The organism is Ruegeria sp. H8, assembly GCF_056532905.1.
In genome coordinates, this window is sequence record NZ_JBQFNY010000008.1 from 1 (window position 1) to 187,969 (window position 187,969).

Here is a 187,969-nt window from a genome sequence, read left to right on the forward strand (position 1 = left end):
AAGTTAAGCACTGCCGCGCCAATGGTACTTGGGCTTAAGCCCCGGGAGAGTAGGTCACCGCCAAACCTAGTAAAAGCCCACATCTCTCTAAACGATCAAAAAACAATACCCGGCCTTAAATAGCGCAAGCGATAGGCCAACCAAAGACCTCAAGTAGCGTAAGCGCTAGGTCACAAAAACTGTCGCGGGATGGAGCAGCCCGGTAGCTCGTCAGGCTCATAACCTGAAGGTCGCAGGTTCAAATCCTGCTCCCGCAACCAATAATTCCATCCATATATCAAACACTTAGCCCCGCATCCGCGGGGCTTTCTGCGTTTGGGTAATGTCCTTAGCGAACATGTGGGCATTTTCTAGGTTGGGCGTGGCAATGGGATCCAACTGTAACAAGAGAACTTCATCGCTTTCAGAAAATGATCTCATAATCGGCGCAACTATGCGGAACGGGGAATCGATATGCTGTGTCGCTTCGAACCTGAAGGTTTGGTGGCACCGCGTTGAATAAAGGCTTCAGAAAAAATTCTCCAAAACTGGCCCATGATCCATCTAAGTTGGCGTCTTTTACCGTGATTTCAACGGGTTCAACAATTTTGCCAGAGAGGGGCACAAATCAGATATTTCGCCTTGTATTCCCGTCGCTTGCAAGGATATACCCGTCGATGGAGACGTGGCCGAGTGGTCGAAGGCGCTCCCCTGCTAAGGGAGTAGGCGGGAAACCGTCTCGAGGGTTCGAATCCCTTCGTCTCCGCCATCCAACTTTCTTTATCTTTCTGTCCGGGGAGATTCAGCCCGAAGATGGCTGGGCCCCAGATATCCTGTTTTGCATTGGATTCTGCGATTTCTCGAAAGATCGGAAAGCGGCGGCGGGGCTTGGTGTCCAGCGCGATCGAAGCCCTTTCTATCCCGAATATTCCCAATCTCTTTCAGAACAGGGCAAAAACATGTCGGAATGACCGGTCACGATCCGGTAACGGCGTCGTGCGAATCGTTGTCTTCGTCGATCGGGAGAGCAACATGCCGCAACATATCATTCCGTCTGAACCTTGGCAGGACCTGGAAAAGCCCAATCGTGGATTGAACCGGGATCAGTGTCATTCGAACACGCCGATTGGTGTCCGAGACAGGGCGGCCGATGAACATAACGGCGAAGCAGACCTGTTTGCCGGGACTTGGCCCACGAGCTTTTCCAAGGGCTTGCGGCATGACGAAAATGGCATTGTCGACGCGCAGGTTTATACCGAATTTCTGGAAGAAGTGGCTGACCCTACCTGCACCGACAATCAAGGAAACAGGCTGACGCTGTTTGACACGCCAGCCTATTCCGGGCCCTTCCGCACCGCGCCATCAGAGGGTGGTGAATTTAGATGGCGTGCGTGGGAAGGGCCAATCCTGGGTCACCGGTTGGGGTTCAATGGATTGGACGCCGGCGGTTTGGGTATCGCGCCGGCGCCCAGGCTTGGGTCAGATGAATTGGCGGCAGAAATGGCCGAACTCTATGCGATGGCCTGTCTGCGAGATGTGCCCTTGGAAACCATTCGGGATGGTGCCGAGGGGACCGACAAGGTGCTTGGCGCCCTTGGCCGGTTGGAGTGGTTCCGCAAAGACGGTTTCCCAAAGGATGCCAGCGGCGCCGAGATCGGGAAAGTACCGGCGGCGCGCCGGGTCCGAGATGGCGAAGGTCTGTCTTCGCGAACTTTGTTCCGCGGCTCGAGCCAAGGCTGTTCGGACGGGCCTTACGTGTCGCAGTTCCTTTTGCAGGGGTACGACTCCCTGACCTCAGACGCGGCGCATGTGCAAGGGCGGTGGTTGGCAAATACAACTGCGCCTAGGGCAGTGCCGTTTGGTTCGTTTCGGGTTGACCAAAGAGTTGCACCACAGGCCGTTGGCGTGGACTATTTGCGGGACTGGGCCGAGTGGCTGGACGTTCAGAACGGGGCGGACGCGACCGGCGAACAAGCCTTTGAGGCCTGTGGCCCGAAGTTTATTGAAACACCTCGCGACCTTGCTACCTACGTGCATTTCGACTCGATCTATCAGGCTTTTTCCAATGCCTGCCTGTTGATGTTGGGCCGAGGTATTCAAGCAGATGACGGTCTGCCCGAAGTCTGGAATTCCCGTGCGGAGGATGGCGGGGGCCATTGGGGCGGATCACACGCGCTGTCGATGCTGGCAGAAACCGCGACCAGGGCAATGCGGGCCGTGCGACGCCAGACCTTTCAGGTGCACAACCGCGCCCGCCCTGAAAAGCTGGGCAGCGTTGCAACCTTGGTGGCGAATGGTCATGGCGCGGTGCTTGGGGCAGCGGAACCGTTTGCCGCAGCCCATCTTGAGAAATTGGAAAGCGCCGCCTGCGAAGATTTCAGTCTTGTGGAAGCCATTGCCGCCGCGCCGGCCACCAAGCGGTTCGCCCACAACGCGGGTTCTCATAAGGGGCTGCCTCAAATCGATCGCAACCTGCTGTTGCCTGTTGCTTATCCCGAGGGCTCGCCAATGCAGCCGTCCTACGGGGCGGCGCATGGCGCAGTTGCCGGGGCGTGCGCGACGCTGCTCAAGGCGTTCTTCAGAACACATGCGCTGGACGGGTCACGGGTATCCTTGGCAGAGGCGGGTATGGAGCGCGTCTTTGTTCCGGCTCCGGGTGGAATGAAACTGGTTGAGTCCGTGCGGCCAGAGGACAGCGCAGCGAAGCTTACGCTGAATGGCGAGCTGAACAAGTTGGCTGCAAATATCGCGATCGGGCGCAATTTTGCAGGGGTACATTTCTACAGCGACTATTTCGACAGTATCCGAATGGGTGAACGCGTTGCAGTGGGCATTCTGGCCGAACAGATGGCGAATTTCCGGGGGGCCGCGAAAATGTCGCTTGAAACATTTGATGGAGATCGCCTCAACATCGTTGGCGGTCGTTCTTGCGGTAGCGAAATCCACATTGTGAACAGTACGCCCGAATTGTGGTGGACCCGTCATTTGCCTGAACAGGCGGGGTGGGCAGGATGAATGTATCAGACCCCATGACAGGTCGGTCTACATGATGCTTCCTTGTGCGTCACCGGTGGCGATCGCCCCGTCGGAATTGAAAACCTACGGGCATCGATCTCTGACTTTCCATTCTAGTGTCTCTGAAGCCCAACGGTGTTCTTTGATGTCTGTATTCCGATCGCCGGGACTTGCTGATCAAGGCGTGAACGAAGCCACCCGGTCAGCGTGGAATTCAAGCATTCAGAACATATTCGACGTGCAGGGCGTCAGCCCGTTTCTGGTTATGGATCCGCGTGACATCGAGGCGGGCCAACCTTCGAATGGGTTCAGATGGCGCGCCGAACCCCGGGAACCGCGGGACTGTCTGGGCGATGAGCTGGCGGCGCGCGTGTGTGACCAAGGCTGGTCCGGCAGGGTTGAGCTGCACAATGAATATCTTGAATACACGTTGGTAATGCGACCCGATGCCGGTGGCAGGCTGCGCCCGAAGCGATTTGTGGCCACTACCGAGTTTGTGGAGTGGTGGCAGTTCATGGCGGTGTTCGATCTCGATCACTTCCTGTCGGTGGTCGCATCGGTGACCGGGCGCTTCTACTCCTGCAAGGATCTGTTTGAAGTCTCACGGTCGGTATGGATGTCGATGGATGTGTCCGAGCGCGCGGCCCGCTTTCACAAAAGGCTGGTGGGTAGGGATCACGCGCATCCGCCGGAACATCCGTTGAATATCCAGCATGCCCTGTTTCTGGCCAAGGGCACGAACCGATTGACCGGTCTGATCCAGACCATACATTTTTCTTCCTTCCCGTATCTCGTGAAGGACGGCGAGAGCAACCGGCGCGCCCGGCTTGAAGAAGTTCTTGATTTCGCGAACCGGCAGGATCTGTACTGCGGGCATGCAGGGATGCGCCTGGTGAGCGATACGCTTGAACTGGCCGCGGGGAACTGTGGCAAGTCACCTTCGGGTCGGGCGATGGCATTCTCTGATCCGCTTGGGCTGTATATTCAGGCATTCCATACATCAGAACTGATTGTGGGTGCGGGCAGGGTGCCTCGGGGCTGGGTCCGGTTCAGGCGCGGTGCGCCGGGAATGCACATGCGCCTTGAATTCGGGCCTGCCGACGACGATCCCCGGTTTCTGGATGATATCACGCTGGGAACAGGCCCTTCGGCGCTCCCTGTCTCGGGCTATGCTCTGGCCAGCTTGATCGAGGTCGGACCGATGATCACAGTTGCCGCCAGGCCGCGCGTGATCACCCGTGTCGAATTTGTTGAAATTCCGCATGCTGATCCAGGGCGGGTTGTCCGCAGCCTGCCCGAGACCGAACGTTGCAGGCAGCTTTTGGAATTCGCGGACCGTTGCAAGGCAGAGATCAACGGCGACACGACAGGCTTTCGCAGACACGGATCCTGACCGGTGCTCAAACTGCTACGGCTTTGACCACCGGCAGGGGAATTTCAGGTGCGGTCATGTCAAAAACCGCAACCGGACGACCGAGGGCGCGACTTGCCGCTGTCAATACCGTCGTCAGCGATGGGTTCGGGCTGTCCCACGCCTGCACGTCGAACAACCGCGTCGGAGCAACAGGCCGGTCATTCTGCGCGCCGCGATAAAGCCGGAACAGACGGGCCTGTTCGGCATCCATGCCGTGATCCGTTACACCGTTGTGTTCAAGCATCACCATGTTGCGCCAGGACACCACCGCCTCGGATGCTGCGTGCCAGACGCCCTGCGCCAGATTTGCGGAAAGCGCCGATCCATAGGTCGGCCTGCCGCCATCCGCATCTGCGCAGACCGCGCGCAGCAGAAGGCCGATGCCCGGAACTTCGAGGATGTGAAGGCTCAGTTGCCGCAGTTGGACGTGCAGCCACTGCGTCAAATCATGGGGCAGGACCGTGTCCGGCGCCAGGTGGTCAAACCCCTGCGATCCAAGAGCGTGTTCCAAACACTCCAGCGCCGCCCACAGCGCGGCGGCTTCATGTGTCGGGCCAGCCGCGGCACCTTTCGAAGTGACCTTTCCGTCACTGCCCGGAACACCCAGTGCAAGCGCGTCGTTTGGCATCACATGGGATGCGTCATCCGACGCAATCAGGCTTTCGCGGGTTTGTGGTGCTTCGGCACTGTATTGCAAGGCATAGCGCTCAATCGCTTCGAACCCGGCCAGCCGCGCCGCCTCTTTTGGTGTGCGGCCGGTGCCGAAAGACACGCGATGGCCCATCCCGCCCTTGGGGGGCAGAGCTCCGTCGCGCAGCTCGATCAAGCGAAAAGCCGCGTGGATCGGCGCATCTTTGGGGAATTCGGCAAACGAGGGTTTGGAAATTAGCCGAGCAGTTTCAGCGCGTTCTATCAACGTGTCGGTCATTTTCATTTCCGGATAAGCATATAACGGGGTATACAAGTGGGCATTGTTGTTTGAGAAGGAGATTTTACATGGCTCGTTTGACAATCAACCCGAATTATTCGTTGAAAGACTTGGGGTGCGAAGTTCTGAATGCCGCGCGCGGCCATGCGTTGGGGTCGCAAGATGATCAGGACGCGGCGGAGCGCAAAATTCAAGAAATCCTTGCGGACAGTGGTAATCCAGAGGTCAGGTTTGTCTATGACACCAAGGATCTGGTTCATATCGTTGTTCCGGACCTGAGTGACAAGAAGCCGGATCCGAACCCCGATCACGAGTCATGGTGCTGCAAACTGGCCTATGAAGCGATGGGCGGTATCGTCATATTTGGATGCAGCGGTTAACGACAACCCCCGAACGTTTTTGAGGGCCGTTAGTGACTGAGGCAAAAACCAAGGTTTTTTTGACCGGACCGTTTCAGATTATCCGTGACGACGGTCAGGATGTGACGCCTCGGGGCACCAAAGCGAAAGCTCTTCTTGCTTTGGTGCTTCTGTCGAAAAACGCGATACGCAGCAGGGCTTGGTTGCAGGACAAGCTCTGGAGCGAGAGTTCGCCCGCACAAGGCGCGGCGTCGCTGCGCAAAGAGCTGAGTGTTCTCAGCAAGCACTATTCCAAGCACAAACTTGATATTCTTGAAATCACCCGTGAAACGGTGTCGATCAATCTGGCAGCAGTCGAGGTTGATCTGTTTGACGAGCAGCTCAGTCCCGATCGGGCTGAATTGCTGGAAGGGTTGGACGTTGCCGACCCCGAGTTCGAGGCGTGGCTGACGGTTGAACGGCAGGCCTATTGGGACATCGATACAGACTCAGACGGACCGGTTCTGGCGGGCCGCGGTTTGCCGGTGCATTGGGGGCGTTTGCGTCCAGCGGTTGTGGTTGAGCCTTTTGAAGTTGTCGGGGAAACGCCGGATATCAGCATTGCTGCCTCCTCCATACGAGACGAACTCATGTTTCTTCTGGGCACAATGTCCGACGTGATCGAACTGCGTGACGCGCGCAGGCAGGAAGGCCCGGTTGAAGGTTATGTTCTCAGCGGCAGCGTGGTTGGCGCGGAAGGTCTGCGGGTGGCCGCTCAATTGACGTCAACCGCGGATCAGGTGTGCCTTTGGACACAGCGGTTCCGCTTTCGTGCGAAGGAAACATTCGACGCGGTCGAAGAAATCGCCATGAAGGTCGTCGAGGCGCTCCAATTGCGATTGCGTGATGGGTATTGGTCAGAAATCTGGTCTGGTCGTGCCACTTCGACCGAGGCCTGGTCTGCGTTCCAGAAAGCGCGCATATTGGAAAGTCAGGCAACGGAAGACGGGTTGCAGGATGCCATCCGTCAATACCGCGCCTGTCTCGAGTTTGACCCCGGATACCTGCCGGCCCGTGTGGCGATCGGTTTCTGTCATTTGGACATGATCCGCCTGGGCATGGATGCAAACCCGGCCGAGACACTGGCAATGGTAGAGGCCGAATGCAAACAGTTGCGCAATCTGAACCCGACTGACCCGTATTGCTCGGCCCTCCATGCCTTTACCCATAGTGTTGCAGGCAACACGTCAGAGGCTTGCAGCTTGATGCTTGCCGTCGTGGAACGTTTCAGTGGAAGCCCGGAACTGTTGGGATATTTCGGCATCCTGTTGGTGTATGATGACCGGGCCGAAGAAGGCGTTTCGGTCTGCAAGAAAGCGTTGGCGTTGACGCCGCATCCGCCCATTTGGATCGAAGCAAATCTGGCAATCGCAATGATGATGACCGGGGACAAGGCCGCGTGGCAGCATGCCCATAACGTGTTGCGGGTCGACCCCGGACGCGTTCGTCCCAGGGTCGTGCTGTGCATGCTGTCCGCCGCCGCCGGGAACCATTCCCTGGCGCGTCGACATGCCCGGCAGATTCTGGAATTGCAGCCGGGCTTTTCGGCCGAACGCTGGGCTTGGCCCGGCTGTTTCAAGAACAGGCAACACTACGAGAAAGGCGTGCGGCTGTTGTCGGCGGCTGGTCTGTGACGGGTCGTCAGGTTTCTTCCAGCACCTTGCGGGCCACGCGAAAACACTCCAGCGCCTGAGGAACACCGCAATAAATCCCGACCACGTGGATGATGGCGCGGATTTCTTCCTTTGAAACCCCGTTGTTTATGGCGCCCCGGCAATGGATTTCCCATTCATGCATCTTGCCCAGCGCACCGATCATCGACAGGTTCATCATCGACCGGGTCTTGGCGTCGATCACGTCGTCGCCCCACCCAAACCCCCAGCACCAGGCCGTCATGGCTTCTTGAAACGGGCGGGTAAAGTCGTCGGCGGCAGCCAGGTTTTTTTCCACATACTCTGCGCCCAGCGTGTTCTTCCTTTGCTCGAGCCCTTTCAGAAACAGGTCTTCGTCGAAAATGTCGGCCATTGCGGGTCTCCGGTGTGTCAGTGTGTCAGGCGGTGTCTGTAAAGGTGATCGTAATGCGGTTTCATCCTGCGGTGCACCAGTTTCACACGGTCTGGCGCGTCCGCGATGTCGATATGCGTGCGGGGCTGCGGGGCAAGCCCGGTCGATTTCGCCAGGTTGCCATGGAACGACCCGCCGTCCCACCAACTGAGGGCGGACGGATCACCGCCCGGTTCCCATGTCAGCGCCTCTTGGATGAATGGGATTCCCACCGCGTCACAAAACGCCCGGGTCATGCCGTGTGGGTCTTCCAGCAGGTCATCGCTGTCAATGACCGGCGGCGGAGTTCCGTTCAACGCCGTCAACAGATCGAACAGCGCGCGCTGTTCGGGAAAGCCAACCTCGCCTTCGGCAAAGTCCGGCCATTGCTTGTACATCGAAGTGATGGTCTTGGCCGGGTCCCGGATCAGGAAGGCGTGGGTGAAATACGACAGAAACTCGGCATCCCACATGTGGTTGATGTAATGCGGAAAATCCTTGAGAAAGACCGGCCCCCGTTTCGCCCGCTGCTGAATGTCCAGCCACACGCTGTCCAGTGTCAGGCCCGGCGTTGTCACATCACCCGGTTGGAACCGATGCCAAAGCGGGTCTTCACCCTGATACCACGCCTCGCCAAAGGGCTCGTGCAGGCAGTCGAGATCACCGCGTTGCCGCATCATCCACTCGAATGCGGTTGACGTGGATCTGGGCACGGCCCAGAGCGCGAGGATTTTGTGCATGGTCATGGCCTCTCGAATAACTCAAGACGTTTCAGCAATTGCCCGTGCGGTTTGTCGGGTGCGATACCGAGGGATTTGAAGATGCGCCAGTAAAGCGCGATGTCGTGGCCGATCACCGGTTTGCCCAGCGCGTCTTCTAGCGTATCGGCCAGATGCAGCGGGCGCTGGGGCAAGCCACCGGGTCCGGTGCGGAAATTGCACATGCCATTGATCAGGATCGCTTCGGCCTGAGGTGCCTTGTCGGCCACATATTCAAAGCTTTTCAGTGCCAGATCGCCGTCAAAGACCCAGCGACAGGAATTGACTTCTTCCTGACTGTCGAACCAGCCCTGATCGTGGAAATTCCCGGCCCAGACCACATTAAACCCGGCTTCTTTCAAGAAACCGACCGTGCCCTGCCACCATTCCGGCCAATGATAGGCGGCGTTCAGGGCAACCTTTTCGACATTCAGGTCACGCAATGCCTCGACCATGGCATATCCTGCCATGTGAAAGCGGGTTTCATATTTGTCTGACAGGTCTTCGCAGTGTTGCCGAACGCCTTCCACGCCCAGCCCGCAGGCATGGACCCAATTCGAACCGACCTGACCGCAGACATCCACACCGTTGCGGGACATGCAGTGCACGAAGTCTTCGAGCATGCCAAAGTTCTGTTTCCGCTGATCCAACCCGTGCACATAATCCGGCACATGCAGCATCCACCCGTGAACGCCCACCGTTTCGGGGCACATGCGCAGGAAATCCGAGGGCGCGGCGTCAAAATCGAACGGCGGGCAGGTGAACCCGACCTGATGGGGGAACAGTTTGTGTTCCGGGCGCCAGACTTCAGGCATCAGCATCAGCGTGCAACCTCGGCCACTAATCCACAGCCTCGCGCATCCATTGCTGAAGCCGCGCGATGGAATGTTCCGACATCACCCCGCAGCCCGGATCCAGAACAAGCGGTCCGGGGCGATAGCCCCGCGACTTGAGCCCGCGATGAACGGATTCCACAAGGCGGATGTCTTCCTCCACCGTCGTTTCGCGGTCCTGGACCGCCAGTTGCCGGATAACCGCACTGTCCGAGCCGCTCTCGGTGTACCAGCCGCGCCAGACGGTGCAGTGATCGGCATCAACCGCGCGCCAGTGATAGGTGTTCAGCACATTGCCGGGGTAACACTGGAACGAGAACATCGGCCACAGGAACCACGATTGGTAATCGCCTGCGTGCGGTACCGACAGGTCGATGGGGTAGGTCATCTTGTCGAGGCTCTGGCATTCCGTCGTGTGACGCAGGACGTAGCCGCCGCCCGCGTCGGGCTGAATGTCATAGGTCTCGGGCTTGACCACACCTTCGGCAAAGGTCGGGTGGTTGGTCGGGCAGTGATAGCATTCCGAGTAGTTCTCGACGCTGACCTTCCAGTTGCAGTTTTCGGGGATCTCCACCCATTCCAGCGGTTCCAGATCGTCGATATGCGGAACGAATGCGCGGATTTCCTCGCGCACGCCGGGGTACCATTCATCCATCGGCGCGGCGTCGTCATCGAGGTTGACGAAAATGAAACCGTTGAACACTTCGGTTCGGACCGAGGTCAGGCAAATGGCGCTGCGGTCGAACCCGGGGACGGATTTGATGTTCGGTCCGGCGCGCAACTGACCGGACAGCTCATAAGTCCAGGCGTGGTAGGGGCAGACGACGACACGCGTGTTGCCCGCGCCGGTGACCATTTCATGCGCGCGGTGCTGGCAGACGTTATAGAAGGTGCGGATTTCGCCGTCGCGGCCGCGAATGCAGAACAAGTTCTGGCCGGCGATCTCAAACGCAAAGTAATCCCCCGTTTCCCGGACCTGCGCGACATGGCCCGCAAACTGCCACGTTCGGGCCAGAAGCCCCTGCATTTCCTGCTCGAAAATAGCAGGATCGATATAGTATCGCGCGTCCAGTGAGTGGGTCAGGGGTGCGTTCATTCGGGCTCCTCCGCGTAGAGGCCAAGTTGGTGTCTGCGTTGGTGAAACCGTTCCACCCGCTCGACGATCTCATCGCTGGACACGGCGATCACGAAGGATAGCAGAGTTTCCAGCAAGGCAATCGTCGAAACGGATGACGGAAAGAATTGCGGCGTGTCGGCGGCGACCACAAAACCGTGATGGGCGTTCAGGATCACCGGGCTGGCCGGGCTGTCGGAAACACCGATGACGGTCAGGCCCTGTTGACGAGCCAGCTTGATCGCCTCGATGACTTCGGTGCGATAGGGGTGGCAGGTGATCGCGATCAGCACGTCCTGTTCATCGGCCCAGGCCAGATCATCCACCGGGGTCGAGCCGGGGCGTGGAATCGCGTGGAACTGCTTCATCCCGGTTGACGCAAGATAAGTGAAATTACGCGCGTTCGAGTTGTTGACGCCGACGCCCAGCGTGAAGATCTGGCGGCAGTTCCAGATATCCTCGGCAGCGGCCTTCAGAGTTGCGGCATCGATCCCGGCAAAGGTTTCTTCGATATTGCGGATCGCCGCACCCACCATATCGGCATAAAGCCCCCCCAGTTCCCCTGACTTGCCAATGTCCTGCAACCAGCGCGCGCGGTCTGGAAACGACACGTTGCCCCGTCGAATCGCTTCGCGGAAGGGGGCCCGGAAATCTTCATACCCTTCGAAGCCCACCTGCCGGGCCATACGCACGAAAGTATTGGGTTTGACTTTGGCCGCCTCGGCAATCTCGCGCACGGTTGAAACCCCAACATCCGTTGGGTTTTCCAGCACGTACCGCGCGGCTTTCTGCGCTTCGGGGGTAAGGGCATCCCATTCCTCGGTGAGGCGGTCGAGAACGATTGATGATACATTTGTGTCATTCATGATTGACGATGGTACATTTGTGGAATTAGCCTGTCGAGCAGAAACGCGACTCGGGAAGAGGAAAAATCATGTCCGAGAAGAATCTGCCGTCACACGCCCGCGTGGTCATCGTGGGCGGAGGTGTCATGGGGGTCGGTCTGGCCTATCATCTGGCGCATGAAGGGTGGGGCGCTGACACCGTCCTGCTGGAAAAGGCCGAGCTGACCAGCGGCAGCACTTGGCATGCAGCAGGGCAGATCACGCATTCGACGTCCAGCTTTGGGTTGGGAAAATGCGTGGATTACAACATTGGCCTGTACTCTGGTCAGTTGGAGGCCGAAACCGGCCAGCCCGTCACATGGCATGGCTGCGGTTCGTTCCGTCTGGCCTATACCGAGGATGAGATGGACTGGTTGCGTCACACCTTGTCGGTTGGTCGGTCTCTGGGCTTCAATATCGAGCTTGTCGGCCCCGAAAAGGTGGCTGAACTGCATCCGTTCTACAATCTCGAAGGCGTTCTGGGCGCGCTGCATACGCCGGATGACGGGCATGTGGACCCGACCAATGTGACCATGGCCATGGCCGCTGGAGCACGGCAAAAAGGTGTTCGCATCTTTCGCAGCTGCCGCGCCACCAACATCACGCAAGCCGAGAATGGCGAATGGGTGGTTGAGACCGAGCAAGGCACCATCACCTGCGAGCATGTGGTGAATGCAGGCGGCACCTATGCAAGGCAAATGGGCGAGTGGTCGGGGCTGCAACTGCCGATGACCTCGATGACGCACCATTACTTCGTGACCGAACCGGTGCCTGAATTCCAGAACCTGGACACCGAACTGCCGGTGATCCGTGATGACCGCAAGGTCTCGGGCTATATCCGGATGGAGCAGCAGCGCGGTCTGATCGGGATTTACGAAAAAGAGAACCCGAACTCGGTCTGGCATGATCACTGCCCATGGGAATACGAAAACTGGTTATTCGACGCGGATTACGACCGGGTGATGCCGTGGCTTGAGGAAAGCCTGAACCGGATGCCGATCTTTGCCGAACTGGGCATTCAGCGCGACGTGCACGGGGCGATCTCGCACCCGCCGGATGGCAACCCTTTGATCGGACCAGCGCCGGGGGTTCGGAACTATTGGTGCTGCTGCGGGACGCAGATCGGCATCGGCTGGGGGCCGGGTCTGACCCGCGAACTGGCGCGGTGGATGGTGCATGGTGCCGCCGATATCTCGATGCGCGAATTCGATCCGCGCCGGTTCGGCAGCTATGCGACCAAGGATTGGCAGGTGATCAAGGCCGAGGAAGATTACTGCTTGCGCCACGAAATCCCCTTTCCGCATTTCAACCGTTTGGAGGGGCGACCGATCAAGCCGTCGCCACTGCATGAGCTGCTGAAATCCAAGGGCGCTGTGCACGAAGAGGTCTACGGATTCGAACGCCCCCGCTGGTTTGCGCGGGACGGTGTGGAACAGCGCGATCACTACTCCTTCCGCCGCACCCCCGCCGACGACATGGTCGCGGCCGAGGTCAAAGCGGTGCGCGAAAGCGTCGGCATCATGGATGTCACCGCCTTCACCAAGGTCGAGGTTTCGGGGCCGGATGCCTATGCCCTGCTTGACCGGCTGACCGCAAACCGGATGCCGCAGAAGGTCGGTTCGATCACGCTGACCCATATGCTGAACCGTCGTGGCCGTATCGAATTGGAGACGACTATCGTGCGTATGGCCGAGGACCGCTTTTATCTGGTTTGTGCGGCCTTCTTCGAACAGCGCTTGCTGGATCATCTGGCGCAGCAGCGCGCGGATGAGGATGTGCAGATCACCGCTCTGTCCTCTGACTGGTCTGCCCTGTCGCTGAACGGTCCCCGGTCGCGCGACGTGCTGGCGCGCTGTACCGATGCCGATCTGACCAATGCCGGGTTCCGCTGGCTTTCCGCGCAGGAAATCACCATCGCCGGTCACAAGGTCTGGGCCTTCCGCATGTCCTATGCCGGAGAACTGGGCTGGGAACTGCACATGCCCAACGCCGCCTGCCACGACGTCTACAACGCGCTTTGGGCGGCAGGTGAGGCGTATGGCATCACCGACTACGGCAGCTTTGCCATGAACGTGATGCGAATGGAGAAGGGCTTCAAAGGCGCGGGCGAGTTGACCAACGAGGTCACTCTGGCCGAGGCCGACGTGCTGCGTTTTGCGCGCACCGACAAGGATTACCTGGGCAAGGACAAGACGCTCAACACCGATCTGCCCTGGATCTGTGCCTATCTTTCAATTGAACCGGATGGAGAGATTGATGGGCATGGCGGAGAGGCGGTGCTGCTGGACGGGCGCGTCGTCGGGTCCACGGCGTCGGTCGCTTATGGCCACACCGTCGGCAAGATTCTGGCCTTTGCATACCTCAAGCCCGAAGCGGCCAAGGCCGGGACACAGCTGGAGGTCGTGATCCATGGCCAACCCCGTGCCGCCCGTGTCCTGGACAAACCTGCTTACGATCCCGACAGTTTGCTGCCCCGCAGTGACGCCATTCTGGAGACCGCTTGATGAGCCTGCCCGATACGATGAGAGCCATCGTCACAATGGGCCATGGTGGTCTGGAACAGATGGTGATGCAGGAAGACTGGCCGCGCCCAGAACCCGCGGCCGGTGAAGTTCTGATCAGGGTCGCAGCCTGCGGCCTGAACAATACCGACGTCAATACGCGGTCCGGCTGGTATTCCAAGACCGTCACGGATGCGACCACCGGTGGCGCATTCGAGGAAGTCGGTGAAGAAGACCCGACATGGGGCGGCAACCCGATCACCTTCCCGCGCATTCAGGGCGCAGATGTCTGCGGCCGTATCGTTGCCGTTGGCGAGGGCGTGGACAGCGCTCGTATAGGCGAGCGTGTCATCACGGATGGCTGGTTGCGAGATCCGGCTGATCCCGGCAACATGAACAAGACAGGGTACTTCGGTTCGGAACGCGATGGCGGGTTCGCCGAATATACTACGACTCTGGCGGTCAATGCGGTGCCGATCACTTCGGACCTGTCCGATGCCGAACTGGCCACGTTTTCCTGTTCTTACTCCACCGCCGAAGGGATGCTGTCCCGTGCCAACGTGACGGAAAAAGACACCGTTCTTGTGCCCGGTGCCTCTGGCGGGGTGGGTGGTGCTTTGGTTCAATTGGCCAAACGCCGTGGCGCGCGTGTGATTGCGATGGCATCCGAATCCAAACACGCCGACGTGGCCGATCTTGGCCCTGATGTGATATTGCCCCGCACACCTGAAGATCTGCGGTCGGCGCTGGGCGACGAGAAGATCACCGTGGTCGCCGATGTGGTAGGTGGCCCTTACTGGCCGAACCTGATCGACGCACTGGAGCGCGGCGGGCGCTACACCTGTTCGGGGGCCATTGCAGGTCCGATGGTCGAACTTGACCTTCGGACGTTCTATCTGCGCGATCTGACCTTCACCGGTTCGACCGTGATCGGACCCGAGGTCATGAAGAACCTCGTGGCATATATTGAAGCCGGTGAAATCAAGCCGGCTCTGGCTGCAACCTATCCTTTGGAGGAGTTGCGGGACGCGCAAGCGGCGTTCATCGCCAAACAGCATACCGGCAATATCGTGGTGGTGCCATGACGCTGGATGATGTTCTCGAGGCGGCCCGTCAATTGCATCAGGCGCATCCTGACCTTGCCGCGTTTGCATCATGGCCGGACGATCTGACACCGACGGGTTTGCAGCCTGCTCACATACTGGCGACCGATTTGGTGGGCGATTTTGGCCTTGATGGCGTGGCGCCAACCCGTGATCTGGTCGCGGCGATCAAGGCCAGCGCGCATCTGGCGCAATGGAAACATACATATACCGAAGAGGAAGTCGGCGCGGATTTCCTGAATCGGTACGGGTATTACGAACTGTTCGGACCGACCGGGCATTTCCACTCGACCCAATTGCGCGGCTACGTGGGATATTGGGGCGCGGGTCTGGATTATGACTGGCATAGCCATCAGGCGGAAGAGCTGTATCTGACCCTTGCGGGCGGAGCGGTTTTTCGCAGCGACGAGGGTGAAACCTTCGTCGGCCCGAACCAGACACGACAGCACAAAAGCTGGCAAAGCCACGCCATGATAACGACGGACCAACCGATCCTGACCTTTGTCCTGTGGCGAGGCGAAGGGATGGGCGACCTGCCCAGAATGGACGCCGCATGAAAATCACCCGCATCCGAATTTACCAGACCGGGCTTCCCTATGTCGGCGGTACCTATGCCTGGGGTGCGGGAAACGCGATTGAAACGGCCATCGCATCGGTGGTGGTAATCGACACTGACGCGGGTTTGCGGGGCTGCGGTGAGTTCACGCCCTGTGGCGAAAACTACATGGTGGCCCATTCCGAAGGTGTGGCTGCGCTGGCGCGTCTTGTCGCCGGCAAACTGCTGGGCGAGGATCCGCGTCAGGTGGGGCGGATCGAGCACTTGATGGACCATCTGGTACAGGGGCATGGCTATGCCAAGGCGCCGTTCGATGCGGCATGCTGGGATATCCTGGGTCAGGCGTGTGATCAGCCGGTTTGGATGCTGTTGGGCGGCAAGCTGACGGATGGCGCGCCAATGTACCGGGTCGCTCCGCAGAAAGCGGTTGAGGAAACCGTGGCCGAGATGGACCGGTACCGGGAACAGGGTTATCGGCAGTTTCAGATCAAAGTGGGCAGCGACTGGGCCAGTGACATTGACCGGATACGCACCACTGTGCCGTTGCTGAAACCCGGCGAGAAAGCCATGGCCGATGCCAATCAGGGCTGGCGCGTGGACGATGCGATCCGCGTTGCACGCGAGACCCGGGATCTGGATTTCATTCTCGAACAACCTTGCCGCACGTATGAGGAATGCCAGCAAGTGCGCCGGATTGCCGAGCAGCCATTGAAGCTGGATGAATGCGTGACCGGGATCCATATGGCCCAGCGTATCGTCGCAGACCGGGGGGCAGAGATTTGTTGTCTCAAGATCTCGAACCTTGGCGGCATCAGCAAAGCCCGGCGGGTACGGGATTACCTGATCGACAACCGCATCCCTGTGGTCAGCGAAGACACCTGGGGAGGAGAGATCACGTCTTCGGTTGTCGCCCATTTTGCGGCGTCGACCCCGCCTGAATACCTGCAGAACACCACGGATCTGATGAACTACAACACGCGATCTACGGGCGTCGGCGGTCCTGTCGTTAAAGACGGAAAGCTTTATGCAAACAATACGCCGGGATTGGGTGTAACCCCCGATTTTGAAAGCCTCGGCGCACCCGTGGCGGAGTATGCTTTATGAAGATTGAAACCATTACCGTTTTTCAGGTCGATTTGCCGCTCGAGCATCCCTATTGGCTTTCAGGGGGGCGCCTGAAGTTCGAAACGCTTGATGCGACGCTGGTCAAGCTCGAAACCGATACCGGTCTGGTCGGCTGGGGCGAGGGCACGCCCTGGGGGCACACCTATGTACCCGCGCACGGGCCGGGCATCCGGGCCGGGATCGAAACGATGGCCCCTTTCATCCTGGGTCTTGATCCGCGTCGCGTGCTGGACGTGGAACGGGCCATGGATCTTGCCTTGCCCGGACATCTCTATGCTAAAAGCCCCATAGACATGGCCTGCTGGGATATTGCCGGTCAGGCGGTGGGCTTGCCTATTGCCGATCTGATGGGCGGCGGATCGCGGACACCGCGCCCGATTGCGTCCTCGGTCGGGGCAAAAACCTTCGAGGAAACACGCGAGGTCATGGAGCGGTATCGCAAGCGCGGCTATGTCGCGCATTCGGTGAAGATCGGCGGTGATGTCGAGCGGGACATTGCCCGAGTGCGGGATGTGGAAAGCACCCGGCAGCCCGGAGAGATTGTTCTGTATGATGTCAACCGTGGCTGGACGCGCCAGCAGGCCTTGCGGGTGATGAGCACCTGCGAAGACCTGAACGTGATGTTCGAGCAACCCTGCGAAACACTGGATGATATCGCGGCGATCTCGGGGCTTCATGCGTCCCCTGTGTCTGTGGACGAGTCCCTTGTGACCTTGCAGGATGCCGTCCGGATTGCCCACGATGGTCTGGCCCAGATATTCGGGATCAAGCTGAATCGCGTGGGTGGTCTGACCAAGGCCGCGCGGATGCGCGATATCGCGCTGGCCCATGGGATAGACATGTTCGTGATGGCCACCGGTGGAACGGTTCTGGCCGATACCGAGGCGCTGCATCTGGCCGCCACGATCCCGGATGATCATTGCCACGCGGTTTGGGCCTGTCAGGACATGATCACGGTTGATGTTGCAAGTGGTCGAGGGCCCCGCAATGTCGATGGCCATCTGCATCTGCCCGAAGCGCCGGGGCTGGGCGTGCATCCGGACGAAGCCGCATTGGGTGATCCAGTAGGAGAATATGCTTGAGAATTGACAAGATAACACTCTGGTCCGTCGATCTAACCAGCCATGAAACCTATCACATGGCTGGCGGCAAGACCTGCGCGACCGTGACGTCTCATATCCTGCGCCTTGAGACGGATACAGGTCTGACAGGTTGGGGCGAGGTCTGCCCGATCCCGCATTATCTGCCCGCCTATGCAAATGGAGTACCGGGGGCCATCGCTGAAATGGGTCCCGAGATTCTCGGGATTTCACCAATTGGGGTCGACGCACCGATGCGAAAGCTGGACGGGTTTCTGCAAGGCCACAGCTATGCGAAATCGATCGTCGACATTGCACTGTGGGATCTGTTCGGCCGCGCGGCGGGGGTGCCGGTTTACGCGTTGCTGGGCGGGCGGACACGGGCGGATATGCCGCTTTATCATTCGATCACATGCATCGCGCCGGATGAAATGGCGCGCATCGCCAAGGCAGCCTTCCAGACGGGCATTCGGCAATTCCAGGTGAAGCTGGGTGTCGAGGGTGATTGGCAAGCCGATGCCGAGCGGCTGATCAAAGTGCGCGAAGCCGTGGGAACCGGACCGCTCGTGTATGGCGACTGGAACTGCGGCGCATCGCGCCTTCAGGCAAAGCGAACCGGGCGCGCGGTGGCGCATCTGGATGTGATGCTGGAACAGCCCTGCAAGACGCTGGAAGACTGCGCCGCTGTTCGTCAGTCGACGGGTCTGCCCATGAAGATCGACGAAAACGCCTTTGATCTTGCATCGCTGATGCGGGCGCATGAGTTGGGTTGCATGGACGCGGTGGCGCTGAAACTGTCGAAATTCGGCGGTCTTTCGGCTATGCGCCGTGCACGCGATCTGACCGTGCAGCTGGGTGCCGAGATTTGCGCGGAATGCACCTGGGGATCGGATATCGTAACGGCGGCCTCGCTGCATTTTGCGGCTTCGACCCCGCATGGATCGCTGATGAACACTTGCGATTTGTCCTCTTACGTGGCCCCGCGCCTGTGCCCTGACGCACCAAACCGTGAAAACGGCCGGATTGCACCGCCCGAAGGCCCGGGTTTAGGTGTGACACCTGACCTCGAAATTCTTGGCGCCCCGATTTTGGAGATTGATTGAGATGCTGAAGATCCAGACACAGTCCGAGTGGATAGCCCGCGCAAAAGAGGTTCTGCCAGCTGGCGGTTTCGGCAACTTCGATCCGGGCATCATCATCGCCCGTGGCGAGGGCAGCCATGTCTGGGACGAGGACGGGAAGGAATATATCGACTATCTGATCGGGTCCGGCCCGATGCTGCTGGGCCATGGCCACCCCGAAGTGATGGAAGCGGTGCTGGAGCAACTGCCCAAAGGCATGACCTTCTTCGCCAACAACAGCAAGGGCATCGAACTGGCCGAGGCCATCATCGAAGCCGTCCCCTGTTGCGAGCAGGTGCGTTTTGTTGCCTCTGGGGGCGAAGCAGATATGTACGCCATGCGGCTGGCGCGTGCCTATACCGGGCGCGACAAGATCCTCAAGTGCGAAGGGGGGTATCACGGAATGAGCGCCGAGGCGCAGATGAGCCTGGCCCCCAGCCGCTGGGTCAATTTCCCGCAGGCTGTTCCCGACAGCGCCGGTATCCCCCAAAGCGTGGCCGAGCAGATGCTGATCGCGCCTTTCAATGATCTTGACGCGGTGGCGGCGCTGCTGGACGAACATGATGATGTCGCTGCGATCATGGTCGAACCCTTGCAGCGGATCATCCCGCCCGAGCCAGGGTTTTTGCAGGGCTTGCGGACCTTGTGCGACAAATTTGGTGTTCTGCTGATTTTTGATGAGATCGTCACCGGGTTCCGTCTGGCTTACGGCGGCGCACAAAAGCGATATGGCGTGACCCCGGATATCTGTACGCTTGGCAAGATCACCGGTGGTGGTTTCCCTCTGGCGGCATTGGGTGCCAGCACCGAGATCATGAAGCATTTCGACAAATCGAAGGTCGGAGAACAGGGCTGGCTTATGCAGTTGGGCACTTTGTCCGGCAACCCCATAGCCTCAGCGGCGGGGCTGAAGACGATGGAGGTTTTGCGGCGCGACGGCACCTATGAACACCTGCGCTCGATTGGGAGGCAGTTGCAGCAGATGCAATCGGACGCTTTGAATGAGGCGGGCATCGCCCATCGCATCTGCGGTGACGAGACCTTGTTCGACATTTATTTCACCAAGGCCGAATGTCGGGATTATCGCAGCGCAAACCATGATGATCCGCGGCGCAATGCCACTTACAATGCAATCTTGCGGGCGCATGGGGTCTTCAAGGCTCCGGGCAAACTGTACCCGTCGCTGGCGGTCACCGAAGCGGATCTGGAACAGACCAGAGAGGCCGTTCGTCACGCCGTTGACGCGATTTCCTGAACGCGGGTCTGGCACAACGCAATCTGGCACAACGTAAACGGGTCGCTGTTGAACTCAACAGCGACCCGCTACCTTTGGAAGCCGGGGGTCAGCCTCGCCCCCTCGAATACTGATTAAAACACCGGCAATCTGAAAACTTTTCGATACTTTCGAGACTGACCCGACTTCCTCTTCGGTATGTCACAGTAATGCCTGATCGCGCCGCCTGCTACAGTGATCAAGTTCACACTAAACAAATTTATTTTGATTTTTTCCAATCGAATAGATCTGGTCCCGCCTGTTCAAGCAGTTCAGCCGCCATCGCGCGGGCCATCTCAGGCCCATCCTCGACGGGGCCGGTCATATCCCTGCTGGCGGTTTCCGTTCCGTCCGGGCGTAGCACTTCGCCCCGCAACCTTAGGGTGTTGCCGTCAAGTTCGGCAAGGCCGGCGATCGGGGTTTCGCAGGACCCGTCCAGCGCGGCCAGCAATGTGCGTTCAGCCGCCAGACGCCATCCCGTTTCGGTGTGATGAATCGCGTCCAGCATTTCGGCCGCGCGCATGTCGTCGCTGCGCCGTTCGATGCCGATGGTGCCCTGCGCGATCGCCGGCAGCATGTCGTCAGGGGAAATGGCGCTGGCCGGAACCTCATCCATTCCCAAACGGCGAATGCCTGCCATTGCGAGAAACGTGCAATCGGCAACCCCGTCTTCAAGCTTTTTCAGCCGTGTCTGCACGTTTCCGCGAAACTCGACCACTTTCAGATCCGGCCTCCGGTTCAGCAGCTGCGCCCGCCGCCGCAAGGACGAGGTGCCCACAACGGCGCCTTCGGGCAGATCGTGAATCGAGCCCAATCGCGGAGATATGAAGGCGTCGCGCACATCCTCGCGCGGCAGGAACGTATCAAGGATCAGCCCTTCGGGTTGTTCAACGGGCATGTCCTTTGTTGAATGCACGGCGATGTCGATTTCGGCGCGTAGCATCGCCTCTTCGATTTCCTTGGTGAACAGGCCCTTGTTGCCGATTTCCTTCAGCGGTCGATCCGCGTCGATCATGGCGCGATTGTCACCGGTCGTCTTGATCACCACGATTTCGAACGCATCCTGTGGCAGATCAAAGGCATCGCTCAGGCGTTCGCGCGTTTCATAGGCCTGAGCCAGAGCCAGCGGCGAGCCACGAGTGCCGATTCTGAGGGGCGATGCGGGGGTGGGCAGGGTCAAAGTCATGTGCACAGCTTTAGTCGCGTCACATTGCCCTGACAATGGGGGCTGAGCTTGACAAATTGCCGCCGAAGGACGACCCGTTGCCAAAACCTGAATGCTGGGGACAAACATGGCCGAGACAAAAAAGCTGCTGAGGGCGCTGGCGGGCGAAGTACAGGATGTGCCGCCGATCTGGATGATGCGTCAGGCGGGTCGGTATTTGCCGGAATACCGGGCCACACGTGCTCAGGCCGGGGATTTCCTGTCACTGTGCTACAATCCTGAACTGGCAGCAGAAGTTACCTTGCAGCCAATTCGGCGATATGGGTTCGATGCGGCGATCCTGTTTGCCGACATCCTTCTGGTGCCACAGGCGCTGGGGGCTAACCTTTGGTTCGTGACCGGTGAAGGCCCGCGTTTGTCCACAATCACGCAGCAGGCCGAGTTTGATGCGTTGAAACCTGTTGACGCAATTCACGAGACATTGTCCCCGGTTTACGAGACGGTGCGCATTCTTTCGCGGGAATTGCCGTCGGAAACCACCTTGATCGGATTCGCAGGTGCGCCGTGGACTGTGGCCACTTACATGATTGCAGGGCGCGGCACGCCGGATCAGGGTCCCGCGCATGCGTTGCGCGAAGGTGATAACGCTTTGTTCGAGGCGCTGTTGGACCGCATCACCGCGGCAACGATTGAATATCTGTCCGCTCAGATCGACGCCGGTGCCGAGGTGGTCAAGATATTTGACAGTTGGGCGGGGTCTTTGAAGGGCGAAGCTTTCCGCAAATACGCGGTCGAGCCGTGCCGGGTGATCACGCAGGCCATCAAGGAACGTCACCCCGGTATCCCCGTGATTGGATTTCCGCGGGAAGCAGGCGACGGGTATATCGGGTTTGCAAGGTCGACCGGCGTGGATTGCGTGGCGCTGGACAATTCCGTGTCGCCCGAATGGGCGGCTGAGAACGTGCAGATTGATGGCTGTGTACAAGGCAATCTGGCGTCGTCGCACATGGTTACCGGCGGGCAGGCGCTGGTGGATGAGACCCGGCGCATCGTTGAGGCGTTTTCCACGGGGCCGCATATTTTCAACCTCGGCCATGGGATCACTCCGGATGCCGACCCGGACAACGTTCAGCTGATGATCGACACGGTGCGCGGCGGGTAGAACGCGTGGGAGGGGGCCAGCCCCCTCTTGGCCGCTGGCCAATTCACCCCCGGGATATTTCTGGCCAGATGAAGAGTGTGTCAGGCGCTTTCCGGGGCTTGGAGTTCGTTCAGGATCTCGGCGGTGTGTTGTCCGCGCGCCGGGCTGGGCTTTGGTTGCCACTGGTGTGTGGAAAAGCGTGGGGCGGCGGTGGCCTGTAGGGTGCCGTCAGTCTGGCGCCAGGATTGACGGGCTGCATTCATCGGGTGGGCTGCGGCCTCGTCGGGGCTGAGTACCGGTGCGACGCAGGCGTCTGAACCGTCGAACAGTTTGGCCCAATGGTCGCGCGGCCTGGACGAGAAGATTTTGGCCAGGCGCCGGGTCAGGTCGGGCCAGAGCTTGCGGGTGTATTGTTGTTGGAACGCCGGGTCCCGGGACAGGCCCAGGATTTCAAGAAATCGGGCGTAGAATTTTGGTTCAAGGCATTGGACCGAAACAAATCCGCCGTCCGCGCAGGTGTAGGTTCGGCTCCAATGCGGACCGTCCAACAGGCTTTGGCCGCGGGTTTCAGACAGGTTTCCGGTTTGGCGCATGGTCATCAGAAGGTTCATCATATGGGCCGAGCCGTCGTAGATAGCGGCGTCGACCACGGTGCCTTTCCCGGTTCTTTGTGCGTTGATCAAACCTGCCAGGATGCCCGTGACAAGGTACATGGCGCCTCCGCCGATATCGCCGACCAGGGTTGCAGGGGTTTGAGGCGGCTGATCCGGGAGAGAGGCGTACCAGAGCGCACCGGACAAGGCGATGTAGTTCAGGTCATGCCCAGCCGTTTCGGCCAGCGGGCCATCCTGCCCCCATCCTGTCATGCGGCCATATATCAGCTTTGGGTTGCGGGTCAGGCAAAGATCCGGGCCAAGTCCCAGCTTCTCCATCACGCCGGGGCGAAAGCCTTCGATCAGTGCGTCCGCCGTGTCAATCAGGCGGCGGGCGGTCGCCAGATCTTCGGGATCCTTCAGATCAAGCGCGATCGATCGTTTGCCGCGGTCCAGAAGCGAGCTGTCCGGCATGCCCGGTGTTACTGCCTGGCCTTTGCGGTGGATCGTGATGACGTCGGCGCCCAGATCGGCTAGCTGCATGGCGGCAAACGGGCCGGGGCCCAGCCCTTCGATTTCGACTATGCGTATTCCATGCAGCATCGGCGCCCTCCGTTTTGGCAGAGTTTGCGGGTGGGTTGACGGATTGCAAGTTGGAATTGAGCATGGTTCTGACAACCATTACAGAATGCGCAGCACGTTGTGCGAAATTGACCTGTTACAGGCTGGTTCCGCGCGATAGGGTCTCGGTCGGAACGGGGAACGGATATGACGACCATTTTGTCCATCAAAAACCTTCGCAAGTCTTACGCGGAAGGGTTCGAGGCGCTGAAAGGTGTGTCTCTGGATATTGAAGAGGGTGAGATACTTGCGCTTCTGGGACCAAATGGCGCCGGAAAGACAACCCTGATTTCGACGATTTGCGGAATAACGACTCCGACCTCGGGGGTGGTCACGGTTGGCGGGCATGACACCCAGTCCGATTATCGCGCCGCGCGCAGGATGATAGGGCTTGTACCGCAAGAGATCGCGTTGGAACCGTTTGAAAAGGTCTGGAATACGGTCCGGTTGTCGCGCGGGCTGTTCGGTCTTGGCAAGGACAACGCGCGGATCGAAGAGATTCTGCGCAAGCTGTCCCTGTGGGACAAGCGCAACAACGCGATCAAGGAATTGTCCGGCGGCATGAAGCGGAGGGTGCTGATCGCCAAGGCCCTGGCCCACGAACCGCGGGTGCTTTTTCTGGACGAGCCGACTGCCGGAGTGGATGTCGAGTTGCGCAAGGACATGTGGGAGCTTGTGGCGGAACTGAAACGGGACGGTGTCACCATCATTCTGACCACCCATTACATTGAAGAAGCAGAAGCGATTGCGGATCGTGTCGGCGTCATCGACAAGGGTGAGCTTTTGCTGGTGCAGGACAAAGACACACTCATGTCGCAGATGGGAAAAAAGCAGATCGAAGTCATGCTGACCGAACCCATCGACCGAATTCCCGATAGTCTGGTCAGCCACAATCTGGCCCTCAACGGCGCAGGTGATTGTCTGATCTATACCTACGATACCAATGCGGATCGTACCGGCATAACGACCTTGCTGAATGACGTGTCCGAGGCCGGGTTGGTGTTGCGCGACGTGCAGACCAGGCAATCAAGCCTGGAAGAGATTTTTGTCAATCTGGTATCTGGAGAGGCCGCATGAACTGGACCGCGATCGCTGCCATCTACCGGTTCGAAATGGCCCGTTTCTTTCGCACGCTGGCTCAGAGTTTTCTGTCGCCGGTTCTGTCGACGTCGCTTTATTTCGTGGTGTTTGGCACCGCCATCGGCAGCCGCATCCAAGAGGTCGAAGGCGTTTCATACGGTGCATTCATCGTGCCGGGGCTGATCATGTTGTCGGTGGTGATGCTGTCGATTTCGAACGCGTCGTTCGGAATTTACTTCCCCAAGTTTCTGGGCACCATCTACGAGCTGTTGTCCGCTCCGGTCAATTTCATCGAGATCGTGATCGGATATGTCGGAGCCGCCGCAACCAAGGCGTTGTTCGTGGGGTTGGTGATATTGGTCACTGCGACGTTTTTCGTCGATATTCGGATCGAGCATCCATTCGCCATGGCCGCGTTTCTGATCCTGTCCTGTCTCAGCTTTTCGTTGCTGGGATTCATCATCGGCATCTGGGCCAGCAACTTCGAGCAGATGTCGCTGGTGCCGCAGTTGGTGGTGACGCCACTGATCTTTCTGGGGGGCACGTTTTATTCGATCTCGATGCTGCCACCATTGTGGCAGACCATCACGCTGTTCAATCCCGTGGTCTATCTGATTTCGGGTTTCCGCTGGTCCTTTTACGGGCTGGCAGATGTGCCGATCGTTTTCAGCCTTCTTGCCATTGTCGCGTTTACAGCTCTGTGCCTGGCGGTTATCGGCTGGATATTCAAAACCGGCTGGCGCATTCGCAGCTGACCCTCGCCAAGGCGTTGCATTTTTGCCCATCGGGTGTGTGAATTTGGTTCACGTCGCGTTTAACGCCGGCAGAGTCCCTTGTTTACGGGTTGGGGGCACTCTACATCGGCACCCATGAAGCTCAGCCTGCCGTTCGTAAAAAAGCACCCTTGCGTGGCCGTTGTCCGTTTGTCCGGTTCCATTGGAATGGCCGGTCGCGGGTCCTTGAACGATACCACCCTGGCCCCGGTTCTCGACAAGGCGTTTCGAAAGGGGAAACCTGCGGCTGTCGCGCTCGAGATCAACTCTCCGGGCGGGTCGCCGGTACAAAGCTCTTTGATTGGCGCCCGAATTCGGCGCTTGTCGGAAGAGCTGGACGTGCCCGTGATCGGGTTTGTCGAAGATGTTGCGGCATCCGGAGGGTATTGGCTGGCGGCCGCCGCGGATGAGATCTGGGCCGACGACAGTTCGGTTCTTGGCTCGATCGGAGTCATTTCGGCAGGTTTTGGCGCGCATGTCTTCCTGGCGCGGCAGGGGTTCGAGCGGCGCGTCCATACAGCGGGCAAATCGAAATCGATGCTGGATCCCTTTTCGCCGGAAAAGAAAGAGGATGTGGCGCGCTTGCAAGGGCTGCTGGGTGACATCCACGAAAACTTCATCGCGCATGTCAAAGCCCGCCGAGGTGACAAGCTGGATCACAGTGCCGATCTGTTCACGGGTGAAGTCTGGCTGGCGCGTCGCGCGCATGAACTGGGTTTGATCGATGGTATCGCCCATCTGAAACCCAAAATGCAGGAACGCTTTGGCGACAAGGTCAAGTTCCGCCGTTATGGCTTGCGCAAACCAATCTGGTCGCGGTTCGGGGCCAACCTGGCACAGGATGCCATCGCCGGATTAGAGGAGCGTGCGGCCTACGCGCGTTTTGGTTTGTGACGTGATCATCAAGGCTGTCACACTTTTTCTGATTGGCATGGGTGTCCTGGCGATGTTCGGCAAACTGCGCTTTCCGGGGCAGAAGAAACTGAGTTCCGCCAAGTGTCCGCGCTGCGGACGGTTTCGCATAGGCAAAGGCCCCTGCGCCTGCGAAAAAGGAGGTCGGACTTGATCACCACTTGGCTGCTGTCTGGTCTTGGGCTGTTGATCCTGCTGCTTGCAGGCGATGCGCTTGTGCGCGGTGCTGTAAACCTGAGCCTGCGTCTGGGTGTTCCGGCGTTGATCGTCAGCCTTACGATTGTGGCCTTCGGCACGTCTGCGCCCGAGTTGCTGATCGCCATCAGCGCATTGAAAGAGAACGCGCCCGGTATTGCGCTGGGCAACGTTGTCGGATCGAACACGGCCAACATCCTGTTGGTTCTTGGACTGCCCGCATTGCTGGCAACGCTTCACACAAGTGAATGTGACAGCCGCAGGAATTACGTCTTCATGCTGATGGCGACGGTTCTGTTCATCGGGCTGGCTTTTTGCGGAACATTCACCTTCTTCAGCGGTCTGATCCTGCTGGCGGCGTTGAGTCTTGTCCTGATGACTGCCTTTCGTGAGGCAAAAGCACATCGCAAGGCCTGTGGTGAGGCTTGCGCGGATGACGACGAGCTTGAAGGCTTGGAGGAAGCCGACCCTGACATGCCCTACTGGAAGGTATCGATTTACCTGATCCTGGGGTTGGTGGGGCTTCCGATGGGTGCGCACTTACTTGTCGACAACGCGACCGTCATCGCAAGAACCTATGGGGTCAGCGAAACGGTCATCGGCCTGACCCTGATCGCGGTTGGAACCTCTTTGCCCGAACTGGCGACGACGCTTATGGCGGCATTGCGCAGACAGGCCGATGTCGCGCTGGGCAACGTGATCGGTTCGAACATGTTCAACCTTCTGGCCATCATCGGGATCGCAACCTGGTTCGGCCGTATTCCGGTCGATCCGGAATTCCTTCGGTTCGATCTGTGGGTCATGCTGGGCGCATCGCTGCTGCTGGTTCCGTTTGTATTCCTCAAACGCGACATCTCGCGCGTCTGGGGGTTGGTGTTGACTTTCCTTTATGTGCTTTATGTCACCGTATTGCTGGTGTGATCTGACCAAACGAGGTGAAGCATGACCCGAGCCCTAGTCACCGGCGCCGGTATTCGTCTGGGCCGGGCCATGGCACTGTATCTGGCAGATCGAGGTTTCGATGTGGCCGTGCATTACGCCTCATCCGAAGGTCCGGCGCAGGAGACGGCGGCAGAGGTACAGACCCTGGGCCGAAAATCCGTGACCCTGAAGGCCGATCTGCTGGACGAAGCTCAGGTTCAGGCGCTGCTGCCCAAAGCGGCCGAGGCGCTGGGCGGGCCAATTACGTGTCTGGTGAACAACGCATCGATCTTCGAATACGACAACATCCGCACGGCAACCCGGCAAAGCTGGGATCGACATCTCGACAGCAACCTGCGCGCGCCCTTTGTGCTGACGCAGGCCATGGCAGGTCAGGGGCTGAGTGCTGGAACAGATGAAAATGGCGAACCGCTTGCAACCGGCCTTATCGTCAACATGGTGGACATGCGCGTGCGTAAACTGACGCCCGAGTTCATGTCATACACCATCGCAAAAATGGGTTTGTGGGCACTGACCCGAACGGCGGCGCAGGCGTTGTCTCCGACGATCCGTGTCAATGCGATCGGGCCGGGCCCCACGATGCAGGGCCACCGCCAAAGCGAAGAGCATTTCCAGACACAGCGTTCAAATACCGTTTTGGAGCGGGGATCCAACCCGTCTGACATAACCGCTGCGCTTGGGTACTTTCTGGATGCACACGCGGTCACCGGACAGCTTTTATGTGTGGACGGCGGTCAGCATCTGGGTTGGAAAACTCCGGATGTTCTGGGTGTAGAATAAGTAATTCTGCTGCAAGTTTTGCACCGCTCGCAATTGTGTTACACGCGCGTTACAAAAATGTCTTTTTTTTCATACACTTGCTAAGTATGCAAAAAAATAACGTTTAAAAACAAACACTTGATAAGTTGCCTATTTTTTGTGCAAGTAAAGGAAAAGGCAAGGAAACAAGGGGATTTCCGATCTTCCGGAATTTTATCTTCACACTTATCCACAGAAACCGTGGATTTGTTTTCTCTTGATCTGAAAGGCGTGAGATTGCAGCCATTGCCAGAGAATCATATCTCAGGATCATGACCACCGACAGCGAATCATCCCCTACCGGCTATGCCTGCATTCAGCGCTATGTAAAAACGCTGGACAGTTCTCCGGGCGTTTACCGCATGCTCGATGCAGACAGCCGGGTTCTGTATGTCGGCAAAGCCCGAAATCTCAGGGCACGGGTGTCGAATTACACACGGCCGGGTCATTCGGGGCGGATCGAAAAGATGATCGCCGCGACGGCCTCGATGATGTTCCTGACGACGCGAACCGAGACCGAGGCCCTGCTGCTGGAGCAGAACCTGATCAAGCAGCTCAAACCCAAGTACAATGTATTGTTGCGGGATGACAAAAGCTTTCCGAACATACTGGTCGCCAAGGATCATGACTTTCCGCAGATCAAGAAACACCGAGGGGCGAAGAAGGAAAAAGGCGCCTATTTCGGCCCCTTCGCCAGTGCCGGTGCGGTGAACCGGACGCTGAACCAGTTGCAAAAAGCGTTCCTGCTGCGCAACTGCTCGGATTCGATGTTCGACAGCCGAACGCGGCCATGCCTTCTGTATCAGATCAAACGGTGTTCCGGGCCGTGTGTCGGCCTGATCTCAGAGCAGGATTACCGTGAAAGCGTGAAGGACGCCGAACGCTTCCTGTCGGGCCGCTCGACCAAGGTGCAGGAGGAACTGGCCGAGCAGATGATGGCCGCATCCGAGGCGATGGAGTTCGAACGTGCCGCCGGTCTGCGTGACCGCATCCGGGCTCTGACGCAGGTGCAGACCTCTCAGGGCATCAACCCGCGCGGTGTGGCCGAGGCGGACGTGATCGGCCTGTATATGGACAGCGGTCAGGCCTGCGTGCAGGTGTTTTTCATCCGTGCGAACCAGAACTGGGGCAACAAGGATTTCTATCCCCGCGTCGGCCCGGATGTTTCACCTGCCGAGGTGATGGAGGCCTTTCTGGGCCAGTTCTACGACAACAAGGAACCGCCGCGTCAGCTGATCCTGTCGGACGGAATCGAAAACGTGGATCTGATGCAGGACGCGCTGTCTGAGAAAGTCGGGCGCAAGGTCGAAATCCTTGTGCCGCAGCGTGGCGAAAAACAGGAACTTGTTGCCGGTGCCTTGCGCAACGCGCGCGAGGCTTTAGCCCGCCGCATGTCGGAAAGTGCCACGCAGGCCAAGTTGCTGCGCGGGCTGGCCGAGGCGTTCGATCTGGATGGTCCGCCGGGACGGATCGAAGTCTATGACAACTCTCATATTCAGGGCACCAATGCTGTTGGCGGCATGATCGTGGCCGGCCCCGAGGGGTTCATGAAGAACGCTTACCGCAAGTTCAACATTCGCGGTGATGACCTGACACCGGGTGACGATTTCGGCATGATGAAAGAGGTGCTGAACCGCCGCTTCACCAGACTTCAAAAGGAAGACCCGGACCGCGACAAAGGGTTGTGGCCCGATCTGTTGCTGATCGATGGCGGCGCAGGGCAGGTAAGCGCGGTGCATCAGATCATGGTCGAACATGGGGTCGAAGACATTCCCATGGTCGGCGTCGCCAAGGGGGTCGACCGCGACCACGGCAAGGAAGAGTTTCACCGGATCGGCCAACGCCCCTTTGCGCTGAAACGCAACGACCCTGTGTTGTATTTCATTCAACGCCTCAGAGACGAAGCGCACCGGTTCGCCATCGGCACCCATCGTGCGAAACGCGCCAAGGCCGTGGGTGCAACGCCGTTGGATGAAATCCCGGGGGTAGGGGCTGCGCGCAAACGTGCTCTGTTAACCCATTTCGGCAGCGCCAAAGCCGTCAGCCGGGCCAATCTGGCCGATTTGAAAGCGGTCGAAGGGATTTCGGCCGGGTTGGCGCAGAAGGTTTACGATTTCTTCCACGACAAGGGCTAGGCCTGCCGGCCCCGCCACAGGATATATAGGCCCGACGCGACGATCAGCGCGCTGCCGATCCACATGTTGGGATCCAGCCTCTCACCAAACATGGCTACGCCAAGCCCAATGCCGAACAACAGCCGGGTGTATCTGAACGGGGTCACGGCGGACACTTCGCCGGTGCGCATCGCCTTCATCAGCGACGCATACGCTATTACGCCCATCAGCACCGCACCGATCAGATGCAGGCGGGTGTGAAGGCCAACCGGTGCAATCGGCGCGCCCTCCCAGAACCGATAGGCCACCCCGGCCACGATGATGCTGAGGAAGCCGTAAAACCCCAGGACTTCGGTTCCAAGCGTGGCAGGTGCTGCGCGGCTGGCCAGATCACGTCCGGCAAATCCCAGCATTCCCAGCACCGCCAGTGTCGAAAGCAGCGAAAAGCTGTCTCCGGTGGGTTGCAGGATGACGACAACGCCGATCATGCCGACAAAGATAGCGCTCCAACGCCGCCAACCGACTGTCTCGCCAAAGAACAACGCGGCGCCTGCAACAACGACCAGAGGCGTGGCTTGCAGGATCACCGTGGCCGAGGACAACGGCGTCAGTGCGATGGCCAGAACATAGAACAACCGACCAAAGACCTCGAACAGCACCCGAATTTTCATTGGGCGGGACAGAACGTCAGGTTGCAGCAGCCGCTGCCCACGGGCCCGGGCCACCGCAGCGAAAATCACCGACCCGCCCGCGCCGAAAAGAACCAGGACCTGCCAGATCGGCAGCGCGGCTGAAGCTGCCTTCAGCAACGCATCCTCCAGCGCAAAACCGGCCATCGCGGCGACCATCCAGAGGCTGCCGATCATGTTTGACCGTGTGTCGGTTTGAATATGCGCTGTCATCTGGTTCTTTCCGGCTGGGCTTGCGCGGCAATCTGACCGCAAAGCCGGGAAAGGCCAAGAGGTACTGTTCTGAGACGTCGGGCCTGCGGCGCTTTGACCAAGCGCTTTTGAATGATACAGTTTTTTGTCTGATTGGCTTTTCTGTCCCGGACCGGCGATATAGGGTCCAAGCCATGAAGTGGAATTTGCCTAATCTCCTGACCGTCCTGCGCCTGCTGGCCGCGCCTGGGCTGGCAGTCATGTTTCTGTATTTCACCCGTCCCTATGCGGACTGGTTTGCACTGATCCTGTTCCTGTCGGCGGCGATTACCGATTGGTTCGATGGGTATCTGGCCCGCGCGTGGAAGCAGGAGACCAAGATCGGAGCGATGCTGGATCCGATCGCCGACAAGGCCATGGTGGTGATCGCGCTTATGATCCTTGTGGGCTATTCGACCGAGCACTGGACGCCGTGGCTAGTCCTTCCCGCAACCGTGATCCTGTTTCGCGAAGTTTTTGTCTCGGGCCTGCGGGAATATCTGGGCGATGTGGCCGGAACGCTCAAAGTCACCAAACTGGCCAAATGGAAGACCACGGCCCAGATGGTCGCCATCGCGGTTCTGTTTTCGCAGGGTATCTTCGAGCACTATGCCGTGATGGCGAGTTTTGGCATGGATGCCGAGCTGGTCGAGCAGATCATTGCGGGTCAGGTCGACGACGTGAACCACCTGCGCCTGAATGTCGATGGCATGTATTGGGCGGGTCAGGTCGGGCTGTGGCTGTTGTGGATTGCGGCAACGCTTACATTGATCACCGGCTATGACTACCTACGTAAAGCCATGCCTCATCTGAAGGAGAGCTAACCGATGGATGTTCTGTATTTCGCCTGGGTGCGCGAACGCATCGGCTTGCCAAAGGAAAAGGTCGAAACGCAAGCGGCCACGGTCAGCGAATTGGTGACTGAACTGAGCGCTCGGGAAGAGCGCTATGCCGCGGCATTTTCCGATCTGTCCGCGCTGCGCGTTGCGTTGGATCAGGAGCTGTCGGATTTCGATGCGTCGCTGGCAGGTGTTCGGGAAGTTGCGTTTTTCCCACCGATGACGGGCGGTTGACCGATGCGGATCGCGGTTCAGGAAGAGGCATTTGATCTGGGGGCCGAGGCCAGTGCCTTTGCCGCCGGGGATGATTCCAACGGCGCCATTGTCACCTTCACCGGCGTTGTGCGTGACCTGGCGAGCGGTGATCTGGATGTGATGGAGATCGAGCACTATCCCGGTATGACCGAACGCGCCCTGACCAAGATCGCCAAAGAGGCGCAGGCGCGTTGGGCATTGGGTGACGTGCTGGTCATACACCGTTTTGGACGCTTGGTTCCGGGGGATCGCATCATGATGGTGGCCACGGCGGCCCCGCATCGCAAGGACGCGTTCGAGGCGGCCGAATATCTGATGGATTACCTGAAATCCCGCGCACCGTTCTGGAAAAAGGAAATTACCCGTTCCGGCGCCGAATGGGTTGCGGCCAAAGATCAGGACGAAGACGCTCTGAGCCGCTGGTAGCGTCGCGCGCCCACCGCGGTGGTTCTGGAAACCGAGCGGTTTCAATTCTTCTCTGGACGCCGGATCACGAGCCTGCGCTAAATCTGCGCAAGTGGATCAGGAGGATGGCGGCATGCAAGACGGGCTGAGAAACAAGGGCCTAGCGACACGGGCAATCCATGCGGGCGAAGCCCCGGACCCGACCAGCGGTGCGTCTGCGCCGGCCCTGCATATGTCTTCGACATTCGTCACGGATCAGGTGGCGGGGTTTTCGGCCCACGATCTGGAGGAAGAAGCCCCTTATCTTTACGGGCGCTGGGCCAATCCCAACGTCAGGACGCTGGAAGCCAAGATCAGCATGTTGGAAGGCACCGAAGATTGCCTGTGTCTGGCGTCCGGTATGGCGGCGGCCACCGCCATCTTCCTGACGTTCTTGTCTGCCGGGGATCATTTGATCGTTTCCGACGTCTCTTACGCGGGCGTGGCAGAGCTGGCGCGGGACACGTTGCCGCGTTTGGGGATCCATGTCAGCACGGTCAACATGTCCGATCTTTCGGCGGTATCAGCAGCCATCAGGTCGAACACGCGTCTCATCCACACGGAAACACCCGTGAACCCGATCGGTCGTCTGACCGATCTGGCATCGGTTTCAGCAATTGCCAAAAGCGCGGGGGCGTTGCTGTCCTGCGATGCGACTTTTGCGTCTCCGCTTGGTCAGCCAAGCAAAGACCTGGGCGTTGATCTGATTATGCATTCGGTGACCAAGTATATCGGCGGGCACGGTGATGCCATCGGTGGTGCGGTGGCCGGGCGAAAGGACCTGATCGCGAAAATCCGCACCGAATCCGCGATCCACCACGGCAGCATCATGTCCCCCTTCAACGCGTGGATGATCGCGCGGGGCATGGCCACTCTACCACTGCGGATGACAGCGCATCAGGCGGGTGCCACCGTCGTTGCCGATTGGCTTGAGACGCGCGCGCGCGTGACCAGAGTGATCTATCCGGGGCTGAAGTCGCATCCCCAATACGAGCTGGCCCAACAACAGATGCGCAACACATCCGGAATGATCGCTTTTCAGGTGGGTGATCACGCAACAGGCGAGGCACTGGCCCAGCAGATGATCGATAAACTCCGGATCGTTCACTATGCCGTGTCGCTTGGCCACCATCGCAGTCTGATATTCTGGATGGGAACCGAAGCTTTGATGCAATCGTCCTTCCGATTGGAACGGGCGCAATTGGCAAGTTACCGGGATTACGCAGGCGACGGCGTGTTCAGGCTGTCGGTTGGTCTGGAAGACCCCGAAGACCTGATCGCAGATTTGGCGCAGGTCCTGTGAGCCGTCCGGGAAGGCGGTTTCTCAGTCGGCGTTGTTGATCCGACCGCGCATTTCCTCGGCCTCTTGCCGCGCGGCGCGCAGACCGTCCATGGCTGCGGCCAGCTCTGCCTCTGTCTGGGTCAGCTGATTGGTCAACTCGGCTTCACGTTGCTGAAGATAGGTTATGGCCTGATCGCGGGTTTCTTCCGCTTCGTGCAGTTCCTGGCTCATGCGATCCAGATCGGCAACGTCGCTTTGGCGGACGCGGGACAGGCGGTGTGCCAGCCAGTTGGCAAACCAGCCCATGCAGAAGGCCGCAAACAGAATGACGGCTGTGGCGATGATGAATTCGGTTCTGTTCAACTTACTGGTCCTCTGCGTCCGTGTCTGGTGCGGTCGATTCGGTCTGATCCGTTTCAGGCGCGTCAGCCTCAGCCCCAACCTCGGCCCCAACCTCGAGCGCTTCGAGGCCTGTTTCGGAGGCTTCGACAGGCTCGGGACGAATCAGCCGGAATTCGATCCGCCGGTTGGCTTCGCGGCCTTCTTCGGTGTCGTTGTCCGCGATGGGCTGTGTTTCACCGTATCCAACGGCAGTGTAGCTGCTGGTGGGAATGCGCCGCCCGCGCAGCTCGTTCAGAATCGATTGCGCCCGTGCCTGGCTGAGCTGCTGGTTCATCTCTTCGCGGCCCTGGCTGTCCGTATGGCCCTGGATCTCCAGCCGGATCGGCCCGCAGTCACGCAGGATGTCGGCGATCTGGTTCACCGTATCGCGCGAGTCGGATGCGATCGTCGCTGATCCGGGTTCGAACGCAATTTTGCTGACGGTCTGGATTTCGGCGATCTGCGCTTCGCAGACTTCAGGATCGGGCAGCGCGTCTTCGGGCTCCGGTGGAGGCTGATAGGTGATCGTCAGGGTGAATTCCTGCCCTTCGCCCAGCTTGTCCGACAACTGACCTGCGATACGGGCTTTGGCATCCTCTTCATGGCTGAGGCCGGTCAGTTCGACCGAGCCTGGTGTTACGGTCAAGGCCCCGTTGTGAAGCTGGGCCAACGCCTCGAGGCCGGCCAGAACACGCACCGGCCAATCTGCCGGAAGCCCCGGCGCGATACGGGTCGCGGTATAGACCTGATCCGAGCCGAAGGCCGCGCGGGCATAGCTGTCGACCATGTCCCGCAACGTTTCATCCCCCAGACGCCCTCGCAGTTGCACAAGCCCTTCGGGGCTGCGGGTCGCCGAGAACTCGACGGGTCCGGTTTGTTCGCTGGTTTCAGGTTCCGGCAGCACGGCATGCAGGGCAAAGACCTGAGGCAGCGCTGTTTCAAGTTCACCTACAACCCGGTCGAACAAGGCTGGATCCGTGCCTTGCGCCGCAACGAGGGTAATGTCCGCATCCGACATCGTGACCGAGCCTTTGCCGATTCTGGCCAGTGCCTGAATGCTCTTCTCGGCGGCTTCGGGCCAGCGTGGCGAGGGCTCGCCCAGGCCGATGGTGCAGGAATATGTTCCCGACAAGCCGGCATCGCGTGCAGCGGTCACGATCCGGTCGCGTGTCTTTGCATCCTGTGCCGAACAGGCGTCAAATTGCCCACCGTCTTCGTTGATCAGAAAACGCAGCGTAAAGGGCGTTATTACGGGACGAGGCGCCGAGATCGCCAGCCCGATCCGCAGGCTGGGCGGCGCGGCGCGGGTCAGATCGCGTTCGAGACGTTGTTTTTCCTGTTGGCTGTCCGCAATGGCGGTGATTTTGACCAAATCGGCGTTTGCGGAAATTTTGGCACGCGGCAGGCTGGCCAGCGCCTCGATGGCATATGATATCGCGGCATCCCAACCGTCGGGCTTGGGGTAATCCGCGGTTTCCATCAGGTCCGAAACTGCGATGTTGGGGTCGAGGTTGCTCAGCCTTCTGATCAGGTCATCTCTGTCTTCGCTGGCGGGGATCAAGCCGATGATCGAGATGCCGTGATCGTTGCGCAGAATTTCCGCTGAAAAGCGCGGCGGCGCCAGGGCAGAGGTTGCTTCGACCTCCATTTCATCGATTACGCGGGAAGCATCGACCTCGGTTCCGGCTGCGGTCAGTGCGTTGAATCGTGTCGCCTCATCGGGTGCAATCCCGGTCAGGACCACGCGCAAGCCATCGGATTCAACCTCGGCCCAGTCGTGTCCTTTGAGGTCAAGCGCCCGGCGCACGGCGAACTCCGATGTCTCTTCGATCTTTGTGACGGCATAGCTGGCTGCCAAAAGCGACAGCCCGGCTGATACAAGAAAGATCAGGGAAACAACGATAAAATACGGCAGACGCATATTTGGGTTTGACACTCCTCAGGCGGTTGGGCCGATCTTTACAGGCCGCGTTCAGCAGGTGCAATCAGAGCAACAGGGCGACGCAGAGGAAGATCAGCGGAATCAAGCCAGTGTCGCGGTTGAGCCTGAACAATTGCAACAGTCTGGCATTGTCTTCGATGTCCAACGCGCGGAGTTGCCACATCATGTGCCAGCCCATTGCCCAAGGCCCACAGAGCGCAACGCCCAATGCCAGCATCGAGGCATCCGGCACCCCTGCATCGACGATGGCCAGCCCCATCAGCGACACGGTTGCCACCAAAAAGTACTTCAGCCACTGCGCTGTATCGGCTCCGAACAGCCGGGCGGTTGATTTGATGCCGATCAGTTCGTCATCCTCGGCATCCTGATGCGCATAGATGGTATCGTAGAACAGGGTCCACGCAATTCCAGACAGGTAAAGCGTCACCGCTGGCCATCCCACGGAACCGCTATGCGCCGCCCAGGCCAGTAGGGCGCCCCAGTTGAAGGCCAGCCCCAGAAACACCTGAGGCCACCAGGTAAACCGTTTGGCAAACGGATAGATCGTCACGGGCAGCAGGGACAGAACACCCATTGCAATTGCCGCCTGATTGAAGCTGAGAAGGATGCCAAGCGCCAGAATGCATTGCAGGATCATCCAGACCGCGGCCTGCCGGACACTGACCTGACCCGAAGGAATCGGGCGCGAGCGTGTGCGCTCGACCTGCCCGTCGAATTCCCGGTCCGTAATGTCATTCCACGTGCAACCGGCGCCCCGCATCAGGAAGGCCCCAAATGCGCATCCCATGGCGATCCACAGATCTTCCCAACGCGGCTGACCATCATGCAGGATCGCCAGCGCCAGCCCCCACCAACAGGGAATCAGCAGCAGCCATGTCCCGATGGGTCGGTCCGCGCGGCTGAGGCGCAGATAGGGGCGGGCAAAGGCCGGGGCACGGGTGTCGACCCAGTTGCCGCTGACGGCATCGGCGACTTGACCATCTGGTGTTGGGGCATTGCCTTGCATATGTAGGGTCTCATGAGTGCGAAGATCAGACTGTATGTAGAGCAGCCCTTGGGTCAGGGGCAATCGGTTCCTTTGACGCGCGACCAGGCGCACTACCTCTTTGGTGTCATGCGCCTTGCGGTCAAAGGGCAGGTCGCCCTGTTCAACGGGCGGGACGGAGAGTGGTTGGCCGAAGTCTCCGAGGCGGGAAAACGCGGCGGGACGCTGACTTGCCTAAAACAGACGAAACCGTTGCAGCTGCCGCCCGATCTGTGGTTTCTGTTCGCGCCCATAAAAAAGGCCCGCACCGATTTCATCGTGGAAAAAGCCGCCGAAATGGGTGCGGCGCGTATCCTTCCTGTTCAGACCGAGTTCACCAATTCCGAACGCATTCGTCAGGACCGCCTGCAGGCCCATGCGGTCGAGGCGGCCGAGCAGTGCGGCGGAACCTTCGTGCCCGAGGTGGCCGATTTACAGCGGTTGGATCGGCTGCTGGATGCATGGCCCGAAGATCGGCAACTGATGTTCTGCAACGAAGCCGAGGTTGGATCGGCCCTGCGACTGGCCGCCAACGAAAAAGGACGGCCCTGGGCGATTCTCATCGGCCCGGAAGGCGGGTTTTCGGACCAGGAACGCGCGCGTTTGACAGGGTTGCCATTCGCGCATGTGGTCAGCCTTGGCCCTCGTATCCTGCGGGCCGACACGGCAGCGGTGGCTGCATTGACCATGTGGCAGCAGGCGTTGGGGGATTGGGCGTGATCCAAGAAGCCTCGCCGTCTGATGCCCCGGCCATTGAGGCGTTTTTGGCCAAACATCCCGATACTTCCATGTTTCTGCGCAGCAACCTGTTGGCGCACGGGATTGGATTTGGAGACGATGACCACTCTACCCGGTTCTTCATTTGGGGGCAGGATCGCATCCAAGGCGTATTCGGCCTGACCAAAAAGGGCTACCTGATGGCGCAACTGCCCGATTGTTCGCCAGAGGCCGCTCAGGCATTAGCGGGTCGGATCGCAGGTCAGATCGTTCTGGGCATGACAGGGGCTGCACAACAGGTTGAGATGATATTGGACGCGCTAGGGCTTGGACAGGCCGGTTATCGCCTGCATCATGATGAACCCCTGTACCGCCTGGATCTGGGCGAAATCCCAGAGGCACCGATTCCATTTCGTGCCCTGTCCGAAGCAGACCGGCCGTTACTGACGCGTTGGTTTGCGGATTACTTCGAGGATACCGACCAGGCCAAAGGGCAAGAGGCGCGTGAAATGGCCTCCGACCGGATCACCACCGATATTCAATCAGGCAGGGCGATTGTCATGCTGGAAGACGACGCCCCCGTAGCCATGGCCGCCATCAATGCATCAGTCCGGGATCAGGTTCAGGTCGGCGGTGTATTTGTGCCGCGCGAGAACAGAAATTGTGGACTCGGGCGCAAGGTCACAACAGCTGTGCTACAAAAGGCGAGGACCGAGGGCGCGAACAAGGCCATCCTGTTCGCCAACAATCCACCTGCCGCGCGAGCCTATGAGGCGATGGGGTTTCAGCAGGTCGGCTGGTATCGGGTCGCCCTGTTACAAACACCACAAAAGGTGATGTCATGAGTTTCATCCGACCCGAGGCCAAACTGGCCCTGTGGCGCTGGCGCGAAGTGCTGGTTGCCGGGTTTGTCCTGATCCTCGGTCTCAGCTGGATCAACGGGCCCGGTGGTCTGCTGGGGTGGATCGGCTGGCTGCTTGTCGCTGTCGCAATCGCCCTGGCGGTGATCGGGGTGCAGCGCGCGCGGTTCAGAACCGGCACTGGCGGACAGGGTGTCGTGACCGTCGATGAAGGTCAGATCACGTATTTCGGTCCACTGGATGGCGGCATAATCGCCACGCGCGAGATTGAGCGGCTGGCGCTCGATCCGACCTCGACGCCGGCGCATTGGGTGTTGGAACAACCGGGTCAGGCGGTGCTTCACATTCCTGTGAATGCGGAAGGGGCCGAGGCGCTGTTCGATGTCTTCTCGGCGCTTCCGGGCCTGAAAACCGAGCATATGCTGGCCGAACTGAACGGTGGATCGGCCCACCCGGTCGTGATTTGGGAGCGTACGCCCTCGCGCCCTCCACACCTTCGGCTGCATTGACACCGGCGCGGTTTGCCCCCACGACTGGCCAAAAGACAGACACATCAGGATCGGAGCACGGGTCTCATGTCCATCCCCCAGTCCGGCGGCGGACCAATCGAACGCCACGAGCAATTGGCCGAATATCTGGAGTCGGGCTGCAAGCCCAAGGCAGACTGGCGCATCGGCACCGAGCATGAGAAATTCGGCTACTGCAAGGACACGCTGAAACCGTTGCCGTTCGAAGGTGCGCGATCCATCGTGGCGGTGTTGGAGGGCCTGCGTGACCGGCACGGTTGGGCCGAAGTCCGTGAAGCGGGTCATCTGATCGGTCTGGAAAAGGACGGCGCCAATGTCAGCCTGGAGCCGGGCGGCGCGCTGGAGCTGTCGGGAGCTCCGCTCGAGACCATCCACGAAACCTGCGATGAGGTGAACACCCACCTGCGCGAGGTAAAGGACATCGCGGATGAGATCGGCGTGGGTTTCATCGGTCTGGGCGCGGCACCGACCTGGACACATGAGGAAATGCCGTTGATGCCCAAGGGGCGGTATCGGCTGATGAACGACTATATGGAAAAGGTCGGTACCATGGGCCGCGCCATGATGCGACGGACCTGCACCGTTCAGGTCAATATCGATTTCGGGTCCGAGGCCGACATGGTGCAGAAACTGCGTGTGGCGCTGGCCTTACAGCCGGTGGCAACGGCGTTGTTTGCGAACTCGCCCTTTTTCGAAGGCAAGGTAAATGGCCAGAAAAGCTGGCGCAGCTATATATGGCGGCATCTGGACGATGCGCGTACGGGCATGCTGCCTTTCGTGTTCGAAGACGGCTTTGGGTTCGAGCGTTACGTGCAATATGCGCTCGATGTTCCGATGTATTTCGTCTATCGCGACGGCCAGTATATCAATGCGCTGGGCATGTCGTTCCGCGACTTCCTGAAAGGCGAACTGCCCGCGCTGCCGGGGGAAACGCCCACGCTCAGCGATTGGGCCGACCACCTGACCACCGCCTTCCCCGAGGCGCGGATCAAGAAATTCATGGAAATGCGCGGGGCCGATGGCGGTCCTTGGCGGCGCCTGTGTGCCTTGCCCGCCTTCTGGGTCGGCCTGACTTACGATCAAACGGCCCTGGACGCGGCCTGGGATCTGGTCAAAGGCTGGGACACCGAGACCCGCGAGGCGCTGCGTGTCGCGGCTGCCAAAGACGGTCTGCAAGCGAAAGTCGGCACCATCAACATGCACGATCTGGCGCGTGAGGTTGTTGCGATCTCCGAGTCCGGCCTGAAAGCCCGCGCCTATCCCGGTGCCGGTGGCCTGGTGCCGGACGAGACCCATTTCCTCAACGCGCTCAAGGACAGCATCCAAAGCGGGAAAGTGCCTGCGGATGAGTTGCTGGAACACTACAACGGCGACTGGAACGGTGATCTGACCCGGATTTTCCCCGAATACAGCTATTGATCCGCCCGGTCCCGCTTGCATTCGCGGGGCTGGCCCGATAGCAGGTTGGCGACCAAATTCAGAGGGCGTCATGGACGATCTTAAGGCAAAATATCTGGGCCAAATCGCCGAGGCAGGCGACGAGAACGCGCTTGAGGCGATCCGCGTCGCCGCCGTGGGCAAAAAAGGCGAGGTCGCGCTGAAGATGCGCGAGTTGGGTAAAATGACGCCCGAGGAACGCCAGGTGGCAGGCCCAGCGCTGAATGCCCTGAAGGATGAGATCAACGCGGCCCTGTCCGCCAAAAAGGCCGCTTTGGCCGATGCTGCGCTGGATGAGCGTCTGCGCACCGAATGGCTGGACGTCACCCTGCCGACCCGCGCGCGCCGTCAGGGCTCGATCCACCCGATCAGCCAGGCGACCGAGGAACTGACCGCGATCTTTGCCGAACTGGGCTTCTCGGTGGCCGAAGGGCCGCGGATCGAGGATGACTGGTATAACTTTGACGCCCTGAACATCCCCGGCCACCACCCCGCGCGGGCCGAGATGGACACGTTCTATATGCACCGCGCCGAGGGCGACAATCGCCCGCCGCATGTGCTGCGGACCCACACGTCCCCAGTGCAGATCCGCTCGATGGAGAAACAGGGCGCACCGATCCGCGTGATCTGTCCGGGCGGTGTCTACCGCGCCGACTATGACCAGACCCACACGCCGATGTTCCATCAGGTCGAGGGGCTGGCCATCGACACCGACATCTCGATGGCGAACCTGAAATGGGTTCTGGAAGAATTCGTGAAGGCGTTCTTTGAGGTCGACGACGTCGAACTGCGCTTCCGCGCCTCGCACTTCCCCTTTACCGAGCCATCGGCCGAGGTCGATATCCGCTGTTCGTGGGATAACGGTCAGCTGAAGATCGGCGAGGGCGACGACTGGATGGAGATTTTGGGCTCGGGCATGGTCCACCCCAAGGTGATCGCCGCCGGTGGGATTGACCCCGAGGTCTATCAGGGCTTTGCCTTCGGCATCGGCATCGACCGTCTGGCGATGCTGAAATACGGGATCCCGGATTTGCGGGCGTTCTTTGACAGCGATCTGCGGTGGTTGAGGCACTATGGGTTCGCGGCGCTGGATATGCCTAACCTGCATGCTGGTTTGAGCCGGTGATTACTGAGGAAATCGCTACTAGTCGCATCGCAATTTGGTGGGAGCGAGCAAAAGCCGAGTCCGGCGATGTCAATGCCGTCGTTTTTTTTCTACTTATTCTTTTTGGAGCATGTCTGGTCTTGCTGCTTCCGAAAGCTGCCTCAACTATTATTGGAACGACCGGAGTACTGATCGTTGCGTTCGTGGCTTACCCTTGGCAGAAGCGTAAGGATCGAGATTTAGCTGTACACACAGAAAAAAGACAACTGGCTAGAGAATTCTGCGCGCAGATTATGGAAGTTTACGTGATGGAAAAGGATGTGGACGTTAATCTCGATCCACGATTCATCAAGTTAAATTCTCTTCAAGCAGAGATGACATTGTTAATGGATTCCGAACAAGTCGTCGATGCGGCTGCGGAAGTATGTGCGGCCGCTCGCTGGCTTTACTCTAGAGAAGACCAATTTCTGATATCTTCAGATGGTACCCGAAGAACTCGAGGTGAAAACCTTATTTTTGCCGAAAAGAGATTCCTTGCTGCCGTAAAAGCAGAGCTGCGATAGGCCACCGCGCCATCGGTCGTTCATTGAGGCGCCATTGGTTCGAGCCCAATGGACGACACGGCCCGCACGGGCTGGCGATTTGTCTCCGTTAGCTCTCCGTTTGAACGGCACACGGATTTGGCCAGCATAAATTGCCCACCACGCCCCGAAGATCGCCATCCCGCGGTCTGGCGATGGCGCGGCTTGTGATCTAGCCTGACAGACGGGCGACAGCGCGGCTTGTTACAGGTTCCCACAGGGTTGTGACGTGACTTGGCGCTCAGGCTGGGTAGGGTCGAGCGCATGATCCATCGACTGCTTTTTCTTCTGCTGACCGCAACTCCCGCTTTCGCCATGGGGCCATGGAAGTCGGATTGCCACGGCGATATTGCCTGTCAGGTCGGCGACCGCTCGTACCATGTGCTCGAGCCGGACGGGTGGGATGGCGAAAGCCCACTGCCCGTGCTCTTGCATTTCCACGGCTGGGCGCGGCAGGGGACCGTGGTGGTGAACCATGAACGCATCGCCGGAGCCACGAAGCTGCGGGGTGTGTTGCTGGTGGCCCCGAACGGGCTGGGCAAAAGCTGGGACTTCTGGACCCCGGAGACCGGCGATGTACCCTTTGCCGATGCGGTGCTGGAGGATGTCGCCAAGCGCTATCCGATTGATCCGGAACGCATCTATGTCTCGGGCTATTCCTTTGGCGGCGCGATGGCGTGGCGCTATGTCTGTCAGTCGGGCAATGACATCGCCGCCTTGCTGGCCGTTGCGGGCAGCATCCGCCAGACCGAAGCCTGCCCCGAAGCCCCGCGCGAGGTGCGCCATGTGCATGGGCTGGACGACACGGTGATGGATTTTCCCTTTGGACCGGGCGGCGATACGACCTATCCGGTGGCCCTATGGCGGGAAAAGTACAACTGCAACGGCGCCACCCCGCGCGGCGATTGGAGCGTGAGACCGTTCCTGACGCTCAGCCGGGTGGAATGGACCGATTGTGCGCAGGGGCAGGTGGTGCTGGACACGCATCCGGGCGGGCATTTCATCCCGCATGGCTGGATCGGGCGGCAATTGGACGAGCTTTTGGGCCGCACCCCCACTTATCCGTGACCTGCAGCGCTTGCACCTTGGCGCATTCTTTGTCATTGCCTGTGCCGACTGGATGTTTGCCAAAAAAGGCCCCGAGCAATGAAATTCACTCTGTCCTGGCTGAAAGACCACCTCGACACCGATGCGTCGGTTGATGAGATCACTGAGGCGCTGACCGACCTTGGCCTTGAGGTCGAAGAGGTCATCAACCCGGCTGACAAGCTCAAGGACTTTACGCTGGGCTATGTGAAACACGCGGAAAAACACCCTGACGCCGACAAGCTGCGTGTCTGCAAGGTGGACACGGATGAAGGCGAGTTGCAGATCATCTGCGGCGCGCCCAACGCCCGCGAAGGGATCACTGTCGTCGTCTGCAAGCCGGGCATGTATATCCCCGGTCTGGACCTGACGATCAGCGTCGGCAAGATCCGCGGCGTCGAAAGCTTTGGCATGATGGCGTCGGAGCGCGAGCTGGAATTGTCGGACGAACATGACGGCATCATCGAATTGCCCTCGGGCGAGGTCGGTGACAGGTTCGTTGATTGGCTTGCCGAGAATGACCCATCGAAAGTCGATCCCGTGATCGAGATCGCGATCACTCCGAACCGGCCCGATGCGCTGGGCGTGGAAGGCATCGCGCGTGATCTGGCGGCGCGTGGGATCGGCACTCTGAAACAGCGCGACTACGTGCCGGTGCCCGGTGATTTCGAAAGCCCGATCAAAGTATCGATTGACGAGGAAACGCTGGATGGCTGCCCGCATTTCACGGGCCGCCTTATCAAGGGCGTCAAGAACGGCCCCAGCCCGCAGTGGTTGCAGGATCAGTTGAAGGCGATCGGGCTGCGTCCGATTTCGGCGCTGGTGGATATCACCAACTATATGACCTTTGACCATAACCGCCCGCTGCATGTGTTTGACGCGGACAAGGTGCAGGGCAATCTTCGCGTTCATCGCGCCAAAGGCGGTGAAACCCTGGTGGCGCTGGACGAGAAGGAATACACCATTCAGCCCGGCATGATGGTTATTTCAGATGACAAAGGCCCGGAATCCATCGCAGGCATCATGGGCGGTCAGGAAACCGGCTGCACCGAGGATACGGTGAATGTGTTCCTGGAAAGCGCGTTCTGGGATCATGTGCAGATCGCGTTGACGGGTCGTGCGCTGAAAATCAATTCGGACGCGCGGTACCGGTTCGAACGCGGCGTGGACCCTGAATACACGCTGGAAGGGCTCGAGCACGCAACCCAGTTGATTCTGGACATCTGCGGTGGCGAAGCATCCAAAGTGGTCGAGGCGGGGAAAGCGCCGAACCACGCGCGTGCGTACAAGCTGGATGCCGAACGGGTGCAGTCTCTGGTCGGGATGGACATTCCCGAAAGCGAGCAGCGTCAGACGCTGACCCGTCTGGGTTTCCGTCTGGAGGGCGAAATGGCCCACGTGCCAAGCTGGCGCCCCGACATCATGGGTGAGGCCGATCTGGTGGAAGAGGTCGCACGGATCGCCTCGTTGACCAAGTTGCAGGGCAAGCCCTTGCCGCGTGTCACAGATGGTATTCCCAAGCCGGTGATGACACCGACTCAGCGCCGCCAGTCCATGGCGCGCCGCACCTGCGCCGCTCTGGGTTACAACGAATGCGTCACCTATACGTTCATCGATAAGACTTCGGCTGCTTTGTTCGGTGGCGGGGATGACGCGACCATGCTTGAAAATCCGATCTCGTCCGAGATGAGCCACATGCGCCCGGATCTGCTGCCCGGTTTGTTGCAGGCCGCGGCGCGCAATCAGGCACGCGGATATGCCGACGTCGCCCTGTTCGAGGTCGGCCCTGTTTTCCATGATGGCGAACCCGGCGACCAGAAAACCCAGATCGCCGGCCTGCTGGTTGGCCGCAACGGCCCCAAGGATGTGCACGGGGCGTCGCGCCTGGTGGATGTCTTTGATGCCAAGGCGGATGCCGAGGCCGTTCTTGCGGCGATCGGAGCACCGGCCAAGGTACAGGTTCTGCGCGACGGCGATGCCTGGTGGCATCCGGGTCGTCACGGCAAGATCTGTCTGGGTCCCAAAAAGGTGCTGGGTGTTTTTGGTGAGCTGCACCCGCGCGTGTTGCAGGTGATGGATATCAAGGGTCCGGCAATGGCCTTTACGATCTGGCCCGACGAAGTTCCCTTGCCCCGCAAGTCCGGTGCCACACGTGCCGCATTGGAATTGCGTGACTTGCAAGCGGTTGAACGTGACTTTGCCTTTGTCGTTGATGAAAACGTCGAGGCGCTGACATTGGTGAACGCAGCGGCAGGTGCCGACAAAGCGCTGATCGAAGATGTGCGCGTCTTTGACGAATTTATCGGTGGCAGCCTGGGTGAAGGTAAAAAATCGCTGGCCATAACGGTACGTTTGCAGCCGACAGAGCAGACGCTGAAGGAAAAGGACATTGAAGCGGTGGCCGAAAAGATCATCGCCAAAGTCTCCAAGGCGACCGGCGGTGTTCTGCGGGGCTGATGCAGGGCCGCCTCCGGCGGGAGTATTTCAGAAAAGATGAAGGGGCGGTGGCGCCCTTTCCGTGTTTACGGAGGACGAAAGATGCTGAACGTGTACCTCTCTGGCGAAATCCACACCGATTGGCGCGAACAGATCATCGACGGCGCGCAGGGGTTGGACATCACATTCAACAGCCCGGTGACGGACCACGCGGCCAGCGACGATTGCGGCGTTGCCATTCTGGGGGAAGAGCCGAACAAATACTGGCATGACCACAAGGGTGCGATGGTCAATGCGATCCGGACCCGCAAGGGCATTTCGGATGCTGACGTGGTGGTTGTCCGGTTTGGCGACAAGTACAAACAGTGGAACGCGGCTTTTGATGCGGGCTATGCCGCAGCGCTGGGTAAATCCATCATCGTGCTGCACGGCCCCGAGCATCAGCACGCGTTGAAAGAAGTGGATGCAGCCGCGCTGGCCGTGGCGGAAAAGCCCGCGCAGGTTGTCGAAATCCTGCGGTATGTGCTGACGGGTGCACTGCCGGGCTGAGTTTTTCAATGCGGGTGCCGGTTTCGGCACCCTGTCGATCGCGAAACCGTTCAAGCGCGTGCGGGTATGGTCTTGCCGCGCTGCACCGCCGGGCGCTGCATGAAACGGTCGACATAGGCGACGACATTGGCGTAGTCGTCCCAGCCAACAACTTCTTTCGCGCCATAGAAGTCCAAAGCATTCAGCCAGGGGGCAAGCGCGATATCCGCGATGGAGTAATCGCCGGCGATCCAGTCTTTCCCTTCCAGTTGCGTGTTGACCACGTTCAAAAGGCGTTTGGCCTCGTTGACATAGCGTTCGCGCGGTCGGGGGTCTTCGATTTCGCTGCCCGCGAATTTGTAGAAGAAGCCAAGCTGGCCGAACATCGGCCCTACGCCCCCCATTTGGAACATCAGCCATTGTGTAATGCGATGCTTGTCTGCTGCGCTTTGTCCCAGCAACTTGCCTGATTTCTCGGCCAGATACAGCAGGATTGCCCCGCTTTCGAACAGGGCCAGCGGCTTGCCGTCCGGCCCGTTGGGATCGATGATCGCTGGGATTTTGTTGTTTGGGTTCAGCGACAGAAACTCGGGGCTTTTGACATCCGCATCCGATAGCGTCACCAGATGGGGCTCATAGGGCAGGCTGGTTTCCTCCAGCATAATCGATGCCTTTACGCCGTTTGGAGTCGGATAGGAATACAGTTGAATCTTGTCCGGGGACTGCGCGGGCCAGCGCGCCATGATCGGATGAGGTTTGTTGTCCAGCATTGGGGGCTCCTGTTTGGCTGTCCCTGTAAAAGCTAGGGGCCACGCCTGATTTATATAAGCCCTTGGCGATGTGCATTTCCGGTCAGGCCGTGTTTTCTGGTGAACAAAGGGGAAATCCAACGCAACTCGCACCTAGACCGGAAGCCAAACTTGGCTCACAATCTGGTGACCCCCGCGAAAACCTCGCGGGTTTCTTGCTGTTGAAAGGAGATGGGCGTGGATGAGGTCGTAACACAGGTGGGCGCATTTGCCCCGCTGATCATGAGTGCCGTCAAGGCGCTTGTCGTTCTGATCCTGGGCTGGATCGTGGCTGGTGCAATCGGGGGCATGGTTCGCCGCCGGATCAATTCGACGCCGCATATTGATCCGACGCTAGGGAACTTTTCGGCTAGCCTGGTCAAATGGGCCATTCTCGCCATGGTTCTGGTTGCCGTTCTGGGCATCTTCGGAATTGAAGCCACCAGCATCGTCGCCATTCTGGGTGCCGCGTCCTTGGCTATCGGCCTGGCGCTTCAAGGCACGCTCAGCGATCTGGCGGCCGGTGTGATGCTGGTTGTCTTCCGGCCCTACAAGCTGGGTCAATTCGTTGATATCGGCGGCACGTCAGGCACCGTAAAGGACCTGAACCTGTTCACCACCGAGCTGGTGACGCCGGACAACGTGCAGATCATTGTTCCGAACGGTCAGGCATGGGGCTCGATCATCACGAACTACTCTGCCCATGACACGCGTCGTGTCGATCTGGTATTCGGAATCGACTATGGCGACAGCGCGGACAAAGCCATGCAGATCATTCTGGATGTGGCCAAAGCGGACAGTCGCATTCACAGCGACCCGGAACCCTGGGTTCGGGTTACGAACCTGGGTGACAGCTCGGTGGATCTGACGGCACGGCTGTGGTGCTCGGCGCCAGACTATTGGGATGTCAAATTCGAGCTGACGAAAACGATCAAGGAAGCCTTTGACGATAAGGGTATTTCGATCCCTTACCCTCATTCGGTGGAAATCCAGAAACAGGGGTGACGGCTCCCGCCCGTCGATCGGGCATTCGAAAATGCCCTCCTCCCGTTAGGCCGGGTACCGCGCAAGGGCGCGGTGCCCTTTTCTTTGTTGAAACCATCGCTTTGGGTCCGACCGCGCCACGCCTGTGGCGTGGCGCTATGCCCAACGCTGGAAACCGTTTTTCAAAAGCGATTTCAGGGGCGGGAGTGGTTACGACTTGACGATTACGTTGGGCGAGACGACGTCAATACCAAGGGCCTTGCCGACCGCATAGTAGGTCAGCTTGCCAGCGTGGACGTTCAGACCTTCCAGCAGATGCGGATCGTCCTGACACGCCTGTTTCCAGCCTTTGTCCGCCAGAGACAGCATGAACGGCATTGTTGCGTTGCCCAGGGCGATGGTCGAGGTGCGCGCCACCGCGCCCGGCATGTTGGCAACGCAGTAGTGCATGATGCCGTCGACGTCGTAGATCGGGTCGGCATGGGTGGTGGCTTTCGACGTCTCGAAGCACCCGCCCTGGTCGATGGCAACATCGACAAGTACGGCACCGGGTTTCATCGTCGACAACTGGGCGCGCGAGACAAGTTTTGGGGCCGCAGCGCCGGGGATCAGAACGGCACCGATGACCATATCGGCATCCTGGATCAGCTCGGCCGTGGCACCCGCCGTCGAATACTGATTCTTGAAGGTTCCGCCAAAGACGTCGTCCAGATAGCGCAACCGCGGCAAAGAGCGATCCAGAACGGTGACATCCGCGCCCATTCCGGCAGCGATCTTCGCCGCATGGGTCCCAACGACGCCGCCGCCAATTACGACCACTTTGGCAGGGCCGACACCGGGTACGCCACCCATCAGAACGCCGCGCCCGCCATTGGCCTTTTGCAGTGTCCACGACCCGACCTGAGGGGCCAGACGACCGGCGACTTCGGACATCGGTGCCAGCAGGGGCAGGCCGCCGTTCGCATCGGTCACAGTTTCATAGGCGATTGCGGTGCAACCCGATTCCAGCAGGTCATGCGTCTGGTCCGGGTCCGGGGCCAGGTGCAGATAGGTGAACAGCAACTGCCCTTCACGCAGCATCTTGCGTTCCACGGCCTGGGGTTCCTTGACCTTGACGATCATGTCGGCGGTAGCAAACACCTCTTCCGCAGTGTCGATGATACGTGCGCCAGCCGCGACATAGGCGTCGTTGTCAAATCCCGCGCCGATGCCGGCGCCGGATTCGATCAGGACTTCGTGACCACGTGCGACTGCTTCCTGAGCAGCATTGGGCGTCATCCCGACGCGGAATTCCTGAGGTTTGATTTCTTTGGGGCAACCGATTTTCATGGGGTTCTCCGTACATAAACTGCTTAAATTATGTGCATTTCGCAGTGCAATTTCTGTGAAAGAAAACGTGTCAGTACATTTTTCTTTGGAAGAATATCGCGTAATATACAAAAACCTTGCAAAGGAATTGCATAAATGAGCTTGGATACGACTGATCGAAAGATTCTGGCGGCATTACAAAAAAACGGTAGGATGTCGAATTCGGAATTGTCTGAACAGGTCAACTTGTCTCCGTCGGCTTGCCACCGGCGTGTTCAGCGGCTGGAGGTTGAAGGCTACATTCGCAACTACGTGGCCCTGCTGGATGCGCGGAAGATGAACGTGCCGACAACGGTCTTTGTCGAGATCACGCTACAGGGTCAGGCCGAAGAGGTTCTGGATGCGTTTGAAAAGGCGGTGGCCCGGATACCGGATGTGCTGGAATGCCATCTGATGGCCGGTACGGCGGATTACATTCTGAAAGTTGTGGCGGAAAACACCGAAGATTTCGCCCGCATCCATCGGCAATACCTGTCGCGCCTGCCCGGGGTTGCGCAAATGCAAAGCTCGTTTGCCTTGCGTACCGTGTTCAAGACCACTGCCTTGCCCGTCTGATTGTCATAAAGGCCCGGGATAGGTGAACAGAAAAAGATGGGTCAGGTTGAACCCGAAATGCATCATCACAGGCACCCACAGGCGCCTGGTTGCATAGTATCCCAATCCGCAGGCCAGCCCGAGAATGGAAGCAAAAACCACCAGCGCCGGACCCCCGGCGACATGGGCCAGCCCGAACAGCAGGCTGGCTGCTATTACACTGCCAACGGCCCCCAGGCGCGGGGCGATGGCCGATTGCAGATAGCCACGAAAGAAGGCTTCTTCTGTCAGGCAAGTCAGAAACAGGTTGGACAGGGCAAATACCAACCACCAGGGCGGGACCGTAAATTCCGGCTGCACCGCGCCGAAGGAAAGCCCCAACAGAAACAGCCCCGGCAGGAGCAGCAACCCTGCCAGCAAGGCCGTGCGATTGATCTGCGTTTTGCCGCGCAGCATCCCGGGCCAGGCCAGAAGTACGGCAAAGAAGACCATCGGTTTGTCCAGGTTCAGATGCAGGGTGAAACTGGCACTTCCCGCGCCTGCCTGTACCTGATCCAGAATTTTCAAATTTTCGAATCCCGGCAGCAGATGTGCACCCATCACCAGACACCACAGGATCAACAACAAGTGTCCGGCGACAGCAGGCCATCCTTTCAGATGGGGCAGCAATGAAGCTCCGACCAGACCAAAGGCCGCCGCAGCGATCGCCATGGGTGACATCAATCCTGTCGCCGAGGCAATGCTGATGAACAAAACCAGCAGCGACAAGCCGATGCCTGTCCGCCGGGCCAGCACCATCAATTGCGCTGATATAAGAACAAGCCAGGGCCAGATAATGGGCATCACGGAAAGAAGGAATGTCACAATCGCCTCGTCTTTGTCATGCGCACCGTGATGCCGCACCAAAACGAGGCAATGCAAGCATCCGTGGCCAAGCGCCGTGCATTGCGTCAATTCAGACGCTTGTATCCCCTCGGCCAGATGTACAAATTCAGGGGAAAGACCGTATACCCGCGCTGGACCTGATTTGCAGGCACGACAACAGCCGCAGGACTCGTGACCCTAGCGTCAATTTATCTGGTGGCATCAGGTTGTTACACGGGCCCGATATGGTCCGAACCCGAAGACCGAGAAGGAGCTGACCTTGGACAACGAAAACACTGGCGCCCCCAAAGACTGGCTGGAAGCCGAGCTGGAGGACACGCTGGACGAAGATTTCGAGATAGAATTCAGTGAGCCGATGCTGTCGATGGAAGTCCGGAAAATCTATCGGGAACAGCATCCGGACATGTTGGATCGCAAGGTTTACTTCCGCAACCTGCTGCGCCTGCAAGCCGAACTGATCAAGGTTCAGGACTGGGTACAGCATACCGGAGCCAAGGTCTGTATCCTGTTTGAAGGCCGTGACAGTGCCGGTAAAGGGGGCGTGATCAAGCGGATCACCCAGCGTCTGAACCCGCGTGTCGCGCGCGTGGTGGCATTGCCGGCACCCAGCCGCCGAGAGCAAAGCCAGTGGTATTTCCAGCGTTACGTACCGCATCTGCCGGCGGCGGGCGAAATCGTTCTGTTCGACCGCTCCTGGTACAACCGGGCCGGCGTCGAGCGGGTGATGGGTTTTGCGTCCGAGGACCAGGTTGAACAATTCTTTCAGGACGTTCCTGAGTTCGAGCGGATGCTGGTGCGGTCAGGGATCATTCTGCTGAAATACTGGTTCTCGATCACGGACGAGGAACAGCAGTTGCGATTCCTCATGCGTATTCACGACCCGATGAAGCAATGGAAGCTGTCGCCGATGGATCTGGAATCCCGCATCCGCTGGGAATCCTACACAAAGGCCAAAGAGGACATGCTTTTCCGAACCAATATCCCCGAGGCCCCGTGGTACATCGTCGAAGGCAATGACAAAAAGCGCGAAAGGCTGAACTGTATCGAGCATCTTTTGACAAAAATCCCTTACGAGGACGTGCCTCAGGAAAAGGTCAATCTGCCCGATCGCAAGTACAACCCGGAATACGAACGCCGCGTTTTGCCGGATGAGCTTTACGTACCAAAGATCTATTGAAGCAAGATCAGGCTCTGAGCCGGAATATGCGAGGCCGACACGGCCGGCCTCGCACGGGGTCAACTGATCAGGCTGCATCCATCATGCAGTCAAAGTGAAAGAAGTTGACCATTGTGATGTCACAGTCATCGACGTCGGCTGTTTCGGTGCCCGCAGGCTCGGATTCCGTTTCCGGCGTGACGTCGACGGTCGGCATCATGTCGATATCATCGGTGTCCGCCACGTCCGTGTCGCCGTTCATATCGTCACCCCAGTTGAACTCGTCAAACTGCGCTTGCAGGTTTTCGAGGAAACTGGCGATTTCATCCAGGAAGGCCTGAACGTCAAAGCAGAACGTCTCGGCCTCACCTCCGTCAACCACGTCCACGTCCGGCGTTTCGGGTTCCGGCTCTTCGGTTTCGGTGACGTCGGTATCGGGTGCTTCGGGTTCTGGTTCCTCGGTTTCGGTGACGACGGTATCGGGTGTTTCGGGTTCCGGCTCTTCGGTTTCGGTGACGTCGGTATTGGGTGTTTCGGGCTCCGGTTCCTCGGTCTCGGTGACGTCGGTGTCGGGTGTTTCAGGTTCGGGCTCTTCCGGAACAGCAACTTCGTCCGGCGTGGTTGGCGGAACGGGCGGTGTGTTCGTATTGCCGTTGTCCAGCATGACTGCCGCGTCGGTTGCGGCAAAGTTCTGGGTGACCATCACCGCATCAAAACCCTGCATATCGCCGGTTTCGATCCCGATCCCGATATATTTGAAATCCGGGTTCAGAATATTGGCGCGGTGGCCCGGGCTGTTCATCAGGTTCTGGTGCAACTGCGCCACGTCATCGCTGATGCCGGGCTGTCCGCGTTCGGACTGCCATGCGATGTTTTCGCCGGTCCGCCAGTTGCCCTCAAGATCGAACCCGGCGTTTTGCATCCGCTGGGTCGCACTGGAACCGCCCGAGCCGGTGTGGCTGAACGTGTCTGTATCCAGCATCCAGGTGCTGTGATCTTCGGATGAATCGTTCAGCTGCGTCTCAAGCTGAAGCGGGTTGAGCCCGCGGGATGTGCGTTCCTGGTTTATCAGCTCCAGCATCTCGCGTTCGAATGTACTTGCAGTCGACATTTTTGCCTCCGTTTGTGTTTGTGCCCTTCCGGACGGGCTCACTTAGAGGTCGGGATATCGACGGTGGTAGAGGGTGTTTCACCTCAGGCGAGTTTTGGCAACGCGATGCTACCGATGCGGGATTCGCTGCGCTGCAAAATGCCGGGCAAAATGTTGCTGGTGAGGAAATGGCGGCTTGTCGCACAGCCGGTACCACGAGTCGGCGGATTGAAACCGATCGCCGAAACGACAAACCCCCGGGCGATGCCTCGGGGGTCGTCAAATAGTGTCATCCAAAGCTGGACGAGGAAAGTCTTAGAGCAGACCTTCGCGCTGGGCTTTCTTGCGTGCCAGTTTACGGGCACGACGGATCGCTTCAGCCTTCTCGCGCGCTTTTTTCTCGGACGGTTTCTCAAAATGTTGCTTCAGCTTCATTTCACGGAACACGCCTTCGCGCTGCAGCTTTTTCTTCAGGGCACGAAGCGCCTGATCGACGTTGTTGTCGCGAACACTAACCTGCATGTGGTTGTCACCACCTTTCTAGATAGAGTTGCAAGGAAATTGCAGGAGTTGGCCGTATAGCAAAGCCGCTCTAACTTGTCTAGTACTGGGTCCGACAACCGGAGAACCGCCATGACGACCACATATGAAGATGCAAAACAGCAGCTTTTGGATGCGATGCTGATCCATGTTCCCTTCGATGGGTGGTCGGAATCCAGTTTCCGCGCCTCCATTTCCGACTGTGGTCTGGATGACGGTCTGGCGCGCGCGATTTGTCCGCGCGGCGCGGTGGATCTGGCGCTGGCCTACCACGCGCGCGGGGATCAGGCGATGCTGGACCGCATCAAGTCCGAGGACCTGAGCGAACTGAAATTCCGCGACAGGATTGCAGCTGCGGTTCGGTTCCGGTTGCAGGCCGTCGAGGACAAAGAACTGGTGCGCCGGGGCATGACGCTGTTTTCCCTGCCAACCCATGCGGCCGACGGTGCCAAGGCGGTTTGGCAGACCTGCGATCTGATCTGGGATGCGCTGGGCGACAGCTCGGATGATGTGAACTGGTACACGAAGCGGGCCACTTTGTCGGGTGTCTATTCCTCGACCCTGCTGTTCTGGCTGGGTGATGACAGCCCGGATCATCAGAACACGTGGGAGTTTCTGGATCGCCGGATCGCAAATGTCATGGAGTTTGAAAAGCTCAAGGCGCAGGTGCGCGACAACCCGGTGTTGAAACCGTTTCTGGCGGTTCCGAACTGGCTGGCGGGTCAGGTGAAGGCTCCGGTCAAAATGCGGGCCGATCTTCCGGGAATGCTGAACCCCCGAAAGTAGCGCGTCTTGATGCTGGGCCTTGGCCCTGATGCCTGCTAGGCATTGGGCAAAGGAGGTGCCTATGACCCAGATGATGCGCGCTGTTGAGATCACCGAACCGGGTGGTCCCGATGTTTTGCAACTGACCGAGCGACCGATTCCTGAACCGGGTGCGGGGCAGGTCGTTCTGAAAGTGGCCTATGCCGGGGTGAACCGGCCGGACGCGTTGCAGCGCGCGGGCGCTTACGATCCGCCGCCCGGTGCCAGCGACCTGCCGGGGCTTGAGGCTTCGGGCGAAGTGGTCTCGGTCGGGGCCGGGGTCGAAGGACTGTCCGTTGGGGATCAGGTCTGCGCGTTGCTGCCGGGCGGCGGCTATGCCGAATATGTCGCCACCCCTGCGGCCCATTGCCTGCCGGTTCCTGCCGGCATGGGAATGAAAGAGGCGGCCTGCCTGCCCGAGACCTTTTTCACCGTCTGGTCCAACGTGTTTACGCGGGGCGGGCTGAAGGCCGGTGAACGATTTCTGGTCCATGGCGGCTCGAGCGGGATTGGCACGACGGCCATCCAGTTGGCCAATGCCTTTGGCGCCCGCGTTTTTGCCACCGCAGGGTCGGATGAAAAATGTCAGGCTTGCGTCAAGCTGGGTGCGGAAAGGGCGATCAACTACCGCGATGAGGATTTTGTGGCCGTCATACGGGCCGAAGGCGGGGCAAACCTGATCCTCGACATGGTCGGAGGCGACTATATCCCGCGCAACGTCAAAGCTTTGGCCGAGGATGGGCGGCTGGTCCAGATCGCCTTCCTGCAAGGCCCGGTGGTCGAGCTGAACTTTGCCCTCATGATGGTCAAACGCCTGACCCTGACCGGCAGCACCCTGCGCCCGCAAAGCGATCTGGCCAAGGCCCGGATTGCGCAGGACCTGCGCGAAGCTGTCTGGCCTCTGCTTGAGGCAGGCAAGGTTGCGCCTGTCATGGACAGCGAATTTGATCTGGCCGAGGCTGCGGCCGCCCATGCACGCATGGAAAGCTCGGGCCATATTGGCAAGATCGTCCTGCACGTCGCGGGCTGAACTCTGCGCGCGCGGGGCAGACCCGCGCGTTCACGCAACCGCGCGGCGGTACAGGTGCCATGTGGCATGGCCCAGAACCGGCATCACTATGATCAGGCCCAACAGCATCGGCAGGGCACCCAGAAACAGAAGGGCCGCCACGATGAACCCCCAGGTCAAGATGACGCCGGGGTTGTGACGCAACACGCGAAACGATGTCACGACCGCCACCGGCAATCCGACTTGCCGGTCCAGAAGCAACGGAAAGCTGACAACGCTGATCGCCAGAGCGCAAAGAGCGAACACGAACCCAACGGCGAGTCCGACAACCATCATGGTCCAGCCGGCAACCGTAGTGACGGCCTGCTTGGCAAAAGTGCCAAGTGACGCGGGGGCTTCTGGCCCCATTGTATGCGTGTAAATGCTCTGCGCCACCATCAGCCAGATCAGCAGAAGCATCACCAGATAGAAGCCCAAAACCAGAATTGCGCCGAAAGCCGGAGAGCGGAATACACCGAACGCATCCAACCAATGCACCGTGCTGCCTTGTTCTCGTTTGCGGCTGATCTCATACAGCCCCACAGCTGCGACTGGACCGATCAAGGCAAAACCGGCGATCAGAGGCGCCAGAAGTGGCACCATGTTGACGTTCAGGGCAAAGCCGAACATCAAAAGCCCCGCAACCGGGTAGATCAGCACAATGAATATGGCATCCGCCCGTGTTTCGACAAAGTCGTGATACCCCGCCTTCAGACAGGCGCGCAGATCTTGCATCGTCAATGTCTGCACCATCGGCAAATGCGTGGTATCTGCGCTTCCGAGTTTTGAAACGCTGTCCGAGACATGATCACTGGCCGCCCCCAGATTCTGGGCTGCCCAACTGATCGGATTTCCGATTGTTTTAGCCATTTTCATCCCCTTTCCTGGCGAGATTTGCGCCGCGGAATGGATCCGGCATTAAGTTGTCCGTGGCCGGACCAGCCGACAACGCCTGATCGCAGTATAGCACAGTTTGGCGGAATCCTGATCAACACTCTGATATCTGACGATTGCTCCGCATCGCAGTCATGTTAGCTTGATGTCAGGCAAGAGGAGGTCAGGATGCAGACAACAGCGAAAACGGTGGTATTGCACGAATTCGGCGGGCCCGAGGTTCTGCGGATCGAAGACAGGCCATTGGGCGACCCCGGACCGGGTGAAATACGTATCCGTCATCATGCCTGCGGTCTAAACTTTATCGATGTTTATCAACGCACTGGATTGTACCCCCTGGAGCTCCCCCATGCTTTGGGGATGGAAGCGGCGGGTGTCGTCGAGGCCGTCGGGGAAGGGGTAACGCACCTGAAACCCGGTCAACGGGCCGCGTATGCCGCAGCCCCACCCGGCGCGTATTGCGAGGCCCGCGTGATGCCTGCGGCACAGGTGTGCCCTTTGCCGGATGGCATCTCTTTCGAAGCGGCTGCGGCAATGATGTTGAAGGGTTTGACGGTTGAATACCTGTTTCACCGAACCACTCCGCTGAAACGCGGGGATACGGTGCTGTTCCACGCAGCGGCGGGTGGGGTCGGACTGATCGCCTGTCAATGGGCGAAGTCAGAAGGGATCACTCTGATTGGCACGGCGGGAACCGACGAGAAGTGCAGCCTTGCCCGGTTCAACGGGGCCGCGCATTGCATCAACTACCGATCCGAGAATTTCGCCGAACGGGTGGCCGAGATCACCAAAGGCAAGGGTGTGGATGTGGTCATGGATTCCGTGGGGGCGGACACGTTCGACGGATCGTTGAACTGCCTGAAACCCTTGGGAATGATGATTTCCTTCGGCAACGCCTCAGGGCCGGTGCCGCCATTCGATATCGGTGTTCTGGGCAAGAAAGGATCGCTCAAGATTACCCGCCCCACTTTGTTCACCCATATTGCGGACCACTCCGTCTGTCAGGCAATGGCGCGCCGCTTGTTCGGCAAGGTCGAGGGCAGAGAGGTCAAGATCCACATCGATCAGCGCTTTGCGCTGGATCAGGTGGCCGATGCACATCGCGCGTTGGAAGCGCGGCAGACGACCGGCAGTACGATTCTGGACCTTTGACGCGAAACCCGGCCTGTCAGGCCGGGTTCAACTTTATCCGGAGTGCCGTTCAGAACCGGTAAGAGACACGAACCTGCAATGTGGTTGCGTCGACATCCACATTGTTTCCGTTGAAGTTATCGAATTCGTGGTACAGAAGTTCTCCGCCAATACTCACATTTGGGGCCACGATCTGTTCATAGCCTGCGCCGATGAACCACCCGTCATCACTGCCCAGGGTGTCGGTGCCCGCTTCGGCGTAGCCTGCCGTGCCGTACAGCAAACCTTGCGGGTTTACCTTGTAGCCGGCGCGCGCCTTCAACCGCCAGACATCTTCGACAGTTGCGGCGCCGGACAGGCCCACGTCAGTCCAGTCATAGTCAAATCCGCCGCCAACGACCCAGTCGCCCAGATCATAGTCGTAGCCCAGGATGATACCACCGATCGCGCCATCGCCATCGACACCGGACAGGCTGGTGTCTACATCGGCATAACCCAGTTGCAGACCGCCATAAAACCCGGTCCAGTTGCCCGAGGATTGTGCCATTGCCGATCCCGCGACCACGGTTGCGACAGTAGTGATGAGAGCCAATTTCAAAGTCATCTCATTTCCTTTCGATTGTCACTCTGCTCCAGTGAAATTCGGTTCACTTATGCAGACAGTTACGATCCGCGGACGTCATCGGATCAGTGATACCTACGAACCCCTGCCCGAATTTTGCCTCTGAAACGTGACAAGACACGCCGGGGGCCTTTGAAATCGGGCACTTCTGATACTGATGAGATAGGTAGAGATGAGAGGTCTTCAAACGATATGCGGCAGCGGAACATTCCGCCGCCGACACATCTGAAGATTTAGGCGGATTATTGCTTTTGCAATTCAGCAGGGGTCTTGTCCGCGATGTTTTCCCAGTTTGCACTTGCGCTTTCGATAAAGCCCGGGATGTCGCCTTCCCAGCGTTCCTGGATGTCTTCCGACAAATTCAGGTACAGTTTGTTGTCGACGATTTTCCAGTGGTTCGGGTCACCGTCGAACTTGAAGCCCATGGCTGTACCAAAGGCACAATAGCCGCCATAGGCAGGCAGGTAAGCTTCCGGGTTGGCTTCGAAGGCGGCTTTGTTTTCCTCGGACGAGAAACGGTACAGCGCATCGTCGTGTAGCGCGGTGATGCGATAGTCGCCCTTGGTCGCTTCACCGACGGTGAAATAGGCAACCGGGTCATAACCCTGCATGGCCAGACCGGTCGAGCTTGCGTTGATGTCCACTCCAGCGGCCAGTGCGGATGTTGCCAGTGCAACGGACAGAGCGACGCCACCGATCAGAGATTTAAACTTGTTCATTGTTCCACCTTTCGTGAAAGGAGCCTCGTCTGTGTGCCGATCGAAGGCCCCGGATTGTTGTCCTGTGTGGCCCGTAATTGACCGTCACGACAGCGATCTGGGAAGCAGGCGGATCACGTTCAAAACAATGAATCGTGATTGTGCGTCAGAGAGGAACGTCTGTTCAAAAATGCAGGCCTGACATTACGCGTCCGGTTCAAAATCCAGAACACACGCGATGACTTTGCTGGCCGCCATTTCACAAGGCCTCAGCAGCGCGCCGCTGATGCGTGTCTGATACAGATTCATGCTGATATAGTCGGTGCCGCCCAGTTCGCGTGCAACCAGCTTGTGGGATTTCCCCTTTGCCATCTGTTGGCGCACGACGACATAGCGCCGATTCCCCGATGTACCGGCAAACCTGCCCTCGGGCAGTGCGAAAAACGCGGAAACGAAAGCGTCCGGCGGTGTCACGATTTTCCGATTTTCGGTTCAGTCCCGGCCTTGATCCGTGCGACGTTGGTGCTGTGACGCCAATAGATCAGAAGGGTCAGGATAATCCCAAGGATAAAGGATTGTCCGTTTGTCAGAACCAGCACCCAGGTCGTTGAAAGCGCGGCCGCGGCCAGTGCGCCGACCGAGGATATCCGCCAGATCGCCGCCGCCACCAGCCAGCTGAGACAGCACGCAACTCCGACGCGCCAGTCCAGCGCCAGCCAGAGGCCCAGAAAGGTCGCCACGCCTTTTCCGCCCTTGAAACCCAGCCAGATGGGAAAGCAATGACCCAGAAAGGCAAAAAGGGCTGCGATCTGCGCGGCGTCTTCTCCGGCATAAGCACGGGCAATCAGAACCGCCGCCGCGCCCTTGGCCGTGTCGAACAGCAAGGTCAGCGCCGCGGCGGCTTTGTTGCCGGTGCGCAGGACATTGGTTGCGCCGATATTTCCGGATCCGATTTCGCGCAGATTTCCTAGCCCCATGACCTTTGCAAGCAGCAGGCCGAAGGGAATGGAGCCCAAGAGATATCCAACCACCGCCCACTGGAGCAGTTCGCTGGTCGAGTTGTCGATCGGGGGCATCAGGAACTCCGGAACACTTCTTTACCTGCAACATAGGTCGAAATGACCTTACCTTGCATCCGCTGGCCGTCAAATGGCGTGTTCTGAGATTTGGATTTTAGGGCAAAGCGATCAAGCACAATAGGCACATCCGGGTCGAACAGAACCAGATCCGCCGGGGCGCCTTCCGACAATCGGCCGCTTTCCAGACCAAGCCGTTTCGCCGGGTTGAAAGCCATCGCCCGGAAGAGGGTCGGCAGGTCCAACTGGTCGGCATGATACAGGCGCAATGCCGCCGGCAAGAGCGTTTCCAGCGCCACCGCGCCCGAGGCGGCCTCTTCAAACGGCAGGCGTTTGCTTTCTTCGTCCTGCGGTGTGTGCATCGAACTGATCGTGTCGATCAGGCCGGTGCGCACTGCCTCGATCACCGCCTGCCGGTCATCCTCGGACCGCAGCGGAGGCTTGACCTTGAAGAAGGTGCGATAGTCGGCCACGTCCAGCTCGTTCAGCGTCAGGTGATGGATCGAGGTGCCGGCAGTGATGTCCAGCCCGTTGCGCTTGGCCCGTTCCAGCGCGGGCAGGGCGCGGGCGGTGGTGATCTGGTCGGCGTGATAGGCCGCGCCCGTCATTTCCAACAGCGCGATGTCACGGTCCAACCCCATGCGCTCGGCCATGGGCGAGACCGCAGGCAATCCGCGCAGGGCGGCGAATTTGCCGCTGGTGGCGGCGGCGCCATGGCTCAGGCCCGGATCTTGCGGGTGGGCAATCACCAGCGCGCCGCAGGATTTCGCATAGGTCAGTGCGCGGGAAAACACCTTGGTATTGGTGATGACGTGATCGCAATCGGTAAAGGCCACGGCGCCTGCGTCCTGCAAGAACCCAATCTCCGTCATCTCACGCCCTTCGCGCCCTTTGGTCAGCGCGGCCATCGGCAGCACGTTGACCGGCGCATCCGCCTGCGCGCGCCGGGTCGCGAATTCCAACGTTTCCGGCGTGTCGACTGCGGGCAGTGTATCCGGGCGGGTGACAATAGTGGTGACACCACCGGCTGCGGCAGCGAGGCCTGCGGATTTGTAGCTTTCCTTGTGCCGTTCGCCCGGCTCACACACCTTGACGCCGATATCGACGATGCCGGGGGCGAGGCACTTGCCCCCGCAGTCGATGACCCGGGCGTCAGCAACGGGCGCGTCGCCGTTGCCCTTGCCGTGAATGAGGCCGTCGGCAATGTGCAGCCAGCCGGGACTGTCCGTGCCGGTTTCAGGGTCGATCAGGCGGGCGTTGGTAAAGATCAGGGCGGTCATGTATGGGCCTTTCGGGCTTGGGTCAGCGCGGCCAACGCGGCATCCGGGTCGGGCAGATGGTCGAATCTGAAAAAGGGGTGGCGGTTAAAAACCACCGCAGACGGCGCAGTGCGGAAATTCAGGAACCGGTTAATTTCCAGTTTCTTGGTTTTCAGTTCTTTGTTGACTTGCCACGCGTTCTGCGGCGTCACAACATAAACGCGTTGCGAGCGAACAAAGCGGTCCGCCCACATCACGAATGCCAGCACGCCCGTGCAACTGAGCAGCTTCCAGAAATCCCGCACCGAGTCGACAATCCACGGGCTGGCGAACCACGCCAGACCGACAGAGCCGATCAGAATCCTGTAGGACCAACCCAGATGAGGTGGGAAGAAACCGTTATGCGGCCGCCCGAACCATAGAACCTGTTCGCCCTCTGGTATCTTCTCACGCCACCATTCTTCGCTCATCCCATCGCCCTTTCAATCGCGGCTTTGGTGGCGGCCGGGTCTGACTGGTACTTGATCAGATGCTTGTCGCCGGTTTTGGTGACAACCTGGACGAAGCTGCCCATGATATTCACGGCGGTGATCTGGTTCAGCGGCACGATGCGTCCGCCGGGACCGGTCAGCGCGGTGTCTGACAATTGCCAATTCGAGACCAGTTCTTCCGAGGCCAGATACCACGCGCGTATGCCGATGGCGGCCAGGCCGGCTGGGGCTCCGGTCCAGACGTAAGGATTGCCGATCAGCCACAGCACGGCCATTGCACCGGCCATGGCCACTGCAGCCAGCCATGCATTTGTGCGGATATAGGCCCCTTTGTCCGGGGCGAAGATCACAGGATCAGCCATAAGATGCCTCCGATGACCACAAGCGCGACCAGTGCCAGAATGGCAGATCCGACGCGGCGGGGGGTGTCACCCGCTGTGACGGTTTGCGGGGCGGAAAAGGGCTTGGCGCTTTCGGTTTCAATGGTCCCCCCGGTCCAGTTCGTGGCCTCTTCCGTGAACAGGCCGATCAGGCGCAGGCGCGGATCAGGGTTCAGCGTCGCCGGGTGTCCGTTGAAAGCCGCGCTGCGAAGGACCATGACCCAACCGTCGATAGTGGCCAGAGCATCCCGGTCCAACTGGTCAGCGGGCACGCCGCAGCCCTCGGTCAGATAGCCGTAAAGGCCGAGGTCCTCGAGGTCGGAGACCGGGAATACATCGATGTGGCTGGGGTCCAGCCCGTCGACCCCAAGCGCCTGATCGGCGGCACCCGGTTCGCGCAGGAACTTTGCCTCTTCCGGGCGCATGTCCAGCGTGAACAGGCGCAAAACGCCGCGTTCGTGGGGGGCAACGGTCAGATCGCTCATGCGGCCTCGCGCAGGTTGCGCGCCAGCAAATCCATCGCGGCCATGCGGACGGCGACGCCCATTTCCACCTGTTCCTGAATGACGGATCGGTTGATGTCGTCCGCCAAGGTGCCGTCGATCTCGACCCCGCGGTTCATCGGGCCGGGATGCATCACGATCGCGTCCGGCTTGGCCTGCGCCAGCTTTGCGGCGTCCAGACCGTAGCGGTGGTAATATTCGCGTTCCGAGGGGATGAACCCGCCATCCATCCGCTCTTTCTGAAGGCGCAGCATCATGACGACGTCAACGTCCTTGAGGCCCTCGTTCATGTCGTCATAGATTTCGACCCCGAACTCGGCGAGCTGGCTGGGCACCAGCGTCGGCGGGCCAATCAGGCGGATGCGGTTTTCCATCTTGCCCAGCAGGATCAGGTTCGATCGGGCGACGCGGGAATGGGCGACATCGCCGCAAATGGCAATGCTCAGCCGGTGCAGGCGACCTTTGGCGCGACGGATGGTCAGGGCGTCCAGCAGGGCTTGCGTGGGGTGTTCATGTTTGCCGTCACCGGCGTTCAGAACGGCGCAATTGACCTTCTGCGCCAGCAGATCGACCGCGCCGGAATGCGGGTGCCGCACCACCAGAAGATCCGGGTGCATCGCGTTCAGCGTCATCGCGGTGTCGATCAGGGTCTCGCCTTTTTTGATCGAGCTGGCCTGCATCGCCATGTTCATCACATCCGCACCCAGACGCTTGCCCGCCAGTTCGAAACTGGCCTGCGTGCGGGTCGAGTTTTCAAAGAACATGTTGATCTGGGTCAGCCCCGACAGAACGTCGGAATGCTTGGTCGACTGGCGGTTCATGTCGACATAGGTCTCGGCCAGATCCAGAATGTCGGTGATATCGGATTGCGACAGATGCTCGATGCCAAGAAGGTGACGATGGGCGAAACGCATGGGCGGGCTCCTGTCTGACAATCGCGCCGCTTATAGGAAGCCGGGCGGCGCAAGGCAACCTAAGGTTCCGTACCCTCAGGCAGTTTTTCGCAGCCGCCTTCGGGCAGGCATTGCTCGCCCGGCTTGCACCATTTGCCATAACCGCAGTCGATGGCCTTGATCGGTACGCAGCCTTGATGCGCCGAGCATTTGAAACCGGGGCGGCATTGTGATCCGGTTTCCTCGCACAGGAACCACCCCGGACGCGAGCAGCCCCCGCCGGGCAGGCAGGCCGAACCGCGCGCGCAGGTTCTGCCATCAGCGCATGTGGTCGGTGGCGTCGTATCCAGTTCGGGTGCGCTTCGTTCACACTCGCCACGGCCATTGCAAAAACTGTCGCCCGGACAATCCAGCCGCGATGCGCATTTGTTCAGGCCTGCGGGCGCACATCTGAGTCCACCAGCGACGCAGCGTTCGAACGGACCGCAACTGCGCCCGCCGCCGCAATAGGTGCCGCCCAGTGGAATGCAATGGCCATCAAAACTGCATCTTTGCCCGCCTGAACAACATGTGCTGCCGCATTTGAACTGACCCGCACGGCATTGCCCGTGTTTGTCATGAAATGTGGCCCATGCCGGATCATCGGTGACAACCAGCACTAATCCAATGATGAGGAATCGCAGAAATCTGAGCATCGCATGCCGATGGTCGGCGCGACAGAGCGACCGATCAAGCCCTATTCGCTTTCCCTCAGCCCTCAGGCGGGTAAGTTATCCCTATGGAATCGGGCTTGGACTATTACTCTGCGCGGGCGCTGCTGGAATGGCAGATCGAACTGGGCGCGACCGAGGCAATCGGTGATGTGCCGGTTGACCGGTACGCTTTGCCCGACACCTCGGCCAAACCCAGGAAACCGGAAACGCCCCCCGCCGCCCCGGCAAAGCCAAGGGATGTGGACCCGGTAGCAATCGCAGGATCCGCAGCACGGGGCGCGGGATCGCTGGATCAGCTGCGCGCAGCGATGGACGCGTTCGAGCATTGCGAGCTCAAGCGCGGTGCGCGGCAGTTGGTTTTTGCCGACGGCACCCCCGGTGCAAAAGTGATGATCATTGGCGAGGCGCCGGGTCGCGACGAAGACCGTGAAGGCAAGCCCTTTGTCGGTCGCGCCGGTCAATTGCTGGACCGGATGCTGGCGGCAATTGATCTGGATCGTCGCGAGAACGTCTATATCACCAATGTGCTGCCATGGCGGCCCCCGCAGAACCGCGATCCCAAACCCGAAGAGATCGGGATGATGAAGCCGTTTCTGGAACGCCACGTGGCCCTGGCCAGACCCGAGGTTTTGGTTGTGATGGGGAATATCAGTTGTCAGGCGGTGCTGGGCAAACGCGGCATCACCCGCCTGCGCGGCAAATGGGATCAGGCAATGGATCTGCCGGTGATCCCGATGTTCCACCCGGCTTACCTGCTGCGGCAACCGCAGATGAAACGGCAGGCCTGGGCGGATCTGCTGGAACTGAAAGCGCGGCTGCGAGGTGCAACATGAAGGTTCTGGCATTCTCTGATCTGCACATGGCGCGCAACCGGGCAGCCGATCTTGTTGCCGCCAGCACCGAGGCTGATCTTGTCATCGGTGCCGGTGATTATTGCAATTCGCGTCAGGGGCTGGACGAGGCGATGCAGATGCTGTCCGGCATTTCGGCCCCGCTGGTCCTGATCCCGGGAAACGCGGAAAGCGCAGAAGAGCTGGGCAATGCGGCCCCGGACGGTGTCCATGTCCTGCACGGGTCTGGCATGACCATAGACGGCTTGCGCTTGTTTGGTCTTGGCTATGGCGTACCACCGACCCCGTTCGGAGACTGGTCCTGTGACCTGACGGAAGGTGAGGCGACCGAGATGCTCGACCGGTGTGAAACGGCTGATGTCCTGATCGTTCATTCTCCGCCCAAAGGGTATGGGGATCAGACATCGCAAGGCCTTTCGGTCGGATCGACTGCCATACGGGATGCGGTGGAACGCCTTCAGCCGGGATTTGCGTTCTTCGGTCATGTGCATGAAAGCTGGGGCTATCGCGGGTCCTTGGGGCGAACGCATTTGGCCAATCTGGGCCCGATGCCAAGTTGGTTTGAGGTGGATGCGTGATCGAATTCCAGACTTTGCTGGTCTTTGTTCCAGCGGCACTGGCACTGAACCTGACGCCCGGTGCTGATATGATGTTCTGCTTTGGCCAAGGGCTGCGATCCGGGGCGTGGCCTTCGGTATCGGCAAGCGCCGGCGTGTCCGTGGGTTCGATGATTCACGTGCTGCTGGCAGGGCTTGGGCTGGGCGCTGCGGTGTCGGCGCTGCCCTGGCTTTTCGAAGTGATCCGCTGGATGGGTGCCGCTTACCTGATGTTTCTGGCTTGGGGAGCGGTCCGGAACGGCGCTTCGACAGGGGATGCGCCTATGCGGTCGACGCGCATGGCATTTCGGGATGGGATGTTGGTCAACCTGACCAATCCCAAGGTCATTCTGTTCGTGCTGGCGTTCATACCGCAATTCGTCGACCCGACTGCGGGATCGGTTCTGGTGCAGTTCCTGATCTTTGGGCTGATCATCGCGTTTGGCGGGTTCTTGGTAAACGGGCTGGCCGGAATTTTTGCCGGCGGGGCAGGCAAGGTGCTGATCGGCAACCCGCGCGCCTCGCGTATTATTGGTTGGGTCACAGGGGGTATTTATTCCGCCCTCGCGATCCGGCTTGTCATGATGGAAAGGGCCTGACGCAAGATGTCACGCATTGACGAAACCAAGGAGTTCATCCCCGTCAGAATTGCCGTTCTGACCGTTTCGGACACCCGATCGATGGACGAAGATCGCTCGGGGCAGACATTGGTGGACCGGATCGAAAAAGCGGGCCATGTTGTTGCGGATCGCCAGATCATCCGGGATGAGCGCGACCAGATCGCCGATCAGTTGCGGGCATGGGTGGCTAATGAACAGATCGATGTCGTGATCTCGACCGGTGGAACGGGTCTGACGGGGCGGGACGTGACCGTCGAGGCGCATCGGGACGTGTACGAAAAAGAGATCGACGCATTCGCTACTGTCTTCACCATCATTTCGATGGAGAAAATCGGCACTTCGGCGGTGCAGTCCCGTGCAACCGGGGGGGTTGCGGGGGGAACATACCTTTTTGCATTGCCCGGCAGCCCGGGGGCCTGCAAGGATGCGTGGGATGGGATTTTGGAAAAACAGTTCGATTACCGGCATCGCCCCTGCAATTTTGTGGAAATAATGCCCAGATTGGACGAACATCTGCGACGGAAGTAGACTGGTCGTACGTTCAATTCCGTATAACCGCTTTGTGGCTTGGCATAATTCGTGATCCGGCTACATGTTGTGGACGGCAGCTTGGTGCAACCGGGGTAACTGTTTGATGCGATTTCTACGGCAGAGTCTTGTCGGTATCTTTCTGGCGTTCCTGACGCTTGCTCTGCTGTTTATTGCCGCGCAGATCATCATGGGTGCCGTTCAGGACGTCCTGACGCGTGAGGACCAGGCGCCCGCCGCCCGCGAACGGGTCTTTGCGGTTGCCGTACGTCAGGCCGAAGCGGAAACCGTAATCCCATATCTCGAAGCATTCGGAGAGGTCCAGAGCCGGCGCAGACTTGAATTGCGCGCGGCACTGGGTGGCCGCGTTGTCGCCCTGGCAGAGGATTTCGTGGATGGCGGAACGGTGACTGCCGGGGAAGTTCTGGTTGAACTGGATCCGGCGGATGCCCAATCCGCGCTGGATCGGGCCAAGTCCGATCTATTGGACGCACAATTCGAAGAACGTGATGCCGAACGGTCTTTGCTGCTGGCGCAGGACGAATTGAAATCGGCCGAGGCGCAAGCCGAACTGCGGGAACGGGCGCTGCAACGGCAGCGCGATCTGGAGGCCCGAGGGGTAGGCGCCGCCGCCAGCGTGGAAGAGGCGGAACTGGCGGCTGCTTCGGCACAACAGGCCGTGCTCGCGCGTCGTATCGCGCTTGCACAGGCTGAATCCCGCGTCGATCAGGCAACGACGTTGTTGGCGCGCGCGGTGATCGCCTTGGAGGCAGCGGAACGCGATCTTGACGATATGACCATTCGGGCCGGATTCAGCGGTACGCTGACCGATGTGACGCTTGTGGAAGGGCGGTTGGTGTCGGCGAATGAAAAACTGGCTGAACTGGTTGATCCAAACGCGCTTGAAGTGGCGTTCCGGGTGTCAACAGCACAATATGTACGTCTGCTGGACGAGAATGACAGGCTGATCAACGCACCGGTCACGGTTTCGCTTGAGGTGACGGGCACCGATCTGACCGCGACTGGTCATATCAGCCGCGACAGCGGCTCTGCGGGCGAGGGTCAGACCGGACGACTGATCTATGCGCGTCTGCAAGAGGCATCCGGTTTCAAGCCCGAAGATTTCGTCACCGTCTCGGTTCAGGAACAACCGCTTGCCAATGTGTTCCGCTTGCCGTCTTCGGCATTGGACGCATCGGGAACGGTTCTGGTGCTGGGTACGGATGACCGTCTGGAAAGTTTGCCGGTGCAGCTTGTCCGCAGACAAGGTGACGAGGTTTTGCTGCGGGGCGAAGGGTTGGAAGGGCGCGAGGTTGTCATCGGACGCACGCCGTTGCTTGGATCTGGCGTGCGGGTGCGGCCCTTGCGGCTTGAGGCCGGGGCAGACCCGGGTATGGTCGAACTGTCAGATGCGAAACGCGCTGAACTCGTGGCCCGGGTCGAGGCCAACGAATCCATGCCTCAGGATGAAAAAACTCAGGTTCTCGGTCAGTTGCGGGAAGCGCGCGTCCCTTCATCTCTGGTGCGGCGCATTGAAACCAAGGCCGGGGGCTGAGCGTCATGATGCGCGAGATACCTGGCGCAGCGGGTGGCCTTCTCAGCTATTTCACACGGCACCGGACGGTCGCCAATTTGCTGCTGCTGGTGATGCTGGTTCTGGGTGCAGCGGCTATCCCGAACATGCGGGCGCAGTTCTTTCCGGATGTCATTCTGGAACGCGTTGATGTCACCGTCTCGTGGGAAGGTGCAGGCCCCGAGGACATGGATGCCGGTATCGTGCAGTTGCTGGAACCTGCGCTGCTGGCCGTTGAAGGGGTAACCAGTACCGAGGCCAGCTCACACCCAAGTTGGACCCGCGTCAGACTGGAGTTCGAGCCGAACTGGGACATGTCCCGCGCGGTCGAAGACGTCCGGACCGCGATAGACGGTGTGACGGATCTGCCCGAAGGTTCGGAAGAACCTGAAATTCGACGTGGCGCTTGGCGGGATCGGGTGACGGATGTCGTTATCAGTGGCCCCACAGACACCAATCAACTGGCGAAGCTGACGGATGAGTTCATCAACCGCTTGTTCTCGGCAGGGGTTACGCGAACCGAAATCAGGGGCATTGCCGCGCCCCAGATCATTGTCGAGATCACCACGGCGCAATTGATCGCCAATGACATCACCATGGAAGAGATCGCGTCGGCGATTGCGGCCGAGGTCAGCACCGATCCCGCAGGTGAGGTTGAGGGCGCAGGTGCGCGTATCCGGGCCGGAACCGAAAAGCGGACCCCGGAGCAGATCGAAGACATCGCGCTGCGGACCTTTGCCAACGGGTCGAAGCTGAAGGTCGGTGATATCGCCAGGATTCGGGTCGAAGGTGTCACACGGCATCGCAGTTATTTCGTCGGTGACGATCCGGCCATGTCCATCCGGGTCGACCGGTCAAATCTGGGCGATGCGATAGACATCCAGCAAACGGTCGAAGATGTTGCCCGTGAAATGCAGGCCAGCTTGCCCGAAGGTGTGAAGATTGAGCTGATCCGCACCCGCGCCCAGGCCATAACCGACCGATTGAACATCCTGGTCAACAACGGGTTGATGGGTCTCGGCCTTGTCGTCTGCCTGCTGTTCTTGTTCCTCAACGCGCGCATCGCCTTCTGGGTTGCGGCGGGTATCCCCGTGGCGATGTCGGCCGCAATCGCATTGATGTATCTGGGGGGCTTGTCGCTGAACATGGTCTCGCTGTTCGGCCTGATCATCACGCTGGGCATCGTGGTTGATGACGCCATCGTGGTGGGGGAACACGCGGATTTCCGCGCCCGGCGTTTGGGTGAGCCGCCTGTTGTGGCTGCGGAACGTGCGGCGCGGCGGATGGCCATGCCGGTGCTGGCTGCGACTGTCACGACGGTAATCGCGTTTTTCGGTCTGACCCTGGTGGGCGGACGATTCGGAGAATTGATCCGCGACATTCCCTTTACGGTGATCGCCGTTTTGTTCGCTTCGCTGGTCGAATGCTTTTTGATCCTTCCCAATCACATGGCGCACGCCATCGCGCATTCGGCCAAGGAACACTGGTATGATCTGCCCAACCGGGTCGTCAACCGTGGTTTCCGTTGGGTTCGGGATCACCTGTTCCGTCCCTTGATCGCCTGGGTGATATGGGCACGCTACGTGGTCGTGGCGCTGATGATCGCGGTACTGGCCAGCCAGGTGGCACTGTTCATTCGCGGCGACGTGAATTGGCGTTTTTTCAATGCACCAGAGCGAAGTTCCGTGACCGGCGGCTTTATCATGCGCGAAGGTTCGACGCGATCAGATACGCTGGAAATGATGCGCCTTCTGCAACAGGCGGTCAATGACCTGGGCCAGATCTATGAAGAGCGTCATGGGCGCAATCCGATCGACTATGTCCTGGCCGAGGTTGGCGGCAATGCAGGCCGACAGCTGGCTGCTGCGGATGGCAAGGATGGCAGTTTGTTGGGTGGTATCTCGATCGAACTCATCGATGCCGATCTGCGCCCTTATTCGAGTTTCGAATTCGTCGGAGAGTTGCAGGAATTCGCGCCGCGCCATCCCAAGCTTGAAGTGATCAGCTTCCGGGGGTGGCGCTCTGGCCCGGGTGGCGACGCCATCGACGTGCAGTTTTTCGGCTCTGACGTGAGCGTTCTCAAGGCCGCGTCCGAAGACTTGCAGGCCGAGCTGTCGAAATTTCCCGAAGTCTCGGCGCTGGAAGACAACCTGGCTTATGACAAGGAAGAGTTCATCCTGGACCTGACTGCACAGGGAGAGGCGCTGGGTTTCCGGATTGAAACGCTTGGTCGCGCCCTGCGCAATCGCCTGAACGGTATCGAAGCGGCGACTTTCCCGGACGGGCCACGCAGTGCCGAGATCCGTGTGGAACTGCCTGAAGGCGAACTGACGGCTGATTTCCTCGAGCGTACGCTCATGCGGTCTCCTGACGGGGTTTACGTACCGCTGGCCGACATCGTTTCGGTCGAGCGTGAATCCGGTTTCTCGACGGTTCGGCGCGAAAACGGTCTGAGGGTTGTTTCGGTCTATGGCGACATTTCCGAGGATGACCCGGCACGCGCGGCTGAAATCGAACGGGCGATGCAGGAAGAAATCCTGCCGAATATCGCTGCCGAACGGCAAGTCGAGTGGCGCATGTCGGGCCTCAGCGAACAGGAAAATGAATTCCTTGCCGAAGCCCGCACCGGTTTGATCCTGTGCCTGACAGGTATCTACCTTGTTCTGGCCTGGGTGTTCGCAAGCTGGACACGGCCTGTGGTGGTCATGGCAATCATACCTTTTGGCCTCGTTGGTGCGATCTGGGGCCACTACATCTGGGATGTGCCGCTTAGCATGTTCACGGTGGTCGGGTTGCTGGGCATGACGGGGATCATCATCAACGACTCGATCGTTCTGGTGACGACGATAGATGCGTATCAAAGAGACCGTGGTCTGGTTCCGTCCATTGTCGAAGGTGCAGCAGACAGGTTGCGTCCCGTGATGTTGACCACTTTGACCACGGTTCTTGGACTTGCACCGTTGCTTTACGAAGGCTCGCAACAGGCGCAATTCCTCAAGCCGACCGTGATCACGCTGGTTTACGGGCTTGGGTTCGGGATGTTGCTGGTTCTGATCCTGGTGCCTGCCCTGTTGGCGATCCTCAATGACGTGGCGCGTCCTATGACAGCCATGCGCCGTGCCGCGCGGGCACCCGACCGGGTGGTTCGCGGGGCGCTGGCGGCAACCGGGGCCGCATTGGCTGTTTGGTTCGGCCTGACGATGATTTGGCCCGCGGTTACAGGCGCACCGCTTGGCGTGCTGCAAGGCCTCTATGCGGGTGGAGATGGCATTGCGGTGCTGCGAATGGGGTTGGGTGCATTCCTGGCCGGGGCAATTCTGATCGTGGTCCTGAGCGTGATCCTGTCAGGTTTGCTTTATGGGCGGCTGACAAGATCGGCCGATGCCTGATCCGCGCGGATCGCGTGTTCCAAAAGGTCGATGACCCGCGCGCTCATCGGCAGGTCGCCCCGGCGTATCTGCTCGATAGCGAACCAGCGGGCATCCAGCGCGTCGTCACCAGCCTGTGGTTTGCCGGAGAGATAGCGGCAAGCAACGCCGACCAACAGGTAATGGGACAAAACCTGACCCGCCTTGTCGTGACGCAGCAGATCCAGATTTCTCAGGTAATGAGACGGTTCCGCAATCACCGAGGTTTCTTCCTGCAACTCGCGCTGCGCCGCCTGCAAAACGGTTTCACCCCACTCTACATGGCCGCCGGGGAACCCCCACAGCCCTTTGTCCGGCTGTTTGCTGCGCTGAACCAGAAGAACCTTGTCCCGATGCAGAACAACCGCCAACGCACCGATCTTGGGGGATTGGCTCATGCATTCAGCCCGCGCTACAGCCCAGAATATCCACCGCGTGGTCGGATCCCAGAACGGTGATCCGGATCTCGGATCGGTCCAGCGCAAAAGGTGCACCTGATGTGTGAATGATTTCCGCTTCGGCCACCAATGTATCCCCCTGCCTCTGAGATACGGGTTGCGAGGCCCATAGCAAAGGATTGCCGGGTTCGATCACGGCGACTTCTCGACCACCCGCGGACGGCATCGTCATCCGCGCCTCGATCCGCATCCCATCTTTCGTGGGCGTCAGGTTGCAGGTGGTCTTGGTGACACGGGCTTCGCGCGCGGAATAGGGCCTTTGCGCCATCGCTGCGGCAATCGCCGGGTTGCGATCAGCTTCGGCGTCCAGCGTGTGGTCGAAATCCAGGCGTTCCGGGATGCAAACGTCTTTGCAGACCCCCAGATCCATCCTGCCTTTCAGACGGACCGGTTTTGCCGGGTTGCGCGGAGTGACCTTGATGGGCAGGACCAGCTGATTTTCATAGCCAATCGATTGTAGGCCATTCTGGTCAAAGACTTCGGGCGAGGGCCAGATGATTTCCACCTGGCCGACATTGCTGGATCGCTTCCAGTCGAACTCGGGCGGGATGCCGGAATCTCCTGGCGCGCGCCAGTAGGTCTTCCAGCCATCCTTGAGCGTCAGTTTCAGCGCGGACATATAGGTGCCGTTGGTCGTCCGTCCACCATCCAGAACATCCAGCCGAACCACGTTGTCCAAGTCTTGCGCGGCAACTGGAACGGACAGGCTCAGACACGCGAGCGCGGCGACGGCGGTGGGTTTGATCGGCATCTTCATACCCCATAAATGCGCGTCGATGGCGCGGATTCCAAGTCACGATCCGGTCACTGCGCTGAAATCTGTCGAAATACGGGTTGGTCTCTTGCAAACTGGGGTGCGGCAGGGCCATTGTTGACGTGAACTGACAAAGAGATGAAGGCTCATGGACCTGACCGGAAAACTGTTGATTGCGATGCCCGGAATGGGCGATCCGCGATTCGACCATTCGGTGGTGTATATGTGCAGCCATGGCGACGATGGCGCCATGGGATTGATCGTGAACAAGCCTTCGGATCTGCGAATCAAGACTTTGCTGGGGCAATTGAACATCGCCTGCCGTATCCCGGTAATCGGAGAGCGCCTTGTGCATTTCGGTGGCCCGGTCGAGATGTCGCGCGGATTTGTCCTGCACAGCGCCGATTATGAGGCCAATCTGCATTCGATGCATATTTCCGCGGATTTCAGCATGACCGCGACGCTGGATGTGCTTGAAGATCTGGCCTCTGGCAGCGGACCACTGAATTCGATGCTGACGCTGGGCTATTCCGGCTGGGGCCCGGGTCAGCTTGAGGACGAAATCGCGATGAACGGCTGGCTGACCACCGAAGCGACGACGAAACTTGTCTTCGACGTGCCTGATGACGAAAAATGGGAAGCTGCCTTGGCGACGCTCGGGGTGGACCCTCTGACGTTGTCCGCCAGCGCAGGCCGGGCCTGATCAGCTGTCGCGTGGCGCAGCGGCGCGGCGCAGCCTGTCGTTGATTGCGGCCCCCAATCCGGTGTTCGGGATCGGAGATACGGCAATGGGTCGGCCCGTCTCGTTCAACCTGTGAAGGGCTGCAAAGAGGTTCGCGGCCGCCTCGGTCAGACGTCCTTGGACAGACAGGTTCAGATCGCAATCCACCGCTCCAAAACCCAGCAGAACTTCATCCCCGCGACGTGCAGTGGCGTTCAGGCGGACCGGGGCGTCGGGCGCATAATGCGACTGCAACTGCCCCGGAGCGGTCAGCAGATCGCCGGATTGGTGCAGGTGCAGGTGCAGGTTCAGCACGCTTTCGATCCGGTCCAACGCAACGCCGCCCGGACGCAGCAATGTGGGCTCTCCGGCCAGACCGACAATGGTGGATTCCAGCCCCACCGCACAGGGACCGTCGTCCAGAACAGCCGCGATCCTTCCGCCAAGACCGGACCACACATGAGCCGCCGTCGTGGGGCTGATCTGACCCGAGGGATTAGCCGAAGGGGCCGCGACCGGTCCGTCAAAGTCGGCCAGCAGCGCACGCGCCGTCGGATGCGCAGGTACCCGCACGGCCAGAGTGTCCAGCCCGGCGGTCACCAGCGAGGAAACCCCGTGCCCTTCGCGCAACGGCAAAACCAGGGTCAGAGGACCGGGCCAGAAGGCCTGTGCCAGCTGCTCGGCCAGATCCGACCATTGCACAAAGCGCTGGGCCGCTTCGACCGAGGCGACATGGGCGATCAGCGGGTTGAAGCTGGGCCGTCCCTTGGCCTCGTAAATCGATGCGACGGCCTGTCCGTTGCGGGCGTCGCCGCCAAGGCCATAGACCGTTTCGGTCGGAAAAGCGACCAGAAGACCCTGGCGCAAAAAATCGGCAGCCTGCGCGATGCCGCCGGGATCTGCCGTCAATTCCTGTGTGCCGGATGAGATCATATCTGATGACGCCGCGTTTTGGTTGCCTGGAACTTGAGGTAAGGTACGTAATCGGTTCAGGCCCACACGCTTACCGGCGCTTGCATTTGATTCCAAGCCCGCCGATGTATTCTGATCCGTTAGACCCCGAGAGAAATCATGCCATATCGCGCCCCAATCTCAGATTACCAATTTCTGCTGGACCATGTCGTCGGGTTCGACCAGGTCGCCGCCACCGAGACTTTTGCAGATGCCAGCGCTGATGTCGTCACTGCCATCCTGACCGAAGCGGCCAAGATGAGCGAAGAGGTTCTGGCCCCGTTGCAGCGTGCCGGTGATCTGGAACCGGCGCGGCTTGAGAATGGCGTGCTGCGCAGCTCTCCGGGTTATGCCGATGGCTGGAAGGCGATTGCCGAAGGCGGGTGGATCGGGATCAGCGCTGATCCCCAATTTGGCGGAATGGGCCTGCCGATGGCTGTCACCACTGCCGTGAACGAGATGATGAGCGCCGCTTGCCTGTCGCTGCAACTTGCTCCGCTGATGGCGCAGGGCCAGATCGAGGCGTTGGAACACCACGCCAGCGACGAATTGAAGTCACTGTATCTGCCCAAAATGATTTCGGGTGAGTGGTCTGCAACCATGAACCTGACCGAAGCTCAGGCCGGATCGGATGTGGGCGCGCTGACCTCGAAGGCCGAGCCAAATGGTGATGGCACATACTCGGTGACCGGGCAGAAGATATTCATCTCCTGGGGCGACAACGACTTTGCTGAAAATGTCTGCCATCTGGTTCTGGCCCGTCTGCCGGACGGTGTGCCAGGCACCAAGGGCATTTCCTTGTTTTTGGTGCCGAAATACATCCCCGATGCGGATGGCAATCCCGGCGTGGCCAACGACCTGAAGGTTGTTTCCGTCGAACACAAGATGGGCCTGCATGGCTCGCCCACCTGCGTGATGCAATATGACGGTGCCAAAGGATGGCTTGTGGGTAAGGAACATGGTGGTATGGCGGCCATGTTCACCATGATGAACAACGCTCGCCTGGGCGTGGGTGGCCAGGGTGTGGGCGTTGCAGAAGGCGCCTATCAGCACGCTTTGGCCTATGCGCTGGAACGCAAGCAGGGCAGGACGCCTTCAGGTAAGATCATCGATCATGCGGATGTGCGTCGCATGATCATGGATATGCGCGCCGATATCTTTGCAGCTCGGGCTATTCTTCTGGCCAACGCGACCGCGATTGACATGGCGAAAGCCACCGGCGACGCCGATTGGGCCGCGCGGGCCGCGTTGTTGACGCCAATCGGCAAGAACTTTGGGGCCCGGACCGGGATACGCGTGGCCGAAACCGGCGTACAGGTGCATGGCGGAATGGGCTTTGTCGAAGAAACAGGCGCGGCGCAATATTCCCGCGATGTTCGCGTGACCGCGATTTACGAGGGAACCGACGGCATTCAGGCCATGGACCTTGTTGCGCGCAAAATGATGGATGGGGGCGAGGCGGCTTCGAACCTTCTGGACGAGATCGAAGAACAGGCCGAGCACGCGCGTACGACGATGCCCGATCTGGCCGGTCCAGTGTGGGAGGCGACAGAAACCCTGCGCGAGGCAACCGAATGGTTGGTGGCGCAAGACGACATGAACGACCGATTTGCAGGCGCAACGGCCTATCTTCAGGCGTTTGCCCGGGTTCTTGGCGGGCATTATCACTTGTCCGCGGCACTGGCTGATCCGGAAGGACCACGGGCCAAACTGGCGCGCTACTACATCAACGCCTTGTTGCCCGAGCATTCCGGGCTTCTGGCGCGGGTGCAAAGCGGCGCGGATGACCTCTTTTCGCTCAACCCCGATGAGTTGGCGGCGTGATGGACGGGGATCGCGTATCGGGGATCAGATATCCGTGGGCGGAACCGCCCGCGCCGGGTGAAGCCGTCGAAGTTGCCGAGGGTGTACTGTGGATGCGCCTGCCTCTTCCGATGGCGCTGGATCACGTCAATATCTACGCGCTGGACGATGGCGAAAGTTGGACGGTGATTGACACCGGGCTGTCGTCGAACAAGACGCGGCGTATCTGGGAAACCCTGATGGGCGGGCCTTTGAAAGGCAAACCGATCACTCGTGTGGTGGTGACGCATCATCATCCTGACCATGTCGGCAATGCCGGGTGGTTTCAGTCGGAACACGGGGCCGAGCTGGTCACAAGCCGCACCTCATGGCTGTTCGCGCGGATGCTGACGCTGGATGTGCAAGAGACATGGCCACAGGAAACGCTTGATTTCTATCGCAGCGCCGGCATGGCGCCCGAGGTTCTGAATGCGCGGATGAAGGATCGTCCGTTCAACTTTGCCGACACGGTTTACCCCATGCCGCTGGGCTTTGCCTGCATCAAGCAGGGCGACGTGATCCGAATGGGACGGCGCGACTGGGATGTGCATATGGGCAATGGCCACGCGCCGGAACACGCCACTTTCTGGAGCCGTGACGACAATCTGGTGTTGAGCGGCGATCAGATTCTCAGCTCGATCAGTCCCAATCTGGGCGTCTATGCCACGGAACCGATGGCCGATCCGGTTTCAGCGTGGCTGGAAGCCTGCGAGCGGTTGCAGACGCTTGCCCGGCCCGATCATCTGGTTCTGGGCGGGCACAAGCTGCCGTTTTCGGGCCTGCCGCTGAGGATGAAACAGCTGATCGACAACCACCACGGCGCGTTGGACCGCCTGTTGAAGCATCTGGATCAACCCAGAGCGGCCGCGGATTGTTTTCTGCCACTGTTCAAACGCACGATCCGCGAAGGCGAATATGGGCTTGCGCTGGTTGAGGCGGTTGCGCATGTGAATCATCTCTACCACATTGGTGCGGTAACCCGGACGCAACGCGCTGACGGGGCATGGCTGTATCAGCGCAAAGGGTAGAAGAATGCAGGACCAGATCGAAACCTCGGCCGAGGCCGCCGAAGCCGCCGCTTTGCCGCGGTGTCACGAGGTGCACGCGGATCCCAATGCCGAATCCGGAGCCAAGGACCTGCCCGAGGGGTTGAAGAAGCCTGTTGCCAACAAAAGCCCGGCGCAATGGGCATACGAGCGTCTGATCATGTATATCCAGAACTTTGAAAAGACTCTGGACGGCGATCACGAAGTCGCCATGGGCTTTACCGGCGGCGATGCCGGCGTCATGCGGATCGAAGGGATGGGGTATTTCGACCCCGACATGATCACTTTTTACGGATCTGACGGAACCGGGGCCCGCACGCAATTGGTGCAGCATGTCAGCCAGTTGAACGTGATGCTGCGCGCCCTGCCCAAATCGGTCGAGGACAAACCCGCCAACCGCATCGGTTTCCGTCTGGCGGCGGATCTGGAAGACAGCTGACTTGCAATTCACGCTTGCGCGCCTTTGAATGACTGCATCAGTCCGGAGGCGCCCACGTGACAAGATTTTTTCAAGCAGTAACACATGCCTATGTAGGTGCCTGGGAACGGCGCCGGGTCTTCGTGCCAATCTATATCGCTGTGCGATTGCTGCTGGTGGCGCTGATCGCGCCGGGTGTGGCTGTGGCTGTCAATCTGGCGGTCTCTCTGTCAAATCAGACCGCTCTGACCGATCAGGACATTGCGATGTTCCTGCTGTCTCCGGCAGGGTTCATCGCGGGTGTTGCGGTGCTCAGTCTGTTCTTGCTGGCCGAGGTGCTTGTGTTCGCGGTCATGGCCGGGTCCTTGCGTATGGGAGAAAATGACCCCTGGCGCGCAGGCAGCGCGGCACTGGCACTGAACCTGTCCCGCTTTCCGGCGCTGTTCGGATTTGCCGTTCGGTTCATCCTGCGCGTTCTGCTGCTCGCCTTGCCGTTTGTGGCCATCGCGGGGTTGATCGCATGGTGGACGCTGACGGAATATGACATCAATTATTACCTGACATTCCACCCTCCGGCCTTTCAGGTGGCCGTGGTTCTGATCGGACTTGTCGTTCTTGCGTTGGCATGGGTGTTGATCCGCCGACTGTCGGGATGGGCGCTGGCGTTGCATCTGGTCCTGTTCGAGGGGGCCTCACCACGCGGAGCATTCGCGAAAAGCGAACAAAAGATGGAAGGCAAGCGCGGGCGTTTGAAGATCGAGCTTGCCCTTTGGCTGGGACTGCGGCTTGTGATTGCGGCTTTGATTGCGGCGGTGGCCAGTCTGTTGTTTGCGGTTGTGCCCTTGCAGGAAGGCGGCAGCCTCAGACTGGCATTGATCCTCAGCCTGATCATTGCGGGGCTTTGGTCCCTGGCGGGCTTGGTTCTGGCGGCCACGGCGCTGGGCGCATTGGCGGTCTTGCTGGACGGTTTCTTTGAAGCTGAGACCAAGGACGTTCCCCATCCCGAACCCCGAAGGATCCGCGTGCCGGTTCTTGTCACTGTCGCGGCGGCCTTGGCCGCGTTGGGCGTTGGCTTCTGGCTTGGGCAAAGCTTGCTGGAACGCGTGCAGGCGCCGGATCAAGCCGAGGTCATCGGCCATCGGGGCGCTGCGGCTTTGCGACCTGAAAACACAATGGCCTCGGTCCTGAAAGCGATAGAAGATGGTGCGGACTGGGTTGAGATAGACGTTCAGGAAACGGCGGACGATGTGGTTGTCGTGGCCCATGACAGCGATTTCATGAAATTGGCCGGCGTCAACTTGAAGGTCTGGGATGCGACCATGCAGGATGTGGCTGATATCGACATCGGAAGCTGGTTCGGACCGGAATACGCCGCAGAGCGGACCCCGACCCTGCGAGAGGTACTGGAAGCGGCCAAAGGTAAGTCGAAGGTTCTTATCGAGCTGAAATATTATGGTCACGACGTCGATCTGGAAAATCGGGTGATCGGCCTTGTCGAAGAACTTGGGATGCAGAACGACGTTGCCACCATGTCGCTGAAATACCCGGCCGTGCAAAAGATGGAAAAGTTGCGGCCCGATTGGCGCTCTGGTGTGCTGGCGGCCACGGCCATTGGGGATCTGTCGGGGTTGGAAGGTGAATTTGTCGCCGTCAATGCAGGCATGGTTACACCCGGGCTGATCCGCAAAGTGCAGGACGCTGGTAAGGATATCTATGTCTGGACGGTGAATGATCCGTTGCAGATGTCCAGGATGGCCTCGATGGGTGTGGATGGTTTGATTACCGACCGCCCGGCCATGGCCAATGAGGTTTTGCGCGTCCGCGCTGAAATGGGGCCGGGCGAGCGGCTCTTGCTGTGGCTGGCAACCACCTTTGGATTGCAGGTCGATACAGAGGCGATGCGCGATGAAAGCCCTTAACATGGCGCTGTTTCTGTCTCTGCTGCCACTGTCGGCATGGGCACAGGATCTGATGCGCGGATTTGAGATGCCGGGCCACCGCGCCCTGATCGAGCAAAGCAAGGACGCCGAACTGACGCCGTTTGCAACCGATGGCTGTTCAGGCGGGTTGTCAGCCAGTTGGCGCTGGGTAGCAAAACAATTCCCACAGGTTGGCGCGCTATATCAAGAGCACCCGCCGTGGGAGTACTGCTGCGTCATCCACGACCGGGCATATCACAATGCTGGCGGTGCAGAGACAGCCAACGAAAGCTATGAGGCACGTCTGGCAGCGGATGACGCCTTGCATGCCTGTGTGGTGCAGCACGGAGACAACCATGCCGAGGACTATGCCGACCAGTACGACATGTCGCCTGAACAGATTCGCAGCGTGCACGCGATCACTGCGGATGCAATGTACGGGGCGGTGCGATTCGGTGGCGGGCCGTGCAGCGGCCTGCCCTGGCGGTGGGGGTTCGGGTATCCCGGTTGTTCGGTTCTCAAGTAACAGCGTCCTGCGCGCGAATGACGTGGTGACAGGCGTTCTGTTTTCTATTATCCAACAGATCAAACACGCGAATTGGGAATCTGAGACTCATGGCTGAACACAAGCACGGCGAAATGGACATCACGGTCCAAACCAAGACATTCAACGGTTTCATCAAGGCCACCACGTGGTGTGTGGTCGCCATTGCCTTCCTGTGCCTGTTCTTGGCGGTTTTCGCCTCCTAATCATTTCGGGGGCTGACTTGTTCAGGATATTGATTGCCTGCTTGCTGGCAGCGACAGTGGCGGGCTGCGCCAATTCGAACCGTCCACAGGCGGATCGGAACGAGATCGTGTCCCGGTCCTACCGTGATCCGGGGCCAGCGACCCTGACGCTGTACACAATGATTAACACACGCACCGGATCGGGCGCGCATACGTCGTTGATGATCTCGGGCAGCGAGCGTGTGATCTTTGACCCTGCCGGTTCGTTCCGGGCGGATGTGGTTCCGGTGAAGGATGATGTGCTTTACGGCATTACCCCGGCGGTCGAACGAGCTTATCGCAGCTCGCACGCGCGCGAGACGCATTATGCCCGCATACAGACCATTCAGGTGAGCCCGCAACAGGCTGAAATCGCCTTGCAACTGGCAAAGCAATCCGGTCCGGTCGCCGGAGCGTTCTGCACTAACTCGACTTCTCAACTGTTGAAGCAGGTGCCGGGGTTCGAGCAGATTGATGTGACGTTCTATCCGGTAAACCTGTCGGAACAGTTTGCGCAGATTCCGGGCGTCGTGACCGAAGAATATCGGGAAAATGACGATGCGGATCTGCAAAAAGGTTTGGCGGCAAACAATGCGCGTCTCAACCAGCTCGACGCTGTCTCAACTCAGTAGATAAAGCAGACCATAGAGTGTGGCGGCCCCGGAAAAGATGGCCGCTATCACGTTTTTGCTGATCACTCCGACCGCCAGGGCAACGGCTGCCGCCGACATACGTGGCAGATCAGGCTGCCCTTCGGTGGCAGAGGGCCAAACGACCAGCGGTGCGATCAATGCGGGAAGGATGGCCACCGCTGTATATCGCAGGTGACGCAGCAGCCAAGGCGGCATCGGGCGATCACCTACAAAACCGATAAAGACAAAGCGCAGCGCATAGCTGCCGATGGCAAGCCCGATGATAATGGTCCAGATGGTGACGGAATCGGGCTGTGTCATTGTCGCGTCTTTCTGCGTTCGAGGATCAGTTCCGCCTGTGCTCCGGCAACCATTCCAGCGCATCCGGCGATCAACAGACCCAGATTGAACGGGATTACGACGGTAAACAACGATACCGTGATGGCCACAAGGGCCGCGACCACATGTGCAAAGGTCCGCATCATCGGCCCTATCATGGCCAGAAAGGTGATAGGCAGGGCAAAATCCAGCGCCCAGCTTTCCGGTATTTGCGCACCCAGCACCGCGCCTAGATAAGTGCTCAGAATCCAAAGCGGTGTGATCGGCGTGACAGAGCCCACGAAATAGGCCATGCGTAGTGGCACTGACAGGTCGGGCTCTTTCTCGAACCGCACGATCGAGCAGGCATAAGATTGATCCACGGTCAGATATGCCGCAAAGGCACGCTGCCACATGGGCGCGGAACCCAGGTAAGGTGTCAGTGATGCGGAATACATCGCCATGCGCAGATTCACGGCCAGCGCCGAGATTATGATGATCACGGTCGGGGTGTTGTCTTGCAACAATTGCAACGCCGCGAATTGCGCGGCACCTGCAAAAACGGTCGATGTAAAGGCCATCGTCTGGACAAGGGTCAACCCGGCCTCCGTCGCAAAAACACCAAACAGAAGGCCAAAGGGCACGGCGACGAAGATAAACGGCGTCCCGTCCCGAAAACCTTTCCAGAAGTATGACTTGGATGTGGCAGAGGCCATGGCTAAATCCTATGGTGATTCATGCAGCAGTAACTGTCTTGGGAAGGGGTTGCAATTGGCCACGGAATTCGATCTGTCGGACTATCTTATCGCCCCTGATCCGGGTGCGATGCGCCTGACCCGAGCGGTCGAGGGTGTGGATCAGAACGGTGAAATCAGCCAGATATCCGTGGTCGAGGAACGCCCGCTGACGATCTTCCTCAATTCGCAGGAAATCGTGACGGCGATGACGATTGGCGATTATCCCGAATATCTTGCGCTGGGCTTTCTGCGCAATCAGGGGATGCTGCTGTCGGATGACGAAATCACGCGCGTGGAATATGACGACGATCTTGAAACCGTGATCGTCCGAACCGCGCGCGAAACATCGTATGAGGACAAGCTGAAGAAAAAGACCCGCACCAGCGGGTGTGCCGTGGGTACTGTGTTTGGCGACATGATGGAGGGCCTGGAAGACGTGCAGCTGCCGCAGGTTCAGGTGCGCACCTCCTGGCTGTATGATCTGGCCTCGAAGATCAACCGCACTCCGTCGCTGTACCTCGAAGCCGGAGCGATTCACGGCACGGTCCTGTGCCGTGAAAACCGCCCGCTGGTCTATATGGAGGACGTGGGCCGCCACAACGCCGTCGACAAGATCGCTGGCTGGATGCTGTCAGAAGGAGAGAGTGCGGCGGACAAGATCCTCTATACCACTGGTCGCCTGACATCCGAGATGGTGATCAAAACGGCAATGATGGGGATTCCGGTACTTGCGTCCCGCTCGGGCTTCACCGCCTGGGGCGTCGAGATCGCGCGCGAGGTCGGGCTGACGCTGATCGGGCGGATGCGCGGCCAGCGCTTTGTCTGCCTGTCGGGTGAGGATCGCCTGCTGCGCGACGTGGACCCGTCAACCGTTGCTGTCGAAGACAGGAAACACCGCCGGAAAAGTGCAGGATGATTTTGGAAACCCTTAGACTTTTTTTCCTGTTTGTTGTTGCAGTCAGTATCTTGCCGCTGAGCATTCTTGCTGCGCGAAACTACGCACGCAGCAAACGGACCATCGTAGAGGGCATGGCGCGGTTGGACGAAGAAACTCTGGATCGATTGGGGTGGGAGGCAAGAGAATACATCGGCCCATTCGACCTGTTTGCCCCATTCCGGATGGGATGGGCAGCTTGGGGATTGGCGGTGCAAAAACAAAGTGCCGTATTGCAACGTATCCTTCTTCAAGGTTTGCCAGACTCAGTCGTTTTGCCAAGTGAAATCAGACGATCACTTCGCAGGTATCGGTGCTTTTTCTGGTCGTTTTTCGCGCCTGTGACAGTTTTGGTGCTCTTTTTCGCTTTCATTCGCTTGAGCCACGTCTTGGCCGGTTTTTCCGGACTTCCTTTGAGCCTGTGTTTCATTTTGCTGGGTGCGGGCAACGGGGTTTGGATTTTCACACCGCTGGAGAAATTCCGAAAATGGCCCGACATCGAGGACCCATCATGACCAAACCGCTTGGCATCATTCTTGCAGGCGGGCAGGCCACCCGTATGGGCGGCGGCGACAAGGGCCTGTTGCAGATCGGGGGGCAGAGCCTGCTGTCTCATGTGATCAACCGGCTTGCGCCACAGGTCGATGGGCTGGCGCTGAACGCCAATGGCGACCCTGGGCGGTTCGCTGATCTGGGCCTGCCCGTCCTGCCTGATACGATCGAAGGGTTCGCCGGGCCTCTGGCCGGTGTGCTGGCCGGGCTCGACTGGGCGGCAGAGCAGGGGGCGGACAGCATCGTGACAGCTGCCGCGGACACGCCCTTTTTCCCGCGCGATCTGGTGGCGCGACTGACGCAGGCTGCGGAAGGGCAGGTACACCCATTGGTCTTGGCCACCACGCCGCGTACGGGTGACGAGGCGCTGAAATCCGGTGGCGGCAAGCGGGTCAACCGACACCCGACATTCGGGCTTTGGCCCGTTGCGCTGCGCGATGATCTGCGGGCGGCGCTGATGGACGGGTTGCGCAAGGTGGTGCTGTGGACCGACAAACATGACGGGCGCGAGGCTTTGTTCAGCGCCGACCCGTTCGATCCTTTCTTCAACGTCAACACGCCTGAAGATCTGGATCGCGCCCGAACCTTGTTGGAGCAGGCATGAGGGTTTACGGCGTCACGGGCTGGAAGAATGCCGGCAAAACCGGGCTGATGGAACGGCTGGTGGCCGAGATCACCAGCCGGGGCTTTACGATCTCTACGGTCAAGCACGCGCACCACAGCGTCGATGTGGATCAGCCGGGCACCGACAGTCACCGGCACCGCGTTGCGGGCGCCAGCGAGGTGCTGCTTGCCTCGGGGCAACGTATTGCTTTGATGCAGGAATTGCGGGGCGCGCCTGAACCGCCGCTGGCCGAGCTGCTGGCGCGGCTCTCGCCGGTCGATCTGGTGTTGGTCGAAGGGTTCAAGCGCGAGGACCACCCCAAGATCGAAGCGTATCGCGTTGAGGCTGGCCATGCGCTGATGGCACCTGAAAATGGCACCATCCGCGCGGTGGCCAGCGACACTCCGCTGGATCTGGACCGCCCGGTCTATGATCTGGATGATACTGCCGGGATTGCTGAATTCATCCTGAAAGAGGCCGGTTTGTGAGCCTGTTCCAGACCTTTGCAATGGTGGATTGGTCTGGCGGAAACGACACCGGGCCGACCCCGCGCAAGGATGCGATCTGGGCCTGCATTGTACGAAACGGAAAAGCGCTTGCCCCCGAATATCTGCGCAACAGGCGGATAGCCGAGCAGAGGTTGGATGCTCTGATCCGCGCCGAACTTAAGGCCGGTCGCCGTCTGCTTCTTGGGTTCGATTTTCCTTTTGGATATCCTTGCGGCTTCGCACGGGCGATGACCGGAACGGACGATCCGCTGGCGTTGTGGGATTGGTTCGACCAACAAATCGAGGATTCTCCGAAGGCCAACAACCGCTTTGATCTGGCGGGTCGGATCAACCTTCAGTTTGACGGCCGTGGTCCGTTCTGGATGAATGGATTGCGCCGAGATATTGACGGCCTGCCGCGTACCAAATCGGACTATTCCAACCCGTTCCCGAACCGTCGTGTCGTTGAGACTCTGGCAAAAGGAAGCTTCACCTGCTGGCAGATGGCAGGGGCAGGCGCGGTTGGTGGCCAAGTCATGATGGGGCTGCCGATTCTAAACCGGCTTCGCCATCGGTTTGCCGGGCAAATCTCGGTCTGGCCGTTTGAACCGCTGGATAAACCAGTCGCCTTCGTGGAAATCTGGCCGTCTCTGACCTTGGGCGCGCCTCCGGAAGGGCGGATCAAAGATGCCTGGCAGGTTGAACAGGCCGCCTTGACTCTGTCGGGTTTGACAGAGCAGGAGTTGGATGCGCAATTGAACGTCTCAGCGGCAGAGGAAGGTTGGATATTGGGTGTGCCTCAGGACAAGCCGAACATAGCCCCGCCCCCGTTGCGGAACGATTGTTTTGCCTTGCCCGCCGGGGTCAACTGGACACCGGTGGATGAGGCGCTGGCCTATTTGCGTGACAGGCTGCACCCGATTACCGCATCTGAGACGATGGCGCTGACCAAGGCGTGCGGGCGCGTTCTGGCCGGGGATGTGGTCGCCCGACGTTCGAACCCGCCGCAACCGAATACTGCCGTGGATGGGTACGGGTTTGCCGGTCCCGTCGCTGATGGCCCGCAGATCATGCCATTGATTGACGGGCGCGCGGCGGCAGGGATCCCGTTCGACGGTGACGTGCGTGAAGGTTGGGCCTTGCGCGTGCTGACGGGGGCGGCGCTGCCTGCCGGTGTCGACACGGTCATTTTGGAAGAGGATGTCACGGTCAAGGACGGCCACATAGCCTTCCACGGCCCGCTGAAAAAAGGCGCCAACACACGGCGCGCCGGAGAAGATGTGGCCGCAGGCGATGTCGCCCTTCCTGCCGGGCGCAGACTGACCCCTGCCGATCTTGCGCTGCTGTCTGCCGTGGGGATCGCCGAAGTCAACGTGCGCAAACCGCTTCGCGTGGCCGTGGTCTCTACGGGTGATGAATTGGTCGAAGCCGGAGAGAGCGCTGGTCCGGGTCAGATTTTCGACGCCAATCGCCCGTTGGTGCTGTCCTTGATCGAACGTATGGGGTTCGTGCCCGTGGATATGGGGCGTGTTTCGGATGATCGGGACGCCTTGCGGGATCGATTGGATCAGGCCGCGGAACAGGCGGATGTGATTTTGACCAGTGGTGGCGCGTCAGCGGGTGACGAAGACCATGTTTCGGCCCTGTTGCGTCAGGCCGGAGCGATGCAGCACTGGCGCATTGCGTTGAAACCCGGGCGGCCGCTGGCTTTGGGTTTGTGGTCTGGCGTGCCGGTGTTTGGCTTGCCCGGAAATCCGGTTGCCGCCATGGTCTGTACGTTGATCTTCGCGCGTCCGGCCTTGGGGCTGATGTCCGGCGAAGGCTGGGCTGAACCGCAAGGTTTCGAAGTGCCTGCCGCCTTTGAAAAGCGCAAGAAGCCCGGTCGCCGGGAATATCTGCGCGCCCGAATGCGGGATGGGCGGGTCGAGGTCTTCCACTCGGAAGGATCAGGCCGGATCAGTGGCCTCAGCTGGGCTGAAGGGTTGGTCGAAATCGAGGACGGTGCGCGTCATGTCAAACCGGGCGATATGGTCCGGTTCCTTCCGTATGGAAGTTTCGGGTTGTGACGGTCACGATTTCCAGAGGGTTCGCCGATCAGGAACGCGCGCAAGCGGCGGCACTGTTCTGGCAGGCATTTGCGGCCAAGCTGGGCAAAGTCATGGGGCCGGACGAAAAAGGATTGGCTTTCTTTGAACTCGCATTGAACCCGGATTTCGCGCTGGTTGCACGGGATGAAACGGGCCGGATGCTGGGTCTGGCAGGTTTCAAGACACGTGACGGCTCTTTTGCGGGGGGCAATATGTCTGATCTGGCGCAGGTCTATGGCTGGTTCGGGGCGACTTGGCGCGCCTTGGTTCTGAGCGTGCTGGAGCGCGAACTGAAACCGGGCGTGTTCCAGATGGATGGCATTTTTGTCGCTGCCGAAGCGCGCGGCAAAGGAGTGGGCACGGCATTGCTGAATGCCATCAAGTCCGAGGCCCGCAACCGCGACATGTCAGAGGTTCAGCTTGATGTCATCGACACGAACCCCCGCGCCCGCAGCCTTTACGAGCGCGAGGGGTTCCAGCCTGTGGGTCAAGAAAAAACCGGACCGCTGAAGTATCTGTTCAATTTCAGCAGCGCGAACAAAATGTCGTGGATTGTCGGGTCGGATTAATCAAACGTGCCCGCCACGCGACCCAGCAACATGAATGCGCGGGCCGTTCGGGTTTCACCCAGTTCACTCAGTTCCGCATCGCTTGCCGTGGGTTCGAACTCGGCCATCATCTTGTCAAACCGGCGCAGGAAATGGTGCGCGGCGTCGCGGAAAATCGGATCCTGTTTCATCCGGGCTGCCGTCAGCGCAAGTGAGGATCTGTCGCGTACGCCGCCCAGCGCCGCCACGGCGCGCCCGCGTGTACCTTGGGCGAACTGGCGCCAGATTTCTGGCCGGGCCTTGTCGGGCCGCAGGTCATCCATGTAGATGCCTTCCTGGCTGAGCAGCGTCAGAACATCCTGCGAAGCTTGCACAAGCTGTGCCGTCTTGCGGTCCTTCAATGCAACACGCAGCGCATTGAACCCCTCGGTGTCATCCTGCGTTTCGGGGAAGTTCAGGGCGCGGATGAAAACCTCGGTACTCAGCGGTGGTGTGATCTCTTCCGCAGGTGTGCCCAGTTCCAACGAGGTCTGGTCGCCCTGAGAGGAACTCTGCGTGGCCGTAGCAGAACGCGCCGTGCGTTTGGTCGAGAACGTCGCCAGGGCGTCTTCGGTTTTCCGTGTGGCCGCAGCGATTTCATCCAGCTTTTTGGTAACCGCAGGTTCATAGGTGCTGGAGGCGCGCTGCTGCTGCGCCACATAGGCCTGCCGGATCGCGTCGATTGCCGTTTGCAACCGCGCACTTTCCTCTCGCATCACCCGGCTGGCGCGCATCGCGGTGGCCGCAACCCAGATCATCGCCACGGGCATGAACACGGCCAGAAAGGCGACGACAAAGCCACCGTTCTGCCCCTGACCGGGCAGCACGAGAAAGACGACCGACACCACCAGCCAGATCAGGCTGAGCACCAGTGCGGCAATCTCGATTTCGGTGACAGCCGGAGTCTTCGGGCGATCATAGATGCCCAGCGACGTCGGCTTTTCGGTTTCCGGGTCAGGTTTTGGCCCCGACATTACATGCGCTCCGGTCAGGCGTACTCGATACTCAGGATTTCGTAAGAGCGCACGCCGCCGGGTGTGCGCACTTCGACACTGTCCCCTTCATCTTTGCCGATCAGGGCGCGGGCGATGGGGGATTTGATGTTCAGCAGGCCGTTTTCGATATTGGCCTCGTATTCACCAACGATCTGCCAGGTCTTTTCTTCATCGGTATCTTCATCGACCAATGTGACTTTTGCGCCAAATTTGACCGCACCCGACAATTTTGCCGGGTCGATGACATCAGCCAGCGACAGAATACCTTCCAGTTCCTTGATGCGACCTTCGATGAAGCCCTGTTTTTCACGGGCAGAATGATATTCGGCGTTTTCCTTCAGGTCGCCCAGCTCGCGCGCCGAGGCGATGGCTTCGATGATCGCCGGGCGTTCAACGGATTTGAGGTTCTTCAGCTCAGCCTCGAGCGCGGCATTGCCCGCAGGCGTCATCGGGATCTTTTCCATACTCTCTACGTCCACGCATAAATTGAGTCGCCCCGCCGCACAGGAGCGTCGGGGCGAATGTTAGATTGGCAGTTACCTGACCCAAATGCCACGTGAATTGCAAGAGGTGACAGCGTCAGCAGCGATCAATTCGCGACTTCGCGCCGTTTTGATTTGGGGTGTGGCCTGTGCCGATGATCGGGATGCCGCGACCTGCGCCAACGCTGCGATGGGGTGCAAAGCCAAATCATCTCAATCATATTGCACCACTTCGAACTCGATCCCGTTGTCATCGCGAAAATAGAACCGGCGCCCTGGTTCGTAATCCGCATGGTTGTGGGGCTCGAATCCTGCCTTGCGAACCTTGTCTTCGGTGGCATCGATGTCTTCGACCAGAACACCCACGTGGTTCAGCCCGCCGATCACATCATAGCTGCTTTCATCCGACTGCTTCGGGTCGTCAGGTTTGTACAGCGCCAGATACGTATGGGCCGAACCGACATGCACGGTGTATCCGCCGGCAATTGCGGGGCCTTCCCAACGGGTTTTCCAGCCAAAGACCTTTTGCATCCAATCGGCCGAGGCCTTCGGGTCGCGGACAGTGAAGTTGGTGTGTTCAAGCGTCGCCATCATGGGATCTCCTGTGTTTTTTGGCTTGTCCCGACTCAGCGTAATTTCTAAACCTAACTTTAGGTCAAGGAATTTTTCATGAGGGTTTGATGGCGGCATCAGAGGGGCTGGCGATTGGCGCATTGGCCCGGCGCACAGGTCTGGCCGTGTCGGCCATCCGGTATTACGAAGCACAGGGTCTGATTTCGCCCTGGCGCAACGCGGGCGGACAGCGGCGCTATCAGCGGGCCGATATTCGGCGGCTGAGCTTTGTCATGATTGCGCAGCAGTTCGGCCTGACCCTGCCGGAAATCCGTCAGGTGCTGTCGGGCCTGCCCGGAAACCGCACGCCGACGCCTCAGGACTGGAAGGCGATCAGCGTACAGCTGAGGGCCCATCTGGATCAGCGAATCGACACCCTAAAGCGGTTGCGCGACAATCTGGATGGCTGCATCGGATGCGGGTGTCTGAGCCTGCCGAAATGTGCGCTCTACAACCCCGATGACCGGGCAAAATCGCATGGTAGCGGTCCCAGGTACCTGATGGGGGATGCACCAGAGGGGTGATGTGTCGAATAGCGCCCTTGTTACGCCGTGTTTCGATTGACCAATGTCTTTCCGACCATGTAATCAGCCGTGAAACAAAATTGCGCAGATCATGCGGTGACAGCGCCAAATCGGAAAGTTAGCTAAGGAGCCCGCGATGGCCGAGATTGAACGCGAAGCGATGGAATACGATGTGGTGATCGTGGGTGCAGGTCCTGCGGGCCTGTCGGCGGCCATCCGTCTGAAACAGCTGGATGCCGACCTGAACGTTGTCGTTCTGGAAAAGGGCTCCGAGGTTGGCGCGCACATCCTGTCGGGCGCGGTTCTTGATCCCTGTGGTCTGGATGCACTGATCCCGGATTGGAAAGAAAAAGGCGCGCCGCTGAATGTGCCCGTGAAGGACGACAAGTTCTACATGCTGGGTGAAGCGGGCCAGGTCCGTATCCCGAACTTCCCGATGCCGCCGCTGATGCACAATCACGGCAACTACATCGTTTCGATGGGCAATGTGTGCCGCTGGATGGCGGAACAGGCCGAAGAACTGGGTGTCGAGATCTTTCCGGGCATGGCGTGCTCGGAAATGGTCTATGGCGACAATGGCGAAGTCAAGGGCGTGGTAGCAGGCGTTTTTGGCCTTGAGGCAGACGGTTCCTATGGCCCCAACACCGAACCGGGGATGGAGCTGCACGGCAAATATGTCTTCCTGTCAGAAGGTGTGCGCGGGTCGCTGTCCAAGGAAGTAATCGCCAAATACGACCTGTCTGCCGGCAAAGAGCCGCAGAAATACGGTGTCGGCATGAAAGAGATCTGGGAGATCGACCCTGCCAAGCACAAGGAAGGCAGCGTGACGCACACGATGGGCTGGCCTTTGGGCAGCAACGCGGGCGGCGGATCCTTCATCTATCACCTTGAGAACAATCAGGTTTACGTCGGCTTCGTGGTTCACTTGAATTACAAGAACCCGCATCTGTACCCCTATATGGAGTTCCAGCGCTTCAAGCACCATCCGATGGTGGCCGATCTGTTGAAAGGCGGCAAGCGGGTCGCTTACGGCGCCCGTGCGATTACGGAAGGCGGCTATCAGTCGATGCCGAAACTGGTCGCGCCGGGCGTGGCGCTGTTGGGCTGTTCGGCGGGCATGGTCAACGTGCCGCGCATCAAAGGCAACCACAACGCGATGCTGTCGGGCAAAGCTGCGGCCGAGGCTGCTTTCGAAGCGATCAAGGCCGAGCGTTCGGGCGATGAGCTGACGGCTTACGAGACCGAAGTTCGCAATGGCGCGATTGGTTCCGACCTGAAAAAAGTTCGCAATGTCAAGCCGATGTGGTCGAAATGGGGTCTGACCGCCAGCCTGATGTTGGGTGGTCTGGACATGTGGACCAACACGTTTGGCTTTTCGCTGTTCGGTACGCTGGGCCATGGCAAGAACGATGCGGAATCGACCGAGGATGCCAGCAAGCACCAGCCAATCGATTATCCAAAGCCGGATGGAACGCTGTCTTTCGATCGTCTGACGAATGTCTCGTTCGCAGCGACAAACCACGAGGAAAGCCAGCCCTGCCATCTGCGTCTGGCCGATCCCGAGATCCCCGTGAAGGTCAACCTGCCCAAATACGACGAGCCGGCGCAGCGGTATTGCCCGGCGGGTGTGTATGAAGTGGTCGAGGATGAGGGCGACCCGCGATTCGTCATCAACTTCCAGAACTGCGTTCACTGCAAAACCTGCGACATCAAGGATCCCAGCCAGAACATCACCTGGACCACACCGCAGGGCGGCGACGGTCCAAACTATCCGAACATGTAAGCAAAAAACGGGCAATGGCGGCGCTGTGAAGGCTCTGCCATTGCCTCTTGCCTGCCGAAGCCCTAGCTTACCCATCAGTCAACGATAGCAAGGCAGGATTTCGGTGTTTTCCCTGGTTCGTCGCGCGGCTTTGTCCGTGCTGTTCATGTCGTCGGTCGCGGTTCCGGCCTTTTCGGAAACGGGCGCCGGGTCTTATCTGGCCGGGCGGCAGGCGATTTACGAAAACGACTATTCTGCCGCTGAAAGATATTACGCTCAGGCCCTCAGGTTTGATCCCCAAAATGCGCTGTTGCAGGAAAGCGTTGTCGTTGCACGCATCGCGTTGGGGGAAGTGGCGCGCGCGCTGCCGATCGCCCAGCAGATCGAGGAAGCCAACCTGCCCAGTCAGGCTGCGCGTATGGTGATCTCGGCCAATCTGATCGCCGATGGGAAATTTGACGACCTGCTGGCCCGCGACCCTGAAACACAGGGAGTTGGCCCCCTTGTTGACGGCCTGATGATCGCCTGGGCCCATCTGGGACAGGGTGAGATGACCAAGGCGATGGAACAGTTCGATTCCGTCGCGACACAGGATGGCCTCAGGGAATTCGCGCTTTACCACAAGGCGATGGCATTGGCGTCTATCGGTGATTTCGAAGGCGCCGAGGCAATACTTGCCGACAATGATGGAACGGTTGCCCGGTTCTCTCGTCGTGCCGCCTTGGCCCGCACCGAGATTCTGTCGCAGCTGGATCGCAACGAAGACGCCATTCAGTTTCTGGACGATGTGTTCGTGGCGGGAAGTGACCCGACCATCGAGGCGTATTTGAGCCAGTTGGCGGCGGGTGAAACACTGCCGTTCACCCATGTCCGATCCGCTCAGGACGGCATGGCCGAGATTTTTTTCACCGTCGGTGCCGCATTGAACAGCGAAGCTTCGGCCGATTACGTTCTGCTGTACGCACGCTTGGCCAGTTTCCTGCGCCCCGATCATGCGGATGCCATTTTGCTGAGCGCGGATCTGCTGGACAACTTGCAGCAATATGATCTGGCGGTTGAGGCATACCGCCTGGTCCCGGCGGACAGCAACGATCACCACGCGGCCGAATTGGGCCGGGCCGAAGTTCTGGACCGTTCGGGAAAAACCGACGCGGCCGTCGAGGTGTTGCAGAACCTGGCTGCGCAAGATCCTGATTTTCCGGGTGTGCATGTCGCTTTGGCAGACTTGCAGCGCCGACAGGAAAACTATGCCGCTGCCGTGGCCTCTTATGACACTGCGATCGCGCTGACGGACAGCGCGGCGGGTGGAAATTGGTTCCTGCATTATGCTCGTGGAATCAGTCATGAAAGGCTGAAGCACTGGGACCAGGCCGAAGCTGATTTCCGCCGGGCGCTGGAGCTGAACCCGGATCAGCCTCAGGTTCTGAATTATCTGGGGTATTCGCTGGTTGAGCGCAAAGAAAAGCTGGATGAAGCATTGAATATGATCGAGCGCGCAGTAGCTGCGCGTCCGGACAGTGGCTATATCGTGGACAGTCTGGGCTGGGTTCTGTTCCGTCTGGGGCGTTACGACGAGGCCGTCGAACACATGGAACGTGCGGTTGAGCTGATGCCGGTGGATCCGGTGGTCAACGATCACCTGGGTGACGTCTATTGGGCTGTCGGGCGCGCGCGCGAGGCCGAGTTTCAGTGGAGCCGCGCCTTGTCCTTCATCGACCCGGAAGACACGGACGGCGAAGCCGATCCGGATCGAATCCGGCGCAAGATCGAAGTCGGGCTGGATGCCGTTCTGGCCGAAGAAGGTTCGGAGCCATTGAAAGTCGCCAATGGAAATTAAGGCGTTTGCGCCCGCCAAGATCAACCTGACCCTTCATGTGACTGGCCGTCGAGACGACGGCTATCACCTGTTGGATTCGTTGGTTGTATTCGCCGATCTGGGTGATCGGCTGACATTCACCCCCGGCCCCGAATTGTCCATGGACGTTCGCGGCGAGTTTGCCGACGGAGTCCCCACGGACAGCCGAAACCTGGTCTGGAGGGCGGCAGAAGCTGTCGGTTGGACCGGTCATATCCAACTGACCAAGTCCCTGCCCCATGGGGCGGGCATTGGCGGAGGGTCGTCTGATGCCGCGGCCACGCTTGGGGCCCTGGCAGATCAGGGCCACGACCTCCCGCAGGGCCTGCCGTTGTCATTGGGGGCGGATGTCCCCGTCTGCCTGGAAGGTCGGGCGATCAGAATGCAGGGCATTGGCGATCGTTTGACGGCGGTGAACCTTCCGCACCTGCCCGCCCTTTTGGTCAACCCGAATGTACAGGTGCCCACCGGCGCCGTTTTCAACGCGCTGGCGTCCAGAGGCAACCCGCCAATGCCTGAAAGCACACCTGAGTTTGAAAGTGCCGATGAGTGCGCCCAGTGGCTGCGCAATCAACGAAACGATCTGCAAGTGCCCGCCATGAACGTCGCACCTGAGATTGATCAGGTGTTGGACGAGTTGCAGATGACCAATCGCGCGCTCGTGGTGCGCATGTCAGGGTCAGGATCAACCTGTTTTGCGCTCTATCCGACGATGAAAGACGCGCATTTCGCGGCCTATGAGATCGGCGCAGCCCATCCCGATTGGTGGTGCCGCGCCACACAGCTCAATTGAGACGTGAAACCACGTAGTCGGCCAATTCGCGCAACAGGCTGCGAATCTCATGATCCGGCAGTACCTCCAGCGACGCCTTGGCTTTGTTGGCCCAGCCCAAAGCGTCTTGCCGGGTTTCTTCCAGCGTGGCGTATTTGTTCATCAGGCCCAGCGCCTGATCCAGATCCCCATCCTGTTGGCGGCCCTTTTCGATCGTGCGCTCCCAGAAGGCGCGTTCTTCGGGCGTGGATTGCGCCACGGCTTTGATGACGGGCAGGGTCAGTTTCCGTTCACGGAAGTCATCGCCAACATTCTTCCCGGTCGCTTTGCTGTCGCCCTGATAATCCAACAGGTCATCGGCAATCTGGAACGCGATGCCCAGTGAATCGCCATAGTCGAAAAGCGCTTTGACCTGCTCTTCCGAGGCGCCTGCGATCACGCCGCCCACTTCGGTCGCGGCTGAAAACAATGCAGCCGTCTTGCCGCGTACGACCTGAAGATAAACGTTTTCATCCGTGCGCAGATCGGTTGCGGCCGTCATTTGCAGCACTTCGCCTTCGGCAATGGTTGCAGAGGCATTGGCCAGGATATCCAGAACGCGCAGCGAGCCCGTTTCCACCATCAGCTGGAAACTGCGTGAAAACAGGTAATCGCCAACCAGAACGCTGGATTTGTTGTCCCAAAGCAGATTGGCGGTCGGGCGGCCCCGTCGCTGTGCGCTTTCATCCACGACGTCGTCATGCAGCAGGGTGGCGGTGTGAATGAACTCGACCGTCGCAGCAAGGCGCACATGGTGGTCGCCGGAATAGCCAAACAGGCGTGCTGCGGCCAGTGTCAGCATCGGGCGCAGGCGTTTTCCACCTGCTTCGACCAGATGCCGCGTCACTTCCGGGATGCGTGGCGCATGGTCCGACGCCATCCGCGTGCGGATCAGCCCGTTCACGGCTTCCATCTCGCCCGCCAGAATTTCAGCCAGACGCTCATGCGGTTTTGAGATCATGTCGACGGTCATCACACTCCTGATACAAGGCTCGACTTTCGCCTCGCCTTGCCCTTACATCCATCCCCATGAAAGAACTGTTGCGCAGTACCGATCCGACAATCCTGGCCTTTGCATCCGCTCTCCTTGAGGGCGAGGATATAGACTGCTTTCAGATGGACGTAAATATGAGCATCCTCGAAGGTGGTATCGGGATCTTTCCCCGTCGACTGATGGTTCGGTCCGAAGACCTGACCCGGGCCGAGCGTGTGATGCGCGACAACGAAATCCCGCTGGGCCGATGATGCGCTTTGACGACAATGAATTGACGTGCAACGATTTCCTTGGTGGCCGGGTGCGATTGCTGCAACCTGCGTCAGGTTACCGCGCCGGAGTAGACCCTGTTCTGCTTGCCGCATCCGTCCCTGCAAAGGCCGGGCAATCCGTGCTGGAACTAGGATGTGGCGCGGGGGCTGCCATTCTGTGCCTGTCCGCGCGGGTGCCGGGGCTGCAATTGGTTGGGATCGAATTGCAACCGGCCTATGCGGATCTGGCCCGCCGCAATTCGGAAATCAACAGCTGTGATCTGGATGTGATCGAGGCTGACCTGAACGCTTTGCCTGATGACCTCCGACAGCGGCACTTTGATCACGTAATCGCGAACCCGCCCTATTACCGTTCTGGGGCGCATAGCCCTGCCAGCGACACAGGGCGGAGCATTGCCCTGGGTGAAAATACGCCTCTGATTGACTGGATCACCGTGGCGGCCAAACGCCTTGCCCCTCGGGGGTTCCTGCACATGATCCAGAAAGCCGACCGTCTTCCCGATATGCTGACGGCTTGTGAAGGGAAACTGGGTTCGATCGAGGTGCTGCCGCTCAGCGCGCGGGTGGGCCGCGAGGCCGAACTGGTCATCCTGAGCGCCCGCAAAGGGGGACGCGCGGCATTTCGCCTCCATGCGCCTTTGATTCTGCACGCCGGTGAGCGCCACGAAAAAGACGGTGAAAGCTATACCGAGGCGGTCTCAGCCGTGCTTCGACACGCCGCTCCGTTGCCTCGGAACTTGTGCCATCGGCAATGACCAGCCGAATTTGTCGGATTTGTTACAGATTCTGTGCGTCTGCAGCGTGACAGGGTGGAAACGATGTGGTCAAATTCTTACGTGACATACAGACACAAAAACAAGGAGGATCGCAATGAGCGTGAGCGCACATCTGACGGAACTGAAGAAAAAGCACGAATCTCTCGGTCTAGAAGTGGAACAAGCCCAACGCTCGCCAGGTATCGATGATCTCCATATTGCTCAGTTGAAAAAACAGAAGCTCAAGCTGAAAGAAGAGATCGAACGCCTGTCCGCTTAAGTTTTCAGGCTGGCGCGGGCCGCTATCAAGGCCCCGCCGGTGATCAGAAAGGCCGCGATCGCAAGCCCCCAGGACGGGGTCGCGATCCCGGCCACCACCAAAGCAAGGGTCGACAGTAACGGGGCCGCATAGGATGAGGTTCCGAGAATTTGAATGTCGCCTTGCTTGACGCCAATGTCCCAGACGTAGAACGCCAGCCCGACGGGCCCAAGGCCGAGCGCCAGCACCGACGCCCAGCCCAGTGCCGTATCGGGCAGTACAGTGTCTTCCACCGCCAGATGCAGCAGACCCGAAGCCAGTGCAGCCGCAAGGCAGAAAATTGCGACGGAACTGGTCGGCGTGCCCTCTAATCTGCGTGATAGAACGGAATAGCCCGACCATGTCAGTGCGCACAGCAAGGCCAATGCGTATCCGGGCAGGTATTGGGCCTGAAAACCCGCGCCGCCACCCCCGGCAATGATGACAGCGGCCCCTGCGAATCCAAGGCAGGCCCCGATCAGGTGACCGATACGCAGATGTTCACCCGGAAGCAGGCCCGACAGAAGCACAATGAGCAGAGGCCAGAGATAGGCGATCAGCCCGGCCTCGGCAGCCGGCGCCATGCGCAGGGCCGAAAAATACAGCGCGTGATAGCCAAACAGGCCCAATGCGCCAAACAGGTAGGTCGTCCAGGGGACTTGCTTTAGATCGCTCAGACCACCTGTCGCCGTCGCCCAGACAAGCCCAAGCGCTCCACCAATCGAAAAGCAGATCGTGTTCAGCAGCAGGGGCGGCGTGGGTGCCGACCCGACAGTGAACAACGCCAGCAAGGCCCATAGCAAGACAGCCACGAAGCCGATGGCCGTTGCGCGCATTTTGGTCATGGGCGGGAAACCTCTTCAATCGGTATGATTTCGAACTCATCCGATATATGCGCGGTTTTTTCAATCTCGGTCAGGAACCAATCGCGAAACGCCGCGATCTGAGGTTTCTTTTCAGCCCCCGGCAGGCACAGAAACCGGAACCGGCCTTGTGTTTCCAGGGCCACCTTGAACGGTGCAACCAGGCGGCCTTCGGTCAGGTCCTTTAGAATCATGGCGCGTCGCCCCAGTGCCACGCCGACACCGGCAACAGCGGCATCAATCGCGTGATCTGCATTGGAAAAATGCGCGCCATGGGTCGGAGTGAAATCCATTCCGACAGCACGGAACCAAGCGGGCCAATCGCAAGGCGGGGTCAGAAAGCTGATCGAATCGTCATGGATCAGCGGGGCCCCTTCAAGGCTTTCCGGCGTGGTGAATTGTTCCGCAAGTTCGGGGGTCATGACAGGGGTCAGCCATTCCTTTCTGACGGGAACGGAATACAGCCCGTCATCGGCCGAATTCCCGAAGCGGATGGCGACGTCCACGTCGTCCCGCTCCAGATCCATGTTGCGCAGCGTGGCCGAGAATTTCAGATCGATCTCGGGATGCGCCCGAGCAAATTCGTAAAGCCGCGGCGCCAGCCACTTGGCGGTCAAAGCTGGGCCCGCGGTGACGGTCAGGCTTGTGTCATCTTCCTGTCTGCGCACCGCGCGCCATGCGGCTTGCAAGGTGGCAAACCCTTCTGCCGCACCGGGCGCCAGGGCACGGCCCGCCTCGGTCAGTTCTACGGCGCGGTTCAGACGACGAAACAGCGGCCGGCCAAGGTGTTCTTCAAGCGACTTGATCTGAAACGACAGGGCAGCTGGCGTCACATGCAGCTCTTCCGCCGCCTTCGAAAAAGACATGTGCCGGGCTGCGGCGTCAAAAGCACGCAACGCGGTCAGCGGAGGCAGATAGTCACTCATAGTGAAGAAAAACTTAACTGAAGTCTCAAGAAAGCTCGTTTGTCGTGTTTGTTTTTAGCAGCCATATTCACATCAGGTCAAATAAAACTGATTTGAAAAGGAGACTGCCATGATCGAGATGACGACGAATCCCGCCGCCCAGATGGCGATCCTGCGTGCCCACCAAGAGCGCAGCAGGGTGGTCTGGCAGTTTTGGGGATGGATATTCGGTTCCCGCTGATCGCAGCACGCGCGTTCTTACGGGATCAGAAAGGGCCGGCCCAAAGGGACCGGCCCGTTTTTTGTTCACAAGTCCGGATCAGACGAAGAATTGCGCACCGTTGGCCGAGATCGTCGAACCGTTGATGAACTGCGAATCGTCCGATGCCAGGAAGACCACGCAGCGGGCGATTTCCTCTGGCTCACCCAGACGACCGGCCGGGATCTGGCCAATGATGGACTCGCGTACCTTCTCGGGCACAGCCATGACCATTTCGGTTGCGATATAGCCGGGGCAGATCGCATTGGCAGTGATCCCCGCCCGCGCGCCTTCCTGCGCCAGGGATTTCACGATGCCCAGGTCGCCTGCTTTGGTTGCAGCATAGTTCACCTGAGCGAACTGGCCTTTCTGACCGTTGATCGAGCTGATGACGATGACACGGCCGAACTTGCGCTCGCGCATGCCGGGCCAGATGGGGTGCACGGTGTTGAACACGCCAGTCAGGTTGGTGTCGATCACGTCTTTCCACTGATCCGGCGTCATTTTGTGGAACGGTGCATCGCGGGTGATGCCAGCATTGGCGACGACCACATCGATGGGGCCAACCTCAGCTTCAACCTTTTCGATGCCCGCTTTGGATTCGTCATAATCCGCGACGTTCCACTTGTAGGTCTTGATCCCGGTTTCTTCGGTGAATTTTGCGGCTGCTTCGTCGTTTCCTGCATAGGTGGCCGCAACGTTATATCCTTCGGCTTTTAGCGCCTTGGAAATTGCTGCGCCAATGCCGCGGGAACCGCCAGTTACGAGTGCTGTTCGTGCCATTTATGACTCCTTCAATTTTAGTCGTCTTAGTAATGCTGTTACTCTGAGAGATAGTTGTGCGCAATATTGTTTCGTCTTGAATCTCGGTTTCCGGGCGGCAATATCGTCGCATCCAAGGGTTAGAACCTCAATGTAACAAAAAAGGCGCCCATTGGGCGCCTAATTCTATTTGATTGTCAAAGCGCTTAGTCGCGCTCCACACAAAGGGCAACGCCCATGCCACCGCCGATGCACAAGGTCGCCAGACCCTTTTTTGCATCGCGTCGCTTCATTTCGAACAACAGGGTGTTCAAAACACGGCACCCCGAAGCACCGATCGGATGGCCGATGGCAATGGCGCCGCCGTTTACGTTCACGATCGACGGATCCCAGCCCATATCCTTGTTAACCGCGCAAGCCTGCGCGGCAAAGGCTTCGTTGGCTTCGACCAGGTCCAGATCGTCTACCGACCAGCCTGCTTTTTCCAGTGCCTTGCGCGATGCATAGATCGGGCCGACGCCCATGATCGAAGGGTCCAGACCGGCGGTCGCATAGGACGCGATGCGCGCCAGAGGTTCGATTCCCCGCTTTTCAGCGTTTTCGGCTGACATCAGCAGCGTCGCGGCCGCGCCGTCGTTCAATCCCGAGGCGTTGGCAGCTGTGACCGAACCGTCCTTGGTGAAGGCCGGACGCAGTTTGGCCATGGCCTCCATGGTTGCGCCATGACGAATGTATTCGTCCTTGTCCATCACGATGTCGCCCTTGCGGGTCTTGATGGTGAAGGGCACGATTTCGTCTGCGAACTTGCCGGCCTTTTGGGCTGCTTCGGCCTTGTTCTGCGAAGCAACGGCGAATTCATCCTGCATCTCGCGGCTAATCTGCCATTTCTCTGCAACATTCTCGGCAGTCTGACCCATGTGATAGCCGTTGAAAGCATCCCACAAGCCATCGCGGATCATCGTGTCGATATACTTCATGTCGCCCATCTTGTGACCGGCGCGCAGCGCGGCGGCGTGGGGTGACAGCGTCATGTTTTCCTGACCACCGGCAGCGACGATTTCCGCGTCTCCCAGTTGAATATGCTGGGCGCCCAAAGCAACGGCGCGCAGACCCGAGCCACAAACCTGATTGATGCCCCATGCGGCGCTTTCCTGTGGCAGGCCGGCATTGATATGCGCCTGACGCGCGGGATTCTGGCCTTGGGCGGCAGTCAGAACCTGACCCATAATGGTTTCGCTGACTTCGCCTTTTTCCACCCCGGCGCGCTCGACAACTGCTTCCAGAACGGCAGCGCCCAGATCATGGGCAGGTGTGTTCGCAAACGAACCACTGAAGCTGCCAACACCTGTTCGTGCGGCGGATGCGATTACTACGTTGGTCATATGATCAGTCCTTTACCGTCATGGGCCAGCGGAATTTCTGACGGCGCAGGTCGAAAGGTGTCCTTTCGAAACAAGAGCGCCCCGTGATCCCCCGCTCAAGTACTCTTGCAATAGCGTAACGCTGCACATGCAGCAACGGGCAGCTTGTCTCAGTGTCGGAAATGGTTGGAAAATGTCGATGAACAGGCAATCAAATGCCTGTTTTTGATCTGTTTTCCTGCTTCCAGGGTTCCACGACACTGGGTGCGCCATACAAGAATCCTTGCAGGCAATCCACGCCACTTGCCACCAAGAAAGCGGCATCCTCCTGCGTTTCAACCGATTCGGCCGTAACCAGAATTTCAAATTCACGGGCCACTGCAATCAGGGCCCGCACCAAAGTCTGGTTGTCGGGATCGTTGCCGATACCCCGAACGAACTGTCCATCGATTTTGGCTGCGTCGAACAGAAACTCGCGAAAATGCCGAAAGCTGAAATTGCTGGCGCCAAAGTCATCCAGCGCAAAAGCGATGCCGCGATCCTGCAAGCGGTCCATGAAGTCGACAACCAGCTCGGGCACCTGCATGGCCGAGCTTTCGGAAATTTCGAGGATCAAGCGTTCGCCCAATCCGGCATCTCGTTTCAGGAATCTGTCCAGTATTCTGGACCAGTTGGAATAACCGATCGAGCGTGCAGACATGTTGATCGACAGGCGTATTTCCGGGTTCCTCGCCAATGTGCGCAATCCAAGCTCCAACGCGACGCAGTCCAGATCGCGACCGATAGGAGTGTTTTCGACCTGAGGCATGAATTCGCGCGCCGGGATGACGCGGCCGGTTTCGTCCAGAACCCGAATGAACCCTTCGTAAAACGCGACCCGGTACGGGGCGTACGCCTGTATCACCGGCTGAAAAGCCAGTTTGCATTGCTTATGCTTCACGGCATCGGTTGCCATCTGCACAACCGAACGATCCCGCGTCGAAACGGCCGCATTCAACGGGCTGTCCGACCCCTCAGGCAGATTTGCCAGTTTTTTGTTTCCCATAAACGCGGATTCCCATGTGTCCGGGACAGGTGTCCGCTCACAGTCTCGGGGCAAAGAGATGAATCTGCGGTTAAGGGTTCGGAAAAATTTCCGTCTCGCGGGCTCAGCGGGTGGATTGCCACGCGCGCGCCAAAGAAGCTGCCGCGCCAAGTATCGCGCCCATCGCACCTAGGGCCATCATTGCAAAACCCAACGCGATCAGGGCTGCAACGGCGCCCCCAAGGGCTGCGAGCATGGCCATCAACAGGCCGAACAGGCCGAATAAGGTTGAAATGGTTGCCAAACGATTCATACCGACCCTCGCTCACTCACACACGGCGCCCATCGACTGATATGGCGCTGAATGACCGAGATTCAAGGCACAAGCAGGTTTCAGCCGGCTGTTTCAGGCCTGTTCTGCTTGTCCGCTAGGCAGTTTTTTGTCCAGATGCTCAAAACCTGGCGTTCCGCGGTCTTCCGGGTGGCGCGCCAGATGCTTGGCCTTGATCTGTTCCGAACTGTCCCGGCTGCCGTCATGGCTGTACCCAGGTGGAGCAAAGCAGTAGGCCAGCCGCTGTTTCAGGGTCAGACCCGGCTGGGTCGCGTCGCGCCAGATGGCCACCCACTCGTGAAAGGCCACCCGCAGGGGATTGAACGTGCCGATATTGTGCACGAGGCCATAGTCCACCCGGTCGTCCTCCTGCTCGGGGACGAAGGTGCCGAACAACTTGTCCCAGATGATGAACACCCCGGCATAATTGCAATCCAGATAGCGTGCGTTGCGGCCGTGATGGGCGCGGTGGTGACTGGGGGTGTTCATTACCGCTTCGAACCAGCGGGGCATCTTGCCGATGGCCTCGGTGTGAATCCAGAACTGATAGATAAGATTGAGGCCACCGACGAACAAAACCATCGCAGGATGGAACCCAAGCAGGATCAGCGGGGCGCGTACGACCATCATGAAAGTGAACGTATAGGTCCAGGTCTGCCGCAGCGCGGTCGTCAGGTTGTAGTGCTGCGAGCTATGATGGTTTACGTGGCTGGCCCAGACCCAGCGGATGCGATGGCCAAAGCGGTGGACCCAGTAGTAACGCAGATCGTCCAGGACAAAGCACAGGATGATAACCGGAACTGACGTACCCAGGTTCATCGGTGTGATCTGCCACAGCCACATGAAAAACGCATAGGCGATAAAGCCCAGCAAAAAGCCCGATGCGATGTTTCCGGCCCCCATGATCAAAGAGGTCACCGCATCGCGTGTTTCATAACGCCCGCCTTTGCCTTTGACTGCGATCCACAGAAACTCGGCCAGAATCGCTGCGATGAAAAAGGGAACGGCCCATTGTACCGCATCGGGAAAACTAATTTGGTCTGTCATGCGGGCTCCATCAGGTCACGCCAGTGATGGCGTTCGAAATCGTCCAGTCGGATGAGTGTCTTGGGCACCGAGAATTCGTGAAACAGAATCTCAAAGCCTTCCGGATGATCCAGAAGATCATAGTCCATCAGATGCCGGGCCACGGTGTCGGCCCCCAAGGACCAAAGCAACCCATTGCCTGAACTGGTGCGCACCACCGCGGCGTGGCCATCATGGGAAACCGTGACGTCGACCACATCATCGTCCGGAAAGTGACGTGCCCATTGTGAGCGTGCAATGTCGGGCGTCAGCATCACCTGCTGCGACCTGCCGGTGAGATGCAATAACAGGGTGACACCAGCTATGCCGCCGACGACCAGCGCCAGTAGAATTTCAAGTGGCATTCCATCCTCCTGAGCGCAGAGTGCAAAGGAGTTGAAACTCTGTCAAAGGTGGCGTGACGTCAGCTGTTTTCCAGCCGTTCCAGTATCTCGTGTTGCACCACACGTTCGACGAAGGGCACCAGCCCCTCGGGGCCGGATGTACGATCCTTCAGGTGGATGCAGATATCCGGGCGGCGGGCGGCAATAATGCCCACCATTTCACCACGGATCGTGTCGTCAAGCCCCGCGCCCAAGATGGCGCAGGCAATCCGGGGCTCGGCATCCAGCTGTTTCCGAACCTCGTCCGTGTCATGTGCGCCCAGCCACTGAATCGGCAGATGATCCAGTTGCCGTGCAACGTCACCGATCACATTTGGCAACCGTCCGATCAGCAGTACGACGGGTTTCATCATTGCCTCCATTTCCAACAATATGCCTGCCCTGTCCGGCAGGGCAGGAACAGTATATCACGAGATTGAAAAGGGCTGACGCCTTTAGTTGTTGATCGAATAAATGGTTGTTTTGCCCTTGCCTTTTTCGCGGGTCATTCGGGCAGTGGCCCCGTCAATTTCCCAAAGCTGACAATCCGTGCCCAGTGCCTTGCCGTCCAATACTCCGTTTCGGCACCAGAATTTTTTGTTCCAAACCCAGGTTCCGCTGAACTTTTTCCCACTTTTGAGTTTGGCTGAAATCGTGCCATCAGCATTCGCGACAAAAACATTGCCTTGTTCGTCTGTCAGCTTTTTCCCAACAATATCAGAATTGAACTGCTTTGCGGTCTTGATCCGTTTGTAGTCCGCGTGAGCGGCGCCAGCGATTGCCAATGTGCCTGCAACAGCAAGGAATAAAATCGTATGTTTCATAAAAAACCTCCCACTCTTAATGCGTGGGAGGGTACCATAATTCCGCAAATTTTTCTAAATGCGTTAACTTTCGGCGCCAACAAGCGTCGAAATGATCGCCTTCGCACTGTCCGAGTTCCATTCGGCGTCGCCGATCAACCGGGCGATTTCCTGCCCTTCGGGGTTCAGGATGACCGTGATCGGCAAGGCGATGACGCCGAACTCACGGGCAGCGGCCGAGCTGGGGTCCTGGTGACGGGGCAGGTTGGCGATGCCGTTCTCTGCAAAAAACTTTTTGATGCCGGCAGGCGAGTTGCGGCCCGTGGCCAGTGTCAGAACCTGAAACTTGTCGCCGCCGAACTCTTCCTGAAGCTCAGCGATCTGAGGCATCTCTTTGCGGCAAGGCGCACACCAGGTGGCCCAGAAATTCAGCAGCACATATTTGCCCTCATAATCGGCAAGCGTGCCGACGCCGCCGTCATCTTCCAGCTGGAATTCGATTGATTTGGTGGGTTTCGGTTCCTTGTGCAGGATCAGACGTTTCAGGCTGTCTTCCCGCAGAGGGGCCAGCGTCTCGGCATCGGTCGCCAAGGCGGCATTTGCACCCAGCGCAAGGGCCATATAAAGGGGGATCAAACGAAATAGGCGCATATCAACTCCGGGTTTTCTTACATGACCGATCAATCCTCGAACCAGATGTGGGGCGGCCGCTTTGCCGCCGGTCCAGACGCGATCATGGAGGCAATCAACGCCTCGATCGGGTTCGATCAGCGGATGGCAGCCCAAGACATCGCAGGCTCGCGCGCCCATGCGGCCATGCTGGCAGCCACAGGCGTCATAAGTGATAGTGACGCCGAAGCCATTCGGGAAGGGCTGCTCACCGTTTTGTCAGAAATCCAGAACGGAGAGTTCCAGTTCTCGACCGCGCTGGAAGACATCCACATGAATGTCGAGGCCCGTCTGAAAGAGATCATCGGAGAGCCCGCAGGCCGTTTGCACACAGGCCGGTCACGCAATGACCAGGTCGCAACCGATTTCAAACTCTGGGTTCGTGATCAGCTGGACGCCGCTGAGAGCGGCTTGCTGGCCCTGATCCGCGCGCTTTTGGCGCAGGCCGAGGCCGGGGCCGATTGGGTCATGCCGGGCTTTACCCACCTGCAAACGGCGCAGCCGGTGACATGGGGCCATCACATGATGGCCTATGTCGAGATGTTCGGCCGTGATCTGTCCCGCGTTCGTGACGCCCGCGCCCGGATGAACGAATCGCCACTGGGTGCTGCGGCGCTGGCCGGAACGTCCTTTCCCATCGACCGCCATATGACGGCCGAGGCGCTGGGCTTTGACCGGCCTGCCGCCAACTCGCTGGACGCCGTCAGCGACCGTGACTTCGCGCTGGAGTTCCTGTCCGTGGCCTCGATCTGCGCGGTGCACCTGTCGCGCTTTGCCGAGGAACTGGTGATCTGGTCTTCGGCGCAGTTCCGCTTTGTCACCCTATCGGATCGGTTCTCGACCGGATCGTCGATCATGCCGCAGAAGAAAAACCCCGATGCGGCAGAGCTGATCCGCGCCAAGGTGGGCCGGATCTTTGGCGCCAACACGGCGCTGATGATGGTGATGAAGGGCCTGCCGCTGGCCTATTCCAAGGACATGCAGGAAGACAAGGAACAGGTTTTTGATGCCGCCGACAACTGGATGCTGGCGCTGGCGGCGATGGAAGGCATGGTCAAGGACATGACCGCCAACCGCGACAGCCTGGCCGCCGCCGCCGGTTCGGGCTTCTCCACCGCGACCGATCTGGCCGACTGGCTGGTGCGGGTGCTGGGCCTGCCCTTCCGCGACGCGCATCATGTTACCGGATCGCTGGTGGCCATGGCCGAGAAGAAGGGCTGCGACCTGCCCGATCTGACGCTGGACGACATGCAATCGGTCCATGCCGAGATCACAAATGACGTCTACTCTGTCCTTGGTGTCGAAAATTCTGTAAACTCACGTCAGTCCTATGGTGGCACGGCCCCGGATCAGGTGCGTGCTCAGGTTGAACGATGGAAGGCAATGGTGTGATGACCGTTCTGCGCGCGATCCTGATTGCAGGCTCCGGCCTAATACTGGCCGGATGCGGAGCCGACGGTGAACCCGTTCAGCCTGCGCCCGCTCAGCCAACTGTCAGTGCAACCGTCGGCGTTGGCTCTGGTGGAGCGTATGTAGGCGGTGGCGTAGGTCTAAGCCGTGGGCCGCTGGGGATTTACCTGGGATTCTAAGCCACTTTCATATTGCGCATCGGTTTTATATCCACCAACGTGAGGTGGCATGTCGGTGCGCATGTCATCCAAAGAAAAGATACTGAAATGAGAACACTAGGACTGTTTCTGGTATTTGCGGCTTTGACGGCTTGCGAACCTACATCGGCAAGACGCCCGGAACCTGCGGCAGAGCCCAAGCAATCGGGCACCGGAGTTTCGATCTCGGGCTATGGCCGGGTTGGAGTTTCGACCCGAAATTAAACTTGGTCGATGGGTTCGGAATCCATTGATTCGAAGCCATCTTCTGGTCTAAGCGCGCAGACATGGATCATTTTCTCTACCGCGACGGCGCGCTTTTCGCCGAGGATGTCCCTGTCTCCGAAATCGCTGCCGCGGTCGGAACGCCGTTCTATGTCTATTCCACCGCAACCTTGCTGCGGCATTTTCAGCTGTTTGACGATGCGCTTGACGGCACGGACCACCTTGTCTGCTATGCGATGAAAGCGGCCAGCAATCAGGCGATCCTGAAAACTCTGGCACAGGCGGGCGCGGGGATGGACGTGGTCTCGGGCGGGGAATACCTGCGCGCCAAGGCAGCGGGCGTTCCCGGCGACAAGATCGTGTTCTCTGGCGTGGGCAAAACGGCGGATGAGATTCGTACCGCGCTGACCGGCGGCATCCGTCAGTTCAACGTCGAATCCGAGCCCGAGATGGAAGTGATCAACGCCGTTGCACTGGAATTGGGTGTGGTTGCTCCGATCACGGTCCGGGTGAATCCGGATGTTGATGCCAAGACCCACGCCAAGATCGCGACCGGCAAGTCCGAGAACAAATTTGGAATTCCGATATCCCGCGCCTCGGACGTCTATGCGCATGCCGCCAGCCTGCCGGGACTGGAGGTGATCGGCATCGACGTCCATATCGGCTCGCAGCTGACGGAACTCGAGCCATTCGAGCTGGCCTATACGAAAGTGGCCGAACTGACCGAGCAGTTGCGGGCTGAAGGCCACAACATCCGCCGTCTTGATTTGGGCGGTGGATTGGGCATCCCCTATACCCGCTCGAATGACGCGCCGCCGCTGCCGGTGGAATATGGCGCGTTGATCAAGAAAACACTGGGCCATCTGGGCTGTGAGATCGAGATCGAGCCGGGCCGCCTGATCGCAGGCAATGCGGGGCTGATGGTCAGTAAAGTGATCTATGTGAAGTCGGGCGAAGGCCGTGATTTCCTGATTGTCGACGGCGCCATGAATGATCTGATCCGCCCGGCGATGTATGAAGCGCATCATGATATCGTCGCGGTGCAGGAACCGGCGGCAGGCGTGGAACAGCAAGCCTATGACATCGTGGGCCCGGTTTGCGAATCCGGTGACACTTTTGCCAAACAACGCAACATGCCGCCGCTGAAATCGGGTGACCTGATCGCCTTCCGCAGCGCGGGTGCCTACGGCGCGGTGATGGCCAGCGAGTACAATACCCGCCCGCTGATCCCCGAGGTTCTGGTCAATGGTGATCAATTTGCAGTCATTCGTGAACGACCAAGCTTTGACGAAATCATAAACCGCGATACCATACCTTCATGGCTTTGACGCGATGACCGCGCGGGCCTAACCCCGGAGGCCCGTCTTGTCCGACCGTTCAAACCTGCCCATTCCGCGCCTGTCCGTGTGGCTGACCCATGTCGGCATGGTGGCTGAACAGGTGTTGCGCGCGTTCTGGCCGGCATTCTCGATTGCACTTGTTCTGCTTGCGGCATTGATGCTGGGGCTTCAAGATGTTGTTTCTGTGGAAATCGTCTGGGCAGTTGGCGCGCTGTCCCTGGGGTTGTTGTTGACGGCCGCGGTGCTTGGCCTGAGGGGTCTCAAGTTGCCCTCGCGCGCCGACGTTTTGGTGCGGCTGGATGAGACCTTGCCGGGACGCCCAATTCAGGCTTTGATGGATGATCAGGCCATCGGTGCGGCCGATCTGGATTCCGTGGCGCTGTGGCAAGCCCACAAAGCCCAGATGGCGCAACGGGTTGCAACGGCCGAGGCCGTGAAACCAGATCTTCGGCTGGCATCGCGAGATCCTTATGCACTGCGCTACGCGGCGTTGCTGGCTTTTGTCGTGGCGCTGGTTTTCGGCTCTTTGTGGCGCGTGGGGTCTGTGGCGGACATGGCCCCGGGCACTGCCGCCGCCGGGCAAGGGCCGACTTGGGAAGGATGGGTCGAACCCCCGCGCTATACGGGCCTTCCAACGCTGTATCTTGCGGACCAAACGGATGCAGAGCTTGCCGTTCCCAAAGGCAGCCGCGTTACCTTGCGGCTGTATGGTGAGGTTGGCGCACATAGCCTGACGGAAAACAGCTCGGCCCTGGGGGCCGAGGCGGCGACCGACCCCGAGCAGGAGTTCGTGGCAGAACGTTCTGGCCAGTTGCGCATCGACGGGCCAGCGGGGCGGGAATGGGCCGTTGAGATCATTGACGACACGGCACCACAGATAGCCGTGGCTGGATCGGCTGAGGCCGAAGCGGGCGGGCAGATGAAGCTGCCATTCGTCGCAAGAGATGACTATGGTGTGGTTTCAGGCTCTGCCCTGATCGAGCTGGATCTGGCTGCCGTTGATCGCCGCTATGGTCTGGCGGCAGAGCCCGAGCCACGCGAAGCGATCGCGGTTGAGCTGCCTATGCCAATCACCGGCGATCGGGCGGATTTTGCAGAAGATCTGATCGAGGATTTCTCGCAACACCCATGGGCGCATTTGCCGGTCCGGATCACCTTGATGGCCATGGACGCGGCGGATCAGCAATCGTCTTCCGAACCTTATGTGACCGACCTTCCGGCCCGTCGTTTTTTTGATCCGCTGGCCGCGGCGGTGATTGAACAACGGCGCGATCTGCTGTGGTCGCGGTCCAATGCGCCTCGGATCGCGCAACTGCTGCGGGCTGTATCGCATCTGCCAGAGGACCTGTTTCGTTCGGAAACTGCCTATCTGCGTCTGAGGGTCGTTCTGCGGCGGCTTGAGACCTTTGATCAATACGGGCTGAAACCCGAACAGCAGGCAGAGATCGCCCAGGCCCTCTGGGATCTTGCCGTGTTGATCGAGGACGGCACGCTTGCGGATGCGCTGGAACGGATGCGGCGCGCGCAGGAACGCTTGACCGAAGCAATGAAGAACGGCGCCAGCGACGAGGAAATCGCGGAACTGATGCAGGAATTGCGCGAAGCGACGCAGGATTACCTGCAACAGCTGCAACGGTTGGCCCAGCCAAACGGCGAAGATGGCGAGCGTCAGCCGGGCCAGAACGGCGAGTCCCTGCAAATGACGCAGGATGATCTGCAACGCATGATGGACCGCATTCAGGAGCTCATGGAACAGGGCCGAATGGCCGAAGCCCAGCAGGCGCTGGAAGAGTTCCAGCAGATGATGGAAAACATGCGTGTGACTCAGGGCCAGGGCGGTGGGCAGCAGTCCGAAGGTCAGCAGGCCATGGAAGGTCTTGCGGAAACCCTGCGTGAACAACAAGGTCTGAGCGATCAGGCCTTCCGTGATTTGCAGGAACAGTTCAACCCAGGCGCTCAATCCGGTGAAAGCCAGGGCAATGAGGGACGCAATGGCGGGCAAGGCCGGGGGCAAAGCCACGAAGGTCAGGGCGGTCAGGGGGAAGGCTCGGATCAAGCTGGCGAAGGCCAGCAGGGTCAAGGCACACTTGCGGATCGGCAGCAGGCGCTGAGAGATGAGCTGAGCCGCCAGCAGCAGGGGTTGCCCGGTGCCGGAACGCCCGAAGGTGACGCCGCGCGCGAGGCGCTGGATCGGGCCGGGCGCGCCATGGACGAGGCGGAACAGGCCCTGCGTGGGGATGATCTGGCCGAAGCCATCGACCGGCAATCTGAGGCGATGGAAGCCCTGCGCGAAGGGATGCGTTCGTTGGGTGAGGCGATGGCGCAGAACCAGCAGAATCAGCCGGGTCAGGGAACGCAGGATGGCGATATGCAAGCCAACAACCGCGATCCGCTGGGCCGAAACCCGGGTGCCGCCGGTTCGATTTCAACAGATGAAAATTTGCTGCAAGGCGAAGACGTGTATCGCCGGGCGCGGGAACTGCTGGATGAAATCCGGCGCAGAACTGGGGAATCGGACCGCCCCCAGATCGAACTGGAATACCTGAAACGTTTGTTGGAGAGGTTCTAGACCTCAGTTCTGGGCACCGGATCCAGCCTGTGCTTCAAGCCAGATACGCGCCTGATCCACAAGCGACACGTATGAGCTCAGCAACGGGTCGGCCTGAGGGACTGCTTCGCCGATCTGTTGGGCATTTCCATAGATCAGATACAGAACCACGCCGATGATCAGCATCAACGCGAAGCCGCGCAGGAATCCGCCCGATTTGCGGGGTAGCTGCGGGACCTCTTCCGGCTCATCTGATCGCATGGTCGAATTGATGGCTTCGACATCCGGCAGCGCGTCTTTCTGCCCGGCATCGACAGCGGCTTCCGAAGCCGAAGGCCGCTTGGGGCGCACCTTGGGTTCTGGCGGCGTATCCAGCCCCAGATCGGGCTGGCTTTCGAGGCTGCTGCCTTCCTGCGCCCGCAATTCCGCTTCGCGGGCAGCTTCCTCTCTCAGAATGCTGGCGACGGACGGATCGACATTCCCGGTGGGCGCGGCGGGTTCATCAACTTCTGGCTTGTCTTCGGATACCGCTTCTTCAACAGGTTCCGGTTCAACGTCCTGCGGAGCGTCGACCACGTCGGGCGATGCGTCATCCTGTTCAGGGGTTTTCGCTTTTTCGTCCGGTGCGTCTGCGGCTTCGGCAGGGTGCTTCGCTTGGAACCAGGTCTGATCGCAATTGGAACACTGTACGTCGCGGCCTTCCTCGGGGATGACCTCGTCAGGAACCTCGTACTGCGCGCTGCAATTCGGACATGTAAGACGCATGCTGCCTCCTCGGCCGGGCGAAGGGCCGATAATAGTTTTTTCAGGAATGATATTCGGTTAAGACCCAACAGCAAAGAGCGTTTTCGGTTTCGCGGGTCAAGTGTCACCAATTGGACTCGGTAGAGCCATTGAAACCATCACCATGCTCGGGCAAGAAGAGCGGCAAGATAACGGGGGCACGTGTGATCGAGCTGGAAAATGTCAGCTACACCTATGGTGGCGGTGAATTGCTGAGTGATGTCTCGGTACAATTGCAGCCGGGTTCGTTTCACTTTCTGACCGGGCCTTCCGGGGCGGGCAAGACCACGTTGCTCAAGCTGTGCTATGGTGCCCTGCTGCCGAGCTCGGGGCGGTTGAGCGTGTTTGACCAGGATATTTCAACGCTTGATCGCGACCAGCTGGCCGTATTGCGTCGCCGCGTTGGTGTCGTGCATCAGGATTGTCAGTTCCTTGACCACATGACGCTTGCCGAAAACGTCGCGTTGCCGCTGATGGTGTCCGGGCGTTCGGAAACATCCGAGCAGGAAAACCTGACCGAGCTGCTCAGCTGGGTGGGTCTTGGCGCCAGGCTCGAAGCGCTCCCGCCTGAACTGTCCGGCGGCGAGCGGCAAAGGGCCGCTCTGGCGCGTGCCGTCATATTGTCGCCTGACGTGGTTTTGGCGGATGAGCCGACAGGCAATGTTGACTGGGAAATGTCGCAACGGCTGCTGCGTCTTCTGATCGAACTGAACAGGATGGGCAAAACCGTCCTGATCGCCACCCATGATCTGAGCCTTATCCGAGCGGCCAAAAGCCAGGTACAGGCCCGTGTCTTGCGTATTTCGCAGCGCAAGCTGCAACTGGCGGGGGCGGATCTATGATCAGTCCTGACCTCAGAAATCTGTTGCGCGGTGACAAACGGGCAGACCGGGTTGTTCCCCCAACGGGATACACGGCACACCTGACACTGTTCGTCGCGGGTGCGATGGCGTTTCTTGCGGTATTCGCCCTGGCCCTGTCTCTGGCGTCGGGGCGCGTTGCGGATCGCTGGGCCTCGGAACTGGCTGGTGCTGCGACTCTGCGCATCAACGCACCAGCGGAACAGCGTGCAGCCCAGACCGAGGCCGCGCTGACTGTTCTTGGCCAGACGCCTGGCGTGGCCTCGGCCCGTGCTTTGACGCAGGAAGAGCAGGCGGCGTTGCTTGCCCCGTGGTTCGGGCCGGATCTGCCGCTGGATACGCTGCCCGTGCCGCAGCTTATCGAGATCATTGAAACCGAACCGGGCATCGACGTGGCTGGCTTGCGATTGCGACTGGGAGCCGAAGTGCCGGGCGCCGTACTGGATGATCATACGCGGTGGCGAGAGCCTTTGGTTGATGCGGCGATGTCCCTGCGTCGTCTGGGGTGGATTTCGATCCTGCTGATCGGCGGAGCGACCGCTGCCATGATTACCCTTGCCGCCAACGCGTCACTTGCCGCAAATGCCCAGATCATCGAAGTGCTGCGCCTGGTCGGTGCACGCGACGGGTTCATAGCGGGCGCATTCGTAAGGCGGTTTACATATCGCGCATTCTTTGGGGCATCGGTCGGTACATTGCTGGGCATGACCGGTGTTTTGATGCTGCCCGAAGCCTCGGAATCGGGTGGTTTTCTGGCTGGCGTCGGCTTTCAGGGCAAAGACTGGGTGTTGCCGGTTCTTATCCCGATCCTTGGTGCCATGGTCGCGTTTTTTGCCACCTGGGCCGCGGCCCGACGCAAATTGAAGGAGCTTTCCTGATGTTGATGGCTGTTCAATGGGTTCGGTCATTGATCTTCATGATCGTGATCTACGCCTGGATGCTGATCCTTGGCATCGTCTTTCTGCCCTATGCACTGTTTTCCAAGGCTGGCGCCCTGAAGGCGTGCAAGACCTACGCGCGCAGCACGATGTGGCTGGCTCGTTGGATGGTTGGCATTCGGTGTGAAGTGCGGGGTACGGTCCCAACGAACGAAGTGGTCATAGCCGCAAAACACCAGTCTTTTCTTGATATCATCATAATTTTTGATGCCATTCCACACGGCAAGTTCATCATGAAGCGCGAGCTTTTGTTTACGCCCGTCATTGGAATGTATGCGCGGCGACTTGGCTGTATTCCGGTCAATCGCGGCAAGCGCGGTGCCGCCGTGACCAAGATGGTCAAGGATGTGTCGAAAGAGTTTTCGGAACCCGGACAGCTTGTGATCTACCCGCAAGGGACACGTGTGGCGCCCGGTGCGAAGAAACCTTACAAGGTTGGAACAGCCGTTCTATACGAAGGGCTCGGCTTTCCCTGCGTTCCGGTCGCGACGAATGCCGGCGTCTTCTGGCCCCGAACGGGTGTCATGCGCAAACCGGGCCTTGCGATCGTCGATTTCCTCGACCCAATCGAGCCGGGTGTTGGCCGGGACGACTTCCTTGCCCGGCTGGAAGACGTGATAGAAACACGTTCCAACGAGTTGATGCTGGAAGTGGGGTTTGATCCGGATGGAGCACATTCGTGACATTGAAACGCTTGAATCTTTGTATGGTCGGCCCGGTGCTCCGTCCTTGCGAAAGGTCGTTCATCAACTGACGCCTCTCTATCGCAAGTGGATCCTTGCATCGCGCCTCTGTGTGCTCAGCACGGTTGGCCCTGAAGGTGTGGATGGCAGCCCTCGGGGCGATGATGGCCCGGTGGTTAAAGACCTGGATGCGAATACGCTGGCTCTGCCGGACTGGCGCGGCAACAACCGTCTGGACAGTTTGCGCAATATCGTGCGCGATCCGCGTGTTTCGCTGATGTTTCTTGTTTCGGGGTCCAACAACGTCGTTCGGGTGAACGGGTTGGCGCGGGTAACGGCGGATGAGACCCTGCGGCATCAATTCGAGAAGGCCGGCAAACGCCCAGCGACCGTTATCGTCGTTGAAATCGCCGAGATATACAGCCAATGTGCCCGTGCTCTGATCCGGGCGCGTATCTGGTCCAGCGGTGATGAAAGCGGCGATCTTCCCACGATAGGCCAGCTTCTGTCCGAGGCATCAGACGGCGTGGAAGGCGGCGCGCAATATGACGAGGAATGGCTTGCACGCGCCGCAAAAACGATGTGGTAGATGTGGGGGTCGGCTGTGGTTCAAACCGCAGCGGCCCCGATCCTTGATACTTTTTCCACCCAGCGATCTACGCTGCCGGGCTTGGGATAGCTTGCACCGGAAAAATAGGTGAAACGCGTTGGTTTGAAGCCGACGAACCCAAGAATCTGGTCCCGTACCTGACGGATAAGCGCCTGCCGGTATATCAGGCGCATGAACCATCCCGGCGTGTCTGACGTCAGGATGACACGCGCGGTGCGCCCTGTCAGCATCGGGGCCGGAAACCCGATCTTGGTGGTGTTCCGTGTGTCAAAGGTTCGCCCCGGAATGAACATTCGGTCGATCAGTCCTTTGAGTTTGGCTGGAAGGCCGCCCCACCACATGGGGGTGGTCAGGACCAGATGGTCGCTCCACTCAAAGTCTTGCAGCACTTGTTCCAGAACCGGCTCAAGTGGTTTGAAGTCGTGATAATTGCCCTGACCGAAATCAAAATCGAATTGCAGATCGCTCAGATGAACCAACCGTACATCGTGCCCGTTTTTGCGGGCCGCGTCTCTGTATGTTTCGGCAAATGTGCGTGACAGGCTGCTTTCTGCGGGGTGTCCGTCAAGGATGAGAATCTTTTTCGGTTGCATCGGGTATCTCCTAAATAGTGACCGTGGTCAATTTATAGAATCAAAAAATGACCGTGGTCAATAAAAAATTTGACCACGGTCAGAAATTATGCGATTGAGCCATATGCAAAAGACAATTCAGAAACGTACGATCAAGACCCGCGCCAAGCTTCTCGCGGCCGCTGAAGAGGTCATCCGCAAAGGCGGATATGAAGCGTTACGGGTGGAAGAGGTCGTGAAGGCCGCTGGGGTCGCGAAGGGCACCTTTTTCGCGCATTTTCACGACAAGGATGCGCTGATGGAAATTTTGATCGCAGACAAGCTGAACGCCTGTCTGGATCTGGCCGAGGCCAGAACGCCACCCAAAACTGTCGCAGAAATCATCACTGCGCTGGAACCGGTTCACAGTTTCATGACGTCCGAGCGATATGTATTCGATTTGTTGATCAGGTATTCCGGTGCGACGGCTGTCGCCGAAATAGGACCGGTGGCCTATTGTTTTGAGCGATATTTCCGCGTCGTGATGCTGTGGCTCGAACATGCAGAGGTGCGCAAGGACGTGCCACCCGAGTTATTGGCCGAAGGTGTGCAGGCCTTTGCCATTCAGGCCATGTCACTAAGATTCTGCGCGTTGCATTCCGCGACGACTTTCACCGACAGGTTGGAGACCTATCTGGATGCCTGGGTGACCCCGACAGGCTGATCGCTGCCGGGGCAAGGTTGTCAGCTGTGGATCGGGCCGTCGCCGCAGGCCAGTGCGGCCTCGCGGACGGCCTCGGAATAGGTCGGGTGCGCGTGGCAGGGTTTGACGTGGTTCGGCGCAGCCGATGAAAGGTCCGGTGGACCTTTCACGCGTCAAACGGGCGGAGCCCGACCTGCCTAGCTGTGGATCGGGCCGTCGCCGCAAGCCAGTGCGGCCTCACGCACGGCCTCGGAATAGGTCGGGTGCGCGTGGCAGGTCAGCGCCAGATCTTCGGCGGATGCGCCGAATTCCATCGCCACGCAGACCTCATGGATCAGATCGCCTGCTGCGGGGCCGATGATGTGGCAGCCCAGGATACGGTCGGTTTCCTTGTCGGCCAGGATCTTGACGAACCCGTCTGAGGCAAAGTTGGCTTTGGCGCGGCCGTTGCCCATGAACATGAACTTGCCGACCTTGTAGGCACGGCCTTGTTCTTTGAGCGTCGCCTCGGTTTCACCGACATTGGCGACCTCGGGCCACGTATAGATCACACCCGGAATGACACCATAGTTCACATGGCCATGCTTGCCCGCAACCTGTTCCGCGGCGGCCATGCCTTCATCTTCGGCCTTGTGCGCCAGCATCGGGCCTTCGATCACGTCGCCGATGGCGTAGATGCCCGGTACGTTGGTTTGCCAGTCCTTGCCCACCTTGATCTGGCCGCGCGGGGTTATCTCGACGCCCAGAGCGTCCAGCCCCAGACCATCGGAATATGGTTTGCGCCCAGTTGCCACCAGCACGGTATCGGCGTCGATCACATGCTCGCTGTCGTCCTTGAGCAGCTTGTAGGTCACCTTGGCCTTGGTCTTGGTTGCTTCGGTTTTCTGCACCGCTGCACCCATGATGAAATTCAGCCCTTGTTTCTTGAGGATACGCTGGAATGTCTTCTGTACTTCGGGATCCATGCCCGGCGTGACTTCCTTGAGGAATTCGATCACCGTCACCTCGGCGCCCAGGCGGCTGTACACCGAACCCAGTTCCAGCCCGATCACACCCGCGCCGATCACCACCATTTTCTTCGGGATCTTGCCCAGTGACAGCGCACCGGTTGAGGTCACAACGACTTTCTCATCCACTTCGACACCGGGCAGCGAGGACGGTTCGGAGCCTGACGCAATGATGATGTTCTTGGTTTCATGGATTTCATCGCCAACCTGAACCTTGCCGGCCGCAGGGATCGAGCCCCAACCTTTCAGCCAGTCGATCTTGTTCTTCTTGAACAGAAACTCGATGCCCTTGGTGTTGCCCTCGATCACCTCATCTTTATAGGCCTGCATCTGTTTCCAATCGACCGAAGGCGATTTACCCTTCAGGCCCATCTTGGCAAAGTTGTGTTCGGCTTCATGAAGCTGGTGTGAGGCATGAAGCAAAGCTTTTGACGGGATGCAGCCCACGTTCAGGCAAGTGCCACCCAGCGTTTCGCGCCCCTCAACCACAGCGGTTTTCAAGCCCAGTTGAGCGCAGCGGATCGCGCAGACATAGCCGCCGGGTCCGGCGCCGATTACGATGACGTCATAGTTTGCCATTACATTCTCCTAAACCGACCGGACGATCCGGCGCTTTCCCGACCCGATCTGGCGGGTCGGTAATATCTATTGTCAAACGGGTTCCAGCAGCTTGATTGAGATATGCGCAATGCCGCCGCGTTCATGGTGCATTGCCAATTCCTCGGATCCGAAAAACGCCTTGGCCTTGTCCAGGTTGATCACCTCGAACATCGCGATTGCATGGTCCTTCTGATCGGGATCGCGCCAGACATGCAGGTCGCGGATACCCGCGGCCTTGCGCATCGGCTTGTCCTCGCGGAACACTTTCAGCCAGGCGTCGAAATCGGCCACATCGGCCTGCCAGAGTACATGTGTCGCCATGGTTACAGATCCATCAGCAGGCGGCGCGGATCTTCAAGCGCCTCTTTCACGCGAACCAGGAAGGTTACCGCGCCCTTGCCGTCAACAATGCGGTGGTCATAGGACAGGGCCAGATACATCATCGGGCGGATCTTGATCTCGCCATTGATGACCATCGGGCGTTCCTGGATCTTGTGCATGCCCAGAATGCCCGATTGCGGGGGGTTCAGGATCGGCGAGGACATCAGAGAGCCGTAGACGCCACCGTTCGAGATTGTGAAGGTACCGCCCTGCATCTCGGCCATCGAAAGTTTGCCATCGCGGGCGCGCTTGCCCTTTTCGGCGATGGCTTTTTCGATGGCTGCAAAGGACATGCTGTCCGCGTCGCGAATGACCGGAACCACCAGACCCTGCGGCGTGCCGGCCGCAACGCCCATGTGAACGAAGTTCTTGTAGACGATGTCGGTGCCATCGATTTCGGCATTGACCTCGGGCACTTCTTTCAGGGCATGGCAGCAGGCCTTGGTGAAGAAGGACATGAAGCCCAGGCGCACACCGTGCTTCTTCTCGAACTGGTCTTTGTACTGATTGCGCAGGGCCATGACCTCGGTCATGTCCACCTCGTTATAGGTGGTCAGGATCGCGGCGGTGTTCTGCGCATCCTTCAGGCGCTTGGCGATGGTCTGACGCAGACGGGTCATCCGTACACGCTCTTCGCGGGCTTCATCTTCGGCAGCAACCGGTGCGCGCGGAACCTGAGCAACGGGCGCCGGCGCAGCCGCCGCAGGTGCGGGGGCCGAAGCAGCCGCAACCGCCTTGGCTACATCTTCCTTCATGATGCGACCATCGCGACCGGTGCCGGTAACCTGATCGGCTGATAACCCGGCTTCGGCCATCGCCTTTTCGGCAGACGGCGCATTTGCAACATCCTTGCCGGTGCTTGCCGCAGCAGGAGCCGCCGCAGCAGCAGCCGGTGCAGGGGCTGCGCCTGCGGCCGCGCCCGAGATGACGGCTAGCTTTGCGGTTGCATCAACGGTTGCACCTTCCGGCGCGACGATTTCCGCCAGAACACCCGCAGCCGGCGCGGGTACCTCGACCGAGACTTTGTCGGTTTCCAACTCACACAGCATCTCGTCCTGCGCGACGCTGTCGCCAACTTGCTTGAACCAGGTTGAAACAGTCGCCTCTGTCACGGATTCGCCAAGCGTGGGCACCATCACGTCAACCGACCCGCCCGATGCAGAGGGTGCGGCCTCGGGGGTTGCTGCGGCTGTCGCCGGGGCAGGCGCGGCCGCACCTTCACCGGCAGCAATCGTCGCCAGCAGAGCATCGACACCAACCGTGTCGCCTTCGGCGGCCACAATCTCACCCATCACGCCAGCTGAGGGAGAGGGCACTTCGACCGTCACCTTGTCAGTCTCCAGCTCACACAGCATCTCATCCACGGCGACTGCATCACCGGGCTTTTTGAACCATGTTGCAACAGTGGCTTCGGTGACCGACTCGCCAAGCGTGGGAACACGAACTTCAATCGTCATCGCTTATTTTCCTTCGAGGCTCAGCGCTTCGTTAACCAGCGCTTCTTGTTGGGCTTTGTGTTGGCTGGCCAGGCCCGTCGCGGGCGAGGCCGAGGTTGCGCGACCGACATAAGCCGGACGGGTATGTTTCGCGCCGATCCGGGAAAGAACCCATTCGATATTGGGTTCAATAAAGGTCCACGCACCTTGGTTTTTGGGCTCTTCCTGACACCAGACCATTTCGGCATTCTTGAACCGTTCAAGCTCGTTGATCAGAGAATGCGCCGGGAAGGGATAGAACTGTTCGATCCGCATCAGATAAATGTCGTCGATGCCGCGAGCATCGCGTTCCTCCAGCAGGTCGAAATAGACTTTACCGGAACACATCACCACGCGTTTGATCTTGTCATCCGCCACCAGCTTGGTGTCGGAATTGCCCTTCTGGGCATCATCCCACAGTACCCTGTGGAAGCTGGATCCGGTGGTGAAATCCTCGGCGGTGCTGACTGCCAGCTTGTGGCGCAGCAGTGATTTCGGCGTCACCAAGATCAGCGGCTTGCGGAATGTCCGGTGCAGTTGGCGGCGCAGGATGTGGAAATAGTTCGCAGGCGTCGTGCAGTTCGCCACGATCCAGTTGTCCTGACCGCACATTTGCAGGAACCGCTCCAGCCTTGCCGACGAATGCTCGGGGCCTTGCCCCTCGAACCCGTGCGGCAGCAGACAGACCAGGCCGGACATCCGCAGCCATTTCGATTCACCCGAACTAATGAATTGGTCGAACATGATCTGCGCGCCGTTGGCGAAGTCCCCGAACTGGGCTTCCCACAGAACCAGTGCATTAGGTTCGGCCAGTGAGTATCCGTATTCGAACCCGAGCACTGCATATTCGGACAGCATCGAGTCGATCACTTCGTAATGCGACTGACCAGCGCGAATGTTGTTCAGCGGGTAATACCGTTCTTCGGTTTCCTGATGAACGAATCCGGAATGGCGTTGGCTGAAGGTGCCGCGCGTGGCGTCCTGACCTGCAAGGCGTACCGGGTAGCCCTCGGTCAGCAGGGATCCGAAGGCCAGCGCCTCACCAGTGGCCCAGTCAAAGCCTTTACCGGTTTCAAACATCTGTTTCTTGTGCTCAAGCAGACGACCAACCGTCTTGTGCATGGCAAATCCGCTTGGTGCGCGGGTAAGGGCATCACCGATTTCGGCCATGGTTTCCGGCGTGATCGCCGTCTCGCCGCGCATGTATTCGTCTTTGTTCTTGTCAAGATGCGACCAGCGCCCATCTAGCCAATCGGCCTTGTTAGGTTTATAGACCTTACCGGCCTCGAATTCGTCGTTCAGATGGGCCTGGAAGGCCGCTTTCATATCCTCGATCTCACCTTCGGGGATCAGGCCATCCTTGACCAGACGTTCCGTGTACAGAGAAAGCGTGGTCTTATGCGTCTTGATCTTCTTGTACATGATCGGGTTGGTGAACATGGGCTCGTCGCCCTCGTTGTGACCAAACCGGCGATAGCAGAAGATATCCAGAACCACGTCCTTGTGGAATTTCTGGCGGAACTCGGTGGCCACCTTGGCTGCATGAACAACCGCCTCGGGGTCATCCCCGTTCACGTGGAAGATCGGCGCCTCGACCATCAGCGCGATATCCGTTGGATACGGGCTGGAGCGTGAGAAATGCGGCGCGGTGGTAAAGCCGATCTGGTTGTTCACCACGATATGCATTGTCCCGCCGGTGCGATGCCCGCGCAGACCGCTCAGGCCAAAACCTTCGGCCACGACGCCCTGTCCGGCAAAGGCCGCATCCCCGTGCAGCAGAATGGCCATGACCTTGGTGCGGTCCGTGTCGCCCAACTGATCCTGCTTGGCGCGGACCTTGCCCAGAACCACAGGGTTCACCGCCTCAAGATGCGACGGGTTCGCCGTCAGCGACAGGTGCACGCTGTTGCCATCAAACTCGCGGTCGCTGGAAGCACCCAGATGGTATTTCACGTCGCCCGAGCCATCCACGTCTTCGGGTTTGAAACTGCCGCCCTGAAATTCGTTGAAAATGGCGCGGTACGGTTTGCCCATCACATTGGCCAGAATGTTCAAACGGCCCCGGTGCGGCATCCCGATCACGATATCGCTGAGCCCGAGCGCGCCACCACGTTTGATGATCTGCTCCATCGCCGGAATGAGCGCCTCACCGCCATCGAGACCAAAGCGCTTGGTGCCCATGTACTTGACGTGCAGGAATTTCTCAAAACCTTCGGCCTCGACCATCTTGTTCAGGATGGCTTTGCGGCCTTCCTTGGTGAACTGGATTTCCTTGCCATAGCCCTCAATCCGCTCTTTCAACCATGCAGCCTCTTCCGGGTTCGAGATATGCATGTATTGCAGCGCAAAAGTACCGCAATAGGTTCGCTTCACGATCTCGACGATCTGCCGCATCGAGGCGACCTGAAGTCCCAGAACGTTGTCGATAAAGATCGGTCTATCCATATCGGCATCGGTGAAGCCGTAGGTTTTGGGGTCCAGTTCCGGATGATTGCTGGCCGCGCGCATGCCAAGGGGGTCAAGGTTGGCGGCCAGATGGCCCCGGATCCGATAGGCCCGGATCAGCATAAGCGCCCGCAGACTGTCCAGCACCGCGCGTTTGATCTGGTCATCGCTGACTTCGACACCTTTGTCGGCGGCCTTTTCCTTGATCTTCTTGCCTGCGGCCTTGGCGTCAATCTCGGCCCACTCGCCGGTCAACGCACCGGTCAGATCATCCGCTGGCATGGGCGGCCAGTCCGTGCGCGCCCACGAAGGCCCTTCGGCCTCGCGCTGCACATCAGGCGCGGCGTCACCCATGGCCTTGAAGAACTCGACCCAGGCAGCGTCTACCGCACCGGGGTTCTTGGTGTACTGCGCATAAAGCTGTTCCAGGTATTCGGCGTTATGCCCCTGCATGAAGCTCGAGGCATGAAAGGCAGTATTGGGCGAGTGTTCGGTCATTGGGCTACCTCATGTGGGTTGGGACCGTATTGATTGGTGCCTGGTTGACTGGGGCGGGTCAGCCACCACAGCACCAGGAGGGGCGACACCACCAGAACGATAAGTGTCGGGATGACGATCAGCAATGTTGCGCGGGTAAACAAAATGTCGAGCGTTCCGCCATGCTGGAAACTCGAGGCGATCCCGATACCAAAGATCAGGACGGCAAAGGCCCCAAGGACCAGCAGGATCGGCAGCAGAGCGTACAGCCCACTGCGCCCGGTATCGTGCATCCGCCGCCACGCAACGGCCAGATGCGGGAAGAAGACGATCAGGCCGACGATGCTCTGCACCGGAGCCGAGGACGTTGCGGTGACAGATTTCACCTCATCGCTTTCGGTGATCGCGACCTGAGTGAAGAACTGCCAGTCGATGATGCCGGCGATGATGTTCCAAATCACGATGAACAGGAAAAAGAACCAGTATTCGGGCCGCGAGGCACGACCTGACAAGGTGAAAAACTTGGAGAAACAGGTGCGTATGGCGTCGGAGAAGGTCATGCGAAGCCCTCTTCACGCGGCACCCCAAATCGATTTTTGTCTGGGTCGGAAGCAACCAGCATCAACCCGATAACATTGGACGCAACCAGCGCGCTTGTCACTATCGCGTTTAGGAACACTGGAACAAAAAGAAAGATGACCAGAAGAAACAGGAGAATCGGTCCGCCGATCAGCAACCCGAAGCCAAGAAAGACCTGATACCCCAGCCAAACGATAAATACTGTTGCGAACGGATAGAGCGCTTGATGCCCATCTTCGCCAGTATCCTGCAGCCGTCTGCACATTGCCGAAAGCAGGGGCAAAGACGCGGCGGTGATCACCAAAAGCCTCGAGGTGCCCCAGTTTACGAGAACGCTCCAGTCAAACAGTAATGCGGCGGAGATCGGCAAAACAATTGCAATAGGGGCAAACCACCAAAACTCAGAACGCGACGCTCTGCCCGAAAAGACAAATGTCTTTCGGATGCCGGTCGATATGGCTTGCTTTGGTCCCATCGTTACTGTTCCGCCCGGAATTGCCAAAGGCAAACTTCAGGATTGATGGGCGGGCGCGTCTCGCCCACCCCCGAGCCGGGCGTTGCCCCAAAAGCATATGCCCGGTTCTTGGTCACTTACCCAATCGCTTCCAGCACGGCTTCGCCCAGCTGCGCCGGGCTTTCGGCCACGACGATACCGGCCGAGCGCATGGCTTCGATCTTGTCTTCGGCGCCGCCTTTGCCACCGGCGACAATCGCGCCTGCGTGGCCCATACGGCGGCCTGGAGGGGCTGTGCGGCCTGCGATGAAACCGGCGGTCGGCTTTTTGCGGCCCTTCTTGGCCTCATCCGCCAGGAACTGCGCAGCTTCTTCCTCGGCCGAGCCACCGATCTCACCGATCATGATGATCGACTCGGTCTCGTCATCGGCCAGGAACCATTCCAGCACATCGATATGCTCGGTGCCTTTGATCGGGTCGCCGCCGATACCCACGCAGGTGGACTGGCCCAGACCCACATCGGTGGTCTGCTTGACGGCCTCATAGGTCAGGGTGCCCGAGCGGGACACAACGCCGACCGAGCCGCGCTTGTGGATATGGCCGGGCATGATGCCGATCTTGCAGGCGTCGGGTGTAATCACACCGGGGCAGTTCGGGCCGATCAGGCGGGATTTGCTGCCTTCCAGCGCGCGCTTCACCTTCATCATGTCCAGCACCGGGATGCCTTCGGTGATGCAGACGATCACTTCCATCTCGGCATCAATCGATTCGAGGATCGAATCCGCAGCAAACGGCGGCGGCACATAGATCACGCTGGCATTGGCTTCGGTCACGTGCTTGGCCTCGTGGACCGAGTTGAACACGGGCAGGCCCAGATGCTCCATCCCGCCTTTGCCGGGGGTGACGCCGCCGACCATCTTGGTGCCATAGGCAATGGCCTGTTCGCTGTGGAATGTACCCTGCGAGCCGGTAAAGCCCTGACAGATCACTTTGGTGTTTTCGTCGATGAGGACTGCCATTTTGTCCCTTTCTCTAGGCGGTGTTGGATTGATTGGGTTCAGTCGCCGGCAGAACCTGCGGCGCATAGGTAATTTTCTCGAGCGTGGCACGTCCCAGGGCCAGGTTGGCCGTCGTACGCAGGCCGCTGCTGATTTCAGCGATGCCACGCCTTACTTTTTGCCGGATCAGAGGCCAGCCTGTTGGTCGCGCGCGCGGTGCCCCCATATTGTATTCGCCGGGCGCCTCGTTGCCCTGTTCGACCATGGCTGGGATCACCTGGTAGATGTTGATCTGACGCGCCGCCGGCGATGCGGAAGGGTTGAACAACAAACCATCCAGCGTAATGTCAAAGGGTTTCTGGGCCAGGAAGTGCCGGGCCGCTTCGCGTGTCAGCGCATAAGCTGCACCACCGGGATGGCGCGAACGCATCAGGCGCAGTTCCCGCCCCAAATGGGACAACCGCTTGCGTCCAAGTGCCACGTAAAGCTTCGTGCTGCGCCAGCGTTCGAACCGCACGATGTCGGCATCCTCTGGCCACCATGATGCATCATTCAACCAGTCTGCCAATTCCGGTGTCAGAAACACATCATCCTCAAGGATCAAGGCCTGTTCCGCCCCCGAAGCGATCAGCGCCTCCCACGCTTTGGCATGGCTGAGGGTGCAGGCCATGTCCTTGGTATGGAAATAGCCCCACGGCCCCTCGGCCCGGCATTCGCGCAGGAAATCTTCACGGGTGGCGGCGTCGCAATCAACTGCATTGACGCGGGTCGCCGACAGGCCTGCCTTTTGCAGTTCCTGCTCCATCAAACGCGCCCGCCCTGTGGCGCGTTCAAGACCTATGAGGAAGATGGGGATGGTCATCAGATCGATTGCTTCTTTCGGCCTTGCGCGGCAATGTTATTCAGCTTGGTTTTGGCCGCGATGGGGCGGGCCCGAGGCCAGCCCCACTTGAACAAGCTTACCCCTTGACCGCCTTCACGATCTTCTCGGCACCGTCTTTCAGGTTGTCCGCCGCGATCACGTCGAGGCCAGAGGTGTTGATGATCTCTTTGCCCTTCTCGACATTTGTGCCTTCCAGACGCACGACCAGCGGCACTTTCAGGCCGACTTCTTTCACCGCGGCGACAACGCCCTCGGCGATGACGTCGCAGCGCATGATGCCGCCGAAGATGTTGACCAGAATGCCTTTGACCTGCGGATCGCTGGTGATGATCTTAAACGCTTCGGTCACTTTCTCTTTGGTGGCGCCGCCACCCACGTCGAGGAAGTTGGCAGGCTCGGCACCATAAAGCTTGATGATGTCCATCGTTGCCATCGCCAGACCGGCACCGTTGACCATGCAACCGATCTCACCATCCAGCGCGATATAGTTCAGGTCGTATTTCGACGCTTCCAGTTCCTTGGGGTCTTCCTCGGTCGTGTCGCGCAGTTCGGCAATATCCGGGTGGCGGTAGACCGCGTTGCCGTCAAAGCCGACCTTGGCGTCCAGCACCTTGAGATCGCCGCTGTCCGAGACGATCAGCGGGTTGATCTCCAGCATCTCCATGTCCTTCTCGACGAAGGCTTGATAGAGCTGGCTCATCAGTTTGACGCATTGCTTGACCTGCGCGCCTTCCAGACCCAGCGAGAAGGCGATCCGGCGGCCATGATAAGGCATGTAACCGGTGGCCGGATCGACCGAGAAGGACAGGATTTTCTCGGGCGTCGCGGCGGCCACTTCTTCGATGTCCATGCCGCCCTCGGTCGAACAGACGAAGGAAATGCGGCTGGTCTGGCGGTCCACCAGCAAGGCCAGGTACAGTTCACGCTCGATGCCCGAGCCTGCTTCGATATAGATGCGGTTGACCTGCTTGCCTGCCGGACCGGTCTGATGCGTGACCAGTGTACGGCCCAGCATCTTTTTGGCTTCTTCAGCGGCTTCTTCAACCGATTTGGTCAGACGAACACCGCCTTTTTCACCGGCGTCGGCCTCTTTGAACGAACCCTTGCCGCGACCACCTGCGTGGATCTGCGCTTTGACAACCCAAAGCGGGCCGTCCAGCTCACCTGCTGCGGTTTTGGCTTCTTCGGCGCGCAACACGGCGCGACCATCGGACACCGGTGCGCCATAGCTGCGAAGGAGGGCTTTGGCCTGATATTCGTGAATGTTCATCGAAACTGTCCCGTCTGACTGCGTTTAATCGTTATAGGGGTGTCTAGCGGGCAAGTTTAAAGGGTTTTTTGATGCTCGATGGGTTTTTAGCGAAGATTTTTAACATTTGTGATCACGGGTTTTTAGGGTGTGATCACAAAATTTCTGATGCGGCAAAACGATTCGAAAAAACTGCGCCGCGTCAGAAAATCACATTCGAAAAAAGGGATTTGCGGCGTTTGCGCCAACAATTGCGACCGGGACATGCGCGGACCAAAAGAAAACCGGCCCTGAAACGGGCCGGTCTGTTGTTCGGACTTCAGGACTGTTTTACGCCAGCGAGCTGTCGATGCCCTTGCACGCGTCGATCAGACCCTTCACGGCGTTCACCGAGTTGTCGAACCCTGCCTGCTCGTCTTCGTTCAGCTTGATGTCAACGATACGCTCGACGCCGCCAGCGCCGATGACGGTCGGAACACCGACATAGAGCCCGTCTACACCCAGTTCGCCGTTGCAGTAGGCCGCGCATGGCAGAACGCGTTTCTGGTCTTTCAGATAGGCTTCGGCCATTTCGATCGCCGACGTTGCAGGCGCGTAATAGGCCGAACCGGTTTTCAGCAGGCCAACGATTTCGGCGCCGCCGTCACGGGTACGCTGCACGATGGCGTCCAGTCTCTCTTGCGTGGTCCAGCCCATCTCGACCAGATCAGGCAGCGGAATGCCGGCAACGGTCGAGTAACGGACCGACGGTACCATGGTGTCGCCGTGGCCGCCCAGAACGAAGGCGGTGACGTCGCGCATCGAGACGTTGAACTCTTCCGACAGGAAGTGTGCAAAGCGCGCCGAGTCAAGCACCCCTGCCATGCCGCAGACCTTGTTGTGCGGCAGGCCCGAGAATTCGCGCAAGGCCCAGACCATCGCGTCCAGCGGGTTGGTGATGCAGATCACGAACGCGTCGGGTGCGTGGGCTGCGATGCCTTCACCAACCGACTTCATGACTTTCAGGTTGATGCCCAGCAGATCATCGCGGCTCATGCCCGGTTTGCGGGCCACGCCTGCGGTCACGATGCACACATCCGCGCCAGCGATATCGGCATAGTCGCTGGTGCCTTTCATCGAGGCGTCGAACCCTTCCGAAGGGCCGGATTCAGCGATGTCGAGCGCCTTGCCTTGAGGCAGCCCGTCTGCGATGTCAAACAGGACAACGTCACCCAGTTCTTTGACAGCTGCGAGATGTGCGAGCGTGCCGCCGATGTTCCCCGCGCCGATCAGCGCAATCTTGGGTCTGGCCATTTGGAATTTCTCCATATCCGGTCGGTATTGAAATCGCGGTTGTGCTAGTCGTTAAAACGTCAATAGGCAAGAGTTCTGCGACGTGGCATACAACCGCATACTGTTTGCAGGCCCTGCTTTGATTGCGCTAAACGGCCTTTGAGACAAGCCAAAACCGGGACCGTCGCATGTTCGAATTGAACTTGATGTTTTTTGCCGTGGCGATCCCTGCCGTGATCTTTGCCGGTATTTCAAAGGGCGGTTTCGGTTCCGGCGTGGCCTTTGCCTCGTCGTCGATTCTGGCCTTGATCCTGACGCCCGGGCAGGCTTTGGCCCTGATGCTGCCGATCTTGATGGTGATCGACGTGGCCACGTTAGGTCCCTATTGGAGGCGGTGGAGCTGGCCGGATTCCCGTCTGCTGATCCTTGGCGCCGTGCCCGGTGTGGCGATGGGTGCGTGGCTTTATCGTGCAACAGATGATAATCTGTTGCGTCTGCTGATCGGTGGCATCTCGGTCGGGTTCGTAATCTGGCACATCGCGCAGTCGAAAGGGTGGGTGCGCGGGTTTGCCAGGCGACTGCCGCCGTCTTCCGGTTTATTTGCCGGGCTGGTCGCGGGTTTCACAAGCTTCGTCAGCCACGCCGGTGGCCCCCCGGCAGCGGTCTATCTATTGTCGCAACGCCTGACGAAAACCGAATTTCAAGCCAGTACGGTACTGGTTTTCTGGGTGATCAATATCGCGAAATTCATACCTTATGCTTATCTGGGTATGTTCACTTGGCAGACGTTATGGGCGGATTTGCTGCTGGCACCCTTTGCGATCCTGGGGGCATGGCTGGGCGTCCGGGCACATTTCATGTTGTCCGAACGCCTGTTCTTCGGGCTTGCCTATGTGCTGCTGACACTCACCGGCAGCAAGCTGATCTGGGACGCGCTTACCTGATCAGGCATTGGGTCGCAGCGCCTCGGCCACCTCTTCAAAAGCCTGACCAGAAGCCACAAGGCAGGTGATCCCGTTGGGCAACGTCACCGTGATCGTCCAGCTGCCGGTTTCGTTCGAGGCAAAAAACTCCATGACGGCGCCTTTCCGGGCCAGCCCCAAACCCCTGCGCGTTTCACCATAGGCCTCGTGCAACCGTTCCAGCACAGCTTCTCTGGGCGCACAGTTTTGACCCTGAGCATGCACATGTTGCGCGGCCAGGACCATAATCCCAAGCCCCATTGTCATCTTGAACACCGTCTTTTGCATCCCGTACCCTTTTTGATTCCAACTGCCGATCAGGGTGGGTGGCAAGGGACGAAATCCGGTTAAGGGAACGCACGTTGCGTCGGGTTTGCTGCGGTGCGGCGATTTTGTGCTTGAACTTTCCTGCAAAAAATGTCCCATTCCGCGCAACTTTATTTCAATGGGAGTGGTCCATGGATCCTCGTCTGCGCCCCTATCGTTCGGTTCTCTACATTCCTGGCTCGAGGGACCGGGCCCTGGACAAGGCCCGTTCTTTGCCTGTGGATGCGATCATCTTCGATCTGGAAGATGCAGTTGCAGCGGACGAAAAAGAAAACGCTCGCGAAACGCTGAAAGGGGCCTTGGCCGCTGGGGGCTATGGTGCGCGGGTCAAGATCGTCCGGATCAATGGGTTGGACACCGAATGGGGGCGTGCCGATGCCGAGGCGGTGCGCGACATGGATGCCGATGTTGTCCTGTTGCCCAAGGTGAATTCGGCGGCTGACGTGGATGCTCTGGCGGCGATCACCGGAGAATTGCCGATCTGGGCCATGATGGAAACGCCGCGCGGAATGCTGAACGCTGCCGAGATCGCCGCGCATCCGCTGATGGCCGGGTTCGTGATGGGCACAAACGATCTGGCCAAAGAACTGCAAACCCGCTTTCGTCCCGATCGCCTGCCGATGATGACTTCGCTGGGTCTGTGCCTGCTGGCCGCCAAGGCCGAAGGGCTGATCATCATCGATGGCGTGTACAACGCGTTCAAGGATACCGAGGGTCTGGCCGCCGAGTGTGCGCAGGGCCGCGACATGGGCTTTGATGGCAAAACTCTGATCCATCCGGCCCAGGTCGATGTGGCCAACACGGCCTTCGCACCATCGGATGACGAGATCGATCTGGCCCGTCGCCAAATTTCGGCATTCGAAGAGACCGAAGCGCAAGGGCAGGGTGTTGCCGTCGTGGATGGCAAGATCGTTGAAAACCTGCACGTTGCAACGGCCCGTGAAATTCTGGCAAAAGCAGAGGCGATTTCAGCTTTGCAAGCGGGGTAAGCCAGCATGGGCTTTGTTCTTCTGATCTTGGGCGTGGCGCTGTGGTGGGCCGCGCATCTGTTCAAACGTGTGGCGCCTGAACGCCGCGCCGCGATGGGCGACGGGGGCAAGGGGGCGGTTGCCCTGGCGCTGGTCGCGTCGATCCTGCTGATGGTGTTCGGCTATCGCATGACCGACTTCATCTATGTCTGGGCACCGCCGACCTTTCTGATTCACGTCAATAATCTGTTGGTTCTGATCGCGATCTTCATGATGAGCCCCGCGGGCACCAAAGGCCGGGTGCTGAACAAGTTTCGCCATCCGATGCTGGGTGGTTTCAAGCTGTGGGCCTTTGCGCATTTGCTGGTGAACGGAGATCTGGCCTCGATCATCCTGTTCGGCGGTCTTCTGGCATGGGCCGTGGTCGAAGTTGTTGTGATCAACAAGGCCGAACCCGACTGGACGCCCGGTGAACCGGGAACCTATGGCAAGGATGCGATGTTCTTTGTGGCGTCGATCGTGCTGCTGGGGATTATTGGATATATCCACGGCCTGGTCGGTCCGTCTCCGTTTGGCTCATGAGGACCTAACCCCATGGCGAAACTCTATCGTTTGTTGACCGAAGAAGACACGTCGGCCTTCTGCCACAAGGTGTCAGATGCGCTGGCGAAGGGATGGGAGCTGTACGGCGACCCGTCCTATGCCTTTGACTCAGCCAACAATGTAATGCGGTGTGCGCAGGCTGTGACCAAAGAGGTCGAAGCCGACTATTCCCCCGACATGAAACTGGGACAGCAGTAATGGTAAAAACAAATCCGGGCCGATTTTTCGAGGATTATTCCGTAGGGCAGGTGTTGCAACACGCCGTGCCGCGCACAGTGACCGAGGGCGAACGCGGTTTGTATCACGCGCTTTATCCCGCGCGTCACGCGCTGTATTCCTCGGACGAATTTGCCCGGGATTGCGGTTTGCCGGAAAGTCCGCTTGATGATCTGGCGGCGTTTCATCTGGTTTTCGGTAAAACGGTTCCGGATGTCTCGTTGAACGCGGTAGCCAATCTTGGTTATGGCGAAGGCCGTTGGCTGAAACCCGTCTATGCCGGTGATACCCTGCGATCTGTGTCCGAGGTGATTGGCGTCAAACAGAATTCCAACGGGAAAACAGGTGTCGTCTGGGTCCGCACCCGTGGATTGAACCAATTGGACGAAGTCGTCATCGAATATGTCCGTTGGGTGATGGTGCGCAAGGCAGACGTGAATGCGCCAGCGCCCGAAACGGTTGTTCCAGAATTGAAGAAGGCCTTGACGCCCCAGGATCTGATCGTGCCCGAAGGTCTGGATTTCTCGAATTACGATTTCGCTTTGGCCGGTGAAGCGCATCGTTGGGGCGATTATGAAATCGGAGAGAAAATCGACCACGTGGACGGCGTCACCGTGGAAGAGGCCGAACACATGCTGGCCACGCGATTGTGGCAGAACACCGCCAAGGTGCATTTCGACCTGACGTTCCGCCCGGAAGGCAGGTTGATCTATGGCGGGCACGTGATCTCGATGGCGCGGACATTGTCGTTCAATGGGCTTGCGAACGCGCAGATGATTGTCGGCCTGAATGGCGGCGCGCATGCCAACCCGTGTTTCGCGGGCGACACGATCAAGGCCTGGTCCGAAGTTCTGGATAAGGCGGAAACCGGTGTTCCCGGCGTGGGTGCGATCCGCCTGCGTCTGGTGGCGACAAAGGGTAGTGATCCGTTCGAGTTGGAGAATGACGAGGGCCGGTATTTGCCGGATGTGCTTCTGGACCTCGACTATTGGGCGCTCATGCCGCAATAGGCGTGCTGACGGTATTGTGAGCCATTCGCGTGCAAGCCGTGCTAGGCTTGCACCATGCATATTCTGCGCGCGATATTGACCAGCGTTTGTCTGGCGCCGGCGGCTCAGGCCTGCGATCTGGCGCTGGCCCTGGCGGTTGACGTTTCCGGCTCGGTCGACGCCAGCGAGTTTCGTATCCAGATGGACGGGCTGGCCGCTGGTCTGCGCGACCCGATCGTGTCCGAGGCATTGGTTCGTGGTCAGGCTCAGTTGATGCTGGTGCAATGGACCGGGTCGTCGCGCCAGCAGGTCACGATCCCCTGGACCCGAGTCGACAATTTCGCGGCGCTGGATCGTTTTGCCGATCAGGTTGCCGAAGATCCACGCATCTGGCGGAACTTCTCGACCGCGATTGGCGAGGCGCTGCACACGACGCTGGACGCATTTGAGTCCGTTTCTGATTGCAAACGGCGACTGATCGATCTGTCGGGGGACGGCGTATCCAATGAAGGCGTCGAACCGACGCAAGTTCACGCGGCTTTGCGCAACCGCGGCATTGTCGTCAATGCGTTGGCCATCGAAGAAAGTGAACCGGACCTGACGGCCTATTTCTTTGAGAATGTCATCGTGGGTGAAGGCGCTTTTGTCGTTTCGGCCTCGGGCTTCGCGGACTACCCAGAGCGAATTCGCAAGAAACTGCTGCGCGAAGTGACGCAGCAAACGGCGGGCCTGAAATGACAGTCAGGAGATTCGTGATCACATGCCTTTGGTCTTGAAATCGCTAACATTGATGAAGGGGAATGTTAAATGTGATCACGACAATATTTTGTGTGATCACATACCGGAATAATCCGTCAAATTGCGCTGAATTTAGTGGTTTTTGCACCCGCAGCACGTGACAGTGTCGCAAAAAACAGTAAAACGTTCGGTAGCCAACCGAAAAGGAGCCGCCATGGCCGATGTAAATCGGGGCAACCGCCCACTTTCGCCGCACCTGTCGATCTATCGTCCACAGCTGACGTCGGTCACATCCATCCTGACACGCATCACCGGAAACGCGCTACTGCTGGCGGCGCTGCTGATCGTCTGGTGGTTTCTGGCCGCAGCAACGTCGCCCGAGGCCTTCGCCGTTGCGAACGGAGTGATTACTTCGGTGCTTGGCGATCTGGTGATGGCTCTGTCCGTATGGGGTCTTTGGTATCACACGCTGGCCGGTGTACGGCACCTGATCTGGGACAATGCTATTGGGCTGGACCTTCCCACAGCGACAAAGCTGGGCTGGGCCGTTGTCATCGGATCGGTCGTGCTGACCCTTCTGACCCTTGTCATCGTCGCGTGATTGGAGGCCTGACATGCGTTATCTGACCGACCGCAAACGCGCCGCTGGCCTCGGCTCGGCGAAATCCGGCACCGCTCATTTCTGGACGATGAAAGTCAGCTCGGTGGCTCTGCTGATCCTTGTGCCTTTGTTTGTTTTCACCTTCGGCCCGGTTCTGGGTCAGCCGTTTGACGTGGTACTTGAATACTACTCGCGGCCCTTCCCGGCCATCGTGGCAGCACTGACGCTGGCGGTTGGCTTCAAACACTTCGCAGACGGTGCGCAGGTGATGCTTGAAGACTATGTTCACGGCACGCTTGAGAAGGTCCTGATCATTCTGGTGACCTGCCTGTCCTACGGTGCGGCCGCGGCCGGCATCTTCGCCATCGCGCGCATTGCCCTTTAATTCCCGGAGCTGAAAGAAATGGCTGCATACGAATACGAAACGCATGAATATGACGTGGTCGTTGTCGGCGCCGGTGGGGCCGGTCTGCGGGCAACATTGGGTATGGCGGAACAAGGCCTGCGTACGGCCTGCGTGACCAAGGTTTTCCCAACCCGTTCTCATACCGTGGCCGCGCAGGGTGGCATTGCCGCGTCGCTATCGAATATGGGCCCCGACCATTGGCAATGGCACATGTACGATACCGTCAAGGGCTCGGACTGGTTGGGCGATACCGACGCGATGGAGTACCTCGCCCGCGAGGCGCCAAAGGCGGTCTACGAGCTGGAGCACTATGGCGTTCCGTTCAGCCGGACAGAAGAGGGTAAGATCTATCAGCGCCCCTTCGGTGGACACACCACTGAATTCGGAGAAGGTCCTGCGGTACAGCGCACCTGCGCAGCCGCCGACCGGACCGGCCATGCGATCCTGCATACTCTGTACGGGCAGTCGCTGAAGAACAACGCCGAGTTCTATGTCGAGTATTTCGCCATCGACCTGATCATGTCCGAAGACGGTCAGTGTCAGGGTGTCGTCTGCTGGAAGCTGGACGATGGCACCATGCATGTCTTCAACGCCAAGATGGTGGTGCTGGCTACGGGTGGCTACGGCCGTGCCTATTTCAGTGCGACCTCGGCCCATACCTGCACCGGTGATGGCGGCGGCATGGTGGCCCGTGCTGGGCTGGCCTTGCAGGATATGGAATTCGTTCAGTTCCACCCCACCGGCATCTACGGTTCGGGCTGTCTGATCACCGAAGGCGCGCGCGGCGAGGGCGGGTACCTGACAAACTCGGAAGGTGAACGGTTCATGGAGCGCTATGCGCCCCAGTACAAGGACCTCGCACCGCGCGATTACGTTTCGCGCTCGATGACCATGGAAATCCGCGAGGGACGTGGCGTAGGGGCCGAAGGGGATCACATTCACCTGAACCTCAGCCACTTGCCTGCCGAGGCTCTGGCGGAGCGCCTGCCCGGCATCTCGGAAAGCGCCAAGATTTTTGCGGGTGTGGATGTCACGAAGGAACCGATCCCGGTTCTGCCCACCGTGCATTACAACATGGGCGGTATCCCCACGAACTATTGGGGTGAGGTTCTGAACCCGACTGCCGACGATCCGACTGCGGTTGTTCCCGGTTTGATGGCCGTTGGCGAAGCCGGTTGTGCCTCGGTCCACGGTGCGAACCGACTGGGGTCGAACTCGCTGATTGACCTTGTGGTCTTTGGCCGGGCGGCAGCGATCCGCGCTGGCAAGGTTGTCGACGCCGAATCCCCCAACCCGGTTCTGAACCAGGCGTCGGTCGACAAGGCGTTTGACCGTTTTGATGCGGTGCGTAACGCCAGCGGTTCAATCCCAACCGCTGATCTTCGGCTTGAGATGCAAAAGACCATGCAGGCGGATGCGGCCGTGTTCCGAACCGCCAAGACCATGGCCGAAGGCGTCGAGAAGATGACGGCGATTGCCGCAAAGATGGACGACCTGAAGGTCACAGACCGTTCGTTGGTCTGGAACAGCGATCTGATGGAAACCCTTGAACTGACCAACTTGATGCCAAACGCGCTTGCCACCATCGTCGGCGCCGAGGCCCGCAAGGAATCCCGAGGGGCCCACGCGCATGAGGACTTCAGCGAGCGTGATGACGAAAACTGGCGTGTTCACACGGTCAGCCGGGTTGAGGGCAGCAAGGTTGAGCTTAGCTATCGTCCGGTCATCGTTGATCCGCTGACGACCGAGGACCAAGGCGGTATCAGCTTGCAGAAAATCGCGCCCAAAGCGCGGACGTTCTAAAGGGCGGGTCAGGAACAGGGGCGAGATGGCAGAGTTTTCTTCGACCGATTATTGGCAACGCCGATATGAGCGCGGCAAGACCTCGGGAGCGGGGTCTTACGGGCGTCTTGCCGTCTACAAAGCGAATTTCATCAACACGATGGTCGAGATGGAAGGCGTGGACTCGGTTGTAGAATTGGGATCGGGCGACGGAAATCAGGCGCAATTGTTTGATATCCCGAAATATACCGGTTTTGATGTCTCGGACCTCTGCGTTCGTCGCTGCAACGAAGTTTTTCGATCCCGCCCCAATTGGGTGTTCAAAAACGCCGATTCCGAGGTTGAGCCGCATGACGTTTCTCTTTCGCTGGATGTCATTTATCATCTGACCGAAGACAGCGTTTTCGAGAACTACATGCGGCGGTTGTTCGGGCTGGCAAAGCGTTTTGTCGTTATCTATTCGTCTGATTTTGACCAGAACCCTTCCAACCAGCATGTGCGCCATCGCCCGTATTCCCTGTGGGTTGAAGAATTCATGCCCGGCTGGCAGCTCTATTGTGAAGAAGAGAACCCGTTTGCCGTCAAAGGGCATGCGCATGCCTCAAAGAACAGCTTTGCCGCGTTCAAAGTGTTCGAGCGGAGTTGAACGTGTGACTGGCGTAAGCACCATATCGACCCGGGAAGCCAAACAAGCCGCTTTTGATCCTGTCACATGCCGGAAGGGCGCTCAAAAAAGCGCAAGTCATGGTGAAATTCCAAGCGCATCGCGGTATATGCCTTGCTGGTGCTTGCAATGACGGTCGAGAAACTCCAATCCGGTCAAAGCGATCCCAAGATCATCCTGATCGGCTTGAACCGCTGTGCGACGACCTCGTTTCATAAGCTGTTTCAGAACAACGGGATTCCTTCGGTGCATTGGGAAGATGAACAGGGTCTAAACCTTGCACATCGCATGGTAACCAATATTGCCATGGGGCGCAGACCGCTGGATGGGTTTGGTGCCGTTCGGGCCTTCACCGATATCGCCTTTGTCAATTCGCGCTTCATGCTGGACGGCGCGCGGTTCTTTCGTGAGCTGCACGCGGCTTACCCCGATGCCTATTTCTTGCTGAACACGCGCAATCGCGATGACTGGATCGCATCACGTGCCAACCATTCCGGCGGTAGGTACCTAGAGCGATGCTGCAAGGCCAATGGACAGACGGCCGACGAGGTAAAACGGGGCTGGGCGCGTATGTATGACGTGCACCATTCCGAGGTCGAAGCTTTCTTTGACGACAACCCGCGCTTTCTGCGCTTTGATATCGACCGGGACGATCCGCAAAACCTTGCGGATTGGCTTTCGCCGGATTTTGACGTGAACATCGCCCATTGGGGGCATTATAACCGAGGGGCGTCTGAATGCGCCCGGACAGGCTGAAAGGCGGCCTTGTGCTGAATGGAGAATTGACATGGTTCAACTGACCCTGCCCAAGAATTCCCGGATTACCACCGGCAAGACCTGGCCAAAGCCGGACGGCGCCACGAACGTGCGCAAGTTCCAGATCTATCGTTGGAACCCCGATGACGGGCAGAACCCGCGTGTCGACACCTATTTCGTTGATATGGATACGTGCGGTCCGATGGTGCTGGACGCGCTGATCAAGATCAAAAACGAGATCGATCCGACGTTAACGTTCCGCCGGTCTTGCCGCGAAGGCATCTGTGGATCTTGCGCGATGAACATCGACGGGATCAACACGCTGGCCTGTATCTATGGCATGGATGAGATCAAGGGCGATGTGAAAATCTATCCGCTGCCGCATATGCCGGTGGTCAAGGACCTGATCCCTGATCTGACTCATTTCTATGCCCAGCATGCGTCCATCATGCCGTGGCTGGAAACCAAGACCAATCGTCCCGCGAAAGAATGGAAACAGTCCATCGAAGATCGCAAGAAGCTGGACGGTCTCTATGAATGCGTGATGTGCGCCAGCTGCTCGACCTCATGCCCCAGCTACTGGTGGAATGGCGACCGCTATCTTGGCCCCGCGGCTTTGCTGCATGCCTATCGCTGGATCATCGACAGCCGGGATGAAGCCACCGGTGAACGTCTGGATGAGCTGGAAGATCCGTTCAAGCTCTACCGCTGTCACACCATCATGAACTGTGCCAAGACCTGCCCGAAAGGTCTGAACCCGGCCAAGGCGATTGCCGAGATCAAGAAGATGATGGTCGAGCGCGCGATCTAAACACAGACCCGATTTGCGATTTTCGCATGTCCATCTTGCAAAAACAGGCGATGCAGCCCCGGCTGCATTGCCTTATTTTTTGGGCAGGGAGGAGTGATGAGCTTTAGTCAGGATCACTCCAATGAGCAAAGACACATCCAAACGGAAAACCGACGCCCAAGAGGCGCTGGAACTGCTTGAACAGGCATGGGCCTATTACACGCCCGAACCTGCGAAGGCTGACAAGGAACCAGAGCTTTTCGAATACGCAAACGCAGCCTGATACAGGCGGCAAGGCTTGCAAACTGACGGTTTATCGGCAAAGCAGAGGGATGCCTGTTCTTCTGCTTCTTCTGGCGGCCGGCGTGTTTGCCTATTTCCTCTGGCGCTCGCGCCATTCCGGGCTGACACGTGATTGCAGGTGGCGCCAGGACAAGAGCCACGGCATCTGGCGGTGCAGCTTCTGCGGTGCCGAAATAACTGCACTGGACCAACCATTGCGGTGCTTGAAGGCGCGTGACGCCTGAAAGATAGGGCTTTCCGAGGGCTGAATAATACGCCACTCTGCCCGGCATGACCGTTTCAGAAAACACTCTACAACCGCCCGAAGATGCCGAAGCCCGTCGCGCGGTCGCCCCTGTCATCTGTTACCCGAACGAGGCATTGCCGCGACCGGATGTACCTTGGATGAAGTCCCTTCGCGCACGCGCAAGCAAAACGGGCGAAGTGCTGGTGCCGCCACGCGATGCGCGTTGTTTTGAAGTGCCTGCCGGCCATTTCTTTCGCATCACTTCCGTCGAGGGGCCGCAGGTTGGCGATCTGAACCTCTGGAACCGAAACGACCTTTCGGAACGCTTCTATTCCGGAAAAACCCGGGCGCTGCATGGCACGCATCTGACCACCGGAGAGCGGATGTGGTCCAGTTTTCCTCATCTGCGCCCGATGGCCACGATTATTGCGGATACGCTGGAGTGGTACGGGATCGATTCCTATGGGGGGTCGGTTCATGACGTCATCGGTACGCGATGCGATCCGTATACGGGCAACCTTTTGTCCGGTACGCAATACCATCATTGTTGCCATTCCAACCTGACCCGCGCGCTTGCGGATCACCTCAATATTCCGCTGGCCGAAGCCGAACCAGCGGTGCACGACGTACTGAACGTCTTCATGTGTACCGGTTTCACCCGCGACACGGGTCAGTACTTCATGAAAGCCTCACCCGTGCGCCCGGGAGATTTTCTGGAATTTTTTGCCGAGATTGATTTGCTGGGCAACCTCAGCGCCTGCCCGGGCGGAGATTGTTCCTCGGAACACTCTTCGGACACGGCTGCATGCTACCCCTTGCTGGTCGAGGTGTTCGCGCCTGCCAATGGTGATTTGAAGGGGTGGGATAGCCCTGCGAGCAATGGTTATGATCGCTCGCACGGGCGTTAGCAACGGCAGGCACCCGTTTCCTCGTGCCTGCCCACCATCAGCTGTTGGGGAACGCCGCCTGAAGCGCGATTTCCACCATTTCACCAAAGCTGCTTTCACGTTCTGACGATGGCAGAGCCTCTCCGGTCAACAGGTGATCGGAAACAGTCAGAACGGCCAGAGCGCGGCATTTGTGGCGCGCCGCCAGGATATAGAGTTCGGCCGCTTCCATCTCGACCCCCAGAATGCCGTGACGCACCATCTGTTCGTTGAGATCTGGACGCTCGTCATAAAAGACATCTGACGAGTAAATTCCACCAACATGGGTCGGCGTTCCCTTGGCGGCAGCCGCTGTGGCGGCAGCTTGCAGCAGCCCCCAATCGGCGCAGGGCGCAAAGTTGAGCTCTTTCATGATGCCGCGCGACGGCGTGCTCAGCGTGGTTGATGTCATGGCCAGAATAACGTCACGAATTTTGACGCTGTCCTGCATCCCCCCGCAGGATCCGATGCGGATCAGGGTTTTCGCATCGTAATCGCGGATCAACTCGTTTACATAAATGGAAAGAGACGGCATTCCCATGCCGCTTCCCTGAATTGTCACGGGATTTCCCTTCCAGTTTCCGGTAAAGCCAAGCATTCCCCGAACGTTATTGACCTGTTTGACATCGTCCAAAAACGTTTCGGCCGCCCATTTCGCCCGGTAGGGATCACCGGGCAAAAGAACGGTTTCAGCTATTTCGCCTTTTTCGGCGCCAATATGAATTGTCATTTTCAAAAACGCTCAGATTAGATTTCCAGATCAGAAATATCCACGCCTGCGGTCAGCGCGTCATGCACCCATTGAGGTTTGCGGCCGCGACCGGTCCAAGTTTGATCTGGATTTTCCGGGTTGCGGTATTTAGCCTTTGTTTTTGTTGGCTTAACGCTGCGCGACGTTTCTCCGGACAGTTCAGACAAAGAGAAGCCGAATTCTGCCGCAGCCTTTTCTGCGGCTTTCAAAGCTTCCTGACGTTCGCGTTTTTCTGCCCTGATCAAAGCTTTCTCAATGTCATTGCGCAAAGCCAAAAGGTCTTTGCGTGACATATTCTCAAGATTGATCCCCATCATTCTTCTCCATCAGATAATAATTACGGTGCACATGAGCGCGCACCGTAATTCCAAATATCAGCTTATTCCATCCCGAATTTTTCAGAGACGGAAACAGGAGAAAAAATGCCTTGCAGATAATTTACTCTGCGGCGAGGTTCCGAGGATCCGCCAGAGTAACAATATCGCCCATTATCGAATTGAGTTCGAAGTTTTTCGGGGTGTAGACCTTGGCTACACCCATGGATTTCAGTTTTTCGGCATCTTCGTCCGGAATAATGCCACCCACCACGACTGGGATATGAGACAACCCCGCCTGCCGCAGACGTTCCATGACGTCTTTGACCAGTGGCAGGTGGCTGCCAGACAGGATCGACAATCCAATGACATGCGCATCATCTTCGCGGGCGGCCGCAACGATTTCTTCGGGTGTCAGGCGAATGCCCTCATAGCTGATGTCCATACCGCAATCGCGGGCACGGAAGGCGATCTGTTCGGCACCGTTGGAATGGCCGTCCAGTCCGGGTTTGCCTACAAGGAACTTCAGACGCCGGCCCAGCTTGTCGCTGACGGCATCAACAGCGGCACGCAGGTCGTCCAGCCCTTCGGTCTTGTTCGAAACAGACCCGGAAACACCGGTTGGGCCGCGATAGGTTCCATAGACTTTGCGCATCTCTTCGGCCCATTCGCCCGTCGTCGCGCCGGCCTTTGCGGCGGCAATGGACGGTTCCATGATGTTTGCCCCGGTCTGTGCCGCTTCGCGCAGCGCGGCCAGGGCCGCTGCTACGGCCGCTTCGTCCCGTTCTGCGCGCCACGTATTTAGGCGGTCGATCTGTTCTTGTTCCACGGCAGGATCAACAACCATGATGCCACCGTCGTCGGTTTGAAGCGGTGATGCCTCGCCTTCGATCCATTTGTTCACACCGACAACAACGGTTTCGTTGCGCTCGATCCGGTTCAGGCGTTCAGCGTTGGAATCTACCAGTCGGGACTTCATGTATTCGATCGAAGCGACCGCGCCGCCCATCGAATCCAGGTTGGCCAGTTCGGCCCGTGCGCCTTCTTTCAGTTCTTTCACTTTGGCATCGACAGCGGGGTTTCCGTCGAACAGGTCGTCGTATTCCAGCAGATCGGTCTCATAGGCCAGGATCTGCTGCATCCGCATCGACCACTGCTGGTCCCACGGGCGCGGCAGACCCAGCGCCTCGTTCCAGGCGGGCAACTGCACCGCTCGGGCGCGGGCATTCTTCGACAGGGTTACGGCCAGCATCTCGATCAGGATGCGATAGACGTTGTTTTCGGGCTGCTGCTCGGTCAGACCCAGAGAGTTCACCTGCACGCCATAGCGGAATCGACGGAATTTCGGATTTTCAACGCCATAGCGTTGTTGCAGGATCTCATCCCAAAGATCCACGAAGGCACGCATTTTGCACATTTCGGTGACAAAGCGGATGCCAGCATTCACAAAGAAGGAAATCCGACCGCAGAGCGCCGGGAAATCCTCGGCAGGTACACGTGGGCGCAATTCGTCCAGCACGGCGATGGCAGTGGCTAGGGCATAGGCCAGTTCCTGCTCTGGCGTCGCACCCGCCTCTTGCAGGTGATACGAGCACACGTTCATCGGGTTCCATTTCGGAACATTGGTATAGCAATACTCGGCTACGTCCGCGATCATCTTGAGCGACGGTTTGGGCGGGCAAACATAAGTGCCGCGGCTCAGGTATTCCTTGATCAGGTCGTTTTGAACCGTGCCCTGTAGTTTGGATACATCCGCGCCTTGCTCTTCCGCGACGGCGATATAAAGCGCCAAAAGCCATGGCGCAGTGGCGTTGATCGTCATCGAGGTGTTCATCTGCTCAAGCGGGATTTGGTCGAACAGAACCCGCATGTCGCCCAGATGACAGACCGGCACACCGACCTTGCCGACTTCACCGCGGGCCAAAGTGTGGTCGCTGTCATAGCCTGTTTGCGTGGGCAGATCGAAGGCCACGGACAGGCCGGTTTGGCCTTTCGCAAGATTCCCCCGATAAAGCGCGTTCGAGGCTTTGGCCGTGGAATGACCGGCATAGGTTCGGATGAGCCAGGGGCGATCTTTCTGCGTCTGCGTCATAGCGGGGCCTCGCGTTTCAGTGGGCAATAAAATTTCGTCTTGAGGTTCTAAAGCGCAATTTTCGGGACATGTCAATTCGCTGCGTTGCGGCATGCCGCAATTGTTCAGATTGTGGGCAGCTGTGATTGGTGGCAATCTGCCGCCATGACGCAAACCGTGGAACTTCCGCTTTGGCTTTTCGTGCTGATCGTGGTCTTTGCCATGGTCACTTTCGCATCGCATTTCCTGTTTCCGTCCGTCCGCTGGTTTTTCCGTCGCAGGTTGGAACGCGCGGTGGCGCGCCTGAACCAGCGCCTTCAACGCCCGATCCAGCCCTTCAAGCTGGCGCGTCGACATGACATGATCCAGCGCTTGATCTATGATCCGCAGGTCGGTCAGGCGGTTCAGCAACATGCGCGTGAAACCGGCATGCCCGAGGCCGTCGCCTCGGAGCAGGCACGTCGTTATGCCCGAGAGATCGTTCCGTCATTTTCGGCCTTCGCCTATTTCAGCTTTGCGATCCGGTTGGCCCGCTTGCTGAGCAACACATTCTACGAGGTACGGCTTAGCTACCAGGACGAAGAATCCGTCAGGAACATTGACCCCGAAGCTACGGTTGTCTTTGTCATGAACCACCGGAGCAACATGGATTACGTTTTGGTCACGTATCTTGCGGCCCGACATTCTGCGCTGTCTTATGCTGTAGGAGAGTGGGCCCGGGTCTGGCCGCTCAGCCGATTGATCCGGGCGATGGGGGCGTATTTTATCCGGCGCAAGTCCGGTAGCGAACTCTATCGTCAGGTTCTGTCCACCTATGTGCGCCACGCAACCGAAGCCGGCGTAACTCAAGCCATGTTTCCAGAAGGCGGGCTGAGCCTGACCGGGGCCATTGCGCGCCCCAAGCTTGGACTGCTCAAATACATTATGGATGGAACGTCGCCACAGGGGCGCGATGTGGTGTTTGTCCCGGTTGCCCTGAATTACGACCGTGCGTTGGAAGACACCATCCTGACCCGCGCGGCACTTGGAACAGAGCGGCGGTTTCGCGCGCGGATCGGCGTCATCACGCGCTGGATAGTGAAACAGATCTGGCGTCGTTTGATCGGCCGATACAAGCGGTTCGGTCTGGCGTCCGTCCGGTACGGCAGGCCGATCTCTCTGAGAGAATTCCGGGCCAAGGGCAGCGACGACATGATGACGGATTTGGCCCGGGCGCTGATGCAACGTATCCAGCATGCTATTCCGCTTGTGCCGGCACCAGCGGCCTGTTTGCTGGTGCGCGACAACGGCCCGATGTCCGAAGAAGATGTGCTGTCACAAATCCGACAGATGATGGAGCGCGATGATCCGCAGACCAAGGACAATTCGCAGGCCATAACAAATGCTTTGGATCAACTGGTTGAACGCCGGATTCTGAACCGACAGGGGAATATGCTGTCCGTATCAGGTCAGCGCAGCGATCTTCTGGACTATTACGCCGCATCCGTCCCGGCGGATTCACGTAACCAGGTTTCTGCATCCGCAAAATAACTTTCTGCAACCGCTGGGTCATAAAATTACAATATGGCGCCAAAAACGGTTGCAATATTACTCAGCGCCCAATATTCCAGTCTGTGAAGCGCGCGATTCTGCGTCGCGGCAAAGGCACTGAACAGAGGAGGCCGGCATGGCTTTGGACACCGAAAGTGGTATCGCGTCGTACGAGGCACCTGAAAAAGATCTGTATGAAATGGGTGAAATCCCGCCCATGGGATATGTCCCAAAGCAAATGTACGCTTGGGCCATCCGCAAAGAACGTCATGGTGAACCGAACACCGCCATGCAGCAGGAAGTTGTGGATGTTCCGACCCTGGACAGCAACGAAGTGCTGGTTCTGGTTATGGCCGCAGGGGTCAACTACAACGGCGTCTGGGCCGCTCTGGGGCAGCCGATCAGCCCGTTTGACGGCCACAAAGCACCCTACCACATCGCGGGTTCGGATGCGTCGGGCATCGTTTGGGCCGTTGGCGACAAGGTGAAGCGCTGGAAAGTTGGCGATGAGGTTGTGATCCACTGCAACCAGGACGACGGCGATGACGAGGAATGCAACGGCGGTGATCCGATGTATTCGCCCAGCCAGCGGATCTGGGGCTATGAAACACCGGATGGCTCGTTCAGCCAGTTCACCCGCGTGCAGGCACAGCAGCTTATGCCGCGCCCCAAGCATCTGACATGGGAAGAAGCGGCGTGCTACACCCTGACGCTGGCAACCGCGTACCGGATGCTGTTTGGCCACGAACCGCACGATCTGAAACCGGGTCAGAATGTCCTGGTCTGGGGTGCGTCGGGCGGTCTAGGGTCCTACGCGATCCAATTGATCAACACCGCAGGCGCAAATGCGATCGGTGTGATTTCAGACGAAAGCAAGCGTGATTTCGTTATGGGTCTGGGCGCCAAAGGCGTTCTGAACCGTCGTGACTTCAACTGCTGGGGTCAATTGCCCACGGTCAACACACCGGAATATGCCGAATGGTTCAAAGAGGCCCGCAAATTCGGCAAGGCGATCTGGGACATCACCGGCAAAGGCAACAATGTCGATATGGTGTTCGAACACCCGGGTGAAAGCACTTTCCCAGTGTCGACCTTCGTTGTGAAAAAAGGCGGTATGGTCGTGATTTGCGCCGGAACATCGGGTTTCAACTGTACATTCGATGTGCGCTACATGTGGATGCACCAAAAGCGTTTGCAGGGCTCGCACTTTGCTCATCTCAAGCAGGCGGCAGCCGCGAACAAGCTGATGGTCGAGCGCCGCCTTGACCCCTGCATGTCCGAAGTGTTCACGTGGAATGACCTGCCCGAGGCCCATATGAAAATGCTGCGGAACGAGCACAAGCCGGGCAATATGTCCGTTCTTGTTCAGGCGCCGCGTACGGGTCTGCGTACCCTCGAGGAAGTCCTGGACGCAGGCTAACAACCCGCCAGGGTTGTAGACAAAAAACGCCCGCGAATCACCTTGCTGGTTCGCGGGTGTTTTACGTTTTTCAGTCCCCTGACGATCTTTCAAATGCTTGCAATTTTGCCCATCGCTATTTTTGGGGAGTAGAAACCGGCGAATAGGCCAAAAAAGATCATACATGTTATGGTTGTGTTAACCCTTCGTTAACTGTTTCAGAGAGACCCTGATGGCGCAAAATGAGTGGATATTGGACGTATTGTCGGACCTCAATGCTTTCGCCGTTGCGAATGGTTTGAGCGCGCTTGCAGAGCAGCTTGATGACACAAGACTGATCGCGGCTGCCGAGATTGCGTCCATGAAGAACGAGGCACGGGCGCCCGCGGATGGCAACGAAGGTCGATTTGGGTCAAATCCTTCAGGATTTGGAAGACACCAACACGCTTGAAGAACTCAGCGCCGTAGCTGAGCGTTTGCGGGACGCGTTGAACGTCGAGCACCTGACGTATCACTGGGTTGACGGTGCCGGAGATCAATACGGCTACACCACCTATTCAGACGCCTGGGATGAGCGCTACAGGGAAAAAAACTATCACCGTATCGACCCAGTGATCTTGGGGTGTTTCCAGCGGTTTCACCCGGTTGACTGGAAGTCGCTGGATTGGTCCGGCAAGGTGGCAAAGGCCTTCCTTCTGGATGCGCAAAACCATGGCGTTGGAAATCAGGGGTATTCCATCCCAATTCGGGGTCCAAATGGTCAGTTCGCACTGTTCACGGTCAACCACAGTTGTGATGATCAAACCTGGAAGAACTTTATCTCGGCTTACGGGCGTGATTTGATTCTTGTTGCGCATTACATAAATCGCAAGGCGCTGGAGTTTGAAAAAGACAGGCAGCCGGACTGCCCGCGCAGCTTGTCGCCAAGGGAAATCGACGCGATCACACTTTTGGCGTTGGGATACAGCCGCGCCCAAGTGGCCCATTCCCTGACGATTTCCGAGCATACGTTGCGCGTTTACATTGAAAGCGCGCGCTCAAAGCTGGGCGCACATAACACAACCCACGCAATCGCCACGGCACTCAGCCGGGGATTAATAGTGGTTTAAGAGGCGAACGGCCTCCACACGCAAAATTAACCACGACTCTGTACTCACTTCGTTCCTGCACAGGACGACAAGGGGAACAAGTCATGTTGCGTTATCTATATGCCGATGAGTTACACAGATTTCCGACTTTGGCAGAGGGGATGTTCAAAGATCGTGCGGATCAGTTCAAGACCAGGTTGGGGTGGGATGTCCACGTCAACGAGAAGGGCGAAGAGCGGGACGAATACGATGATCTCAATCCGCTTTATGTCATCTGGGAAGAGCCGGATGGCAGCCACGGAGGGTCGATGCGTGTATTGCCTACGACCGGTCGGGTGATGATCAATGAGGTTTTTGGTCATCTGAATGGCGGCAAGCCGATTTGCAGCCCCCTGATCTGGGAGGTCACCCGGTTCTGCCTGTCCCGAACAGCCAGCCCGCATACTGCCGGCGCCATCATGTTGAGCGGCGGTGAAATGATGGAAGGTTTCGGCCTGACGCATATCGCCGGCGTATTCGATGCAAGGATGATCAGAATCTATCGCCTGATCGGGTCCTCGCCCGAGGTTCTGGGAACCCAGGGCAGTGGGCGCGATCAGATTTCAGTCGGATTGTGGCCCTATTCCGCGGACGACTGCAACCGGGTGGCCGAGCGTGCGGGCATCCCGCGCGACCTGTCTCGGATGTGGTTCAAGGCCGCATTCGGGCCGAAGAAACAGCACCGGTTCGCCCTGTCCGCTTAAGTGTCGGAAAACGCTAATCCACATCTGGTGGTGGTCGGCGCGGCCCTGTAGGGTCGCGCCATGTCCTTGCCGAATGTAACGTTCTCAGATGATCAGGCCGCCGCGTATGACAGCATCGCCGAGATGCTGCGGGCAGCGGGTGTTGATCTCGAAGATGATGCCCTTCTGAAACTGCCAGGTGCAGGAAAATCTGGTGTGATGGCCGTGATCGGCAAGGCCGGATCGGGCAAAACGCTGCTGTTGGCCGAGCTGTACAAGGCACTGGCAGAGACGGGTGTTCAGATCGTGTCCGGCGATTATGAAAGCCGCAAATCGAAAGACAAGCGCAGCCTTGCCATCCTGGCCCCGACGAACAAGGCTGCAAGCGTTCTGCGATTGCGCGGCGTGCCTGCGACCACGATTCACCGCATATTGTACACGCCGGTCTATGATCCGGAATACGAGCGTATTGCGGAATGGCTGGCCGGCAATGACGAACGCCCCGATATCGAAGGTTTGACGGATGAAGCTTTGGATCGTGCGGCTGCTTTCTACCAAAACAACAAATCTATCCCCGGGGCGCTGGCCGCCGCCGGTTTGCGAGGGTCGGATTTCATCACAGGGTGGAAGCGCCGTGACGAACCGCTGGATATCGGGTTCGTCGATGAGGCGTCGATGCTGGATGACCGCCAGTTCGATGATCTCAAAGAGATTTTCCCGACCCTTCTGTTGTTCGGCGATCCGGCTCAGCTGGCACCGGTAAATCAGTCCGGCAGCATGGTGTTCGAGGCTTTGCCCGAGCCCCGGAAGCTGACACTTCAGCGCGTGCACCGCCAGGATGCAGACAACCCAATTCTGGATCTTGCGCATGCGCTGGCTGACCCGGCAATGGGCTTCGAGGATTTCGAGCGACTGATCGAAGAAACAGCCCGTCGGGATGACCGGGTTGTCTGGGGCCAGCGGGTTGAGGTCGATCTGATGGCCCGAAGCCCGGTTCTCGTCTGGCGCAACGCCACGCGCATTCGTTTGATACAGGCCTTCAGGCAAGTTCACGGCGCACCGGATACGGAATTGCTGGAAGGTGAACCGCTTATTTGTGATGGGATCGAATTGCCCTTGAAACATCGCAAGAAACGGCTGGACCTTGAGGCGCGTGGGCTGATCAAAGGAGCTCAGGTGGTATATCTGGGGCCGGGACGAAAGCCGGGGTTCTCGCGTCTTCACGTGATGGGGGCCGAAGACCCGCAGGTCAGCGCCGCGTCCATTGTTCAGATCGAAAAACCGGATGAGGAAGAGCCGTTTATTCCCTACGCTGCCCGCATGGGGGCGACCTTTTTGCACGGGGCGGCCGTGACGATCCACAAGGCGCAGGGGTCACAATGGGATACGGTTCAGGTGTTCGCTCCGGATCTCTATGCCGCCGCTCGCATGGGCCGGACCGAGGCCGGACAGCCATTGTGGAAGCGTTTGGCATATGTCGCGATCACGCGCGCGCAAGAGCGGCTGATCTGGGTGGTTCGCAATCGCCTGTCGAAACCCACGCACCCCCTGCGTGTGGATGACTTGAGGGCGATTCCGGCGGCTTCGCTGACATTGGAGACGGAAGAGACATGAAATCCATCATCGTAACGGGTGCCAGTTCAGGTATCGGCCGGGCAACGGCCCTGCTGTTCTTGTCCCAAGGGTGGACGGTCGGGTTGTTGGCGCGCAGCAAAGACAAACTGGAAGCTCTGGCAAAAGAGCATCAGGCAGCCACCGTCCTGCCTGCGGATGTGACCGACCCGAATGCGGTTGAACGGGCTTTTCGGTCTTTTACAGACCGCACCGGGCGGCTGGATGTTCTGTTCAACAACGCCGGGATCTTTGCGCCGGGCGGCACGATCGACGAGATCGCTCTGGACGATTGGTATCAAAGCGTCAACGTGAACCTGAACGGCATGTTCCTATGCGCGCGTGAAGCTTTCAAAATCATGCGTCACCAAAACCCGCAGGGCGGCCGGATCATAAACAACGGCTCGATAGCGGCACATGTTCCGCGCCCGAATTCGGTACACTATTCGGCCACAAAGCACGCCATTACAGGGCTGACGCGCAGTCTTTCGCTGGATGGGCGTCGCTTTGGAGTCGCCTGCGGGCAGATCGATATCGGAAATGCGCGCACGCAGATGGTTCAGGGCCTTGTGGACGCGGCGCAAGCCGCGGGCGAGACACCAGACCCGACGATGGCCGTGGAAGACGCCGCGCGTTCGGTCCTGCATATGGCAAGCCTGCCGCCCGAGGCCAACGTGCAGTTCATGACCGTCATGGCCACGACCATGCCCTATATCGGCCGGGGGTGACGGCTACTTTTCTCGCAACAGCCGGAAGGCTGTCGAGGCGCCCCAGCCTGCCGCAATCGCTATGACCAGCGACATCAGGCCGTACCAGACGGGCTGCTGGCGGGACATATTGTACAAAAAACGTTCCAGGCCGACTTTCCGGACATCAATGATCGCTTCATATTGCGAGACGACCTCTCCGCCACGGGTGAGAAAAATCCGGGCGGAATAATCGCCTTCGGTCAGGTCGGCGGGCATATCGATCGAGGTGCGGAACAGGGTCTGTTCGTCCACTGCTACGGTGTTTTCGCGGATCGAATACAGTTGTTCGTGTTCTCGAATTCTTATTACGGCGTCTGCAAAATCCTGTGCGCCCCGGATATGCATCGCGGCACCGACCGAGCGGATCGCGCGTTCGATCGAAATCCGGTAACGCAGGTCTTCGGTGTCGGACAGGATGTCGTCAAAGGGTCCGCTGGTTGCAACGGCGTAAAAGCTGGGTGCAAGGTCGACAAGAACACTGTCGGTGTTCACCCAGATCCCAAGCTTGCGTTCCTTGCGTCGCACGGTGACAGGCTCGGACGGACCCGCAACCGCGACGATGACTTCGACCGGAGGGCCGGAAGGGATTGGGGTTTCCCGCTTGATGGCCCCAAAAATCAGAAGTTCAGATCCGTCGAATGTCGCGGTGATGGCAACCCGGTCCTGGCTGAGACCAAGGACAACCTGTTCTTCCGCTGCCAAAGCGGGCGTGCAGAACAAGCACAGGGCGGCAATAAGCGAACGCAGCATCCTCAGTGCCCTCCGCCGCTGCCAAGCGAGTAGAGCTCGGCGGGTTCGATAAGCAGATCAAGTGCAAGCTTGCCACATACGGCCAGCACCAGAGCGGCAAGCAGCACGCGCAATTGTTCCGCCGGCATCCGGGCTCCGATCACGGTTCCGATCTGGGCGCCAATGACGCCGCCCACCAGCAACAAGACTGCCAGAACAACATCAACCGTATAGTTGGTGGTGGCGTGCAGCATCGTGGTGAAGGCTGTCACAAAGATGATCTGAAACAGCGACGTGCCGACAACGACCTTGGTCGGCATACCCAGCAAGTAGATCATGGCAGGGACCATGATAAAGCCGCCGCCAACGCCCATGATCGCCGACAAAACCCCGACGCACAGACCGACCAAGGCCGGCGGGATGACCGAGATATACAGGCCCGAGGTGCGAAAACGCATTTTGAAGGGCATGGCATGGACCCAGCCCCGCTGTCGGCGCTTGGCAGGGGCCGCGCCGCCTTTCTTGGCTTTACGCAGGGCCCTCAGGCTTTCGACAAACATCAGGCTGCCAATGACGCCGAGAAAAACAACGTAACAGAGTGTCACCAGCAGATCGACCTGACCCAGGCTTTTGAGATAGTTGAAGACAACCACGCCCAAAGCGGCCCCAACAAGCCCGCCAACCAGCAATACCGTTCCCATTTTTAGGTCCACGGTCTTTCGTCGGAAATGTGCCAGAACTCCGGAAAAGGATGATGCGACGATCTGATTGGCTTCGGTAGCAACAGCCACCGCCGGCGGAATACCGATGAAGAACAGCAGCGGGGTCATCAAAAAGCCGCCACCGACACCGAACATTCCGGACAGGATGCCAACCATGCCGCCCAACCCCAACAAGAGAAAGGCGTTTACTGAGACTTCGGCGATGGGAAGGTATATCTGCATGGGCTCTTCTAGTCGCACTGAGTTGAGAGGCGCAACGCCATAGCGTCGCATTCGCCTAAATATTTAAAAAATTGAATGTGACTAATCGGCACATACGACCAGACCTGCCTGTTTGCGCTGATCGGGTCTGCGGACAACTGCCAGTTTGCAGGAAGGTACACACTCATACCCTCTTAGAACGGTTGCGGCATGCAAAATCAACTCTGCATGCCGCTCCGCAGCGAACAGGACTGAAACTCAGTTCGGAACTGGCCTTATCAGCGCTCTTTGACGTAGGGTTCTCCGCCTGCCCGAGGTGGGATGGCCTTGCCGACGAAGCCGGCAAGGATTACCACCGTCAGAATATAGGGCAGGGCGTCCATCACCTGCACGGGAATCACGACGCCACCCAGGTCGATATTTTGGAACCGCAGCGCGATCGCTTGCAGCAGACCAAACAGCAAGCAGGCCCACATGGCATGCCACGGGCGCCACTTGGCAAAGATCAGGGCGGCCAAGGCGATAAAGCCACGACCGGCGGTCATTTCCTTGACAAACCCTGCCTGCAAGGCCGTAGCCAGATAGGCGCCTGCAATACCGCACAATACACCACAGATGGCGACAGCGGCGAACCGCAGGCCAACCACCGATACACCGGCGGTGTCCACTGCGGCCGGGTTCTCACCCACCGCCCGCAGGCGCAGACCGAACCGGGTGCGATACAGAATCCACCAGGTGGCCGGAACCATCAGGAACGCGACATAAACCAGGATCGAGTGGCCCGAGAGCAATTCGGAATAGATGGGGCCGATAATCGGCACACCGCTGAGGGGCTCGGCAAACGGGAAGTTGATCGGTTCGAACCGGCCCCCGCCAAACAGAGAGGGTGTCCGACCACCTTGCTGAAACCAGCTTTGCGCGACCAAGACGGTCAGGCCCGAGGCCAGAAAGTTGATGGCCACGCCCGATATCAACTGGTTGCCCCGGAAGGTGATCGACGCCAGCCCGTGCAGGCCCGACAGCAACAAAGAGGATGCGATACCAGCCAGCAAGCCCAGCCAAACCGACCCTGTGACTGCTGCGATTGCAGCCGAAAAGAACGCTGACATCAACATCTTGCCTTCGAGACCGATGTCGAAGATCCCGGCCCGTTCCGAAAACAGACCGGCCAGACAGGCAAGCAGCAGCGGCGTGGACAGGCGAATGGTCGAATCCAGAACCTGAATGAGGGTTACGAAAAATTCCATCACTCAGCCCTCTTCCGCATACCCAGGAAAAGTTTTTCAAGCGGCATTCGCACCATGTTGTCCAATGCGCCGGTGAACAGGATGACCAGGGCCTGAATGACCACGATCAGTTCCCGCGGAATCGAAGCCCACAGCGCCAGCTCGGCACCGCCCTGATACAGAAATCCGAACAAGAGCGCGGCCAGAAACACGCCGAACGGATGTGAACGCCCCATCAGAGCCACGGCGATACCAATGAAACCCGCGCCCTCGGTCGAGTTCATAACAAGTCGCTCGGCTTCGCCCATGACATTGTTGATGGCCATCAGCCCCGCCAGCCCGCCGGAAATCAGCATCGCGACAATCGTGATGCGCACAGGTGAAATACCGGCATAGACAGCGCCTGTCTCGGAATGGCCGTAAGCCCGGATTTCATAACCCAGACGCGTGCGCCAGATCAGCGCCCAGACAACGACGCAGGCAAGCAGCGCGATGAAGAAGGTGATGTTCGCTGGGGCGCCGCGGAAAACAACGTTCTCTGCGGTCGAGAACATCTCCTGGAAAGAGGGCAGATGCACGCTTTCAGAGAACCGCGCGGTGGCCGGGTCCTGCGACCCTTGGGGCCGCATGACATTGACCAGCATGTAATTCAGGAAAGCAGCGGCGATGAAGTTGAACATGATCGTTGTGATCACGATATGGCTGCCACGCTTTGCCTGAAGATAGGCCGGAATGGCTGCCCAGAGCGCGCCGAACAGCATCGATGCCGCGCAGGCGGCAAGCAAGGCAATGCTCCAATGCGGCCAGTCGACATAAAGACAGACCATGGCCACGCCCAGCCCGCCCAGCATCGCCTGACCTTCGCCCCCGATGTTGAACATACGGGCATGGAAGGCGACGGCCACCGCAAGACCGGTAAACATGAAGTTTGTCGCGTAATAGAGCGTATAGCCCCAGCCATAGGTCGACCCCAGCGCACCAGTGACCATCAGTTTGACGGCCTCGACAGGGTTTTCTCCGATGGCGAGGATGACCAACGCCGAAAGGATTGCGGCCAGTATCAGACTGATCAGGGGGATCAGAATGACATCGGCCCATTTAGGCATTTTTTCCATGTTACGCGGCCTCTCCCGCAACACCGGCCATCAGAAGGCCCAGTTCTTTTTCATCTGTCTCATGGGGCAGGCGTTCTCCCATGATATGTCCGTCAAACATCACCGCGATCCGGTCCGAGAGCGAGAAGATTTCTTCCAGTTCGACCGATACCAGCAGGATTGCCTTGCCCTGATCACGCAGCGCGACAATCTGTTTGTGAATGAACTCGATGGCGCCGATGTCCACGCCCCGCGTGGGTTGCCCGACCAGCAGCAGGTCAGGGTTGCGTTCGATCTCGCGGGCGACAACGATTTTCTGCTGGTTGCCGCCCGAGAAACTCTTGGCTGCCAACCAGGGATTGGGCGGGCGGACGTCGAATTTTTCGATCTTGGCTTCGGTATCGGCGCGCAACGCCGCGTTGTCCATGAAGATACCGCGTTTATAGGCCGGGTCACGGTGATACCCGAAGGCCACGTTTTCCCAGGCGTGGAAGTCCATGATCAGGCCTTCGCGCTGCCGGTCTTCGGGCACGTGGGCAATGTGTTGCGCGCGGCGGGCCTGACCATCTGATCCGGCCCCACTCAGTGCCAGCGGTTCGCCGTTCAGCTTGATCGTGCCCTGTCCTGGGCGCATTCCACCAAGAACTTCCAGCAATTCGGATTGACCATTGCCGGCCACGCCGGCGATGCCGACGATCTCACCTGCGCGCACGGTCAGGTCGATATTTTTGACCCGTTCAACGCCTGCCGAATCAAAAACGCTGAGATTTTCGATCTCGAGAATGGGTTTGCCTGGCGTCGCGGGCACTTTGTCGACTTGCAGCAGAACCTTGCGGCCGACCATCAGTTCGGCCAGCTCCTCGGGGCTGGTCTCGGATGTTTTGACCGTGGCCGTCATTTGCCCGCGCCGCATAACCGATACCGTGTCGGTGTTTTCCATGATCTCGCGCAGTTTGTGGGTGATCACGATGACTGTTTTGCCCTCGGACCGCAGCCGGTCGAGAATGCGGAACAGCTGATCGGCTTCGGCTGGGGTCAATACGCCGGTCGGTTCGTCCAGAATCAGAATTTCGGCCTTGCGGTACAGCGCCTTCAGGATCTCGACCCGCTGCTGCATCCCCACGCCGATCTCGTCGATGCGCTTGTCGGGATCGACGAACAGTTCGTATTCTTCCTCGAGCTCTTTCAGCTCTTTGCGGGCTTTTGCCAGTGATGGCGCCAGCAACCCGCCATCCTCGGCGCCCAGCACGATGTTTTCCAGAACGGTGAAATTTTCCACCAGCTTGAAATGCTGGAACACCATCCCGATGCCCGAGGCGATGGCCGCCTGGCTGTCCGGGATGTCGGTCTTGGTCCCATTGATCCAGATCTCACCTTTGTCGGCTTTGTAAAAGCCGAAGAGAATGCTCATCAACGTGGATTTGCCTGCGCCGTTTTCACCGATGATCCCATGGATCGTACCGGGTGCAACGCTGATCGAGATGTCTTTGTTGGCCTGAACTGGCCCAAAGGCTTTGGATATCCCTTTGAGCTCAATGGCTGGGACGGTCATGTCTTGCCCTCAACTGCCGAGAAACCCATCCGGCTGTCCGCCCGGATGGCGAAGTGGGTGGCGAGGCGGAAGGCACTCTCCCGCCCCGCGCGTTATCAGAACTGCAGCGCCGGGCAGCTGTCGTTCTCGTAATAGCTTACAACATTGATGTCGCCGTTGATGATCGCCTTGCGGGCTTCGTCTACGGCGTCGCTCATGCGAACCGAAACAAGCTCTTTGTTGTTTTCATCCATGGCAACGCCGACCCCATCTTCGGCCAGACCCATGATGAAAACGCCGGTTTCAACGTTTTCGCCTGCTTTCATCGCTTCATAAACAGCGACGTCCACACGCTTCAGCATCGAAGTCAGAACTTTGCCTGGGTGCAGGTGATTCTGGTTGCTGTCCACACCAATCGACAGGATGCCCTCGTCAGCCGCAGTTTGCAGAACGCCAACGCCGGTTCCGCCGGCCGCAGCGTAAATCACATCAGCGCCCTGGCTGATCTGCGCTTTTGTAAGCTCCGAACCTTTTACCGGATCGTTCCAGGCAGCAGGCGTTGTTCCTGTCATGTTGGCAACAACATTGATGTCTGGGTTCACGGCCTTAGCGCCCTGGGCATAGCCGCATCCGAAATGGCGAATCAACGGGATGTCCATGCCTCCGATGAAACCAACGGTGCCGGATTTCGACGCCATGGCGGCCATCATCCCGACCAGGTAGGACCCTTCGTGCTCGGCAAAGCCAATCTGGCGGATGTTTGGAGCGTCCAGCCAAGTCACGTCAACAGCGACGAATTTGGTGTCGGGGTAATCACTTGCAACAGCCGCCAGGGCGTCAGCGATTCCGAACCCCATGGTGATGATCGGATTTGCACCGGATTCCGCAAACCGGCGCAGGGCCTGTTCGCGCTGCGGTTCTGCCTGAATTTCGATTTCCAGATACTTGCCGCCGGTTTCATTCGCCCAGCGCTGCGCGCCGTTATAGGCGGCCTCGTTGAAGGACTTGTCGAACTTGCCGCCCAGGTCAAAGATCACCGCCGGTTCGGCCAGTACCGCTCCGGCTGACATTGCGACGGCAGCGGCAGCACCCATCAAGGATTTCATCAGGGTCATTTCAGTCTCCCAATATTATTTTGTTGGCACAGGGTCAGATTAGCCCCGTTCACCCACTTTTAGCGAGCATAACTGTTGTGATGGCGGGTATTAAGGGGGTTTGCAACCACCATGGTCAACTGAATTCTGACCAAATGGTCTAAAAAACGGGCGATTGCCGTAGGGGCAGGCGGCATTCCATTACGAGTGCATCAGTTTTCTGGCCCGTTTCGCGTGCATAGTACGCCCTGCGCAACCCGCACTGCCGATATCCGCATCGATTGTACAGGGAAATGGCCGCAATGTTGTCGGCCGCGACATCCAGAAAGGCACGCGTTGCCTGAAAATCGATCGCTTGATCATGCCATTCCTGCATGAGACGAAGTGCCAGGCCCTGCCTTTGAAACGAAGGGTGGGTCGCAATTGTCAGCAACTCGGCTTCGCCCGCAATCACCTGAAACAGTGCAAAGCACCGGGAATCTCCGACGGCATGAGTAAAGCGGTTTTCAAGAAGAGCGGCGAATTCATCTTCTGTCCAGCCGCGCGAGTGCGAAAACGCTGCGGCATGGGTCGATGCCATCTCGTGCGGTGTCATTCGTTCAGCAGAACAGGGGGGATATCGCGGGACGGAGCCGCGTCGGCGGGCCTTACGTACAAAGGTGCAGGCGGCAAGCTGGTACGATCCCAGCGCCGCGCGGCCAGCCGGGCGATGGCTTGTGCCAGCAAGGCAGGGTCAGAGCAGGAATACAACGGCCCGCCAAGTTCCGCTTCGGCCCGAGGCAAGAGACACGGATCGGCACCGGGCATTTTCACATAAACCTGGTCGCGCGGGGCAGGGATCGCCGGTGTCTGCCCGCCTTCCGCCAGCTCACGCAAGGCATCGAAGCCGGAAACTCCGACCGCAGGGATTTCCAGCCCAAGTGCAAGACCCCGCGCGGCCGAAACCGAAATACGGATGCCGGTGAAGTTCCCGGGCCCTATCCCAACGCCGATCGCGTCCAAACCGGCCCAATCACATCCGGTTTCCGCCAGAACGTCTTCCAACAGCGGAATCAATCGTTCGGCTTGTCCGCGTGACATTGCTTCGGCACGAGACGTCACGATTTCGCCGTCGCGCAACAAAGCGGCCGCGCAATGCGCGGCCGATGTGTCAAATGCCAGAATAGTCGGGTTAGACGGCAACAGGGCGAACCTCGGTCACTTCCGGAATGTAATGGCGCAGAAGGTTTTCGATACCCATCTTCAGGGTCAATGTCGAAGACGGGCAACCCGCGCAGGCCCCCTGCATGTGCAGATAGACGACGCCGCGATCAAACCCGTGGAACGTGATATCACCCCCATCCTGAGCCACGGCAGGACGCACACGGCTGTCCAGCAAATCCTTGATCTGATTGACGATATCAGCGTCCTCTCCAGAGTGTTCGGCATGGCCCGAGGCCCCGGCGGAATCTGCGCCCATAACAGGCTGGCCGGATTGATAATGCTCCATCACCGCGCCAAGAATGGCCGGTTTGATGTGGTCCCACTGAACGTCGTCCGATTTGGTAACGGTGACAAAATCGTTGCCAAAAAACACGCCAGTCACACCGTTGACCGCAAAAATGCGTTTGGCCAAAGGGGATTTTGCGCCCGCTTCCGCAGTTGGGAAATCCGCTGTTCCAGCTTCCAGCACCGTTTGGCCGGGCAGGAATTTCAACGTGGCCGGATTGGGGGTGGATTCGGTCTGGATGAACATGAGGGCGCTCCGTCTGATGTGCTTCTGATATGCGCGCAGGCGCACGGGAAGTCAAGATTTGGAACGATTCTAAATTTTGGAGGCGTATTCTAGTGCATCATCCAGACGGTCATCGCCCCAGAACAACTCTTCCCCGGCCAGAAAACTTGGTGCACCAAACAGACCAAGCGCGTTGGCGCGGGCAGATTGTTCGAACAGGGCCTGTTTTATGTCGGTGTCCCCTGCACGGTTCATCATGCTGCTGCGCAGCCCTGCCTCGTCGAGGCAGGAGGCCAGTACGCTGTCCTCCGAGATATTCTGCCCGGCGCCGAATTCGGCGCTGAAGACGGCCCGAACAAACGCCGTCCGTTCCCGATGATCCTCGATGGCCAGAACCAGACGTGCTGCCCTGAGCGAATTCTGCGGAAATGGATCAGGCTTTGCAAAAGGAAGCCCGCGCGCCTTGCACAGACGTTCCATATCGCGCCACATGTACCGCCCTTTGGCCGGATACAGGTTGAAAGGTGAGGTGGGCCATCCTTGATCCGCGAAAATCGGACCCAACAGGAACGGGTGCCATTCAATGTCAACGCCTTTGTCTTGCGCGGCCGCTTCGATCCGCATCGCGCTGAGGTAGGAATAGGTCGAGGCGAATTCGAACCAGAACTGTATCGTCTTCGCCATCGCCGCTCCTCAGGTTATTTCTTCCAGTTTCTCTTTGCTCAGATTGCCCGGAACGATCGTGATCGGAATCGGCAGGCTACCCGAATTCTTCGTCAGTTGAGTCACCAACGGACCAGGACCTTTCTTGTCGGTCCCTGCCCCAAGTACAAGAACACCAATCTCGGGATCGGACTGAACATGTTCGATGATCTGTGCCACGGGATCGCCTTCGCGAATGGCCAGTTCCGGTTCCACGTTCTGCTTGTCCCGCATCCATTTGGCAAACACTTCGAAATGCGCGTGGATACGTTCGCGGGCTTCTTCACGCATGGTTTCGGCCACACCGATCCAGTGATTGAACTCGTCGGGCGGGATGACAGACAGGACCGTCACACCACCTCCGGTATGGGCAGCCCGCATCGCGGCAAACCGCATCGCGTTCAGGCATTCGCGGCTGTCATCCAGAACGACTAGGAACTTACGCATGGGTATCCTCTTTAGGTTTCCGGGATCATGCCCGACCGATCGCACGCTGGCAACTCGGGCAAGCCTGAGGCATAGTGCTATCGTTCACTTGCAGCCCAATCCCAATAGAGGGCGCGGGCACGGCGAGCAATAGGACCCACCTGAAATTGCGTTTCCTCCAGCGCAGTTACCGGTGTGACCTTGCTCATGTTGCCGGACATGAAGACCTCGTCGGCCTCGTGGAAATCCTCGAAGCTCAGAACCGTTTCGTGGACCTTTACTCCATCTGCGCGCAGGTTTTTGATATGCCGTGCTCGGGTAATTCCAGCCAGGAAGGTTCCGTTCGGGATCGGTGTAAAGACTTCGCCATCCTTCACCATGAAGATGTTGGCCGTCGCCGTTTCCGCCACATGCCCCATCGCATCGGCCACCAAAGCGTTGGAAAAGCCTTTCGAGCGCGCCTCTTGCAGCATGCGGGCGTTGTTGGGGTAAAGGCACCCCGCCTTGGCGTTTACGACCGCGCTTTCCAGAACCGGGCGGCGGAAGCGCGTGGTCGACAGAGTGGCCGACGCGGTTTCCGGGGCCATTGGGATTTCTTCCAGGCAGATGGCAAAACCGGTGCTGTTTTCCTGAGGGACTATTGCCGTGCTGTCACCGTCGATCCCCCAGTACATCGGACGAATGTAAACGGCTGTGTCCGGGCTGTAGGCCTGCAACCCTTCGCGTATCAACTCGACCATCTGTTCGGTCGTCGTGGTCGGCGTCAGCATCAAGGCTTCGGCTGACCGATTTACCCGTGCGCAATGGGCCTCCAGATCCGGGGCCACGCCGTCAAAATATCGCGCGCCGTCAAAGACCGAAGATCCCAGCCAGGCGCCATGATCCGCCGCGCGCATGATGGGTGCATCCCCCTCATGCCATTGGCCTTGAAAATAGGTCCGGATGTTCGTGCCGGTTGCCATGACGCCCTCCTTTGATTCAGGCAAACCCTAGGAGGGCGTCAGGCGAAGGTCCAGTGCAATCAGCGTGATGCGGCGCCAACCATGCCAACGATTTCGTAGGTCTTTTGCAGGATCGGAGCAGCGATTTCACGTGCGCGCTCGGCGCCGCGGGCGAGAATCCGGTCAATCTCGGCCTGATCCCCCATCAGGCGTGACATTTCGGTCGAGATCGGAGCCAGTTTCGCCACTGCCAGATCGGCCAGCATCGGTTTGAACTCACCGAACTGCTTGCCGCCTACTTCGGACAGAACCTGTTCGATGGTTTGATCGTTCAGGGCCGCGTAGATATTGACCAGGTTACGCGCCTCGGGGCGGTCCTCGAGCCCTTCGGTCTCTGATGGCAGAGCATCAGGGTCGGTCTTGGCTTTGCGGATTTTCTTGGCAATCGTTTCGGCGTCATCCGTCAGGTTGATCCGGCTCATGTCAGAAGGATCGGATTTCGACATCTTCTTTGATCCGTCCCTCAGGCTCATGACCCGTGTGGCCGCACCTTCGATCACCGGCTCGGTGACGGGAAAGAAATCGACGCCGAAATCGTTGTTGAACTTGATGGCGATGTCGCGAGTCAGCTCAAGATGCTGTTTCTGGTCTTCCCCTACCGGTACGTGGGTCGCGTGGTAGATGAGGATGTCCGCAGCCATCAGAGCAGGATAGGCAAACAAGCCAAGCGAAGCGTTCTGCTGGTTTTTGCCGGCCTTGTCCTTCCACTGGGTCATGCGCTGCATCCAACCCATTCGAGCAACACAGTTAAATATCCAAGCCAGTTGCGCGTGTTCCGGCACTTGGCTTTGATTGAACAAAATCGATTTTTCGGGGTTTAGTCCAGAAGCGATGTAACCGGCACAAAGCTCCCGCGTTGCATGCTGCAACTCGATTGGATCTTGCCAGACCGTGATTGCATGAAGATCGACCATGCAATAGATGGTTTCAAATTCCTCGCTTTGCATTCTCACCCAGTTCCGAAGCGCACCGAGATAATTGCCGAGGTGCAGGTTACCCGAAGGCTGTGCGCCGGAAAACACGCGGGGCGTGAACTGGGTCTCGGTCATCAAAGGGAACTCCTGTCTGGAAAAATCAGCCCCCGTCGCTTACCCATGAGGCAAAGGGACGTCAACAGCCGCGAAAGGCCATCCCAATGAGCAGTGAGCATTACACACCCGCCGTAAACCCGTTGCCGCCCGTTGTGGTGGCGCTGGTTCTGTTCATCATCGGCGTCGAACTGGCCTTCACGCTGGGATCGCGCGGTTTGATCGGAGGGCCGGCGGCCGTGGGCTGGCGTCTGGACGCGATACAGCACTATGCCTTCTCGGCGGATATTTTCGATTGGATGGTGCTGAACGGGCGTTGGCCGTTCGAACATCTGGTCCGGTTCGTGACCTATCCCTTTGTTTCCGCCAACTTTACGCAGGCGATTTTTGTCTGTGTCTTCGTTCTGGCGATGGGAAAAATGGTTGGTGAGGTTTTTGGTGGTGTCCCCATGCTGCTGATCTTCGTCGTCTCGGGGATTGGCGGCGCGTTGACCTACGCCGTTTTGCTGGACCCGCGCTATCCCCTGATCGGAGGGTTTCCACCTGTTTATGGCCTGATCGGAGCATTCACGTGGTTGTTGTGGCGCAAACTGTCGCTTGTGGGGGCAAATCAGGCAAGGGCGTTCCAACTGATCGCCGTTCTGATGGGCATTCAGTTCCTGTTTGGTCTGATCTTCGGCGGAAACGCGGAATGGGTCGCCGATCTGGGCGGGTTTGCCACCGGCTTTGGCATGTCATTTCTGGTGGCGCCGGGGGCCTGGGCCCGGATCGTCGGGCGCATCCGCCGCGATTGATCAGGCCCGGCGCAAGGCGCGTTTGAACTCTGACAATTTGAACGCTCCCAGGACATGACCAAGACAGAAATACGAGACGGCGGCGACCACGATCAGGACCAAAAGCGCAAGATAGCGCCAGCCGGGAATGTCCAGCGTCCAACCCAAGAAGTGGATCAACGCAAACAAGACCGCGCCCATACCGACCGAGGCCAGAACGATCCGGCCCGCACGTGCCCTGAAACGGTCATCGAAACGCGCTTCTTCGCCCATACGACGTGCGCCGATCGCCAGAAGAACAACCATGGCCCAGCCGGCAGTTGACGCGGCAATCGCAGGGGCGATCCAACCCACCAGCGGAAATAGGCCAAACGCCAAGGCCGCGTTCACGACCATTGCGACTACCGCATAGCGGAACGGGGAACGCGTATCTTCGCGCGCAAAGAAAAGGGGTTGCAGCAGTTTTTGCAGCATGAATGCAGGTAGACCGATGCCATAAATCGCGACCGCCAGCGCTGTCGCAGCGGTATCCTCGGGACTGAACTGTCCCCGTTCGAACAGCACCGAAACCAGCGGGTTCGGGATGATCAGGAACGCCACGGTCGAGGGCAACGTCAACAGCAGCATGAATTCCCCGGCGCGGGAAAACGCGTTGCGGGCCCCTTCTTTGTCGTCGGCGCGCAGGCGGCGGGACAGGTCAGGCAGCAGGACAATGCCAATGGCGATTCCGACGACGCCCAAAGGCAGTTGGTACAGGCGATCCGCGGCAAACAGCCAACTCACGGCCTTTTCGGTCTTTGACGCCACCAGTTGTCCGACCACCAGATTGACCTGCGTAACCCCCATGGCCAAGGCGGCGGGAACAGCGATGCGGACCATCCGGCGCATCTCGGGCGTCAGGTGGGGCAGGCCGGGGCGGATACGGATACCTGCACGTTCGGTCGCCACCCAGACCAGCACCAGTTGTGCGACGCCGGCGACCGGAATGACCGAGATCAGCCATCGTATCACCTCGCCGCCAGAGATGGCCCCGGCGATCAGCGCGGTGCAGGCAAAGATGTTCAGCAAAACAGGTGCCGCTGCGGCCGCTGCGAACCTGCCGGTGGCGTTCAATACCCCCGAAAACAACGCCGCCAAGGACATGAAAAGGATATACGGGAACACGACATAGCCATAGTCCACGGCCAGATCGAAACGTTCATCCCCATAGAACCCTTCGGCCGTCAGCCACACCAGACCCGGCATGAAAACCATGGCCAGCCCGACCAGCGCCAGAACGGCCACGGCCAACAGGTTGAACGCATCCTGCGCGAACCCCTGGGGGTTCTCGTCCGCCTCCAGCCGTTTCGAGAACATGGGCACAAAAGCAGCGTTAAACGCACCTTCGGCGAAAAAGCGGCGGAACATGTTCGGCAGGCGAAAGGCCGCGACGAAAGCATCCATCACCGGCCCGGGGCCGATGAAGGCGGTCAGCAGAATTTCCCGCAGAAACCCCAGTATTCGACTGGCCAGCGTCCAGAAGCCGACCGTGAACAGGCCTGAAAACAAACGGATCTGCTTCATGAGGCCGCACGCTCAGCACCTTCGGTGATCGCCTTGCGCAGCTTGGCCTCAAGCCCACGTTGCTTGCTTTCCGAATGGTATTTCAAGCCGAACATATCTTTGACGTAAAACGTATCGACCACCTGTTCGCCATAGGTCGCGATCACGGCATTGGCGATGTAGACATTCGCTGCGGCGAGGGTCCGGGTCAGGTCAAACAACAGCCCCGGACGGTCGCGGGTGTCCACTTCGATGATCGTGTATATTTCAGAACCGTCATTGTCGAAGGTGATATGCGTTGGAACGTTGAAGGCACGCTCGCGTTTCTTGATCTTGTCGCGTGATTTCAACGCCTCCTTCGCAACCACTTCGCCGCGCAATGTCTTGTGGATCATCTGCGTAAGACGTGGCAGGCGCGAGGCTTCAAACGGGTGCCCTTCGGCGTCCTGAATCCAGAATGCATCGGTGACGTAGCCGTCTTTGGTCGTATAGCTGCGCGCATCAACGACATTGGCGCCGACCAGGGCCAGCGCGCCGGCAATGCGGGCAAAGATACCGGGGTGGTCGCCCATCGCAAAACAGGCTCGGGTTGCGTCGCGATCCTCGTCCGGTTGCAGGCGGATCTCCATCGCGCCGGGGTCGCCGCTTTGTTCCAGCGCACGCAGCATGTTCGCAAACTCGACATGTGTGGCCAGATTGAGACCCTGCCAATATGGGTCATAGTGGCGCCCCGTCTCGGATTTGAGGTCGGCCTTGGACCAGGCTGCCAGTTCGGTGCGCAGGGCTTTCTTTGCCTCGGCGCCGCGATTGGCGCGGTTGAGGTCCTCCATCCCGGTTTCCAGCGCGCGCTTGGTTTCGGCGTGAAGGGCACGCAAAAGCGTGGCTTTCCAGTTGTTCCATGTGTTCGGCCCCACGCCGCGAATGTCGCAGACGGTCAGAACGGTCAACAGGTCCAGCCGTTTGACGGTTTGAACTGCCTTGGCGAAATCACGCACTGTGCGGGGGTCTGAAATGTCACGTTTCTGTGCCATATCGGACATGAGCAGGTGATAACGCACCAGCCATTCGACCGTTTCCGAATCTGCTTTGTTCAGGCCCAGTCGTGGTGCCACCTTGCGCGCGATCTGTGCTCCAAGAATCGAGTGATCTTCGGGTCGTCCCTTTGCGATATCATGCAGCAACAGGGCGACATACAGCACCTTGCGATTGACCCCACCTTTCAGAATCGAAGAGGCAAGAGGCAGCGATTCGATCAGCTCTCCGCGTTCGATCTGGGCCAGGTTCACGATGCACTGGATGGTATGCTCGTCCACCGTATAGCTGTGGTACATGTTAAACTGCATCATTGCCACGATGGGCTCGAACTCGGGCAGGAAGGCGGACAGTACACCCAGTTCGTTCATCCGCCGCAAGGCTCGCTCTGGGTTGCCGTGTTTCAGCATCAGGTCCAGAAAGATGCGCCGCGCTTCTTTGTCATTTCGCATTTCGTCGTCGATCAGATGCAGATTTGCCGCCACCAGACGCATGGCATCCGGATGGATCAGCATTCCCGTTCGCAAGCCTTCTTCGAACAGGCGCAGAAGGTTTACCTTGTCGGACAGAAATTTGTCAGGGTCCGCTATGTCCAGACGACCGTGAACAACCCGGTATCCCGCTTTGACCCGCCGGCGTCTGCGGAAAATACGCTCCAGCAAAGGTGCGCCTTTCACGTGCAGCGCCTCAAGCTTCGTCAGAAAAATCCGCGTCAACTCGCCCACACGCGTGGCTTCGCGGAAATAGCGTTGCATGAACACCTCGACCGCCCGGCGACCGGCGTGATCCTCATAGCCCATGCGCGCGGCAACCTCGACCTGCATGTCAAAGGTCAGTTGCTCGGTGGCGCGACCCGTCACCAGATGCAAATGCGAACGAACAGCCCAAAGAAATTCTTCGGCCTGAACGAAGGTCTTGAACTCTTCCGGAGTGAACAGACCCAAAGGCACAAGTTCGGCCACGTCCTGAACGCCATAGATGTACTTTGCGATCCAGTAGAGGGATTGGAGGTCGCGCAACCCCCCTTTGCCCTCTTTCACATTGGGTTCGACCTTGTAGCGCTCTCCCTGTTTCAGGTGCCGCTCATCTCGTTCGTTCAGTTTGGCTTCGATGAATTCCCGCTCGGTTCCTTTGAACAGCTCGGTTTTCAGGCGTCGCTCAAGCTCGTCGGCCAACGCCTTGTCGCCCGCCAAATAGCGTTGTTCAAGCATTGCCGTGCGGATCGTGAAATCCTCGGTGCCCAGCCGAAGGCAGTCTTTGATCGTGCGCGAGGAATGCCCGACCTTAAGCCTGAGATCCCAAAGGATATAAAGCATCGATTCAATGACGCTCTCGGCCCAGGCGGTGATTTTGTACGGGGTCAGAAACAGCAGATCGACATCAGAAGACGGTGCCATTTCACCGCGCCCATATCCGCCAACGGCCAGTACGGCGATCTTTTCACCTTGTGTTGGCGTCGCAAGCGGGTGCAGGCGCGTGCTGGAGACCAGCATCGCGGTTCCGACCAGCTGGTCCGTCAGGTAGGTATAGGACCGGGTCAGCGCACGCGCGTCGAACGGACGCTCGCTGAAGGCATCGGCAATGGCTTTGCGACCCGCTTTCTGAGCGTCGCGCAGAATGCGCACTGTTTCAGAACGCATTTTGCTGTTGTCAGAGCTGGTCTCGAACACCTCGGCCAGCGCATCATTGACGCTGACGCTGTCAAAGATGTTTTCGGCAGGGCAAATTAGCGCGCCATCCGGCGCCATGGTCTCGCCCGATCGCTCAGAAACCGGCACCAGAGAAGCTTTGCGGGGCAGGGTCAATCACAACCACCTGTTTATTCTGAATCGTCGCTACGGCAAGGCCGCGTTCATTGGTGCCGTTCGGGCGCAGGCGGAAGATGCCGCCAACACCCTGGAAACCGGCATTTTGCGTCAGGGCAGCACCGGTCAGAGCATTGGATTTGCCCTGGCTGACCAAAGCACCAATCGCCGCTATTCCGTCATAGGCCAGACCGCTGATCGGATGTGGCGCTTCTCCATATGTCGCGTTGTACCGTTGACGATAGGCTTGGGCCTTTGACGGGTCGGGCAGGGCGAACCATCCCCCTTGCACGCCCGGCAGCTCCAGCGTTTGCGGGGGGATATCCCAACGGGTCAGACCGATGAATTGTGTCGTCGCCGGAGAAACGCCGGCCTCAGGCAGCAATTGCGAGAAAAGTGGCAAGGCACCCGCTGTCGTTGCCGTCATGAAAATCGAGTCCGCCCCTGTCGAATCGACGGTGGCCTTGATGGTGGGAACCGAGTTGATGACACCCTGCTGCGACCGGTCGTATCCGACCGTTCCCGCATTGTTGACCCGGCTGTTTGCCAGAGCATTGGCGATGGCAGCTTGCCCCACTTGCCCCGCGGCATCATTGCTGTGCACGATAACCGTGTTCGTTTTGCCTTGCCTGCCCGCATAATTCACCAGCCGGTTGGCGGTGTTTTCAAAGGTCGGTCCAAGTACAAATACATTGCCACCCGCAATGCTGGTGTTGTTCGAGAACGAAAGAACATTCACGTTATTGTTCAGTACGGCCAGTCCGGCAGCGTTTGCCGCCTGGGCGTAAACAGGGCCGACAATGATCTTGGCGCCTTCGGCAACGGCCTGCTGGGCCACCGCTGTCGCCGTGGTCGGGTTTCCTGCCGTATCGTAAACACGCAGGTCGATTTTGACGTTAGGCAGATCGGACATTGCCATACGGGCCGCATTCTCAAGGCTCTGCGCCAGCGCGGCGTCGCCCGAGCGGGGAACCAGCAAAGCAACCGGAACAGGATTCGACGTGTCAATCGAAGGGCCACCCCCAACGCCGCCCGGCTCACAAGCGGCCAGAAACGCTGCGGTCGTCAGGGCAATGGCGGCTTTCGCCAGCTTGCTTACGGGCTTGCAAACGGTAAACATCTAAATGAAAACTCCCTGATCCGGCGGCTGTGAATGCTTCTGTTCTGTTGAGCCGCGATAATAAACGTCACGCTGTGAGGGTCCAGCTTTGAATTTCCAAAAGATCAGATTGGCTGCGGGCCTGTATTTTGTTGCCACTCCGATCGGAACCGCGCGCGATATTACGCTCAGGGCGCTGGATGTTCTGGCCTCGGCCGATGTGATAGCGGCGGAGGACACCCGGAGCCTGCGGCGGTTGATGGAAATCCATGGCATCCCCCTGGAGGGTCGGCATATCCAAGCCTACCATGATCACAGCGGCGCCGGGGCGCGTGGCAGACTTATGGATGCCCTGGCACAGGGACAATCGGTCGCCTATGCATCCGAGGCGGGTATGCCGCTGATCGCTGATCCGGGATATGATCTGGGCAAGCAGGCGGCCGAAGCCGGGCATATGGTGACCTGTGCGCCCGGGGCATCCGCTGCCATAACAGCGCTGACCCTGGCGGGTCTGCCAACGGATTCATTCTTTTTCGCAGGTTTCTTGCCCAATGCATCGGGCGCACGCCGGACCCGGATTGAGGCTTTGAAAAACATACCAGGCACCTTGGTGTTCTATGAATCCCCAAAACGCGTCTCGGCCAGCCTTGCAGATCTTGCGGAATGCCTGGGGGCAGACCGCCAGGCGGCCTTGTGCCGTGAACTGACGAAAAAGTTCGAAGAAATCCGCCGTGGAAGACTGGCCGATCTGGCGGCGGAAATTCAGGAAAAACCGGTCAAGGGTGAGATCGTTTTGCTGGTGGATCGCGGCTATTTGCAAAGCGTTAACGAATCCGACGTAGAAGAGGCTTTGAAACGAGCTTTGGAAACCCACTCGGTTCGGGACGCAGCGGATCTTGTGTCAGAAATGTATGATCTGCCGCGCCGACCTATTTACCAGAAAGCTCTGAAACTGGGAAAGGGATGACATGGGGCGGCGTGCAATTCAGGGCTCGGTTTCCTATCAGGCGGGACAGTCAGCCGAGCTTCGGGTCGCCTCGGACTACGAGCGCCGGGGGTTTGCAATTGCGCATCATCGGTGGCGGGGTGCCGGTGGTGAAATCGATCTGATTGCGCGGGACGGCGATGGGCTAGTGTTCATCGAGGTCAAGAAAAGCTCCAGTTTCGAAGATGCTGCAGCCCGGATCAGCCAAAGACAAATTGACCGAATCTGTGCTTCAGCCGCGCAATACCTGGAAAACGAACCGGGTGGGCAATTGACCAATGTCCGCTTTGACGCGGCACTGGTAGATGGCACTGGCGCGGTTCAAATCATCGAAAACGCCTTCGGTCACGCCTAAGCCCCATTGAACCCTCAGGCCTGCTGGGCCATGTATCTTGCGTGAAACTGAGGGACACGCCATGAAAATCGCCTTTCAAATGGACCCGATCGGGGCCGTGGACATCAACGCCGACAGCTCATTCCGTCTGGCGGAAGAGGCGCAGGCGCGCGGTCATTCGTTGTTTTTCTATGGGCCGGATCAGCTGGCCTATCAGGAAGGTCGTATCACGGCGCGCGGCCATGACATGACTGTGCAGCGGGTCGCTGGCGATCCAGCGGTTCTGAGCCCCGAACGTGAAGTTGACCTGGCCGATTTCGACGTGGTCTGGCTGCGTCAGGATCCACCCTTTGACATGCATTACATCACGTCCACCCATCTGCTGGACCGCCTGAAAGGGCAAACGCTGGTGGTCAACGACCCGTTCTGGGTTCGGAACTATCCTGAAAAACTGCTGGTTTTGGATTTCCCTGACCTGACGCCGCCGACAACGATTGCCCGTGACATAAAAACGATCAAGGCGTTCAAGGAAAAGCACGGCGATATCATCCTCAAGCCGCTTTATGGCAATGGCGGTGCGGGCGTGTTCCGACTGGATGCCAATGACCGCAACCTGACCTCTCTGCACGAGCTGTTCACGGGGTTCTCGCGCGAGCCTCTGATCGTGCAAAAGTTCCTGCCGGATGTCAGCAATGGCGACAAGCGGGTGATCCTCGTGGACGGTGAACCGGTTGGCGCAATCAACCGGGTGCCGGCTGCGGGCGAAACGCGGTCAAACATGCATGTGGGCGGACGCCCGGAAAAGATCGGGTTATCAGAGCGTGATCTGGAGATCTGCGCCGCCATCGGGCCGCTGCTGAAGGAAAAAGGTCAGATTTTTGTCGGGATCGACATCATTGGCGACTATCTCACCGAGATCAACGTGACCTCGCCGACCGGTATTCAAGAGCTGGAACGGTTCGACGGCGTGAACATTGCCGAAAAGATCTGGCAGGCGATTGAAGCCAAGATCTAAGCCATGAGCCGGGCGCTGATGCGAAAGCTCAGCGCCTCTGCAACATGTGGCCTGCGGACGTCGGTTGATCCGTCCAGGTCGGCGATCGTCCGCGCCACCCTCAGAATGCGATGAAAGGCACGGGCCGATAGGCCGAACCGATCAGCCGCCTTCAGCAAAACTGCTTTTCCTTCTGCATCGGGTGTTGCGATCTGTTCCAGAATCTTGCCTTCGGCGTCGGAATTCTGGCGCAGGTCCGGCATTCCCCGAAACCGGTCTGCCTGTATGGTGCGGGCGTTTTCAACCCGCGCGGCAACTGTCGCCGAGCTGTCGCCGGATGGGGGCAGATCAAGATCGGTGAAGCCCACAGGCGGAACTTCGATCCGCAGATCGAACCTGTCCATCAGGGGCCCCGAGATACGGTTCAGATAGTCCTCGCCGCAGCCGGGTGCGCGAGAGCAGGCGCGCGACGGATCCGTCAGGTAGCCGCATTTGCACGGGTTCGCGGCGGCCACCAGCATGAAGCGGCAAGGGTATTTCACATGGGCATTGGCACGCGCCACCATGACTTCTCCGGACTCTATTGGCTGGCGCAGGGTCTCCAGAACCGTACGCGGAAATTCGGGGAACTCATCCATGAACAGCACGCCGTTATGCGCCAATGAGATCTCACCGGGCTTGGCACCTTTGCCCCCGCCGACAATGGCTGCCATCGAGGCCGTATGATGCGGTTCCCGAAAAGGACGCGTGCGGTTGATGCCGCCTTCGTCCAGCAACCCGCACAGGGACTGGATCATCGAAGTTTCCAACGCTTCGACTGCGGTCAGCGGAGGCAAGATGCCCGGAAGCCGTGCGGCCAACATGGATTTGCCCGACCCCGGCGTGCCGATCATGATCAGATGGTGACGACCGGCTGCCGCGATTTCCAAGGCGCGCTTGGCGCGTTCCTGCCCCTTTACATCGCGCAGATCCCGCACGCTGGGCGTCAGATTCACCTCGCCGGGTTGTGCCGCCGGCAAAGGGCACTGTCCCGAGAAATGGCGGACAACATCGCCCAGGGAAACCGCGCCGATAACCTGAGTGGCGTCGACCCATGCAGCCTCGGCGCTGGAGGCTTTGGGACATAGCAACATGCGATCCTCGGACGCTGCCGTCATGGCCGCGGGCAGGGCGCCGACGACAGGCGCCAAAGAGCCATCAAGCGACAACTCTCCCAGTGCGACCGTTCCTTCGGCGGCATCGGCCGGGATGATTTCGAGCGCAGACAACAGCGCGACTGCGATGGGCAGGTCGAAATGGCTGCCTTCCTTGGGCAGATCGGCAGGAGACAGGTTGATCGTAATTCGTTTCGACGGCAGAGCGATGGCCATCGCACTCAGCGCGCTGCGGACACGGTCGCGGGCTTCGGACACGGCCTTGTCGGGAAGGCCAACGATGGAAAAGGCCGGCAAGCCGGGCGATACGGCACATTGCACCTCGACCGGGCGGGCTTCGACGCCGTGAAAGGCAACAGTGTGGGCGCGGGCGACCATGGCAGTCCTGTTCCTGGTTAACAGGGTGTTGCTGCCATGATTGTGGTTTAAGAGTCGTTAACGGTTGCGCGCAATGCAGCGAATTTGGGCCACGCGTCGGGATCGGCAATTGTTTTGTCGCGGCAGAATGGATTGCAAAAGCCCCAGCATTTGCCATTCAACTCAAGAAACTCCGCGACGGGTTTGCCGGAATACGGGCAAACTTGGTTGATTGACGGGCCGGAGGCCGGCTTGGCGGTTGAAACCCCTCCGATCGGCCACGGCTTGGACGGCAAATCCAGACGATAGGGAAAAGGGTCGTATCTGACAGTCAGGCCCATTGCGCGCCATTGTCTGACGGCGGGGTCTGACAAAAGGTCCAGGCAGTAGGTCCGGTTCGCCTTGGAAACTGGCAGCCCATATCCGATGATCCGCGCTGCGACAGGTGTGTAAAACACGTCCGCCAGCGAATACGAGCCGAACAACGGGCCTTGTTCCACACCTGACATTATGCGCGCATGATCCCAGAGTGTTTCGATGCGTGCCAGATCTGCCAGTGTTTCATCTGATGGGTCGAAATCCTGCCAGACGTGCAGCAATTGCATCGGGCATTCACCCCGCAAGGCTCCAAACCCTGCCACCATCTCGGCGCACAGCCAGCGGGCGGTTGCCCGGGCGGCGGGATCTGATGGCCACAACCCGGCATCAGGGTGGCGCTCGGCCAGGGTTTCAGCCATGGCCAGGCTTTCGCCCACCACAGTTCCTTCCGGCAGGTGCAGGGCAGGCACAAGTCGCGCTGGGGCCAAGGGCTCCATATCCTGTGCCATTGTGCCCGAATACAGGCCAATCATGTGGCTTCTGTAGGGCAGGTTGAATTTCTCAAGCATCAACCAGCCACGCATTGACCAGCTGGAGAAGAGGCGGTCGCCGATATACAAATCATATGTCATACGCAGACGATGCCGCAGGTTCGCAGTTCGGTAAAACATTGATTTGTGAGGGGTCTGTTCACGGAAGGTGATTGATTGTACCGACGGACCACCTGTCTGCGTCGATCAGGATATCCGTCACCGACAAGTTGTCGATTCGGTGTGAAAAAGTCTGTTGTCCGTCCAGATCAAGGGCGCGCTGCACCTGAGTTAGGATAACGCCGAAATGCGCGACGATGACCAGATCGCCGCCTGAATGTGCTGAAACAAGCGTGTCGATCGCCGCGTCGACCCGATTGCGGACGTCGTTCCAGCTTTCACCTTGCGGCGGGCGGACATCGCCGGGGTTGTCCCAATACGCAAAGGCCAGTTCCGGGTCTTCGGCTTCAATTTCGGCAAATCCGCGCAACTCCCAGTGACCAAAATGGATTTCCCGCAAGCCCGGATCATGAGGAAGACGTTGACGTTGGCCTTGTATGGCCGTGGCGGTGTCAACCGCCCGTGACAGATCGGACGAGATCACAAGCGCCTCGGGCGGCAAATGGTCGTGCAGACGTTTCAGTGCGGCTGTATCACTCAGGTCGGCGGGCAGGTCGGACCAGCCGACCATGGTTTTCGCATGTGTCGGCCCGTGTCGGACGAGGTGAAGGCGCGTCACGGCAATTGCCCTTTCAGAACCAAGGGCAACCCGGCAGTGATCTGCACCACCAGATCGGCCTGCGCTGCAAGTGCTATATTCAGCCGCCCCTGGGCTTCGCGAAACCGGCGGGCCAGGGCGTTGTCCGGGACAATACCGTGGCCAACTTCGTTCGAGACAATCACGATTTGCGCGGGGCATGCACGAAGGGCGTCAAGCAGGGCGGTTTGTGCCGCTTCCAGATCGGCATCAGTCAACAGGTGGTTGCTCAGCCACATAGTGGCGCAGTCAATTAGGCAAATCTGATCGGGCGACAACGTGGCCAGAACCGGCCCCGGATCGAAGGGTTCTTCAACCGTAGTCCACCCGTCGCCGCGTTGTTCAAGATGGCGCTCAATCTTCTGGCGCATCTCGTCATCAAACACTTGTGATGTCGCAAGGTAAACTCGGCTTTTCCCCTGAGAAACAACCAGTTCTTCGGCGAAAACCGACTTGCCTGACGCGGCCCCACCCAGAACCAAGGTTAAATCCGGCGACACAGTACTTACCTATTGTTGATCCGTTTGGTGCTGTTTTGCGTAATGGTCATAGGTCGGCAAAGCAAGTCTGACCAGTACCTGCAAACAGGGGAGAGGTTTATGGCACTGGATAATGCGACGGACTTTTCGATGTCCCGGCAAGCAATGAAGGCCGAGCTGCTGGATGCGGAAACCGAACTGAAACTGGCTTATGCGTGGCGTGATGAGCGTGATGAACAGGCGTTGCACCGTCTGATCACGGCCTATATGCGTCTGGCGATTTCGATGGCGGCCAAGTTCAAGCGCTATGGCGCGCCGATGAATGATCTCATTCAGGAAGCAGGCCTTGGCCTGATGAAGGCCGCCGACAAGTTCGATCCAGATCGCGGCGTGCGGTTTTCGACCTATGCCGTATGGTGGATCAAGGCAAGCATTCAGGACTATGTCATGCGGAACTGGTCCATGGTTCGGACCGGGTCAACCTCATCTCAGAAGTCGCTGTTCTTCAACATGCGTCGAGTTCAGGCCCGGCTGGAACGTGAAGCCGCCACCGAAGGTCAGGAACTGGACCGTCATCAGTTGCATCAGATGATCGCCACGGAAATCGGTGTGCCGCTGCGCGACGTCGAGATGATGGAAGGTCGTCTGTCCGGCTCTGATTTTTCGCTGAATGCGGTGCAATCCGCTGATGAGGATGGGCGCGAGTGGATTGATGCCCTGGAAGATGACCGCGAGCAGGCAGCCGAAGCAGTTGAACACAGCCATGACACCGAACAACTGCGCAAGTGGCTGTTGACGGCGATGAATGCCTTGAATGATCGCGAGCGTTTCATTGTGCGCGAGCGCAAGCTGCGAGACCCCGCACGAACCCTGGAAAGCCTTGGAACCGAGCTGGGTCTGTCCAAGGAACGTGTACGTCAGCTTGAAGCCGCAGCCTTCGCGAAAATGCGCAAGAACCTTGAAGCCCAGTCGCGCGAGGTGCAACACTTCATCGCATGAAACAGTTTGCGATTCTTGTGTGCGTTCTGGGTCTTACGGTTGCGGCAGCGCGACCGGGGCTGGCAGATCGACTTGTTCCCGCTGATGCCATGTCCGCGATGCGGGACGCCGATGTCGTGATATTGGGGGAAGTTCACGACAACCCGACGCATCATCTGGTGCAGGCCGAAGCGCTTGAAGCTGTTTCACCCTCGGCCGTCGTCTGGGAAATGGTCACGGAAGAAGGCGCGCAGAGGCTCGCGCAGAAAGCTGTGTCCAACCCGGAAGAACTGAGCCGTATTCTGGAATGGGCTGAAAGTGGCTGGCCGCCGCTTAGCATGTATTATCCGGTGTTCGAGGCGTCAGGCGCGCCGGTGTACGGGGCCATGGTTCCGCGTGCTGCTGCGCGTGCCGCGATGGAACGCGGTGCCGCCACGGCGTTGGGTGCAGACGCGGCGCGTTATGGTCTGACGGTGCCTCTATCGTCTGAAGAACAGGTCGCGCGCGAAGCCGACCAGTTGGCGGCGCATTGCGATGCGCTTCCGGCTGAAATGTTGCCCCAGATGGTTGCGATCCAACGATTGCGCGATGCTGTGCTGGCCCGGGCCGTGGTCCGTGCGATGGACGAAACCGGGGGTCCGGTTGCCGTGATCACCGGAAACGGTCATGCGCGAAAGGATCGGGGCATACCGACCTATCTTGCGCGCCTCAGACCTGGTTGGAAAGTCGTGGCCGTCGGACAATCGGAGGATGGAGCAATCGACGGAGAATTCGATATCGTGATTGATAGCCCCACGGCCGAGCGCGAAGACCCCTGTGCGGCATTTCAGGTGCAGAATTAATCGCTGGAACTACCTGCGGGCCTTGCCTAATGTCGGGGCCGACCGGGACGGGAAGGGCTGAACATGCTGTCATCCAAACGCATTCTGCTGATTATCGGTGGCGGAATCGCGGCCTACAAATCGCTGGACCTGATCCGCAGGTTGCGCGAGCGTGGCGCGGACGTAACCCCTGTATTGACGCGCGCTGCGGAAGAGTTTGTGACACCGCTGTCCGTATCGGCTCTGGCAGGTGAAAAAGGCTATCGCGATCTGTTTGACCTCACCGATGAGGCCGAGATGGGGCATATTCAACTGTCCCGCTCTGCGGATCTGATCGTCGTGGCACCCGCAACGGCGGATCTGATGGGCAAGATGGCCGCAGGGCTGGCCAACGATCTGGCCTCGACCCTTCTGATGGCCACGGACACACCCGTTCTGTGTGCGCCCGCGATGAATGTGCGGATGTGGACCCACCCGGCAACACAGCGAAACCTGAAGCAGCTGCAAGCGGATGGCGTGCGCTTTGTGGGCCCGAACGAAGGCGACATGGCCTGTGGCGAATACGGCCCGGGGCGCATGTCCGAAGCGCTGGAAATTGTCGCGGCGGTTGAGGCTCGGTTGTCTGCGGGGCCCTTGGCGGGCAGGCGGGTGCTGGTGACGTCCGGCCCGACGCATGAGCCGATAGATCCGGTCCGGTACATAGCCAACCGTTCGTCCGGGGCCCAAGGTGCCGCCGTGGCCCGGGCGCTGGCGGAATTGGGGGCCGAGGTGACCTTTGTGACTGGCCCGGCAGACGTGCCGCCCCCGGCGGGTGTGCGGGTCGTACCTGTCGAAACCGCGCAACAGATGTCTGATGCGGTTGATGCAGCTCTGCCCGTCGATGCCGGAATATTCGCGGCTGCGGTCGCGGACTGGCGTGTCGCCAGCGCTTCGGACAAGAAGCTGAAGAAAAGCCGCGATGGCCTGCCGGTACTGGAGTTCGCCGAAAACCCGGACATTCTGAAACGTGTTTCCGGGATGGGCGTGAACCGCCCGCCGTTGGTTGTCGGCTTTGCGGCCGAGACCGACAATGTGATTGAACACGCCACGGCCAAGCGTCTGCGCAAAGGCTGCGACTGGATCGTCGCCAACGATGTCAGCCCTGCAACAGGCATTATGGGCGGGTCGGAAAATGCGGTCACCCTGATTTCGGACAACGGGGCCGAGGAATGGCCCCGTATGGGTAAAGACGAAGTTGCCCGGCGTCTGGCGGCGAAAATCGCGGACGCGTTGGCAGGCTGAAGGAAAGGCAAGGGCATGGTTGCAATCCGGGTGATCCGCGAAGACGGGGCAGACCCCGCCGTGGCGCTTCCCTCTTACGAAACCTCGGGGGCGGCCGGCGCGGACGTGCGTGCCAATCTGCCCGGCGGCGCGCTGATTACGCTGGACCCCGGTCAGCGGGCGCTGGTGCCGACCGGCCTGCGCATTGAAATCCCGCAAGGGTATGAGGTACAGGTTCGGCCCCGCTCGGGCCTTGCGTTGAAACATGGGATCACACTGCCCAACACGCCGGGCACCATCGACAGCGACTATCGTGGGCCCTTGGGCGTGATCGTGATGAATGCGGGCCAGGAACGGTTCGAGATCGCCCACGGAGATCGTATCGCGCAGCTTGTGGTCGCGCCGGTGGTGCAGGCAACGTTTGAACTGGCTCAGGCGCTGGGCGAAACCGATCGCGGGGCTGGCGGTTTCGGCTCGACCGGGCGCGGCTGATGCTGTTGGTTTTCATCCTGGCTGCGGGGCTTTGGGGTGTCGGTTATTTCGCCGGCACGTCGAAAAAAGCGCGGGTGGTTTCCGTGAGTGTGTTGCTGGCCGGCGTCATACTGTCCCATCTGATCTTGCCGGATGGGCACCCTCTTCGCGAAGCAACGGGTGGGTCTGCGGCGCTTTGGCTGATCCTCGTGGGTTTCGCGGCGCTGGCTTTGCTGTATGGCAGAATACTCAAAGCCTTGCGTAACCGCGCAGTTTCAACTTCGGAACCGGAGCCCGACATGCCCTCGGACCGATTTACCGAGGCCGAGCTGGACCGCTATGCCCGCCATATCGTTTTGCGCGAACTGGGTGGGCCCGGTCAGAAAAAACTTAAAAAAGCCCGCGTACTGGTGATCGGCGCAGGTGGTCTGGGTGCACCTGCGCTGCAATATCTGGCGGCTGCGGGTGTCGGCACGATCGGGATCATCGACGATGACGTTGTCGAGAATGCCAACCTGCAACGACAGGTCATTCACCGGGACGCGGATATTGGAATGCCCAAGGTCTTTTCGGCGCAGCAGGCGATGGAGGCGCAAAACCCGAACGTCGTTGTTCTGCCCTATCACCGCCGCTTGAGCGAGGAAATCGCCACCGACCTGTTTGCAGACTTCGATCTGATTCTTGACGGAACCGACAATTTTGAGACCCGGTATCTGGCAAACCGAACCGCCGTCGCGCTGGGCAAACCGCTGATCTCGGGGGCTTTGTCGCAGTGGGAAGGTCAGCTGAGTGTGTTTGACCCGGCCAATGGCAGCCCCTGCTATCAGTGCATCTTCCCAGAGGCCCCGGCCCCCGGTTTGGCCCCGTCCTGTTCCGAGGCCGGCGTGATCGGCCCGCTGCCGGGCGTTGTCGGATCAATGATGGCGGTCGAGGCGATCAAGGTGATAACGGGCGCCGGCATGGCGCTGCGCGGCGAGATGCTGATCTATGACGCGCTGTACGGCGAAAGCCGAAAGATTGTTCTGACCCGCCGGGACGATTGCCCCGTTTGTGGCATGAGAAACGATTAACCTTTCTTCACATGGGATGGGTGTTCTGGAACACCCGGCCATGGCGACATAGCTATGGGATCAAAGGAGATCCGCATGACCAACCCGATCCTGTCCAACTGGACCACACCGTTTGAAATCGCCCCTTTTTCCGATATCTCGGATGATGATTTCTCGCCGGCACTGGAGCAGGCGATGAAAGAGCATAACGCCGAGATTGACGCGATAGCGGCTAATCCGGATACCCCCACATTCGCCAACACGATCGAGGCGCTCGAGGCTGCGGGCGGGCAACTGGACAAGGTTCTGTCGGTCTTCTTCACGATTGCGGGCGCGGACAGCAACCGCAAGCGGGAAGAACTGCAACGCGCGTTTTCCCCCAGGCTTTCGGCGCATTTTTCGGGCATTTCTTCCAACAAGTCGCTGTTCAAGCGTGTGGCCGACCTATGGGCACGGCGCGATGATCTTGACCTGACCGAGGAACAGGCGCGTGTGCTGATGCTGACCCACCGGGGCTTTGTGCGTGCCGGCGCGGCTTTGGAAGGGGACGAAGACGCCCGCATGCAAGAGATCAAGTCGCGCCTCGCGTCGCTGGGCACGTCGTTTACCCAGAACTTGCTGGCGGATGAGCGGGACTGGTACATGGATCTGACCGAAGAGGATCTGAACGGCCTGCCGGATTTCGTCGTGGACGCGGCGCGTGCCGCGGGGCAGGAGAAGAAAGCCAAGGGGCCGGTGGTCACCTTGTCACGGTCGCTGATCGTGCCGTTTCTGCAATTCTCGCCCCGCCGGGACCTGCGTGAAAAAGCCTATCGCGCCTGGGCCGCACGCGGTGCCAATGGGGGCGAGACAGACAACCGAGATATCGCGGCCGAGATTCTGGCCTTGCGCGAAGAGCGTGCCAAGCTTCTGGGCTATGACACGTTCGCCGACTACAAGCTGGAAACCGAGATGGCGCGCACGCCGGATCGGGTGCGCGAACTGTTGATGCAGGTTTGGGAACCGGCCAAGTCCCGCGCCGACGCCGACGCGGATGTTCTGACGCAGATGATGCAGGAAGAAGGCATCAACGGCCCGCTGGAAGCTTGGGATTGGCGGTACTATGCTGAAAAGCGGCGCAAGGCGGAACACGATCTGGATGAGGCCGCGTTGAAACCCTATCTGCAACTGGATCGCATGATCGAGGCTTCGTTTGCCTGCGCCAACCGGCTTTTCGGGCTGGAATTCAAACCGTTGGACGTACCCCTCTATCACCCGGATTGCCGGGCTTGGGGCGTTACCCGCGACGGGCAGCATATTGCCGTATTTATCGGAGACTACTTTGCACGAGGGTCCAAGCGGTCAGGCGCCTGGTGCAGCGCGATGAGGGCGCAGGCCAAATTCCCAAAGAAGCAGACGCCGGTTGTCATCAATGTGTGCAACTTTGCCAAGGGGGATCCCGCCTTGCTGTCCTATGATGACGCGCGGACCCTGTTTCATGAATTCGGCCATGCCCTGCACCAGATGCTGTCCAACGTGACATATGAAAGCATCTCGGGCACGTCCGTGGCGCGCGATTTCGTAGAATTGCCCAGCCAGCTTTACGAACACTGGCTGGAAGTGCCCGAGGTTCTTGCCGAGTTTGCGACCCATGCGGAAACGGGCGAGCCGATGCCGCAGGACATGCTGCAAAAGGTGCTGAAGGCGGCCAATTTCGATCAGGGATTCCAGACGGTGGAATATGTCGCCTCGGCCCTTGTTGATCTGGCCTTCCACGATGGCGAGGCGCCGTCAGATCCGATGGCGAAACAGTCAGAAGTTTTGGCCGGGTTGGGGATGCCGAAGGCCATTGGAATGCGCCACGCTACTCCGCATTTCGCGCATGTCTTTGCAGGCGATGGCTACAGCTCGGGGTACTACAGCTATATGTGGTCCGAAGTGATGGATGCCGACGCCTTTGCCGCCTTTGAAGAGGCGGGAGGTGCCTTTGACCCCGAACGCGCCAAAGCGTTGGAGGACAACATCCTGTCCACTGGCGGTTCGCGCGAGGCAGAAGACCTGTATCTGGTGTTCCGGGGAAGATTGCCGGGGGTTGACGCCCTGTTGAAAGGCCGCGGTCTGATCGCGGCCTGAAATCAGTAGCCCAAAGCGCGATCCACCAGGTGCACGAAGGGCTCTCCGGCTTCGCCACGCCGGATGTTTTCGCAAATGACCTGCGCGGCTGTGACCGGGCGGGTCTCCGACGCGATATGAGGGGTCACCGTCACGTTCGGATGTGCCCAATACGGATGATCGGGGGGCAGGGGCTCGACCCGGAACACATCCAGCGTCGCGTGACCGACCTGACCCGCGTTCAAGGCATCCAGCAGCGCATCGTCATCGATCAGGGGTCCGCGACCCGGGTTGATGATCCGCGCGCCCTTCGGCAGCAGGGCCAGCGTTTCAGCATTCAACGCGTTTTCGGTGGCAGCGGTGTCAGGCAGAAGCAGAACCAGAATCTCGGCCCGGGAAAGCGCCTCACGCAGACCGTCTGGGCCTTGCAGGCAGGTTACGCCGGGGATGGCCTTGGCGGTGCGGCTCCAGCCCGTGACCGTGAAACTCAGCGAGGCCAGGGCGCGGGCCGCGGCTTCGCCCAAAGCGCCCAGGCCCAGAATGCACACTTTGCGCTCTTGCGCCAAAGGCGGGGCATCCGGGGCCCAGACGCCATCCTGGATGGTGATGTGGCGATCCATTCCCAGATGATAGCGCAGCACGTGGCCCACCACCCATTCGGTCATACCCTGCGTCAGCCCGTGATCCACCATTCGCGCCAAGGGGACGGTCAGCGTGTCATTGTCCGCGATCTTTTCAACCCCGGCCCAGAGGCTCAGAACCGCCTTCAGGCGTGTAAAGGGCGAAAAATCCAGTAACCCGCCATTCGGAGCGTAGACAACGTAATCGACCTGATCCGGGTCAAATTCCGTACCGAGCCGCGCCTCAACGCCAGCTTCCGCAAGGTATCGAGCGAGCAGCGGTTCATACACGGGCCACAGGGCAGGGCGCGCGGAAAACAGAACGTTTACGGGCATCGGGGGCCTTTCAGATCAGCGGGGACGATGGATATGAGCGCTTTGGACGATGCCGAACGCGGCCATCAGCACCAGCATGGCCGATCCGCCATAGCTGACCATTGGAAGAGGGACGCCCACAACCGGTGCCATGCCCATCACCATCGACATGTTGACGGCAAAGAACAAGAAGAAGTTCAGCGCGATGCCCAGAGTAACCAGTGACGAGAACCGATCCTTGGTGGCCAGTGCGGTCGCCATGCAGAACACAAGGATCAGGGCGTAGAGAGTCAAGAGCGTGATGCCACCGACGAACCCGAACTCCTCTGCGAGGGTGGTGAAGATGAAATCGGTGTGTTTCTCGGGCAGGAAGTTCAGCCGGGATTGCGTACCCTGCATGAAACCGCGCCCGTTCCAGCCGCCGGAACCAAGGGCGATCTTGGATTGCGTGATGTGATATCCGGCACCCAAAGGATCGGTAGAGGGGTCAAGAAACGTGTCGATCCGGCGGAACTGATAATCCTTGAGCAACTGCCAGTCGGTCCCGCGACTGTTGAACACGGCGGCGATCAGGCCCACGACGGCGGCAATGACGGCTGCAAAGTAAGCCCAGTGGACACCCGCAAGAAACATCAGCCCGCCACCGGCAGCCAACAGCAGGATCGACGTGCCGAGATCCGGCTGCTTCAGAACCAGCAGCGTGGGCAGGACAATCAGAGCCACGGGAATAAAGACCCAAAGAGGGCGAGACGTCTTGTGCGATGGCAGCCAGTCGTAGTACGCCGCCAGAACCATGACCAGGGCCACCTTCATGACTTCTGAGGGTTGCAGGCGCATGAATCCAAGGTCGATCCAACGCTGCGCGCCCATGCCGATGGTGCCGAACAATTCCACGAATACCAGCAACGCAACCGACCCGAGATAGGCCAGCACGGACATGTTGCGCCAGAACCAGATCGGAACCAAAGCAATGATGAACATCGCGATCAGGCCAAGCCCGAACCGCTCCATCTGCGGTTCTGCCCAGGGTGTCCACGACCCGCCTGCAACCGAATACAGCATCAGGAACCCTGCGCTAGCCGTGCTGATCAACAACAGGGTCAGCGGCCAGTTCATGTACAGGAATTTCCGAAACCCCGACGGCGTGGATTTCACGGCATATTCAAGATAGCTCATGCGCGGTCCTTTCCATCGGGACGCGCTTTGGGGCGACGGTCGCCCTCGAGCCGTTTTTGCTGTTCCTTGATGCGCTCGCGGTCGGCAACCGGATATGCTTCAAGCGGCGGAGTACCGTTATAGAGCGCCTGAAGCATGATATCGCGGGCGACCGGTGCCGCCGCCTTGGACCCGCCGCCGCCATGTTCAACGACCACGGCAACCGCGTATTTCGGATTGTCATAGGGCGCGAAGCAGACGAACAAGGCGTGGTCGCGACGTTCCCATGGCAGGTCTTCGTTGCGGATCACGCCGGCGGCACGTTCGGCCTTGGTGATGTTGCGGACCTGGCTGGTGCCGGTTTTGCCGGCCATGCGGAACTCGTCTGCGATGATGCGACTGCGATAGGCCGTCCCCCGCCGATCATTCGAGACCGAGTACATGGCCTTGCGCACCTGTTCCAGATTGTAGGCGTTGATGTCCAGCGGTTCCCCTGCGCCCGAAGGCTGCTCGACACCGTCGATCGATCGTACAAGGCGCGGTGTCACCGATCGGCCGGTGGCTATACGAGCCGTCATGACGGCCAGTTGAAGCGGTGATGCCAGCATGAACCCTTGCCCGATGGACGCGTTGGCCGTGTCGCCCACCAGCCAATCCTGACCGTGTTTCCGCTGCTTCCATTCCTGATTGGGGGCAAGTCCAGCGGCAACCGCCGACATCGGAATATCGTGCTTGACGCCCAGCCCCAATGTACGGGCCATTTCGGATATCTTGTCGATCCCGACCCGCAAAGCCACGTCGTAGTAATAGACGTCGCAGCTGCGTTTAAGCGACAGGTTCAGATCGACCGTACCATGCCCACCGCGCTTCCAGCAGTGGAACCTGCGGCTGCCGACCTTCAGATGTCCGGGGCAATACACTGTGTTTCCAGGGCCTATTACGCCGGCCTCCAGCGCGGCCAATGCGGTGACCATCTTGAACGTCGACCCCGGAGGATAAGTGCCTTGTACGGACTTGTTGGCCAGAGGGCGATACTTGTCCCCCGTCAAAGCCCGATAATCCGCGACCGAGATACCGCGCACAAACAGATTAGGATCGAAACTGGGTGTAGAGCTGACAGCGCGCAGGTCCCCGGTTTCGCAATCCAGAACAATTGCAGCCGCGCTTTCACCTGCCAGCCGCGCTTGCGCATATTGTTGCAGGTCGGCATCGATCGCCAATTGCAAGTCCGCACCCGGCTGACCTTCCTGCCGGTCCAGCTCGCGCATGACGCGCCCTGTGGCGTTGACTTCGACACGCTTTGCGCCGGCTTTGCCACGCAAGGCTGTTTCCTGCTTGGCTTCCAACCCGACCTTGCCAATCTGAAACCGGGGAATTCGCAAAACCGGCTCGGGGTCTTCGAGCTTGCTGAGATCGTAGTCGCTGACCGGGCCGACATAGCCGACGATATGGGCGAAATCCTCATAGCGTGGGTATTGCCGTGTCAGGCCGACCTCGGGCGTCACACCCGGCAGGGCCGGGGCATTGACCGCGACTTTCGAGATGTCTTCCCAAGTGACCTGATCCGCCAGAGTCACCGGCAGGAACGGCGCTGATCGGCGCATTTCGGTCCGGGCGCGTTGGATCTCATCATCGTTCAGCGGGATGAGTTCCGACAATTTGGCAATCACCTTGTCGACGTCACCTGCGTCTTCACGCACGATAACGATGCGATAGGATGGTGAGTTCTGACCGATGATCTGACCATTGCGGTCATAGATGCGTCCACGGGTTGGCGGGATCAGTCGAATGTTGATGCGGTTTTCTTCGGCCAGCAGGCGGTATTCGTCGGCCTGATCCACCTGCATGAAACGCATCCGTGCGGCCAACCCGCCGATAAAAGCCGCCTGCAAACCGCCCAGCAGCAGCGCCCGGCGTGGCAGGCGTTTATAGGCAAGGCCCTGCGACTTGGGTTTGCGTTGTTTCATGCTCCGCCCCCTACGGCTCCGCCATCAGCAGCAGACAGGCGGTGGACGCCAAATACGCTTTGGCTCAACAGCACGATGAACGGGTAGAAGGCGATTGTCAGCACAAGTTGAATCACGACTGGCCACAATGCGGCCTGCTGCACAGACAAGATCGACAAAACGACTCTATTCGTCAAAAAGACCATGGAAATCACCACACCGACAGACATCCATTCTCCGACAAATCCGGTGTCCTTCATACCCGGAGCGGCAGAGCGCAGATAGGCTGTGCCAAACACCACCAGCGCGGCCAGAAGGCCCGGCGGGCGTTGCAGCAAAAGATCCGCCATCAGCATGACAAACGCGACCAACAGAGTGGGCACATAATCGGGGCGCCGCAATACCCAGGCAAAGGTCAGCGCAACCAATACATCAGGAAAAGGCCAGCGATCCGGTTGCGCATCGAGCGGCAGCAAGTGCATGAACAGCACGACAAAGGCCAGCGCAACGTAAAGTCCGCGCATGGCCCAGTTGTATGAGGCGGGCCTATCCATCGCTTACCTCATCCGGTACAAGCGCAGTTTCGGGCCGAGTTGGCCCGACGATCCCACCCGGATCCTGAATTGGCGGGGGCGAATGGAAGCGCAGAACGCGAAGAAACTCGAGCCGTTCAAAATCCGCTGAAAGGCGAACGCGCAGACGGCCGCCCGGATCCGCGGCGATCTGGCCGATCAAAAGGCCTGCCGGAAAAACGCCTCCGTCGCCGGATGTGATCACCCGATCACCGGGGCGGACCAGCTCTCGGTTTTCCAGGAATTCGACCACTGGGGCCGGAGTATTGTCTCCTTTGATCAACGCGGTCTGGCCAGAAGGCTGAATCGTTGCCGGAATGGCACTGGTGGCATCCGTCACCAGGATCACCCGAGCCGTATCTGGCCCGACGCCGGAAATTCGGCCAACCAGCCCGATGCCATCCATCGTGGCCCAGCCATCAACGATCCCGTCGCGTTCCCCCACATTCAACAGGACGGACTGCCGGAAGGGTGATCCACTGTCGGCCATCACAACACCCGTGATGTATGTCAGGCGCGGGTCAAGGCGGACATTGTTCAGATCCAACAGCCGCGCATTTTCCTGCTCCAATTGCAGTGCGGCCTCTTTCCAGGCACGCATCAGGCGCAGTTCGCTGCGCAACTCTCGGTTTTGTTCGCTCAGACGCTGGTAGCTTTGGAAATCGCGCACAAGGTTCACAGCGGCGGTCACGGGCACCATGGCCCAATCCATCGACGGTACGACCGCGTCCACCACCTGCGCGCGGAACCGCTCGACGCGGGGGCTGTCGATCCGCCAGACCAGAAAGATACCCAGCAAGCACAGGATGACGATCCCCAGCAACAAGCGGCGCAGAGGGGTCGTGTAGTCATCGCGCTGTGATCGGTCTTTTGCCACAGGTTACCTTCCCGTGCTGCTCGTGCCGAATTCAGACTGCCCCTAAAAGGTGCGCGCCTCAGCTTTCGTAGTCAATCGCGTGGCGCAGCTGTTTTTCGTATTCTAGCGCCTTGCCGGTGCCCAAAGCCACACAATTCAGGCTTTCGTCGGCAATCGACACGGCCAGGCCGGTCTGTTCGCGCAGGGCCAGATCCAGATCACCCAGCAATGCACCACCGCCTGTCAGCATGACGCCGCGATCCACGATATCGGCGGCCAGATCGGGCGGAGTGGTTTCCAGCGCAGTCATCACCGCTTCGCAGATCTGCTGGACGGGTTCCGACAGCGCCTCGGCGACCTGGGCCTGGCTGATCTCGATTTCCTTGGGTACGCCGTTCAACAGGTCACGACCCCGGATATGCATCGACTGGCCGCGGCCATCATCAGGCATCCGCGCCGTGCCAATTGTCGTCTTGATGCGTTCCGCAGTGGATTCACCGACCAGCAGGTTCTGCTGCCGGCGCAGGTACGAGATGATGGCTTCATCCATGCGGTCGCCACCCACGCGGACCGAGCGGGCATAGACGATGTCGCCCAGCGACAGAACCGCCACTTCGGTTGTACCACCGCCGATGTCGACGACCATGTTGCCGGTCGGGTCGGTGATCGGCATGCCCGCGCCGATGGCGGCGGCGATCGGTTCGGCGATCAGGCCGGCGCGGCGGGCACCAGCGGACAGAACCGACTGACGGATCGCCCGCTTTTCAACGGGTGTCGCGCCATGGGGGACGCAGACGATGATTTTGGGCTTCGAGAAAGTCGAACGCTTGTGAACCTTGCGGATGAAGTGCTTGATCATTTCTTCGGCTGTATCGAAGTCAGCAATCACACCTTCGCGCATGGGGCGGATGGCTTCGATCGAACCGGGCGTCCGGCCCAGCATCAGCTTGGCATCTTCGCCGACAGCCAGAACTTTCTTCACGCCGTCCTTGACGTGATAGGCAACCACGGAAGGCTCAGACAGGATGACACCGCGCCCCTTGACGTAAACCAGCGTGTTTGCCGTTCCAAGGTCGATGGCCATGTCCGCTGTGAACAGGCCGCCCAGATTGCCAAAGATCCCCATGTTTCCCCTGATCCTGTATGTCGGTTTTCTACTGCCCGCGACTCGACGGTTCCGGGACGGATGACTTATAGGGTGCCATCACGCCCGGTAAAAGGGCTGATTCCGCGACAATCAGCACCTTTCCGCCTTATTGAATGGGACTTTAGAAGGCAAAATGCTCTCTTATCAACATATTTACCACGCCGGGAATCTGGCTGATGTCCAAAAGCACGCATTGCTGGCCTGGGTGCTGAATTATTTGACGCAGAAGGACAAGCCGCTCAGCTATGTCGAAACGCATTCCGGGCGGGGGCTGTACCAGTTGGACGCGGACGAATCCATGCGGACGGGCGAGGCGGCAGCGGGAATCGAGCGCGCGAAACGAGAAGGGTGGTTCGGCCCCGGACATCCGATGGCGCGGGTTCTGAAAAACATACAGGCCCGGCACGGCGACGCGGCCTATCCGGGATCGCCGATGATTGCAGCACATCTGTTGAGGGATCAGGACAGTCTGCATTTTGCCGAGCTGCACCCCCAGGAACATGCCGCGCTGTCTTTGGCAATGTCACCGTTCAGGGCGAAGGTGTATCGGCAGGACGGGTTTGAACTGGTGCAATCCCTGCTGCCTACGACGCCGCGACGGGGGCTTTTGCTGATTGACCCAAGCTATGAGGTGAAGACCGACTACGATCGACTGCCCGGAGTGATTGCCAAACTGCACCGGAAATGGAATGTCGGGGTGATTGCGCTATGGTACCCGGTTCTGTCGGACAAACGCCACGCCCGGATGATCGCGACGCTTGAAGCGCAAAACTTCCCCAAGGCTATTTGTCATGAGGTGACATTTCCACCGGTGCGCGAAGGGCATCGGATGGTGGGATCAGGGATGTTCATTCTGAACGCACCATTCGGCATCGAGGAAGAAACGACACGCCTGTCGCAGCTATTTGCAGGTCTCTGAGGTCAGCCATCAGAAATGCAACCGATACTCCCGCCCTGTTTGCCTGCATCAGACATGCCGTCAAACATGTTTGGCCCGGGAGCGCGCCGCAGGCGCGCTGCCGGGCACAGAGCTGCAAGGGGGCTCG

General features: G+C 59.1%; 198 protein-coding genes and 2 tRNA genes. 108 read left to right on the forward strand and 92 right to left on the reverse strand.

Annotation, left to right across the window (positions count from 1 at the left end):
* The first annotated feature begins 183 nt into the window (after window positions 1–183).
* The 4 genes from ACR0A2_RS16700 (at window position 184) to ACR0A2_RS16715 (ending at window position 4,387) form a co-directional block, all read left to right on the forward strand.
* Window positions 184–260, forward strand: a tRNA-Met gene (locus tag ACR0A2_RS16700).
* Window positions 261–658: 398 nt separating this feature from the next.
* Window positions 659–748 (forward strand) — tRNA-Ser (locus ACR0A2_RS16705).
* 263 nt (window positions 749–1,011) lie between these two features.
* Window positions 1,012–2,994 carry a phosphatase PAP2 family protein gene (locus ACR0A2_RS16710; protein ID WP_480836233.1) on the forward strand — a complete coding sequence of 661 codons (1,983 nt, stop codon included), beginning with the start codon at window positions 1,012–1,014 and terminating at the stop codon, window positions 2,992–2,994.
* A gap of 145 nt (window positions 2,995–3,139) precedes the next feature.
* Window positions 3,140–4,387 carry a hypothetical protein gene (locus ACR0A2_RS16715; RefSeq protein ID WP_480836235.1) on the forward strand — a complete coding sequence of 416 codons (1,248 nt, stop codon included), beginning with the start codon at window positions 3,140–3,142 and terminating at the stop codon, window positions 4,385–4,387.
* A 7-nt stretch (window positions 4,388–4,394) separates the two neighbouring features.
* On the opposite strand, the gene ACR0A2_RS16720 is transcribed toward ACR0A2_RS16715, so the two are convergent.
* Complete coding sequence (locus ACR0A2_RS16720; RefSeq protein WP_480836237.1) at window positions 4,395–5,336, reverse strand: YcaO-like family protein; 942 nt, start codon at window positions 5,334–5,336, stop codon at window positions 4,395–4,397.
* Between the two features lie 68 nt (window positions 5,337–5,404).
* Here ACR0A2_RS16720 and ACR0A2_RS16725 point away from each other — a divergent pair, with 68 nt between their 5' ends.
* Window positions 5,405–5,716 (forward strand): hypothetical protein, encoded by a 312-nt coding sequence (locus ACR0A2_RS16725; protein WP_480836239.1) that lies wholly within the window; start codon window positions 5,405–5,407, stop codon window positions 5,714–5,716.
* A 32-nt stretch (window positions 5,717–5,748) separates the two neighbouring features.
* Window positions 5,749–7,368: a hypothetical protein gene (locus ACR0A2_RS16730; protein ID WP_480836241.1), complete on the forward strand. Its 1,620-nt coding sequence runs from the start codon at window positions 5,749–5,751 to the stop codon at window positions 7,366–7,368.
* Window positions 7,369–7,375: 7 nt separating this feature from the next.
* Here the strand turns inward: ACR0A2_RS16730 and ACR0A2_RS16735 are convergent, their stop codons facing one another.
* The 5 genes from ACR0A2_RS16735 to ACR0A2_RS16755 are packed head-to-tail and all read right to left on the reverse strand — an operon-like array spanning window position 7,376 to window position 11,348.
* On the reverse strand, window positions 7,376–7,759 hold the full coding sequence (locus tag ACR0A2_RS16735; protein WP_152456719.1) for a carboxymuconolactone decarboxylase family protein: 384 nt from the start codon (window positions 7,757–7,759) through the stop codon (window positions 7,376–7,378).
* 17 nt (window positions 7,760–7,776) lie between these two features.
* The gene (locus tag ACR0A2_RS16740; protein WP_480836244.1) at window positions 7,777–8,523 is read right to left on the reverse strand and encodes a sulfotransferase-like domain-containing protein; all 747 of its coding nucleotides are present in this window, start codon (window positions 8,521–8,523) and stop codon (window positions 7,777–7,779) included.
* Window positions 8,520–9,356 (reverse strand): aspartate racemase/maleate isomerase family protein, encoded by an 837-nt coding sequence (locus ACR0A2_RS16745; protein ID WP_480836246.1) that lies wholly within the window; start codon window positions 9,354–9,356, stop codon window positions 8,520–8,522. The genes ACR0A2_RS16740 and ACR0A2_RS16745 overlap by 4 nt, the downstream gene beginning before the upstream one ends.
* A 19-nt stretch (window positions 9,357–9,375) precedes the next feature.
* On the reverse strand, window positions 9,376–10,464 hold the full coding sequence (locus ACR0A2_RS16750; RefSeq protein ID WP_480836248.1) for an aromatic ring-hydroxylating oxygenase subunit alpha: 1,089 nt from the start codon (window positions 10,462–10,464) through the stop codon (window positions 9,376–9,378).
* The gene (locus ACR0A2_RS16755) at window positions 10,461–11,348 is read right to left on the reverse strand and encodes a MurR/RpiR family transcriptional regulator (protein WP_480836250.1); all 888 of its coding nucleotides are present in this window, start codon (window positions 11,346–11,348) and stop codon (window positions 10,461–10,463) included. Before ACR0A2_RS16755 ends, ACR0A2_RS16750 begins: the two co-directional genes overlap by 4 nt.
* Before the next feature lie 68 nt (window positions 11,349–11,416).
* Between ACR0A2_RS16755 and ACR0A2_RS16760 the strand changes: the two genes are divergently transcribed.
* From ACR0A2_RS16760 to ACR0A2_RS16790, 7 genes are read left to right on the forward strand one after another with little or no spacing between them, the layout of a single operon-like run.
* Window positions 11,417–13,870, forward strand: coding sequence for an FAD-dependent oxidoreductase (locus ACR0A2_RS16760; protein ID WP_480836252.1), 2,454 nt, complete (start codon window positions 11,417–11,419; stop codon window positions 13,868–13,870).
* The gene (locus ACR0A2_RS16765) at window positions 13,870–14,952 is read left to right on the forward strand and encodes an alcohol dehydrogenase family protein (RefSeq protein WP_480836254.1); all 1,083 of its coding nucleotides are present in this window, start codon (window positions 13,870–13,872) and stop codon (window positions 14,950–14,952) included. Before ACR0A2_RS16760 ends, ACR0A2_RS16765 begins: the two co-directional genes overlap by 1 nt.
* Window positions 14,949–15,527 carry a dimethylsulfonioproprionate lyase family protein gene (locus ACR0A2_RS16770; RefSeq protein ID WP_480836256.1) on the forward strand — a complete coding sequence of 193 codons (579 nt, stop codon included), beginning with the start codon at window positions 14,949–14,951 and terminating at the stop codon, window positions 15,525–15,527. The genes ACR0A2_RS16765 and ACR0A2_RS16770 overlap by 4 nt, the downstream gene beginning before the upstream one ends.
* Complete coding sequence (locus tag ACR0A2_RS16775) at window positions 15,524–16,630, forward strand: mandelate racemase/muconate lactonizing enzyme family protein (RefSeq protein WP_171616923.1); 1,107 nt, start codon at window positions 15,524–15,526, stop codon at window positions 16,628–16,630. Before ACR0A2_RS16770 ends, ACR0A2_RS16775 begins: the two co-directional genes overlap by 4 nt.
* Entirely contained in the window at window positions 16,627–17,733 is a 1,107-nt protein-coding gene (locus ACR0A2_RS16780; RefSeq protein ID WP_480836258.1) for a mandelate racemase/muconate lactonizing enzyme family protein, read from the forward strand. The genes ACR0A2_RS16775 and ACR0A2_RS16780 overlap by 4 nt, the downstream gene beginning before the upstream one ends.
* Window positions 17,730–18,833, forward strand: a complete 1,104-nt coding sequence (locus ACR0A2_RS16785) for a mandelate racemase/muconate lactonizing enzyme family protein (RefSeq protein WP_480836260.1) — start codon at window positions 17,730–17,732, stop codon at window positions 18,831–18,833. The genes ACR0A2_RS16780 and ACR0A2_RS16785 overlap by 4 nt, the downstream gene beginning before the upstream one ends.
* A gap of 1 nt (window position 18,834) precedes the next feature.
* The gene (locus ACR0A2_RS16790; protein WP_480836262.1) at window positions 18,835–20,106 is read left to right on the forward strand and encodes an aspartate aminotransferase family protein; all 1,272 of its coding nucleotides are present in this window, start codon (window positions 18,835–18,837) and stop codon (window positions 20,104–20,106) included.
* Window positions 20,107–20,344: 238 nt separating this feature from the next.
* Here ACR0A2_RS16790 and hemC read toward each other — a convergent pair whose 3' ends face one another.
* Complete coding sequence (gene hemC, locus ACR0A2_RS16795; protein ID WP_480836264.1) at window positions 20,345–21,310, reverse strand: hydroxymethylbilane synthase; 966 nt, start codon at window positions 21,308–21,310, stop codon at window positions 20,345–20,347.
* A gap of 106 nt (window positions 21,311–21,416) precedes the next feature.
* Between hemC and hemE the strand changes: the two genes are divergently transcribed.
* The gene (gene hemE, locus ACR0A2_RS16800; protein ID WP_480446851.1) at window positions 21,417–22,451 is read left to right on the forward strand and encodes a uroporphyrinogen decarboxylase; all 1,035 of its coding nucleotides are present in this window, start codon (window positions 21,417–21,419) and stop codon (window positions 22,449–22,451) included.
* Between the two features lie 80 nt (window positions 22,452–22,531).
* Here the strand turns inward: hemE and ACR0A2_RS16805 are convergent, their stop codons facing one another.
* Window positions 22,532–23,626 carry a CaiB/BaiF CoA transferase family protein gene (locus tag ACR0A2_RS16805; RefSeq protein WP_480446850.1) on the reverse strand — a complete coding sequence of 365 codons (1,095 nt, stop codon included), beginning with the start codon at window positions 23,624–23,626 and terminating at the stop codon, window positions 22,532–22,534.
* A 165-nt stretch (window positions 23,627–23,791) separates the two neighbouring features.
* Here ACR0A2_RS16805 and ACR0A2_RS16810 point away from each other — a divergent pair, with 165 nt between their 5' ends.
* From ACR0A2_RS16810 to uvrC, 6 genes are all read left to right on the forward strand, one after another.
* Window positions 23,792–24,721, forward strand: coding sequence for an ABC transporter ATP-binding protein (locus ACR0A2_RS16810; RefSeq protein WP_480836267.1), 930 nt, complete (start codon window positions 23,792–23,794; stop codon window positions 24,719–24,721).
* The gene (locus tag ACR0A2_RS16815) at window positions 24,718–25,479 is read left to right on the forward strand and encodes an ABC transporter permease (RefSeq protein WP_152456733.1); all 762 of its coding nucleotides are present in this window, start codon (window positions 24,718–24,720) and stop codon (window positions 25,477–25,479) included. The genes ACR0A2_RS16810 and ACR0A2_RS16815 overlap by 4 nt, the downstream gene beginning before the upstream one ends.
* 114 nt (window positions 25,480–25,593) lie before the next feature.
* Window positions 25,594–26,391, forward strand: coding sequence for a S49 family peptidase (locus ACR0A2_RS16820; RefSeq protein ID WP_480683525.1), 798 nt, complete (start codon window positions 25,594–25,596; stop codon window positions 26,389–26,391).
* A gap of 171 nt (window positions 26,392–26,562) precedes the next feature.
* Complete coding sequence (locus tag ACR0A2_RS16825) at window positions 26,563–27,525, forward strand: calcium/sodium antiporter (RefSeq protein ID WP_480836457.1); 963 nt, start codon at window positions 26,563–26,565, stop codon at window positions 27,523–27,525.
* A gap of 21 nt (window positions 27,526–27,546) precedes the next feature.
* On the forward strand, window positions 27,547–28,326 hold the full coding sequence (locus tag ACR0A2_RS16830) for an SDR family oxidoreductase (RefSeq protein WP_171331421.1): 780 nt from the start codon (window positions 27,547–27,549) through the stop codon (window positions 28,324–28,326).
* A gap of 290 nt (window positions 28,327–28,616) precedes the next feature.
* Window positions 28,617–30,479, forward strand: coding sequence for an excinuclease ABC subunit UvrC (uvrC, locus tag ACR0A2_RS16835; protein WP_480836270.1), 1,863 nt, complete (start codon window positions 28,617–28,619; stop codon window positions 30,477–30,479).
* On the opposite strand, the gene ACR0A2_RS16840 is transcribed toward uvrC, so the two are convergent.
* Complete coding sequence (locus tag ACR0A2_RS16840) at window positions 30,476–31,360, reverse strand: DMT family transporter (RefSeq protein WP_480836272.1); 885 nt, start codon at window positions 31,358–31,360, stop codon at window positions 30,476–30,478. The two genes, uvrC and ACR0A2_RS16840, sit on opposite strands and share 4 nt — an antisense overlap.
* A gap of 173 nt (window positions 31,361–31,533) precedes the next feature.
* On the opposite strand from ACR0A2_RS16840, the gene pgsA reads away from it, so the two are divergent.
* The 4 genes from pgsA (at window position 31,534) to ACR0A2_RS16860 (ending at window position 34,219) form a co-directional block, all read left to right on the forward strand.
* Window positions 31,534–32,202: a CDP-diacylglycerol--glycerol-3-phosphate 3-phosphatidyltransferase gene (gene pgsA / locus ACR0A2_RS16845; protein ID WP_152456738.1), complete on the forward strand. Its 669-nt coding sequence runs from the start codon at window positions 31,534–31,536 to the stop codon at window positions 32,200–32,202.
* 3 nt (window positions 32,203–32,205) lie between these two features.
* On the forward strand, window positions 32,206–32,451 hold the full coding sequence (gene moaD, locus ACR0A2_RS16850) for a molybdopterin converting factor subunit 1 (protein WP_480446842.1): 246 nt from the start codon (window positions 32,206–32,208) through the stop codon (window positions 32,449–32,451).
* 3 nt (window positions 32,452–32,454) lie between these two features.
* Window positions 32,455–32,898 (forward strand): molybdenum cofactor biosynthesis protein MoaE, encoded by a 444-nt coding sequence (locus ACR0A2_RS16855; protein ID WP_480836274.1) that lies wholly within the window; start codon window positions 32,455–32,457, stop codon window positions 32,896–32,898.
* Window positions 32,899–33,010: 112 nt separating this feature from the next.
* A complete protein-coding gene (locus ACR0A2_RS16860; RefSeq protein WP_480446840.1) occupies window positions 33,011–34,219 on the forward strand; it encodes a trans-sulfuration enzyme family protein in 1,209 nt (402 codons plus the stop codon).
* Window positions 34,220–34,240: 21 nt separating this feature from the next.
* Here ACR0A2_RS16860 and ACR0A2_RS16865 read toward each other — a convergent pair whose 3' ends face one another.
* The 3 genes from ACR0A2_RS16865 to ubiA form a co-directional block, all read right to left on the reverse strand.
* On the reverse strand, window positions 34,241–34,561 hold the full coding sequence (locus tag ACR0A2_RS16865) for a hypothetical protein (protein WP_117870533.1): 321 nt from the start codon (window positions 34,559–34,561) through the stop codon (window positions 34,241–34,243).
* A gap of 1 nt (window position 34,562) precedes the next feature.
* Window positions 34,563–36,500 (reverse strand): OmpA family protein, encoded by a 1,938-nt coding sequence (locus tag ACR0A2_RS16870; protein WP_480836277.1) that lies wholly within the window; start codon window positions 36,498–36,500, stop codon window positions 34,563–34,565.
* A 64-nt stretch (window positions 36,501–36,564) separates the two neighbouring features.
* Complete coding sequence (gene ubiA / locus ACR0A2_RS16875) at window positions 36,565–37,527, reverse strand: 4-hydroxybenzoate octaprenyltransferase (protein ID WP_480836279.1); 963 nt, start codon at window positions 37,525–37,527, stop codon at window positions 36,565–36,567.
* Window positions 37,528–37,539: 12 nt separating this feature from the next.
* Here ubiA and ACR0A2_RS16880 point away from each other — a divergent pair, with 12 nt between their 5' ends.
* The 9 genes from ACR0A2_RS16880 to ACR0A2_RS16920 all read left to right on the forward strand — a co-directional run bounded on the left by ACR0A2_RS16880 (window position 37,540) and on the right by ACR0A2_RS16920 (window position 46,843).
* A complete protein-coding gene (locus ACR0A2_RS16880; protein ID WP_480836281.1) occupies window positions 37,540–38,265 on the forward strand; it encodes a 16S rRNA (uracil(1498)-N(3))-methyltransferase in 726 nt (241 codons plus the stop codon).
* A gap of 68 nt (window positions 38,266–38,333) precedes the next feature.
* Window positions 38,334–39,107 carry a GNAT family N-acetyltransferase gene (locus ACR0A2_RS16885; RefSeq protein ID WP_172978444.1) on the forward strand — a complete coding sequence of 258 codons (774 nt, stop codon included), beginning with the start codon at window positions 38,334–38,336 and terminating at the stop codon, window positions 39,105–39,107.
* Window positions 39,104–39,631, forward strand: a complete 528-nt coding sequence (locus ACR0A2_RS16890; RefSeq protein ID WP_171119774.1) for a hypothetical protein — start codon at window positions 39,104–39,106, stop codon at window positions 39,629–39,631. The genes ACR0A2_RS16885 and ACR0A2_RS16890 overlap by 4 nt, the downstream gene beginning before the upstream one ends.
* Before the next feature lie 66 nt (window positions 39,632–39,697).
* The gene (locus tag ACR0A2_RS16895; RefSeq protein WP_480836283.1) at window positions 39,698–41,068 is read left to right on the forward strand and encodes a glutamate--cysteine ligase; all 1,371 of its coding nucleotides are present in this window, start codon (window positions 39,698–39,700) and stop codon (window positions 41,066–41,068) included.
* A gap of 70 nt (window positions 41,069–41,138) precedes the next feature.
* Window positions 41,139–42,212: a phenylalanine--tRNA ligase subunit alpha gene (gene pheS, locus ACR0A2_RS16900; RefSeq protein WP_480836285.1), complete on the forward strand. Its 1,074-nt coding sequence runs from the start codon at window positions 41,139–41,141 to the stop codon at window positions 42,210–42,212.
* Window positions 42,209–42,754 (forward strand): hypothetical protein, encoded by a 546-nt coding sequence (locus tag ACR0A2_RS16905; RefSeq protein WP_480836287.1) that lies wholly within the window; start codon window positions 42,209–42,211, stop codon window positions 42,752–42,754. The genes pheS and ACR0A2_RS16905 overlap by 4 nt, the downstream gene beginning before the upstream one ends.
* A 282-nt stretch (window positions 42,755–43,036) precedes the next feature.
* Window positions 43,037–43,840: a CE1 family esterase gene (locus ACR0A2_RS16910; protein ID WP_480836289.1), complete on the forward strand. Its 804-nt coding sequence runs from the start codon at window positions 43,037–43,039 to the stop codon at window positions 43,838–43,840.
* Between the two features lie 78 nt (window positions 43,841–43,918).
* The gene (gene pheT / locus ACR0A2_RS16915) at window positions 43,919–46,315 is read left to right on the forward strand and encodes a phenylalanine--tRNA ligase subunit beta (protein ID WP_480836291.1); all 2,397 of its coding nucleotides are present in this window, start codon (window positions 43,919–43,921) and stop codon (window positions 46,313–46,315) included.
* A gap of 81 nt (window positions 46,316–46,396) precedes the next feature.
* Window positions 46,397–46,843, forward strand: coding sequence for a YtoQ family protein (locus tag ACR0A2_RS16920; RefSeq protein ID WP_171119768.1), 447 nt, complete (start codon window positions 46,397–46,399; stop codon window positions 46,841–46,843).
* Window positions 46,844–46,893: 50 nt separating this feature from the next.
* Here the strand turns inward: ACR0A2_RS16920 and ACR0A2_RS16925 are convergent, their stop codons facing one another.
* Window positions 46,894–47,592 carry a glutathione S-transferase family protein gene (locus ACR0A2_RS16925; protein WP_480836293.1) on the reverse strand — a complete coding sequence of 233 codons (699 nt, stop codon included), beginning with the start codon at window positions 47,590–47,592 and terminating at the stop codon, window positions 46,894–46,896.
* Window positions 47,593–47,802: 210 nt separating this feature from the next.
* Between ACR0A2_RS16925 and ACR0A2_RS16930 the strand changes: the two genes are divergently transcribed.
* Window positions 47,803–48,615 carry a mechanosensitive ion channel family protein gene (locus ACR0A2_RS16930; RefSeq protein WP_174830423.1) on the forward strand — a complete coding sequence of 271 codons (813 nt, stop codon included), beginning with the start codon at window positions 47,803–47,805 and terminating at the stop codon, window positions 48,613–48,615.
* Window positions 48,616–48,804: 189 nt separating this feature from the next.
* Here ACR0A2_RS16930 and ald read toward each other — a convergent pair whose 3' ends face one another.
* Entirely contained in the window at window positions 48,805–49,923 is a 1,119-nt protein-coding gene (ald, locus tag ACR0A2_RS16935) for an alanine dehydrogenase (RefSeq protein WP_152456755.1), read from the reverse strand.
* 135 nt (window positions 49,924–50,058) lie between these two features.
* On the opposite strand from ald, the gene ACR0A2_RS16940 reads away from it, so the two are divergent.
* Window positions 50,059–50,517 carry an Lrp/AsnC family transcriptional regulator gene (locus ACR0A2_RS16940; RefSeq protein WP_152456756.1) on the forward strand — a complete coding sequence of 153 codons (459 nt, stop codon included), beginning with the start codon at window positions 50,059–50,061 and terminating at the stop codon, window positions 50,515–50,517.
* Between the two features lie 3 nt (window positions 50,518–50,520).
* On the opposite strand, the gene ACR0A2_RS16945 is transcribed toward ACR0A2_RS16940, so the two are convergent.
* Window positions 50,521–51,360, reverse strand: coding sequence for a CPBP family intramembrane glutamic endopeptidase (locus ACR0A2_RS16945; RefSeq protein WP_480836296.1), 840 nt, complete (start codon window positions 51,358–51,360; stop codon window positions 50,521–50,523).
* Window positions 51,361–51,640: 280 nt separating this feature from the next.
* On the opposite strand from ACR0A2_RS16945, the gene ppk2 reads away from it, so the two are divergent.
* On the forward strand, window positions 51,641–52,558 hold the full coding sequence (gene ppk2, locus ACR0A2_RS16950) for a polyphosphate kinase 2 (protein WP_371419726.1): 918 nt from the start codon (window positions 51,641–51,643) through the stop codon (window positions 52,556–52,558).
* Between the two features lie 67 nt (window positions 52,559–52,625).
* Here the strand turns inward: ppk2 and ACR0A2_RS16955 are convergent, their stop codons facing one another.
* The 3 genes from ACR0A2_RS16955 to rpsU form a co-directional block, all read right to left on the reverse strand.
* On the reverse strand, window positions 52,626–53,648 hold the full coding sequence (locus ACR0A2_RS16955; RefSeq protein WP_480836298.1) for a CAP domain-containing protein: 1,023 nt from the start codon (window positions 53,646–53,648) through the stop codon (window positions 52,626–52,628).
* Window positions 53,649–53,731: 83 nt separating this feature from the next.
* A complete protein-coding gene (locus ACR0A2_RS16960) occupies window positions 53,732–53,920 on the reverse strand; it encodes a hypothetical protein (RefSeq protein ID WP_171331405.1) in 189 nt (62 codons plus the stop codon).
* Window positions 53,921–53,942: 22 nt separating this feature from the next.
* Entirely contained in the window at window positions 53,943–54,149 is a 207-nt protein-coding gene (rpsU, locus tag ACR0A2_RS16965; RefSeq protein WP_005614280.1) for a 30S ribosomal protein S21, read from the reverse strand.
* Between the two features lie 111 nt (window positions 54,150–54,260).
* Here rpsU and ACR0A2_RS16970 point away from each other — a divergent pair, with 111 nt between their 5' ends.
* Together ACR0A2_RS16970 and ACR0A2_RS16975 are read left to right on the forward strand one after the other, a co-directional pair.
* Window positions 54,261–54,953, forward strand: a complete 693-nt coding sequence (locus ACR0A2_RS16970) for a COQ9 family protein (RefSeq protein WP_480836300.1) — start codon at window positions 54,261–54,263, stop codon at window positions 54,951–54,953.
* Between the two features lie 61 nt (window positions 54,954–55,014).
* Window positions 55,015–56,001: an NAD(P)H-quinone oxidoreductase gene (locus ACR0A2_RS16975; RefSeq protein ID WP_171229836.1), complete on the forward strand. Its 987-nt coding sequence runs from the start codon at window positions 55,015–55,017 to the stop codon at window positions 55,999–56,001.
* Between the two features lie 30 nt (window positions 56,002–56,031).
* Here ACR0A2_RS16975 and ACR0A2_RS16980 read toward each other — a convergent pair whose 3' ends face one another.
* Window positions 56,032–56,889, reverse strand: a complete 858-nt coding sequence (locus ACR0A2_RS16980) for a DUF2189 domain-containing protein (RefSeq protein WP_171119760.1) — start codon at window positions 56,887–56,889, stop codon at window positions 56,032–56,034.
* A 192-nt stretch (window positions 56,890–57,081) separates the two neighbouring features.
* On the opposite strand from ACR0A2_RS16980, the gene ACR0A2_RS16985 reads away from it, so the two are divergent.
* Window positions 57,082–58,065 (forward strand): quinone oxidoreductase family protein, encoded by a 984-nt coding sequence (locus ACR0A2_RS16985; RefSeq protein ID WP_480836302.1) that lies wholly within the window; start codon window positions 57,082–57,084, stop codon window positions 58,063–58,065.
* A gap of 49 nt (window positions 58,066–58,114) precedes the next feature.
* On the opposite strand, the gene ACR0A2_RS16990 is transcribed toward ACR0A2_RS16985, so the two are convergent.
* The 10 genes from ACR0A2_RS16990 to ACR0A2_RS17035 all read right to left on the reverse strand — a co-directional run bounded on the left by ACR0A2_RS16990 (window position 58,115) and on the right by ACR0A2_RS17035 (window position 64,625).
* Window positions 58,115–58,648, reverse strand: coding sequence for an outer membrane protein (locus ACR0A2_RS16990; protein ID WP_152456763.1), 534 nt, complete (start codon window positions 58,646–58,648; stop codon window positions 58,115–58,117).
* Window positions 58,649–58,908: 260 nt separating this feature from the next.
* Window positions 58,909–59,385, reverse strand: a complete 477-nt coding sequence (locus ACR0A2_RS16995) for a YHS domain-containing (seleno)protein (protein WP_171119757.1) — start codon at window positions 59,383–59,385, stop codon at window positions 58,909–58,911.
* Between the two features lie 183 nt (window positions 59,386–59,568).
* On the reverse strand, window positions 59,569–59,838 hold the full coding sequence (locus tag ACR0A2_RS17000) for a hypothetical protein (protein WP_480836305.1): 270 nt from the start codon (window positions 59,836–59,838) through the stop codon (window positions 59,569–59,571).
* The gene (plsY, locus tag ACR0A2_RS17005; RefSeq protein ID WP_480836307.1) at window positions 59,835–60,440 is read right to left on the reverse strand and encodes a glycerol-3-phosphate 1-O-acyltransferase PlsY; all 606 of its coding nucleotides are present in this window, start codon (window positions 60,438–60,440) and stop codon (window positions 59,835–59,837) included. Before plsY ends, ACR0A2_RS17000 begins: the two co-directional genes overlap by 4 nt.
* Entirely contained in the window at window positions 60,440–61,720 is a 1,281-nt protein-coding gene (gene pyrC / locus ACR0A2_RS17010) for a dihydroorotase (RefSeq protein ID WP_480836309.1), read from the reverse strand. Before pyrC ends, plsY begins: the two co-directional genes overlap by 1 nt.
* Complete coding sequence (locus tag ACR0A2_RS17015; protein WP_480836311.1) at window positions 61,717–62,169, reverse strand: hypothetical protein; 453 nt, start codon at window positions 62,167–62,169, stop codon at window positions 61,717–61,719. Before ACR0A2_RS17015 ends, pyrC begins: the two co-directional genes overlap by 4 nt.
* Entirely contained in the window at window positions 62,166–62,552 is a 387-nt protein-coding gene (locus ACR0A2_RS17020) for a hypothetical protein (protein WP_480836313.1), read from the reverse strand. The genes ACR0A2_RS17015 and ACR0A2_RS17020 overlap by 4 nt, the downstream gene beginning before the upstream one ends.
* On the reverse strand, window positions 62,537–63,055 hold the full coding sequence (locus ACR0A2_RS17025; RefSeq protein WP_480836314.1) for a hypothetical protein: 519 nt from the start codon (window positions 63,053–63,055) through the stop codon (window positions 62,537–62,539). Before ACR0A2_RS17025 ends, ACR0A2_RS17020 begins: the two co-directional genes overlap by 16 nt.
* Entirely contained in the window at window positions 63,052–63,987 is a 936-nt protein-coding gene (locus ACR0A2_RS17030; RefSeq protein WP_480836316.1) for an aspartate carbamoyltransferase catalytic subunit, read from the reverse strand. The genes ACR0A2_RS17025 and ACR0A2_RS17030 overlap by 4 nt, the downstream gene beginning before the upstream one ends.
* 59 nt (window positions 63,988–64,046) lie before the next feature.
* Window positions 64,047–64,625 (reverse strand): scavenger receptor class F, member 2, encoded by a 579-nt coding sequence (locus ACR0A2_RS17035; RefSeq protein ID WP_480836318.1) that lies wholly within the window; start codon window positions 64,623–64,625, stop codon window positions 64,047–64,049.
* Window positions 64,626–64,744: 119 nt separating this feature from the next.
* Between ACR0A2_RS17035 and ACR0A2_RS17040 the strand changes: the two genes are divergently transcribed.
* From ACR0A2_RS17040 to ACR0A2_RS17065, 6 genes are all read left to right on the forward strand, one after another.
* A complete protein-coding gene (locus ACR0A2_RS17040) occupies window positions 64,745–65,512 on the forward strand; it encodes a uracil-DNA glycosylase (protein WP_480836320.1) in 768 nt (255 codons plus the stop codon).
* A complete protein-coding gene (locus ACR0A2_RS17045) occupies window positions 65,509–66,108 on the forward strand; it encodes a metallophosphoesterase family protein (protein ID WP_480836322.1) in 600 nt (199 codons plus the stop codon). Before ACR0A2_RS17040 ends, ACR0A2_RS17045 begins: the two co-directional genes overlap by 4 nt.
* Window positions 66,105–66,725: a LysE family translocator gene (locus ACR0A2_RS17050; RefSeq protein WP_171363535.1), complete on the forward strand. Its 621-nt coding sequence runs from the start codon at window positions 66,105–66,107 to the stop codon at window positions 66,723–66,725. Before ACR0A2_RS17045 ends, ACR0A2_RS17050 begins: the two co-directional genes overlap by 4 nt.
* A 6-nt stretch (window positions 66,726–66,731) precedes the next feature.
* Window positions 66,732–67,274, forward strand: a complete 543-nt coding sequence (gene moaB, locus ACR0A2_RS17055; protein ID WP_152456776.1) for a molybdenum cofactor biosynthesis protein B — start codon at window positions 66,732–66,734, stop codon at window positions 67,272–67,274.
* A gap of 106 nt (window positions 67,275–67,380) precedes the next feature.
* Window positions 67,381–68,829: an efflux RND transporter periplasmic adaptor subunit gene (locus tag ACR0A2_RS17060; protein WP_480836325.1), complete on the forward strand. Its 1,449-nt coding sequence runs from the start codon at window positions 67,381–67,383 to the stop codon at window positions 68,827–68,829.
* A gap of 5 nt (window positions 68,830–68,834) precedes the next feature.
* Window positions 68,835–72,236, forward strand: coding sequence for an efflux RND transporter permease subunit (locus tag ACR0A2_RS17065; RefSeq protein ID WP_480836327.1), 3,402 nt, complete (start codon window positions 68,835–68,837; stop codon window positions 72,234–72,236).
* Here the strand turns inward: ACR0A2_RS17065 and ACR0A2_RS17070 are convergent.
* Window positions 72,203–72,652, reverse strand: coding sequence for an NUDIX hydrolase (locus ACR0A2_RS17070; protein ID WP_480836329.1), 450 nt, complete (start codon window positions 72,650–72,652; stop codon window positions 72,203–72,205). The two genes, ACR0A2_RS17065 and ACR0A2_RS17070, sit on opposite strands and share 34 nt — an antisense overlap.
* A 4-nt stretch (window positions 72,653–72,656) precedes the next feature.
* Window positions 72,657–73,469, reverse strand: coding sequence for a protein-disulfide reductase DsbD domain-containing protein (locus ACR0A2_RS17075; protein WP_371809354.1), 813 nt, complete (start codon window positions 73,467–73,469; stop codon window positions 72,657–72,659).
* Between the two features lie 145 nt (window positions 73,470–73,614).
* Between ACR0A2_RS17075 and ACR0A2_RS17080 the strand changes: the two genes are divergently transcribed.
* Window positions 73,615–74,169 (forward strand): YqgE/AlgH family protein, encoded by a 555-nt coding sequence (locus tag ACR0A2_RS17080; protein WP_152456781.1) that lies wholly within the window; start codon window positions 73,615–73,617, stop codon window positions 74,167–74,169.
* On the opposite strand, the gene ACR0A2_RS17085 is transcribed toward ACR0A2_RS17080, so the two are convergent.
* Complete coding sequence (locus ACR0A2_RS17085) at window positions 74,170–75,120, reverse strand: L-threonylcarbamoyladenylate synthase (RefSeq protein ID WP_480836331.1); 951 nt, start codon at window positions 75,118–75,120, stop codon at window positions 74,170–74,172. It abuts the gene before it with no gap.
* 138 nt (window positions 75,121–75,258) lie between these two features.
* Here ACR0A2_RS17085 and ACR0A2_RS17090 point away from each other — a divergent pair, with 138 nt between their 5' ends.
* From ACR0A2_RS17090 to ACR0A2_RS17120, 7 genes are all read left to right on the forward strand, one after another.
* Window positions 75,259–76,962 (forward strand): acyl-CoA dehydrogenase, encoded by a 1,704-nt coding sequence (locus ACR0A2_RS17090; RefSeq protein ID WP_480836333.1) that lies wholly within the window; start codon window positions 75,259–75,261, stop codon window positions 76,960–76,962.
* On the forward strand, window positions 76,962–78,008 hold the full coding sequence (locus ACR0A2_RS17095; protein ID WP_480836335.1) for an MBL fold metallo-hydrolase: 1,047 nt from the start codon (window positions 76,962–76,964) through the stop codon (window positions 78,006–78,008). Before ACR0A2_RS17090 ends, ACR0A2_RS17095 begins: the two co-directional genes overlap by 1 nt.
* A 4-nt stretch (window positions 78,009–78,012) precedes the next feature.
* Window positions 78,013–78,465, forward strand: a complete 453-nt coding sequence (locus ACR0A2_RS17100) for a DUF6173 family protein (RefSeq protein WP_170346311.1) — start codon at window positions 78,013–78,015, stop codon at window positions 78,463–78,465.
* Window positions 78,466–78,521: 56 nt separating this feature from the next.
* Entirely contained in the window at window positions 78,522–80,363 is a 1,842-nt protein-coding gene (locus tag ACR0A2_RS17105) for a glycerophosphodiester phosphodiesterase family protein (protein WP_480836337.1), read from the forward strand.
* On the forward strand, window positions 80,350–80,889 hold the full coding sequence (locus tag ACR0A2_RS17110) for a hypothetical protein (protein ID WP_257599924.1): 540 nt from the start codon (window positions 80,350–80,352) through the stop codon (window positions 80,887–80,889). The genes ACR0A2_RS17105 and ACR0A2_RS17110 overlap by 14 nt, the downstream gene beginning before the upstream one ends.
* 89 nt (window positions 80,890–80,978) lie before the next feature.
* Entirely contained in the window at window positions 80,979–81,113 is a 135-nt protein-coding gene (locus tag ACR0A2_RS17115) for an aa3-type cytochrome c oxidase subunit IV (RefSeq protein WP_050604020.1), read from the forward strand.
* 17 nt (window positions 81,114–81,130) lie between these two features.
* The gene (locus ACR0A2_RS17120; protein WP_171171212.1) at window positions 81,131–81,763 is read left to right on the forward strand and encodes a hypothetical protein; all 633 of its coding nucleotides are present in this window, start codon (window positions 81,131–81,133) and stop codon (window positions 81,761–81,763) included.
* On the opposite strand, the gene ACR0A2_RS17125 is transcribed toward ACR0A2_RS17120, so the two are convergent.
* The gene (locus ACR0A2_RS17125; protein WP_152456788.1) at window positions 81,752–82,084 is read right to left on the reverse strand and encodes an AzlD domain-containing protein; all 333 of its coding nucleotides are present in this window, start codon (window positions 82,082–82,084) and stop codon (window positions 81,752–81,754) included. The genes ACR0A2_RS17120 and ACR0A2_RS17125 overlap by 12 nt on opposite strands.
* On the reverse strand, window positions 82,081–82,797 hold the full coding sequence (locus ACR0A2_RS17130) for an AzlC family ABC transporter permease (protein WP_480836340.1): 717 nt from the start codon (window positions 82,795–82,797) through the stop codon (window positions 82,081–82,083). The genes ACR0A2_RS17125 and ACR0A2_RS17130 overlap by 4 nt, the downstream gene beginning before the upstream one ends.
* A 49-nt stretch (window positions 82,798–82,846) precedes the next feature.
* Here ACR0A2_RS17130 and fdhD point away from each other — a divergent pair, with 49 nt between their 5' ends.
* From fdhD to ACR0A2_RS17160, 6 genes are all read left to right on the forward strand, one after another.
* Entirely contained in the window at window positions 82,847–83,734 is an 888-nt protein-coding gene (fdhD, locus tag ACR0A2_RS17135) for a formate dehydrogenase accessory sulfurtransferase FdhD (protein ID WP_171726870.1), read from the forward strand.
* A 224-nt stretch (window positions 83,735–83,958) separates the two neighbouring features.
* Entirely contained in the window at window positions 83,959–84,267 is a 309-nt protein-coding gene (locus tag ACR0A2_RS17140; protein WP_480836342.1) for a hypothetical protein, read from the forward strand.
* Window positions 84,264–84,908 carry a molybdenum cofactor guanylyltransferase MobA gene (mobA, locus tag ACR0A2_RS17145; RefSeq protein WP_480836344.1) on the forward strand — a complete coding sequence of 215 codons (645 nt, stop codon included), beginning with the start codon at window positions 84,264–84,266 and terminating at the stop codon, window positions 84,906–84,908. Before ACR0A2_RS17140 ends, mobA begins: the two co-directional genes overlap by 4 nt.
* A complete protein-coding gene (gene mobB / locus ACR0A2_RS17150; protein ID WP_480836346.1) occupies window positions 84,905–85,396 on the forward strand; it encodes a molybdopterin-guanine dinucleotide biosynthesis protein B in 492 nt (163 codons plus the stop codon). The genes mobA and mobB overlap by 4 nt, the downstream gene beginning before the upstream one ends.
* Window positions 85,397–85,416: 20 nt before the next feature.
* The gene (locus ACR0A2_RS17155) at window positions 85,417–87,462 is read left to right on the forward strand and encodes a molybdenum cofactor synthesis domain-containing protein (RefSeq protein ID WP_480836460.1); all 2,046 of its coding nucleotides are present in this window, start codon (window positions 85,417–85,419) and stop codon (window positions 87,460–87,462) included.
* Window positions 87,459–88,052 (forward strand): GNAT family N-acetyltransferase, encoded by a 594-nt coding sequence (locus ACR0A2_RS17160; RefSeq protein WP_480836348.1) that lies wholly within the window; start codon window positions 87,459–87,461, stop codon window positions 88,050–88,052. The genes ACR0A2_RS17155 and ACR0A2_RS17160 overlap by 4 nt, the downstream gene beginning before the upstream one ends.
* Here ACR0A2_RS17160 and ACR0A2_RS17165 read toward each other — a convergent pair.
* The 3 genes from ACR0A2_RS17165 to ACR0A2_RS17175 form a co-directional block, all read right to left on the reverse strand.
* The gene (locus tag ACR0A2_RS17165) at window positions 88,049–89,044 is read right to left on the reverse strand and encodes a hypothetical protein (RefSeq protein ID WP_171726818.1); all 996 of its coding nucleotides are present in this window, start codon (window positions 89,042–89,044) and stop codon (window positions 88,049–88,051) included. The genes ACR0A2_RS17160 and ACR0A2_RS17165 overlap by 4 nt on opposite strands.
* A 14-nt stretch (window positions 89,045–89,058) precedes the next feature.
* Complete coding sequence (greA, locus tag ACR0A2_RS17170) at window positions 89,059–89,529, reverse strand: transcription elongation factor GreA (protein ID WP_170346321.1); 471 nt, start codon at window positions 89,527–89,529, stop codon at window positions 89,059–89,061.
* A gap of 231 nt (window positions 89,530–89,760) precedes the next feature.
* A complete protein-coding gene (locus ACR0A2_RS17175) occupies window positions 89,761–90,141 on the reverse strand; it encodes a VOC family protein (protein ID WP_171206067.1) in 381 nt (126 codons plus the stop codon).
* 86 nt (window positions 90,142–90,227) lie between these two features.
* Here ACR0A2_RS17175 and soxR point away from each other — a divergent pair, with 86 nt between their 5' ends.
* The 4 genes from soxR (at window position 90,228) to ACR0A2_RS17195 (ending at window position 95,093) form a co-directional block, all read left to right on the forward strand.
* Window positions 90,228–90,683, forward strand: coding sequence for a redox-sensitive transcriptional activator SoxR (soxR, locus tag ACR0A2_RS17180; RefSeq protein WP_480836351.1), 456 nt, complete (start codon window positions 90,228–90,230; stop codon window positions 90,681–90,683).
* Between the two features lie 136 nt (window positions 90,684–90,819).
* On the forward strand, window positions 90,820–92,466 hold the full coding sequence (locus tag ACR0A2_RS17185; protein WP_480836353.1) for an electron transfer flavoprotein-ubiquinone oxidoreductase: 1,647 nt from the start codon (window positions 90,820–90,822) through the stop codon (window positions 92,464–92,466).
* A gap of 145 nt (window positions 92,467–92,611) precedes the next feature.
* Entirely contained in the window at window positions 92,612–94,282 is a 1,671-nt protein-coding gene (locus ACR0A2_RS17190; protein ID WP_480836462.1) for a tetratricopeptide repeat protein, read from the forward strand.
* On the forward strand, window positions 94,272–95,093 hold the full coding sequence (locus tag ACR0A2_RS17195) for a 4-(cytidine 5'-diphospho)-2-C-methyl-D-erythritol kinase (protein ID WP_152456798.1): 822 nt from the start codon (window positions 94,272–94,274) through the stop codon (window positions 95,091–95,093). Before ACR0A2_RS17190 ends, ACR0A2_RS17195 begins: the two co-directional genes overlap by 11 nt.
* Here ACR0A2_RS17195 and ACR0A2_RS17200 read toward each other — a convergent pair.
* Complete coding sequence (locus ACR0A2_RS17200; protein WP_171171195.1) at window positions 95,086–96,084, reverse strand: polyprenyl synthetase family protein; 999 nt, start codon at window positions 96,082–96,084, stop codon at window positions 95,086–95,088. The two genes, ACR0A2_RS17195 and ACR0A2_RS17200, sit on opposite strands and share 8 nt — an antisense overlap.
* A 56-nt stretch (window positions 96,085–96,140) precedes the next feature.
* Between ACR0A2_RS17200 and ACR0A2_RS17205 the strand changes: the two genes are divergently transcribed.
* From ACR0A2_RS17205 to ACR0A2_RS17215, 3 genes are all read left to right on the forward strand, one after another.
* Window positions 96,141–96,356: a putative signal transducing protein gene (locus ACR0A2_RS17205; protein WP_152456800.1), complete on the forward strand. Its 216-nt coding sequence runs from the start codon at window positions 96,141–96,143 to the stop codon at window positions 96,354–96,356.
* On the forward strand, window positions 96,353–97,132 hold the full coding sequence (locus tag ACR0A2_RS17210; RefSeq protein WP_480836355.1) for a tRNA1(Val) (adenine(37)-N6)-methyltransferase: 780 nt from the start codon (window positions 96,353–96,355) through the stop codon (window positions 97,130–97,132). The genes ACR0A2_RS17205 and ACR0A2_RS17210 overlap by 4 nt, the downstream gene beginning before the upstream one ends.
* A 115-nt stretch (window positions 97,133–97,247) precedes the next feature.
* Complete coding sequence (locus ACR0A2_RS17215; protein ID WP_083445267.1) at window positions 97,248–97,412, forward strand: YdcH family protein; 165 nt, start codon at window positions 97,248–97,250, stop codon at window positions 97,410–97,412.
* Here the strand turns inward: ACR0A2_RS17215 and yddG are convergent.
* From yddG to ACR0A2_RS17270, 11 genes are all read right to left on the reverse strand, one after another.
* Window positions 97,409–98,275 (reverse strand): aromatic amino acid exporter YddG, encoded by an 867-nt coding sequence (gene yddG, locus ACR0A2_RS17220; protein WP_224854687.1) that lies wholly within the window; start codon window positions 98,273–98,275, stop codon window positions 97,409–97,411. The two genes, ACR0A2_RS17215 and yddG, sit on opposite strands and share 4 nt — an antisense overlap.
* The gene (locus ACR0A2_RS17225; RefSeq protein WP_480836357.1) at window positions 98,272–99,219 is read right to left on the reverse strand and encodes a transcriptional regulator GcvA; all 948 of its coding nucleotides are present in this window, start codon (window positions 99,217–99,219) and stop codon (window positions 98,272–98,274) included. Before ACR0A2_RS17225 ends, yddG begins: the two co-directional genes overlap by 4 nt.
* Before the next feature lie 298 nt (window positions 99,220–99,517).
* Window positions 99,518–100,240 carry an acetoacetyl-CoA reductase gene (gene phbB / locus ACR0A2_RS17230; RefSeq protein ID WP_152456804.1) on the reverse strand — a complete coding sequence of 241 codons (723 nt, stop codon included), beginning with the start codon at window positions 100,238–100,240 and terminating at the stop codon, window positions 99,518–99,520.
* A 185-nt stretch (window positions 100,241–100,425) separates the two neighbouring features.
* Window positions 100,426–101,601 (reverse strand): acetyl-CoA C-acetyltransferase, encoded by a 1,176-nt coding sequence (locus ACR0A2_RS17235; protein ID WP_170346332.1) that lies wholly within the window; start codon window positions 101,599–101,601, stop codon window positions 100,426–100,428.
* Between the two features lie 190 nt (window positions 101,602–101,791).
* Window positions 101,792–102,625, reverse strand: coding sequence for an EAL domain-containing protein (locus tag ACR0A2_RS17240; protein WP_480836359.1), 834 nt, complete (start codon window positions 102,623–102,625; stop codon window positions 101,792–101,794).
* Between the two features lie 103 nt (window positions 102,626–102,728).
* Entirely contained in the window at window positions 102,729–102,917 is a 189-nt protein-coding gene (locus tag ACR0A2_RS17245) for a hypothetical protein (RefSeq protein WP_480836361.1), read from the reverse strand.
* A gap of 93 nt (window positions 102,918–103,010) precedes the next feature.
* Window positions 103,011–103,982: a sterol desaturase family protein gene (locus ACR0A2_RS17250; RefSeq protein WP_480836363.1), complete on the reverse strand. Its 972-nt coding sequence runs from the start codon at window positions 103,980–103,982 to the stop codon at window positions 103,011–103,013.
* Window positions 103,979–104,365: a hypothetical protein gene (locus ACR0A2_RS17255; RefSeq protein WP_171119718.1), complete on the reverse strand. Its 387-nt coding sequence runs from the start codon at window positions 104,363–104,365 to the stop codon at window positions 103,979–103,981. Before ACR0A2_RS17255 ends, ACR0A2_RS17250 begins: the two co-directional genes overlap by 4 nt.
* 59 nt (window positions 104,366–104,424) lie before the next feature.
* Window positions 104,425–104,754: a hypothetical protein gene (locus ACR0A2_RS17260; RefSeq protein WP_152456810.1), complete on the reverse strand. Its 330-nt coding sequence runs from the start codon at window positions 104,752–104,754 to the stop codon at window positions 104,425–104,427.
* An 84-nt stretch (window positions 104,755–104,838) separates the two neighbouring features.
* The gene (locus tag ACR0A2_RS17265; protein WP_216646555.1) at window positions 104,839–105,255 is read right to left on the reverse strand and encodes a hypothetical protein; all 417 of its coding nucleotides are present in this window, start codon (window positions 105,253–105,255) and stop codon (window positions 104,839–104,841) included.
* 15 nt (window positions 105,256–105,270) lie between these two features.
* Window positions 105,271–105,837, reverse strand: a complete 567-nt coding sequence (locus ACR0A2_RS17270; protein ID WP_480836366.1) for a TlpA disulfide reductase family protein — start codon at window positions 105,835–105,837, stop codon at window positions 105,271–105,273.
* Between the two features lie 21 nt (window positions 105,838–105,858).
* On the opposite strand from ACR0A2_RS17270, the gene argH reads away from it, so the two are divergent.
* The 5 genes from argH to ACR0A2_RS17295 all read left to right on the forward strand — a co-directional run bounded on the left by argH (window position 105,859) and on the right by ACR0A2_RS17295 (window position 111,596).
* Window positions 105,859–107,247 (forward strand): argininosuccinate lyase, encoded by a 1,389-nt coding sequence (argH, locus tag ACR0A2_RS17275; protein WP_209834677.1) that lies wholly within the window; start codon window positions 105,859–105,861, stop codon window positions 107,245–107,247.
* A complete protein-coding gene (locus ACR0A2_RS17280) occupies window positions 107,247–107,444 on the forward strand; it encodes a hypothetical protein (RefSeq protein WP_171229798.1) in 198 nt (65 codons plus the stop codon). Before argH ends, ACR0A2_RS17280 begins: the two co-directional genes overlap by 1 nt.
* Window positions 107,445–107,531: 87 nt before the next feature.
* Window positions 107,532–107,687 (forward strand): hypothetical protein, encoded by a 156-nt coding sequence (locus ACR0A2_RS17285; RefSeq protein ID WP_171229797.1) that lies wholly within the window; start codon window positions 107,532–107,534, stop codon window positions 107,685–107,687.
* Window positions 107,688–107,749: 62 nt separating this feature from the next.
* Window positions 107,750–109,015 (forward strand): diaminopimelate decarboxylase, encoded by a 1,266-nt coding sequence (lysA, locus tag ACR0A2_RS17290; RefSeq protein ID WP_171726811.1) that lies wholly within the window; start codon window positions 107,750–107,752, stop codon window positions 109,013–109,015.
* A gap of 37 nt (window positions 109,016–109,052) precedes the next feature.
* Complete coding sequence (locus ACR0A2_RS17295) at window positions 109,053–111,596, forward strand: TIGR02302 family protein (RefSeq protein ID WP_480836369.1); 2,544 nt, start codon at window positions 109,053–109,055, stop codon at window positions 111,594–111,596.
* A 3-nt stretch (window positions 111,597–111,599) separates the two neighbouring features.
* On the opposite strand, the gene ACR0A2_RS17300 is transcribed toward ACR0A2_RS17295, so the two are convergent.
* The gene (locus ACR0A2_RS17300; protein WP_480836371.1) at window positions 111,600–112,340 is read right to left on the reverse strand and encodes a zinc-ribbon domain-containing protein; all 741 of its coding nucleotides are present in this window, start codon (window positions 112,338–112,340) and stop codon (window positions 111,600–111,602) included.
* Window positions 112,341–112,522: 182 nt separating this feature from the next.
* On the opposite strand from ACR0A2_RS17300, the gene ACR0A2_RS17305 reads away from it, so the two are divergent.
* Genes ACR0A2_RS17305 through ACR0A2_RS17320 form a run of 4 tightly spaced genes read left to right on the forward strand, consistent with a single transcriptional unit; the run spans window position 112,523 to window position 115,428 of the window.
* Complete coding sequence (locus ACR0A2_RS17305) at window positions 112,523–113,200, forward strand: cell division ATP-binding protein FtsE (protein WP_152456816.1); 678 nt, start codon at window positions 112,523–112,525, stop codon at window positions 113,198–113,200.
* Complete coding sequence (locus ACR0A2_RS17310) at window positions 113,197–114,096, forward strand: cell division protein FtsX (RefSeq protein ID WP_480836373.1); 900 nt, start codon at window positions 113,197–113,199, stop codon at window positions 114,094–114,096. The genes ACR0A2_RS17305 and ACR0A2_RS17310 overlap by 4 nt, the downstream gene beginning before the upstream one ends.
* A complete protein-coding gene (locus ACR0A2_RS17315) occupies window positions 114,096–114,839 on the forward strand; it encodes a lysophospholipid acyltransferase family protein (RefSeq protein WP_171229793.1) in 744 nt (247 codons plus the stop codon). Before ACR0A2_RS17310 ends, ACR0A2_RS17315 begins: the two co-directional genes overlap by 1 nt.
* Window positions 114,823–115,428 carry a pyridoxamine 5'-phosphate oxidase family protein gene (locus tag ACR0A2_RS17320; RefSeq protein ID WP_480836375.1) on the forward strand — a complete coding sequence of 202 codons (606 nt, stop codon included), beginning with the start codon at window positions 114,823–114,825 and terminating at the stop codon, window positions 115,426–115,428. Before ACR0A2_RS17315 ends, ACR0A2_RS17320 begins: the two co-directional genes overlap by 17 nt.
* 20 nt (window positions 115,429–115,448) lie before the next feature.
* Here ACR0A2_RS17320 and ACR0A2_RS17325 read toward each other — a convergent pair whose 3' ends face one another.
* Window positions 115,449–116,042: an NAD(P)H-dependent oxidoreductase gene (locus ACR0A2_RS17325; protein WP_171171173.1), complete on the reverse strand. Its 594-nt coding sequence runs from the start codon at window positions 116,040–116,042 to the stop codon at window positions 115,449–115,451.
* A gap of 103 nt (window positions 116,043–116,145) precedes the next feature.
* Between ACR0A2_RS17325 and ACR0A2_RS17330 the strand changes: the two genes are divergently transcribed.
* Window positions 116,146–116,724 (forward strand): TetR/AcrR family transcriptional regulator, encoded by a 579-nt coding sequence (locus ACR0A2_RS17330; protein WP_480446787.1) that lies wholly within the window; start codon window positions 116,146–116,148, stop codon window positions 116,722–116,724.
* Window positions 116,725–116,744: 20 nt separating this feature from the next.
* Here the strand turns inward: ACR0A2_RS17330 and ACR0A2_RS17335 are convergent, their stop codons facing one another.
* From ACR0A2_RS17335 to mdh, 11 genes are all read right to left on the reverse strand, one after another.
* Window positions 116,745–116,873 (reverse strand): hypothetical protein, encoded by a 129-nt coding sequence (locus ACR0A2_RS17335; protein WP_256369186.1) that lies wholly within the window; start codon window positions 116,871–116,873, stop codon window positions 116,745–116,747.
* A 27-nt stretch (window positions 116,874–116,900) separates the two neighbouring features.
* Window positions 116,901–118,289 (reverse strand): dihydrolipoyl dehydrogenase, encoded by a 1,389-nt coding sequence (lpdA, locus tag ACR0A2_RS17340; RefSeq protein WP_480836378.1) that lies wholly within the window; start codon window positions 118,287–118,289, stop codon window positions 116,901–116,903.
* A 72-nt stretch (window positions 118,290–118,361) separates the two neighbouring features.
* Complete coding sequence (locus ACR0A2_RS17345) at window positions 118,362–118,631, reverse strand: hypothetical protein (protein WP_152456823.1); 270 nt, start codon at window positions 118,629–118,631, stop codon at window positions 118,362–118,364.
* 2 nt (window positions 118,632–118,633) lie between these two features.
* On the reverse strand, window positions 118,634–120,148 hold the full coding sequence (gene odhB / locus ACR0A2_RS17350; RefSeq protein ID WP_171726809.1) for a 2-oxoglutarate dehydrogenase complex dihydrolipoyllysine-residue succinyltransferase: 1,515 nt from the start codon (window positions 120,146–120,148) through the stop codon (window positions 118,634–118,636).
* Between the two features lie 3 nt (window positions 120,149–120,151).
* On the reverse strand, window positions 120,152–123,109 hold the full coding sequence (locus ACR0A2_RS17355; RefSeq protein WP_480836380.1) for a 2-oxoglutarate dehydrogenase E1 component: 2,958 nt from the start codon (window positions 123,107–123,109) through the stop codon (window positions 120,152–120,154).
* Complete coding sequence (locus tag ACR0A2_RS17360; RefSeq protein WP_480446785.1) at window positions 123,106–123,648, reverse strand: DUF805 domain-containing protein; 543 nt, start codon at window positions 123,646–123,648, stop codon at window positions 123,106–123,108. The genes ACR0A2_RS17355 and ACR0A2_RS17360 overlap by 4 nt, the downstream gene beginning before the upstream one ends.
* Window positions 123,645–124,142 carry a DUF805 domain-containing protein gene (locus tag ACR0A2_RS17365; protein ID WP_480836382.1) on the reverse strand — a complete coding sequence of 166 codons (498 nt, stop codon included), beginning with the start codon at window positions 124,140–124,142 and terminating at the stop codon, window positions 123,645–123,647. The genes ACR0A2_RS17360 and ACR0A2_RS17365 overlap by 4 nt, the downstream gene beginning before the upstream one ends.
* Before the next feature lie 116 nt (window positions 124,143–124,258).
* Window positions 124,259–125,140 carry a succinate--CoA ligase subunit alpha gene (gene sucD / locus ACR0A2_RS17370; RefSeq protein WP_480836384.1) on the reverse strand — a complete coding sequence of 294 codons (882 nt, stop codon included), beginning with the start codon at window positions 125,138–125,140 and terminating at the stop codon, window positions 124,259–124,261.
* Window positions 125,141–125,153: 13 nt separating this feature from the next.
* Window positions 125,154–125,981, reverse strand: coding sequence for a glycosyltransferase family 25 protein (locus tag ACR0A2_RS17375; protein ID WP_480836386.1), 828 nt, complete (start codon window positions 125,979–125,981; stop codon window positions 125,154–125,156).
* 97 nt (window positions 125,982–126,078) lie between these two features.
* Window positions 126,079–127,272 carry an ADP-forming succinate--CoA ligase subunit beta gene (gene sucC, locus ACR0A2_RS17380; protein WP_224854542.1) on the reverse strand — a complete coding sequence of 398 codons (1,194 nt, stop codon included), beginning with the start codon at window positions 127,270–127,272 and terminating at the stop codon, window positions 126,079–126,081.
* 309 nt (window positions 127,273–127,581) lie between these two features.
* The gene (mdh, locus tag ACR0A2_RS17385) at window positions 127,582–128,544 is read right to left on the reverse strand and encodes a malate dehydrogenase (RefSeq protein WP_480836389.1); all 963 of its coding nucleotides are present in this window, start codon (window positions 128,542–128,544) and stop codon (window positions 127,582–127,584) included.
* Between the two features lie 167 nt (window positions 128,545–128,711).
* Here mdh and ACR0A2_RS17390 point away from each other — a divergent pair, with 167 nt between their 5' ends.
* On the forward strand, window positions 128,712–129,467 hold the full coding sequence (locus ACR0A2_RS17390) for a sulfite exporter TauE/SafE family protein (RefSeq protein ID WP_171206048.1): 756 nt from the start codon (window positions 128,712–128,714) through the stop codon (window positions 129,465–129,467).
* Here the strand turns inward: ACR0A2_RS17390 and ACR0A2_RS17395 are convergent, their stop codons facing one another.
* Window positions 129,468–129,773, reverse strand: coding sequence for a hypothetical protein (locus tag ACR0A2_RS17395; protein WP_480836391.1), 306 nt, complete (start codon window positions 129,771–129,773; stop codon window positions 129,468–129,470).
* A 170-nt stretch (window positions 129,774–129,943) separates the two neighbouring features.
* On the opposite strand from ACR0A2_RS17395, the gene ACR0A2_RS17400 reads away from it, so the two are divergent.
* The 14 genes from ACR0A2_RS17400 (at window position 129,944) to ACR0A2_RS17465 (ending at window position 139,762) form a co-directional block, all read left to right on the forward strand.
* A complete protein-coding gene (locus ACR0A2_RS17400) occupies window positions 129,944–130,801 on the forward strand; it encodes an HpcH/HpaI aldolase/citrate lyase family protein (RefSeq protein ID WP_171119698.1) in 858 nt (285 codons plus the stop codon).
* Window positions 130,802–130,807: 6 nt separating this feature from the next.
* Entirely contained in the window at window positions 130,808–131,362 is a 555-nt protein-coding gene (locus tag ACR0A2_RS17405; RefSeq protein ID WP_480836393.1) for an NnrU family protein, read from the forward strand.
* 12 nt (window positions 131,363–131,374) lie between these two features.
* On the forward strand, window positions 131,375–131,581 hold the full coding sequence (locus ACR0A2_RS17410; RefSeq protein ID WP_152456835.1) for a DUF1737 domain-containing protein: 207 nt from the start codon (window positions 131,375–131,377) through the stop codon (window positions 131,579–131,581).
* Complete coding sequence (locus tag ACR0A2_RS17415) at window positions 131,581–132,609, forward strand: MaoC family dehydratase (protein ID WP_480836395.1); 1,029 nt, start codon at window positions 131,581–131,583, stop codon at window positions 132,607–132,609. Before ACR0A2_RS17410 ends, ACR0A2_RS17415 begins: the two co-directional genes overlap by 1 nt.
* A 54-nt stretch (window positions 132,610–132,663) precedes the next feature.
* Entirely contained in the window at window positions 132,664–133,326 is a 663-nt protein-coding gene (locus tag ACR0A2_RS17420) for a DUF1194 domain-containing protein (RefSeq protein ID WP_171119696.1), read from the forward strand.
* 214 nt (window positions 133,327–133,540) lie between these two features.
* Entirely contained in the window at window positions 133,541–133,927 is a 387-nt protein-coding gene (gene sdhC / locus ACR0A2_RS17425) for a succinate dehydrogenase, cytochrome b556 subunit (protein WP_152456838.1), read from the forward strand.
* Between the two features lie 13 nt (window positions 133,928–133,940).
* Entirely contained in the window at window positions 133,941–134,312 is a 372-nt protein-coding gene (gene sdhD / locus ACR0A2_RS17430) for a succinate dehydrogenase, hydrophobic membrane anchor protein (protein ID WP_480836397.1), read from the forward strand.
* An 18-nt stretch (window positions 134,313–134,330) separates the two neighbouring features.
* A complete protein-coding gene (sdhA, locus tag ACR0A2_RS17435; RefSeq protein ID WP_171233106.1) occupies window positions 134,331–136,136 on the forward strand; it encodes a succinate dehydrogenase flavoprotein subunit in 1,806 nt (601 codons plus the stop codon).
* Between the two features lie 25 nt (window positions 136,137–136,161).
* Entirely contained in the window at window positions 136,162–136,761 is a 600-nt protein-coding gene (locus ACR0A2_RS17440; RefSeq protein WP_480836399.1) for a hypothetical protein, read from the forward strand.
* 147 nt (window positions 136,762–136,908) lie between these two features.
* A complete protein-coding gene (locus ACR0A2_RS17445; RefSeq protein WP_480836401.1) occupies window positions 136,909–137,535 on the forward strand; it encodes a sulfotransferase in 627 nt (208 codons plus the stop codon).
* 31 nt (window positions 137,536–137,566) lie between these two features.
* Window positions 137,567–138,346, forward strand: coding sequence for a succinate dehydrogenase iron-sulfur subunit (locus ACR0A2_RS17450; protein ID WP_480836403.1), 780 nt, complete (start codon window positions 137,567–137,569; stop codon window positions 138,344–138,346).
* A gap of 121 nt (window positions 138,347–138,467) precedes the next feature.
* Window positions 138,468–138,608: a hypothetical protein gene (locus tag ACR0A2_RS17455; protein WP_224854515.1), complete on the forward strand. Its 141-nt coding sequence runs from the start codon at window positions 138,468–138,470 to the stop codon at window positions 138,606–138,608.
* A gap of 49 nt (window positions 138,609–138,657) precedes the next feature.
* Complete coding sequence (locus tag ACR0A2_RS17460; protein WP_152456843.1) at window positions 138,658–138,852, forward strand: hypothetical protein; 195 nt, start codon at window positions 138,658–138,660, stop codon at window positions 138,850–138,852.
* 46 nt (window positions 138,853–138,898) lie between these two features.
* A complete protein-coding gene (locus ACR0A2_RS17465) occupies window positions 138,899–139,762 on the forward strand; it encodes an urea carboxylase-associated family protein (protein WP_152456844.1) in 864 nt (287 codons plus the stop codon).
* A 37-nt stretch (window positions 139,763–139,799) separates the two neighbouring features.
* On the opposite strand, the gene deoD is transcribed toward ACR0A2_RS17465, so the two are convergent.
* From deoD to ACR0A2_RS17480, 3 genes are all read right to left on the reverse strand, one after another.
* On the reverse strand, window positions 139,800–140,510 hold the full coding sequence (gene deoD / locus ACR0A2_RS17470) for a purine-nucleoside phosphorylase (RefSeq protein WP_171119690.1): 711 nt from the start codon (window positions 140,508–140,510) through the stop codon (window positions 139,800–139,802).
* Between the two features lie 17 nt (window positions 140,511–140,527).
* A complete protein-coding gene (locus ACR0A2_RS17475) occupies window positions 140,528–140,845 on the reverse strand; it encodes an H-NS histone family protein (RefSeq protein ID WP_480619697.1) in 318 nt (105 codons plus the stop codon).
* 124 nt (window positions 140,846–140,969) lie between these two features.
* Window positions 140,970–142,937, reverse strand: a complete 1,968-nt coding sequence (locus tag ACR0A2_RS17480) for a methylmalonyl-CoA mutase family protein (protein WP_171331357.1) — start codon at window positions 142,935–142,937, stop codon at window positions 140,970–140,972.
* Between the two features lie 144 nt (window positions 142,938–143,081).
* Here ACR0A2_RS17480 and ACR0A2_RS17485 point away from each other — a divergent pair, with 144 nt between their 5' ends.
* The 6 genes from ACR0A2_RS17485 to ACR0A2_RS17510 all read left to right on the forward strand — a co-directional run bounded on the left by ACR0A2_RS17485 (window position 143,082) and on the right by ACR0A2_RS17510 (window position 149,994).
* A complete protein-coding gene (locus ACR0A2_RS17485; protein WP_480836406.1) occupies window positions 143,082–144,446 on the forward strand; it encodes a 1-acyl-sn-glycerol-3-phosphate acyltransferase in 1,365 nt (454 codons plus the stop codon).
* 136 nt (window positions 144,447–144,582) lie between these two features.
* A complete protein-coding gene (ccrA, locus tag ACR0A2_RS17490; protein ID WP_170346380.1) occupies window positions 144,583–145,866 on the forward strand; it encodes a crotonyl-CoA carboxylase/reductase in 1,284 nt (427 codons plus the stop codon).
* A gap of 368 nt (window positions 145,867–146,234) precedes the next feature.
* Window positions 146,235–146,954 carry a helix-turn-helix transcriptional regulator gene (locus ACR0A2_RS17495; protein WP_480836409.1) on the forward strand — a complete coding sequence of 240 codons (720 nt, stop codon included), beginning with the start codon at window positions 146,235–146,237 and terminating at the stop codon, window positions 146,952–146,954.
* Between the two features lie 83 nt (window positions 146,955–147,037).
* A complete protein-coding gene (locus ACR0A2_RS17500; protein ID WP_152456852.1) occupies window positions 147,038–147,676 on the forward strand; it encodes an acyl-homoserine-lactone synthase in 639 nt (212 codons plus the stop codon).
* A 60-nt stretch (window positions 147,677–147,736) separates the two neighbouring features.
* Window positions 147,737–149,269, forward strand: a complete 1,533-nt coding sequence (locus tag ACR0A2_RS17505; RefSeq protein WP_171233098.1) for an ATP-dependent DNA helicase — start codon at window positions 147,737–147,739, stop codon at window positions 149,267–149,269.
* Window positions 149,266–149,994: an SDR family oxidoreductase gene (locus tag ACR0A2_RS17510; RefSeq protein ID WP_171666478.1), complete on the forward strand. Its 729-nt coding sequence runs from the start codon at window positions 149,266–149,268 to the stop codon at window positions 149,992–149,994. Before ACR0A2_RS17505 ends, ACR0A2_RS17510 begins: the two co-directional genes overlap by 4 nt.
* A gap of 3 nt (window positions 149,995–149,997) precedes the next feature.
* On the opposite strand, the gene ACR0A2_RS17515 is transcribed toward ACR0A2_RS17510, so the two are convergent.
* From ACR0A2_RS17515 to trpS, 13 genes are all read right to left on the reverse strand, one after another.
* A complete protein-coding gene (locus ACR0A2_RS17515; RefSeq protein ID WP_171119683.1) occupies window positions 149,998–150,765 on the reverse strand; it encodes a TIGR02186 family protein in 768 nt (255 codons plus the stop codon).
* A 2-nt stretch (window positions 150,766–150,767) separates the two neighbouring features.
* On the reverse strand, window positions 150,768–151,688 hold the full coding sequence (locus tag ACR0A2_RS17520; protein WP_152456856.1) for a sulfite exporter TauE/SafE family protein: 921 nt from the start codon (window positions 151,686–151,688) through the stop codon (window positions 150,768–150,770).
* 257 nt (window positions 151,689–151,945) lie between these two features.
* Entirely contained in the window at window positions 151,946–152,914 is a 969-nt protein-coding gene (locus ACR0A2_RS17525; RefSeq protein ID WP_480836412.1) for an ABC transporter permease, read from the reverse strand.
* Window positions 152,914–154,008: an ABC transporter permease gene (locus ACR0A2_RS17530; protein WP_152456858.1), complete on the reverse strand. Its 1,095-nt coding sequence runs from the start codon at window positions 154,006–154,008 to the stop codon at window positions 152,914–152,916. Before ACR0A2_RS17530 ends, ACR0A2_RS17525 begins: the two co-directional genes overlap by 1 nt.
* Before the next feature lies 1 nt (window position 154,009).
* The gene (locus tag ACR0A2_RS17535) at window positions 154,010–155,539 is read right to left on the reverse strand and encodes an ABC transporter ATP-binding protein (protein ID WP_171634889.1); all 1,530 of its coding nucleotides are present in this window, start codon (window positions 155,537–155,539) and stop codon (window positions 154,010–154,012) included.
* A gap of 95 nt (window positions 155,540–155,634) precedes the next feature.
* Window positions 155,635–156,633: a BMP family lipoprotein gene (locus tag ACR0A2_RS17540; RefSeq protein ID WP_171119679.1), complete on the reverse strand. Its 999-nt coding sequence runs from the start codon at window positions 156,631–156,633 to the stop codon at window positions 155,635–155,637.
* 139 nt (window positions 156,634–156,772) lie between these two features.
* Complete coding sequence (locus ACR0A2_RS17545; RefSeq protein WP_480836415.1) at window positions 156,773–157,207, reverse strand: GNAT family N-acetyltransferase; 435 nt, start codon at window positions 157,205–157,207, stop codon at window positions 156,773–156,775.
* On the reverse strand, window positions 157,204–157,794 hold the full coding sequence (gene tsaB, locus ACR0A2_RS17550; RefSeq protein ID WP_480836417.1) for a tRNA (adenosine(37)-N6)-threonylcarbamoyltransferase complex dimerization subunit type 1 TsaB: 591 nt from the start codon (window positions 157,792–157,794) through the stop codon (window positions 157,204–157,206). Before tsaB ends, ACR0A2_RS17545 begins: the two co-directional genes overlap by 4 nt.
* Complete coding sequence (locus ACR0A2_RS17555; protein WP_480836419.1) at window positions 157,784–158,347, reverse strand: NifU family protein; 564 nt, start codon at window positions 158,345–158,347, stop codon at window positions 157,784–157,786. The genes tsaB and ACR0A2_RS17555 overlap by 11 nt, the downstream gene beginning before the upstream one ends.
* Before the next feature lie 69 nt (window positions 158,348–158,416).
* On the reverse strand, window positions 158,417–159,010 hold the full coding sequence (locus tag ACR0A2_RS17560) for a DsbA family protein (RefSeq protein ID WP_480836421.1): 594 nt from the start codon (window positions 159,008–159,010) through the stop codon (window positions 158,417–158,419).
* Between the two features lie 9 nt (window positions 159,011–159,019).
* On the reverse strand, window positions 159,020–159,475 hold the full coding sequence (locus ACR0A2_RS17565) for a universal stress protein (protein WP_152456865.1): 456 nt from the start codon (window positions 159,473–159,475) through the stop codon (window positions 159,020–159,022).
* A gap of 77 nt (window positions 159,476–159,552) precedes the next feature.
* Window positions 159,553–160,416 carry a branched-chain amino acid aminotransferase gene (locus ACR0A2_RS17570; protein WP_152456866.1) on the reverse strand — a complete coding sequence of 288 codons (864 nt, stop codon included), beginning with the start codon at window positions 160,414–160,416 and terminating at the stop codon, window positions 159,553–159,555.
* 59 nt (window positions 160,417–160,475) lie between these two features.
* Window positions 160,476–161,504 carry a tryptophan--tRNA ligase gene (gene trpS, locus ACR0A2_RS17575; protein WP_480836423.1) on the reverse strand — a complete coding sequence of 343 codons (1,029 nt, stop codon included), beginning with the start codon at window positions 161,502–161,504 and terminating at the stop codon, window positions 160,476–160,478.
* Between the two features lie 86 nt (window positions 161,505–161,590).
* Here trpS and ACR0A2_RS17580 point away from each other — a divergent pair, with 86 nt between their 5' ends.
* A complete protein-coding gene (locus ACR0A2_RS17580) occupies window positions 161,591–162,277 on the forward strand; it encodes a rhomboid family intramembrane serine protease (protein WP_480446764.1) in 687 nt (228 codons plus the stop codon).
* On the opposite strand, the gene murJ is transcribed toward ACR0A2_RS17580, so the two are convergent.
* Genes murJ through ACR0A2_RS17595 form a run of 3 tightly spaced genes read right to left on the reverse strand, consistent with a single transcriptional unit; the run spans window position 162,278 to window position 167,755 of the window.
* Window positions 162,278–163,819, reverse strand: a complete 1,542-nt coding sequence (gene murJ, locus ACR0A2_RS17585) for a murein biosynthesis integral membrane protein MurJ (protein ID WP_480836426.1) — start codon at window positions 163,817–163,819, stop codon at window positions 162,278–162,280.
* Window positions 163,816–166,635 (reverse strand): [protein-PII] uridylyltransferase, encoded by a 2,820-nt coding sequence (locus ACR0A2_RS17590; RefSeq protein WP_371813364.1) that lies wholly within the window; start codon window positions 166,633–166,635, stop codon window positions 163,816–163,818. The genes murJ and ACR0A2_RS17590 overlap by 4 nt, the downstream gene beginning before the upstream one ends.
* Window positions 166,595–167,755, reverse strand: a complete 1,161-nt coding sequence (locus tag ACR0A2_RS17595) for a penicillin-binding protein activator (RefSeq protein WP_152456871.1) — start codon at window positions 167,753–167,755, stop codon at window positions 166,595–166,597. Before ACR0A2_RS17595 ends, ACR0A2_RS17590 begins: the two co-directional genes overlap by 41 nt.
* An 88-nt stretch (window positions 167,756–167,843) precedes the next feature.
* Here ACR0A2_RS17595 and rsmI point away from each other — a divergent pair, with 88 nt between their 5' ends.
* From rsmI to gshB, 3 genes are all read left to right on the forward strand, one after another.
* The gene (gene rsmI / locus ACR0A2_RS17600) at window positions 167,844–168,701 is read left to right on the forward strand and encodes a 16S rRNA (cytidine(1402)-2'-O)-methyltransferase (RefSeq protein ID WP_480446762.1); all 858 of its coding nucleotides are present in this window, start codon (window positions 167,844–167,846) and stop codon (window positions 168,699–168,701) included.
* A 1-nt stretch (window position 168,702) separates the two neighbouring features.
* Window positions 168,703–169,074 carry a YraN family protein gene (locus ACR0A2_RS17605; RefSeq protein ID WP_480836428.1) on the forward strand — a complete coding sequence of 124 codons (372 nt, stop codon included), beginning with the start codon at window positions 168,703–168,705 and terminating at the stop codon, window positions 169,072–169,074.
* Window positions 169,075–169,135: 61 nt separating this feature from the next.
* Window positions 169,136–170,068, forward strand: a complete 933-nt coding sequence (gene gshB / locus ACR0A2_RS17610; protein WP_171206023.1) for a glutathione synthase — start codon at window positions 169,136–169,138, stop codon at window positions 170,066–170,068.
* On the opposite strand, the gene ACR0A2_RS17615 is transcribed toward gshB, so the two are convergent.
* The 4 genes from ACR0A2_RS17615 to cobU are packed head-to-tail and all read right to left on the reverse strand — an operon-like array spanning window position 170,065 to window position 173,663.
* Complete coding sequence (locus ACR0A2_RS17615; protein ID WP_480836430.1) at window positions 170,065–171,579, reverse strand: YifB family Mg chelatase-like AAA ATPase; 1,515 nt, start codon at window positions 171,577–171,579, stop codon at window positions 170,065–170,067. The two genes, gshB and ACR0A2_RS17615, sit on opposite strands and share 4 nt — an antisense overlap.
* A 47-nt stretch (window positions 171,580–171,626) precedes the next feature.
* Window positions 171,627–172,508, reverse strand: coding sequence for a glutathione S-transferase (locus ACR0A2_RS17620; RefSeq protein ID WP_480836432.1), 882 nt, complete (start codon window positions 172,506–172,508; stop codon window positions 171,627–171,629).
* Window positions 172,509–172,566: 58 nt separating this feature from the next.
* Window positions 172,567–173,145, reverse strand: coding sequence for a histidine phosphatase family protein (locus tag ACR0A2_RS17625; RefSeq protein WP_480836434.1), 579 nt, complete (start codon window positions 173,143–173,145; stop codon window positions 172,567–172,569).
* Complete coding sequence (gene cobU, locus ACR0A2_RS17630; RefSeq protein ID WP_480836436.1) at window positions 173,142–173,663, reverse strand: bifunctional adenosylcobinamide kinase/adenosylcobinamide-phosphate guanylyltransferase; 522 nt, start codon at window positions 173,661–173,663, stop codon at window positions 173,142–173,144. The genes ACR0A2_RS17625 and cobU overlap by 4 nt, the downstream gene beginning before the upstream one ends.
* Before the next feature lie 99 nt (window positions 173,664–173,762).
* On the opposite strand from cobU, the gene ACR0A2_RS17635 reads away from it, so the two are divergent.
* From ACR0A2_RS17635 to ACR0A2_RS17660, 6 genes are all read left to right on the forward strand, one after another.
* Window positions 173,763–174,641, forward strand: coding sequence for an RNA polymerase factor sigma-32 (locus ACR0A2_RS17635; RefSeq protein ID WP_152456879.1), 879 nt, complete (start codon window positions 173,763–173,765; stop codon window positions 174,639–174,641).
* Window positions 174,638–175,462, forward strand: coding sequence for a ChaN family lipoprotein (locus ACR0A2_RS17640; protein ID WP_480446757.1), 825 nt, complete (start codon window positions 174,638–174,640; stop codon window positions 175,460–175,462). Before ACR0A2_RS17635 ends, ACR0A2_RS17640 begins: the two co-directional genes overlap by 4 nt.
* A 63-nt stretch (window positions 175,463–175,525) precedes the next feature.
* Window positions 175,526–176,722: a bifunctional phosphopantothenoylcysteine decarboxylase/phosphopantothenate--cysteine ligase CoaBC gene (gene coaBC / locus ACR0A2_RS17645; RefSeq protein WP_480836439.1), complete on the forward strand. Its 1,197-nt coding sequence runs from the start codon at window positions 175,526–175,528 to the stop codon at window positions 176,720–176,722.
* Window positions 176,723–176,737: 15 nt separating this feature from the next.
* A complete protein-coding gene (gene dut, locus ACR0A2_RS17650) occupies window positions 176,738–177,193 on the forward strand; it encodes a dUTP diphosphatase (protein ID WP_480836441.1) in 456 nt (151 codons plus the stop codon).
* Complete coding sequence (locus ACR0A2_RS17655) at window positions 177,193–178,242, forward strand: HesA/MoeB/ThiF family protein (RefSeq protein WP_480836443.1); 1,050 nt, start codon at window positions 177,193–177,195, stop codon at window positions 178,240–178,242. The genes dut and ACR0A2_RS17655 overlap by 1 nt, the downstream gene beginning before the upstream one ends.
* Before the next feature lie 75 nt (window positions 178,243–178,317).
* A complete protein-coding gene (locus tag ACR0A2_RS17660) occupies window positions 178,318–180,333 on the forward strand; it encodes a M3 family metallopeptidase (RefSeq protein WP_480836445.1) in 2,016 nt (671 codons plus the stop codon).
* 2 nt (window positions 180,334–180,335) lie between these two features.
* Here the strand turns inward: ACR0A2_RS17660 and ACR0A2_RS17665 are convergent, their stop codons facing one another.
* From ACR0A2_RS17665 to ACR0A2_RS17690, 6 genes are read right to left on the reverse strand one after another with little or no spacing between them, the layout of a single operon-like run.
* Window positions 180,336–181,268: a 2-hydroxyacid dehydrogenase gene (locus tag ACR0A2_RS17665; protein ID WP_480836447.1), complete on the reverse strand. Its 933-nt coding sequence runs from the start codon at window positions 181,266–181,268 to the stop codon at window positions 180,336–180,338.
* A gap of 15 nt (window positions 181,269–181,283) precedes the next feature.
* A complete protein-coding gene (gene rodA / locus ACR0A2_RS17670) occupies window positions 181,284–182,423 on the reverse strand; it encodes a rod shape-determining protein RodA (protein WP_480836449.1) in 1,140 nt (379 codons plus the stop codon).
* Window positions 182,420–184,369, reverse strand: a complete 1,950-nt coding sequence (mrdA, locus tag ACR0A2_RS17675; RefSeq protein ID WP_480836451.1) for a penicillin-binding protein 2 — start codon at window positions 184,367–184,369, stop codon at window positions 182,420–182,422. Before mrdA ends, rodA begins: the two co-directional genes overlap by 4 nt.
* The gene (locus ACR0A2_RS17680; protein ID WP_480836453.1) at window positions 184,366–184,902 is read right to left on the reverse strand and encodes a rod shape-determining protein MreD; all 537 of its coding nucleotides are present in this window, start codon (window positions 184,900–184,902) and stop codon (window positions 184,366–184,368) included. Before ACR0A2_RS17680 ends, mrdA begins: the two co-directional genes overlap by 4 nt.
* Entirely contained in the window at window positions 184,895–185,797 is a 903-nt protein-coding gene (gene mreC / locus ACR0A2_RS17685) for a rod shape-determining protein MreC (RefSeq protein WP_170346418.1), read from the reverse strand. The genes ACR0A2_RS17680 and mreC overlap by 8 nt, the downstream gene beginning before the upstream one ends.
* 58 nt (window positions 185,798–185,855) lie before the next feature.
* Window positions 185,856–186,902, reverse strand: a complete 1,047-nt coding sequence (locus ACR0A2_RS17690; protein ID WP_039523195.1) for a rod shape-determining protein — start codon at window positions 186,900–186,902, stop codon at window positions 185,856–185,858.
* 154 nt (window positions 186,903–187,056) lie between these two features.
* On the opposite strand from ACR0A2_RS17690, the gene ACR0A2_RS17695 reads away from it, so the two are divergent.
* On the forward strand, window positions 187,057–187,842 hold the full coding sequence (locus ACR0A2_RS17695) for a 23S rRNA (adenine(2030)-N(6))-methyltransferase RlmJ (RefSeq protein ID WP_480836455.1): 786 nt from the start codon (window positions 187,057–187,059) through the stop codon (window positions 187,840–187,842).
* Window positions 187,843–187,969: the final 127 nt, after the last annotated feature.

Coding starts and splice junctions, on each gene's coding strand:
- ACR0A2_RS16710 (WP_480836233.1), top strand. CDS start 1,012: ATGCCGCAACATATCATTCCGTCTGAACCTTGGCAGGACCTGGAAAAG.
- ACR0A2_RS16715 (WP_480836235.1), top strand. CDS start 3,140: ATGTCTGTATTCCGATCGCCGGGACTTGCTGATCAAGGCGTGAACGAA.
- ACR0A2_RS16720 (WP_480836237.1), bottom strand. CDS start 5,336: ATGACCGACACGTTGATAGAACGCGCTGAAACTGCTCGGCTAATTTCC.
- ACR0A2_RS16725 (WP_480836239.1), top strand. CDS start 5,405: ATGGCTCGTTTGACAATCAACCCGAATTATTCGTTGAAAGACTTGGGG.
- ACR0A2_RS16735 (WP_152456719.1), bottom strand. CDS start 7,759: ATGGCCGACATTTTCGACGAAGACCTGTTTCTGAAAGGGCTCGAGCAA.
- ACR0A2_RS16740 (WP_480836244.1), bottom strand. CDS start 8,523: ATGACCATGCACAAAATCCTCGCGCTCTGGGCCGTGCCCAGATCCACG.
- ACR0A2_RS16745 (WP_480836246.1), bottom strand. CDS start 9,356: ATGCTGATGCCTGAAGTCTGGCGCCCGGAACACAAACTGTTCCCCCAT.
- ACR0A2_RS16750 (WP_480836248.1), bottom strand. CDS start 10,464: ATGAACGCACCCCTGACCCACTCACTGGACGCGCGATACTATATCGAT.
- ACR0A2_RS16755 (WP_480836250.1), bottom strand. CDS start 11,348: ATGAATGACACAAATGTATCATCAATCGTTCTCGACCGCCTCACCGAG.
- ACR0A2_RS16760 (WP_480836252.1), top strand. CDS start 11,417: ATGTCCGAGAAGAATCTGCCGTCACACGCCCGCGTGGTCATCGTGGGC.
- ACR0A2_RS16765 (WP_480836254.1), top strand. CDS start 13,870: ATGAGCCTGCCCGATACGATGAGAGCCATCGTCACAATGGGCCATGGT.
- ACR0A2_RS16770 (WP_480836256.1), top strand. CDS start 14,949: ATGACGCTGGATGATGTTCTCGAGGCGGCCCGTCAATTGCATCAGGCG.
- ACR0A2_RS16775 (WP_171616923.1), top strand. CDS start 15,524: ATGAAAATCACCCGCATCCGAATTTACCAGACCGGGCTTCCCTATGTC.
- ACR0A2_RS16780 (WP_480836258.1), top strand. CDS start 16,627: ATGAAGATTGAAACCATTACCGTTTTTCAGGTCGATTTGCCGCTCGAG.
- ACR0A2_RS16790 (WP_480836262.1), top strand. CDS start 18,835: ATGCTGAAGATCCAGACACAGTCCGAGTGGATAGCCCGCGCAAAAGAG.
- hemC (WP_480836264.1), bottom strand. CDS start 21,310: ATGACTTTGACCCTGCCCACCCCCGCATCGCCCCTCAGAATCGGCACT.
- hemE (WP_480446851.1), top strand. CDS start 21,417: ATGGCCGAGACAAAAAAGCTGCTGAGGGCGCTGGCGGGCGAAGTACAG.
- ACR0A2_RS16805 (WP_480446850.1), bottom strand. CDS start 23,626: ATGCTGCATGGAATACGCATAGTCGAAATCGAAGGGCTGGGCCCCGGC.
- ACR0A2_RS16810 (WP_480836267.1), top strand. CDS start 23,792: ATGACGACCATTTTGTCCATCAAAAACCTTCGCAAGTCTTACGCGGAA.
- ACR0A2_RS16815 (WP_152456733.1), top strand. CDS start 24,718: ATGAACTGGACCGCGATCGCTGCCATCTACCGGTTCGAAATGGCCCGT.
- ACR0A2_RS16820 (WP_480683525.1), top strand. CDS start 25,594: ATGAAGCTCAGCCTGCCGTTCGTAAAAAAGCACCCTTGCGTGGCCGTT.
- ACR0A2_RS16830 (WP_171331421.1), top strand. CDS start 27,547: ATGACCCGAGCCCTAGTCACCGGCGCCGGTATTCGTCTGGGCCGGGCC.
- uvrC (WP_480836270.1), top strand. CDS start 28,617: ATGACCACCGACAGCGAATCATCCCCTACCGGCTATGCCTGCATTCAG.
- ACR0A2_RS16840 (WP_480836272.1), bottom strand. CDS start 31,360: ATGACAGCGCATATTCAAACCGACACACGGTCAAACATGATCGGCAGC.
- pgsA (WP_152456738.1), top strand. CDS start 31,534: ATGAAGTGGAATTTGCCTAATCTCCTGACCGTCCTGCGCCTGCTGGCC.
- moaD (WP_480446842.1), top strand. CDS start 32,206: ATGGATGTTCTGTATTTCGCCTGGGTGCGCGAACGCATCGGCTTGCCA.
- ACR0A2_RS16855 (WP_480836274.1), top strand. CDS start 32,455: ATGCGGATCGCGGTTCAGGAAGAGGCATTTGATCTGGGGGCCGAGGCC.
- ACR0A2_RS16860 (WP_480446840.1), top strand. CDS start 33,011: ATGCAAGACGGGCTGAGAAACAAGGGCCTAGCGACACGGGCAATCCAT.
- ACR0A2_RS16870 (WP_480836277.1), bottom strand. CDS start 36,500: ATGCGTCTGCCGTATTTTATCGTTGTTTCCCTGATCTTTCTTGTATCA.
- ubiA (WP_480836279.1), bottom strand. CDS start 37,527: ATGCAAGGCAATGCCCCAACACCAGATGGTCAAGTCGCCGATGCCGTC.
- ACR0A2_RS16880 (WP_480836281.1), top strand. CDS start 37,540: ATGAGTGCGAAGATCAGACTGTATGTAGAGCAGCCCTTGGGTCAGGGG.
- ACR0A2_RS16885 (WP_172978444.1), top strand. CDS start 38,334: ATGTTTCTGCGCAGCAACCTGTTGGCGCACGGGATTGGATTTGGAGAC.
- ACR0A2_RS16890 (WP_171119774.1), top strand. CDS start 39,104: ATGAGTTTCATCCGACCCGAGGCCAAACTGGCCCTGTGGCGCTGGCGC.
- ACR0A2_RS16895 (WP_480836283.1), top strand. CDS start 39,698: ATGTCCATCCCCCAGTCCGGCGGCGGACCAATCGAACGCCACGAGCAA.
- pheS (WP_480836285.1), top strand. CDS start 41,139: ATGGACGATCTTAAGGCAAAATATCTGGGCCAAATCGCCGAGGCAGGC.
- ACR0A2_RS16910 (WP_480836289.1), top strand. CDS start 43,037: ATGATCCATCGACTGCTTTTTCTTCTGCTGACCGCAACTCCCGCTTTC.
- pheT (WP_480836291.1), top strand. CDS start 43,919: ATGAAATTCACTCTGTCCTGGCTGAAAGACCACCTCGACACCGATGCG.
- ACR0A2_RS16920 (WP_171119768.1), top strand. CDS start 46,397: ATGCTGAACGTGTACCTCTCTGGCGAAATCCACACCGATTGGCGCGAA.
- ACR0A2_RS16925 (WP_480836293.1), bottom strand. CDS start 47,592: ATGCTGGACAACAAACCTCATCCGATCATGGCGCGCTGGCCCGCGCAG.
- ACR0A2_RS16930 (WP_174830423.1), top strand. CDS start 47,803: ATGGGCGTGGATGAGGTCGTAACACAGGTGGGCGCATTTGCCCCGCTG.
- ald (WP_152456755.1), bottom strand. CDS start 49,923: ATGAAAATCGGTTGCCCCAAAGAAATCAAACCTCAGGAATTCCGCGTC.
- ACR0A2_RS16940 (WP_152456756.1), top strand. CDS start 50,059: ATGAGCTTGGATACGACTGATCGAAAGATTCTGGCGGCATTACAAAAA.
- ACR0A2_RS16955 (WP_480836298.1), bottom strand. CDS start 53,648: ATGTCGACTGCAAGTACATTCGAACGCGAGATGCTGGAGCTGATAAAC.
- ACR0A2_RS16960 (WP_171331405.1), bottom strand. CDS start 53,920: ATGACACTATTTGACGACCCCCGAGGCATCGCCCGGGGGTTTGTCGTT.
- rpsU (WP_005614280.1), bottom strand. CDS start 54,149: ATGCAGGTTAGTGTTCGCGACAACAACGTCGATCAGGCGCTTCGTGCC.
- ACR0A2_RS16970 (WP_480836300.1), top strand. CDS start 54,261: ATGACGACCACATATGAAGATGCAAAACAGCAGCTTTTGGATGCGATG.
- ACR0A2_RS16975 (WP_171229836.1), top strand. CDS start 55,015: ATGACCCAGATGATGCGCGCTGTTGAGATCACCGAACCGGGTGGTCCC.
- ACR0A2_RS16980 (WP_171119760.1), bottom strand. CDS start 56,889: ATGGCTAAAACAATCGGAAATCCGATCAGTTGGGCAGCCCAGAATCTG.
- ACR0A2_RS16985 (WP_480836302.1), top strand. CDS start 57,082: ATGCAGACAACAGCGAAAACGGTGGTATTGCACGAATTCGGCGGGCCC.
- ACR0A2_RS16990 (WP_152456763.1), bottom strand. CDS start 58,648: ATGACTTTGAAATTGGCTCTCATCACTACTGTCGCAACCGTGGTCGCG.
- ACR0A2_RS16995 (WP_171119757.1), bottom strand. CDS start 59,385: ATGAACAAGTTTAAATCTCTGATCGGTGGCGTCGCTCTGTCCGTTGCA.
- plsY (WP_480836307.1), bottom strand. CDS start 60,440: ATGCCCCCGATCGACAACTCGACCAGCGAACTGCTCCAGTGGGCGGTG.
- pyrC (WP_480836309.1), bottom strand. CDS start 61,720: ATGACCGCCCTGATCTTTACCAACGCCCGCCTGATCGACCCTGAAACC.
- ACR0A2_RS17015 (WP_480836311.1), bottom strand. CDS start 62,169: ATGAGCGAAGAATGGTGGCGTGAGAAGATACCAGAGGGCGAACAGGTT.
- ACR0A2_RS17020 (WP_480836313.1), bottom strand. CDS start 62,552: ATGGCTGATCCTGTGATCTTCGCCCCGGACAAAGGGGCCTATATCCGC.
- ACR0A2_RS17025 (WP_480836314.1), bottom strand. CDS start 63,055: ATGAGCGATCTGACCGTTGCCCCCCACGAACGCGGCGTTTTGCGCCTG.
- ACR0A2_RS17030 (WP_480836316.1), bottom strand. CDS start 63,987: ATGCGTTTCGCCCATCGTCACCTTCTTGGCATCGAGCATCTGTCGCAA.
- ACR0A2_RS17040 (WP_480836320.1), top strand. CDS start 64,745: ATGGAATCGGGCTTGGACTATTACTCTGCGCGGGCGCTGCTGGAATGG.
- ACR0A2_RS17045 (WP_480836322.1), top strand. CDS start 65,509: ATGAAGGTTCTGGCATTCTCTGATCTGCACATGGCGCGCAACCGGGCA.
- moaB (WP_152456776.1), top strand. CDS start 66,732: ATGTCACGCATTGACGAAACCAAGGAGTTCATCCCCGTCAGAATTGCC.
- ACR0A2_RS17060 (WP_480836325.1), top strand. CDS start 67,381: ATGCGATTTCTACGGCAGAGTCTTGTCGGTATCTTTCTGGCGTTCCTG.
- ACR0A2_RS17065 (WP_480836327.1), top strand. CDS start 68,835: ATGATGCGCGAGATACCTGGCGCAGCGGGTGGCCTTCTCAGCTATTTC.
- ACR0A2_RS17070 (WP_480836329.1), bottom strand. CDS start 72,652: ATGAGCCAATCCCCCAAGATCGGTGCGTTGGCGGTTGTTCTGCATCGG.
- ACR0A2_RS17075 (WP_371809354.1), bottom strand. CDS start 73,469: ATGAAGATGCCGATCAAACCCACCGCCGTCGCCGCGCTCGCGTGTCTG.
- ACR0A2_RS17080 (WP_152456781.1), top strand. CDS start 73,615: ATGGACCTGACCGGAAAACTGTTGATTGCGATGCCCGGAATGGGCGAT.
- ACR0A2_RS17085 (WP_480836331.1), bottom strand. CDS start 75,120: ATGATCTCATCCGGCACACAGGAATTGACGGCAGATCCCGGCGGCATC.
- ACR0A2_RS17090 (WP_480836333.1), top strand. CDS start 75,259: ATGCCATATCGCGCCCCAATCTCAGATTACCAATTTCTGCTGGACCAT.
- ACR0A2_RS17095 (WP_480836335.1), top strand. CDS start 76,962: ATGGACGGGGATCGCGTATCGGGGATCAGATATCCGTGGGCGGAACCG.
- ACR0A2_RS17100 (WP_170346311.1), top strand. CDS start 78,013: ATGCAGGACCAGATCGAAACCTCGGCCGAGGCCGCCGAAGCCGCCGCT.
- ACR0A2_RS17110 (WP_257599924.1), top strand. CDS start 80,350: ATGAAAGCCCTTAACATGGCGCTGTTTCTGTCTCTGCTGCCACTGTCG.
- ACR0A2_RS17115 (WP_050604020.1), top strand. CDS start 80,979: ATGGCTGAACACAAGCACGGCGAAATGGACATCACGGTCCAAACCAAG.
- ACR0A2_RS17125 (WP_152456788.1), bottom strand. CDS start 82,084: ATGACACAGCCCGATTCCGTCACCATCTGGACCATTATCATCGGGCTT.
- ACR0A2_RS17130 (WP_480836340.1), bottom strand. CDS start 82,797: ATGGCCTCTGCCACATCCAAGTCATACTTCTGGAAAGGTTTTCGGGAC.
- mobA (WP_480836344.1), top strand. CDS start 84,264: ATGACCAAACCGCTTGGCATCATTCTTGCAGGCGGGCAGGCCACCCGT.
- mobB (WP_480836346.1), top strand. CDS start 84,905: ATGAGGGTTTACGGCGTCACGGGCTGGAAGAATGCCGGCAAAACCGGG.
- ACR0A2_RS17155 (WP_480836460.1), top strand. CDS start 85,417: ATGGTGGATTGGTCTGGCGGAAACGACACCGGGCCGACCCCGCGCAAG.
- ACR0A2_RS17165 (WP_171726818.1), bottom strand. CDS start 89,044: ATGTCGGGGCCAAAACCTGACCCGGAAACCGAAAAGCCGACGTCGCTG.
- greA (WP_170346321.1), bottom strand. CDS start 89,529: ATGGAAAAGATCCCGATGACGCCTGCGGGCAATGCCGCGCTCGAGGCT.
- ACR0A2_RS17175 (WP_171206067.1), bottom strand. CDS start 90,141: ATGATGGCGACGCTTGAACACACCAACTTCACTGTCCGCGACCCGAAG.
- soxR (WP_480836351.1), top strand. CDS start 90,228: ATGGCGGCATCAGAGGGGCTGGCGATTGGCGCATTGGCCCGGCGCACA.
- ACR0A2_RS17185 (WP_480836353.1), top strand. CDS start 90,820: ATGGCCGAGATTGAACGCGAAGCGATGGAATACGATGTGGTGATCGTG.
- ACR0A2_RS17190 (WP_480836462.1), top strand. CDS start 92,612: ATGTCGTCGGTCGCGGTTCCGGCCTTTTCGGAAACGGGCGCCGGGTCT.
- ACR0A2_RS17195 (WP_152456798.1), top strand. CDS start 94,272: ATGGAAATTAAGGCGTTTGCGCCCGCCAAGATCAACCTGACCCTTCAT.
- ACR0A2_RS17200 (WP_171171195.1), bottom strand. CDS start 96,084: ATGACCGTCGACATGATCTCAAAACCGCATGAGCGTCTGGCTGAAATT.
- ACR0A2_RS17205 (WP_152456800.1), top strand. CDS start 96,141: ATGAAAGAACTGTTGCGCAGTACCGATCCGACAATCCTGGCCTTTGCA.
- ACR0A2_RS17210 (WP_480836355.1), top strand. CDS start 96,353: ATGATGCGCTTTGACGACAATGAATTGACGTGCAACGATTTCCTTGGT.
- ACR0A2_RS17215 (WP_083445267.1), top strand. CDS start 97,248: ATGAGCGTGAGCGCACATCTGACGGAACTGAAGAAAAAGCACGAATCT.
- yddG (WP_224854687.1), bottom strand. CDS start 98,275: ATGACCAAAATGCGCGCAACGGCCATCGGCTTCGTGGCTGTCTTGCTA.
- ACR0A2_RS17225 (WP_480836357.1), bottom strand. CDS start 99,219: ATGAGTGACTATCTGCCTCCGCTGACCGCGTTGCGTGCTTTTGACGCC.
- phbB (WP_152456804.1), bottom strand. CDS start 100,240: ATGGCACGAACAGCACTCGTAACTGGCGGTTCCCGCGGCATTGGCGCA.
- ACR0A2_RS17235 (WP_170346332.1), bottom strand. CDS start 101,601: ATGACCAACGTAGTAATCGCATCCGCCGCACGAACAGGTGTTGGCAGC.
- ACR0A2_RS17240 (WP_480836359.1), bottom strand. CDS start 102,625: ATGGGAAACAAAAAACTGGCAAATCTGCCTGAGGGGTCGGACAGCCCG.
- ACR0A2_RS17245 (WP_480836361.1), bottom strand. CDS start 102,917: ATGAATCGTTTGGCAACCATTTCAACCTTATTCGGCCTGTTCGGCCTG.
- ACR0A2_RS17250 (WP_480836363.1), bottom strand. CDS start 103,982: ATGACAGACCAAATTAGTTTTCCCGATGCGGTACAATGGGCCGTTCCC.
- ACR0A2_RS17255 (WP_171119718.1), bottom strand. CDS start 104,365: ATGCCACTTGAAATTCTACTGGCGCTGGTCGTCGGCGGCATAGCTGGT.
- ACR0A2_RS17260 (WP_152456810.1), bottom strand. CDS start 104,754: ATGAAACCCGTCGTACTGCTGATCGGACGGTTGCCAAATGTGATCGGT.
- ACR0A2_RS17270 (WP_480836366.1), bottom strand. CDS start 105,837: ATGCGCCTATTTCGTTTGATCCCCCTTTATATGGCCCTTGCGCTGGGT.
- argH (WP_209834677.1), top strand. CDS start 105,859: ATGACCGATCAATCCTCGAACCAGATGTGGGGCGGCCGCTTTGCCGCC.
- ACR0A2_RS17280 (WP_171229798.1), top strand. CDS start 107,247: ATGACCGTTCTGCGCGCGATCCTGATTGCAGGCTCCGGCCTAATACTG.
- ACR0A2_RS17285 (WP_171229797.1), top strand. CDS start 107,532: ATGAGAACACTAGGACTGTTTCTGGTATTTGCGGCTTTGACGGCTTGC.
- lysA (WP_171726811.1), top strand. CDS start 107,750: ATGGATCATTTTCTCTACCGCGACGGCGCGCTTTTCGCCGAGGATGTC.
- ACR0A2_RS17300 (WP_480836371.1), bottom strand. CDS start 112,340: ATGCGTCTTACATGTCCGAATTGCAGCGCGCAGTACGAGGTTCCTGAC.
- ACR0A2_RS17310 (WP_480836373.1), top strand. CDS start 113,197: ATGATCAGTCCTGACCTCAGAAATCTGTTGCGCGGTGACAAACGGGCA.
- ACR0A2_RS17315 (WP_171229793.1), top strand. CDS start 114,096: ATGTTGATGGCTGTTCAATGGGTTCGGTCATTGATCTTCATGATCGTG.
- ACR0A2_RS17320 (WP_480836375.1), top strand. CDS start 114,823: ATGGAGCACATTCGTGACATTGAAACGCTTGAATCTTTGTATGGTCGG.
- ACR0A2_RS17325 (WP_171171173.1), bottom strand. CDS start 116,042: ATGCAACCGAAAAAGATTCTCATCCTTGACGGACACCCCGCAGAAAGC.
- ACR0A2_RS17330 (WP_480446787.1), top strand. CDS start 116,146: ATGCAAAAGACAATTCAGAAACGTACGATCAAGACCCGCGCCAAGCTT.
- lpdA (WP_480836378.1), bottom strand. CDS start 118,289: ATGGCAAACTATGACGTCATCGTAATCGGCGCCGGACCCGGCGGCTAT.
- ACR0A2_RS17345 (WP_152456823.1), bottom strand. CDS start 118,631: ATGGCGACACATGTACTCTGGCAGGCCGATGTGGCCGATTTCGACGCC.
- odhB (WP_171726809.1), bottom strand. CDS start 120,148: ATGACGATTGAAGTTCGTGTTCCCACGCTTGGCGAGTCGGTCACCGAA.
- ACR0A2_RS17355 (WP_480836380.1), bottom strand. CDS start 123,109: ATGACCGAACACTCGCCCAATACTGCCTTTCATGCCTCGAGCTTCATG.
- ACR0A2_RS17360 (WP_480446785.1), bottom strand. CDS start 123,648: ATGACCTTCTCCGACGCCATACGCACCTGTTTCTCCAAGTTTTTCACC.
- ACR0A2_RS17365 (WP_480836382.1), bottom strand. CDS start 124,142: ATGGGACCAAAGCAAGCCATATCGACCGGCATCCGAAAGACATTTGTC.
- sucD (WP_480836384.1), bottom strand. CDS start 125,140: ATGGCAGTCCTCATCGACGAAAACACCAAAGTGATCTGTCAGGGCTTT.
- ACR0A2_RS17375 (WP_480836386.1), bottom strand. CDS start 125,981: ATGACCATCCCCATCTTCCTCATAGGTCTTGAACGCGCCACAGGGCGG.
- sucC (WP_224854542.1), bottom strand. CDS start 127,272: ATGAACATTCACGAATATCAGGCCAAAGCCCTCCTTCGCAGCTATGGC.
- mdh (WP_480836389.1), bottom strand. CDS start 128,544: ATGGCCAGACCCAAGATTGCGCTGATCGGCGCGGGGAACATCGGCGGC.
- ACR0A2_RS17390 (WP_171206048.1), top strand. CDS start 128,712: ATGTTCGAATTGAACTTGATGTTTTTTGCCGTGGCGATCCCTGCCGTG.
- ACR0A2_RS17395 (WP_480836391.1), bottom strand. CDS start 129,773: ATGCAAAAGACGGTGTTCAAGATGACAATGGGGCTTGGGATTATGGTC.
- ACR0A2_RS17400 (WP_171119698.1), top strand. CDS start 129,944: ATGGATCCTCGTCTGCGCCCCTATCGTTCGGTTCTCTACATTCCTGGC.
- ACR0A2_RS17405 (WP_480836393.1), top strand. CDS start 130,808: ATGGGCTTTGTTCTTCTGATCTTGGGCGTGGCGCTGTGGTGGGCCGCG.
- ACR0A2_RS17410 (WP_152456835.1), top strand. CDS start 131,375: ATGGCGAAACTCTATCGTTTGTTGACCGAAGAAGACACGTCGGCCTTC.
- ACR0A2_RS17415 (WP_480836395.1), top strand. CDS start 131,581: ATGGTAAAAACAAATCCGGGCCGATTTTTCGAGGATTATTCCGTAGGG.
- ACR0A2_RS17420 (WP_171119696.1), top strand. CDS start 132,664: ATGCATATTCTGCGCGCGATATTGACCAGCGTTTGTCTGGCGCCGGCG.
- sdhC (WP_152456838.1), top strand. CDS start 133,541: ATGGCCGATGTAAATCGGGGCAACCGCCCACTTTCGCCGCACCTGTCG.
- sdhD (WP_480836397.1), top strand. CDS start 133,941: ATGCGTTATCTGACCGACCGCAAACGCGCCGCTGGCCTCGGCTCGGCG.
- sdhA (WP_171233106.1), top strand. CDS start 134,331: ATGGCTGCATACGAATACGAAACGCATGAATATGACGTGGTCGTTGTC.
- ACR0A2_RS17440 (WP_480836399.1), top strand. CDS start 136,162: ATGGCAGAGTTTTCTTCGACCGATTATTGGCAACGCCGATATGAGCGC.
- ACR0A2_RS17445 (WP_480836401.1), top strand. CDS start 136,909: ATGACGGTCGAGAAACTCCAATCCGGTCAAAGCGATCCCAAGATCATC.
- ACR0A2_RS17450 (WP_480836403.1), top strand. CDS start 137,567: ATGGTTCAACTGACCCTGCCCAAGAATTCCCGGATTACCACCGGCAAG.
- ACR0A2_RS17455 (WP_224854515.1), top strand. CDS start 138,468: ATGAGCAAAGACACATCCAAACGGAAAACCGACGCCCAAGAGGCGCTG.
- ACR0A2_RS17460 (WP_152456843.1), top strand. CDS start 138,658: ATGCCTGTTCTTCTGCTTCTTCTGGCGGCCGGCGTGTTTGCCTATTTC.
- ACR0A2_RS17465 (WP_152456844.1), top strand. CDS start 138,899: ATGACCGTTTCAGAAAACACTCTACAACCGCCCGAAGATGCCGAAGCC.
- deoD (WP_171119690.1), bottom strand. CDS start 140,510: ATGACAATTCATATTGGCGCCGAAAAAGGCGAAATAGCTGAAACCGTT.
- ACR0A2_RS17475 (WP_480619697.1), bottom strand. CDS start 140,845: ATGGGGATCAATCTTGAGAATATGTCACGCAAAGACCTTTTGGCTTTG.
- ACR0A2_RS17480 (WP_171331357.1), bottom strand. CDS start 142,937: ATGACGCAGACGCAGAAAGATCGCCCCTGGCTCATCCGAACCTATGCC.
- ACR0A2_RS17485 (WP_480836406.1), top strand. CDS start 143,082: ATGACGCAAACCGTGGAACTTCCGCTTTGGCTTTTCGTGCTGATCGTG.
- ccrA (WP_170346380.1), top strand. CDS start 144,583: ATGGCTTTGGACACCGAAAGTGGTATCGCGTCGTACGAGGCACCTGAA.
- ACR0A2_RS17495 (WP_480836409.1), top strand. CDS start 146,235: ATGGCAACGAAGGTCGATTTGGGTCAAATCCTTCAGGATTTGGAAGAC.
- ACR0A2_RS17500 (WP_152456852.1), top strand. CDS start 147,038: ATGTTGCGTTATCTATATGCCGATGAGTTACACAGATTTCCGACTTTG.
- ACR0A2_RS17505 (WP_171233098.1), top strand. CDS start 147,737: ATGTCCTTGCCGAATGTAACGTTCTCAGATGATCAGGCCGCCGCGTAT.
- ACR0A2_RS17510 (WP_171666478.1), top strand. CDS start 149,266: ATGAAATCCATCATCGTAACGGGTGCCAGTTCAGGTATCGGCCGGGCA.
- ACR0A2_RS17515 (WP_171119683.1), bottom strand. CDS start 150,765: ATGCTGCGTTCGCTTATTGCCGCCCTGTGCTTGTTCTGCACGCCCGCT.
- ACR0A2_RS17520 (WP_152456856.1), bottom strand. CDS start 151,688: ATGCAGATATACCTTCCCATCGCCGAAGTCTCAGTAAACGCCTTTCTC.
- ACR0A2_RS17525 (WP_480836412.1), bottom strand. CDS start 152,914: ATGGAATTTTTCGTAACCCTCATTCAGGTTCTGGATTCGACCATTCGC.
- ACR0A2_RS17530 (WP_152456858.1), bottom strand. CDS start 154,008: ATGGAAAAAATGCCTAAATGGGCCGATGTCATTCTGATCCCCCTGATC.
- ACR0A2_RS17535 (WP_171634889.1), bottom strand. CDS start 155,539: ATGACCGTCCCAGCCATTGAGCTCAAAGGGATATCCAAAGCCTTTGGG.
- ACR0A2_RS17540 (WP_171119679.1), bottom strand. CDS start 156,633: ATGACCCTGATGAAATCCTTGATGGGTGCTGCCGCTGCCGTCGCAATG.
- ACR0A2_RS17545 (WP_480836415.1), bottom strand. CDS start 157,207: ATGACACCGCACGAGATGGCATCGACCCATGCCGCAGCGTTTTCGCAC.
- ACR0A2_RS17555 (WP_480836419.1), bottom strand. CDS start 158,347: ATGTTCATCCAGACCGAATCCACCCCCAATCCGGCCACGTTGAAATTC.
- ACR0A2_RS17560 (WP_480836421.1), bottom strand. CDS start 159,010: ATGGCGAAGACGATACAGTTCTGGTTCGAATTCGCCTCGACCTATTCC.
- ACR0A2_RS17565 (WP_152456865.1), bottom strand. CDS start 159,475: ATGCGTAAGTTCCTAGTCGTTCTGGATGACAGCCGCGAATGCCTGAAC.
- ACR0A2_RS17570 (WP_152456866.1), bottom strand. CDS start 160,416: ATGGCAACCGGCACGAACATCCGGACCTATTTTCAAGGCCAATGGCAT.
- trpS (WP_480836423.1), bottom strand. CDS start 161,504: ATGACCGAGACCCAGTTCACGCCCCGCGTGTTTTCCGGCGCACAGCCT.
- ACR0A2_RS17580 (WP_480446764.1), top strand. CDS start 161,591: ATGAGCAGTGAGCATTACACACCCGCCGTAAACCCGTTGCCGCCCGTT.
- murJ (WP_480836426.1), bottom strand. CDS start 163,819: ATGAAGCAGATCCGTTTGTTTTCAGGCCTGTTCACGGTCGGCTTCTGG.
- ACR0A2_RS17595 (WP_152456871.1), bottom strand. CDS start 167,755: ATGTTTACCGTTTGCAAGCCCGTAAGCAAGCTGGCGAAAGCCGCCATT.
- ACR0A2_RS17605 (WP_480836428.1), top strand. CDS start 168,703: ATGGGGCGGCGTGCAATTCAGGGCTCGGTTTCCTATCAGGCGGGACAG.
- gshB (WP_171206023.1), top strand. CDS start 169,136: ATGAAAATCGCCTTTCAAATGGACCCGATCGGGGCCGTGGACATCAAC.
- ACR0A2_RS17615 (WP_480836430.1), bottom strand. CDS start 171,579: ATGGTCGCCCGCGCCCACACTGTTGCCTTTCACGGCGTCGAAGCCCGC.
- ACR0A2_RS17620 (WP_480836432.1), bottom strand. CDS start 172,508: ATGACATATGATTTGTATATCGGCGACCGCCTCTTCTCCAGCTGGTCA.
- ACR0A2_RS17635 (WP_152456879.1), top strand. CDS start 173,763: ATGGCACTGGATAATGCGACGGACTTTTCGATGTCCCGGCAAGCAATG.
- ACR0A2_RS17640 (WP_480446757.1), top strand. CDS start 174,638: ATGAAACAGTTTGCGATTCTTGTGTGCGTTCTGGGTCTTACGGTTGCG.
- coaBC (WP_480836439.1), top strand. CDS start 175,526: ATGCTGTCATCCAAACGCATTCTGCTGATTATCGGTGGCGGAATCGCG.
- dut (WP_480836441.1), top strand. CDS start 176,738: ATGGTTGCAATCCGGGTGATCCGCGAAGACGGGGCAGACCCCGCCGTG.
- ACR0A2_RS17655 (WP_480836443.1), top strand. CDS start 177,193: ATGCTGTTGGTTTTCATCCTGGCTGCGGGGCTTTGGGGTGTCGGTTAT.
- ACR0A2_RS17660 (WP_480836445.1), top strand. CDS start 178,318: ATGACCAACCCGATCCTGTCCAACTGGACCACACCGTTTGAAATCGCC.
- ACR0A2_RS17665 (WP_480836447.1), bottom strand. CDS start 181,268: ATGCCCGTAAACGTTCTGTTTTCCGCGCGCCCTGCCCTGTGGCCCGTG.
- rodA (WP_480836449.1), bottom strand. CDS start 182,423: ATGAGCTATCTTGAATATGCCGTGAAATCCACGCCGTCGGGGTTTCGG.
- mrdA (WP_480836451.1), bottom strand. CDS start 184,369: ATGAAACAACGCAAACCCAAGTCGCAGGGCCTTGCCTATAAACGCCTG.
- ACR0A2_RS17680 (WP_480836453.1), bottom strand. CDS start 184,902: ATGGATAGGCCCGCCTCATACAACTGGGCCATGCGCGGACTTTACGTT.
- ACR0A2_RS17690 (WP_039523195.1), bottom strand. CDS start 186,902: ATGGGGATCTTTGGCAATCTGGGCGGCCTGTTCACAGCGGACATGGCC.
- ACR0A2_RS17695 (WP_480836455.1), top strand. CDS start 187,057: ATGCTCTCTTATCAACATATTTACCACGCCGGGAATCTGGCTGATGTC.